Genomic DNA, 230,686 nt, shown 5'->3' with positions numbered 1-230,686 from the left:
CGCAGCGCGGCGGCGAGTTCGGCGGCGAAGTGCTGCAGGCGGCGCTCCTTGAGGGAGAGCCACCGCTCGTGCGCCTCGGCCGCGCTCTCCCGGGCCCCGGTCAGGGCGGTTTCGGCGGCGGCGGTCTCCTCGGTGAGGTCCGCGCGCCGCCGGGCGGCGTCCAGGCGGGCGCGGGCCGGGGCGAGTTGGGCCGCGAGATGTTCGGCGCGGGTCAGCGCCTGCTGGCACTCCTCGACCCGGGCGCGCAGTGTCTCCCGGCGTTCGGGCCAGTCCGCGAGCCACTCCCCCGCCTCGTCCAGGGACTCGGCGTCCGCCTGCTCCTGCTGGTCGATCTCCCGCCGCTCGCGGCCGAGTTCGGCCTTGCGGTGCTCCGCGCGGCGGGCCGAGTCCAGGGCGCCCAGCTCTTCGGCCGTGGTGCGCGCGGCCGCGCCGAGGGCGCTCGCCCCCGCCTCGGCGTACCGCGCGGGCAGGGCCGCCCGGGCGCGCCGCTCGGCCTCGGTGGCGGCCCGGTGTTCGGCCTCGGTGCTCTCCCGCAGGGCGAGGACGGGGGCGACGCGCTCGGCCTTGCGCGCACGGGCCATGCGCTCCTCGGCCGCGCGGTGCTCCCCGGCTCGCGCGGCGAGCCGCTCGGCCGCCGCGCGCGCGGTGGCGGCGCGCTCCTGTGCCCGGGCCAGTTCGCGGGTGCGGTCCAGGCGCTCCTGGGTCTCGGCGCGGGCGGTCTCGGCGGTGCCGCGGGCGGTGCGGGCCACGGTCAGCCGCTCGCGGGCGGCGCAGCGGGCGAGCGCGGCCCAGGTGAGGACGGCGGCGGCGAGGCCCGGCTCGCCCGGCGCGAGGTCCGGCAGCGGGGTCTCGGCGGCCGGGCCCGCGGCCTGCTGCATCCGGTGCGCCTCGGCGAGGAGTTCGGTGTCGCCCTCGCGGACCGCCGCCTCGGCCTCCCGGCGGCGCTCGGCGAGCCACTGCTCGACGGCGGCGAAGCGGCCGGTGTCGAAGAGGCGGCCGAGGAGCTTGCCCCGGGCCTCGGCGTCGGCGCGCAGGAACCGTGCGAAGTCGCCCTGCGGCAGGAGCACGACCTGGCAGAACTGCTCGCGGCTCATGCCGAGCAGCTGGCCGATCTCCTCGCCGATCTCCTGGTGGGAGCGGCTGAGCGCCTTCCACTCGGTGCCGTCGAACTCCCTGAGCCCGGTGGCCGCCTTCTCGACGGTGGTGCCGCTGCCCTTCTTCTTCGGCCGCTCCCAGGGCGGCTGCCGGGTGACCTCCAGACGGCGTCCGGCGACGGTGAACTCCAGGCAGACCGCGGTCCGCTGCTTCCCGTCCGCGTGGTCGCTGCGCAGCGAGAAGCCCTGGCCGTTCTGCCGTGCGCCGGGCACCGCCCCGTAGAGCGCGTAGCAGACGGCGTCCAGGACCGAGGTCTTGCCCGCGCCGGTGGGGCCGTGCAGCAGGAAGAGTCCGGCCGCGGAGAGCTCCTCGAAGTCGATGTCCTGGGCGGCGCCGAAGGGCCCGAAGGCCGTGAGCCGCAGCCGGTGCAGCCTCACCGGACCACCTCCCGGGCGGCGTCGGCGGCGCGCACCTCGTCGATCGCCTGCCGCAGCACCACCGCCTCCGCCTCGTCGGCGGCGCTGCCGCGCACATGGGCGACGAAGTCCTCGGCGATCTGCTGGTCGCTGCGGTCGCGCAGCCTTCGGGCGTACGAGATCTCCGGTGCGCCCTCGGTGCGTTCGGGGGCGAAGACCAGGGTCAGGGTGTGCGGGAAGCGCGCGAGGAGGCGGGCCATCGGCTCGGCGGGGCGCGCGGCGTCGGTCAGGGTCGCCTCGATCCAGTGGTCCTCGTGCCCGGTGAGCGCGGGGTCGGCGAGGAGTTCCTCCAGGGTGCCGCTGATCCTGGCGAGCGGGCGGGGCACGGGGGTGTCCAGCTGCTCGGCGGTCACCGCGCCGTCCGCGCCGAGGTCGACCAGCCACATGCCCTTGCGGTGCCGGGCCTCGGAGAAGGAGTAGGCGAGCGGGGAGCCGGAGTAGCGCACCCGCTCGCCGAGGACCTGGCTGCCGTGCAGATGCCCGAGGGCCACGTAGTCCACGCCGTCGAAGACCGCGGCGGGGACGGAGGCGACGCCGCCCACGGTGATGTCGCGCTCGCTCTCGCTGGCCTGCCCGCCGGTGACGAAGGCGTGCGCGAGGACGACCGAGCGGGTGCCCGGCGGGCGCCCGGCGAGGTCCGCGCGGACCCGGTCCATGGCCGTGCCGAGGACCGCCTCGTGGCTGGTGGCACCGGCGCCGAACGCGGCCTTCACCAGGGCCGGTTCCAGATAGGGCAGTCCGTAGAAGGCGACCTCGCCGTGCGCGTCGGAGAGGACCACGGGCACCTCGCAGGAGGCGGGGTCGGTGCGCAGGTGGATGCCCGCGCGGCCGATGAGTCCGGCGGCGACGCCGAGGCGGCGGGCCGAGTCGTGGTTGCCGGAGATCATCAGGGTGGGCACGTCCAGCGCGGCGAGCCGGTGCAGGGCCTGGTCGAACAACTCCACGGCGGCCAGCGGCGGGACCGCCCGGTCGTAGACATCGCCCGCCACCAGGACGGCGTCCACCTCCTGCGCGCGGACCACCTCGACCAGGTGGTCGATGAACTCCTCCTGGGCGCCGAGCATGTTCACGCGGTGGAACGACCGGCCCAGGTGCCAGTCCGACGTGTGCAGCAACCTCATGGGCCCCGAGACTAACGGCCGGGTCCGACAACGCGGTCCCGGCTCAGGCCGCGGCCGGGCCCGGGGCCGCCGCCTCGCGCCCGGAGTCCCTGCGGTAGGCGAACCAGGGCAGGAAGAACTGGGTGACCGGGCCGACCAGGAGGGCGTACGCGACCGTGCCCACGCCCACGCTCCCGCCGAGGGTCCAGCCGATGGCGAGCACGGTCAGCTCGATCAGGGTGCGCACCAGCCCGATGGAGCGCTTGGTCACCGCGGACATGCCGGTCATCAGCCCGTCCCGGGGCCCCGGGCCGAAGCGCGCGCCGACGTAGACCGCGATGGACAGGCCGTTGAGCACGACGCACCCGAGGAGCAGCCCGACCCGCTCGACGGCTCCGAGGTCGGCGGGGATGAGCCAGAGCCCCAGGTCCGAGGAGGAGCCGACGACCAGGATGTTGGCGAAGGTCCCCAGCGTGGGCTTCTGCTTGAGCGGGATCCAGAGCAGGAGCACGAGCACGCCGAGGAGCGCGCTGATCATGCCGAAGCTCAGCGGGGTGTGCCGCTCCAGCCCCTCGTAGAGCACGCTCCAGGGGTTCACCCCCAGCGAGGAGCGCACCATGGCCGAGAGGCTGAACCCGTAGAGGGCGAGCCCGAGGAGGAGTTGGGGGAAGCGGCGCAAGGGGCGCTCCCCGAGCGGGACATAGGTCAGGGGCGGCAGCGGCGAGCGCCCGCGCGTGGCCCGGCGCCCGCCGCCCGCCCCCTGGGGGCGGCGGAGTGTGCGTCTGCTGCGGTCGGTGATCTCCTGCTCCACTCCGGTCGCCCTCCGGCGTCTGCTCGTCCGCGTAGTCGCGGTCAGGATTCCAGGTCACGCAGAGCGTGCCTGATCCGCCGGCCGGCCTCGGTCAGCAGCGCGCCGGTACGGCCGCAGTTGATCCGGACGTAGTGGCGCAGGTACTCCTCCTCTCCGAAGTGGTCGCCGCAGATCGTGGCGACCCTCGCCTCGGAGAGCAGGAAGGCGTCGGCGGTCTCGTGGCCGCGCTTGCGGTAGGCCTCCTCGTAGGCCGAGAAGTCGACGAAGAGGAAGTAGCCGCCCTGCGGGACCTCGACCGCCAACTCGGGGACGGCACGCAGCTGTTCGAGCATGGCCTCCAGATTGCCGCGCGCGGCCCTCGCCCGGTCGGTCGCCACCTCGTCCATCTCCGGCTGGAGCGCGAGGTGCGTCGCGACCTGGCCGTAGGTGGAGGCGAACGAGGTGAGGTTGACCTGGGCGCGTGCGCAGGCGTCCACGATGTCGGCGGGGCCGCAGAGGTAGCCGATCCGGTCGCCGTGCATGCCGTAGGTCTTGCCCGGTCCGGTGACGGCCACCGTCCACGGCCGCATGGAGCAGCTGCCGCCTTCCGCGCGCGGGACGTCGAGGGCGGCGAAGGTCGTGGCCCGCTCTCCCAGGATGTGCGCCTCGTACGGGGAGTCGAACAGGACGTGGACCGGGCTCTCGTCCCGGGCCTCGCGCCGCAGGTTGTGCTCGGCGAGGACCGCGGCCAGCGCGGTGAGTTCCGCGGTCGAGTAGACCTTGCCGGTCGGGTTGATGCAGTCGCCGAGCAGGACGAGCTTGGTCTGCTCGGAGAGCGCCGCCCGCAGGGCCGGCGCGGTGAGGCCGTCCCGCGCCGTCACCGGCACAGTTCTCGCGACGGCCTCGTGCAGCCGCACCATGTCGGAGTAGTGGGGCCAGTTGGGCACCGGGAGGACCACTTCGTCGCCCGGATCGAGGAGCGCGTGAAAGGCCGCGGATATCGAGCCTTTCACACCGCCCGGGGTGACCAGGATTTCCGTGGCCGGGTCGTAGGTGATTTTGTGGAGGCGCTCGACCCGCGCCGATACGGATTCCCGCAGGAATGCGAATCCCCGGATCGGCGCGAATGCGTGGATCGTGTCGGGTTGCGTTCTGATGAACTCGATCACCCCGCGGTCGATACGCGGATCGGCGGGCAGATCAAGGGCACCGATACTGAGATCGATGACCTGTTCCTCCTCGGCGAGTCCGCGGTTGAGCGCCGCGAGTCTCGCGGCGGTGCCGTGGGTGGCCGATTCCGGAATACTCAGGACGGCATCGGAGATACCGCGGTTCTTTCGCACGTCGACCGGATTCACCTCGCCTCTCGATTCACCCCTCGGAGAAATCAACTCGCGGCCACGGCCTTGTACATGGCGTTCCACATGTCGAGTTGGATGTTCAGGGTCTCCCTCGCGCCGTAGGCGACCTCCGCGACGTCCGCCTCGGTACGGCAGTTGTTCACCACGCACCGCTTCGCGTCGGCGGCGTGCCGCTCCTCGACGCCCTCGTCGCCGACGTGGACGTCGAAGTAGATCTGGACGCGCTTCACGAACTCGTCCTCGCCGAGGCCCTTGCGGCTGGCGCGGAAGGCGGCGCGGCAGATCTGGAGCATGGGGTCCGCGTGCGACTCCAGGGCCGTCGCCACTCCCAGCATCCGGTGGTAGTTGCCGCTCAGGAGCTCCAGGGTGCGCTCGCGGTAGGCCACCGTCTCGGGGATGACCAGCTCGCTGTCGCGCGCCTCGCGTACCAGCAGCGGCGGCAGGCCGAACTCGACGCGGCCGTGCAGGTTGTGGGCGTTCTCCATCAGGATCTCGTGGCTGTGCTCGGCCACGCCGTCCCCGGTCTCCTCGTTGAGGATGTGGGAGAACAGCACCAGGGTGTCGCGGTCGTCGTGGGCTGCCGCCTGGGCGCACACATGGGCGATCCCCTTGACCGTGCCCTCGGTCCGGTGGAAGAAGTTGGCGCGGTGCACGTCGAAGGTCCGGTCGGTCCACGGCGTGTTCTCCAGGAACGCGAAGTAGTCGTTCCCGTAGACGCGGTGCTGCTCCAGTTCCTCCAGAAGAGCGGTGACCTGATCCTGTATCGCGGTTTCACCGAGTTCCGTCATCTCGCGGCTGCTCCCTGTGCGCGCAGGTTTCTGGATCGCGGCCCCGCAGGGTTCTTCCGCGATCCACTGGATGAATTCCCCCACCGGATCTCTCGCCCAGCCGGTTTCTCCTCCGCTGCCGCGCGTCCTCGCGGCGATGGCGACGTCCTTTCGCCTCGCGAAGGATTACCGGGTTGCCCGGTAAATGCGCCCCTCCGATAATTTCGCGGGGCACCCAAACCGACTGCAGAGCACTGTGGCATAGCGGGAGTTGACCGAGCCAGGTCACTCTCGGCCAGATACGCCGCGGCAATCACGGAGAAATCAGGCCGGAAATCCCTCGCACCGGAAACGGGCCGTACGGGCGCCTTCCGCCCTGCGTACGCCGGTGGGACCGGCCCCCGGCGCCGCGTCCGGACCGCAGCGGTCACGGCCGCCCCGCGCGCCGCTCCGGCCACGGCGGGACGGGCACGCCCGCTGCCGCCCTGACTCAAAGCAAGCGCTCTCTCGCGCCTCCCGTGTGCGGTCGGCGCCCGGTGCGCTCAACCCCCGGAGCGCTCAGTCCCCGTACGCCTCGCCGCCGAGTTCGAGCGCGGCGGTGCCCGCGGTGGCGTCGGCCAGCCAGGCGCGGAAGGCGTCCACCTCGGCGTCCGGCAGGCCGATCTCCAGGGCCACCGACTCGGCGTAGCGCACCTCGCGCACCTGGCGTCCGGTGGCCCGCAGTTCGTTCTCCAGCTTGCCCGCGCGCTGGTGGTCCACGGTGACGGTGGCGATCCGGAACCGGCGCCGGGTGCGGGTGCCGAGCGCGTCGATCGCCTCGCCGACCGCGCCGCCGTAGGCGCGGATCAGCCCGCCCGCGCCGAGTTTGACGCCGCCGTAGTAGCGGGTGACGACGGCGACCACGTACCGCAGGTCCCGGCGCAGCAGCATCTGGAGCATGGGCACCCCGGCGGTGCCGCCCGGTTCGCCGTCGTCGCCCGCCTTCTGGACCGAGGCGTCGGCGCCGATCACGTACGCGAAGCAGTGGTGACTGGCGTCCGGGTGCCGGGCCCGGATCCCGGCGACGAAGTCCTGGGCCTCCCGCTCGGTCGCCGCGGGCGCGAGGGCGCACAGGAAGCGCGAGCGGTTGACCTCGGTCTCGTGCACTCCGGCCGCGGCCACGGTGCGGTACTCGTCCGGCATCCGGCCAGGGTATGCGGCCGGGCGGCGGCTGCGGCGTGCGGGCCGGGCGGCGGGAATCCCGGGGCCCGCCCGGAGGTTGTGCCCACGAAGGGCGGCGGGGCCGCACCGGGCAGCGAAGGACGGGAGAGCGCGCATGTACGGCGACAAGGAGACGGTCCGCCGGATCCTGGACGAGACCGGGGACACCTGGGCCGTGGTGGGCCTGTCCGCCAACACCGAGCGCGCCGCCTACGGGGTGGCCCGCGTCCTGCAGCGCTACGGGAAGCGGATCGTGCCGGTGCACCCCGAGGCGGAGACGGTGCACGGCGAGCGGGGCTACGCCTCCCTCGCCGAGGTGCCCTTCCCGGTCGATGTCGTCGATGTCTTCGTCAACAGCGCGCTCGCCGGTGCGGTGGCCGACGAGGCGGTGGCCGCCGGGGCACGGGCGGTCTGGTTCCAGCTGGGCGTGGTGGACGAGGAGGCGTACGCGCGCACCACGGCCGCGGGCCTGGACATGGTGATGGACCGCTGCCCGGCCATCGAGATCGGCGCCGCGGGCTGACCGGCCCGCCACGCCCCTGGACCCGCCGGTCCGCTCAACCCGCGGGCGGCACCGAGACGGTGAGGGTCATCTCCATGGGTTCCTCGCCCTCGTTGCGGTAGCCGTGCGGCACCCCCGACTCGAAGCTGGCCGAGGCGCCCGCCGGGACCTGGTGCCGGGCGCCGTCCACGAGGAGGGTGAGCACCCCGGAGCGTACGTGCAGCATCTCGACGGTGCCGCGGGGGTGCGGGTCGGACTCGCTGCCCTCGCCGGGCATCAGGCGCCAGGACCAGAGTTCGAGCGGGCCGCGCTTCTCGGTGCCGACGAGCAGCACCGCCTGGCTGCCCGCCTCGGTCGTCCACATCCGCACCGCCTGCTCCTCGGGCACCACCCGCACCTGCGGGCCCTGCTCGTAGTCGAGGAGCGTGGTGATGCTGATGCCGAGGGCGTCGGCGAGCTTCACGGTGGTGCCCACGCTCGGATTGGTGCGGGCCTGCTCGATCTGGATGATCATGCCGCGGCTGACCCCGGACCGCGCGGCGAGCGCGTCGAGGGTGTAGCCGCGCTCTGTGCGCCAGCGCTTGAGGTTGCGGGCCAGGGACTGGGTGAGCTGGTCGAGGTCCGACACGTACCGTCCAATATTCTGGATGACGCAGTTCAGTTTGTTGAACTACGATGTGGTGCACCCGAAGGTCCACCACACTGTACGGCGAGGTCCCCATGACAGCACTCCTGGCCCTGGCGACGAGCGCCCTGTGGGGCTTCGCCGACTTCGGCGGCGGGCTGCTCACCCGGCGGATACCCGCCCTCACCGTGGTCGTGGTCTCCCAGACCCTGGCCGTGGTGGTCCTCGGCGCCCTGGTGCTCGCCACCGGCGGCCCGCGGGAGGTGGACGGCGCCCTCTGGTACGCGGTCGCCGCGGGTGTGGTCGGCCCGGTCGCCATGCTGGCCTTCTACCGGGCGCTCGCCCTCGGGCCGATGGGCGTGGTCTCCCCGCTGGGCTCGGTGGGGGTGGCCGTCCCGGTCGGCATCGGGCTGCTCCTCGGCGAACGCCCCGGGCTGCTCCAGTGCGCGGGCATCGGGGTCGCGGTGGCGGGCGTACTGCTCGCCGGGGGGCCGCAGTTGCGGGGTGCCCCGGTACAGCGCCAGGCCATCGGGCTGACGCTGCTCGCCGCCGTCGGCTTCGGCGCGGTGATGGCCCTGATCGCCGAGGCCTCCAGCACGCTCACCGGGCTCTTCCTCGCCCTCTTCGTGCAGCGGGTCACCAATGTGGCCACCGGCGGCGCGGCCCTGTGGCTCACCGTGCGGCGCGGCGCACCGGCCCTGCCCGAGGACGGCGGCTGGACCGCGGTCCGGGGCTCGCTCGGTGCGCTGGCCTTCGTCGGCCTCGCCGATGTCGCCGCCAACGGCACCTACGCGCTGGCCGCCCAGCGCGGCCCCGTCACCGTGGCAGCCGTCCTCGCCTCGCTCTACCCGGTGGTCACCGCGCTCGCCGCCCGCGGCATCCTCGGCGAACGCCTGAAGTGGGTCCAGACCGCGGGCGCCGGACTCGCCCTGCTCGGCACGGTCCTCCTCGCCACCGGCTGACCCGGCCCGCGGGCGAGCACCGGCGAGCACCCGGGAAGTCCCGGGCAGTCCCGGACAGTCCCGGGAAGCCTCAACTCCCTGGAGAATCCGGCTCTTCGCAGGAGCCTGCGCGCCTCGGCGCCCGGCTCCCAAGACCCCAGCCCCGGCCACGCCCCCGGCCCCGAAGGGCTCAGCTCTCCGAGGGCAGGTCCCCGGCGCCCGGTCCGCCCAGCCCCTGCGGCAGGGACTCCAGGTCGAGCAGCTGCTCCGGGGTCACGTCCTCCAGGGCCCGCAGCTGCTCGGGGGTCACGCCCTCCGGGATGGGCACCGGCGGCGGCGTACGCAGCGGCGGCTGCCAGCCCGACTCCGGGTCCCAGCGGCGCACGACCCGGGCCGGGGCCCCGGCGACCACCGAGTACGCGGGCACCTCGCCGCGCACCACGGCACCGGCGGCCACCACCACATTGCGCCCGAGCCGCACCCCCGGCAGGATCACCGCTCCCGTCCCGATCCAGCAGCCGGGACCGATCTCCACCGGGTCCATCCGCGGCCACTGCTTGCCGATGGGCTCGTGCGGATCGTCGTACGAGTGGTTGGTGGAGGTCACGTACACATAGGGGCCGAAGTAGCAGTCCGCGCCGATGGTGACGGAGGTGTCGGCGATGAGATGGCTGCCGCGGCCGAGGACGACGCCGTTGCCGATCCGCAGGATGGGCTCGGGGCCGAGATCCAGATCGGGCATCATCCCGGCGGTCAGCGTGACCTGCTCGCCGATGATGCAGTGGTCGCCGAGGTGGATCCACGGCTCGCCGAAGACCGTGCCGAGCGGGAAGGCCAGCCGGGTGCCGGTACCGATGGCGCCGAACCGCAGCCGCCCCGGGTGCTCCGCGGTCACCGCACCGGTCCGCCGGACCCAGTCCCAGACCGCGTGCACGGCACGCTGACCGAGGTCGCGCCGCCGGGCGGCCAGGGACGAGAACACGTTCTTGCTCTTCGGCACGGGCCCACCGTACTCACGCACCCCGGACCCCCACCTTCCGGCACCCTGTGATCTTCACCCCAACCGCTCCCGCCGGGGGCGGCCCTCGCTACGGTTCGGTGACCGCCGTCCGGCGGTTCCGGCACGAGGAGGCGGCAGTGGAGCACACGGCGTTGATCGCGGCGATCGGGGGCAAGGAACCGCGGGTGCACGAGACGGCGTTCACCGCGGCCACCTCGGTGGTGCTCGGCGAGGTGACCCTGCACGCGGGCGCGAGCGCCTGGTACCACGCGGTGCTGCGCGGCGACGGCGGCCCCATCGAGATCGGCGAGGGCAGCAACATCCAGGACAACTGCACCGTGCACGCCGACCCCGGCTTCCCGGTGCGCGTCGGCGCGGGCGTCACGGTCGGCCACAACGCCGTCCTGCACGGCTGCACCATCGGCGACGACTGCCTCGTCGGCATGGGCGCCACGGTGCTCAACGGGGCGGTGATCGGCGCCGGTTCACTCGTCGCCGCCCAGGCTCTGGTGCCGCAGGGCATGGAGGTCCCGCCGGGCTCGCTGGTGGCGGGGGTGCCCGCGAAGGTACGGCGCTCCCTCACCGCGGAGGAACTCGAACTCGTCAAGGCGAACGGCGCCGTGTACGTGGACCTCGCGAAGGAGCACCCGGAGAGCTTCGGGGAGGGCTGAGGCGGCGGGAGACCGGCGAGGGGGCTGACGGCCTGGGCGGCGAGCCTCAAACAGGCGGCCCCGGCGGGGGCGCGGTCCGCTCAGCGGGCCCGCGCCGAGGGATCCGTACCGTCGGCGTCAGTCGGTGGCCGCGACCGCGGTGCTCTCCGCGGTCCCGGCGGCCCCGGCCGCGGCCGGACTCCCCGCGGCCTCGGCCTCCGCCTCGGCCACCATCTTCGCGGTACGCCGCTTCACCACCAGGAACGAGACCAGGCCGATGACGACGGCCAGTACGAGCCCGAGATAGGAGAACCGCTTCAGCCAGGACTCGGCGACCACGCCCACGTAGTAGATGACGGCCGTGGTGCCGCCCGCCCAGACGATGCCGCCGAGGACATTGGCGACGAAGAACTTCCAGTACGGCATGCGCAGCACCCCGGCGAGCGGCCCGGCGAAGATCCGCAGCAGCGCCACGAACCTGCCGAAGAAGACCGCCCACATCCCCCATCGCTGGAAGGACCGCTCGGCGGCGCCGACATGGCCCTCGCTGAAGTGTTTCGGGAACTTGCGGCCCAGCCAGGCGAGCAGCGGGCGACCGCCCTTGCGGCCGATGGCGTACCCGATGGAGTCGCCGATCACGGCCCCCGCCGTGGCGCAGACGCCCACCAGGACCGGGTTGACCCCGCCGTGCTGCGAGGACAGCAGCGCCGCCGAGACGAGGACGATCTCGCCCGGCAGCGGGATGCCGAGGCTCTCCAGACCGATGACCGCGGCCACCAGGGCGTAGACCGCCACCGCGGGAATGCTGTCGAGCCACTCCTGGACGTGCACGTCCGGTCCCTTCCCTCGATCCGCTCGCCTCGGCCGCCGGCTCACCCCGAGGGGCCGGACACCCGGCGAAGCCTACCGGTTCACCGGGGTCCGGCCGGGGCGCGGGCAAGGAGGAGAGAAGAGGAGGGAAAGGGAGGGAGAAGGGAAGGGGACCCGCCGGGAGCACGCCCGGCGGCCGGGGCCGCGGCCGTCCGTCAGCCGTTGGGCCGCAGGGTCCAGACGACGGTCATCTCACCGGTGACGGCGCCGTCCTCGCGCGCGATCGCGATGCTCACCGGGAACTCGGGCCGCCCGCCCGCGTCGAGTTCGGCGATCACCTCGGAGGCGGGCCGCCCCAGCGTCGCGGTGGCGGTGACCCGGCCCCGCGCCAGCTTCTTGTACGCGATGTCCGCCCGAACGGCCAGCGGCACGGCCCGGGTGAGCTGCTCCCCGAAGGCGGTGAGCACGATCGCCCCGCTCGCGGACTCGGCCAGCGTGAACATCGCCCCGGCGTGCGGCCCGGCCACATGGTTGTGGAAGTCCGGCTGGTCGGGCAGCGCGAGCACCGCCTTGTCCGCCGTGGTCTCGATGAACTCCAGGTTCAGCGTCCGCACCATCGGCACCGTGGCGGCCAGCAGCTCGCCGATCGACATCTCTCCATCGCTCATGGACGCGAGGTTACCCACGAGTAAGGCGACTTGGCCAGGAGGGATTCTGCTGGGTGAGACAGAACACGGTCGGTGGCGGCCCGAGGTGGGCGAACCGAAGACCCGGCCCGAGCGACGACGGCATACGGCCAGGAATCACCCCGCGGCGGGGGTCACAACTCATGAGCGTGTACGCCGGGTTCAGGACAGACCCGGCAGCTTGCGACGAGAGGCCCGACTCGTGCCTTTTGGCCGGGCTCCCGGTACAGCCTTGACAAGGGCCGGTGACCAAATCGTGTCCCCGGCGCCACTAAGGTACGGCTCATGTGGCCAGGACAGCAGCCGCCCGGGGGCGAGCAGAACCCGCAGGACCAGAACCCGTACCAGCAGCCGGGTTACCAGCAGCCGAATCCCTATCAGCAGCCGGGATATCAGCAGGGGAACCAGTACCAGCAGCCGGGGCAGCAGCCCGGGCAGCCGGGTGGCTGGAGTGCGCCCACCGTACCGATGGGCTCCCCGCCTCCGCCGCCGAACGGCGGGAACGGCAAGCAGACGAAGATTGTCGCGATCGTGGCGGCCGCCGCCGTGGTCGTCACGGCCGGTGTCACCGGTTTCCTGGTCCTCGGCGGCGACAAGGACGACGAGGCCAAGGACGACAAGGGCAAGGACAAGCCCAGCGTCTCGGCCTCGGCCAAGCCCAGCGAGGAGCCCGACTCCACGCCGACCGGCGGCGGGGACAACCCGCGCGGCGGGGGCAACGACCTCAAGCCGACCGTTGCGGGTTGGCAGGTCGTGGTCAACCCGAAGTGGGGCACCGCCTTCGACGTCCCGCCGGACTGGGAGCTGCAGAGCCCGGACACCCTGATCGGCTTCGAGGACGACAAGAGCACCACCGGCAAGCCGCTGATCACCATGTCGGCCCCCGCCTACTACAAGTCCAAGTGGTGCGAGTCCGACGAGGACAAGGACGGCACCAAGGACACCACGGCGCTCGGCGCGGTGGGCACCAAGGGCGCCGACGGTGCCAAGGACGAGAACGAGACCGCGGTCAACCAGGTCCCGTGGTGGGTCTTCGGCGGGTACACGCAGCCCGACAAGAAGAGCATCAAGTTCGACAAGAAGGCGAAGTCCTACACCACCAAGTCGGGCATCAAGGGCAAGCTCGCCCGTGCCGAGTCGACGAACACCCCGCAGAAGGGCAAGTGCGCCAGTGACGGCAAGGCGCTGACCTTCGGCTTCAAGAACTCCAAGGGCAACTTCGTGGCCTGGAACCTCTACGGGGCCAAGGGCGTCAAGGACGAGATCCCCGAGGAGACCATCATGAAGATCCTCAGCACCGTCCGGCTGCACGGCAACCCGACGGGCTGATCCGGGGCGGCAGTTCCGGCCACCGGTCCCCGTGACCCCGCACGGCCGGGGGCGGACCACCTCACCACGAGGGGTCCGCCCCCGGCCGTCGCGTTTCCGGGCCCGGGCCGAACTCCCGCGTAGGGAAGGGGAGTTCGGCGCCCAGGACCCCGTACCGCCGCTGCGAGGCCGGGGACGTACGCGGATCTCCGGGCCCTCGGCGGGTCCGCGGGAAATCGTTTGCCGGGGGCCTCGTCCACCGGGGACAGTGCCTCCCGTGAGCCGATCCCACCCCCGCTTCTCGCCTCCCCACTGGGCGGGCCGCAACTACACGCTGCTGACCGCCGCGACCGTCATCACCAACCTCGGCAGCCACGGCGCCCTCATCGCCGCCGCCTTCGCGGTGATCGAGGCCGGGGGCGACAGCGGGGACGTCGGGCTGGTGGCCGCGGCGCGGACCCTGCCCCTCGTCCTCTTCCTGCTGATCGGCGGCGCGGTCGCGGACCGGCTGCCCCGGCACCGGGTGATGGTCGCGGCCAACGCCCTCAACTGCCTCTCCCAGGCGGCCTTCGCGGTCCTGGTGCTCGGCGGGGAGCCGGTGCTCTGGCAGATGATGGCGCTCACCGCACTCGGCGGCACCGGGCAGGCCTTCTTCAACCCGGCCTCCGAGGGCATGCTGATGTCCTCGGTCTCCCGCGAGCAGGCCGGACGCGCCTTCGCCTTCTACCGGATGGCGATGCACGGTGCCGGGATCGGTGGTGCCGCGCTCGGCGGAGCGCTCGTCGCCGCCCTCGGCCCCGGCTGGGTACTGGCCGTGGACGCCGCCGCCTTCGCGCTCGCGGGCGCCCTGCGTGCCTTCCTGGACGTCAGCCACATCCCGCGCCGCCCGCCCGGCGGCGGCATGCTGCGCGATCTGCTCGACGGCTGGCGGGAGTTCACCGGGCGCAGCTGGCTGTGGAGCATCGTCGCGCAGTTCTCCGTGGTGGTCGCCGTGATCGGCGCCGCGGAGGCGGTGTACGGGCCGATGGTGGCGCGGGACGAACTCGGCGGCGCCGGTCCCTGGGGCCTGGTCCTCGGCGCCTTCGGTGCCGGAACCGTCGCCGGCGCCTTCCTGATGATGCGCTGGAAACCGCGCCGGCTGCTGCTCGCGGGCACCCTGTGCGTCTTCCCGCTCGCCCTGCCCTCGGCGGCGCTGGCCGTGCCGCTGCCGATACCGGGCCTCGCCTCGGTGATGTTCGCGAGCGGGGTCGCCATCGAGGTCTTCGGCGTCGCCTGGATCACCGCGCTGCACCAGGAGATCCCGGAGGAGAAGTTCTCCCGGGTCTCGGCCTACGACTGGTTCGGCTCCATCGCCATGGTGCCGCTGGCCACCGCCCTCGCGGGCCCCGTGGAGGGCGCCGTCGGGCGGAGCACCGCCCTGTGGGCCTGCGCCGCCCTGGTCGTCCTGGTCACCGCGGCCGTGCTCTTCGTCCCCGAGGTACGCACGCTCACCCGGGGCTCCACCACGGAGGCGGCAGGGGGCGCGGGGGCCGCAGCGGTCATCGAAGCCGCGAAGGCCGCCGAAGCCGCGACGCCCACCGGGCCCGTGAAGACCGCCGAGCCCCCGAAGGCCGCCGAAGCCACTCCCCCCGCCCCCGCCCCGGCGACCGCTCCGACGTCCGCTCCGGCGAAGGCCCCCGCCCTGGCCGCCAACTCCCTGGAGGACGTACCGGATCCGGGCCCGGCCGCCGGGACCTCGTAGCAGGCACCCCGAAGCAGGCACCCCGAAGCAGGCACCTCGTAGCAGGCACCCCGTAGCAGGCCCCTCGCAGTCCGGGCCTGGAGGCAGTACGGGCCTGGAGGCGGTACGGGCCCTGAGGCGGTACGGGCCCGGGAGCTCCTTCGTAGTCCGGGCCGCATCGCGCGGGACCCGGGCGACGGACGCTCAGCCGCCCACCCGGAACGCCCCCGAGGGCGGCGCGGGTGAAGGCACCGCCGTCTCGTCCTCGACCGGGGCCGCGTCCCCCGTGAAGCGGCGCAGTGCCGCCCCGTCCTCGACCCGGGCGGCGAAGGGGTCGGCGGCGGCGCGGCGGCTGAGCGCGGCCACGTCGATCTCCTGGTGCGAGGCCACCAGGACGGCGTTGCCGAACCGGCGCCCGCGCAGCAGCGAGGGCTCGGCGACGAGCGCGAGATGGGCGAAGACCGCGCCGAAGGTGGCGAGTTGGGAGCGCAGAAAGGCAAAGGGCGTGCCGTCGGCGAGGTTGGCCGCGTACTGCCCACCCGGCCGCAGCACCCGCGCCGCCTGACGGGCGTACGGCAGCGTGGTGAGGTGCGCGGGGATGTGCGAGCCGCCGAAGACGTCCGCGAGCACCAGGTCGGCGCTCTCCCCGGGGGCGGCCTCCAGGAAGGCCCGGGCGTCGGCGGTGTGCAGCTCGGCCGTCATCCCCTCCGACAGCGGCAGATGCTCGGCGACCAGTTCGAGCAGGGCGCGGTCGGCCTCGACCACCTGCTGCCGGGAGCCGGGGCGGGTCGCCTCGACATAGCGCGGCAGGGTCAGCGCGCCGCCGCCCAGGTGCAGCACGTCCAGCGGCCGCCCGGGCTCCGCGGCGGTGTCGATGACATGCCCGAGCCGCCGGGCGTACTCGAACTCCAGGTGCTCGGGCGCGTCCAGGTCCACATACGACTGGGGCGAACCGTCGAGGGTGAGCAGCCAGGCGCGCGGCCGGTCGACATCGGGCATCAGTTTGGCGGTGCCGAAGTCCACGGCTCGGGTCACGGGTACCGGCTCTTCCACGACTCCATTGTGCCGCCACCGCGCGCCGCGGGCAGAGCGGGCAGGTCACGGCCGCTTTCCGGGGCGCGGGGGCGGCCTTCCGCACGGGCGGCCGTGACGCCGGTGGGACCTCGCCTTCGGCGATCAGTCACCTACGTCGGCTAGTCTCCCCGGATGCCTCCGACCGCAGCAGCACGCACCGAGGTCCTCGCCCCGGCTCCGCCCCGGGGCCTCGCCGCGCGACTCGGCAGAGGGCTGCTCTCGCCCTGGTCCCGGCTGACGCTGCTGCTCGTGCTGCTCGCGGGGATGGGCGCGAGCGTGCTGCTCCTGGAACCGCAGCGGCTGCTCTCCGACGGCTGGCCGAAGCAGCTCGGCGGGGCGGCGGCACTGCTCGTCTTCGTGGCGGCCTACGGACTCTGCTGCGTGGCCTTCGTGCCGCGGCCGCTGATGAGCCTGGCGGCGGGCGCGCTCTTCGGCTCGACGCTCGGCCTGGTGGCCGCGGTCGGCGGTTCGGTGCTCGGCGCGGCCCTCTCCTTCGGGCTCGGCCGGATGCTCGGGCAGGACGCGCTGCGCCCGCTGCTGCGGGGCAGACTGCTGACGGCGGTGGACGGGCAGTTCAGCAGGCACGGCTTCCGGACGCTGCTCGCCACCCGGCTCTTCCCCGGCGTCCCCTTCCTCGCGGCCAACTACTGCGCCGCGGTGTCCCGTACCCGCTGGCTGCCCTTCCTGCTCGCCACCGGGCTCGGGATCATCCCCAACACCGGGGCCTATGTCGTGGCGGGGGCGCGGGCCTCCACGCCGACCTCGCCGGTGTTCCTCTTCGCGATGGGCTTCATCGCCGTGACGGGCCTCGCCGGGGGCGCGGTGGCCTGGTGGAAGCGGGAGAAGTTCCGGGGGCGTTGAGCGTCCTCGGCCCAACCGCCGTACCCGGCAAGGCTTCTGGCCCCGCCTCAGGCGGGTCGCCGCGGCCTCGGGGCCCCTGCGGCGCCCGGGCCCTGTGACGGGCGCGGCGACCAGGGGCGCTACGCTGCACCGCAGCACCTGATCCCCCGGCGGCACCGTCACCGCCCCGCCCACCGGAGCGTCACGAAGAGCCGAGTCCCTCACGCCCGCCGCCCGCGGGCGAGATGCCGCACCCTTCCACCGCCCCTGGCCCTCGCGAACGGTCAGCGCCCGACCCAGTTGGACCCCTCACCCCATGTCTTGGTTCGAATCCTTCATCCTCGGGCTCGTCCAGGGACTGACCGAGTTCCTGCCGATCTCCTCCAGTGCGCATCTGCGCCTGACGGCCGCCTTCGCGGGCTGGCACGACCCGGGGGCGGCGTTCACCGCGATCACCCAGATCGGCACCGAGGCGGCGGTGCTCATCTACTTCCGCAAGGACATCGCCCGGATCATCTCGGCCTGGTCCCGCTCCCTGGTGAACAAGGAGATGCGCCGCGACCACGACGCCCAGATGGGCTGGCTGGTGATCGTCGGCTCGCTGCCGATCGGGATCCTCGGCGTGACCTTCAAGGACCAGATCGAGGGCCCCTTCCGCGATCTGCGGCTGATCGCCACCACCCTGATCGTGATGGGCATCGTGCTCGGCATCGCCGACCGCCTCGCGGCCCGCGACGAGACCGGCGGCAGGCACCGCGCCGCGCGGGCCCGCAAGTCGCTGGAGCAGCTGAACGTCCGCGACGGCCTCATCTTCGGCATCTGCCAGGCGATGGCCCTGGTCCCCGGCGTCTCCCGCTCCGGCGCCACCATCAGCGGCGGACTCCTGATGGGCTACCGCCGCGAGGCCGCCGCCCGCTACTCCTTCCTGCTCGCCATCCCCGCGGTACTCGCCTCCGGCGCCTTCGAGCTGAAGGACGCGGGCGAGGGGCATGTCTCCTGGGGCCCGACCATCTTCGCGACACTGATCGCCTTCGTGGTGGGATATGCCGTCATCGCCTGGTTCATGAAGTTCATCACCACCAAGAGCTTCATGCCCTTCGTCTACTACCGGATCCTGCTGGGCATCGTGCTGATCGTGCTGGTCCTCAGCGGCGCCCTGTCCCCGCACGCCGGGGAGTCGGTCGGCTAGAGCAGGGCCGGACCGCCCCCTAACCCGCCTGCCCCGTACGCCGAGCGGTGCGCCCGCTTCCGTCCTACTTTGAGCCGGTAAGCGAACCACCCTAGACGTGAGGAGTCGCCGTGAGCGACAACGCCATGGACAAGCTCAAGGGCAAGGCCAAGGAGATGAAGGGCAAGGCCACCGGCAACGACCGGGAGGCCGCCGAGGGCCGGACGGACCAGGCCAAGGGCAAGACCAAGGACGAGATGGGCAAGATGCAGGACCGCGCGAAGGGCATGCGCGACTCCATGGACGACAACTGACGGTCCGTCCCCCACGGAGCCCCCGCCCCGGCGGGGGCTCCGTCGTACCCCGGCACCCGCACGCCGCTCAAACCACGGGCACCCGGAGTGAGGCCAAGGTCACACAGCTGGACACTTCCCGGTCAGGACGTCCAATTTGCCTGGTCAGGGCGGTTGCCCCGACTACGTGTGGCGATCAGCACCTGACGCTGCGGAGCGCTCGGCGCAGTCGAGGCCCTAAACTCGACGGCATGCCCCCAACCGATGAGTCCCACGATTCCGCGCGTTCTGCTGCCGATGTGAACGAGCAGATCCGCAGCCTCTGGCTGCGCGCGGGCGGCCGACTCTCGAACGAGCAGCGCAAGGAGTACGAACTGCTCGTCACCGAGTGGGCGGTCGCGATGCGCGAGGAGCGCGAGGAGATCGTCAAGGCCGCCTGAGGCCCGTCTCCCCGGATCCCGCCGCCGTCGCGGTCCCGCCGCACCGAGTCCGGCACCCGTACCGCACCCGTTTTCCCCGGCCCGCACGTCCCCACCGATCCGCATTCCGCGGTACGGCGCGGGGAGGTGCGGGCCTTCGCGTGCCAGGGGTCCGTGCGCCCGTGCTTCCGTCCGCCCCCGCACGGCCCTTGGTTCCTCGCCCCGCATGGCCAAGACTGAGGCGATGACGCAGCGTGGAGAACTCGCCGCAGTGGTCGACCGGCTCGCCGTCGACGCCCTGGTCACCGAGTACGCCGTGACCGTGGACGACTCCGACTGGGCCGGGTATCCACAGCTGTTCACCCCGGACGGCCGGGCCGACCACAGCGCGGTGGGCGGCATCGCCGCGGACGCGACCCGGACGGCCGAGTGGCTGGCGGACGATCTGCGGCGCCACCCGGTGCGGCAGCTCCTGCTCGTCAACCGGCGCCTGCGTTTCACGCGGTGGGAGCAGGACCTCGGCGATACCGCCCAGGTCCAGGCCGACTACCTCAGCTCACTGCGCCCGGCCCCGCCGGACGGCGCCGCTTCCGCCCCCGGTCTCGACTCGGGCGGGCGCTACGAGTTCGCGCTGCTGCGCACCGAGGACGGCTGGCGCTTCCGCGGCCTCCTCGTCCAGGAGAAGTGGCGGAAGTCCGGCTGACCTCCGACCGCCGGGCCGGGGTTGGTCTTCTGCCGCCGGTGACCAGAAGCACCCGCCGGGTCTGTGCATGATCGGCCCGAACCCGCAGACTGGAGGCAGGCACCGGCGAGGGCGAGTCAGGGAGGCGCGGTATGGACCTGCTCGATCCGCCGTCCGCTCCCCGCCCCGGCAAGGACCGCCCGCTGCGCACCCGCCTCGCGCCCGGCCGCCGCGATCTTGCCGCCGTCCTCGCGGGTGCGCTGCCCGCGCTCGCCTTCCCGGCGCCCGCGCTGTGGTGGCTCGCGCCCTTCGTCCTGGTGCCCTGGCTGCTGCTGCTCCGCTCGGCGCCCTCGCCGCGCGGGGCGATGCGGGAGGGCTGGCTCGGCGGGCTCGGCTTCATGCTCGCGGTGCACCACTGGCTGCTGCCGAGCCTGCATGTGTTCACCTTCGTCCTCGCCGCGCTGCTCGGTCTGCTCTGGGCGCCCTGGGGCAGGCTCGTGCACCGGCTGCTCGGCGGCGCGGGCCTCCCGCTCCGGCCCTGGGCGGCCCTCGGGCTCCTGCCCTGCGGCTGGCTGCTGATCGAACTCGTACGGTCCTGGGAGGGGCTCGGCGGTCCCTGGGGACTGCTCGGATCCAGCCAGTGGCAGGTGGCGCCGGCGCTCCGGCTCGCCTCCCTCGGCGGTGTCTGGCTCCTCAGCCTGCTCCTGGTCGCCGTGAACACGGCACTGGCCCTGCTCGTCCTGGCACCGGCCCACCGCCGCGCCGCGCTCTGCGCCCTGCTCGCGGTCGCCACCCTGACCGGCACGGCCTGGCTGCTCGCCCCGCGTCCCGAGGAGTCCGGGCGCACCCGGGTGGCCCTCGTCCAGCCCGGGGTGGTCGGCAAGGACGCCACCGGGTACGCCCGTCTGGACCGGGAGGTGCAGCTCACCCGGCAGCTCGCGGGGCGGGGCGTCGACCTGGTCGTCTGGGGCGAGAGCAGCGTCGGCTTCGACCTGCGGGACCAGCCCCGCCTGACCGAGCGCATCACGCGGCTCTCCCGGGAGGTCGGCGCGGACATCCTGGTCAATGTCGACGCCCGGCGCGGCGGAGCGCGGGCCACCGGCGGCATCTACAAGAGCGCCGTGCTCATCGGGCCGGACGGACCGACCGGCGACCGCTACGACAAGATGCGGCTGGTCCCCTTCGGCGAGTACGTGCCCGCCCGGTCGCTGCTCGGCTGGGCCACCTCGGTCGGCCGGGCGGCAGGCGAGGACCGGCACCGGGGCACCGGCCAGGAGATCATGCGGCCCGCCGGGGCGCCGCGCCTCGGCACCGTGATCTGCTTCGAGTCGGCCTTCCCGGACATGAGCCGCCAACTCACGGCGGACGGCGCGCAGTTGCTCCTCGCGCAGTCCTCCACCTCCTCCTTCCAGGACAGCTGGGCACCCCGGCAGCACGCCTCGCTCGCCGCGCTGCGGGCGGCGGAGACCGGGCGGCCGATGGTGCACGCCACCCTCACCGGGGTCTCGGCGGTCTACGGCCCCGACGGCACCCGCATCGGCCGGACCCTCGGCACCTCCGCGTCCACCGCCGAGGTCTACGAGATCCCGCTCGCCGGGGGCACCACCCCCTACGTCCGCTTCGGCGACTGGCCGGTCCACGCGGCGGTCACCGCGCTCGCCCTCTACGCGCTCGCCGGCGGGGTGCGGGTGCTCAGGAGCGGGACTCCACCTCGCGTACGAGCCGCTCGCACAGCTCGTGCGTGGCCAGCGCGTCCCGGGCGCTGAGCACCTCGCCCCGGCGCACCGCGTCCAGGAAGGCGAGGACGGCCTGTTCGACGCCGCGCTGGCGGGCCACCGGCACCCAGTCGCCGCGCCGCCGCTCGGAGGGCTGGCCCTTGTGGTCGATCACCTCGGCGAGATTGCGCACCACCCGCTTGGTGTCCTGGCCGGAGACCTCCAGGACCTCCTCCGCGGAACCGCTCATCCGGTTCATCACCCCGAGCGCGGTGAAGCCCTCCCCGGCCAGTTGCAGGACGAGATGGTGCACGAGCCCGTCGACCACCCGGGCCCGTACGTCCACCGTGTCCGCCGGGCCCGGCAGCAGGAAGCGCAGGGTGTCGGCGACATGGATGAAGTCGTCCAGGATCATGGTGCGCGGGCGCTCGGGCAGCCCGAGGCGGTTCTTCTGCAGCAGGATCAGCTCGCGCGGGTGCTCGGCGCACTGGGCGTAGCTGGGCGCGTAGCGGCGATTGAAGCCGACGGCCAGCGAGAGGCCCCGGGCTTCGGCGAGGTCCACGAGCCGGGCGCTGTCGGCCAGTTCGTAGGCGAGGGGCTTGTCCACGTACGTCGGTACGCCCGCCTCCAGGAGCGCGGAGACCAGGGCCGGGTGCGCCCCGGTCGCCGCGTGCACGAAGGCGGCGTCGAGCCCCGCGGCGAGCAGGGAGTCCAAGCCGGTGTGGCGGCGCTCCGGCGGGATGTGGTGCGCCTCGGCGGTGCGGCGCAGGTTCTCCGGGGAGCGGGTGTGCAGGTGCAGTTCGACGTCCGGCTGGGTGGTGAGCACCGGAAGGTAGGCCTTGCGGGCGATGTCGCCGAGACCGATGCAGCCGACCTTCACGGGTACTCCTTCGTTCGCGGGCGGGGCCGAGGCAGCTGAAGCATACGGCCGAAGGGCTGCGGGGCCCCGGCCGAGCCGGACCGCCAGGACCGCCCGGGCGGCGGAGGCCCCGCCGCGCCCACCGCACCCCGGCACCGCGCGGTCCCGATCCCCCCGCGCCTCACCTGTGCGTCACCCGTGCGGGGCAACCTGCCCGCCGGGAGTATCCGAACCCCCGGTGATCACGACAGAGTGCTGCGGTGCACAGGATTTCCACCACCGCTCTGCTCGTCGCCGCGTTCCTCCCGGCCGCGGCCGGATGTGTGACCGTGGGCCCGCCCTCACCGGGGCGGGCCGTCTCCCCGAGCCCGGATCCGGCGGGGCCGCACGGCAGCGCCCGGCCCGCGGAGATCCTCGAGGCGCCCGCGCGCGAGGCGCTCGAATACATCGGCCCGCGCCCCACGTCCCCGGCCCCCACCGCGCCGGACCGGAGCGTGGCACCGGCCGCGCCGTCCGCCTCCGCCGCACCGCCGGGCGCCACCGGGGTCCCGGCCGCTCCCGCTCCGGCCCGGCCGCGCTCCCCCGGGCCGGCGCTGCCCACCAGCGAGCGGCAGCTGTGCGCGCTCTCGGACCGCTGGGATGTGCTGCCGCCGGACAGCAGGGCCGCCCGTATCTGCAAGGAGCGGTACGGGAGTTGAGGCGGAGGGCGGGAGGCGGGCGGCGGTGCGGGGCCGTCCGGCGGTGCGAAAGCCGGGGCCCCTCGCGGTTCAGGGTTCCCGGCGCGGTGGGCCGAGCGGGCCCCGGTGGTCCTCGGCCGCCGACTCCTCCAGGCCTGCCTCCAGCCGGTCGACGGCCGCTCGGATGCCGTTTCCGTAGCCGTCCTCGGGGAGGGCGCCGAGGGCTCCGCGCGCCCTCTTGAGGTGGCTCCGGGCGGCGGCGAAATGGCGGAGGCCCACGTAGTCGGCGGCCAGGTTGAGGTGCAGGGAGGGGTAGAGGGCGCGTACCGCGAGCCGTCCGTCGTGGGCGGCGAGGCGGCTCTCGGTCAGTTCCTCGGCGGCGGAGAGCGCGCGCAGGTCCCAGGCGAGCTCCTCCACCGGGTCGTCCTGGGCGTCGGCCATGAAGTGGGCCAGGGTGCAGCGGTGCAGCGGGTCGCCGCCGTCGCCGATCTCGCCCCAGAGCGCGCCGAAGCGGTGCCGGGCCTCCTCGCGGTCCCCGGCGTGGTGCAGCATGATGACCTGCCCGATCCGGGTCATCACGGCGTCCTCCGACGCCTCCTGGCCTCGCTCCGCCACCGCGACCTCCGTACTCGTACGCGGAGCGGCGCCCCGGCCGCCCGCCCCCTGAAACTAACCGCCGCCCGGCGGGATGCGCCTCAGGCACGGGCGGGGGCGGGCGGGGCGCTGGGCCAGGCCGGTGACGCACCGGCCCGGCCCCGGGGCGGGCTCAGCCGAGGTCGGGGATGCGCCAGTCGATCGGGGTGTGCCCCTGCGCGGCCACCGCCTCGTCGATCTGGGTGAAGGGCCGGGAGCCGAAGAACTTCCGCGCCGAGAGCGGTGAGGGGTGGGCGCCCTTCACCACGGCATGGCGCTCCTGGTCGATCAGCGGGAGCTTCTTCTGCGCGTAGTTCCCCCAGAGCACGAAGACCGCCGGGTCGGGGCGGTCCGCCACGGCGCGGATCACCGCGTCGGTGAACTTCTCCCAGCCCTTGCCCTTGTGCGAGTTGGCCTCCCCCTCGCGGACGGTCAGCACCGCGTTGAGCAGCAGCACGCCCTGCCGGGCCCAGGGCATCAGATAGCCGTTGTCGGGCACCGGGTGGCCCAGCTCGGACTCCAGCTCCTTGTAGATGTTGCGCAGCGAGGGCGGCGTACGCACCCCGGGGCGCACCGAGAAGCAGAGCCCGTGGCCCTGGCCCGGGCCGTGGTAGGGATCCTGGCCGAGGACGAGGACCTTCACCTGCTCGTACGGGGTGGCCTCCAGGGCGGCGAAGACCTCCTCGCGCGGCGGGTAGACGGGGCCCGCGGCCCGTTCCTTCTCGACGAATTCGAGGAGTTCCTCGAAGTAGGGCTGGTGGAGCTCCTCGCCGAGGACGCCGCGCCAGGATGCGGGCAGCACGGAGGTGTCGGTCATTCAACTTCCTTCACAGGACGGCCTGGTGGGGCCGAGTCAGGTGCGGTCACTTCCCACCGCAGAACCTACTCGCCCCCACTGACAGCGACCGCCACCGCTGCCGCCGGACCCCGTCCTACCAGCTGGTCTTGCGGTGCAGTTCCCACATCATCATGATCGTCGAGGGGTCGAGCGCGCGCTCCCCGCCCGCGATCTCCTCGCTGGCGGCCACGTACTGCTTGCCCTGCCACAGCGGGAGCAGCCGCACATCGTCCAGCATGATCTGCTGCGCCTGCTGGAACTGCTCGACCACGGCGCCGCGGTCGCTCTCCCGGCGGGACTCCGGCAGCAGCTTGTCGATGATCTCGGGGGACTTGTACTGCGGGCCGAGCAGGTTCTGCTCGCCGACGAACGGGGCGATGAAGTTGTCCGGGTCGGGGAAGTCCGGGAACCAGCCGCGGCCGAAGACCGGGTACTCGCCCTTGCGGTAGGCGGCCTCGTAGTCCTTCCAGGGGCGGCCCTTGACGGTCACGTCGAACAGGCCGGTCCGGTTGAGCTGCTTCTTGATCTCCTCGAACTCCGGGCCGGTCGCCGATCCGTAGCGGTCGGTGGTGTACCAGAGGGTCAGCTTCACCGGCTCGTCGATGCCCGCGTCGGTGAGGATCTTCTCGGCCTTCTCCGCGCTGGGGTTGCCGTACTGGTCGAAGAAGCCCGTGGTGTGGCCGGCGAGGCCGCGCGGCACCATGGAGTACAGCGGCTCCACGGTGTCCTTGTAGATCTTGTGGGCGAGGGCGCCGCGGTCGAGGATCTGGGCGATCGCCTTGCGCACGGCCGGCTTGCCCGCCCAGCGGTCCTTGGGGTTGAAGACCAGGTAGCTGATCTCGGTCCCGGAGCCCTCGACGAGCTGGACGCCCTCCTTGTTCTTGTTGCCCTGCAGGGCAAGGGTGTCGTCGGCGCCCAGTCCCCGGTAGGTCACATCGATCTGCTTCTTCTTCAGCGCGCCCACCATGGCGGCCGAATCCTGGAAGTAGCGAATCGTCACTGCGTTGTTCTTGCGGTCGGCGAAGCCCTTGTACGAGTCGTTCCTCGCCAGCTCCGCCTTGGTGTTCTCCTCGTAGGACTCGAGCGTGTACGGGCCGGAGCCGGTGACCGCGCCGTCGTCGCGGACCTCGTCCTCGGGGTACTCCTCGGGGTCGACGATCGACATCGCGGGGGTGGCGAGGACGAAGGGGAAGGTGGCGTCCGACTTCTTCAGGTGGAAGACGACCTGGCGATCGCCCTTGGTCTCGACCCGGTCGAGGCTGCCGAGGAGACCGGTCGGACCGCCGTCCACGCCGATCTTGCGGATCCGGTCGATGGAGTACTTGACCGCCTTGGCGTCCAGCGTGTCACCGTCGGAGAACTTGAGGCCCTCGCGCAGCTCGCAGGTGTACTCCTTGTTGGAGAAGTCGGTGAACTTGCACTTCTCCGCGGCGTCCGGCTCGGGGGACGAGGCGCCGGAGGGGTAGCTCAGCAGGGTCTGGTAGATGTTGCGGAAGAGTTCCCAGGAGCCGTCCCAGGAGGCGGCGGGGTCGAGCGTGCTGGGGGCACTGGTGGTGCCCACGACGACCCGCTTCTCGCCGTCGTCGTCGCCGGAAGAGAGAACCCCGCACCCGGCCAGCACGGTAAGGGACGCGACGGCGGCTATGGGCCGCAGGTGGATCCGGTTGAACACGCGCTCGCTCCTCGATAGGCCACGCCGTACGGGTTGGCAGACCATATCGCAGTGCCCCGCCGAGTGAACTGGCCACTGCGGCGGGGCACTTGAAGATCCCTTACGTGGCATTGGGGAGCTTTGCGAAGGCTGGCCGATTTCTTATCCGACGCCCGCATTGAGGAAGATGCCGCCATCGACCACGAGTGTCTGCCCGGTGACCCACCCGGCGGACTCCGAGGTGAGGAAGGCGGCGGCCCCGCCGATGTCCTCGGGCACCCCGAGGCGGCCCAGCGGGTACGCCGCGGCCGCCTCCTCCTCGCGGCCCTCGTAGAGCGCCTCGGCGAACTTGGTCTTCACCACCGCCGGGGCGATGGCGTTGACCCGTACCTTCGGCGCGAACTCGTGGGCGAGCTGCTGGGTCAGGTTGATCATCGCGGCCTTGCTCATGCCGTAGGCGCCGATGAAGGGCGAGGCGGAGACGCCGGCCACCGAGGCGATGTTCACGATCGCGCCGCCGTTCTCCTGCTGCCAGGCGCGCCAGGTGTGCTGGGCGAAGCCGAGCGCGGAGAGCACGTTGGTCTCGTAGACCTTGCGGGCCACCGCGAGGTCCAGCTCCGCCATGGGGCCGAACACCGGGTTGGTGCCCGCGTTGTTGACCAGGTGGTCGACGCGGCCGAAGGCCTCGACGGTCCGGGCCACGGCCGCGGCCTGGTGCTCCGGGTCGTGGGCCTTGCCCGCGACGCCGATGACCCGGTCGGAGCCGAGCCGTTCGACGGCCTCCTTGAGGGCGTCCTCGTTCCTGCCGGTGATGCAGACCCGGTCGCCGCGAGCGACGAGCGCCTCGGCGATGCCGTAGCCGATACCGCGGCTCGCCCCCGTGACGAGGGTGGCCCTTCCGCTGTCCTGCACTGTCACTGCCGTGCCCTTCCGATCAGTTGAGCGGGCCGCCGGCCACGTACAGCGTCTGGCCGGAGACGAATCCGGCGGCGTCCCCGGTGAAGAAGGCGACGGCGTTGGCGATGTCCTCGGGCGTGCCGACGCGCTGTACGGGGATCTGGGTGGCCGCGGCGGCCTTGAAGTCCTCGAAGCCCATGCCGACGCGGTCGGCGGTGGCCTTGGTCATCTCGGTGGCGATGAAGCCGGGGGCGACCGAGTTGGCGGTGACGCCGAACTTCCCCAGCTCCTTGGCCAGCGTCTTGGTGAAGCCCTGCATACCGGCCTTGGCGGCGGAGTAGTTGACCTGGCCGCGGTTGCCCAGCGCGGAGGAGCTGGACAGGTTGACGATCCGGCCGAACTTGGCGTCGACCATGTGCTTCTGGACCGCGCGCGACATCAGGAAGGCGCCGCGCAGGTGGACGTTCATGACGGTGTCCCAGTCCGAGACGCTCATCTTGAACAGCAGGTTGTCGCGGAGCACACCGGCGTTGTTCACCAGGATGGTCGGGGCGCCCAGCTCCTCGGCGATCCGCGCGACGGCGGCCTCCACCTGCGTCTCGTCGGAGACGTCGCAGCCCACGGCGAGGGCCGTGCCGCCCGCGACGGTGATCTTCTCGACGGTGTCCTTGCAGGCGGCCTCGTCGAGGTCGATGACGGCGACGGCGCGCCCCTCGGCGGCCAGGCGTACGGCGGTCTCGGCGCCGATGCCGCGGGCCGCGCCCGTGACGACGGCTACGCGCTGCTCGGTGGTGGACATAGTGTTCTCCTCGCCCTCGGAAGCCGGTTGATGCGGCTCGTGCGGCCGACCCCTGGGTGAGCGACCGCTTAGTACCTCACGGGTCGTGACGCTAGAAGCCACGGCACCCGGTGTCAACGGCAACCGCCCCGCTGTGATCGATTACCCGACAGGAAGTACCGCAAGTACCGGCTCACCGGACCGTACGTACCGGCTCACCGGACCAGCAGCGCGAGCAGCCGGTCGGCCTCGGCGGCTGGGTCGCTGGTCAGGCCGGTGTGCACCGGGCCGGGCTGGACGACCGTGGAGCGCGGCGCGACCAGCCAGCGAAAGCGGCGCCCCGCCTCGTCGCGCGCGGCCTGCCCGGCCTCCTCGCCGCCCCGGCAGACCCCCTCGACGGCATGGAGTGCCGCCCGGATCCCCGGGACATCGGCCTCGGGGTCGAGCGCGCGCAGCCGGTCGGCGTCGAGATGCGTACGGGCCCCGACGAAGGAGGCGCCCCGGCAGTAGACCAGGACGCCCGCGTTGATCTGCTCCCCGCGCTCGATCCGCGGCACCACGCGCAGCAGGGCGTACTCGAAGACGTGCAGGGGGGCCGAGGCGGTCATCGGGCGGCGCCCTTCCCCGCGGCGGGGCGGGGCGCGGGCGCGGTGCCGGGGTCCCGCGGGCCGCCGGTGTCCGGCCGGTCCGGCGGGGTGATCCAGCCGAAGGGCCCGGTGGCGGCGGCCGGTTCGGGCAGCACGAGGTGCCGGTGGACCTGGGCGGCGCGCGGCAGCAGGACGGCGGCGTAGGCCGCGCGCACCTCCTCGGGCCCGGCGAAGCCCTCCTCGCCTTCGAGCCAGGCGTCGGGGACCTCGGCGGTGACCTCGGCCAGGAGTTCGGGGGTGATCCGCGGGGCCAGCTCGGCGGCGGCCCGCTCCACCTCGGGGGCGCAGCTCGCGAGGGCGTGCTCCGAGGCGTCGTAGGGGCGCTCGGCGGCGCGGGCGGCGCCGGGCCAGTGGTGGTGCCAGATCATCGTGGCGCCGTGGTCGATCAGCCACAGCTCGCCGTGCCAGACAAGGAGGTTGGGGTTGCGCCAGGAGCGGTCGACATTGCCGGTGAGGGCGTCGAACCAGAGCACCCGGCCCGCCTCGACGGGGTCCACCCGGTAGGCGAGCGGGTCGAAGCCGAGGGCGCCGGGCAGGAAGCGCATGCCGAGGTTGGCGCCGCCGCTGGACTTGAGGAGTTCCTGCACCTGCTCGTCGGGCTCGCCGAGGCCGAGCACCGGGTCCAGCTCCATCCGGACCAGCTCCGGCACCCGCAGCCCGAGCCGCCGGGCGAGCCCCCCGCAGATCACCTCGGCCACCAGCGTCTTGCGGCCCTGCCCGGCCCCGCGGAACTTCATGACGTACGGGGTGAGGTCGTCGCCCTCGACGAGCCCGGGCAGTGAGCCGCCCTCGCGCAGCGGTGCCGCATAGCGGGCCGCCCTGACTTCGGTGAGCATGGGACCAGGCTACTGCCGGTGACGACCGCCTCCGCTCCCCCGCCCGGAGCACCCGCGCGTGCCCGCCGGGCACTTCGGGCGTTGAACGGCCGGTCGTGCCGACGCGTACGACAGGTCGGAGCCCGGTTCCGGGCCAGCCCGTACGGAAGGACACCACCATGTCGCGCTCGCAGGAATCCGCTTCCGCCCTCACCCGGCGTACCGCCATCGCCGCCGCGGGCACCGCGGGGCTCTCCGCCGCCCTTGCCGCCTGCGGGGGTTCGGGGGACTCCGGGCCGTCCGGGGACTCGCCGTCCGGCGGCGGCAGCGCGGGCGCCGCGCTGGGCAAGGCCTCGGAGATCCCGGTGGGCGGGGGCAAGATCTTCGGGGACGAGCAGGTGGTCGTGACCCAGCCGGAGAAGGGGCAGTTCAAGGCCTTCTCCAGCATCTGCACCCACCGGCAGTGCCAGGTGGCCTCGGTCGGGGACGGGACCATCAACTGCAACTGCCACGGCAGCCGGTTCTCCATCGAGGACGGCAGTGTGCAGGCGCCGCCGGCCACCCGGCCGCTGCCCGAGAAGAAGATCGAGGTCACCGGCGGGCAGGTGAAGCTCGTCTGAGAGCGCGAGGGCCGAGCCCGCGCCGCCCGCCTCAGTGCGAGACGTGGTCGGCGGCGCGGCGCAGGGCCTCCACGGCGGCGCGGATCGAGGGGCGCCGGTCGGCGTCCGCCCGCCAGACCGCGTAGACGTGCCGGAAGACGCCGTCCCGGACCGGCACCGCGCGGACCCCCGCGGGCATCGGCTCGCGGCCGAGGCGCGGGGCGACGCAGACGCCGAGCCCGGCGGCCACGTAGGCGAGCTGGGTCTGGTGCTCCTCCGCGCGGTGCGCGATGCAGGGTTCGATGCCCTGGGCGCGCAGGGTGAAGAGCAGCCACTCGTGGCAGAAGGCGCCCTCCGGCCAGGTGATCCACTCGTCCCCGGTGAACTCGGCCAGCTCCGCGGAACCGCGGTCCGCCAGCGGGTGGTCGACCGGCAGGGCCACATCGATCGGGTCGTCGAGGAGGGCGGCCTTGACCAGTCCGTCCGGCAGCCCGAGCGGCTTGTTGTACCAGTCGAGGACGACGGCGAGATCGAGGTCGCCGCGGACCACCCCGGCGACCGCGCGCTCCGGCTCCCACTCCACGGTGCGCACCCGCAGCCCGGGGTGGCGGGCGCGCAGCTCGGCGACGGTGGCGGGCAGCAGTCCCCGCGCGCCGGTGGGGAAGGCGCCCATCCGCAGTTCGCCGACGGCCTGGCCGCGGTGCGCCTCCAGGTCGGACTGGGCCAGCTGCACCTGGGAGAGGATGCGCCCGGCGTGCTCGGCGAGGAGCTGCCCGGCGTCGGTGAGGCGCACGCCCCGGCCGTACTTGGCGAGGAGCTGCTGCCCGACCTCGCGTTCGAGCTTGGCCATCTGCTGGGAGACCGCGGAGGTCGTCACGTGCAGTCCCTCGGCGGCGCCGCTGACCGAGCCGTGCCGGGCGAGGGCGTCGAGGGTGCGCAGCCGCTCCAGGTTCAACATATAAGCGATGCTAAGCCATAGCTCGCATGGAATCTCGCTTGTCCTTATCAGTGCCTGGTCGCAGGCTTGCTGCCATGACGCGTACGACGGCCACCCCGCCACCCGCCACCGGTTCGGCGGCGCCCCTCTCCCGCACCTCCGCCGAGACCGATTCCGCTCCCCCGGCGCCCCGCCGCCTGTTCGACTGGCGGCTGCGGTTCGCGCTGCTCTCCCTGATCTGGGGCTTCAGCTTCCTGCTGATCAAGGTGGGCACCCATGGCTTCGCACCGCTCCAAGTCACCCTGGGGCGGCTGGTGTTCGGCACCGCGGTGCTCGCGGTGGCCCTGGTGGTGCGCGGCGAGCGGCTGCCGCGCGACCCCCGGCTGTGGGGGCATCTCGCGGTGGCGGCCTTCCTCCTGAACGCCCTGCCGTTCTCGCTCTTCGCCTTCGCGGAGCTGACCATCCCCTCCACGCTCGCGGGGATCTGCAACGCCACCTCCCCGCTGTGGGGCATGGCCCTGTCGGTGGTCGCCCTCTCCGAGGACCGGCCCACCCGCCGCCGGGTCGCCGGTCTCGGCATCGGCTTCCTCGGGGTGCTGACCGTGCTCGGCGCCTGGCAGGGCTTCAGCGGGCTCGACCCGGCGGGCACCGCGATGGCCCTGCTCGGCTCGCTCAGCTACCCGGTGGGCTGGATCTACCTGCGCCGCACGGTCGCGGGCGGCGGCCACTCCCCGATCGCCCTGGTGGGCGGCCAGCTCTTCCTCGGCGCCCTCCAACTCGCCGTGGTGACACCGCTGTTCACCTCGCTGCCGGGCCGGATCGAGGTGCTGCCGCTGCTCGCCGTGCTGGCCCTCGGCGCCCTCGGCACGGGTCTCGCGGTGCTGCTCCAGTACGGCCTGGTCACCGAGGTCGGGCCGACCACCGCGCAGATGGTCACGTACTTCATCCCGGTGATCGCGACCGCGGCCGGGGTCGGGCTCCTCGGGGAGCCGCTGTCCTGGAACACCCCGGTGGGCGCGCTGATCGTGCTCGCGGGCGCGTTCCTGACCCAGTCCAGGCCGCGGCGGCGCTGAGCGGCTTCCCCACGGGGGTGTGCGGGGAGCCGGGGGCGGGCCCCCGGCTCCCCGCACCGGTCTGCCGCGACCGGTCTCTACACCGGAGTGACGTACGCCCCCGCGATGCCGCCGTCGACCAGGAAGTCGGTGGCGTTGACGAAGGAGGCGTCGTCGCTGGCGAGGAAGGCGACCGCGGCGGCGATCTCCTCGGCCTCGGCGAAGCGTCCGGCCGGGATGTGCACCAGGCGGCGGGCGGCGCGCTCGGGGTCCTTCGCGAACAGCTCCTGGAGCAGCGGGGTGTTCACCGGGCCCGGGCAGAGCGCGTTGACGCGGATGCCCTCGCGGGCGAACTGCACGCCGAGTTCGCGCGACATCGCGAGCACCCCGCCCTTGGAGGCGGTGTAGGAGATCTGCGAGGTCGCCGCGCCCATCACCGCCACGAAGGAGGCGGTGTTGATGATCGAGCCCTTGCCCTGGCGCCGCATATAGGGGAGGGCCGCCTTGCAGCACAGGTACACGGAGGTGAGGTTGACCTCCTGCACCCGCTTCCAGGCCTCCAGTCCCGTGGTGAGGATGGAGTCGTCGTCCGGGGGCGAGATGCCCGCGTTGTTGAAGGCGATGTCGACGCTGCCGTACGCGTCGAAGGCGGCCTTGTAGAGGGCCTCCACCTCCTCGGCGTCGGTGACGTCGACCCGGACGAAGAGCCCGCCGACCTCCTCGGCGGCGGCCTTGCCCGCCGTCTCGTCGATGTCGGCGCAGACGACGCGGGCGCCCTCGGCGGCGAACCGCCGCGCGGTGGCGAGGCCGATGCCGCTGCCGGCACCGGTGACGACCGCGGTACGGCCGATGAGGCGGCGGCTCACCGAGGTCTCGGTGGCAGGGGTGTCGGTCATGGTGGTTCAGGCCTCCGTGCTGAGGAAGACGTTCTTGGTCTCGGTGAATGCGGTCAGGGCGTCGGGGCCCAGCTCCCGGCCGAGGCCGGACTGCTTGTAGCCCCCGAAGGGCGTCCAGTAGCGGACGCTGGAGTGCGAGTTGACGGAGAGGTTCCCGGCGTCGACCCGGCCCGCGACCCGCAGCGCGCGGCCCACGTCCCGGGTCCACACCGAGCCCGCGAGGCCGTACTCGGTGGCGTTGGCGAGCCGGATCGCGTCCTGCTCGTCCTCGAAGGGGATCAGGACGGCCACCGGCCCGAAGACCTCCTCGACCGCGGCGGGCGCCTCGGCGTCGAGCCCGGTGAGCAGCGTCGGCGGGAACCAGAATCCGGGTCCCTCGGGGGCGGTGCCGCGGATGCCGGGCAGTTCGTCCGGTACGTAGGAGCGCACCCGCTCCAGCTGGGCCCGGGAGATCAGCGGGCCCATCTCGGTCTTCTCGTCCGCGGGGTCGCCGACGACGATCTCCCGCAGGGCGGGGGCGAGGAGTTCGAGGAAGCGGTCGTGGACCTCGCGCTGCACCAGGATGCGGCTGCGGGCGCAGCAGTCCTGTCCGGCGTTGTCCAGGAAGGACATCGGGGCGGCGGCGGCCGCGGCCTCCAGATCGGCGTCGGCGAAGACGATATTGGGGCTCTTGCCGCCCAGTTCGAGCGTCACCCGCTTCACCCGGTCCGCGCATCGGGCCATGATCTGCTTGCCGACCCGGGTGGAGCCGGTGAAGACGATCTTCGCCACGCCGGGGTGCTCGACCAGGGCGTTCCCGGTGATGTCCCCGGCGCCCGGCAGCACCTGGAAGAGCCCTTCGGGCAGTCCCGCCTCCAAGGCGAGTTCGGCCAGCCGCAGCGCGGTGAGCGGGGTGGTCTCGGCCGGTTTGAGGAGGACGGCGTTGCCCGCGGCGAGGGCGGGGGCGGTGCCCCAGGCGGCGATCGGCATCGGGAAGTTCCACGGGGCGATCACGCCGACCACGCCGAGGGGTTCGAGAATGGTGAGGTCGAGGCCGCCGGGCACCGGGATCTGGCGGCCGTTGAGCCGCTCCACTCCCCCGGCGCTGAAGTCGAGGAGGTCGCGGACGTTCCCGGCCTCCCAGCGGGCGTTGCCCAGGGTGTGGCCCGCCTGGCGGACCTCGATCAGGGCCAGCTCCTCCTGGTGCTCGCCGACCGCGTCGGCGAAGCGGCGCAGCAGCCGGGCCCGGTCGGCGGGCGCCGCGGCGGCCCACCGGCGCTGGGCGGCGGCGGCCCGCCGGACGGCGGCGTCGACCTCGGCGACCCCGGCGGCCGGGACCGTCGCGATGATCTCCTCGGTGGCCGGGTTCAGTACGTGGTGCTCTTGCGACACGCGGGTCCTCACAGTCGTTCGAAGGAGCGGCGCAGCTCCCAGTCGGTCACCGCGGCGTCGAAGGCCTCCAGCTCGACCCGCGCCATGTTGCTGTAGTGGGCGACCACCTCGTCCCCGAAGGCCTCCTTGGCGAGCGCGCTGTTCTCCCACAGCTCGGCCGCCTCGCGCAGGGTGGTCGGTACGTGCGCGTAGTCGGCCGTGTAGGCGTTGCCCGCGCAGGCCTCGGGGAGCTCCAGCTCGTGCTCGACGCCGTGGAGGCCGGCGGCGACCATGCCCGCGACGGCGAGGTAGGGGTTGACGTCGCCGCCGGGCACCCGGTTCTCGAAGCGGGTGCCGGGCCCGTGCCCGACGACCCGCAGCGCACAGGTGCGGTTGTCGTTGCCCCAGGCGACCGCGGTCGGGGCGAAGGAGCCGGGCTGGAAGCGCTTGTAGGAGTTGATGTTCGGGGCGTAGAGCAGGGAGAAGTCGCGCAGGGCGGCGAGCTGTCCGGCCAGGAAGTGCCGCATCAGCGGGGACATCGGCTCCGGACCCTCGCCCGCCATCGCGTTGCGGCCCTCGGCGTCCTGGAGCGAGAGGTGGATGTGGCAGGAGTTGCCCTCGCGCTCGTCGAACTTCGCCATGAAGGTCAGCGAGACGCCTTCCTGGGCGGCGATCTCCTTGGCGCCGGTCTTGTACACGGCGTGCTGGTCGCAGGTGGTCAGGGCCTCGTCGTAGCGGAAGACGATCTCGTGCTGGCCCGGATTGCACTCGCCCTTCGCGGACTCCACGGTGAGACCGGCCGCCGCCATCTGGTTGCGGATGCGGCGCAGCAGCGGTTCGATGCGTCCGGTGCCGAGCACGGAGTAGTCGATGTTGTACTGGTTGGCCGGGGTCAGGCCGCGGTAGCCCGCGTCCCAGGCCTGCTCGTAGGTGTCCTTGAAGACGATGAACTCCAGCTCGGTGCCCACATGCGCGCTGAGGCCGAGGGCGGCGAGCCGGTCCAGCTGGCGGCGGAGGATCTGCCGGGGGGCGGCGACCACCGGGCCGCCGTCGTTCCAGGCGAGGTCGGCCACGAGCAGGGCGGTGCCCTCGTTCCAGGGGACCTTGCGCAGGGTGGCCAGGTCGGGGTGCATGGCGAAGTCGCCGTAGCCCCGCTCCCAGGAGGACATGGCGTAGCCCTCGACGGTGTTCATCTCGGTGTCGACGGCGAGCAGGTAGTTGCACCCCTCGGTGCCGTGCTCCAGTACGTCGTCGAGGAAGAACTGGGCGGCGAACCGCTTGCCCTGGAGCCGCCCCTGCATATCGGGGAAGGCCAGGACGACGGTGTCGATCTCGCCGCCGGCGACGAGGGCGCGCAGTGCCTCGACGCTCAGCGGGGGTTTACGGTCTGCCACGGGAAAGCTCCTCCTTCGGCCTGCCGGAAGCCATAAGGTATTGCCGAAGACCATTGCTTGGGAAGGGGAAACCGCAAGGTGACGAAGAAGAGCGGATCCGCCGACCCGTTCGCCGCGCCCTCCGGCGGCCCGGGCGACCCTCTCGCGCCGGTCCTGCGCCCGGTGCGGGCGGGCAGCGGCTTCGAGGAGGCACTGGAGCAGATCCTCCAGGTCATACGTCTCGGCCTGGTGCCCGGCGGCGCGCGCCTGCCCGCGGAACGCGAACTGGCCGAGCGGATGGGCATCAGCCGGGTCACCCTGCGCGAGGTGCTGAAGGTGCTCCAGGAGCAGGGCCTGGTCGAGGGCCGCCGCGGCCGGTACGGCGGCACCTTCGTGCTCCAGCGCGAGCGCACCCCGGGAGAGGAGGAGCTGCGGCGCAGGACCGCCGAGGTCGACGTCGAGGACCTGCTGCGCTTCCGCGAGGTCCTGGAGTCCGGGGCGGCCGGGCTCTGCGCCGCCCACGGGCTGACCGAGGAGGGTGCCGCGCGGCTGCGCTCGGCGCTGCGGTCCACCGGGGACGCCCCGTTGGAGGAGTACCGCCGCCAGGACACGCTCTTCCACCTGACGCTGGCCGAACTCGCCGGCTCGCCCTCGCTGACCGCCCAGTACGCCGCCGTCCGCGCCCGGGTCAACGACCTGCTCGACTGCATCCCGCTGCTTGTACGCAACCTGGAGCACTCCCAGCACCAGCACACGGTGCTCGTCGAGGCGGTGCTCGACCAGGACGCGGACGCCGCCCGCGAGGTGATGCGCGAGCACTGCGCGGGCACCGCCGCCCTGCTGCGCGGCTTCCTGACCTGAGCGGACGGCCCCGGCCGCCGGGCGGAACACCGCCGGTTTACCCGAAAGTTACGCAGAGGCCTTGCGTTCTCCGGGCGTCGCCGCAAAGGTATGGATCCATTCCATTGGGCACTACGCAGGAGCTCTGCTGCCATGAAGCTGGAAGACACCTCCGGGCCACGGACCTCACCAGGGGACGCCGCGACGGACGACTACCTCGGGCGGCGGACCCTGCGGCGCGGCAGCGCGGGCTGGCTCCTGCTGACCGGACTCGGCGTGGCCTACGTCGTCTCGGGCGACTTCTCCGGCTGGAACATCGGCCTGGCCAAGGGCGGCTTCGGCGGCCTCGCCATCGCCACCCTGCTGATGGGCATCATGTACGCGGCGCTGGTCTTCTCCCTCGCCGAGCTCTCCGCGATCCTGCCCACGGCGGGCGGCGGCTACGGATTCGCCCGCCGGGCGCTCGGCACCTGGGGCGGCTTCCTCACCGGGACCGCGATCCTGATCGAGTACATCCTCGCCCCCGCGGCCATCTCCATCTTCATCGGCGACTACGTCGAATCGCTGAACCTCTTCGGGCTGACCTCGGGCTGGCCGGTCTATCTGGCCTGCTTCGCGATCTTCATCGGGATCCACCTGTGGGGCGTCGGCGAGGCGCTCCGCTTCAGCCTGGTGGTCACCGCCATCGCGGTCTCGGCCCTGCTGATCTTCGCGGTCGGCGCCTTCACCGAGTTCGACGCGGGCGGCCTCGACGACATCCCGGCCGGGGGCGACTTCGGCGCGAGCTCCTGGCTGCCGTTCGGCCTGATGGGCATCTGGGCGGCCTTCCCCTTCGGCATGTGGTTCTTCCTGGGCGTCGAAGGGGTGCCGCTCGCCGCCGAGGAGGCGAAGGACCCGGTGCGCTCGATGCCGCGCGCGCTCTCCCTCGCCATGCTCATCCTGGCCGGACTCGCCGTACTGACCTTCTTCGCCGCCACCGGCGCCCACGGCTCGGACGCCATCAAGGACGCGGGCAACCCGCTGGTCGTCGCCCTCCAGGGGGACGGCGAGGCCACCGCGCTGAGCCGGTTCGTCAACTACGCGGGCCTCGCCGGGCTCGTCGCCTCCTTCTTCTCCCTCATCTACGCGGGCTCCCGCCAGCTCTTCGCCCTCTCCCGGGCCGGCTACCTGCCCCGGTTCCTCTCCCTGACCAGCCGCCGCAAGTCCCCCTACCTCGGCCTGCTCATCCCCGGCGCGATCGGCTTCGCGCTCGCCGCGGGCACCGGCAACGGCGCCCGGATGCTGAACATCGCGGTCTTCGGCGCGACCATCTCGTACGCCCTGATGGCCCTCTCCCACCTGGTGCTGCGGATCCGCGAGCCCGAGCTGCCGCGGCCCTACCGCACGCCCGGCGGGAAGCTGACCTCCACGCTCGCCTTCCTGCTCGCGCTGTCCGCCCTGCTCGCGACCTTCCTGGTGGACAAGGAGGCGGCCTTCATGGCGCTCGGGGTCTACGCGATCGCGCTCGCCTACTTCGCCTTCTACAGTCGGCGGCATCTGGTGGCGAGCGCCCCCGAGGAGGAGTTCGCCGCCCTGGCGGCGGCCGAGGCCGAGCTGGAACGCGACTGAGGACGCGGGGTGCCGCTCCGGCCCGTCCCCGGGCCGGAGCGGCACCGCGCCGTCCGCGACCACCGAGGTGAAGGAGAGAACGCGCCGTGCCCAAGCCGCTGATCGGCCTGACGACCTATCTGGACCCGGCCGCCTGGGGGGTGTGGCAGCTGCCCGCCGCCCTGCTGCCGGAGGGCTATCCGCGGCTGGTCCAGGCGGCGGGCGGCCTCGCCGCGCTGCTCCCGCCGGACGATCCCGCGCTCGCCGCCGAGGCGGTCGCCCGGCTCGACGGCCTGGTCGTCGCGGGCGGCGCGGACGTCGACCCCCGCCGCTACGGCGCAGAGCCGGGCCCGCGCACCGGACCGCCCGCCCCGCTGCGCGACGCCTGGGAACTCGCCCTGATCGACGCGGCCCTGGCCGCCGGTACCCCGCTGCTCGGGATCTGCCGGGGCATGCAGCTGCTGAACGTCGCCCGCGGCGGCACCCTGGTGCAGCACCTGGACGGGCACACCGGCGGCCCGGGCGTCTTCGCCGAGCACAGCGTGAAGCCGGTCCCGGGCACCCGGTACGCGCAGCTCGTCCCGGAGCAGACCGAGGTGCCGACCTACCACCACCAGGCGGTGGACCGCCTCGGCACCGGACTGCTCGCCTCGGCCCACGCCGAGGACGGCACCGTCGAGGCCCTTGAGCTGCCCGGCAGTTGGGCGCTCGGCGTGCAGTGGCACCCGGAGATGGGCGAGGACACCCGGGTGATGGCGGGGCTGGTCGCGGCGGCGTCGGCGACAGCGGGCTGAGCGCGGCGCCGCGCTCACCGCCGGGCGCGGCTCCGGGCACGCCTCCCGGCTCCCGGCTCCGGCTCCGGCTCCGGCTCCGGCTCCGGCTCCGGCTCCGGCTCCGGCTCCGGCTCCGGCTCGGCAACTTCCGTGTTCGGCCCGGCCGTTCCGCGGCCCGGCGGCGTCCCGGCTTCGGCTCCGGCCCGCTGGCTTTCCGAGCGTGACCCGGACTCGGCGCGCTCCCGGCCCGCCCCTCCCCCGCACCGGCTCACACGTACCGGCGCCCCGGGACCGGACCGAGCACCGCCGCCACCGCCCCGGCAAGGGGCTGCGCCTCCGCGGCGGTGAGTTCCGCGGTGGTGATCCGGATGCCGGGTCCGCTGCCGAGGCGGTAGCGGGCGCCGGGGGCCACCGCCCAGCCCGCGTGCAGCAGATGGGCGACGACGGCGGTCTCGTCCGGCACCGGCAGCCAGACGTTCAGCCCGCTCACCCCGTGGCCGGTGATCCCGCGGGCGGCCAGCGCGTCGAGGAGTGCGCCCCGGCGCTCGCCGTAGGCCCGTGCGACCCGGTCCAGGTCCGGCGCCCCCTCCGCCCAGAGCCGGGCGACCGCGCCCTGCAGCAGCCTGCTCACCCAGCCCGGGCCGAGCCGCTGCCTGCCGCGGACCCGGTCCATGGTCAGCTCGTCGCCGGTGAGCACGGCGAGGCGCAGGTCGGGGCCGTAGGCCTTGGCCGTGGAGCGGACCAGGGCCCAGTGCCGGGTGGCGCCGGCCAGCGGATGCAGCGGCAGCCCCGCGATGCCGTGCCCGTGGTCGTCCTCCACGAGCAGGACGGAGGGGTGGGCGCCGAGCAGTTCCCGCAGTTCGGCCGCGCGCCGGGCGGTGATCGCGGCGCCGGTCGGATTCTGCGCGCGGTCGGTCACCAGGACCGCCCGGACGCCCGCGCGCAGGGCCCGGTCCACCGCCTCGGGCAGCGGGCCCTCGTCGTCGAGCGCGACCGGTACGGCACGCAGCCCGAGCGCGGGCACGAGATCGAGCAGGCTCTCCCAGCCGGGGTCCTCGACGGCGACCGCGTCCCCCGGCCGCAGATGCGCCTGGAGCACCCGCTCGATCGCGTCGAGCGCGCCCGAGGTGACCGCCACGGGCGCCTCGGGCACCCCCGCCTCGGCGAACAACTCCGCTGCCCTGCGGGCCAGTTCGGGATCGACCGCCTCCTCGCCGTAGAGCACCGGGCGGGCGTCCGCGGCCCGGGCGGCGCTCGCGAAGGCCCCGGCGAGCGAGGGCAGCAGGGCGGGGTCGGGATTGCCGAGCGAGAGGTCCCGTACCCCGGCGGGCACCTCGACCCGCAGGTTCTCGCGCGGGGTGCTCGCCGGTTTGGACCGCACCCGGGTGCCGCGCCGCCCGGCCGTCTCCACCACCCCGCGCTCCCGCAGGCCCCGGTAGGCGGCGGCGACGGTGTTCGGGTTCACCCCGAGCCGGGTCGCCAACTCCCTGATCGGCGGCAGGACTTCACCGGGCCGCAGCGCACCGCGGCCCACCGCCTCCTCGATGCTGCGGGAAATCCCCTGGGCTCCGTCACCATGGATCGGATACTCTCCTAGCACAAAGAACACTATGTACTAGTGCAATGTCGAGCGCAAGACCGTACCAGCGCCCCCGAGGAGTCCCCCATGCCGGAGAGCCCCGCCTACGCCCCGACCGCGCGCACGATCCCCACCCGCGCCCGCGAACGCGCCTCCTACGACCGGGAGTCGGTGCACGCCGCGCTCGACGGGGCCTTCCTCTGCCACCTCGGGTTCCTCCGCGACGGCGCGCCCGTCGTCCTGCCCACCCTCTTCGCCCGGGTCGGCGAGCGGCTCTACCTCCACGGCTCCACCGGCTCGCGCCCGCTGCGCACCGCGCACGGCGAACCGGAGGGCATCGAGGTCTGCCTGACCGTGACCCATGTCGACGGCCTGGTCCTCGCCCGCTCCGCCTTCCACCACTCGATCAACTACCGCTCGGTGATGGTGCACGGCCGGGCCGTGGCGGTCCTGGACGAGGAGGAGCGCCGCCTCGCCCTGAACGCCCTCGTCGACCAGGTGGTCCCCGGCCGCAGCGCCGACTCCCGCCCCGCGAACGCCAAGGAACTGGCCGCCACCGCGGTCCTCGCCCTCGACCTCGCCGAGGTCTCGCTCAAGAGCCGCACCGGCGACCCCGGCGACGACCCCGAGGACCTGTCCCTGCCGCACTGGAGCGGCGTCCTCCCGGTGCGCACCGCCTACGGGGAACCGGTGCCCGCCGCCGACCTCGCGGAGACGACCGCGGTGCCGGACTACCTGGAACGGATGGCCGGCTGAGCGGAGGGTCGGCCGAGCGGCGCTCCCGCCCGGTGGGCGCCGGGCGGGAGTACGCGCCGTGCGAGCCGGGCGGGGGGGGACGTACCCCTGCGAACCAGGCGGGGTACGTACCGTACGCATCGCGACGGAGCACGTCCGGCTGCTGCTGAGTACGTCCGGCTGCTCAGGAAGGGCCGTCTGCCGGGCCCCAACCGCCGCCCGGCACGGGCGAGTCGGCGTCCCGGCTCTCGGCCGCCGCGAGACCGGCGACCGCGGCGAGCAGCACCACCGTCCCCGCGAGCGTCGCCCAGGAGAGCTGCTCACCGAGCAGGGTCACCGCGAGCACGGCCGCGCTGACCGGTTCGAGCAGCATGATCACGGAGACCGTGGCCGAACGGATCACCGCGGCCCCCGCGAAGTAGAGGGCGTAGGCGAGGGCGGTGGGCACCGCCGCCACGTAGACCAGCAGGGCGAGGACGTAGCCGGGCCGGGCGGTGTGCGCCGTCAGGCCCTCCAGCAGGGCGAAGGGCAGCACGGCGAGCGCGGCGAAGGCGAAGGTCCACAGCGTCGCCGCCGGATCGGCCCCGCCGTCGCGGCCCCACCAGCGCGTCAGCAGGGTCATCACCGCGTACCCGGCGGCGGAGAGCACCGCGAGGGCGACCCCCGCCGGGCGCACGGTGCCGCCGCCGTCGCCGAGCACCAGGACCGCGAGCCCGGCGAGCGCCCCGGCGACCGCGGTGCCGCCCGCCCGGCCGAGGCGTTCCCCGAGCACCCGGCGGGCGCCGAGGGCGATGAGCACGGGCCCGGCGCCGAGGGTGACCACGGTGCCCACCGCGAGGCCGGTGGACTCCACCGCGGCGAAGTAGGCGGTCTGGAAGAGGGCGAGCGCGGCGCCCGTGGCGGCGCCGCGCAGCAGCCGGGTGCGCCGCGGCAGTACCGGCCGGGCCCGCCGGGGCGTCAGCGCGCGGACGGCGAGGAGCAGCAGGAGGCCGCCCGCGCAGCGCCAGAAGGAGAGGGCGAGCGGGCCGAGGTCACCGGCCGCGAACAGCAGGCTCGCGGCCGCGCCCGCGGTCCCCCAGGCGGTTCCGGCGACGATCAGATAGAGCAGGCCGCGCCCGACGGGCAGGCCGGTGAGAGCAGTGGTGGTCACGCGTGTTCTCCGCACTTCGCAGAAGCTCTGAAGCGGGACCTGTCCTCAGGTCCCCGGGACGACTTCTGCGGGCAGCACAGACGGGCCCGGCCACGGGGGTCTTCCGTGCGGATCAGTCCGGCTCAGGGAGCGAGGTGCGAGACCTGGCCCCCGCGAGCCCAGCATGATCGAGACGAGAAGCCCCTGGGTCGGGCGGTACGTCAGGGCCCGCCTCAGCGGGCCGGAGGCGGCAGAACGAGCGCGCGTGCGTGCATGAGCCGGATTCTACGACCCGGGTACGACAGCGCTGCCGCAGGGTTCCGTCCCGGCACCCGGCTCCGCGGCACGCGGCAGCGGGGCGCCCGGCGCTGCGGCACCGGGCGCTCCGGCATCGGCGGCGGACGCTTCCGTACCCGCCGACTCCTCGTCCCCGGCGCCCGCTTCCCCGGACCGGGCGCGCGGTTCCCCGGCACCCGGCTCCTCGGGCAGAGCACCGGGCAGCGAGCCGAGCACAGGTTCCGGGGAGGCCTTGGCCGGGGCGGCGGACTGGGCGATGAAGGCTCCGGCCAGCACCACCATCCCGCCGAGCACCTGCGGTGCGGACAGCCGCTCGCCGAGCAGGACCCAGGCGAGCACCGTGGCGATCACCGCCTCCAGGCAGGCGACCACCCCCGCCACCTGCGGGGACAGCCGCCGTACCGAGAGCACCCCGGTGACATAGGCGGCCACGGTCGCCACCAGGACGATCCAGGCGAGCAGCACACCCGCGGGCACCCCGCTGCCGTCCATCTCCGCCTGCCGGGCGAGCACCGCGAACTCCATCTCCCAGGGCCGGGCGATCACCGTGAGGACGAGGGTGCCGACGAGCAGTCCGTAGGCGATGACGCCGAGCGGGTCCGGGGCCTCGGTGCCGTCGTCCGCGGCGCCCTGATCCGAGAGGACGAAGTACCCGACCTGGCAGCAGGCCGCGCCGAGGGCGAGCAGCAGCCCGAAGGCGTCGAAGCCGAGCCCCGACCACACCTCCACCACGCAGGCGAGGCCGCCGACCGCGAGCACCACGCCCACCGCCGCGGCCCGGGTCACCGGCCTGCGCTGCACGAACCGCACCCAGCCGAGGACCAGCGCGGGCGCCAGGTACTCGACGAGCAGCGCCACCCCGACCGGGATACGGGACAGCGCGGCGAAGTAGCAGGCCTGGACCCCGGCGACGGCGAGCAGGCCGAACCCGGCGAGCAGCACCGGCCGCCTTCGCACCAGGGCGCGGTGCCGCCAGGCGAGCGGCAGCATGACCAGGGCGGCGCCCGCCACCCGCAGCCACACCACGTGCAGCGGGTCCAGACCCGCCTCGATCAGCGGCTTGGCCGCGACCCCGGAGCCGCCGAAGGCGCAGGCCGAGACGAGGGCGAGGGCGAGACCCCGGCCGCGGGCGCCGGTCGTCTCGGGTTTTGTCGTGTGCACCGCCACATGATGACAGGACTCGTCATGAGCGTCACGACCCAGACTCCTGACGTTTTGGGCCCTGCGCGGCCCCGGGCGGTACGTCAGCCGGTCGGCGCCGCCAAGTCCCCGCGCGGCGGCCTCAGTTGCCCACTTCCTCGCCCCGGGCGCTGCCCGCGCGTACCGCCTCGATCCGGGCCCGGAGTTCGGCGGCGCGGAAGGCGGAGCGCCGCAGCACCTCGACGGCCCGGCAGTCGGGGTCCGCCACGAGGGAGGCGAGCAGATCGAGCCCGTCGGCGGCCGGGGCGCCCCGGCCCACCGCGCGTACCGCCGCCGCCTCCAGCGCACGCGCCGCCGCGGCGGAGAACCCCGAGCCCCCGGCCACCGGCGGCGTGCCAGTGCTCTCGGCCGCGCCCTGCCACCGCAGTCCGTAGCCGATGCTGCGCTGCACCAGATAGCCGAGCAGCTTGACCACCCGGGCGCCGCCGAAGACGGCGCGCACCTCGGGGTCGGATTCGAGCAGGGAGTGCAGCAGATGTGCCGTGTCCGTCTCCCGGTCGCGGTCCCGTGCCGCCCTCCGGCGCGCACCGGTGAGCGCCGCCGTCAGCTCCACGGTGAGCGGGGCACCAGGCCAGGCGGCTCGCGGACTGCCGTCCGGGGTCTCATGCGGTATGCGGGATTGCACGTTTCCCACCTCATCAGCCGGTGCGGGCCGAATCGTCGGCTGCGGGAAGCATTTCCGCCTCCCGCCCTGGTTGGCCTTCCCTGCGCCGCTCCTCCTCCTTGGGGATGAGATCCCAGGACATCTCCCCCTACACGCGCCGAGCCCCCTTGCCACCCCGGTCCGGCCGGGGTGCAGGGGGCCTGCCGGTCAGCTGTCCTCGGCGAGGATCAGATACAGCTTCTTCCGCGCCTCGTTGAGCACGCCGACCGCCTTGTCGCGCTGCTCCTTGCTGCCGGTCTTCCAGACCTGGCCGAAGGCCTCCATGAGGCCGAAGCCCGCCTGGCGGATCTCGTTGACGGTCTCCCAGTCGACGCCGCGGCCGGCCTCCTCCCAGGGCGCCTCGGGTCCCTCCGCGGCGGCGGTGGCACCCTCCTCCGTCAGCGCGAAGAGCTTCTTGCCGCCCTCCGACTCGCTGCGGATCAGGCCCTCGTCCTCCAGGAGTTGCAGCGTCGGATAGACCGAGCCGGGGCTCGGCTTCCACGCGCCGCCACTGCGCTCGGCGATCTCCTGGATCATCTCGTAGCCGTGCATCGGCCGGTCGCCGAGCAGGGCCAGGATCGAGGCCCGTACATCACCGCGGCGCGCCCGGCCCCGGGGACCGCCCCGGCCGCCGCCGCGCCCGCCCCAGGGCCCGGGCCCGCCGAACCCCGGCCCGAAGGGGCCGAAGGCGGCACGCCTGCTCTCGAATCCCTCACTGCCCGGGTGCCCGGGTCCGCAGTGCTCTCTTCCGTGTCCGTGTCCGTGGGAACGCATCTCGCTCACCCACCCTTTCCTTCTTCTTCGTTCTTCGCTTCGGAAATCGGTCGCGTATCGCTCGCGATGCCTCAACGATATATCGGAGACTGTCGTACGGCAAGGCGCTTGCCCCCTCGGGCCGGATCGACGACGGCGCACCCTGCCCGATCGCCCCCGGAGTTCCCTGCTCACAGCCCCGAAGGCGACGCTGGTAGAACGCCGGAATGACGTACCGGTTCACCGCCCGCGCCACCGCCACCGAGAGCGCTCCCGACGGCCGCTTCACCCAGGCCGCTCTCGCCGAAGGAGAGGACGGAAGCGGCTTCCTCCTGGTGTTCCTGGCGGGAGCAGAGGAGCCCGACGACCAGGAGGCGGCCCTGGGGATGGACACGTACTGCCTGGTCACGGCGGGAGGAGGGACGGCCTACGGCTGTGTGCGCGAGGCCGTGCTGACGGGCGCCGTCCTCCGCGTCGCACTGGACCCCGAGGCGCTGGAAGACCTGCGCGCGGACGACAGCAGGATCGAGGCCGTCGTCGAGGCCGTGATCGAAGCACCGGCCGACGACCTCGCCCGGTTCCGGGAGGCGCTCGCCCGGGTGCTCTCCTACGGACGGGCGGACGCCCGGCCCCGACGCCTCGCCGTCTGAGCGGATCACCCGCCGGGGGCCCGGTTCGTCGAGCGCCCCGCCCGCGCGCAGCCAGTCGGCCGACAGCCCGCCCCCACCAGCCCCCGAAGACCAGGCCACCGACCCCCGATTGGCCTTGGCCGCCCTCCGGCCCGCGGCCTAGCGTCGTGCGTATGCGGATTCGTATCGTGGACGCCTTCACCGACCGCCCCTTCGCCGGGAATCCGGCCGGGGTCGTCCTGCTCGACGCCTTCCCGGCGGACGACTGGATGCAGCGGGTGGCCGCCGAGGTCAACCTCTCCGAGACCGCCTTCGCCCACCCGGGCGGGGGCGAGGAGGCCGACTGGCGGCTGCGCTGGTTCACCCCCGCCGCCGAGGTGGACATGTGCGGGCACGCCACGCTCGCCACCGCCCACATCCTGTTCGGTACCGGCGCCGCCACCGGCATCCTGCGCTTCGCCACCCGCAGCGGCGTGCTCTCCGCCACCGCCCGGCCGGACGGCTCCTACGCGATGGACTTCCCGGCGGCCCCGCTCACCGAGGTGCCCGCGCCCGAGGGGCTGGCCGAGGCGCTGGGCGCGGCGCCCCGCTCCGTGTACGACACCGGCCCGCAGGTGGGCGACCTGCTCGTCGAACTCGCCGACGAGGCCGCGGTGCACGCGCTGCGGCCCGACCACCGGGCGCTCGCCGCGCACTCGGAACGCGGGGTCATCGCCACCGCCCGGGCCGCCTCCCCGGAGTGCGGCTACGACTTCGTCTCGCGCTGCTTCTTCCCCCGCGTCGGCATCGACGAGGACCCCGTCACCGGCAGCGCGCACACCGCCCTCGCGCCCTTCTGGGCCCCGCGCCTCGGCAGCGACCGGCTCACCGGGCTCCAGGCCTCACCGCGCTCGGGACTGGTGGCGACCGAACTGAGCGGTGGGCGCGTGCGGTTGACGGGCCATGCGGTCACCGTCGTCGACGGGGAACTGCTCGCCTGAGCCCGGCCGCGGTGTGCTGCCCGCCGGGGCCGGGCTCCGGCGGCCCGCCTCAGGCGGTCGGCAACCAGTCCACCCGGCCGGCGAGCAGTCCGTATCCCACGAAGGCGCCGATGTCGAGCAGCGCGTGCGCGACGACCAGCGGGCCGACGCGTCCCCAGCGCCGGTACAGGAGCACGAAGACCGCGCCCATCACCATGTTGCCGAGGAAGCCGCCGATGCCCTGGTAGAGGTGGTACGAGCCGCGCAGCACCGAACTCGCGGCCAGCGCGGCGGCGGGCGACCAGCCCAACTGCTGGAGCCTGCGCAGCAGATAGCCGACCACGATGACCTCTTCGAGCACCGAGTTCTGCACGGCGGACAGGATGAGCACCGGGTACTTCCACCACACGTCCGGCAGGTCCTCCGGCACCACGGTGAGGTTGAAACCGAGCCCGCGCGCGGCGAGGTAGAAGGCGATGCCGGTGCTGCCGATCACCGCGGCGACGGCGGCTCCGCGGGCGAGATCGGGCCAGGGCCTGGTGCGGTCGAAGCCGATGCTCCGCAGCGAGCCGCCCTCGCGCAGCAGCAGGTGCGCGACGAGCGCGACGGGCACCAGAGCGGTGGCGATTCCGAAGAGCTGCCAGGCGAGGTCCAGCCACGGACGGCCCGGCGCGGCCGAGGCGTTGAGGGTGGCCGCCTGGTCCTTGAGACCGCCCGGCTTGGTCAGCGAGCCCACAAAGCTGACCAGCGCAGACACGCCGCTCGCACCGAGTGACAGACCGAGCACGAGCAGTGTTTCGTCCCGCAGGACTCTTCGTGACCGCCCGTCAAAAGGGATATTTTCGGCCACGGGACCCGCCTGCGACTGCACTCCTGCCTCCAGTTGAGTAATCCGCCCTCATTCCCCGGACCGATCCCGCTACTCTCGCGAACAGACTTGCGAAGATCGCGTACGACAGGTCGAGGAAAACCGCCGTCCCGGCGCCCCTGTCCCCCTGTCGGCGCTACGCGACTGAGAGTTTGGCCAGGAGAGCGAAGGCAACGCCATGGGACGTCACAACCTGCCCGAAGAGTACGGGCCGGAAGCAACACAGCCACATCCGGGCGTTCGGCGCCGCGCCGTGGCGATCGCCACGGTTCTGGTGCTCACGGTGACCGCCGGCGGCGCGGTCGCCTACTCCGGGGGCTGGCTGTCCGGGAGTTCGTGCGAGGACGACGCCGTCGGGCTGAGCGTCGCGGCCTCGCCCGACATGGCCCCCGCCCTGCAGGCCGCCGCGGACTACTCGCGCGAGAACGAGATCACCTCCGACGGCCGGTGCATGGACATCAAGGTGGTCTCCCAGGACTCCTTCAAGACCGCCGGGCTGCTGCGCACCGGGAAGAACACCGGCTTCGACGTCTGGGTGCCCGACTCCCAGATGTGGGTGCAGGGCACTTCGGACTCCGGTGCCGCCTCGCCGCTGACCACCGCGGGCAACGTCGCCTCGACCCCGCTGGCGGTGGCCGCGGTGCCCTCCGCCGCCGACAAGCTCGGCTGGCCCCAGAAGACGTACTCCTGGGACGAGTTGGCGGAAGTCGCGATCAAGGGCGACAAGGCGCATGTCGGCACGGCCAACCCCTCGCTCAGCGCGACCGGGCTGCTGGCCCTCACCGAGCTGGGCGCCGCGCCGGACGGCGGGGACGGCCGCAGCCGCGGGGTGGAGGTGGCCGGGGCGATCCAGAAGCACATCGCCGAGGGCGACACCACGGCCGCCGACTCGCTGGCACGGGACGGGCAGGGCAAGGGGAACGACGCGCTCGTCCTCTCCGAGCAGGCCTCCTTCACCCACAACACCAAGTCCAAGGGCACCGGCGGCGATCTGAGCCTCTTCTACCCCAAGGACGGCTCGCCGCAGCTCGACTACCCGTACACGCTCATCGACGAATCCGAGATGACCACCGACGAGTCGCGCGCCGCCCTGCGCTTCATGACGCTCCTCGGCGAGCAGGAGGGCAAGCGGATCCTGCACGAGCACGGCTTCCGCACCAACGCCGACGAGCCCTCCGCCGAGCTGGTGACGGCGGCGGGCGGCCGCTCCCCGCAGCCCTACGACGACAGCGACGGCGAGCAGCCGAGCCCCGGGGAGATCCAGGAGTCGCTGGGCATCTGGACCATCACGGCGCAGAGCGCCCGCCTGACCACCGTGATCGACGCCTCCTCCTCGATGGCCGACATGGTCCCGGAGCTGGGCGGCTCCCGGATGTCGCTGATGAAGAACTCCCTGCGCGAAGGCCTGAAGACCTTCAGCGAGGGCGAGGACGAGATCGGCCTGTGGGACTTCGCCTCCGACCTGGACGGCGACCGCGACTACCGCAAGATCGTCGACACCAAGCGCATCACCAAGTCGCATGTCGAGGACCTGGAGAAGGGCTACGAGCAACTCGCCCCGGAGAGCACCGACGAGACCGGCCTGTACGACACCGTGCTCGCCGCCTACAAGGACGCCACCTCCTCCTATGTCGACGGCAAGTTCAACACGGTCATCGTGGTCACCGACGGGGGCAACGACACCGGCGACCTCTCCCGCTCCGCGCTGCTGCGCAGGCTGGCGGTCCTGGCGAAGCCCGGCAAGCCGGTGCCCGTCATCATGCTGACCATCGGCCCGGACGCGGACAAGGACGACGCGGCGCAGATAGCCGAGGCCACCCACGGCTCCAGCCACGAGGTCGAGGACCCCTCGAAGATCAACTCGGTCATCCTCAAGGCGATCATGGAAGCGGGCATCAAGGCCCAGCAGTGAGGCCCCTGCCTCGCCGATGACCGCCTCGCCTCACCGATGACCCTCCGCGGGCGCCCGGGATCCCGGGCGCCCGCGCTGTGCGCTCACCACCCGCCGCCGCGCGGGCGCCGCTTCGGCTCCGGGGCGGCACGGATCAATTCCCGGGCAGCGCCGTCAACTCCGCGGTACGGATCAACTCCCGGGCAACACCGTCAACTCCGCGGTACGGGTCAACTCCCGGGCAGCATCGGGTCGACTCCGCAGCACGGAACGGCTCCCGGCAGCCCGGTCAGCTCCGGGGCAGTACGGGCGCCGGCACCTCCACCGGCCAGGTGTGCACGGGCTCGCCGAGCCGCATCAGCTCCGCGTACCGGCGCGTCATGGCGGCCAGCGCGGCGGGCCGGTCGAGTCCGCTCTCGCGCGCCCGGTGGTAGGTGGCGGCCTGCCAGGAGGCGCCGTTGACCCGGCGCCGGCAGCGCTCCTCGATGATGCCGAGGTAGAGGTCGCGGTCGGCGGGTTCGACACCCCAGGCGTCGAGCCCGGCCGAGGCCAGCGGCAGCAGCTCCTCCTCGATCAGCCGCACGGCCGGGATCCGGACCGTGCCGCCGTGCCGCCCCCGGCGCGGCCAGTCGAACTCCGCCTCGACGCCGAACCGGCACGCTGCCTCGAAGTTGGCCGCCGCGGCCTCGAAGGGCAGCCGCGACCACAGGTGCCGCGCGTCCTCGGCGAGCGCCCTGATGGCGCCGTAGTAGAAGGCGGTGTTCGCGACCACGTCCGCCACTGTGGGGCCCGCAGGCAGCACCCGGTTCTCCACCCTGAGGTGGGCCCGCCCGTCGGCGACGTCGTAGACCGGGCGGTTCCAGCGGTACACGGTGCCGTTGTGCAGCACGAGTTCGCCGAGCCTCGGCGTCCCGCCCGACTCCAGGACGGACCGCGGATCCTCCTCGTCGCAGATCGGCAGCAGCGGCGGGAAGTAGCGCACATTCTCCTCGAAGAGGTCGTACGCGGAGTCGATCCAGCGCTCGCCGAACCAGGTCCGGGGCCGCACTCCCTGGGTCCGCAGCTCCTCCGGCCGGGTGTCGGTGGACTGCTGGAACAGCGGCGGCCGGGACTCCCGCCACAGCTCGCGGCCGAAGAGGAAGGGCGAGTTGGCCCCGATGGCGATCTGGGCCGCCGCCAGGGCCTGGGCGGAGTTCCAGACCTCGGGGAAGCGCTCCGGGGTGACCTGGAGGTGCAACTGCACGGAGGTGCAGGCGGCTTCGGGGGCGATCGAGGAGGAGGTGCAGCTGAGGCTCTCCACCCCGTCGATTTCCAGTTGGAAATCCTCACCGCGAGCCGCGACGATCTGATCGTTGAGGAGTGTGTAGCGGTCCACGTCGGAGAGATTCGCGGAGACGAGATCGTCCTGGGAGAGGGTCGGGAGAATTCCGATCATCACGACCTCGGAGTCGACTTCGCCCGCTTTCCGGTCGGCATACGCGAGCGAGGTACGCAACTCCTCGGCCAGCCTGTCGAGTACCCGGCCCGCCATCCGGTGCGGCGCGATGTTCACTTCGAGATTGAACATTGCGAGCTCGGTCTGGAAATCCTTGCTCGCGATACGTTCCAGGACTTGGGCATTGCGCATACGGGGCATCCCGTCCGCCCCCACGAGATTCAGCTCGATCTCCAGACCCATCATGTTCCTGGGCCTGTCGAAGCTCTCCCCGGCCAGCATCCGCTCCAGCACCACCAGGCACTCCCGCAGCTTCCTGCGGTACTCGCGCCGGTCGTCAAGACCCTGCACCTCCGCCTCGACCTTCTCGCCCATCGAAGCTTCCCTCCTCGATCGGGCAGCCCAAAGATCCCGGCCGCGGTGTCAGGGATGATGATGCCCGGTAAGGTGATCGACAAGCCCCGCCGCAGCTGATCGGGGCGCTATGGTGACCGAGAGCACATTCCCCGGGCATACGACCCCGACACATTTCCGTGGCCGCTGTGAACACGGAACGTGAAAGGCTGGGTCGATATCCAGCCGTCCCGCACCGGCGAAGAAGACCGGTCCACCTCGGCTCCTGGTCCTGAATAACCGGTCATTCCAGGTCGACACCGGCTGAATACGGCCTTGCACGTATTCACGGGGGCGGCTAGTGGAAACGCGGCCCCGAGGAGGCTCGTATAAACTTCGCGAACGAGGCGAGGAGTTGGTGCCCCGCGGATCACGCGAGCCCTCCCGCCTCCGGCCCCGAGAGCTGACAGCGCCGTCCGCCCTGCCTCAGTTTCCCTGTGCCTTCCGACCGAGAGGCGACCCACCATGGCCCTGCACGTGCCCCCTGCCCCGGCGCCCGCCCTGCGCAGTGTCCTGACCGCGCTGGGTTCGCCCACCGCGATCCACGAGGCGCACACACCCGCGCTGAAGTCCGCCCAGGGCCCGCTCGCACCCGAACTCCCGCTGCCCCTGCACGTGCTCGACCGGGTGGCCCAGGGCGAGGAGCTGCCCTCCCGGCTCGCGGGCTGGCGCTTCCTCATCAGATCCGGGGAGCGGATGGTCGCCGCCGCGGACACCCGCCTGACACCCGACGGCTGGGCCTTCTCGCACTTCTTCGAGGGCCCGTACGTCACCTCCACGGAGCAGGCCCTGCGGCAGGCGGACGCCCAGGCGGCACCCCACCAGGTACGCCTGCTCTCGGTACCCGAGCTGTACATGCTCACCCTGTGGCTGCACGGCGACTGCGCCGCCGACCCCGCCGAGGGCACCCCGGCCCCCTCCGACCTGCTCATCCCGCTCGCCCCTGCGCCCCCGGGCATCGCCGCCGGCCGCCCGTACCAGGTCGCCGACCTGCTGCCGGTGCTCACCCTGCGACTGGGCCACGCCCCGCTGCTGCGCACCACCGCCTGACCCGGGCACGCCCGCGCATGGCCCGAAGTGACCAGGGCGAACCCCCCGAAGGGACGGTCCTGTTGGGCGCAACCGCCCACCTGGGTGATGCGTCACCAACCTGTGACGGGTGCTGGTGGGAAATACCTGCGGATCCGCGCTCGCGGGGCAACACTGGGACTGACCTACACACATCACGGGGGGCGGCATGAGCACGGAATCGAGCCGCAGGACAGACACCACGACGCACCGAGAGATCCCAGCCATGTGCCAGCACCAGCCAGCTTGCCCGTCCGCAGACTCCGCCGACCGGGAGGCCGCGCTGCCGGTGGCCCACCACCCCGAACAGGGCTGGAGTCTGCTGTGCAACGGCGTGCTGCTGTTCGAGGACACCGGTGAGCTGCTGCCCGACGGCAAGGTCATCGCCCCGCACCGCCCGCTCGCGGCGGGCCGGGTGGTCACCGCCGCCTGAAGCGGCCCGGACACCACGGCACAGAAGGCCTCGGGCCGGACCGGAGCGAATCCGGTTCGGCCCGAGGCCGTTGCCTGTGCGTCACCGCCCCCGGGGGCTCAGTCCTCGTAGGCGTCCAGCGGCGGGCAGGAGCAGACCAGGTTGCGGTCGCCGTAGGCCTGGTCGACGCGGCGGACCGGCGGCCAGTACTTGTCCGAGGCGCTGACCCCGGTCGGGAAGAGCGCCTCCTCGCGGCTGTAGGCGTGCTCCCAGTCGCCCGCGAGGGCGCTCGCCGTGTGCGGGGCGTTGCGCAGCGGGTTGTCGTCGGCGGGCCAGGCGCCGGAGCCGACCTTCTCGATCTCGGCCCGGATCGCGATCATGGTCTCGCAGAAGCGGTCCAGCTCGGCGAGGTCCTCGCTCTCGGTGGGCTCGATCATCAGGGTGCCCGCGACCGGGAAGGACATGGTCGGCGCGTGGAAGCCGTAGTCGATGAGCCGCTTGGCGACGTCGTCCACGGAGACCCCGGTGGCCTTGGTGAGCGGGCGCAGATCGATGATGCACTCGTGCGCGACCAGTCCGCCGGGGCCGGTGTAGAGCACCGGGAAGTGCGGTTCGAGCCGCTTGGCGATGTAGTTGGCGCTCAGCACGGCGACCTGGGTGGCGCGCTTGAGCCCCTCTCCGCCCATGAGGCGGACGTACGCCCAGGAGATCGGCAGGATGCCCGCCGAGCCCCAGGGGGCGGCGGAGATCGGGCCGACACCGGTCTGCGGTCCGGCCGCGGGCTGCAGCGGGTGGTTCGGCAGGTACGGGGCGAGGTGCGTGCGGACGCCGACCGGGCCGACGCCGGGGCCGCCGCCGCCGTGCGGGATGCAGAAGGTCTTGTGCAGGTTGAGGTGCGAGACGTCGCCGCCGAAGTGGCCGGGCTTGGCGAGGCCGACGAGCGCGTTGAGGTTCGCGCCGTCCACGTAGACCTGGCCGCCCGCCTCGTGCACGGCCCCGCAGATGTCGGCGACGTGCTCCTCGAAGACGCCGTGCGTCGAGGGGTAGGTGATCATCAGCACCGAGAGCTGCTCGCGGTACTGCTCGATCTTGGCCCGCAGGTCCTCGACGTCGATCTCACCGTCCCCGGAGGTCTTCACGACGACGACCTTCATGCCCGCCATCACGGCGCTGGCGGCGTTGGTGCCGTGCGCGGAGGAGGGGATCAGGCAGACCGTGCGCTGCTCGTCGCCGTTGGCCCGGTGGTAGGCGCGCACCGCGAGGAGTCCGGCCAGCTCGCCCTGGGAGCCGGCGTTCGGCTGGAGGGAGACCTTGTCGTAGCCGGTGACCTCGGCGAGGCGCTCCTCCAGCTCCCGGATGAGGGTCAGATAGCCCTCGGCCTGGTCGGCGGGGGCGAAGGGGTGCAGCGCGCCGAACTCGGGCCAGGTGACCGGCTCCATCTCGGTGGTCGCGTTCAGCTTCATGGTGCAGGAGCCGAGCGGGATCATGCCGCGGTCCAGCGCGTAGTCGCGGTCGGCGAGCCTGCGCAGGTAGCGCAGCATCGCGGTCTCCGAGCGGTGCTCGTGGAAGACCGGGTGGCTCAGGTAGTCGTCGGTGCGCAGCAGCCCCTCGGGCAGGGTGTCGGCCGCCTCGGCGTCCAGCGCCTCGATGTCGCCCTCGACCCCGAAGGCCTTCCATACGGCGGCGAGTTGGGCCCGGTTGGTGGTCTCGTCGCAGGCCAGCGAGACGCGGTCGCCGTCGACGAGGTGGAGGTTGATCCCGCCGCGGCGGGCGGCCTCGGCCACGGCCGCGGCCCGGCCCGGGACCCGCACGGTCAGGGTGTCGAAGTAGGCGGCGTGCTCCAGCTCCAGGCCGCCCGCGCTGAGGCCCGCGGCGAGCACGGTGGCGTAGCGGTGGGTGCGGGCGGCGATCGTCCGCAGCCCCTCGGGGCCGTGGTAGACCGCGTACATCCCGGCCATCACGGCGAGCAGCACCTGCGCCGTACAGATGTTGCTGGTGGCCTTCTCGCGGCGGATGTGCTGCTCGCGGGTCTGCAGGGCGAGCCGGTAGGCCTTGTTGCCGTCGGCGTCCACGGAGACGCCGACCAGGCGGCCCGGCAGGCTGCGGGCGAACTTCTCGCGGACGGCCAGGTAACCGGCGTGCGGGCCGCCGAAGCCCATCGGGACGCCGAAGCGCTGGGTGGTGCCCACCGCGATGTCGGCGCCCAGCTCGCCGGGCGACTTGAGCAGCGTCAGGGCGAGCAGATCGGCGCAGACGGTGACGACGGCGCCGGCCTCCTGCGCCTCGGCGACGACGGCCTGGATGTCGCGCACCGCGCCGGAGGCGCCCGGGTACTGCAGCAGCACACCGCTGATCCCGCGCGCGGCGATCTCGGCCGGGATGCCCTCGGACAGGTCGGTGACGATCACCTCGACGCCGGTCGGCTCGGCGCGGGTCTGCAGCACCGCGACGGTCTGCGGGAGCACATCGGCGTCGACCAGGTAGACGCCGTTCTTGACCTTGCCGACGCGCCGGGACAGCGCCATGGCCTCGGCGGCGGCGGTGCCCTCGTCGAGCAGCGAGGCCCCGGAGGTGGGCAGGCCCGTCAGGTCGGCGACCATGGTCTGGAAGTTCAGCAGGGCCTCCAGTCGACCCTGGGAGATCTCCGGCTGGTACGGGGTGTAGGCCGTGTACCAGGCGGGGTTCTCCATGACGTTGCGCAGCACGACCGGCGGGGTGAAGGTGCCGTAGTAGCCGAGGCCGATCATGGAACCGAGGACCTGGTTGCGGTCGGCGAGGGCGCGCAGCTCGGCGATCACCTCGGGCTCGGTGCGCGCGCCCGGCAGCGCGAGGGCCTCGGCGCTCTTGATCACGTCGGGTACCGCGGCGGCCGTCAGCTCGTCGAGGGAGCCGTATCCGACCTGGGCGAGCATTTTGGCGCGGGCCTCGGCGTCGGGGCCGATGTGGCGCTGCGCGAAGGGCGTGCCCTGTTCGAGCTGGGAGAGCGGAATACGGGTCATCTCGGAGGCCTCCTGGTCGTGTGCGACCTTCGGGGGCACCACGGCGGTGGCGCCCGATCGGCCTCCCCCTCTGTCATCGACCTGAGAGCTTCACCGGTCCGCCCGAGGACGCCCCGGCTTTCACCGTCGGTGAGCGCGGAGACCCTCGCCTCCGCCCTGCTTTCCAGAGTGACCTCGTCCGTGCGGTACGGGTGCCTGAGAGATTCCGGGGAGGATTTGCTCCTTCGGCGCCCCCGCTCCTGCCTTGGGGGCTCTCCCGCGCGGGGTCGACAGCCATCTGCCAGCCTACCAGCGCCCCTCCCGGGGGCCTCGCTCAAGTGGCCGTATTCACCATTGTGCTCTTTCGTGGTGTCGACGGACGAATGCGCCCAGTTGTTGCGATCAGTTGGAGGGGCACGTGCAGACCGACATCGACCCGCGCAACCTCATAGGCCGCAAGGCCTTCGACCGCACCGGAGCCAAGATCGGGACCGTCGACGAGGTCTACCTCGACGACGCCACCGGCGAACCGGAGTGGGCCGCCATACGCACCGGCCTCTTCAGCCACGACGCCTTCGTCCCGCTGGAGCCCGGCGAACTGGTCGAGGGGGCGCTGCACCTCCCCTTCGACCGTGCACTCGTCAAGGACGCCCCCGACTTCGGCGTCGGCAAGCACCTCTCCCCCGAGCAGGAACTCCAGCTCTACCAGCACTACGGGCTCGACACGGCGCCTGGCGGACCGCCGCCCCCGGACCGGGACTTCGGGCGCCTCGCCGGTTCCGAGGAGGCCTGAGCCGCCTTCCCGGCTCCTCAGCCGCCCTCCTGGCCCACCTCCGCCTCCCGCTCCCCGGCGGTCCCCCGTTCCTCGGCCGTCTCCCGCTCCCCGGCCGCCTCCGCCGAGGACTCCCCCGGCCCGGTGTCCGCCGCGGGCACCGGCACCAGGGGCAGCGGCTCGGCGCGCTCCAGGTCCGGGTCGTCGGTACGGAAGGTGTGCACCCGGCCCGGCCCGGAGTACGGCGTCTCGAAGCGCACGGTCACCCGGCCGATCCCGCTCCCCTGCACCCAGCCGTGGCCGAAGGCGGCGTGGCGCACATCGTGCCCCGCGGGCCAGGAGCGCTCCGCCGGGGCGGGCTCCACCGCCGGGGCCGCGGGCCGGGGCTGCTCCGCCTCCGGTTCCGGCTCCGGCCGCTCGCTCGCGGCCTGCGCGAACAGGTCCTCCTGGGTGTAGTCCGCGAGCCCGGTGACCCCGACGCCGAGCAGCCGCACGCCGCCCGTGGTGTCCACCGACTCCAGCAGCCGCGCCGCGGACTCGCGCACCACCGCGGGGTCGTCGGTGGGCCCCCGCAGCGTCTCCGAGCGGGTGAGGGTGGAGAAGTCGTAGCGGCGGACCTTCAGCACCACCGTGCGCCCGGACCGCCCGGCCGCCCGCAGCCGCTGCACGCACCGCCCGGCCAGCCGGTGCACCTCCCCGCGCACCCGCACCCGGTCGTGGATGTCGATGTCGTACGTGTCCTCCACCGAGACCGACTTCGCGTCCCGCTCGGCCACCACCGGGCGCTCGTCATGGGCCAGCGCCATCGCGTACAGCCCCTCGCCGTGCGCCTTGCCGAGGAGCCGCACCAGCTCCTCCATCCCGGCCTCGGCGATCTCCCCGACCGTGGTGATCCCGGCCCGACGCAGATGATCACCGGTCGCGGGGCCGACGCCGGGCAGGGTGCGCACCGGCATCGGGGCGAGGAGTTCGCGCTCGGTGCCCGGTTCTATGAGCACCAGGCCGTCGGGCTTGGCCTCCTCCGAGGCGATCTTGGCGAGCATCTTGGAGGCGGCCAGGCCCACCGAACCGGTCAGCCCCGTGGTCGCCCGGATGTCGGCCCGCAGCCCCCGGCCCACCGCGCGCGCCGAGTCCGCGTCCCAGGCGGCACCCTCGGCCTCCAGGTCCACGAAGGCCTCGTCCAGGCTCAGCGGCTCCACCAGCGGCGAGAGCGCCCGCAGCAGCGCCATGACCTGCTCGCTGACGGCGCGGTAGAGCCCGAAGCGCGGCACCAGATAGGCGGCGTGCGGGGCGAGCCGCCGCGCCTGGCCCATCGGCATCGCCGAGTGCACCCCGAAGACCCGGGCCTCGTAGGAGGCCGTCGCCACCACCCCGCGGGGACCGAGACCGCCGACCACCACGGCCTTTCCGCGCAGGCTCGGCTTGGCGGCCTGCTCCGCCGAGGCGTAGAAGGCGTCCATGTCGAGATGCAGGATGGTGGGCGAGGTCCTCACGTCACCGATGCTCCCGCACACCACTGACAACGGGGGCCGGGAAACCGGTAATGGCGTCCGCGAAGGACTCGCGCGGTGCCGGAGAGCTCATCCGGCGGGCGGTCTCAGACGGCCTTGTTGCGGCGCCGGGCCAGCTCGTCGGCGGGGTGGTGCGGCACCAGCGTCTCCCCGGTGTCGACGCGCTCCCCGTGCAACTGCGACAGCGCGCTCTCCACGTCCCGCCACACCACGCCCACGGCGATGCCGAAGATCCCCTGGCCGCCCTGGAGCAGATCGTGGACCTCGTCGGGCGAGGTGCACTCGTAGACGGTGGCGCCGTCGCTCATCAGCGTCATGCGCTCCAGGTCGCGGAAGCCGCGCTCGCGCAGGTGCTGGATGGTGCTGCGGATGTTCTGCAGGGACACCCCGGTGTCGAGCAGCCGCTTGACGATCTTCAGGACGACCACGTCGCGGAAGCTGTAGAGCCGCTGGGTGCCCGAGCCGTAGGCGGGCCTGACCGTCGGTTCGACGAGCGCCGTACGCGCCCAGTAGTCGAGCTGCCGGTAGGTGATGCCCGCCGCCGCGCAGGCCGTGGGGCCGCGGTAGCCGATCTCCTCCGCGCCCGGTCCGCTCCCCGCCGAGGCGGGTGCGGGCAGCTTGGGAGCACGTTCGGTCCTGTTGCCCTGAAGCTGATACGGACCGCGGTCCCCGAGGCTGCGCCCGGGAACTCCCCCAGTCGTACCGTCGCCGCTCATGCTCACGCCGACCTCCGCGTCCTTGACCTGCCTCCACGACCGTAGGCAGTCACCATGGGTGCGTCAACGATCGCCGCGCTCGCCACGCCGGGTGATTATCACCCTGAGAGTGGTTTCCCGTGCCCCGCGACGGGGAAAGTCTGGCCGAATGCGCTCGGGCACCCGGCGCATACCGCCCCTCACTGGCTGTTGGTGCCGAAGTCCTCGGGCGAGATCTGGTCCAGGAACTCCCGGAACTTCTCGACCTCGTCCTCCTGCTCGTCCGGGATGGCGATCCCGGCGTCGTCGAGGACCCCGTCGCTGCCGAAGATGGGCGTACCGGTCCGCAGCGCGAGCGCTATGGCGTCGGAGGGGCGGGCGCTGACCTCGACGCCGCTGGCGAAGACCAGCTCCGCGTAGAAGACACCCTCTCTCAGGTCGGTGATGCGCACCTCGCTGAGCTCCTGGCCCACGGCTTCGAGCACGTCCTTGAACAGGTCGTGCGTGAGTGGTCGCGGAGGAGCCATGCCCTGCTGCGCGAAGGCGATGGCGGTGGCCTCCCCCGGTCCGATCCAGATGGGGAGGTAGCGATCGCCTCCCACTTCGCGCAGGAGCACGATCGGCTGGTTGGAGGGCATTTCGACCCGGACACCTACGACGTCGAGCTCGTTCACACAGCAACCCTAGGCCGTGCCCGGCACCTTTGGGTAGTCGGACCGGCCGGGAACCCCGGCCGCGCACCCCCTTATCAGGGCAAACGCACCCCGAGAGCCGACTGCAGGAGCACCGAGTGGAGCCTCGCGGTCAGCCCGGCCAGCTCTTTCGTACGAGCCTGGGCGTGGGCCCGCGTCTGCGGGTTGCGGTGCAGCCGCAGCGGCGCCACGACCTGGTCGACCAGGCCCGCCTCACGCTCCGCGGAGGCCTTGAGGACCCGCAGGTGCCGCGGCTCGATCCCGAACCGCCCCAGCTCCCGTACGAGCGTGGCGACCGTCAGCGCCTCGGCCTCGTACCCCCCGCCGGGCAGCGCGCTGAGCAGCCCGTAGGACTCCCATTCCGCCAGGGTGTCCTCGTCGACCTGGGCCGCGGCAAGCAGCTCCGCACGCCCGACCCGGACGGCAGGCCGCTCGCCGTCGCCGGGCGCCTCGGGCTCGGCCTCCTCCGCCCCCTCCCGCGCGGCGGCGGGCGCCTCCCCCGCGGGCCCGGCGTCCAGCTGCTCGCGGATGACCTTCAGGGGGAGGTACTGGTCCCGCTGCATCCGCAGGACCCGGGCGAGGCGCTCCACGTCACCCGGGGTGAACTTGCGGTAGCCGGAGGGCGTGCGCTGCGGCTCGACCAGGCCCTCGGCCTCCAGGAAGCGGATCTTGGAGAGGGTGACTTCGGGGAATTCCTCGCGCAGGACGTTCAGCACGCTGCCGATGCTCAGCAGCCTGCCGTCCGCCGCGGCGGCGCCGTCGCCGGCACCGCCGCCCGGAGTTCGAAGCATGGGCCTTCCCTGGGATTCCCCCGGACCGGGTCGGGGGGCGGTCAGATGCCCCGCTGGCTCGCGTAGAAGACCAGCCGGTACTTGCCGATCTGCACCTCGTCGCCGTTGGTCAGCGCCACCGCGTCGATCCGCTCGCGGTTGACGTAGGTGCCGTTGAGGCTGCCGACGTCGGCGACGTGGAAGGAGCCGTCGGGCTGGCGGCGGAACTCCACATGGCGCCGGGAGACGGTCACGTCGTCGAGGAAGATGTCGCTCTGCGGGTGGCGCCCCGCGGTGGTGAGGTCCCCGTCGAGCAGGAAGCGGCTGCCGGAGTTGGGGCCGCGGCGCACGATCAGCAGCGCCGAACCGCCGGGCAGCGCGTCGACCGCGGCCTGCGCCTCGGGCGAGAGCATCGGGGTGGGCGTCTGGCCGGTGGCCTCCGCCTCGTAGGCCTCGATGCCCGAGATGGAGATCGTCGAGGTGGTCTCCGAGGGGCGCTCACCGGCGCCCCCGGCACGCAGCGGCGCGCCGCAGTTGGAGCAGAAACGGCTCGATTCCGCGTTGCGGTTCCCGCACCTCGTACACACCAAGGCCGACATGGACGGATCCTCCCGCCGCGGTTGCCCCGCGGCTGCCTGCGACGCATACGGGCCCGAGGCGTTGGCTCCACCCGCACCCGGCGTTGACGGATCCCTGAAACCTATGGCGCCGGAACCGGCAGGGTCAACAGAAGACGCGCCCTGACCACCCGAAATGTCTCCGCGCGGAGCAGCGACCTCGTCCCGGAACAGCGGACGGTCGTCCCCCTGCGCCTCCGGATCGCCGGACCGCTGTGCACGGTGGCGCGCGGTCGCGGCGCCACCCCCGTCACGCGCACTCTTGCCGAACAGCTTGCCAAACAACTTCACGGGCGATTCCCCTTGACCGAAACAGACCCGCCCGTGGGGCAGGACGAACCCTGACTGCTCACTGCTGCCGACCCGGACACTCTCTCAACGTCCTTGTCCGCCCAACAGTTTCCCTCACGCGCGGCTTTCGTGATGTGCCGACCCCTCGCAAGCTCATGCCCCCGTCGGGCAGCCGCCATACACCGTTTCTTCACCGGGACGACGACCGAGCGTAGTCAGGCTCTTCGGCCGGTCGCAAGGCGTCCACGACGACCTTCTCCTCGTCCTGCACACTCACCACCGCCTGCTCCTTCTCCAGCGTCTGCACGACTCCCCCTGGGATGTTCAGCGCCGGTGCGAGGTCCTCCGGTTTGCCGATGACCCGAAAACGATACGGCGCCTTGATCTTGTTCCCATCCACGCTCACTCCACCCCCGGAAGCGTCGGACAGATACGTATTGGCCACCACACGCACCCCGTTGACCTGAATCGCCTCCGCCCCCGCGGCACGCAGCTCCTGGACGGCGTCGAGCAGCATGTCCGCCTCCACCGTCCCCTTCCCGTCCTCGACGGTCACCGTGATGCCCGGCCCCTCGGCCGCCACCGTCCCCGCGAGGACGCCGAGTTGGCGCTCCTTCTCCAGGGTCTGCTTGCGGGCCTCCTCCGCCTGGTTGGAGCTGCTCTCCAGACCGGTCCGCTGCTCCTCCAGACGCTGCTTCTCATCTTCCAGACGCTGCGTACGGTCGTCGAGTTCATCCAGGATCCGTACGAGATCCTCCTGGCGCGCGCCCCGCAGCGCGCTGTTGTCGTTGGTCGACGCCACCTGGATGGCCAGCCCGAAGCCGAGCCCGGCGAGCAGCACGGCCACGATGAGCTGGGCCCTGCTGACCCGCGGCGGCCACAGACTGCTCAGCAGCCGCCGCCGTCCGCTCTCGTCGGGGGCGTGCGGCGCCGGGGCGGCAGCGGGCTCCGGCGCGGCGGGCTCCGCGGCAGTGGCGCCCCGATCGGCGCCCGTCTGCTCGGCGGGCACCTCGGCGGGAAGCTCCCTGCGGAAGTGCGGCTCGGGGCGCTCGCCCCTGTCCATGGGGTTCTCGGGGTCCCTGGGGTCCTTGGGGTCCATGCGCCTCACGCCCGGAAGACGTGACGGCGGATGGCGGCCGCGTTGGAGAAGATGCGGATCCCGAGGACGACGACCACACCGGTGGACAGCTGCGCGCCGACCCCGAGCTTGTCGCCCAGGAAGACGATGAGCGCGGCGACCACCACATTGGACAGGAAGGACACCACGAAGACCTTGTCGTCGAAGATGCCGTCGAGCATCGCCCGCAGGCCTCCGAAGACCGCGTCCAGTGCCGCGACCACGGCGATCGGTAGGTAGGGCTCGACCACCGCGGGCACCTCGGGCCGGACCAGCAGTCCGACCACGACTCCCACGATGAGGCCCAGTACGGCGATCACGATGTGCCCTTCCCCGAGTTCTGCTGTTCTTGCTGCTTCTGCTGTTCTTGCTGCTTCTGCGTTGTCGGCCGTGCGGTTCTGACGATCACGCTGGGCGCCGCGGGCAGCTTCAGCTCGTTGTGCACGGAGATGGCCGTACGGATGCCGAAGTTCTTCTGCAGCGCGTCCAGGTACTGCCCGTCGGCACTGTCCTGGAAGGTGCGGCTGAGCCGGTCCTTGTCACCGATGGCGAGCACCGTGTACGGCGGCACCAGCGGCCGGTTGTCGACCAGTATGGCGTCCCCGGCGGCGCGGATCGCGGACAGGGCGGTCAGCCGCTGCCCGTTTATCGAGATGGCCTCGGCGCCGGATTCCCACAGGCCGTTGACCACCCGCTGCATGTCCCGGTCGCGGACCCGGCCGGTGTCGGAGAAGTCCGCGCTCTCCCGGGGGCCGCCGCCCTCGGACTGGGCCGATTTGGCGTCGTCCACGACGAGTTCGACCCCGGGGCCCTCCACGGCGATCGCCCCGGAGAGCAGGCCCATCAGCTCGCCCTTGTCGCCGCCGTGCTTCTTCAGCGCCTCCTGCTGGCGGTCGCTCACCTCGTTGCGCAGCGAGTCGACCCGGGACTCCAGCCGGTCGGCGGTCTCCGTCTCCTGATCGATGCGGTCGATCAGTTCCTCGCGCTCCTTGGCCACCACCGGAGCGGCCACCCGCGCCTGCGCGGCGCCCACCGTGACCACGGCGGCCGCGAGCACCAGACCGGCGGCGAGGCCCAGCTTCGCCCGCAGCCGGCCCGGCAGCGCCGACTGGCCGCGGGCCCTCTTGCGCTCGGCCGCCTCCGCGTACCCCTCGTCGAGGCCGTGCTCCATCACATTGGTCAGCAGCGACATGGAGGCGTCCGGGCGCGGGCGGCGCTGCGGGGTACTCCGTTCGGGCGGCTGCTGCGGCATGCCGCACATCGTCGCACGTCGGGGCCCTCAGCTCCGAATGGCCCCACCGAACTCGCCCGGAGAGCACGGAAATCCCGCGCTCTCCGGTACGAATGCCCGGATCAGCGCCCGGCGCTGTCCACGACCGCCGACCACTCGTCGAGCAGGGCCTGCGCGGAGGCGTCGTCCGGCCCCTCCGCCCAGAGGTGGGTGACGGCCTCCGCGGGGTCGGGCAGCACCATCACCCAGCGCCCGTCCGCCTCGACCACCCGCACCCCGTCCGTGGTGTCCACGGAGCGGTCTCCGGCGGCCTCCACGACGGTGCGCATCACCAGGCCCTTGACCGCCCAGGGAGTGGCGAGATCGCGGCGCAGCACATGCGCCCGCGGGATGCGCGCATCGATCTGGCTGAGCGTCAACTGGGTACGCGCGACCAGCCCGATGAGCCGTACGAAGGCCGCCGTCCCGTCGAAGACGCTGCTGAACTCGGGCACGATGAAGCCGCCGCGCCCGTCTCCGCCGAAGATGGTCTGATCCTCGCGGCCGACCCGCGTGAGGTCGTCGGGCGAGGTGGTCGTCCACTCCACCTGGGTGCCGTGGTACGCGGCCACCTGCTCGGCGACCCGGGTCGTCGTCACCGGCAGCGCCACCCGCCCGCTGCGGCGCTCGGCGGCCACCAGGTCGAGGAGCACGAGCAGCGCCCGGTCGTCCTCGATGATCCGCCCCTTCTCGTCCACCAGGGACAGGCGCTCGCCCACCGGGTCGAAGCGCACCCCGAAGTCGGCGCGGGCCGAGGCCACGATCTCGCCGAGGCGCAGCAGCCCCGCCCTGCGGGTGTCGGCCGTCTCGGTCGGACGGGACTCGTCCAGGCCGGGGTTGATGGTCAGCGCGTCCACCCCGAGCTTTCCGAGCAGGCTCGGCAGGACGAGGCCCGCGCTGCCGTTGGAGGCGTCCACGACGATCTTCAGCCCGGACTCGGCGACCCCGGAGGTGTCCACGTCCCGCAGCAGCGAGCCGGTGTACGAGTCGAAGACGCTGGCGGGGAAGCGCAGGTCCCCGATCTCCCCGGGGAAGGCCCTGCGGTACTCCTGCCGCGAGAACACCCGGTCGAGCTTGCGCTGGCTGGCCTGGGAGAGGTCGGCCCCGTCGCCGTCGAAGAACATGATGTCCACGGAGTCGGGCACGCCCTGGCTCGTACGGATCATGATCCCGCCGGCGCTGCCCCGCGCGGTCTGCTGCCGGGCCACGGGCAGCGGGACGTTCTCCAGGTCCCGTACGTCGATGGCGCTGGCCTGGAGCGCCGAGATGACGGCGCGCTTGAGCGCGCGGGCGCCTCGCGAGTGGTCACGGGCCGTCGTGACGGTGGAGCCCTTCTTCAGGGTGGTCGCGTACGCCCCCGCCAGCCTCACCACCAGCTCCGGGGTGATCTCGACGTTGAGGATCCCGGAGACACCGCGGGCGCCGAAGAGCTGGGCCTGGCCGCGGGACTCCCAGATCACCGACTGGTTGACGAAGGCGCCCGCCTCGATGGTCTTGAACGGGTAGACCCGCACGTTGCCCTGGATGATCGACTCCTCGCCGATCAGGCACTCGTCGCCGATGACGGCGCCGTCCTCGATCCGCGCGGCCCGCATGATGTCGGTGTTCTTGCCGACCACGCAGCCGCGGAGGTTGCTCTGCTGGCCCACGTAGACGTTGTCGTGCACGACCGCCTTGTGCAGGAAGGCGCCCGTCTTGACGACCACGTTGGAGCCGACGACGGTGTGCTCCCGGATCTCGACGCCGGCCTCGACCTTGGCGTAGTCACCGATGTAGAGCGGGCCCCGCAGCACCGCCTCCGGACTGACCTCGGCGCCCTCGGCCACCCAGACGCCCGGCGAGATCTCGAAGCCGTCGAGCTCGACGTCGACCTTGCCCTCGAGGATGTCGGCCTGCGCCTTCACATAGCTCTCGTGGGTGCCGACGTCCTCCCAGTACCCCTCGGCGATGAAGCCGTAGATCGGCTTGCCCTCCTTCATGAGCTGAGGGAAGACATCGCCCGACCAGTCGACGGAGGTGTCGGCCTCGACGTAGTCGAAGACCTCCGGCTCCATGACGTAGATACCGGTGTTCACCGTGTCCGAGAAGACCTGGCCCCAGGTCGGCTTCTCCAGGAAACGCTCGACCTTGCCGTTCTCGTCGACAATGGTGATTCCGAATTCCAGGGGATTCGGTACGCGCGTCAGACAGACGGTGACGAGCGCGCCCTTCTCCTTGTGGAAATTGATCAGCTCGGTCAGATCGAAGTCCGTCAGTGCGTCGCCCGAGATGACAAGGAAGGCGTCGTCCTTGAGGGCCTCTTCGGCGTTCTTGACGCTTCCCGCGGTGCCGAGCGGCTTCTCCTCGTTGGCGTAGCTCAGCTCCATGCCGAGTTCGTCGCCGTCCCCGAAATAGTTCTTGACCAGGGAGGCCAGGAACTGCACTGTGACCACGGTCTCATTGAGCCCATGTCGTTTGAGCAGCCGCAGCACGTGCTCCATGATCGGCCGATTGGCCACCGGAAGGAGCGGCTTGGGCATACTTGCGGTCATGGGACGAAGGCGTGTGCCCTCGCCTCCGGCCATAACGACGGCCTTCATGTCGGAAGCGTCCTCCTCTAAGAGACGACGGTTCAGCCGACTTCATCATCCGCCGCCATTGTCCCGTACATATCGATGCCGGGCCAGAGGGGTGGGGGCTGCCGCACTGCAGCCTCAATCGGCCATGCTGTCCGCCTTGACGAGACGGCGGACCTGAACCATGTAGAGGATCCCTGCCCACCAGTAGAGAGTTGTACCCCATCCCGCGAAAGCCCAGCCGAAAACCGCGGCCAACGAGGCGATCCAGCCGCTCGCATCGCTGAGGAGAAGTAGCGGGAAGGCGTACATCAGGTTGAAGGTCGCGGCCTTCCCGAGGAAGTTCACCTGCGGCGGCGGATATCCATGGCGCCGCAGGATCCCCACCATCACAAGGAGGACCAGCTCCCGCGCGAGCAGAACGCAGGTGAGCCAGAGCGGAAGAATCTCCCGCCAGGTCAGCCCGACCAGGGTGGAGAGGATGTAGAGCCGGTCCGCGGCCGGATCCAGCAGGCGGCCCAGGCTGCTGATCTGGTTCCAGCGCCGGGCCAGCTTGCCGTCCAGATAGTCGCTGACCCCGCTGAACATCAGCACCAGGAGGGCCCAGAAGTCACTCTTGGGGCCGCCGAACTCGGGACGCAGGATCAGCCACAGGAACAGCGGCACGCCCAGCAGGCGAGCCATGCTGAGGATGTTGGGGATGGTGAGCACCCGGTCGGTCTGGACACGGGTCTCCTGGACCTCCACCCGGGGGCCTCCTGGTTTACGAGCCGACGATGCCTGATGACTTTACCCTCAGCCGGCCTCGGCCCCGGCAGAGGGGTGGCGGCCGGGCCCGGCACATAAAGAAACCCCGGTTTCTGATCCGAAGACCAGAAACCGGGGTTTCTTCATCACGTTTAGTTCGGCGGCGTCCTACTCTCCCACAGGGTCCCCCCTGCAGTACCATCGGCGCTGTAAGGCTTAGCTTCCGGGTTCGGAATGTAACCGGGCGTTTCCCTCACGCTATGACCACCGAAACACTATGAAACACACAACCGAAGCCACACCACACCCACCTGGATGCGGGGCAGCGGTTGTTCGTGGTTTCAGAACAAACACAGTGGACGCGAGCAACTGAGGACAAGCCCTCGGCCTATTAGTACCGGTCAACTCCACCCCTCACAGGGCTTCCATATCCGGCCTATCAACCCAGTCGTCTACTGGGAGCCTTACCCTCTCAAAGGAGGTGGGAACACTCATCTCGAAGCAGGCTTCCCGCTTAGATGCTTTCAGCGGTTATCCCTCCCGAACGTAGCCAACCAGCCATGCCCTTGGCAGAACAACTGGCACACCAGAGGTTCGTCCGTCCCGGTCCTCTCGTACTAGGGACAGCCCTTCTCAATATTCCTACGCGCACAGCGGATAGGGACCGAACTGTCTCACGACGTTCTAAACCCAGCTCGCGTACCGCTTTAATGGGCGAACAGCCCAACCCTTGGGACCGACTCCAGCCCCAGGATGCGACGAGCCGACATCGAGGTGCCAAACCATCCCGTCGATATGGACTCTTGGGGAAGATCAGCCTGTTATCCCCGGGGTACCTTTTATCCGTTGAGCGACGGCGCTTCCACAAGCCACCGCCGGATCACTAGTCCCGACTTTCGTCCCTGCTCGACCCGTCGGTCTCACAGTCAAGCTCCCTTGTGCACTTACACTCAACACCTGATTACCAACCAGGCTGAGGGAACCTTTGGGCGCCTCCGTTACCCTTTAGGAGGCAACCGCCCCAGTTAAACTACCCATCAGACACTGTCCCTGATCCGGATCACGGACCCAGGTTAGACATCCAGCACGACCAGAGTGGTATTTCAACAACGACTCCCCCGCCACTGGCGTGACAAGTTCACAGTCTCCCACCTATCCTACACAAGCCGAACCGAACACCAATATCAAACTGTAGTAAAGGTCCCGGGGTCTTTCCGTCCTGCTGCGCGAAACGAGCATCTTTACTCGTAGTGCAATTTCACCGGGCCTATGGTTGAGACAGTCGAGAAGTCGTTACGCCATTCGTGCAGGTCGGAACTTACCCGACAAGGAATTTCGCTACCTTAGGATGGTTATAGTTACCACCGCCGTTTACTGGCGCTTAAGTTCTCAGCCTCGCCCACCCGAAAGTGAGCTAACCGGTCCCCTTAACGTTCCAGCACCGGGCAGGCGTCAGTCCGTATACATCGCCTTACGGCTTCGCACGGACCTGTGTTTTTAGTAAACAGTCGCTTCTCGCTGGTCTCTGCGGCCACCCCCAGCTCACCCAGCACGTGGGATCACCAGAAATGGCCCCCCTTCTCCCGAAGTTACGGGGGCATTTTGCCGAGTTCCTTAACCATAGTTCACCCGAACGCCTCGGTATTCTCTACCAGACCACCTGAGTCGGTTTAGGGTACGGGCCGCCATAAAACTCGCTAGAGGCTTTTCTCGACAGCATAGGATCATCCACTTCACCACAATCGGCTCGGCATCAGGTCTCACCCCTATGTACGACGGATTTACCTATCGCACGGGCTACACCCTTACCCCGGGACAACCACCGCCCGGGATGGACTACCTTCCTGCGTCACCCCATCACTCACCTACTAACCGCTTGGACCGGCGGCTCCACCACTCCCCTCAACTCCGAAGAGATCAGGGCGGCTTCACGGCCTTAGCATCACGATGCTCGATGTTTGACGCTCTACAGCGGGTACCGGAATATCAACCGGTTATCCATCGACTACGCCTGTCGGCCTCGCCTTAGGTCCCGACTTACCCTGGGCAGATCAGCTTGACCCAGGAACCCTTAGTCAATCGGCGCACACGTTTCTCACGTGTGTATCGCTACTCATGCCTGCATTCTCACTCGTGAACCATCCACCACTGCCTTCCGGCGCGGCTTCACCCGGCACACGACGCTCCCCTACCCAACCCAACACCCGTTAGGGCTATCTGCTGGATTGACACGACTTCGGCGGTACGCTTGAGCCCCGCTACATTGTCGGCGCGGAATCACTTGACCAGTGAGCTATTACGCACTCTTTCAAGGATGGCTGCTTCTAAGCCAACCTCCTGGTTGTCTCTGCGACTCCACATCCTTTCCCACTTAGCGTACGCTTAGGGGCCTTAGTCGATGCTCTGGGCTGTTTCCCTCTCGACCATGGAGCTTATCCCCCACAGTCTCACTGCCGCGCTCTCACTTACCGGCATTCGGAGTTTGGCTAAGGTCAGTAACCCGGTAGGGCCCATCGCCTATCCAGTGCTCTACCTCCGGCAAGAAACACACGACGCTGCACCTAAATGCATTTCGGGGAGAACCAGCTATCACGGAGTTTGATTGGCCTTTCACCCCTAACCACAGGTCATCCCCCAGGTTTTCAACCCTGGTGGGTTCGGTCCTCCACGAAGTCTTACCTCCGCTTCAACCTGCCCATGGCTAGATCACTCCGCTTCGGGTCTTGAGCGCGCTACTATACCGCCCTATTCGGACTCGCTTTCGCTACGGCTTCCCCACACGGGTTAACCTCGCAACACACCGCAAACTCGCAGGCTCATTCTTCAAAAGGCACGCAGTCACGAGACAAGCACAAGTGCTTGCCCGACGCTCCCACGGCTTGTAGGCACACGGTTTCAGGTACTATTTCACTCCCCTCCCGGGGTACTTTTCACCATTCCCTCACGGTACTATCCGCTATCGGTCACCAGGGAATATTTAGGCTTAGCGGGTGGTCCCGCCAGATTCACACGGGATTTCTCGGGCCCCGTGCTACTTGGGTGTTCTCCAAACGAGCCGTTGATGTTTCAGCTACGGGGGTCTTACCCTCTACGCCGGACCTTTCGCATGTCCTTCGCCTACACCAACGGTTTCTGACTCGTCGACCAACCGGCAGATTGATCAAGAAGAATCCCACAACCCCACATGCGCAACCCCTGCCGGGTCTCACACACACATGGTTTAGCCTCATCCAGTTTCGCTCGCCACTACTCCCGGAATCACGGTTGTTTTCTCTTCCTGCGGGTACTGAGATGTTTCACTTCCCCGCGTTCCCTCCACATGCCCTATGTGTTCAGGCATGGGTGACAGCCCATGACGACTGCCGGGTTTCCCCATTCGGACACCCCCGGATCACAGCTCGGTTGACAGCTCCCCGGGGCCTATCGCGGCCTCCCACGTCCTTCATCGGTTCCTGGTACCAAGGCATCCACCGTGCGCCCTTAAAAACTTGGCCACAGATGCTCGCGTCCACTGTGCAGTTCTCAAACAACGACCAACCACCCATCACCCCGCCACACAAGGCGAGTTCACTGGGGCCGGCACCGAAGACACCAGACTCACGTCCGTGCCCTCAGACACCCAACAGCGTGCCCGACACCCCCCACCACTTCTCTCCCGTTCCACGCCGAAGCAGTACTAGGAAAACAAGCCGATGAAAAATGCCGAGTAGTCAACGTTCCACCCATGAGCAACCAGCATCAGACATTCGCCGATGTACTGGCCTCTGACCCGGACAAGTCCGAGTGAGAAGTGCTCCTTAGAAAGGAGGTGATCCAGCCGCACCTTCCGGTACGGCTACCTTGTTACGACTTCGTCCCAATCGCCAGTCCCACCTTCGACAGCTCCCTCCCCACAAGGGGGTTGGGCCACCGGCTTCGGGTGTTACCGACTTTCGTGACGTGACGGGCGGTGTGTACAAGGCCCGGGAACGTATTCACCGCAGCAATGCTGATCTGCGATTACTAGCGACTCCGACTTCATGGGGTCGAGTTGCAGACCCCAATCCGAACTGAGACCGGCTTTTTGAGATTCGCTCCACCTTGCGGTATCGCAGCTCATTGTACCGGCCATTGTAGCACGTGTGCAGCCCAAGACATAAGGGGCATGATGACTTGACGTCGTCCCCACCTTCCTCCGAGTTGACCCCGGCGGTCTCCCGTGAGTCCCCAGCACCACAAGGGCCTGCTGGCAACACGGGACAAGGGTTGCGCTCGTTGCGGGACTTAACCCAACATCTCACGACACGAGCTGACGACAGCCATGCACCACCTGTACACCGACCACAAGGGGGACCCTGTCTCCAGAGTTTTCCGGTGTATGTCAAGCCTTGGTAAGGTTCTTCGCGTTGCGTCGAATTAAGCCACATGCTCCGCCGCTTGTGCGGGCCCCCGTCAATTCCTTTGAGTTTTAGCCTTGCGGCCGTACTCCCCAGGCGGGGCACTTAATGCGTTAGCTGCGGCACGGACAACGTGGAATGTTGCCCACACCTAGTGCCCACCGTTTACGGCGTGGACTACCAGGGTATCTAATCCTGTTCGCTCCCCACGCTTTCGCTCCTCAGCGTCAGTATCGGCCCAGAGATCCGCCTTCGCCACCGGTGTTCCTCCTGATATCTGCGCATTTCACCGCTACACCAGGAATTCCGATCTCCCCTACCGAACTCTAGCCTGCCCGTATCGACTGCAGACCCGGGGTTAAGCCCCGGGCTTTCACAACCGACGCGACAAGCCGCCTACGAGCTCTTTACGCCCAATAATTCCGGACAACGCTTGCGCCCTACGTATTACCGCGGCTGCTGGCACGTAGTTAGCCGGCGCTTCTTCTGCAGGTACCGTCACTCACGCTTCTTCCCTGCTGAAAGAGGTTTACAACCCGAAGGCCGTCATCCCTCACGCGGCGTCGCTGCATCAGGCTTCCGCCCATTGTGCAATATTCCCCACTGCTGCCTCCCGTAGGAGTCTGGGCCGTGTCTCAGTCCCAGTGTGGCCGGTCGCCCTCTCAGGCCGGCTACCCGTCGTCGCCTTGGTGAGCCACTACCTCACCAACAAGCTGATAGGCCGCGGGCTCATCCTGCACCGCCGGAGCTTTCCACCCACTTGGATGCCCAAGCAGGTCAATATCCGGTATTAGACCCCGTTTCCAGGGCTTGTCCCAGAGTGCAGGGCAGATTGCCCACGTGTTACTCACCCGTTCGCCACTAATCCCCCACCGAAGCGGGTTCATCGTTCGACTTGCATGTGTTAAGCACGCCGCCAGCGTTCGTCCTGAGCCAGGATCAAACTCTCCGTGAATGTGTACCGGTAATCCGGTCACACACACGAGAGCGGAACCAGGAAGAGGAATAATCCCCCCGGTCCACAGCATCCTCGCTGTGTGTTTCTTCAAAGGAACCCAAACCCAAAACAGTCACAAAGGACTGCCGAGAGTCAGGGGTATCAACATATCTGGCGTTGACTTTTGGCACGCTGTTGAGTTCTCAAGGAACGGACACTTCCTTCGTACTCACCCCGACCATTCAGCCGAGGCTTTCCTCCGGGCGTTTCCCTTCGGTGTTTCCGACTCTATCAGTGTTTTTTCTGCTCTCTGACCAGAGGTTCTGCAGGCATGCAGATGCTCAAGTCGGAGACGAAGTCTGACGAGTTGGGACTGCCGAGAAGTGGTGGAGATCGACTTGATTGCCGCTCTGTTCCGCTCTCAGGCAGGAGTAAGACTCTACAGGCCTGCGTTCAGGGCGTGCAAATCGCCGGCCTGATGCGGGCGGACGACCGGCGGGTAAGTATGGGTCCAAACCGTCTGCTTCCGGGAGGCTCTGTCCCATGACCGACGTGACATCACCGGTGGCCGGGAAGGCGATCGGGCTGGCCGCGGTGCCGGATCCTGTGTTCTCCGGGTCCATGGTCGGCCCGGGCACGGCGATCGATCCCGGCCGGGGCGCGACCGAGGCGGTGTCCCCGGTCGAGGGCATCGTCGTCTCGCTGCATCCGCACGCCTTTGTCGTGGTGGACGAGGGCGGCCACGGGGTTCTGACGCATCTGGGCATCGACACGGTCCAGTTGAAGGGGCAGGGTTTCGAGCTGCTGGTCTCCAAGGGGGACACGGTGCGGCGGGGGCAGCCCCTGGTCCGCTGGGATCCGGCGGCGGTGGAGGCCGGTGGCAAGTCGCCGATCTGCCCCGTCGTGGCCCTGGACGCGATGCCCGAGGCGCTCTCGGATCTGGTGGAGTCCGGCGACGTACGTGTGGGTGACAGTCTTTTCGGCTGGGTCTGAGAGATTGCGACAGCAGCCCAGGTGCCCGGGCAGGGGTCGCCGCGTGCACAGTGCGGGGCCTCGGCCCGGGCCGGCAGACAACCGGGACAGGTGAGATGGAAACAACGCTGCAGGGAGTCGGGGTCAGTCACGGAGTCGCGATCGGCGAGATCCGGCACATGGGCACCGCCGTGCTCGAACCCCCTGCCAGACAGATCCGTCCCGAGGACGCCGGGCGCGAGCAGGGCCGGGCGCGCAAGGCGGTGCAGGCGGTGTCGGCGGATCTGCTCGCGCGGGGCAATCTGGCGGGCGGCGAGGCGCAGGCCGTCCTGGAGGCCCAGGCGCTGATGGCCGACGACCCGGAGCTGAAGGCCGATGTGGAGCGGCGCATCGCGGTCGGCAGCACGGCCGAGCGTGCCGTGTACGACGCCTTCGCCTCGTATCGCGCGCTGCTCGCCGGGGCCGGTGAGTACCTGGCCGGGCGGGTGGCCGACCTCGACGATGTGCGCAACCGCATCGTGGCCCGGCTGCTCGGGGTCCCCATGCCGGGGGTGCCGGACAGCGACCAGCCCTATGTCCTGATCGCCCGGGACCTCGCCCCGGCCGACACCGCGCTCCTCGACCCGGCGCTCGTGCTCGGTTTCGTGACCGAGGAGGGCGGGCCCACCAGCCACAGCGCGATCCTCGCCCGCTCGCTGGGCGTGCCCGCGGTGGTGGCGCTGCCCGGAGCGGTGGAGCTGGCCGAGGGGACGGTGATCGCGGTGGACGGCAGTACGGGTGAGGTGTTCGTCGAGCCGACCGGGGAGGAGCGGGCGGAGATGCGGCGGGCCGCCGCCGAGCGCCGTGCCGCGCTCGCCGCCTCGACCGGTCCCGGTGCCACCTCGGACGGGCACAAGGTGCCGCTGCTCGCCAATATCGGCGGCCCCGGAGAGGTGGCCGCGGCGCTGGAGGCGGGGGCCGAGGGCGTCGGGCTGTTCCGTACGGAGTTCCTCTTCCTGGAGGAGGGGAGCAGGGCGCCCTCCGAGGAGCGGCAGTTCGCGGTGTACCGGGAGGTTCTGGAGGCCTTTCCCGAGGGGCGGGTGGTGGTGCGGGTACTGGACGCGGGCGCCGACAAGCCGCTTGCGTTCCTCTCCCCCGCCGACGAGCCGAACCCGGCGCTCGGGGTGCGCGGGCTGCGGGCGCTCCTCGACCACCCGGAGGTGCTGCGGACGCAGTTGGGCGCGCTGGCCCGGGCCGCGGAGGGGCTGCCGGTGTATCTGGAGGTGATGGCGCCCATGGTGGCGGACCGGCGGGACGCGCGGGACTTCGCCGCGGCCTGCCGGGAGGCGGGGCTGCACGCCAAGTTCGGGGCGATGGTGGAGATTCCGGCCGCCGCGGTGCGGGCACGGTCGATCCTCCAGGAAGTCGAGTTCCTCTCCCTGGGCACCAACGACCTCGCGCAGTACACCTTCGCCGCGGACCGGCAGCTGGGTGCGGTCTCCCGGCTGCAGGATCCCTGGGGCCCCGCGCTGCTCGACCTGGTCGCGATGGCCGCCGAGGCGGCCCGGGCCGAGGGCAAGAGCTGCGGTGTCTGCGGGGAGGCGGCGGCGGATCCGCTGCTCGCCTGTGTGCTGACCGGTCTGGGTGTCACCTCCTTGTCGATGGCGCCGTCCGCGCTGCCCTTCGTGCGGACGGCGCTGGCCAGGTTCACGCTGGCGCAGTGCGAGCGCGCGGCCTCCGCGGCCCGGGCCGCCGACAGCGCCGAGGAGGCGCGGCAGGCGGCGCGCGGGGTTCTTTCCGGGGAGTAGCGGTCTCCCTTCTGGGGATCCGGGGAGCAGCGGGCTCCCTTCCGGGGAGAAGTCGCCTGTGTTTTAAGGGAGTTGGCGGCCGGGAGTGCGAGGCGGCCCCGGTGTCGGTGTCCGGGGCCGCCCGCCGGACTCAGTGCAGATGGCCGCCCGGCGGTCGCTGGGGGCCGAGGTCCGGGGGTGTGCCGTACTCGACGCCGGATTCCGGGGCGATGAGTTCGCCGGTCTCGGCGTCGGTGCAGTAGGCGTCGAAGACCTCCGCGGCGGTGAGCGGCCGGAGCTGCTCCTCGCGCAGCCGCCAGCCGTGCACGCGGTCCGGTGCGCCGTCCTCGGTGGTGCGGACGACGAGGCCGCCGGGGCAGGCGTGGGCGAGGGCGGCGGCGAGGACCGTGGTGAACTCCAGGGCCTCGCCGGGGTCGACGGCGCGGGGCCCGCCCGGTGGCGCCGCGGCGTGCAGGGGCGCCGTGAGGCTGCCGTGCGGGGTCAGGGCGCTGCACACCAGGTGGTGGCTGCCCGGCCCCAGGGCGTCGAGCACCTGGCCGAGCAGGGCGTGGGCGCGGTCGAAGGCGCTCCGCCCGATGTCCTCGCCGCAGGCGGCGCAGTCCCCGGCGGTGGTGAGCAGGGCCGCCGCGTACTCCCAGGTGGCCTGGCGCAGGGCCTCGTCGAGGAGGTCCTCGGCGATCTCGCGCAGCGGCTGGCCCTCGTACCGCACGGCGGGGGCGCTGGTGGCGAGTTCGGCGGTGAAGCGGGCGCGGCTGCCCGGGGTGTCGGGTTCCAGGCCCGCGGTGGCGCAGAACTCGGCGTACTCGCCGGGGTCGAAGAGGGCGAGGGTGGTCTGGCGGCCCCGTGCCCTGCGGTCGGTGAGCAGGGTTTCGAGGTGCTTCAGATAGCGCTCGTGGTCGTCGAAGGCGAAGCTGCGGTAGCGGCGCATGGCGGCGAAGTCCTGCGCGTCGGTGAGCAGTCCGACGGTGCCGGCGATCTCGCGGCGCAGGACGTGGTGCGTCCCGCTGGTGGCGCTGGTCATGTGTCCCCCTGTGTGCACGGTTGATCGGTACTCACTCACCGTAGGCAGGGGCACTGACAGCGGATCCGGACACCGGTCCCGCGCCGCGGTCGCCGGTCAGCCCTGGGCGCGCTCGCGGGCCAGGTCCTCGTAGAAGGCGAGGAGTGCGACGTTGTCCACCGAGCCGGGGTTGACCGCCTTGGTGAGCGGGGTGCCCTGGAGGAGGCGCTTGACCGGGACTTCGAGGCGCTTGCCGGTCAGGGTGTGCGGGACGGCGGCGACCTCGATGACCTCGTCGGGGACGTGCCGCGGGGAGAGCTGTTCGCGGATGACCTGCTTGATGCGGCCGAGCAGGGCCTCGTCGAGCCGGGCGCCGGGGGCGAGGTGGACGAAGAGCGGCATCCAGTAGCCGCCGTCGGGCTGTTCGATGCCGAGGACGAGGGATTCGCGGATCTCGGGGAGGCGTTCGACGGCCTCGTAGATGTCGGCGGACCCCATCCGTACGCCCTGGCGGTTGAGGGTGGAGTCGGAGCGGCCGTGGATGACGACGGAGCCGCGGGAGGTGACGGTGATCCAGTCGCCGTGGCGCCAGACGCCGGGGTAGGTGTCGAAGTAGCTGTCGTGGTAGCGGCTGCCGTCCGGGTCGTTCCAGAAGTGCAGCGGCATGGAGGGCATCGGGTTGGTGACCACGAGTTCGCCGACCTCGTCGGTGAGCGGCTTGCCCTCGGGGTCCCAGGACTGGAGGTCGGTGCCGAGGCCGGGGGCCTGGAGTTCGCCGATGTGCACGGGCAGGGTGGGTACCCCGCCCGCGAAGCAGGAGCAGACGTCGGTGCCGCCGCTGACCGAGGCGATCCACAGGTCCTCGCGGACCTCCTCGTGCAGCCAGCGGAAGCCGTCGGGCGGCAGCGGGGAGCCGGTGGTGGCGACGCAGCGGACCCGGGAGAGGTCGAAGTCGCGGCCGGGGTGGACCTCGGCCTTGCGGCAGGCCATCACATAGGCGGCGGAGGTGCCGAAGAGGGTGGCCTCGGTGCGCTCGGCGATGCGCCACTGGGCGCCGGTGTCGGGGTAGCCGGGGCTGCCGTCGTACAGCACGAGGGTGGTGCCCGCGAGGAGGCCGGAGACGAGGAAGTTCCACATCATCCAGCCGGTGGAGGTGTACCAGAAGAAGCGGTCGCCGGGGCCGAGGTCGCAGTGCAGGCCGAGCTGCTTGAGGTGCTCGATCAGGATGCCGCCCTGGGACTGCACGATGGCCTTGGGCAGGCCGGTGGTGCCGGAGGAGTACAGCACCCACAGCGGGTGGTCGAAGGGCACCGGCTCGAAGGCGGGTTCGGTGTCGGCGGCGGTGAGTCGGGCCCAGTCGAGGGTGCCCTCGGGGGCCTCGGTGCCGAGCAGCGGGATGTGCACCACGGCGCGCAGGGTGGGGAGTTCGGCGCGCAGTTCGGCGACGGTCTCGCGGCGGTCGTGCTCCTTGCCGCCGTAGCGGTAGCCGTCGACGGCGAACAGGACCACGGGCTCGACCTGCTGGAAGCGGTCGAGGACGCTGCGGGCGCCGAAGTCGGGGGCGCAGGAGGTCCACACCGCGCCGACGGCGGCGGTGGCGAGGAAGGCGATTACGGCCTGCGGGATGTTCGGGAGGTAGCCGCTGACCCGGTCCCCGGGGCGGACGCCGAGGGCGCGGAGCTCGGCGCTGAGCGAGCCGACCTGGCGGCGCAGCTCGGACCAGCTGACGGGCACCGGCTGCTGCGACTCGTCCACCGCGAGCAGGGCGGGCTCCTCGCCGCGCGAGTCGGCAGCGCGCAGGGCGTGTTCGGCGTAGTTCAGGCGGCCGCCGGTGAACCACTGGGCGCCGGGCATCGCGCGCTCGCCGAGGACCTGGGTGTACGGGGTGGTGAACCGGACGTCGAACCACTCGACGACCGCTCCCCAGAAGGTGTCCAGGTGCTCGACGGACCAGCGGTGCAGGGCCGGGTAGCCGCCGTCGGCGGGCGCGCCGTGGTGCTCGGCGGCCCAGGCCTGGAACCGGGTGATCTGGGCGCTGTCGATGAATTCCTGGCTCGGGTTCCAGAGCGGCGCGGGCTGCGCTGCGGACATGGTGCGGCTCCCGTTGTCTACGCGTCGTGGGCGTCCGCGCGCACGGGCGTGGTGTGCGCGCGAGGCGGCGGCGGGCCGCTTCCCGGGATCCGGCCGGGGGGTGCGCCGGGCACGCCGGACGCGGCACCCGGCCCGATCCGCGGGGAGAGGCCCACGTGGACGATGCCATGTGAGCGGGCCGGGCACCAGAGCAGCTCGCGGGCGGCTGCCGGGCTCCGGCGGCAGCGGGTGGCGGTACGCACGGTGAACGGCGATTGAACAGCTCACACCCGGGGCCGTGTCGATGGCAGGGTGATCGCCATGAACGGTCGCGACCTGGTGCGTTCGGCGAAGGCGGTGGGTGCCCTGGGGGCTGCCCAGGGGATGCGTGCCGTGCGTGCCGCATGGCGCAACCGGCGGGCGGACGCGGCCGCGCTGCCCTCCCGCGCGGGTGAGCGGGCCAGGGTGCCGGGACTGCTCACCGGTGCCGAGCCGGGGCCCGGCGGGGGTGTGCTGCGCTTCGAGCGGGCCGAGCTGCGGATCACGGTGACCACCGGCGGCGCCGTCTTCTGGGGCTGGGACGGCGCGGGCCCCGAGCCCTCGTACGCGCTGGCCGGTGCGCCGCCCCCGCCGGATCCGCGGGCCCGCCTGGAGCCGGACAAGGAGGGCGGCTGGCGGGTGGTCTCGGAGCGGGCCACGGTCGCGGTCTCGCGGCACGGGGCCGTGCAGGTGCGGACGCCCGGCGGGGTGGTGCTGCGGCACGATCTGCCGCCGCGCTGGTGGGAGGTGGCGCCCGGCGAGCCCGCCCGGTGGGTGCAGCGCTCCGAACTGCCCGCGGACGCGCGGTTCTTCGGGCTGGGCGGGCGGTCCTCGGGGCCCCGGCTGCGGGCCGGTGCGTACCGGCTGTGGAACACCGATCCCGGGGGCTCCTTCGGCCCCGGCGACGATCCGCTCTCGCTGACCGTGCCGGTGCTGATGGTGGTGGCGGACGCCGGTACCCACCTGGTCTTCCACGACTCCTCCTGGGACGGCTCGGTGAGCCTCAGGGAGGGCGAGGAGGGGGCGGGTTCGGGCCACGACAGGGCGGCGGGCAGCGAGCTGCGGATGGACGGCGGTCCGCTGCGCTGCTGGGTCCTGGTCGGGGCACCGGCGCGGATCCTCGGCACCTGGACCGCGCTGACCGGCAAGCCCGCCGTGCCGCCGTCCTGGGCGCTCGGCCACCACCACGCGCGCTGGGGCTTCGGCAGCGAGGAGGAGGTGCGGCGGGTGGCCGAGGGGTACCGGGAGCACGGTCTCGCCCTCGACGCGCTGCATCTGGACATCGACCACCTCGACGCCCACCGGGTGTTCACGGTGGACACCGAGCGCTTCCCCAAGCTGCCCCAGCTCGCCGCCGAACTGCTCGGCGAGGGGGTGCGCCTGGTCTCGATCGTCGATCCCGGGGTGCGGGCGGATCCGGCCGAGGAGGTCTACGCGAGCGGCTCGGCGGCCGGGTTCTTCGTCCGCGACGCCGGGGGCCGGGAGGTGCGCGGAGTCGTCTGGCCGGGCGAGACGCGGTACCCGGACTTCACCGACCCGCGGGTGCGCGACTGGTGGGGCGCGCTCTACGAGGAGCGCCTCGGCCAGGGCTTCGCCGGTTTCTGGCACGACATGAACGAGCCGGTCTCCTTCGCCGCCTTCGGCGAGGCGACGCTGCCGCGTTCGGCCCGGCACGCGCTCGACGGCCGGGGCGGGGACCACCGCGAGGCCCACAACCTCTACGCGCTGTGCATGGCCCGCGCCGCCTACGAGGGCCTTCGCGCCCTGCGCCCCGGGGAGCGGCCCTTCCTCTTCTCCCGCTCCGGCTGGGCGGGCCTGCAGCGCTACGGGGGCACCTGGTCCGGCGATGTGGCCACCGGCTGGGAGGGGCTGCGGGCCTCGCTCTCGCTGGTCCTCGGGCTCGGGCTGTGCGGGGTGCCGTACTCCGGTCCCGATGTGGGCGGCTTCGACGGGCACCCTTCGCCCGAGCTGTATCTGCGGTGGTTCCAGCTCGGGGCGTACCTGCCGCTGTTCCGCACCCACGCGGCGCTGACGGCGGGGCGCCGGGAGCCCTGGGAGTTCGGCCCGGAGGTGCTCGGGCACGCGCGCGAGCTGCTGGCCGAACGGCGCAGGCTGCGGCCGTACTTCATGACCCTGGCCCATCTCGCCCACCGGGCCGGGGCGCCCTATGTGCGTCCGCTGTGGTGGTCCGCCCCCGAGGACCGGGCGCTGCGCGACTGCGAGGACGCCTTCCTGCTCGGCGACGCCCTGGTGGTCGCGCCGGTGCTCCAGGAGGGGGCCCGGCGGCTGCGGGTGCGGCTGCCGCGCGGGCGCTGGTACGACACGGCCACCGGTCGCTGCCACCGGGGCCCCGGAGGGATCGAGGTCGAGGCGCCGCTGTCGCGGATCCCGGTGTTCGCGCGGGCCGGGGCGGTGATACCCGTGCTCGGCCCCGACGGCGGGACGGCGCTGGAGGTCTGGGCGCCGGGCGAGGGGCGTTCGGGCAGCGGCCTGCTCGTGCCGGACACCGGGGACGGCTGGGCGGAGCCGCCGGTGGAGCGCTTCACCTCGCGGCAGCGGGACGGGCGGGTGACGGTGACCCGGGACAGCGGCGAGGAGCCCGGGTATCCGGTGCTGGTACGGGGGCTCTGAGGCCCGGCGCCCCGGCCCGTCCGAAGTGGGCGGCGGGCTCAGCCGTAGCGGCCCTCGAACCAGGCGCGGGCGGCCAGCGTGTGCAGTGGGAAGCCGAGTTCCTGCGGGCGCCGCAGCAGTCCGCGGCCCTCGGTCTCCTCGGTGGCGTCGAAGTGGGTGAGCGCTCCGGCGGGCCGCGGCGGGAGGAGGCCGAAGAGGAGCAGGTGCCCGTCGGCCGCGCTCATCACGTCGGCGAGGCGCACATCGCGGGCCGCGGCGTCGATGCCCGTCTCCTCGCGCAGTTCGCGCACCACGGCGAGCCGCCAGTCCTCGCGGTGGTCGACATAGCCGCCGGGCAGCGCGCTGGTGCCGCGGGCGGGCGCGATGGCGCGGGTGATGACGACCAGTCCGGTGCCCCGGGTGTCGTAGGCGGGCTGAAGGGCCACGGCCACGGGCAGCGGATTGCCGTAGACGGTGGTGCGGCAGGCGGTGCAGGTGCGGGGCCAGCCGGATGTCCCGTGCGGGTAGGGCGTCCCGCAGCCGGAGCAGTGCGAGTACGGCACGGGGGTGATGGTTCGGTCCTCGGATACGGGCACGCGCGGACTGTATCCGATCACCCGTCGGGCGTCTTCCGCCGAGGTCCGCGGCGGGTGGAGGCTGGGGCCATGACCTCAACTTCCGCTGCCGACCGCCCTGTTCGGCGTCCCGGCGCAGCCGCCCCGCAGCGGCTGCTCATCCTGCTCGCGGCCCTGCTCCTGCTCCTCGGGCTGGGGGTCCCGGCGGCCACCGCGCGCCCCGGCCCTTCCGCTCCGCGCGGCTTCGTGGAGCTGTCCGCGGTCGACCCGACGATCCGTCAGGAGATCCGCTATCCGAGCCGGCACAACTTCCTCGGGGTGCCCGTGGACGGCTACCGCAGGCCGGTGTGCCTGCTCACCCGGCCCGCCGCCCTGGCGCTGCACCGGGCCCAGCGCAGCCTGCTGCGGCACGGCTACTCGCTCAAGGTCTACGACTGCTACCGGCCGCAGCGCGCCGTCGACCACTTCGTGCGCTGGGCGAAGGATCTGGCGGACGAGCGGATGAAGGCCGAGTTCTATCCGCGGGTGGACAAGTCCCGCCTGTTCGCGGACGGTTACATCGCGGAGAAGTCCGGGCACAGCCGGGGCTCCACCCTGGACGTGACCCTGGTGCGGCTGCCCGCGCCGCCGACCCGCCCCTATGTGCCGGGCGAGCCGCTGACCCCCTGCTACGGGCCGAAGGAGCAGCGGTTCCCGGACAACTCCGTCGACATGGGCACCGGCTTCGACTGCTTCGACACCCTCGCGCACACCGACGACCCGCGCGTCACGGGCCGGCAGCGGACGAACCGGGACCTGCTGCGCGGCGCGCTGGAGGCGCAGGGCTTCACCAACCTCCCCGAGGAGTGGTGGCACTTCACGCTCGCCGGGGAGCCCTTCCCCGACACCTACTTCGACTTCCCGGTGGACCGCCTCTGAGGGGCGGGCTCAGGTCGAGGCGGGCACCCGCCCGGCGGCGGCCACCGCCATGGCGTGCTCCACCACGTCGATGAGGACGTGCTTGACGGTCTCGCGCTCCCGGGCGTCGCAGAGCACCACCGGGACCGAGGCGTCCAGGTCGAGGGCCTGGCGCACGGTCTCGGCGGGGTAGCGGTCGGCGCCGTCGAAGCAGTTGACGCCGACGACGAAGGGGATCGCGCGCCGCTCGAAGTAGTCGACGGCGGCGAAGCAGTCCTCCAGGCGGCGGGTGTCGGCGAGGACCACCGCGCCGAGGGCGCCGGTGGCCAGCTCGTCCCAGAGGAACCAGAAGCGGTCCTGGCCGGGCGTGCCGAAGAGGTAGAGGACCAGGTCCTCGCGGAGCGTGATGCGGCCGAAGTCCATCGCCACGGTGGTGGTGTTCTTGGTCTCGACCCCGCGGGTGTCGTCCACCGGCCGCCCGGCCTCGCTGAGCAGTTCCTCGGTCCGCAGCGGCTTTATCTCGCTCACCGCTCCGACCAGGGTCGTCTTGCCCACGCCGAAGCCGCCCGCGACCAGGATCTTGAGCGTGACGGGCTCAACCGGGGTCGTGCCTCGCTCAGGGCGCCCGAAGATCATCGGTTTTCTTCTCCTGATTCGGTTGATTCGGTGTCGTCTGATTCGGTGTCGTCCGGCGGCGGGCCGTATCCGCCGCCGCCGGGGGTCTCGATGACGAGGACGTCGCCGGGGCGGACGTCCGCGCTGTCGCTGCCCGCGAGGGCGAGGACGCTCCCGTCCGCGCGCTCGATCCGGTTGGAGCCAAGCGCGCCCGGACGGCCGCCCGCCATCCCGTACGGGGGCACCCGCCGGTGCTGGGACAGGGTGGAGACGGTCATCTCCTCCTCGAAGCGCAGCCGCCGGACGGTGCCGTCGCCGCCGCGCCAGCGGCCCGCTCCCCCGCTGCCGGTCCGCACCGCGAACTCCTCCAGGGTCACGGGCAGCCGCCACTCCAGGATCTCCGGGTCGGTGAGCCGGGAGTTGGTCATATGGGTCTGCACGGCGGGTGCGCCGTCGAAGCCCTCGCCCGCGCCGGAGCCGGAGGCCAGGGTCTCGTAGTACTGGTACCGGGCGTTGCCGAAGGTGACGTTGTTCATCGTCCCCGAGCCCTCGGCCTGCACCCCGAGGGCGGCGTAGAGCGCGCCGGTGACCGACTGCGAGGTCTCGACGTTCCCGGCGACCACGGCCGCCGGATGCTCCGGGGAGAGCATCGAGGCGGGCGGTACGACGAGGGTCAGCGGGCGCAGGCAGCCGTCGTTGAGCGGGATGTCGTCGTCGACCAGGGTGCGGAAGACGTAGAGGACGGCGGCGTTGACCACTGCGTACGGGGCGTTGAAGTTGCTGTCGAGCTGGGCGGTGGTGCCGGTGAAGTCGAGAGTGGCGGTGCGGGCGGCGCGGTCGGTCGTGACGCGGACCCGGATGACGGCGCCGGAGTCGGTCTCGTAGGCGCAGGAGCCGTCGCTCAGGGTGTCGACGACCCGGCGCACCGCCTCCTCCGCGTTGTCCTGAACGTGCCGCATATAGGCCTGCACCACGTCGAGTCCGAAGGTCTCGATCATGCGGGCGACCTCGTCGGCGCCCTTCTGGTTGGCGGCGATCTGGGCGCGCAGGTCGGCGATGTTGGTGTCCGGGTTGCGCGAGGGGTGGCGGGCCGAGGTGAGCAGCTCCCGGGTCTCCCGCTCGCGGAAGCGGCCCGCCTCGACGAGCAGCCAGTTGTCGAAGAGGACGCCCTCCTCCTCGATGGTGCGGCTGTCCGCGGGCATCGAGCCCGGGGCGATGCCGCCGATCTCGGCGTGGTGCCCGCGGGAGGCGACATGGAAGAGGATCTTTTCGCCCGCGGCGTCGAAGACCGGGGAGACCACGGTGACATCGGGCAGGTGGGTGCCGCCGTGGAAGGGGTCGTTGACGGCGTAGGCGTCGCCCTTGCGCATCCTCGTGCCGCGGCGGCGGATGCACTCGGTGACGCTGGTGCCCATGGAGCCGAGGTGGACGGGGATGTGCGGGGCGTTGGCGACGAGGTTGCCCTCGGGGTCGAAGAGGGCGCAGGAGAAGTCGAGGCGTTCCTTGATGTTGACGGACTGCGCGGTGGACTCCAGGCGGGCGCCCATCTGCTCGGCGATCGACATGAAGAGGTTGTTGAAGACCTCCAGGAGCACCGGGTCGGCCGCGGCGGAGGCCCCGGGCGGGGCGGCCTCGCCCTCGCGTTCCATGAGCAGGCGCCCCTCCGCGCCGAGCACCGCCCGCCAGCCCTCGTCGACCACGGTGGTCGAGCCGCTCTCGGCGAGCAGCGCGGGCCCCGCGACCGGCTCCCCCTCGGCCAGCGCCTCCCGGCGGTACAGCGGCACCCGGCGCCACCGGCCACCGGTGTACATCCGTACCTCGCCGGTGTGCGCGGGGCCCTCGGCGGGCTCGGTGAGGCGGCCGAGGTCGGGGGGTTCGCTGAGCCCGGTGGCCTCCGCGGACAGTGCCTCGACCACCAGCGGACGGTCCAGGGTGAAGGAGTAGGTGGCGCGGTGCCGGTCGGCGAAGTCCCGTGCCATCGCGGCCGGTTCGCCGAGCGGGACGCCGAGGGCGGTGTCGGTGCCGTCGTAGCGCAGATGGGCGGTGCACTCGGTGCGGATGCGGTCCTCGGGGACCTGTTCGGCGAGGAGTTCGGCGCGGGCGGCCTCGGTGAGTTCGCGGGCGGTGGCGCGTACCGCCGCCATGCCCTCCGCGTCGAGGGCCGCCTCCACCGAGCGCTCGCGCATCGCGGTGGTGTCGGCGAGGCCGATGCCGAGGGCGGAGAGCACCCCGGCCATCGGCGGGACGAGGACGGTGCGGATGCCGAGCGCGTCGGCGACCTTGCAGGCGTGCTGGCCGCCCGCCCCGCCGAAGGTGGTGAGGGCGTAGCGGGTGACGTCGTGGCCCTTCTGCACCGAGATCCGCTTGACGGCGCCCGCGATATTGGCGACCGCGATCCGCAGGAAGCCCTCGGCGACCTCCTCGGGGCCGCGGTCGTCGCCGGTCCGCTCCCGGATCTCGGCGGAAAGCGCCGCGAACCGCTCGCGTACCCGCTCCTCGTCCAGCGGCAGGTCGCCTTCGGGGCCGAAGACGGCCGGGAAGTGCGCGGCCTGGATGCGGCCGAGCAGCAGGTTGGCGTCGGTGACGGTGAGCGGTCCGCCGTTGCGGTACGAGGCGGGGCCCGGGTCGGCGCCCGCGGAGCCGGGGCCCACCCGGTAGCGGCTGCCGTCGAAGTGCAGGACGGAGCCGCCGCCCGCGGCCACCGTGTGGATGTCCAGCATCGGGGCGCGCAGCCGGACCCCGGCGATCCGGGTGGTGAACACCCGCTCGTAGGCGCCCGCGAAGTGCGAGACATCGGTGGAGGTGCCGCCCATGTCGAAGCCGATGACCTTGTCGAAGCCCGCGCGCTGGGACATCCGGGCCATGCCGACGATGCCGCCCGCGGGCCCGGAGAGGATGGCGTCCTTGCCGCGGAACTGCCCCGCCTCGGTCAGCCCGCCGTTGGACTGCATGAACATCAGCCGTACGCCCGGGAGTTCGGCGGCGACCTGGTCCACGTAGCGGCGCAGCACCGGGGAGAGGTAGGCGTCGACCACCGCGGTGTCGCCGCGCGGGACCAGTTTCATCAGCGGGCTGACCTCGCTGGAGAGCGAGATCTGCGGGAAGCCGATACGGGCGGCCAGCTCGCCCACGGCCTGTTCGTGCGCGGGGTGCTGGTGGCTGTGCAGGCAGACCACGGCGAGGGCGCGGATGCCGTCCGCGTAGGCCTGGCGGAGCGGGCCTTCGAGGGCGTCGAGGTCGGGGGGCCTGAGCACGGTGCCGTCGGCGGCGAGGCGTTCGTCGACCTCGACGACCCGGGAGTGCAGCAGTTCGGGCAGGACGATCTCGCGGGCGAAGATGCGGGGGCGGTTCTGGTAGGCGATGCGCAGGGCGTCGCGGAAGCCCCGGGTGACGACCAGGAGGGTGGGGGCGCCGGCGCGTTCCAGGAGCGCGTTGGTGGCGACCGTGGTGCCCATCCGCACGGCGTCGATCCGGGCCCCGGCGATGCTCTTCTCGCCTGCCCGGCGCAGGAGGGCGCCGATGCCCTCGACGGCCGCGTCGGCGTAGCGCGAGGGGTTGTCGGAGAGGAGCTTGTGGGTCAGCAGCGCGCCGTCGGGGCGGCGCGCCACGATGTCCGTGAAGGTGCCTCCCCGGTCAACCCAGAACTGCCAGCCCGCCACGTCGTACTCCCGCTTCCACGCTGCTCACAGCGCCCTCAGGCCGTCGATCACGTCGCGCAGAATACTCTCGTCGGGCAGCTCGGCCGGGGGCACCGGGCGCGTCACATGGACCAGTTCCGCGGTCACCAGATCGCCGATGAGTACGCGGACGACGCCGATCGGCAGATCCAGCTCGGCGGCGAGTTCGGCGACCGACTGCGGCGTGTCGCGGCACAGCGCCACGATGTCGACGTGCTCCGGCGACAGCGTCTGATCGGCCCCCGGGTCATGGGCGCGGGACTCCGCGACCACCACGGCGATCAGATCCAGGCGGTGCTGGGCCGGACTGGTGGTCCGGCCCCGCGTCATGGCGTAGGGACGCACCACCGGTCCGGCGTCGGCGTCGAAGAAGTGGGCACTTTCCTGACCGTCAGCGCTCATGCCGTTCCGCTTACCCGCCCGAGCGGGGCGCGGTACCCAGGTGTACGCCCACTCTCTTGACCAGGAGGGTCATCTCGTAGGCCACCTGGCCGACATCGGAGCTCGCGTCGGAGAGCACGGCGAGGCAGCTGCCGTCGCCCGCCGCCGTCACGAAGAGGAAGGCGTCGTCGAGTTCGACCACGGTCTGGCGGACGCTGCCCGCCTCGAAGTGGCGGCCGACGCCCTTGGCGAGGCTGTGGAAGCCGGAGGCGACGGCGGCGAGGTGCTCGCTGTCCTCCCGGGTCAGGTCCTGGGAGACGCCGGTGGGCAGGCCGTCACCGGACAGCACGAGCGCCTTGCGGATGCTGGCCACCCGCTGCACCAGGTCGTCGAGCAGCCAGTTCAGCTCCCCGGAGCCTCCTGGTGCCGGCAGGTGCCCGGCGGCGTTCGGTGTGGTCATCGACCGTCCCCCTCAGGTGTCGTTCGCGGTCCAGTGTCCTCGGTGGCGCCCTGGTCGGCGGTGTTCTCGTCGCGGCCGCGCTGCCAGCCCCGCTGCAGGGAGGCCATCCGGCTGCGTACTTCGTCGGCGTCCCGGTCGGTGCCGTCCTGCTGCGGCGCGGGCGGCGCGCCCTGCCGGTCGGTGCGGCGGGCGGGGCCGTCCTTCAGCTGCGGCGCCAGATTGGCCTGGCGCACCCGCTTCGGCAGTCCGCCGGGCCCGGCCAGGGGCGCGGCGGGCGGTACGGGGCCCTCGGCCGCGGGCGGTCCGGAGCGGTAGGCCTCGCCGGCCTGCCGGATGCTGCTCTCCCGCGGTGCCGCCGGGGGCTGGGGTGCGCCGCCACCCGATGCTGCGGGTCCGCGCTGCTCCGGGGCCCTGCCGCGGGCGGGCGGCTGTTCGCCCGGGGGCTCCTCGACGGGGCGGCCGTGCGAGCTGACCAGCTTGGGCGCGGTGCGCTTGGGCAGCGGGCGCAGTGCCTCGGGCTGCTCCTGGCCGGTCGGCCGGGTCTCCTCGCCGCGGGCGTCGCGGGCCTGCTGGTGCTGCTCGGGCGGCAGCGGGGCGACCGGGCGCCGGGGGCGGAAGAGCCCGCCGCGCTCGCTGTCCTCGTCGAGGAGCGCGCCCGGGAACTCGGCGATGTCGTCGGTGCCCACGGGCGCCTCCAACTCGGTCGGCCCGTCCAGGACGATGGGCCTGCCACCGCCGGTGCCGCCGGGGAACGTGAGTGCGTTGTCGCGTGCGGACTGCCCGGCGGACTGCGCGGGGACGCGTACGCCGCCGGTGTCCTCCTCGCGGCCCTCGGGGTCCTGGGCCTCGGTGAGCAGGGCGTCCGGGATGAAGACGACCGCGGTGGTGCCGCCGTACGGCGAGGGCTGCAGGGAGACGCGGACGTTCTGGCGCTGGGCGAGGCGGCTGACCACGAACAGGCCGAGCCGGTCGGTGTCGGACAGCTCGAACTCGGGGGTCTCCGCCAGCCGCAGGTTGGCGTCCAGCAGGGCGTCGGCGGCCATGCCGAGTCCCCGGTCGTGGATCTCCAGGGTGAAGCCGTTGGCCACCCGGTCGCCGTGCACCTGCACCGTGGTGTGCGGGGGCGAGAACACCGTGGCGTTCTCCAGGAGTTCGGCGATGAGGTGGGTGATGTCGGCGACGGCCGGGCCGGTGACGGCCATCCGGGGCAGCCGCCGGACCTCGATGCGCTCGTAGTCCTCGACCTCGGCGACCGCGGCGCGGACCACGTCCATCAGCCGCACCGGCTTGCGCCACTGCCGGGAGGGCGCCGCGCCGGAGAGGATGACCAGGCCCTCCGCGTGCCGGCGCATGCGGGTGGTGAGGTGGTCGAGGCGGAAGAGGTCGGCGAGTTCGTCGGTGTCCTCGGTCCTGCGCTCCATGGTGTCGAGCAGGGTGAGCTGCCGGTGCAGCAGGACCTGGCTGCGGCGGGCGAGGTTGACGAAGACCTCGGAGACGCCCTGGCGCAGCTCGGCCTGCTTGACCGCGGCCTCCACGGCCGCCCGCTGCAGGGAGTTGAGCGCCTGGCCGACCTGCCCGATCTCGTCCTTCGGGTAGTCGAGCTGCGGCGCCTCGGTCTCCACGTCCACGCGTTCACCGGCGGCGAGTCGGCGCATCACGGCGGGCAGCCGGACACCCGAGGACTCGTGCGCGTCCTGCCGCAGCCGGCGCAGGTCGCGGACCAGGGCGCGGCCGATGCGTACCGACATGAAGAGCGAGAAGACGACCGCGAGCAGTCCGAGCACACCGGCGATCACCGCCTGGGTGATGACCCGGGAGGTGGCCGGGCCCAGGCTGTCGTCGAAGTGGTAGTAGGTCCTGATGCCCTCTTCGAGCATCCGGTCCAGGGCCTTGTCGGCGGTGGCGTCCCAGCGGTCGCTGGTGATCGCGCGCGGGGTGCCGGGCGAGGAGTCGCTGACCGCCTGCTCCGCGCTGCGCAGCGCGGAGGTCTCGCCGCCGCGCCAGAACTGCTCGTACGGGGCGGCCTGGTCGTCGGGCAGCAGCGGGAGGTTGACCTGGTAGAGGAGTTCGCGCTGCGCGACCAGGTCGGAGACCTTGCGGATCTCCTGGCGGTCCAGGTGGCGGGCGACGAGCGCCGAGCCGAGCAGGGCGTCCTCCTGGGCGAAGAGCTCGCGGGCCACCGAGACGCCGACCAGGGCGCGCCCCTTCTTGTCCACCTCGGCGTTGTCGAGGTGGGCGAGGCTGTCGAGCAGTTCGTGGCAGGAGGTGATCAGTTCGCTGTACTGGTCGAGCACGGTGGAGCGGGTGGCGGAGCCGTCGGCGACGGTGGCGCGCAGCGAGGGGATCTCCTGGAAGGAGTCCAGGACCTCGTCGAGGCTGCGGCGGGACTCGGTGCTGATGTCGTCGCGGACGTCGGAGCCGTCCACGGCGCGCTGCAGGGCGTCGATGGTCCGGTCGGTGGCGGCGCGGGTGGCCTTGAGCTTCTTCTGGGCGCCGGAGGCTCGCGGGTCGGCCAGGTAGACCATGGTCTGGCGGCGCTCCTGCTGGAGCACGACGACGTTGTTCTGGACCGGGAGGCCCACCTTGTTCAGGACGTCGTTGATACCGACGAGCTGCCGGGCCTCCTGCCAGGTGATGACGGTGGCGAAGGCCCAGATCGCGGTGAGGAAGAGCAGGGGCACAAGCAGCAACGCCACGATCTTCCGGCGGATCGACTTCCCGCGAAAGCCCATGGCCTCCCCTTGAAAGGCGCCCGCCGCGGTGGGGGCGCTTTGTGGTCAACGCGTGTGGTCAGGAAACGGCGCGAGCCTACTACTGACGGGGGAACATCTCGAAGGGATGTCCGGAGGCCTTCACTCCGCCTGCACGCCACCTCGTCCGCAGTTGTCCGCTCATTGGGGGAGATCACCTACCGCACCATGGCGGATCAACTCCCAAACCATCCGGCCGGGCGCAACGGTGAATTGACCTGAATCTTGCGCTCGGTGGGAATCTTCTGCGCGTCTGGATCGTCCTTGGTTACGGCGACACGGTGCGAAAATGACTCACTTGGGCAGAGTGGTGGACGTCCGGCTTGAGACAGCGCGAACCGGGCAGCCACGTGGTAACCGGAATGACAGCATCCGGAACGGCCGGTGGGGAGTGACGGGTTGATGAGCACAGCAGAGCGGCACCGGGAAGCGGCCTCACCGGCGGCCTTCGACGGGCGGTACGCACGGGCCGGGGAGTACACGGGGGACGCGGAAGCGGGCCGCCCGCTGTGGGCCGACGACCCGGTGGGGCGCCGCCGGATGCCCGACGCGGTCCGCAACGCCGCGGTGCGGGCGGTGCTGATCGTGGCCCTGACCCTGGTCCAGGCCGTGATCGCCTTCTTCTGCACCCTCGCCGGATCCTGGCTCGCCTTCCCGATGGTGCTCAGCAGCGTCGGCAGTACGGTCGTCGCCACCTGGGGCGTCCTGGACGTCTGGGTCACCCGGCAGGTGTGGAACCAGCGCAACGGCGTGGTCTCCGCCCCGAACAGCACGGCCCGCCAGCGGCGCCGGGAGCGCCGCAGAGCGCGCCGGGAGGCACGGGCGGCCGAGCGCTCGGCGGGCGGCTCACCACGGCGCGGCGGTACCGGGCAGCTCTCGCACCCCTGAGCGGCGGGTCCGCGCCCCCGCCGTCGGGATCCGGACGAATGACGGCGACCGGCCCCGGCACGCCTCCCGGCGCACTTCGGCCATCACCGGACGCGCCGGAGCCGCCGTCCCCCTTCGCACCGCGGGCGCGACTGCCCGTGGGGGCGCTTGACCGCGGGCCAACCGTCCGCGCGTCAACTGCCCGTGCGTGAACCGCTCCTGGGTGGCCCCGGCGTCAACCGCCCGCGGGGCGCGCGTCCGTGCGTCCGTGCGACGACCGCCCGTACGTCGACTGCCCATGGGCCGACCGCCCGTACGTCGACGGTCTCGGCCACCCGCAGGTCAACCGCCCGCGGGCCGCCGGTACATCCGCGTCGCGGTGATCTCCCCGTGCACGGTCTCCCCCGCCGACTGCTGCGGCAGCCCGGGCCGCAGATGCTCCTCGACCCGGATGTACTTCAGCCCCGCGCGCAGGTCCGCGTCGTTGCGCAGCCGGATCACCAGCGGGAACTCGGCCAGCGCCGTGGTGTCGAACAGGCCCGTGGTGTACAGCAGTTGCACCCCGAGCGCGTCCGCGACCGCCCGCTGCAACTCCAGGAGGTACGTGGCGTTGGCCCGCCCGATCGGGTTGTCCAGGAAGAGGGTGCCCGCGTGCCGGTGCCGGTCGCGGCCCCGGTCGTTGGAGCGCAGCGCGGCCATCGTGCAGTAGAGGGCGATGGCGGCGGTGAGCAGCTGGCCGCCGGAGAAGACATCGCCCATCTGCCCGACCGGTACGCGTTCGGCGCGCAGCACGGCGTCCGGCTTGAGGATCTCGACGGAGACCCCCCGCGGTTCCAGCGCGGCGCGCACCCCGCGCAGCAGCAGCGACATCCCGTCCCGGCGCAGATCGGAGTTCTTGCGCACGGCGGCCCTGGTCGCCTCGTCGATGACCTCGCCGAGGCGTTCGGTCAGGGTGGCCTGGTCGGGCTCCTCGAAGCGGATGCGCAGGAACTCCTGGCCGGACCACTCGCCGAGGCCCTCGGGCAGCCGGGAAAGCCGCTGCGCCGAGCGGAGCGTGGCGAGCGCCGACTCCACCAGCCCGCGCAGCCGGTCCACGATGCTGTCCCGGTTGCGCTCCAGCTGCTCCAGTTCGTCGGTGAGCACCCGCAGCCGGGGTGCGAAGGCCTCGGCCCACTTCGCGGCGTGCTCCGGCAGCGCGGCGGCGGGCAGTTCGCGGATCTGCTGCCGGGCCGGGGTGCGCACCTGCTCGTAGCGGGTGGAGTTGGCGTGCCGGACCAGGATGTCGGAGGCCTCGCGGACGGCGGACTCGGCGGCGGAGAGGTCGGTGGCGCAGCCGCGCAGCGAACGGCGGGCCTCGGCCGCGGCGCGCCGGGCCTCCTCCAGGGTGCCGCCGAAGGCCTCGGGCGCGCTCTCGCCCTCGGCCTCCTGGCCCTCCCCCGGGTCCCGCAGCAGGTCGCGCAGGAGGGCCCCGGTCTCCTCGAAGCCGCCGACCGCCTCCTGGGCGCCGCGGTGCTCGTGGAGCAGGGCGGTGTGCGCCTCGCGGGCCAGCTCCAATGCCTCGGTGTCCGCGGCGAGTTCGGCGGTCGCGGCCCGCAGCAGGGACTGCGCCTGCTCGGTGTCGGCGGGGACCCGGTCCTCGGGGAGTTCGGTGTGCGCGCCCCCGGCCTCGGGGGCCTGCCGCTCGGCCTCGCCGCGCAGCCTGCCGAGTTGCTCGCTCGCGGCGGAGGCCCGGGTCTCCAGGAGCTGGACGTGTTCCTCGGCGCGGGCGGCGGCCGCCTGCCGGGACGGCCCGTCGGCGCCGTCGGGCGACTGGAGCAACTGCCCGGCCCGGGTACGGACCTTGTTGCTGAGGCGTTCCAGCTCCGCGAGGGCGGCGCTGTCGTCGCTCTCGGCGCGGGCCTGCTCGGCGCGCAGATCGGCGCCGACGCCGACCTTCTCGTAGAGCTGGGAGGCGGCGCGGTGGGCCTCGCGCAGCGCGGGCAGGGCGACGGCCGGGCGGTCGGGGTCCGGGGCGGCGGGCTCGGGCAGGTCGTCGGGGACACCGGCGATCTCGGCGCGCTCGGCACGCAGGGTGCGGGCGGTGCGGCGGGAGTCGTCGGCGGCCCGCTGGGCGGCGCGGCGGTCCTCGTCGGCGGCCCTGGCCCGTTCCAGGAGGCGCCGGGCCCGCTCCTCCGACTCGGCGGCCTCGTCGGCGAGTTCGCGCAGCCGCACCTGCCAGCCGGCGCGCTCCCGGAGCCGGAAGGCGAGCCCGGCCAGCGCGTCGGCGGCGCGGCGGGCGCGCTGGGCCGCCTCCTGGCGCACCTCGCGCTCGCGGGCGGCCTCGGCCGCGGCTTCCTCGGCCTCGGCGCGCACCGGCCGGGTCTCGTCCAGGGCGCTCTGGCTCTCCTCGGCGAACTCCCGGGCGCCCTCGGCCGCTTCGGCGAGTTCGGCGAGCCGGCCCTCGGGGCAGCCCGCGCGCCAGGAGGCGAGGCGGGCGGCGAGGTCGCGGTCGAGGGCGAGGCGTCCGGCCAGCGCCCGGATCTCCTCGTCGCGGCGGGTGGCGCGCCCGCGCAGGGCCTGCCGTTCCTCGTCGGCGGCGCTCTCGTCGTGCATCGCCGGGTTCGGCGCGACGAGGAACACCTCCGGCGACTCCCCGGGCCGGGCGGGGGCGAGCAGCGCGGCGGCGGTGCCGACCGCCACCGTGGAGCGGGGCAGCAGGGCCGCCTCGGCGAGCGCCTCGCGGGCCCGGGCGTGGGTGGCCGGGTCGGTGATGACGACGCCGTCGACGAGTTCGGGCCGGGCGGCGAGCACCCGCCCGTGGTCGGCGGGGTCGACGGACTGGGCGAGGTAGCGCCAGCCGGGCAGCGCCGGGATGCCGTGCTCGCCGAGGAACTCGACGGTGGCGAGGACGTCCGGCCCCGGCGGCAGCAGCCCGCCGTCGCCGAGCGCGGCGAGGATACGGGCGTCGTCGGCCGCGGCGGTGCGCAGGTCGAAGAGCTGGCGTTCGGCCGCGGCGATCCCGGAGGCGAAGAGGGTGCGCAGCTCCTCGGCGCAGCGGTCCAGGGCCTCGGCGTCGAGCGGCTGCGGGACGGGACCCTGCGCGGGCTCCCCGGCGTCGCCCCCGGTGCGCGGTCCGGGCACGGCGGCGCGGGCGGGCGCCCCCGGCAGCCCGAGGAGTTCGGCGAGCCGCTCCTCGCCCGCGAGGGACTCGGCGGTACGCAGCTGGGTCTCGTACGCGGCCCGGGCGGCGCGGTCGGCGTCGGCGGCGCGGGCGGCGGTCAGCTCGGCGCGGCTCTCCTCGGCGGCGGCCTCCTTGGCGCGCTCCGCGGACTGCCGGGCGGCCTCGCGTGCGGTGTCCCAGGCGGCGACGGCGTCCTTCTCGGCGTCGCTGGCGGCGAGCGCGGCGCGCGCCGGGTCGGCGTCCGGGGCGAGCCCGTCCAGCCACCCGGCCCGTACCGCCTCGGCGGTCTCCTGCTCGACCTCGTCCAGGCGCTGGCGCAGATGCCCGGACTCGCTGCGGGCGCGCTGGGCCTCGGTGGCGGCGGCGGTCGCCTCCCGGTGGGCGCTCTCCCCCTCGGCTTGGAGCGCGGCCGAGCGCTCCTCGCCCTCGGCGGCGAGCTGTTCGGCCTCCTCGGCGGCGGCGTGCAGGGCGCGTACCAGCTCGGCGGCGGCCGAGGCGCGGGCGGCGAGGGCGGGTGCCGCGTCGCGTTCGGCCTCCTGGATCGCGGCGGCGACCCGGGCGGAGCGGTCCGCGGCGGCGCGGTGCCGGAGCACGACCTCGGCGGCCTGCCAGGCGGCGTGCAGGGTACGGGCCTCGGCCAGCTCCCGCTTCTGGGCGGCGGCCTTCTTCTCGGCACCGGCGAGGGCCAGGCTGGCGTGCCGGTAGGCGAGTTCGGCGGCGATCAGCGAGCTGCGGCCGCGGGCCCGCTCGGCCTCGGTGACCTGCTGGGCGGCGTCGGTGACCTGCCCGGCCAGAGCGGCGGTACGGGCGCGTTCCCGGGCGGCGCGGGCGCCGAGGCGCCGGGCGAGCTGGCGGGTGCGGCGCTCGGCGCCCGCGTGGATCTCGCGGGTACGGGCCCGGGTCCCGGCGGCCTCGACGATCCGGCCGAGGAGTTCCACCGAGCCCGCGGTGAAGTCGCGTTCGGCGATCAGCTCGGCGCGGCGGCCGAGCTTGTGCGCGAAGCCGCCGACCAGGTCGGCGAGTCCGTCGGTGTCCCGGGTGTCGGTGACCGCGCGCAGCAGCAGGTCGGTGAAGTCGGAGTCCTTCTTCACCGCGAAGAGCCCGGCGGCCTCGCCCTCGTCGGCGTTCATCTCGCGCTGGTAGCGGAAGAGTTCGGGGTCGAGCCCGAGGTCGGAGAGGTGTTCGGTCCAGCGCTCGTGGATCTCCTCCCAGTGGATCTCCAGATGCGGGTAGGCCTTGCCCGCCTCGGTGAGCGCGTCCCGGAAGCCCTTCATGGTGCGCCGCCTGCCGCGCGCCCCGGAGGCGCCCTCGGCCGGGGCGGGCACGGTGGTGGCCTCGGCGACCGGCAGGCTGTCCAGGCTGAGCCCGGGTCCGGGCCGGAAGGAGTACCAGGCCTCGGCGAATTTGCGGGGGTCGCCGGAGACCTGGCGGCCGCGCCACTCGCTGGTCTTGCCGACCACCACGCACTCGCCGGTCAGGGTGTGCTGCCACTCCAGGGCGACATGCCCGCAGTCCTCGGCGAGCAGGAATTTGCGCAGCACCCCGGAGCTGGCGCCGCCGAGGGTGTTGCGGTGGCCCGGCAGCATCACCGAGAAGATCAGCTTGAGCAGGACGGACTTGCCGCCGCCGTTCTCCAGGAAGAGCACCCCGGCGGGGGCGGGCCTGCGCGGCGGCCCGGTCGGCTCCTCCTCGAAGAACTCGGCCTGGGTGGGCGCGGGTTCGGGGACCGGCTCGCCGACCGAGCGCAGGTCGAGCACGGTGTCGGCGTAGCGGGCGCCTGCCGGTCCGATCGAGTAGAGGCGGATCCGGGACAGCTCGTACATGGCAGCGGACTCTCGTGGTGAAGGGGCCGGGCCGGTCCGGGGTGGCCGGGGCCTGGCTGGTCGGAGGGGCAGGAGGGTGGCGGGTCAGGGGGCGGAGCGGTGGGGCGGACGGTCAGGAGTGGAAGGGCAGTCCGGCGTCGGCGGCCAGTTCCTGGTCCTCCTCCGCCGCGGGCAGCAGGCTGGCGGTGCCGTCGGTGACGGGCACCACGCCGAGTTCGAGGAGTTCGGCCATGGCCGCGCCGCCCGCCATGTCCCGGACCTGGAGCTGGTAGCGCGCCGTGGTGCGGAAGGTGCCGCCCGCCTCGTCCCCGGTGCGCTGGAGGAACCCGGACTCGGTGAGGAAGGCGACCGCCTTGGCGATGATGCCGGTGGTCGAACCGGCCGGCCGCCGCGCGTCCTTGGTGGCCCCGGTGGCGCTGCGCCGCGACCAGACCCGCCAGGCGGCCTCGAGGCCGGGGGCGTCGGAGGCGGGGTCGGTGTTCTCGCCCTGCTCCTCGGCGCGTTCCTGGAGGCGCAGGCAGGCCTGGCGTACGAAGGCGTCCACGCCGTTGACGCTGACCCGGCCGATGTAGCCGTCGTCGGCGAGGTCCTCGGGCCGCGGGAAGGACATCGCGGCGACCGCGAGATGGGCGAGTCCGTGCAGGAAGCGGTCGGTGGAGTCGGCGGCGGTGCGCCGGGAGTAGTCGCCCATGCGGACCGCGAAGACGGAGTCCTCGGCGGCGGCCACGGCCATTCCGGCGCGCGGGGAGACCTCCAGGACCACCAGGCCGAGGCCGGTGGCGACCGCGTCGGCGAGGCGGGCGAAGGGCGGGTCCTCGCGGTAGCGCCGGAGCAGGTCGGTGTACTCCCGCTCGCGGGCGGGCTGGAGCCGCGGCTGGAGACCGAAGGAGACGAGCCGGGCCGCGTCGGCGGCGTCGGCGGGGGTGAGCGCCGCCGGGGTCCCCGGCGGCGCCGCGCTCTCGCTCCACGCGGGCTGCTCTGCGTGGTCGCTCACCACTGCTTCTCCTTGCTGCGGCGGACCGCGGTGATACGGGGGCCGGGGGCACGGCCGGTGGTACGGGGGCCGAGGACGGGCCCGGTGGCGGGGTGCGGGCGCCCGCCCGGGCCGGGCCGGGCGGGCGTACGTCCCGAAGTGCGGTGCGGCGGGCGGGTGTTCACGCGGCCTCCGTGCGGTCGGCGGCCATCCCGGCGGCGTCCAGGAGCGCGGTGCCGACGATCAGGTCCGCGCCGCCGAACTCCTCGTCCTCCAGCGGGGTCCCGTCGTCCACGGCGAAGAGCAGCTTCTGCTCGCCCTGCCGGTAGGCGGTGCCGACGGCGGGGCTGGCGGCGTGCACCGCGAGCAGGGCGACCAGATAGGGCAGTTCGGTGTCGCCGCCGGAGCGGCGCCGCGCCTCGGCGAGCAGTCCGCTCAGCCGCCGCGGGGCGTCGGCGGGCAGGTCGAGCAGCTCGGCGGCCTCGGCGAGCTGCTCCTCGCTGAAGCGGCTGTCGTCCGGGGTGGCGATCAGATCGGGCTCGGGCATCTCGGCGCCGAGGTGCTCGCGCTCCTGGGGCGGGGTGAGCAGGGTCTCGACGAGGTCGCCGATCCGTACGCTGTGCGGGCTGCGCAGTCCGGTGCCGCGGGCGAAGAAGACATCGCTCACCCGGCTCGCCCGCTCCACCGGCAGCGGGAGCAGCGGGGCGAGCAGCTGCCCGTACAGATCGAGCCCGGAGCGGGCGGCGGGGGCCGCGAAGGCCTGCCGGTCCTGCTCGGCGCGGAAGAGCGGTCCGGCCTCCAGGAGCCGGGACTGGAGCTGGGTGTGGCGGCGGATGCAGTCCTTGACGATGTCGACCAGCTCGGCGGCGCGGCGCTTCTGGTCGGGTTCCTCGGACTCGTCGCGGGCCTTGCGGATGTTGGTGAGGATCGCGTTCTCGTGGCGGTACCGGTCGGCGACATGGTCGAGGGCCTCGGCGATCATGTCGGGCACGGTGGTGAGCCAGTCGACCGCGCGGACGTTGCGCCGGGTGGCCTCCAGGGCGCGGCGCAGGGTCTCCGCGTACTGCACGGTGCGGTACCGGGCCTGCTCGGCGGCGAGTTGGGCGTCCGCGAGCCTGCCCCGGCTGATCAGCACCTCCAGCTTGACCTCGGCGGCGATCTGGGCGCTGGTGACGTCCGTGTCCAGGGCGCCGACCAGGACGTTGACCGCCTCGTCGGTGGTGCGCAGGTAGACGCTGCCGCCGGTGCCGGGGACCTCCTCGACGAGTTTGAAGTCGTAGTCGCGGCGGACGTAGGAGCCGTCGGGGGCGAAGGTGCCGTAGACGGCTCGGAAGCCGCGGTCCACGCTGCCGACGTTGATCAGGTTCTCCAGGACCCACTGGGCCACCCGCTGGTGCTCGGCGGCGGGGCGGCCCGGGGCCTGGGCGGCGACCCGGGGCAGCAGTCTGGCCACTATCTGGTCGTGGTCGGCGCCGGTGTCGAAGTCCATGTTGAGGGTGACCAGGTCGATGGCGGCGAGCGCCACCTCGGCCATCGCGTACCCCGAGTACTCCCCGGCGAGGTTCGCCTTGCGGGCGTCCAGGTCGTGCAGCGGGGCGGTGCAGGCGAGCGCGCGCAGCCGCCGGGCGAGCCCCTCGTCGGCGGCGGGGCCGGGGGCGGGCCGTGCGGCGGCGGAGTCCGTGCGGGCGGGCGAAGTCACGGTGGACAGCGTAGGTCCTCGGTCCGACAACAGCCGAAACGACGCAGCTGGGAGGGGGCGCGGGGCGGTCGGCGCAGGGGTGCGGGTCTGCTCTTCGCGTACGGGTGCGGAGGAGCCGTCGCGTACGTGCGCGGGCCCGGGCTCCGCGGGGTTCAGGCCCCGCCCGGCTCCGTGGCCGCCACCCGCTGCCCGTAGACGTCGAGCAGTTCGCGCAGCGAGTCGTCGAGGTAGGCGACGAGCAGTTCCTCGGCCTGCCGGATCTCCCCGGCCTCGAGGACCTTGAGGAGGTGGGCGTTGCGGGCGAGGTAGGGCTCGTGCAGGCGCCGGGGGTCGGCCACCACATGGAAGGCCAGGCGCAGTTCGGCCAGGACGCCGCGCATCAGTTCGTCGGTGCGCTCGCTGCCCGCGAGGGCGACGAGTTCGCGGTGGAAGTGGATGTTCGCGGTGGAGACCGCGCTCCAGCGGCCGGCGTGCGCGGCCCGCCGCCCCTCGAGGACGGTCTCTGCCACCGTGTGCAGCGGGCGGGGGCGCTCGCCGAGGGAGCGGACGACCGCGCACTCGACCAACTGCCGGGTGCGGTAGATGTCCTGGACGTCGGCGGTGCTGAGCATCCGGACGAACACCCCGCGGTTCAGCCGGTGTTCGAGCAGCCGCTCGTGGGTGAGCAGCCGGAAGGCCTCGCGCAGGGTGTTGCGGGAGACGCCGAGGGCGCCGCCGATGCTGTCCTCGGAGAGCCGGGTGCCGGGCGTGAAGTATCCCTCGCTGATACGGGACTTGAGGATGTCGGCGACCCGCTCCGCGGTGCTGGTGCGGCCGAGCAGGGCGCGGTCGCCCGCCAGTTCCGGCAGACCGGCCGGGCCGTCCGTCGCCCTCACGGTTCCTCGCTCTCCGGTGGCCGCCCCGCGTCCGCTCGCCCTCGTACGGCGGCCGCTCGCCACGCATCGGAATTCTGCACCGGGACGAGAGAACAAGACAACAGGGGTATTGAGGGATCGTTCAACGATCCTCTAGCTTGTCGGCGGGGGAACGGAGCAACCGGCACGGGGCAGCGGGCCTCCCGCCCGCGAGTCCGGCTGCTCGCACCACACCCGTCCGAGACCACGAGGTGCCCATGAGCACAACCCCGCCACCCGGCCCGACGACCACGAAGAACGCCTCACGGCAGCAGACCCCCGCGGAAGAGGGCGGCGCCCTCGGCTGGTTCCGCGACCTCGGACCGCGCGGGCAGCGCGCCTTCGGGGGCGCTTTCGGCGGCTATGCCCTGGATTCCTACGACTACTTCACGCTGCCGCTGAGCATGGTCGCGCTCTCCGCCTACTTCAGCCTGGACAGCGGGCAGACCGGGCTGTTCACCACGGTCACCCTGGTCGTCTCCGCGGTGGGCGGCGCCGTCGCGGGCGTCCTGGCCGACCGCATCGGCCGGGTGCGGGCCCTGCTGCTCACCGTCATCACCTACGCCGTCTTCACGGTGGCCTGCGGTTTCGCCCCCAACTACGAGACCCTCCTGGTCTTCCGCGCGCTCCAGGGGCTCGGCTTCGGCGGCGAGTGGGCGGTGGGCGCCATCCTGGTCGCCGAGTACTCCTCGCCCCGGCACCGGGGCCGCGCGCTCGGCGCCGTGCAGAGCGCCTGGGCGGTCGGCTGGGCGCTGGCCGCGCTCGTCTACACCCTGGTCTTCGCCTTCCTCGACGGCGATCTGGCCTGGCGGGTGATGTTCTGGACCGGGGCCCTGCCCGCGCTGCTCGTCCTGTGGGTGCGGCGCAGCGTGCACGACGCCCCCGAGGCGGAGGCCCGGCGCAAGGAGAACGTCCGCCCCGGCTCCTTCCTGGCGATCTTCCGCCCCGGTGCGGCGGGGCGGCCGGGGCTGCTGCGCACCACCCTCTTCGCGGTGCTCCTGTCGACCGGTGTGCAGGGCGGCTACTACACCCTGGCCACCTGGCTGCCGACCTACCTCAAGAACGAGCGGGAGCTGTCGGTGGTCGGCACCGGCGGCTATCTGACCTTCCTCATCTCCGGCGCCTTCCTCGGCTATCTCACCGGCGGCTACCTCACCGACGTCCTCGGCCGCAAACGCAATATCGCCCTCTTCGCCTTCCTCTCCGCGGTCAGCGTGCTGGCGTACACCAACGTCCCCGAGGGCGCCAACACCCTGCTCCTGATCCTCGGATTCCCGCTCGGCTTCTGCATGTCGGCCATCTTCAGCGGCTTCGGCTCCTTCCTCAGCGAGCTGTACCCGACCGAGGTACGGGGCGCGGGCCAGGGCTTCACCTACAACTCGGGCCGGGCGGTGGGCGCCGTCTTCCCGACCCTGGTCGGCTTCCTCGCCGACAGCTGGGGCGTGGGCGGCGCGCTCGTCTTCGGCGCGGTGGGCTACGGACTCGCCGCCCTCGCCCTGCTCGGACTGCCCGAGACCCGCGGAAGGGAACTCCTGTGAGCCGCCCGCGCGTTCACCCCACCGGGCCGCCGGCCGCGCTCGGTCCCGCCGAGGCGCGGCTGCGCTTCCGCTCCGGCCTCGCCGGACCGACCGCGGGCTGGGCCCCGGGCCACACCCAGGCCAATCTGATCGCGGTGCCCGCCGACTGGGCCTACGAGATGCTGCTGTTCTGCCAGCGCAACCCGGGCCCCTGCCCGCTGCTCGACGTCACCGACCCGGGTTCCTGGACCACCGTGCTCGCGCCGGACGCCGATCTGCGGACCGACCTGCCCGGCTACCGGGTCTGGGAGCACGGCGAACTCGTCGGCGAGCCGGACCAGGTGCGCGACCTGTGGCGCGCGGACCTGGTCGCCTTCCTCATCGGCTGCAGCTTCACCTTCGAGTCCGCGCTGAGCGCCGCCGGGGTGCCGATGCGCCACGTCGAACAGGGCCGCAACGTACCGATGTACGTGACCGACCGCCCCTGCCGCCCGGCGGGCAGGCTGCACGGGCCGATGGTGGTCTCGATGCGGCCGATCCCGCCGCGGCACCTGCCGGCGGCGATCCGCGAGACGGCCGTGATGCCCGCGGTGCACGGTGCCCCGGTGCACTGCGGCGACCCGTCCGTCCTCGGCATCGACGACCTCGGGGCCCCGGACTTCGGGGAGGCGGTGGACCCGCACCCCGGCGACATCCCCGTCTTCTGGGCCTGCGGCGTCACCCCGCAGGCCGTACTGACCGCCTCCCGGCCGCCGTTCGCGCTCACCCACGCGCCGGGGCAGATGTTCCTCACCGACGCCCGCGACGAGCAGTACCGCGTCGCCTGAGAAGGAGGCCGCCTCCATGCCCCTGACCGCCATCGACCTCAACGCCGACCTCGGCGAGGGCTTCGGCCGCTGGCACCTGACCGAGGACGAGGCGCTGCTCACCGTGGTGACCAGCGCCAACATCGCCTGCGGCTTCCACGCGGGCGACGCCGCCACCATGCGGCGGGTCTGCGCGCTCGCCGCCGAGCGGGGCGTACGCATCGGCGCCCAGGTCTCCTACCGCGACCTGGCGGGCTTCGGGCGCCGCGCCATGGACGTGCCCGGGCCCGAGCTGACCGCCGAAGTCGCCTACCAGATAGGCGCCTTGGAGGTCTTCGCCCGGGCCGCGGGCAGCCGGGTCGCCTATGTGAAGCCACACGGCGCGCTCTACAACCGGGTGGTGCGCGACGAGGAGCAGGCGGCCGCGGTGGTCGACGGGATCCTCCTGGCGGGCGGCGCGCTGCCGGTCCTCGGGCTGCCCGGCTCACGGCTCCTGGAGTACGCGGCGAAGGCGGGCCTGCGCGCGGTGCCGGAGGCCTTCGCCGACCGGGCGTACACCGAGGAGGGCACCCTCGTCCCGCGCGGCATCGAGGGCGCCGTGGTCACCGCCGCCGAGGAGGTGCTCGCCCGCTCCGTCGGTCTCGCGCGGGACGGCCGGGTCACCGCGCTCGGGGGCCGTGAAGTGACGGTGGCGGCGCGGTCCCTGTGCCTGCACGGGGACACCGAGGGCGCCGTGGAGCTGGCCCGGCGGGTGCGGCGGGGCCTGGAGTCGGCGGGCCTGCGGGTGGAGGCCTTCGTATGAGATGCCTCCCGGCCGGTGCGCACGCCCTCCTGGTCGAGCTGGACGACGGGGAGCAGGCGGCCGCCCTGCACGCCGAACTCCTGCGCCGCCGCACCGCGGGCGAGCTGCGCGCCACCGAGATCGTGCCCGCCGCCCGCACCGTCCTGCTCGACGGCCTCGACGACCCGGCCGCGCTCGCCGCCCGGCTGCCCGAATGGCGACTGCCCCCGGTGGCGGCCGTGGACGGCGCGCTCACCGAGATCCCGGTGCGCTACGACGGACCCGACCTGGCCGAGGTCGCCGCGCACTGGGGCCTCACCCCGCGGGCCGCGGCACTGCTGCACGCGGAGACCGTCTTCCGCGTCGCCTTCTGCGGCTTCGCCCCCGGCTTCGGCTATCTCACCGGCCTGCCCGAGCGGTACGCGGTGCCGCGCCGCCCCGATCCGCGCACCGCCGTCCCGGCCGGGGCGGTGGGCCTCGCGGGCCCGTACACCGGCGTCTACCCGCGCTCCTCCCCCGGCGGCTGGCAGTTGATCGGTACGGCGGAGTGCGTGCTGTGGGACGCGCAGCGCTCCCCGGCCGCGCTGCTCGCCCCGGGCATGCGGGTCCGCTTCGTCCCCCGGTACCTGCCGCCCGGGGAGGAGCGATGAGCGACCGCGCGCTCTCGGTGGTCCGGGCGGGCGCGCTCACCACCGTGCAGGACCGGGGCCGCGCCGGGCACGCCCACCTCGGGGTGCCGCGCTCCGGCGCCCTGGACGCCCCGGCCGCCGCGCTGGCCAACCGGCTGGTCGGCAACCCGGCCGGGGCCGCCGTCCTGGAGACCACCCTCGACGGCTGCGCGCTCCGGCCGCGCGGGACGGTGCTCGCCGCGGTCACCGGCGCGCCCTGCCCGGTACGGGTGGACGGCAGGCCGGTGGCCTGGGGCGCCCCGGTGCGGGTGCCCGCGGGCGCGGTGCTCGAACTCGGCCGGGTGACTGCGGGGGTGCGCAGCTATGTCGCCTTCGCGGGCGGCGTCGCGGTGGATCCGGTGCTGGGCAGCCGCTCGACCGATCTGCTCTCCGGTCTCGGCCCGGCGCCGCTGACCGAGGGCGCCGTACTGCCCCTCGGCCCGGCCGGGACCGCGCCCCCGCCGAGCGGATACGCGGCACAGCCCGCGCCGCCCGCCGAACTCCTCCTGCGGGCGAGGCCGGGACCGCGCGCCGACTGGTTCACCCCGGCCGCGCTCGCCCTCCTCGGACGCGCCCGCTACCGGGTCTCGGCGGCGAGCAACCGCATCGGCCTGCGCACCGAGGGCCCCCCGCTCCAGCGGGCCCTGACCGGCGAACTCCCCAGCGAGGGGCTGGTCCTGGGCGCGGTGCAGGTGCCACCGGACGGCAGACCCGTGGTCTTCCTGGCCGACCACCCCACCACCGGCGGCTACCCGGTGGCCGCCGTCGTCGCCCCCGCGGACCTGGCCGCGGCGGCCCAGGCGGTGCCGGGGACTCCGGTGCGCTTCCTGCTGGCGGAGGGTGCGTGAACTCCCGCTGTCCACTGGGGAGTTCGCGTGGTTCGGGTGGGGCCGGGGGCTCGCTCGCCCATGGAGCGGGCGGGTCCTCGGGGCCCCGTCACTCATGAAACCTGGCGGTTCCCCGGGTCCCGGTCGCCCACGAACCGGCCGAGCCTCGCGGCCCGGTGGGCCGTCCACCTGCGGGTCCGGCGGCCCGCTCGCCCGAGGACCTGGCGGGTCCGGGGCCCGCTCACCGATGAACCGGGCGGCCCTGTCACACTTTCGCGCCGCGATCCGTCAGTGCAGTGCAGGACCGCGGTTCCGCCGCCCAATCCCCCGGGGCGGCGGGACCGCATCTGTGCGTCCCGGGCGCCACCGGGGTACGCACGGCCGGGCGAGGCGGGCGACGGAGAAGGCCCTCCTCGCTCCGCGCCGCTCCCCTTCCACCCGGGCTGCCCGGACCACCCGTCCCGGACGTCGCCGCCCGCCGCCCTGACAGTTGCCGCACTGGATCCTGAACTGCCCTATCCGGCAGCGGAGTCGGGCACGGGCAGAGCCGAGTCGGCCGCAGGCAGCACGGCGTCCGGCACCGGCACCGGCACCGGCACCGGCAGGGCGGAGTCGGACGCGGATCGGGCGGAGGCAATCGCAGGCAGGGCGGCGTCCAGCACCGGCAGTGCCGAGTCGGCCGCAGACACAGCGGATTCCGGCACCGGCGGAGCCGAATCGGTCGCAGGCCGAGGGGAGTCGGCCGCCCCCGCGGTGGACACCGCCCCCACCCGGACCGCCCCCGCGGTGGACACCGTCCCCACCCGGACCGCCGCCTCGTGGGCGCGCAGGAAGCCCTCGACCGCCGCCGGCCAGCCGAAGCAGGCGGCACGGGCCCGCGCCGCCTGTCTGCGCGCGGGCTCCGGGCGGCGGAGGAGTTCCCGTACCGCCGCGGCGAAGGCCTCGCCGTGGTCGGCGGCGGTGGTGCCCGCCGGGCCGAGGACCTCGCCGAGCGCGGAGGAGGCGCTGGCCACCACCGGGGTGCCGCAGGCCAGCGCCTCCAGGGCGGCGAGGCCGAAGGTCTCGGCGGGCCCGGGCGCCAGGCAGAGGTCCGCGGTGGCCTGGAGGGCGCCGAGCCGGGCGCGGTCCTCGACGTGCCCGAGGAAGGTGACCGGCAGCCGCTGCTCGGCCGCGCGCTGGGCCAGCCGCCCGCGCAGCGGACCGTCCCCGGCGACCACCAGGACCACCCGCTCCCCGCGGGCCCGCAGACCGGCCACGGTCTCCAGGGCGGTCCAGGGCCGCTTCTCCACCGAGAGGCGCGCGCACATGGCGAGCAGGAGCTCCCCGTCCGGGGCGAGGCGGGCGCGCAGGGCGGGGTCCGCGAGACCGGGGTGCCGGTCGGCGAGGTCGACCCCGAGCGGCGCCCGTACGACATTGCGCGCGCCGATCCGCAGGAACTCCCGCTCGGCCCACTCGGTCGTACACACCACCCGCGAATAGGCCCTGGCGGTACGGAGGTTGAGGAAGTCCGCGGTACGGCGGGCGCCCTCCTCGCCGAGGCCCCAGGTGCGCAGCACGCCGTGCGCGGTCTCGTGGGAGACCATCAGGGCCGGGACCCGGGCGCGGCGGGCCCACTCGCCGGTCCAGCGCAGGGTGGTGCGGTCGGAGACCTCCAGGCGGTCGGGGGCCAGCTCGGCGAGCAGCCGCCGCAGCCGGGACCGGTCGAGCAGGACCCGGTAGCCGCCGGTGCCCGGGAGCACCGGTCCCGGCAGGGTGATCACGCGGCCCTGGCCGGTGTGCCGGTCCGAGGCGCGCTCGCCGGGCACGATCAGGACCGGTTCGTGGCCCGCGGCGAGGTAGCCCGCGCCGAGTGCGCGCAGTGCGGTGCGCAGTCCGCCGGAGGCGGGGGCGACGAAGTTCGCGATCCTGACAATGCGCAGGGGGCCGCCGCTCATGCCGCCACCGCCGTGCGCTCGCGCAGGACCTCGCCGTAGTGGCCGAGGAGTTCGTCGCCGACGGCGGCCCAGGTGCGCCCCTCGACGGCGGCCCGGCCCGCGGCGCCCTGCCGGGCCCGCAGCGCCGGGTCGGCGGCGAGCAGGGCCACCGCCTCCTTGAGCGCCCCGGGATCCCTGGGCGGGACGAGGAAGCCGGTGCGGCCGTGGTCGACCAGGTCGAGCGGGCCGCCCGCGGCGGGGGCCACCACCGGGAGGCCGCTGGCCATCGCCTCCTGCACGGTCTGGCAGAAGGTCTCGAAGGGGCCGGTGTGCGCGAAGACGTCCAGGGAGGCGAAGATCCGGGCCAGTTCGGTGCCGGTGCGGCGGCCGAGGAAGAGCGCGCCCGGCAGCGCGGACCGAAGCCCCGGCCCGCTCGGCCCGTCGCCGACCACGACGACCTTCACCCCGGGCAGCGCGCAGACCCCGCCGAGGAGTTCGACGTGCTTCTCGGCGGCCAGGCGGCCCACGTACCCGACGAGGAGTTCGCCGCCCGGGGCGAGCGTCCGGCGCAGGGACTCCTCGCGACGCCCGGGGGTGAAGCGCTCGGTGTCCACCCCGCGGGCCCAGAGGCGGACCCGGGGGACGCCGTGCGCCTCCAGGTCGCGCAGCGAGACCGTGGAGGGGGCCAGGGTGCGGTCGGCGGCGGCGTGGACATTGCGGATCCGCCGCCAGGCGGCGGCCTCCCCGGTGCTGAGGTAGGTACGGGCGTAGCCCGCGAGGTCGGTCTGGTAGACGGCGACGGCGGGGATCCGCAGCCGCCGGGCGGCGGCCATCCCGCGCACCCCGAGGACGAAGGGGCTGGCGAGGTGGACCAGGTCGGCGCGGTGCGCGGTCAGGGTCGCGGCGAGGCGGCGGCTGGGGAGCGCCACCCGGACCTGCGGATAGCCGGGCAGCGGCAGGGAGGGGACGCGGACGACGGGGCAGGGGGCGTCCGCGTCGGCTCCCGCACCGGCGGCGGTGGCCGGGGCGAGGACGAGGGGGTCATGACCGCGCGCGAGGAGGTGCCGGGCGGTCTGCAGGGCGCAGTGGGCAACGCCGTTCACATCGGGGGGAAAGGATTCGGTCACGATGACGACACGCATACCGGTGTTGTCCTCGTACCGGACGTGGCCCCGACGACGCGGGCCTTTCGCCCCGGAGAACGTCCCGTGAGCGTTCGGCCTCGCGGCAGCCGCGCGGGGCGTCCGGTGGGGGGTCGCGGCGGGCGGGGCCCGGTGCCGGGGGCCGGTGCCGGGGGCCGGGGGCCGCCGGTCGGCGGTCGGCGGTCGGCGGTCGGCGGTCGGGGCCGAAGTCCCTCGGCGGGGCCGTCGTCCGGTGGCGTGGCGAAGTCCCCTGGCGGGGTGAACTCCCGTGGCAGGGGCGGGAGTTCTGCGTCCGCCGCCGGGCCCGTCCCCCGTGGCCGGTCAGCCCGTCGCCACGTCCGGCCCGATGCGGCTGCGTACCGCCGTCTGCACCTCGGCCTCTTCCGCGGGATCGGCCGCGAGGCGCCGGAGCTGGTCGACGACGCGGGCGTCCGCGGTCTCCGCGTGCCGGGCCGCGACCTCGCGGGTGGACTCCTCGCAGTCCCACAGGCACTCCACCGCGAAGGAGGCGGGGAAGCCCGGGTCGGTCACCGCGAGCGCGCGGGCCGCGCCGCCGCGCAGATGGGAGGAGGCCGTCTCCCGGTAGATGTGCCGCAGTACGGGGGCGGCGCAGGCGATGCCGAGCCGTCCCACCCCGTCGACCAGCGGCCACAGCGCGGGGGCGTCGGGCCCCTCGGCGCGGACGGCCTCCCGCAGGGCGCCGAGGACGAGGGGTCCGTCGGCGGCCGTGCCGCGGCAGGCGAGCAACCGGCCCGCGGCGGCGCCGAGTTCGTCGGTGCGCGGGGCCCAGCGCCTGGCCTGGGCGAGGGCGGCCGGGTTGCGCATGCGTTCGAAGGCGTCGACGGCGGCCTCGGTGACGGAGTGCGGGCCGGTCGCCGCGGCGGCCTCGACCAGGGCGAAGACCTGCGGGTCCTGGCTGTCGGCGAGATAGCGCAGGGCGGCGCAGCGGGCGCCCTCCTCGCCCTCGCGGGCGGCGGCGACGATCTGCGGCCGGTCCTCGGCGGCGGCGACGGCGGCCAGGCAGCGCGCGGCCGGCACCTGCCGGGCGGCGCCGAGGGCCACACCCTCCTGGGCCCAGTCCAGTACGGCCTGGACGCTCCAGTCGGGGCGCGGGCCCGCGGGCCGCAGCTGGCGTTGCCAGCGGTCGAAGGAGCCCTGCTCCTGGGCCGCGCGCACCCGGGCGCCCACCTCGGGGCGCGGATCCTCGGCCCACAGCCGCCACGGCCGGGGTTCGAAGGACTCGCGTACGGCGGTGGCGAGTGCGCGCTCTCCCTCGGCCGAGGCCGGGAACCTGGCGAGGATGCGGGGGGCGAGGGCGGCGAGCGCCGCGTCGTCGTCGCGCAGGGCGAGTTCGTCGAGGGCCCAGGCCCAGTTGCTGCCGTGGGCGGCGTACCGGCGCAGCAGCAGCAGCGCGTCCCGCCGCTCGTAGGAGGCGAGATGGCCGAGCACGGAGAGTGCGAGGCCGGTGCGGCTGTCCTCGGTGTCGAGGGTGTCCTCGACGTCGAAGAGGTGCCGCTCGATCTGGTCGAGTCCGCCGTTCAGGTCGAGGTAGAGCCGCGCGTAGTACAGCGAGCGGTTCTCCAGCTGCCAGTCGTGGCGGGGGTCGCGCAGCACACACTGGTCGAGCGCCGCGAGAGCTTCGGGGCGGGGGGCGGTGAGCGCGTGCAGCGTGCCGTCGCCGCGGCCCCGCTGGAGCAGGCCGAGCAGCGTGCCGCTGGGCGCTATGACCGTTTCGAACATGGGAACAGCCTCACATCGAGAGTCGACGCAACCGGGGACCGTGCACTACCTGGCTGCGTGACAACACGTCGGGGTGCCCGTCGTCTCGTGCTTGCTGAAGACCATGTTCCTCTGCCTCTCGTCGATGGCCCGCGGGGGGCCGCTCACGGGCCGCGCGGTGCGGGACCACCTGCCCCGCTGTCACGTCCGTGAATCACGACGTCATGATGGCCCAGGGCTTCTCGCCACCGCGACCAGATTTCCCACGCCTTGGCGACATCTCCTCGCCATCGGCCGTTTCCCCAGGTCAGGGCGGGTGCCTCAAGCGGCGCCGAAAAGTGTGAGCAGCTCCTGCTTGCCGAACATCCGGGCCGTGTCGACCGCGGACGGAATCCCGGACTCCGGATTCGCCCCGCCTTCGAGGAGGGCTTCGATCACCTCGTACTCGCCCTTGAACACGGCCCCGGCGAGCGGGGTCTGCCCCCGGTCGTTGGCGCGGTCCGCGTCGGCGCCGCGCTGGAGCAGGGCGCGCACCGCGGGGGCGTGGCCGTGGTAGGCGGCGAGCATCAGGAGGGAGTCGCCGCGGTCGTTGGTGAGGTCCACCGGAACCCCTGCGTCCACATAGGCGCCGAGGCCCTCCGCGTCACCGCCGCGCGCCATGTCGAAGACCCGCCCGGCCAGCTCCACCACCTCCGGATCGGGACCCGCGGCGGCCTCGGCAGCCTCGGGACCGGACGCTCCGGACCCCGGAATCTCAGGACCCGGGACCTCGGGATCGGGCGCTTGACCCATGGGGACACTCCGCCTCTCTGCCGCCCTGGACGGCTCTCGCACTTCGGACCGGACGCGCCGCAGCGGCCGTGATCCGGCCCCGTACGGGTGAATCGCCAGCGTACTGCGCGCGAGCCCCGCACCCCGGCGATCCGCGGGTCCGCACACCGTCCGCACGCGCGAATCCGCCCGTGACGCCCGGCCCGCCGGGCGGATGCCGGACGACCAGCGACCTTCGCCGGATTTCCACCCATTTGCAGCTTTAATCATATAGGCACATTCTGTGACCCTAGAAGCACTCATAGTGACCGTCCCCGCCAACCAGGAGAACTCTCATGATTCTGTCCATTTCGGGTGTGGTGCTCCTCGGAGTCATCGTCTTCGTCCTCTTCCGCAAGGACGGGCTCAAGGCCTCGCACGCCGTGGTCTGCGCGCTCTTCGGCTTCTACATCGCCGGTACCGCCCTCGCCCCCAGCATCGAGGCGGGCGGCGCGAGCCTCGCCAACATCCTCGGCGGGATCAAGTTCTGACCCTCCCGCACCCGTCCGGCTCCTTCCGCTCCTTCCGCTCCTTCCTCGGACCTTTCAGGAGACAGCCGTGGCCCGGCGCCCCCTCCCCCGCATCCTCAGCAACCCCCGCGCACAGGTGGCCCGCAGCCGGGAGCTGGCGCGGACGGCCGCCGACGGTGCCACCGATGTCCTCCACCCGCTCCTGACGATCAGCCGCGGACTGCGCCGACTCGCCGCGGCGGCTCGTACGAAATGGGCCGAGACCCCCAAGGACCGGCGCGGACCGCTGCTCTTCTTCGTCGCCGCCCTCGTCCTGACCGTCGCCCTCGTGCCGTACGGCCCGCTGCTCGCCCTCATCACCCTGATGGCCGCAGCGGGCTGGGCGGGCCGCGCACCGGGGGCCGCCGCCGAGCCCGAGGTCCCGCAGGAGGACCGCACCGAGCGGCTGCAGTCCCTCTACGACGCGCTCGTCCCGCACTTCTCGGTCCCCGAGGACCCGGATCCGCTCTACGCGCACGGCGGCGAGTGGTCGCGGGCCCTCGGCGACCACGACTTCGACGAGAACGGCCGGGTCAGCAGCCTGACCCTGCGCTACCCCGCCTACTTCCCGGACGGCGACCCGGAGGCGCGCGCCCGTATCGAGCAGCTCCTGCACGCCAAGGCGGGCCGGGGCCGCGAGTACCACTTCGACTGGGCGCAGGAGGCCAACATCCTCACGCTCACGGTGCTCGCGCCGCTGCCCACCGACATCGCCGCGCAGCGCTTCGTCACCGCGGCGGAGGAAGTGGTCCTCGGCTTCACCGACCCCGGCGCCGTCCGGCGCACCCTGCCGGTCAGCCGGGGCCGCGGCACCGAGGACCTCCCGCCGGTGGTCTGGCGCACCGGCGCCCGCTCCACCGAGCCGCATCTGCTCGCCGTGGGCCAGCCGGGCAGCGGCACCACGACCCTGCTGCGCTCGCTCGCCCTCCAGGCGCTCGAACACGGCGAGGTCCTGGTGATCGAGGGCAGCGGCAGCGGGGAGTACGCCTGCCTGAACGGGCGGCCGGGCGTCCTCGCCGTGGAGTGCGGGCTCACCGGTGCGCTCGCCGGGCTGGAATGGGCCGCCCGCGAGACCGAGCGCCGGCTGCTCGCCGCCAACCGCGCGCGCCAGGCGGGCCAGGCACCGCCGCCCGACTGCACCCGCCCGCTGTGGATCCTGCTCGACCGGCCCAGCGTGCTCGGGCACGTGGCCGCCGCGGACGGCAGGGGCGATCCCCAGTCGCTGCTCCAGGTCCCGCTGCGGCACGGCAGGGCGGCCCAGGTGACCGTGGTGGTCGCCGAGCAGTTCGACGGATTCGACGTGCTCGGCGAACCGGTGCTCCAGCACACCAGGGCCCGCGTCGTCCTCGGCCGCACCAACGAGGCCCAGACGCAACTGGTCCTCGGCCTCCCGCCGCACACCACCCCCACCGAGGAGATGCCCCCGGGCCGCGGCTACGCCCGCCTCGGCACCGGCCCGGTGCACCGCCTCCAGGTCCCGGTCACCCCCGACCCGTACGACGAGGCCACCAGCGAGACCCACCGGGCGGCGGTACGCGCCCTGCTGCCGGAGGCCGTTCCCGAGGCCGAGGCCGCCGCCGTTCCCAAGGCCCCCGCCGACACCGAAGCCGCCGAGGCCGAAGCCGCGGAACCACTGCCGGAGGCTCCACCCGGCGGCACGGCCACAGCGGAACCGGCACAGCCAGAGGAGACGGCACAGACGGCACGGACAGAGGAGACGGCGCAGACGGCGGACCGAGCAGGAGCAGCAGTACGGGACAAGGCTCCGGTCTCCCAGGCCTCCCGCGCACCCGTGCCCGTACTCGACGGCCCGGGGTCCTGAAGCCTCTACTCGGCCTCGCCGGGCGGCAGTTGACCTCCCTCGGCCCCCGCAGCGCACCCGGCCCGGATCCCCGCCGCCGGGTCCGCGCCCCTCAGGCCACGAAGGTCCGCGGCGACTCGCCGCCGGGCGCCGCGCCGCTCGCCACCAGGCGGGCCGCCGCCGCGAGCCGGGCCGCGGCCTCGTCGGCGACCGCGCCGCCGACCGTGAACGGCAGCCGTACGAAGCCCTCGAAGGCGCCGTCCACCCCGAAGCGCGGCCCGGAGGGCACCCGCACCCCGACCCGGTCCCCCACCTCGGCGATCCGGGAGCCGGACAGTCCTCCGGTGCGGACCCAGAGGGTGAGGCCGCCCGCGGGCACCGCGTAGTCCCAGTCGGGGAGTTCGCGGCGCAGGGCGGCGACCAGGGTGTCCCGGTTCTCCCTGGCCTGGGCCCGGCGCAGGTCGACGGCGGACTCCCAACCCCCGGTGCTGAGGAGCCAGTTGACGGCGAGCTGTTCGAGGACCGGGGTGCCGAGGTCGGCGTAGGCGCGGGCCGAGACCAGGCTGCGGATGACGTCCGGGGCGGCCCGCACCCAGCCGATGCGCATCCCGGCCCAGAAGGCCTTGCTGGCCGAGCCGACCGTGATCACCGTCGAACCCGCGGGGTCGAAGCCGCAGACCGGCCGGGGCATCGGCACGTCCTCGTCGAGGTTCAGCTCGATCATGGTCTCGTCCACCACGAGCACGGTGCCCGCCGAGCGGGCGGCCTCCACCAGTCCGCGCCGCTGGTCCTCGTCGGCGAGGGCGCCGGTCGGATTGTGGAAGTCGGCGACGACATAGGCGAGTCGGGGCGCGGCATCGCGCAGCACCTGCCGCCAGCGGTCCAGGTCCCAGCCGCCGAGCCCCTCGGCCATGGCGACCGGGACGAGGCGGGCGCCCGCCTCGCGCATCAGCTGGAGGATGTTGGCGTAGCTGGGCGATTCGACGGCGATGCGCTCGCCGCGTCCGGCGAAGAGGTGGCAGAGCGCGTCGGTGGCGCCCATGGCCCCGGTGGTGACCATGATCTGCTCGGGCATGGTCGGGATGCCGCGGGCCGTGTACCGCTCGGCGAGCATGGCCCGCAGGGCGGGCAGTCCGGCGGGGTAGTCGCCGTGGGTGTGCGCGTAGGGCGGCAGCTCCTCCAGGGCGCCCCGCACCGCGCGGGTGAGCCAGGGCTCGGGGGCGGGCAGCGCGGCGGTGCCGAGGTCGATCACCGAGCCGAGCGCCTCCGGCGGCAGCGGTTCGAGTCCGCGGGCGGGGAGCGGATTGCCCGCCGGTACCGCGGTCCAACTCCCCGCGCCCCGGCGGGACTCCAGGAAGCCCTCGGTGCGCAGCGCCTCGTAGGCGGCGGCGACGGTGGTACGGCTGACGCTGAGCGCGAGGGCGAGTTCGCGCTCCGCGGGCAGGCGGGCGGCGACCGGCACCCGGCCCTCCAGGACGAGCAGGCGGATCCCGTCGGCCAGCGAGCGGTAGGCCGGGGGGCGGCGCGAGCCCGGGCCCGCGGGCCGGCTCTGCTGGGAGGTGAGCAGCCGGGCGAGCTGGGTCGAGCCGACCGCCGAGGTCCACTGCGCCATGGAAATCAGTCCACCTTCCCCGGATTGGCCATGGATGGCCCTGGAATCACCGCCACAGAGTGTCACGGGTCAGGCCACTTCCACCACCGCAGCCGTCACCCTGGGGGTCCCTCTTGTCCGCCGTACCCGGTCCTCGCGCCGCCGCCGACTCCCCGGCCGCCGCCGCGGCGTCTGTCCCGGAACCCTTCCCTGAGGCCGCGCGCACCCCGGGCCCCGGCCGGCCCGGAGCCCGGCTGCCGCGCCGCCTCGTCCAGCTCTACGCGGGCCTCGCGCTCTACGGGGCCAGCTCCGCCCTCCTGGTGGCCGCGGGACTGGGCCTGGAGCCCTGGGGGGTACTGCACCAGGGGCTGGCCGAGCGGAGCGGTCTGTCGATCGGGGTGGTCTCGATCCTCGTCGGGGCGGTGGTGCTGCTGCTCTGGGTCCCGCTCCGGCAGCGGCCCGGACTCGGCACCGTCTCCAATGTGTTCGTGGTCGGCCTCGCCATGGACGGCACCCTCGCGCTGCTCCCCGCGCCGGACGCGCTCGCCGTACGGATCCCGCTGCTCCTCCTCGGCATCGCCCTCAACGGACTGGCCACCGGCCTCTACATCGCCGCCGCCTTCGGGCCCGGCCCCCGCGACGGCCTGATGACCGGGCTGCACCGGCGCACCGGGCTCTCGATCCGCCTGGCGCGCACCGGGGTCGAGGTCGCGGTGGTCGCCACCGGGTTCGTCCTCGGCGGCACGGTCGGCGCCGGGACGGTGGCCTACGCCCTGGCCATCGGCCCGCTCGCCCAGTTCTTCCTGCGCCGTCTCGCCGCCCCCGGGTCCCCGGGGGTCAGCGCGGTCGTCGCCGGGCGGACACCCCGCCGGTCCATACTGCGGCGGTGACCACCGAGCCCCGCCACCCCTACCTGGACCACCCCGGGCCGATCCCCTTCGCCCACCGCGGCGGTACGGCCGAGGGGCTGGAGAACACGGCCGCCGCCTTCCGCCGCGCGCGGGCGCAGGGCTACCGCTATCTGGAGACGGACGTCCACCTCACCCGGGACGGCGAGCTGGTCGCCTTCCACGACGCCGCCCTGGACCGGCTCACCGACGCCTCGGGCCGGATCGCCGAACTGCCCTGGACCGAGGTGCGGCAGGCCAGGGTGGCGGGCCGGGAGCCGATCCCGCTCTTCGAGGATCTGGTGGCGGAGTTCCCCGAGGCCCGCTGGAACGTGGACGTGAAGGCGGAGGCCGCCCTCGCCCCCTTCCTCGACCTGGTCCGCGCGGCCGGGCTCTGGGACCGGGTCTGCCTCGGCTCCTTCTCCGAGAGCCGCGTCGCCCGGGCCCAGCGGCTCTGCGGTCCCCGCCTTGCGACCTCGTACGGCACCGCGGGCGTCCTCGGGCTGCGGGCGCGCTCGCTCGGCCTGCCCTGGCCGGTGCGGGAGACGGCGGTCTGCGCGCAGGTGCCCGCGTCGCAGTACGGCGTCCCGGTGGTGGACCGGCGCTTCGTGCGCCGCGCCCACGCCCGGGGACTGCAGGTCCACGTCTGGACGGTCAACGAGGCGGAGCGCATGCACCGGCTGCTGGATCTCGGGGTGGACGCCGTGATGACCGACCGGCTCGACGTGCTCAGGGCGGTCTTCGAGGAGCGCGGGATCTGGGTCTGAACCCCCGGTCCGGCCGAGGCCCGAGGAGTTTCACCAAGACTCCACGGAGGCCTTCCGTACGCCCGCCGAGCGGCGATTTCGCCTCACCGGCACCACGACGCGCGGCCGGGACCCGGCGAAGGATTTAGCGTCCGGCGCCAAAGGCCGGTAGTGTACGCCCTTGGCCTGCAAGCCGTACCGTTACTGCGTGTCAAAGACGAAGAAGCGCTGGGTGACATCTCCCGCTAGATGTGACAAACCGGGCGGCTGTGGGTAAAACAAGGGGCGGCTACGACGGCGACACATGACCCTGACGGGAATCTTTACCGCCGACCGGACGTTGACCGGATGACGACGACAGCGACACCTGTCCTGTGGGCGACAAGCCCGGGAGGCACGATTCATGAGTGAGCGAGCTCTTCGCGGCACGCGCCTCGTGGTGACCAGCTACGAGACCGACCGCGGTATCGACCTGGCCCCGCGCCAGGCCGTGGAGTACGCCTGCGAGAAGGGGCACCGTTTCGAGATGCCCTTCTCGGTGGAGGCGGAAATCCCGCCGGAGTGGGAGTGCAAGGTCTGTGGGGCCCAGGCACTCCTCGTCGACGGCGACGGTCCGGAGGAGAAGAAGGCGAAGCCCGCGCGTACACACTGGGACATGCTGATGGAACGGCGTACCCGTGAGGAGCTGGAAGAGGTGCTCGCCGAGCGTCTCGCGGTTCTGCGCTCCGGTGCGATGAACATCGCCGTACACCCGCGGGACAGCCGCAAGTCCGCCTGATCCTCGGCGGATCACCGGCGGGACACGACAGTCCCCGGAGATCGACAAGCGCACGACGAACAAGAGCACGACGAGAGAGCCGCGGGCCGCGCACACACCGTGTGACGCAGCCCGCGGCTCTCTCGTGTGCGCAAGCGTGCGCGCGCGTCCGCCTTCCTTCGGGTACGCGTACGCGCGCCTCCCGGCCACCCGCGCGGCCTCAAGGGGCGGGCCGCGGTTCAGGGGGCGAGCGGCGGCCGCGGGTCCTGATCGGGGCCGGTGGGCTCCTCGTCCCTGATGACCTCGCCCTGGACGACCTTGCCGTCCGGCCGGTACATCCGGGCCCGGCGGAGCGGGTCCCCGAGACCGCCCGCGGCGGCCCGGTCCACGCGCCGCTCCATGGCCTTCTCGGCGGTCCGGCCGAGCGAGGTGCGCACCGGCGGCAGGAGCAGCAGCAGACCGGCGAGGTCGGAGAGGAAGCCGGGCAGGATGAGCAGCAGCCCGGCGAGCATCGCGAAGGCGTTGCCCTCGCTGCGCCCGGCGACGGCCGGAGCGGCACCGGACTGCTGCTGCTGCACGATCTCGGAGAGCCTGCTCATGGCCCTGCGCCCGGCGCGCTTGACGACCATGGCGCCGAGGACGGCACCGGCGAGCAGCAGCAGGAACACGGTGACCCCGCCCGCGGCCTCCGCGACCAGGGTCAGCAGCCAGATCTCCAGGACCAGCCAGGCGGCGATGCCCAGCGGGACGAATCTGCGCGCGCGGGAGCGCCGCGGGCGCGGGGCGGAGGAAGCCGAGGTGCCTGTGGTCATGGTTCCAGTGTGCCTGGCTCCCGCTCAGTGCGGGATAAGGAGCAGTCGGCCCCGACGCGGGTGGTCGCTCGCGTGACGTGGGTGGCCGGTCGCGTGACGCGGGCGGCCGCGCGCGGCGTGGCGGTCAGCCCTTGGCCGCCGTGCCGCCGCCGTCCGCCGTGCCCTCGCCGCGGCCCGCGATCCGGCCGAGGCGCCCCTGCACGCCCCAGACGGTGACCCGCCACAGCGCCTCGACGACGATGTCGCGGCTCATCTTGGAGTCGCCGTGCACCCGCTCGACGAAGGTGATCGGCACCTCCACCACGTGGTAGCCCGCCTTGACCGCGCGCCGGGCCAGGTCGACCTGGAAGCAGTACCCCTGGGAGGCCACCTCGGCGAGCCCGAGGCCCTCCAGGGTCTCCCGGCGGAAAGCCCGGAACCCGCCGGTGACATCGCGGATCGGCACGTCCAGCATCAGCCGGGAGTAGGTGCTGCCGCCGCGGGAGATGAACTCGCGGTACTTCGGCCAGTTCACCGCGCGGCCGCCCGGCACCCAGCGCGAGCCGAGCACGAGGTCCGCGCCGCCGAGCGCGGTCAGCAGCCGGGGCAGTTCCTCGGGCTGGTGGGAGCCGTCGGCGTCCATCTCGATCAGTACGCCGTAGTCGCGCTCCAGGCCCCAGCGGAAGCCCGCGAGATAGGCGGCGCCGAGCCCTTCCTTGCCCTTGCGGTGCAGTACGTGGACCTGCGCGTCGGAGGCGGCGAACTCGTCGGCGAGCTTGCCGGTGCCGTCGGGGCTGTTGTCGTCCGCGACCAGGACGTGCGCCTCGGGGACGGCCTCCCGTACCCGGCCGAGGATCGCGAGGATGTTCTCGGCCTCGTTGTAGGTCGGGATGATCACCAGGGCGGTGCCCAGCGGGCCGAACCTCTTGTCCCGGTCCTGTGCCGCCAAGGACTCGTCGCCGTCGCTCACTGCTGCCCCTTCGTCTCCGTACGCGGGGACCTACCTTAGTCGTCCCCGGTGGGGGCGCCGCGACGGCAGGTGCGGGGGCGGGGGCCCGCGGGGCGGCGGGCAGCGGATCGGGGCCCGGCGCTCTTCGGGCCGACCTGGGACCCGCTGGCTGCGGATCGACCGAAAGCCGTTGTCTACTGAGCGGCCGGGCCCCACCCGGGTCACACCCTCCCCCAAGCTCTCCGCGAGCTGGGAGGGACTCCCAGCCGGCCGGAACGCTCCCTCGCGGCGCAGCGGCGACGGCTGGGCCTGGCTCCCAGTGCTGGTGGGCCGGTGCGGCACACCACACTCAATGATCCAGCGGCGCGCGAAGGCCGCGGGGGATGTTCTCCGGTCGGATGTCCTGTGGTGGACCTGGCCGAAACTACCCGTTCACCAAGCCTTCCTGTCAACAGCCGTGCAGCCTGCGGCGTTTCGCGATCAGAGCTGGTCAGCCCCGAGAAGGCGCTGATATCAAGAGCTGCGGCGCACAGGGGCGTTGCCCGTCCGGCCGGGCCGGATCACTCGTCCGGCCCTACGAAGACGGTGCGCCCGCCGACCACCGTCCGCAGGGCTTCGGGCAGCCGCGTGCCCGGGGTCAGATCGGGCAGCCCGGGGGTCCCGGAGCGCGGGTCGGTGGACCAGCGCGCCACCCGGTCGTCGGGCGCCTGCACCACCAGTTCGCCGGTGCGCCACAGGACGTAGTCGGCGGGGGCGCCCGGCACCAGAACTCCCGCCTCGTCGTGTCCTCTTGCCCGCCAGCCGCCCCGGGTGTGGGCGGCGAAGGCGGCGCGTACCGAGATGCGGTGCTCGGGGGTGCGGTGGAACGCGGCGGCGCGCACCGCGGCCCAGGGGCCGAGCGGGGTCACCGGCGAGTCGGAGCCGAGGGCGAGCGGGACGCCCGCGCGCAGCAGGGCGGCGAACGGGTTGAGCGCGCGGGCGCGTTCGGCACCGAGGCGCTCCGCGTACATGCCGTCCGCCCCGCCCCACAGGGCGTCGAAGACGGGCTGCACCGAGGCGGTCAGGCCGAGTTCGGCGAAGGCGGCGACGGACTCGGGGCCGAGCAGTTCGGCGTGCTCGACGCGGTGCCGGGCGGCCCGGATCCGGTCGTGTCCGAGCTTCTCGGCGGCGGCGCGCACCCCTTCGGTGACGGCGCCGACCGCGGCGTCGCCGATGGCGTGGAAGCCGGCCTGCAGTCCCGCCTCGGTGCAGGCGAGGACATGTGCCGCGATCCGGTCGGCGGGGAGGTAGGCGGCGCCGGTGTGCCCGGCGTCCGCGTAGGGCTCGTGCAGGCAGGCGGTGTGCGAGCCGAAGGCGCCGTCCACGAAGAGGTCGCCCGCCGCCCCGGCCGCGCCGAGCGCGCGCACCCGGTCGGCGCCCTCCGCCGAGTCGACGAGTTCGCCCCAGTAGCCGGTGACCCGGGGGCCCGGCTCCGCGCGGGCGAGCGCGAGGAGCCCGGTGAAGTCCTCCTCGCCGGAGGTCACCGGCCCCCCGCACTCGTGCACCGAGCCGATCCCCAGCGAGGCCGCGCGGCGCAGGGCGGCCCGCTGCGCCTCGGTGCGCTGGGCGGCGGTGAGGGCGGCGAGGGCGGCGGTGCGCACCGCGTGGTGGGCGTCCTGGGTGAGGGGGGCGCCGGGGGTGTAGCCGGTGCGTGCGGTCACCCCGGGGACCAGGTCGAGCAGGGCGGTGGTGACCACCGCGGAGTGCACGTCGATACGGGAGAGGTAGAGCGGGCGGGAGCCGGTGGCCTCGTCCAGCTCCTCGCGGCTCGGCGGGCGGCCGTCGGGCCAGCGGGCGGCGTCCCAGCCGTGGCCGAGGAGCACGGCGTCCGCGGGCCGCGCCGCGGCGTGCGCGCGGACCAGGGCGAGGGCCTCGGCGCGGGAGGCGGCCCCGGTGAGGTCGAGGCCGGTCAGGGCGAGCCCGGTGGCCGTGGTGTGCACATGGGCGTCGGTGAACGCCGGGGTGACCAGGGCCCCTTGGAGGTCGACCACCTCGTCGGCGCCGTCCAGGAGGGCGTCCGCGGCGCCCTCGGAGCCGACCCAGGCGATCCGGTCGCCGCGGACCGCCATGGCGGTGGCGAAGGGGTCGGCGGGGCTGTGGACCTCGCCGCCGCGCAGCAGCACGGTGCGCGGCTCGGTTTCGGGGGTGGTGCGCTCGCTCATGGCACCAGTCTCCCGCCTCGCGCGGGCGCCGCGGTCCGCCGAGGAGCCGAGGCCTGGCGCGGGGCCTCAGACGCGGGGCGGGCGCGCCTCGTAGGGGGTGGAGAGGACGACCGTCGTACGGGTGGAGACCCCGGCGAGCGAGCGCAGTCGGGCCAGCAGGTTCTCCAGGTCGTGCGGGGTGGCGACCCGGACCTTGAGGATGTAGTTCTCGTCCCCGGCGACGCTGTGGCAGGCCTCGATCTCCGGTACTCCGGCGAGGCGTTCGGCGATGTCGTCGGGGGCGCTCGGATCGAAGGGCTTCACGGAGATGAACGCGGTCATCGGCAGGCCCACCGCCTCCGGGTCGACCACGGCCGCGTACCCGCGGATCACTCCGCGCTGTTCGAGCCTGCGCACCCGCTGGTGCACGGCCGAGGTGGACAGGCCCGTGGCCTTGCCCAAATCCGTGTAGCTCATCCGCCCGTCCTCGACGAGCAGCTGCACGATCCGTCGATCCAGCTCCTCCATGCCGGAGAACCTACAGGTCCGCTGGTCCGAGGAGGTAGCCACACGTCGGGAGGTCCCAGAGTGCGGGCAGCGGGCGGGCCCGCCGCGGGGCGGTGCGGCGTCCGGTGGGCGTGAAAGGGGCGCACCGAGGGGCGAGTTGTGCACGTCAGGGCGTATACGCCGGAGTGCGCGCCCCGAACGTACGCCCTGCGTGTGACGAACACCACAAGCCGCCGACCCCCTACAGAGGATTGGCACGGTTATCACGCGAAGGTCACGGGAAAAGCTTGCTGTGGCCGAGGCCGCAGTGCCCGGCCGGCCCATCCCGAGGGGGAGAATCCCATGCAGACTGTGAAGCGCCCCGGCCGCCAGGCCCGTACCAAGCAGGCGGTCGTCGAGCCCGAGCCGGAGGGTGTCGAACCCGGCGACCACCCGGGCAGCGAGGAGGGTTTCGAGATCGTCCGGCTCGCCTGCCCCGACTGCGCGCAGCCCATCGCCGTCCTCGCCGAGGAGGACGTCCTCCCGGAGCACGCCCTGTGCCCCACCCCCTGGAACCCCTTCGGCCTCCAGGTCTGCCCCGGCACCGGACTGCCGGTCGCCTCGGCCCGTCCGGCCGGTGACCCGTTCGCGGTCCGGGAGCCCGACACCGCCGTCCTCCTGACGCTGCCTCAGGGGCTCGACTGGCGGACGCAGCCCTTCTCGCACGCCGGTGGACCCGGCTCCCGGCCGGTGCGCACCCTCGCGCACTTCCCGAGCGCCGCGGCCTGACCCTCCGCTCTCCCCCGCGGCGCCGAAGGCGGCGGCGCGGGTGGACCCCGTCCGGCACGGACACCCGAGGCCGAGCACCCGCAGGACCCACGCGCCCTGCGGGCCGCCGCCGGAGTCGACTGCCGCACGTCCCGACTGCTGTACGTCCCGGGTGCCGTACGTACCGGGCGTGATCGCCTCGCGGTCGCCGCGGCCCCCGTCTCCGTTCCCGGCGGTCACGGCGCGAACCGATGCGCGAATCGGGGCGGCGGTGACCTCCGGGCCGCCGGGCGCGTTGGCCCGGCATGACCACCTCGTACTCGGCGACGGGCCGCCGTCGGCGCATCCAGGTGCCCACGTCGGCAGAATCGGTTCCGCAACCCGTGCCCGGGGATCCCCCCATCTACCGCGCGCTGCTCAGCCAGTGGGCCGACCGCGGCCGTACCCTGCCGGGGCGTCACGACCCGGAGTGGACCCGGCTCGCGGCGTCCCCGGCGGGTGCCGCCCGGCTCAGCGCTCCTCGGGGCCCACGAGGTGGCGGCCGATGACCATGCGCTGGATCTGATTGGTGCCCTCGACGATCTGCAGCACCTTGGCCTCGCGCATCAGGCGCTCCACGGGGAAGTCGGCGGTGTAGCCGTAGCCGCCGAGGACCTGGACCGCGTCCACGGTGACCTTCATCGCGGTGTCGGTGCACATCAGCTTCGCCATCGCGGCCTGCTTGGCGAAGGGTCTGCCCGCGTCGCGCAGCCGGGCCGCCGCCAGGTACAGCGCGCGGCCCGCCTCGATCTGGGTGGCCATGTCGGCGAGCAGGAAGCGCAGCCCCTGGAAGTCGGCGATCCGGCGGGAGAACTGGCGCCGCTCCCCCGCGTAGGAGACCGCCGCGTCCAGGGCGGCCTGGGCGACACCGATCGCGCAGGCCGCGATGCCGAGCCGACCGGCGTCGAGGGCGGCGAGGGCGATCGCGAAGCCCTGGCCCTCCTCCCCGATACGGCGGTCGTCGGCCACCCGCACCCCGTCGAAGTGCAGCTGGGCGGTGGGCGAGCCCTTCATGCCCATCTTCTTCTCCGGCGGCGCCGCGCTCAGACCCGCGGCGTCACCGGGCACCAGATAGGCGCTGATGCCGCGCGCGCCCTCGCCGCCGGAGCGGGCGAGCACGGTGAGGAAGTCGGCGACGCCGCCGTGCGTGATCCACGCCTTGGTGCCGGTCAGGACCCAGTCCTCGCCCTCGCGGACCGCCTTGGTGCGCAGGGCGGCGGCGTCCGATCCGGAGGTGGGTTCGGACAGGCAGTAGGCGCCGAGCAGTCCGCCGCCGAGCATCGCGGGCAGATGGGCCGCCTTCTGCTCCTTGGTGCCGAAGTTCGCGAGCGCGTGGGAGGCGAGGGAGTGGACGCTGACACCGAGCCCGACGGTGAGCCGGGCCGCGGCCAGCTCCTCCAGGACCTGGAGGTACACCTCGTAGGGCTGGTCGCCGCCGCCGAATTCGGAGCTGTAGGGAAGGCCCAGCAGACCCGCCTCGGAGAGCAGCCGGAAGACCTCGCGCGGGAAGCGTCCGGCCTCCTCTTCCTCGGCCGTGTGCGGCGCGATCTCCCGCTGGGCGATGTCTCGTACGAGCGAGATCAGATCCCTCGCCTCGTCCGTGGGCAGTTGACGCTCCACCGGCTGCGGCGCGCGGTCCGACATGACGACGCTCTCCTCCCTGTTGGGCTCGGCGGCGAGCACGGCAGGGGTAGGGCCGCGCCGCCGGAAACTCCCCAGTCGATGGTGCCGTTCCGGATCACGAATACGGCCGTGACCAGCGACTGTGGCGCGTTGAGTATGCCCGATCGGCCGCGGACGGCACAGGGTGGATGGCCTGTTGTGGCCGGGTCGATACCCGGCGCCGCGCGGGACGGTGAAGACGCTCCCTAGGTGCCGGAGGCGGGCGAGGAGTGCGGCCTGCCCTGGCTGGGGAGCAGATCAAGCCGCGCCGGAGCCGGGCAGGACGGCTCGAATTCGGCGATGGTGCGCAGGGCGTCCCCGAGCGCGCGCACCAGGACGTCGCGGACCGTGGCCCGGCTGAGCCGCTGGTGGCCGATCCAGTCCAGCGCCATGCCCTCCACGCTGCACAGCCAGCCGTACAGAGTGATCCGGGCCAGTTCGGGGATGTCGGTGCGGCCGTAGGCGCCCTGGGCGATGGTGGTGATGATCGCGTGGTGCACGCCGTCACGCAGCGCCTGCACCTCGCTGTCGAAGCCGATGCCGCCGCGGGTGATGGTGCGGAAGGCCGCCTGGTGCAGCTCGGCGTAGCGCAGATAGCCCTCGATGGTGCGGGAGACCCGTTCCGCGTTGGGGAGTTGGGGGTCCATCGCGGCGCTGGTCACCAGGTCGGCGAAGGTGTCCTCGATGATGGCGAGGTAGTAGCCGCGCTTTGACTTGAAGTAGTAGTAGATCAGGCCCTTGGCGACGCCCGCCTGCTGGGCGATGTCGTCCATCGACAGCACGTCGTAGGCGGTGTCGGCGAACAACTTCCGCCCGACCGCGATGAGTTCCGCCCTGCGGGCGAGAGAGCGCTCGGTGCCGCGCGCTTCCCTGCGTTCGGTCTCGCGCTGTGAACTCTTCTGCAATGCCTGGCCCTGGTCTCCGGCTCCCGGTGAACCACCGCAGTATGGCAGACCTGTTGCCCCCGGCCTACGGGCTGACCACCGGGTTCCGGCCGGTACGGCGGGCCGCCCGGCTCACCGCGGGACGGCCCGGCGGCTCAGAGCAGCCCGGCCTGGGTGACGAGCATCGCGAGGACGACCACCAGGGTCCAGCCGAGCACGTGCTCCAGGACCTTCGGCCCCTCGTCCTTCGGCCCGCCGGTACGGGCACGGACGCGGGCGGCAGCGGCGGAGGTCGAGGTCATGGCATCTCGCAGACGTCGTCGTGGTCGTGGCCCCCCTGGCCTCTCCAGATTGCCATCCCCGCGACCGGATGCGGGCGAGAGCTTGACCACATGCCCCGCCGCCCGGGCGGCGGGCCCCGGTTCAGCCGCGTACCGGCCGGACCCCGCCCCGTCCCGCCCGCCCGGCGCCCGAAGCCAGGTCGGCGAGGAAGCCCTCCAGGGCGAAGGCGGCGGCGCCCATGCTCACCGGATTGTGCGGGAGCCGGCACAGCTGCATGCTCACCGCGTTGAAGGGCTGGGCGAGCGCATAGCGGGCCGCCGCGGCGCGGGTGGCCTCCAGGAGCGGTTCGCCGAGGCGCTCCGCGGTCCAGTCGCCGAGCACGAGCACCCGCGGATTGAGCGTGTTGATCAGGGTCGAGAGGGCGGCCCCCAGGTGGTCACCGGTCTCCTCCAGGGTCCGTACGGCGGCGGGCTCCCCCCGGCGTACGGCCTCGGCGAGCCCCTCGATCGCGGCCCGCTGGTCCTCCAGGGCGGGCAGCGGGCTGTGCGGGTCGGCCTCGCGCAGCGTCTGCAGGATCCCCGGCGCGCTGACATAGGCCTCCACGCAGCCGAGACGCCCGCAGCGGCAGCCGCGCCCCTTGCGCACCAGGCTGGTGTGGCCCCACTCGCCCGCGCAGTTGGTCACCCCCCGGTAGAGGGCGCCGTCGAGGGCCATCCCCACGCCGACCCCGGTCCGCAGGGTGACCACCACCAGGTTGTCCACGCCGCGGCCCGCGCCGAACCACAGCTCGGCCACCGTGCTCGCCTTCAGCGGGTTGTCCAGGTAGAGCGGGAAGCCGAGGCGTTCGGCGAGCAGCGCCTTGAGCGGGACGTTCTCCCAGTGCCCGTAGACGGAGAGCAGGGAGACGCCGTGCTCCTTCTCCACCAGGCCGGGCACGCTCACGCCGATCCCGAGCACCCGCTCCCGGTCGGCGCCGGAGTCGCGCAGCACCTCGTCCACGCCGAGGGCGACCAGGTCCACGACGTCCAGGGGGCTGCTGCCGCCCGGGTCGAGGGGGCGCTCGAAGGTGCCCCGCACCTGCATGGCGAGGTCGAAGAGCGCGGTGTGGACGAAGTCCTCGGAGACGTCGGTGCCGATCAGCAGTCCGCGGGCGCCGTTCACCGAGAGCCGGGCGCGGGGGCGGCCGCCCCGGGAGTCCTCCTGGCCGACCTCGTGCAGCACCCCGGCCGCGAGCAGTTCCCCGGTGAGGGTGGCGACGGTGGCCGTGGACAGCCCGGTCGCGGCGGCGATCTGCTGCCGGTTCACCGGGCGGCCCGCGGCGTACGTGCACTGCAGTACGTCGGATCGGTTGCGTCTGCGGATGTCCCGCACGGTTCGCCGGATCATGGGGCCGTCTCCTCGGCTGCTCGCCGTCGGCCCATTCTAGACCTCAGAAAAAGGGAGAATCCGGCATTTACACCTGTTATCTCGGCCCTTAGTCTGAGGGGGAGAAAAACCGTCGGACGTCGCGCAGGGCCCCCGGGCGCCCCTCGACTCCACGGGCCCGGCACCGTCGCCGGACACCCGCCCCGACCCCCCGCAGCCCGGTCAGGAGACCCACCGCCATGGGCCGACACCGCTCCGCTTCGCCCGCGCCCCGCGGGTGCGCCCTGGTCGAGCTGCCCGCCGGCCGCGACCGGGTCCGCGAGGCCCGCCGGTTCACCGCCGCCGTGCTGACCCGCTGGCGGCTGCCCGAGGAGACCCGGGAGTGCGCCGTCCTGGCGGTCGGCGAGCTGACCGCGAACGCGGCGCAGTACGGCCGCAGCGAGATGACCGTGCTGCTCAGCCTCGGCACCGGTGAGCTGCGGCTCGTGGTCGCCGACCACGGCGACCTGAGGGTGCCGCGTCAGCCCCGCGCCTGCGGGCCGGAGGAGCGCGGCCGCGGGCTGGGCATCGTCGACTGCCTCGCCACCCGCGTCGAGATCACCGACACCGGCGCGGGCCGCACCGTACGGGCCAGCCTTCCGGCCGCGCCCGCCCCGGCCGACACCGCCGCGGCTGCCGCTCCCGCTGCCGCGCAGCCCGCCGAGCACGTCCTGACCGGCGACCCCGCTCCGACCGCCGATCCCGCGCAGCTCGCCCAAGCCGCCCTGGCGCCGGGCGACCCGACGGTGGCGGCCTGAGCGAACGAGCTCTCCGGACGCGGGGCGCTCCGAACGAGGGGTGCCGACGAACGAGGGGCGCTACGAGCAGCGGACGCGCCGTATCCCGCGGGCGCACCCCGGCCGAACCCCCGCGGCCGGAGCCCCGCTCCCGCAGGACCCGGCCGCCGCAGGGAGCCTCAGCGCACCCCGACCGCCTCCAGCGCGGCCTGCTGGGCCGCGGTGACCTTGGCCGGGAAGTACAGGTAGCACACCCCGCCCGTGCCAGAGACGACCTTGCCCTCGGCGTTGTAGCGCTTGGTGCGGAGCCAGATGTTCTCCCACTCGCGGCGCTTGTAGACGTGGCGGACGGCCGCGTTGTCCTTCGAGGCCGGGTCGTTGGCGATCACATCGCCCTCGGCGGTGAAGCCGACGACGGTCATGAGGTGCCCCGAGGTGCCGTACCCCGCGCCGGTCAGCTCCTTCTCCAGGAAGGACTGGGAGGTGATGACCGGGATCCCGGCGGAGACCAGCCGCTCCAGGTCGCCCAGCGAGCCGAGCCGGGTGACCAGGCCCTGCATGTCCTTGTAGGTGGCGGCGTAGGCGGCGTTGAACGGCCAGTTCCCGCAGCCGTCGTACTGGTAGTCGAAGGTGTACCGGGCCGCGTGGCAGACCTGCGGGTCGGCGTAGTCCGGGTTGACCCAGGCCAGGTCCTCGGCGCTCGGCTTGCGGCCCCAGGACTCGATGATCATCTGCGAGGAGGTGGGGCTGCACCAGGCCTCGCCGCCGTTGTCGTACTCGGGGTACTGGCCCACGTGGACGTTCTGCGAGTAGGCCGGGACCTTCAGCTCCTTGGCCAGGCCCGGCTCGGAGGCGGGCACCTCGAAGCGGTCCGGGATGTCGGAGCCCATCGCGCCGGCCCGCCAGACCGTCGGCGTCAGCGTGCTGCCGGGCTTGCGGTAGAGCGTCAGCCGCAGCCGGTACGAGACCAGGCGCAGGCCCGAGGCGGGGTCGTCCAGGGAGAAGGTGTCGGTCCAGATGCTGCTCTTGCCGTCGCTCTGGTCGTCGACCGAGGTGCGCCGGATGTCCCCGTCGCCCGACGCCCAGCGGCCCATGACGTACCAGGGCGTGCCCTTGCCGTCGGAGTAGGTGCCCTGGAGTTCGATCTGGAGCCAGGTGCCCGCGGGGGTCGCCGCGTTCCAGGAGGCGATGGCCTCGGTGGCGGGCACCTTCAGCCGGTGCACCGGCGAGGTCCACACCGCGTACTCCCAGCTGGCGGTCTTCTGGGTGTGCGGGTCCTTGTACTCGACGGTCCCGGCCGGGCGGGCGAGGGCGAGGCCGGGCCGGGCGCCGCCGACCGCGCGGGTGCCCTGGTGGCTGCCGGTGCGCCAGTCGGCGGCGGTGGTCCAGGCGCGGTAGTCGACTCCGGCCGGGGCGCGGTGGCGGCCCGCGGCGGCGGCGGGCAGGGCGGTGCCGGCGGTCGCCGCGAGGACGGCGGCGCCGGCGGCGGCCAGCATGGTCCTGCGTGAGGGGTGTTCTGCTCGGGTCATGGACTCACGTACCCCGTTTCGGTTCCGGTGGGCGGCAGCGGGCGGTTGGGGAAACTATGGCCGTCGGCGCCGCCTTCTGCCAGCGCTTCCGGGCCGGTGGACGCCACCAATATTGGCCTCGACCTCTGACATCGCGGCGGCGGTCGCGCGGGCGGAGGCCGCGGGCGGGGTCCTTCGCCCGGATCGGCCCCTGCCCACGAGGGCGGCCCGATCCCGCCGGAGGACCCTAGGCTGAACGCGATGACCTCCACCGATCCCCTCACCCGGCTGGCCGGGGAACTGCCGCTGCTCGCGCCCTCCTGCGGACCGGTGAGGCTGGTCGCCGTGGACGGGCACGCGGGCTCGGGCAAGTCCACCTTCGCCGAGCGCCTGGCCGGGGCCTGCGGCGGTGCGCCGGTGCTGCACCTGGACGATCTCGCCAGCCATACGGCGCTCTTCGGGTGGACGGACCGGCTGCGCGAGGAGGTGCTCGGCCCGCTGGGGCGCGGGGAGAGCGCCTGGTACCGCCCCTACGACTGGGAGGCACGGCGCATGGCACCGGCGCGTGAACTCCCGCCCGCGCCGGTGGTGTTGGTGGAGGGAGTCGGCGCGGGGCGCCGGGCCGTGCGCCCCTTCCTCGCCCGGCTGCTGTGGATGGACCTCGCGCGCGAGGAGTCCTGGCGCCGGGGCAGGCTGCGGGACGGCCCCGGGCAGGCCGCGTTCTGGCGCGGCTGGACGGCCGCCGAGCGGCGCCACTTCGCGGAGGACCCGAGCCGTCCCCACGCGGACACCCTGGTCCGGCAGCGCACCCAGGGGGGCGCGGGAGGGTACGCGCTCGCGCCCGGACCCGGAAGACCGCACCGAGGGCCTGAAGATGACACAGCGTGACGTGCACGCGGCGGTGCGCTGCGCGGCCTTCCGGCTTGCGCAGCCAGTCGCCAACTGCGCTTGACCCCGGAGCCATACAGGTCTTACGTTCTGAATGTGCGCTCTTTTCGGGCGCCGAGAAGACGCGAAGCCCCCGGTTGTTCCCCCGTGATCGGGGGCTTCGTTCTGCCCTGGGAAAGGGCAAATCGGGCGCACCGCGCGCCGATTCACTCACCGAGGGTCACCGCCGCGGATGCGCCCCCTCGTGCTTCCAGCCCCCGATCCACGCCTGCCGCGCCCTACGGCCGACCGCTGCACCGCAGGTACGATGATTATCGGTGCGACCCACGGACGGCTGCTCAGCGCACCGAGTCAACTCCCGTCCACAGCACAGCGGTTCGACGCAGGAAGCCGACGGGTAGTCATCCGGCGGCACGCCACGGGGGAACGGTTTGTGGGGGACGTGATGGACAGCGGGAGGAAGAACCCGCCCGGGCCGGCGGACCTCGCCTGGCTCCGAGGTGTCGACGCCTACACGATGGGGGCGTACACGCAGGCCGAGGAGGAGTTCCGGGCCGCGGTGCGGATCGACCCCGCGATGGCCGACGGCTGGCTCGGCCTGCACGCCCTGCGCGTCGACACCACCACCGCCCTGCTGCGGATGTTCCGCCACCGCGAGCGCTTCGGCGAACAGCGCGCCCGGCACGGCCGCGCCCTCAACTCCTGGTACTGGCTGGGCTGGTGGGTGCAGCCCGTCCTGGAGTCCTCCCGCGATCTGCTGCTGGCGCACGCCTCGCACTGGCTGGACGGGCGGCACGTCCCCGAGCTGGACCGGGCGCTCGCCGGGCTGCCGCCGGTGGACGCCGACCGCCAGGTCCGCTTCCTGCACGCCTGCCGCGCCTATCTGGTCAAGGACTGGGAGCAGCTCGTACGGCACACCGACCCGCTGCTCGACGATCCGCTGCTCGGCATCGAGGCGGGGCTGTTCGGCGGCATGGCCCGGGTCCGCCTGGAGATGTACGGGCAGTCCGAGCCGCTGCTCGCCGCCGCCCTGATGCGCTGCCGCAGCGAGCAGCCCCAGCGCAAGGAGCTGCGCTACTGGCTGGCCCGCGCCCACGAGGGCACCGGCCGCAGCGCCGCCGCCCTGCCGCTGTACCGCGCGGTGCACCGGGTGGACCCCGCCTTCATGGACACCTCGGCGCGGCTCGCCGCGATAGCGGAGGGCGACGGCTACGACGAGGCGGCGGACTTCGCGGCCGTCACGCTGCCCGGGGCCGGTCAGGACGTCCTGGACGGCCAGGACTCCCTGGACCCTCTCTTCCCCATCGAGGGGCGCGATCTGCGCTCGGCGGGCGAGTCCGGCGGGTCTTCGCCGACCGCCTCGCGCGCGGGCGCGGACCCGGTGCGCGAGAAGGCGGTGTTCCCGGTGCAGCCCGCCGTGCCGCGTCCGGCCGAGGGCCCGGCCGATCCGGCGCTGCTCGCCCGCACCCTCGCCGAGCTGGAGCGGATGGTCGGCCTGGAGCCGGTCAAGCGCCAAGTACGGGCCCTGTCCGCCCAGTTGAACATGGCGCGGCTGCGGTCCGTACAGGGTCTTCCGGTCCAGCCGCCGAAGCGGCACTTCGTCTTCTCCGGGCCCTCGGGCACCGGCAAGACCACGGTGGCCCGCATCCTCGGCCGGGTCTTCCACGCGCTCGGGTTGCTCGGCGGCGACCACCTGGTGGAGGCCCAGCGCTCCGACCTGGTCGGCGAGTACCTGGGCCAGACCGCGGTCAAGGCCAATGAGCTGATCGACTCGGCCCTCGGCGGGGTGCTCTTCGTCGACGAGGCCTATTCGCTCTCCAACGCCGGGTACGGCAAGGGCGACGCCTACGGCGACGAGGCCCTCCAGGTGCTCCTCAAGCGCGCCGAGGACAACCGCGACCACCTGGTGGTGATCCTCGCCGGGTACCCCGAGGGCATGGACCGGCTGCTCGCCGCCAACCCGGGCCTGTCCTCCCGCTTCACCAGCCGGGTCGACTTCCCCTCGTACCGGCCGCTGGAGCTGACCGCGATCGGCAAGGTGCTGGCGGCCGAGAACGGCGATGTCTGGGACGAGGAGGCGGCCGACGAGCTGCGCTCGATCAGCGGGCACGTGGTCGACCAGGGCTGGATCGACGAGCTGGGCAACGGCCGCTTCCTGCGCACCCTCTACGAGAAGAGCTGCGCCTACCGCGATCTGCGGCTCTCCGGCTACACCGCGCCGCCCACCCGCGACGACCTCGCCACCCTGCGGCTGCCCGATCTGATGCAGGCCTACGGCGAGGTGCTCTCCGGGCGCGGACCCCAGGACCCGTCCTCGCGCTGACGGGTCCCGGGTCCCGGCTCAGCCCGCGAGGGCCGAGCGGGCGCCGCCGGAGCGCGGGCCGCCGACCTTGGGTGCCGGTTCGGCGTCGCGGTGGGCGGGGTCGTGGACCTCGCCGACGAGGAGTTCCAGTACGTCCTCCAGGGCGACCAGGCCGAGCACCCGGCCCGCGGCGTCCGCGACCTGCGCGAGGTGGGTCGCGGCGCGGCGCATCACGGTCAGCGCGTCGTCCAGCGGGAGTTCGGCGCGCAGGGTGGTCATCGGCCGCCAGACCTGCTGGGGCACCGCCCGCTCGCTCTCCTCCAGGTCGAGGACGTCCTTCACATGCAGATAGCCCATGAAGGCGCCGCCCTCGGCGCAGACCGGGAACCGGGAGTACCCGGTGGCCGCGGTCAGCGCGACGACCTGGCCGGGGGTGACCGAGGGCTCCACGGTGACCAGTTCGGCGCGCGGCAGCAGGACCTCGGTCACCGGACGGGAGCCGAGCTCCAGGGCGTCCCCGAGGCGTTCCTGCGCCTCGGGTTCGAGGAGCCCGGCCTCGCCCGCGTCGGCGACCAGGCGGTTGAGCTGCTCGCTGGTGAAGACCGCCTCCACCTCGTCCTTGGGCTCGACCCCGAAGAGCCGCAGCACCACCCGGGCGCAGGCGCCGAGCGCGGCGGTGACCGGGCGGCAGAGCCGGGCGAAGGCGACCAGGCCCGGGCTCAGCCAGAGCACCGTCTTCTCGGGGGCCGCCATCGCCAGGTTCTTCGGCACCATCTCGCCGATCACCAGGTGCAGGAAGACGACCACGGCGAGGGCGAGGACGTAGCCGAGCGGGTGGATCATGCCGTGCGGCAGGTGGGCGGCCTCGAAGACCGGCTCCAGGAGGTGGGCCACCGTCGGCTCGGCGACCGCGCCGAGGGTCAGCGAGCACACCGTGATGCCGAACTGCGCGGCGGCCATCATCTGCGGCAGGTGTTCGAGTCCGTAGAGCACCTGCCGGGCCCGGGTGGAGCGCAGCGGCTCGATCTGGCTGCGGCGCACCGAGACGAGCGCGAACTCGGCGCCGACGAAGAAGCCGTTGGCGAGCACCAGGAGTATCGCGAACAGGAGCTGGAGCAGGCTCATCGCGCCGCCTCCGTGGCCTTCGCGGTCTGCACGAAGCGGACCCGCTCGGCCCGGTAGTGGCCGACCTGGCGCACCACGAGCCGCCAGCCGGGCAGTTCGGCCCGGTCGCCGGGGGCGGGGATGCGCCCGAGCAGATCGGCGACCAGCCCGGCGACGGTCTCGTACGGGCCCTCGGGCACGTCGAGGCCTATGCGCTGGAGCACGTCGACCCGGCAGCTGCCGTCCGCGTCCCAGGCGGCCCTGCCGTCCTCCTGCGGGACGGTGGCGAGCTGCGGCACGTCGTGGTCGTCGTGCTCGTCGCGGACCTCGCCGACGAGTTCCTCCACGATGTCCTCCAGGGTGACCACCCCGGCGGTGCCGCCGTACTCGTCGACGACGACCGCCATCGGCTGCGCGCTGCGCAGCTGGGCGAGGAGCGGCGCCACCGGCAGCGTCTCCGGGACGAGGAGCGGGGGCTGCGCGATCCGCACCACGAGGGTGCGCAGCCGCTCCGGGGCCGGGACCGCGAGGGCGTCCTTGAGGTGGACCATGCCGACGATCTCGTCGATGCGCTCCCGGTAGACCGGGAAGCGGGAGAGCCCGGTGGCCCGGGTCAGGTTGACCACGTCCTCGGCGGTCGCGGTGGACTGCAGGGCGCTGACCTTCACCCGCGGCGTCATCACGTGCTGCGCGGTCAGCTCGCCGAGCGAGAGGGTGCGGACGAAGAGGTCCGCGGTGTCCTGCTCCAGGGTGCCGGCCTGCGCGGAGTGCCGGGCCAGCGAGACGAGTTCGCCGGGGGTGCGGACCGAGGCCAGCTCGTCCGCGGGTTCCACGCCGAAGAGCCGTACCAGGCGGTTGGCCACCGCGTTGAGACCGGCGATCACCGGGCGCAGCAGCCGGGAGAAGAGGTACTGCGGACCGGCCACGAAGCGGGCCACCTGCATGGGGTGGGAGACCGCCCAGTTCTTGGGCACGAGTTCGCCGATGACCATCTGCACCGCGGAGGCGAGCAGCATGCCCACCACCACGGCCAGGGTGGAGACCGCGCCCTCGGGCAGCCCGGTGGCCTCGAGCGGCCCGCCGAGCAGTGCGGCGAGGGCGGGCTCGGCGAGCATGCCGACCACCAGGGAGGTGATGGTGATGCCGAGTTGGGTGCCGGAGAGCTGGAAGGAGAGTTCCTTCAGCGCGGCCACCACGGTGCCGGCGCGCTTGTCACCGGCCGCGGCCGCCTCCTCGGCGTCCGGGCGGTCCACGGTGACCAGGCCGAACTCGGCCGCCACGAAGAAGCCGTTGGCCAGGATCAGCAGGAATGCGGCTCCGAGGAGCAGCAGGGGGATGATCATGCCGCCGCCTCCACACGGGCGCGGACACGGTCCGCTCGGTGTCGGGAGAGGGCGGCGCAGGTACTACAGGACGATCCGTCCATCGCCGGAGGGAGTCACTCCTCGTTCAGCAGGAGCCCCTGGGCCCGACTCTGGCGTGGGCGGCAGGGGCGGGGCGCGGTGCGCGCCACCGTCCACCAGATTAATCAAGAGGTGCCGGGCGGCGGGAGTGCGTCCGGGCGGTCCGCTACGGGTTGTTCGTCACCTCTGGCCCTGTGGTGCCCGGGGTTCACTGCCGCCCCGGGACTCGGCGAGGGCGCGCAGGGCCTGCGCGTCGCGGACGGCGTGCTGCCGGGCGAGGCCGGGCTGGATGCCGAGCACGGGCAGGCTGCTGCCGTCGCTGAGGTCGAGGAAGACCCAGGGGTCGCCGGAGCGCAGGTTCACCCTGACGATCTCCGCCCAGTCGAGCCTGCGGCTGCTGGCGATGTTGACGACCGTGACCCCGGACTCCTCGGCGTGCACCCGCGGCCGGCTCAGCAGGGCGAGGGCGCCCCAGAAGAGCGCCGCGGTGAACACGAAGCTGGTCCGCTCGGCCGGACCGAGTCCCGGCAGCAGCAGCGCGATCACCGTGAGGACGAGGAAGAGGGCGCAGCCGCCGCCGAGCAGGATCGCCCGGGTCCGGCCGGGCCGGAAGGTACGCGGCAGCGAGGGCGGCTCGGCGGCGGGCTCGCCGTTCACGGCGCTCACAGGCGGCAGGCGTGGATGGCGGTGGTGAGGATGGCCCGGGCGCCGAGGGCGTAGAGGCCGTCCATGATGCGCTGCGCGTCCTTGGCGGGGACCATCGCGCGGACGGCGACCCAGCCCTCGTTGTGCAGCGGGGAGATGGTCGGCGACTCCAGGCCGGGGGTGAGGGCCACCGCCCGCTCCAGGTGCTCGGCGCGGCAGTCGTAGTCCATCATCACGTACGTACGGGCGACCAGGACGCCCTGGAGGCGGCGCAGGAACTGCTGCACCTTGGGGGTCTCGGTGTCCTCGCCGGTGCGGCGGATCACCACCGCCTCCGAGGTCATGATGGGCTCGCCGACGACTTCGAGGCCCGCGTTGCGCAGCGAGGTGCCGGTCTCCACGACGTCGGCGATGACCTGGGCGACGCCGAGTTCGATCGCGGTCTCCACGGCGCCGTCGAGGTGGACGACGGTGGCGTCGATGCCCTTCTCCGCGAGGTGCTTGTCGACGATGCCCTCGTAGGAGGTGGCGACCGTCATGCCGCCGAAGTCCTCGACGCCGCGGGCGGTGCCGGGCCGGGTGGCGAAGCGGAAGGTGGAGCGGGCGAAGCCGAGCGGCAGGATCTCCTCGGCGCCGGCCCCGGAGTCGACGAGCAGGTCGCGTCCGGTGATGCCGATGTCGAGGCGGCCGGAGGAGACGTAGATGGCGATGTCGCGCGGGCGCAGGTAGAAGAACTCGACCTCGTTGTCCGGGTCGACGATCACCAGCTCTTTGGACTCCCGCCGCTGCTGGTAGCCGGCCTCATGGAGCATCGCCGACGCGGGGCCTGAGAGGGAACCCTTGTTGGGGACGGCGATGCGCAGCATGCGGGCGGCTTCCTTTGCGGTAGGTGAGCGGAGGCTTCGGGTACGGGGCGCGTCCGCCGGGAGGAGCGGGCGGCGGCTCAGAGGTGGGCGTAGACGTCGTCGAGGGAGATGCCGCGGGCGACCATCATCACCTGTACGTGGTACAGGAGTTGGGAGATCTCCTCGGCGGCGGCCTCCTTGCCCTCGTGCTCGGCCGCCATCCAGACCTCGGCGGCTTCCTCGACGACTTTCTTGCCGATGGCATGGACGCCCTTGCCGACCAGTTCCGCGGTGCGGGAGGTGGCGGGATCGCCGTGGGCTGCCTTGTGCTGGAGCTCCGTGAAAAGCTCCTCGAACGTCTTCTTGGACATGGTGCGGCCTACTTTACGCGGAGCTGCGGGGCCGATGTGCGGCGCCTCCCTCGCGGGCGGCGCCGCACCGGACCAGGGATCAGTGCCAGGGCTCGGCGAGGCTGCGCAGGGTGACCGCGGTGGCGACGGCGGCGGTGACCGCCTCGTGGCCCTTGTCCTCGCGGGAGCCCTCGATGCCCGCCCTGTCCAGGGCCTGCTGCTCGTCGTCGCAGGTGAGCACCCCGAAGCCGATCGGCACCCCGGTGTCCACGGAGACCTGGGTGAGCCCCTGGGTGACGCCCTGGCAGACGTACTCGAAGTGCGGGGTGCCGCCGCGGATGACCACGCCGAGGGCGATCACCGCGTCGTAGCCGCGGCCCGCGAGCGCCTTGGCGGCGACCGGCAGCTCGAAGCTGCCGGGGACGCGCAGCACGGTGGGCTCGCTGATGCCCAGCTCGCCGAGGGCGCGCAGGGCGCCGTCCACCAGGCCGTCCATGACCTTCTCGTGCCACTGCGCCGCGATCACCGCGACCCGCAGGTCGCCGCAGTTCTTCACGCTCAGTTCGGGTGCGCCTTTGCCGCTCACGCGCTTCTCCTCGTACGTACGGGGTGGGGGTTGCTGCTGCCGGGCGCCGCGGCCCGGGGGATCTCGGGGGTCACTGGTTGCCGCAGCCGGCGGCCGGGGCCGTCTCCAGCCAGGGCAGGTCGTGGCCCATGCGGTCCCGCTTGGTGCGCAGGTAGCGCAGATTGTGCTCGCCGACCGGGCCCGGCATCGGCTCCCGGCCGGTGACCTCCAGGCCGCCGCGGACCAGGGCCGCGCTCTTCTCCGGGTTGTTGGTCATCAGGCGCAGGCTGCGCACCCCGAGGTCGGTGAGGATGCGGGCGCCCGCGGCGTAGTCCCGGGCGTCGGCGGGCAGGCCGAGTTCGAGGTTGGCGTCGAGGGTGTCGTGGCCGCGCTCCTGGAGCTCGTAGGCGCGCAGCTTGGACAGCAGGCCGATGCCGCGCCCCTCGTGGCCGCGGAGGTAGACCACCGCTCCCCTGCCCTCGGCGGCGATGCGCTCCATGGAGGCCTGCAGCTGGGGGCCGCAGTCGCAGCGCTGGGACTGGAAGATGTCGCCGGTCAGGCACTCGGAGTGGACGCGTACGAGGAGGTCCTCGCCGTCGCCGATCTCGCCGTGGACCAGGGCGACGTGCTCCACCCCGTCGACCGTGGAGCGGTAGCCGTAGGCGGTGAACTCGCCGAAGGCGGTGGGGAGTTTGACCTCGGCCTCGCGGCGGACGGCGGGCTCGCTGCCGCGCCGGTAGGCGATCAGGTCCTCGATGGAGATGATCGTCAGGCCGTGCTTGCGGGCGAAGGGCACCAGTTCGGGCAGCCGGAGCATGGTGCCGTCCTCGCCCGCGATCTCCACGATCGCCCCGGCGGGCCGCAGTCCGGCGAGCCGGGCCAGGTCGACCGCGGCCTCGGTGTGGCCGTTGCGCACCAGGACGCCGCCGGGCCTGGCGCGCAGCGGGAAGATGTGGCCGGGGCGCACGAAGTCCGCGGGCTCCGAGCCGCCCTCGGCGAGCAGCCGCAGGGTGGTGGAGCGGTCGGCGGCGGAGATGCCGGTGGTCACGCCGTGGGCGCGGGAGGCGTCCACGGAGACCGTGAAGGCGGTGCTCATCGACTCGGTGTTGTGCTCGACCATCTGCGGCAGGCGCAGCCGGTCCAGCTCCTCGCCCTCCATCGGCGCGCAGATCAGTCCGCGGCACTCGCTCATCATGAAGGCGACGATCTCGGGGGTGGCCTTCTCGGCGGCGACGACGAGGTCGCCCTCGTTCTCGCGGTCCTCGTCGTCGACGACGACGACCGGGCGCCCGGCGGCGATGTCGGCGATCGCCTGCTCCACCGGGTCCAGGCCGAGGTCGTCGGCCCCGGCGGACAGCCAGGCGGCCAGCTCGGGAGCACCGGCGGGCGCCTCGGGCGCCGCGGTCACGGGTGACGGGTGGGTGGTCATGCCGGTGCTCCTTCCATGAGGGGCTGGGCGTCCCTGCGGGAGCGCAGCCACCAGTCGCGCAGGCCCCACAGGACCAGGGCGCCGTAGACGAGGTAGATGAATCCGGAGAAGGCGAGGCCGCTGGAGAAGTTGAGCGGGACCCCGACGCAGTCCACGAGGAGCCAGGCGAGCCAGAACTCGACGAGCCCGCGGCCCTGGGCCACCATCGCGACCAGGGTGCCCACGAACACGTAGGCGTCCGGCCAGGGGTTCCAGCTGAGCGAGGGGTACGCGGTGAAGAGGCCGCCGACCGCGAGGGTGCCGACGGCCGCGCCGCCGAGCAGGAGCAGCCGCTCGCGCCAACTGGCGAAGCGCACGGCGACGCTGCCGTCCTGCGCCTGCTGCCTGCCCCTGCTCCACTGCCGCCAGCCCCAGACGGCGGTCACGATGATGACGAGCTGCTTGCCGACGCTGCCGGACTGGTGGACCGAGACATTGGCGGCGACCAGGACCGCGGCGGACAGGAGCTGGGCGGGCCAGGTCCAGATCGAGCGGCGCCAGCCGAGGGCGAGGCCGAGCAGCCCGACGGTGTTGCCGATCAGGTCGGAGTAGATGATGTGCTGCCCGAAGGCCGTGAAGGCCTCGGAGTTGAGCCAGTCGAGGGCGCTCACCGGGCCGCCTCCCCGCCGTGCGCGAGCAGCCGCTCGACGTACTTCGCGATCACGTCGACCTCCAGGTTGACCGGCTCGCCGGGCTGCTTGGTGCCGAGGGTGGTCAGCGCGAGGGTGGTCGGGATCAGGCTGATGGTGAACCAGTCGGGCCCCGCCTCGACCACGGTGAGGCTGACCCCGTCCACGGTGATGGAGCCCTTCTCCACCACGTAGCGGCCGAGCCCGTCCGGGAACGAGACCTTGACGATCTCCCAGTGCTCGGAGGGGGTACGGGCGAGGATCGCGCCGGTGCCGTCCACGTGCCCCTGCACGATGTGGCCGCCGAGCCGGCCGCCGACCGCGGTGGGGCGCTCCAGGTTGACCCGGGAGCCGGTGGCGAGCGCGCCGAGGCTGGAGCGCTTGAGGGTCTCGGCCATCACATCGGCGGTGAACTCCTCGCCCTCGTGCTCGACCACGGTCAGACAGACCCCGTTGACGGCGATCGAGTCGCCGTGCTGCGCGCCCGCGGTGACCTTGGGGCCCCGCAGCCGGAAGCGGGAGGCGTCGCCGAGTTCCTCGACGGCGGTGACCTCACCCAGCTCTTCGACGATTCCGGTGAACACTCAATGCTCCTTCGGGGAGAGGTTCGCGGTGATGCGCAGGTCGTTTCCGAGGCGCACGGTCTCGGTGGTCCGAAGCCGGAACGCCTCGCCGAGGGTGGTGATTCCGGCGTCGGCGAGGGCGGTGGGCCCGGCGCCGAGCAGGACGGGGGCGAGGTAGCCGACGACGCGGTCGACGGCGCCCGCCGCGAGGAAGGCGGCGGCGAGGGTGGGCCCGCCTTCGAGGAGGACGGCGCGGACCTCGCGCGCGTACAGGGCCGCCAGCAGCGCGGTCAGGTCCAGGCCGCCGCCCGCGCGGGGCAGCCGCAGCGGCTCGGGCAGGTGGGCGGCGGCCGGGGCGTCCTCGGCGACGGCGACCAGGGTGGGCGCCGCCCCGTCGAGGACGCGGGCGCCCGGCCGCACCGCGCGCGCCTCGGTGTCCACCACGACGCGCAGCGGCTGTACGGCGCCCTCGATGCCGCGCACCGCGAGGTGCGGGTCGTCGGTGCGGGCGGTGCCGGAGCCGACCAGGACGGCGTCGGACTCGGCGCGCAGCCGGTGCACGTCCGCGCGGGACTCGGCGGAGGTGATCCAGCGGCTGGTGCCGTCGGCGGCGGCACTGCGGCCGTCGAGGGTGGCGGCGTACTTCCAGGTGACATGGGGGCGGCCGAGCCGGACCGCGGTGAGCCAGGCGGCGTTGGTCTCGGCGGCCTCGTCGGCGAGCAGCCCCTCGGCGACCTCGACCCCGGCCTCGCGCAGCCGCCGGGCGCCGCCGGAGGCGCCCGGGGTGGGGTCGGCGACCGCGTAGACGACCCGGGCGACGCCCGCGTCGAGGAGTGCCCGGGCGCAGGGGCCGGTGCGGCCGGTGTGGTTGCAGGGTTCGAGGGTGACCAGGGCGGTGCCGCCGCGGGCGCGCTCTCCGGCGGCGCGCAGGGCGTGCACCTCGGCGTGCGGTCCGCCCGCGCGCTGGTGGAAGCCCTCCCCCGCGACCTCGCCCTGGGCGTCGAGCACGACGCAGCCGACGACGGGGTTGGGGCTGGTGGCGCCGAGTCCGCGCGCGGCGAGGGCCAGGGCGCGCCGCATGGCGGCCTGTTCGGTCGCGGGCGCTGGGACGGCCACCGGCTCTCCTGCCTCTCGGGCACGGACTCCGGGGCCTGTCGGTGACGACAGAATTCGACGAGCGGCACCGGGAGTCGTCGCCGAGAGCCAGGGGGCGCCTTACGGAGAAGGCGGACCCGAAACCTACGGCGGCGTGCACGAATGCCCGCCCGCCGCGCACTGCCTCCCATCCGGACTTTCACCGTCGGTCCAGGAATTTCACCTGGTCAACCGGCCACTGGATGCGGCCGGGTCGCGGACTGTAACCGCCGGTTCGGAATTGCACCGACCCCGGAGTGCGCTGCTTCTGGTACGCACTCAGTCTGCCATCCCCAGGGCGGGCCGTACGAGTGAACAGCTGTGCGGTGGCTCACAACCGACCCCGGCACCGGTCACCGTATCCTTACCCGCAGTGACAATCGCGTGGCCGCAGGCTTGCGCGCAGGCGAAGGGACGGACGAGGGATGAGCACGATTCTGGTCACCGGCGGGACCGGGACACTCGGGAGTCTGGTCGCCGAGAAGCTCGGCGCCCGCGGCCACGAGGTCCGGGTCCTGAGCAGGCACGCCGAGCCGTACGCGGTCGATCTGCGGGACGGCCGCGGTCTCGACGCGGCGGTCGAGGGCGCCGAGGCGATCGTGCACTGCGCGAGCACCCCGCGCGGCGGTGACGAGCGGGCCGCCGGGCACCTGATCGCGGCGGCCCGCAGGCACCGGGTGCCGCATCTGGCGTACATCTCGATCGTGGGGGTCGACCGGGTGCCGCTGCCGTACTACCGGGCCAAACTCGCCGTGGAGAAGCAGCTGGAGGAGTCGGGGCTCGGCTGGAGCGTGCTGCGGACGACGCAGTTCCACGAGCTGGTCCTGATGATCCTGGAGGGCAGCGCGCGGCTGCCGGTGATGCTGCTGCCGAAGGAGGTCAGCGACCAGCCCATCGAGGTGGGCGAGGTGGCCGAGCGCCTCGCCCGCCTCGCGGAGGGCGAACCGGCGGGCCGGGTCGCGGACATGGGCGGCCCGGAGGTCCTGAGCTTCACGGAACTGGCCGAGGCCTACCTGCGCGCCTCCGGCCGCCGCCGTCGTACGGTGTCCGTGCCACTGGTCGGCAGGACGTACGCGGCGCTGCGCGAGGGCGGTCATCTGACGCCCGAACACGCCGTGGGCAAGGGCACGTTCGGGGAATTCCTCGGGACGCGGTTCGCGCGCGCCGCATGAACCGGGGGCCCCGGCGGGCAGAAGCTCCCGGGTGATTCCTTGCGGAGGGGGACGGCGGATGTCCGGGGCCGAGCGGATACGGCGCGCGCGGTGGGCGGTCGCCGCCGTCTTCTGTGTGCACGGCGCGGTCGCCGGGTCCTTCGCGACCCGGGTGCCGTGGATCCAGGACCACACCTCGGCCAGTGCCGCGCAGCTCGGCCTCGCCCTCGCCTTCCCCGCGCTCGGCGCCTCGGTGGCGATGCCGATGGCGGGCCGGGTCAGCCACCGCTTCGGCAGCCGCACGGCCCTGCGGCTGCTGCTCTCGCTGTGGACCCTCGCCCTGGTGCTGCCCTCGCTCGCGCCCGACCTGGTGCTGCTCTGCCTGGCCCTCGCGGTCTACGGGGCGACCTCGGGCATGGCGGACGTGGTGATGAACGCCCTCGGGGTGGAGACCGAGAACCGGCTCGGCCGCTCGATCATGTCCTCGCTGCACGGCTGGTGGAGCGCCGGCGCCCTGATCGGCTCGGCGGCGGGCACCCTCGCCGCCCACCTCGGCTCGGACGCCCGGCTGCACCACGTGCTCGCCGCGCTCACGCTCACCGCGCTCGGCCTGACCGTCTGCGGCGGGGTGCTCGACGTACGGGCCGAGGAGGACGAGTCGCCGCCGCCGCGGTTCGCGCTGCCGCCCGCCGCGGCGCTGCTGATCGGCGCGGTCGGCTTCTGCGCGGTCTTCGCGGAGGGGGCGAGCCTCGACTGGTCGGCGGTCTATCTGCGCGAGCAGCTGGGCTCGTCGGCGGGGGTGGCGGCGGCCTCCACCACCGGGTTCGCCCTGACCATGGCGCTGGCCCGGTTCGCGGGCGACCGGGTGGTGGACCGGCTCGGACCGGTGCGCACGGTGCGCGGCGGCGGGGTGCTCGCCACCGCGGGCGGACTCCTCGTGGTGCTCGCCGGGCACCCGGCGGTGGCGATGGCCGGGTTCGCGCTGATGGGGCTCGGGATCGCGGTGGTGGTCCCGCTCGCCTTCGCCGCGGCGGGCCGCAGCGGTCCCAACCCCTCGCAGGCGATCGCGGGCGTGGCCACGGTGACGTACACCTCGGGCCTGATCGCCCCCTCGGTGATCGGCGGCCTCGCCGATCTGACCAGCCTGGTGACCTCCTTCGCCCTGGTGAGCGCGCTCGCCTTCGGCCTGGTGCTGTGCGCGGGTGCGCTGCGCGGCGGACCGGCCCGGATCGGCGCGGACCGCGGCGGGGCTAAGGCTTCACCAGCTCCTGAGCGGCGGACCTGAGGCGCTCGCTCCAGGGCTCGGGGCGCAGTGTGTCCGGGTGCAGGCGGACCAGGACGCGGGTGCCCCGGGCGTAGGTCAGCGCGCCGTCGGCGGAGCAGAAGCGGAAGCCGTAGGTGAGGCCGGTGCGGCCGAGGCGCTCGATCCACAGGTGGACGGCGTAGTCGCCGGTGCGGTTGACCGGTGCCTGGTAGCTGATGTGCAGCTCCTTGACGGCGTTGCACATGTCCCCGGCCGCGTGCCAGTCGCCCTCGAAGACGAAGCCGCGCTCGTTCCAGAAGGCGGTCCAGGCGCGCTCGACCATCAGCGGGTAGCGGGCGTTGTGCAGCAGGCCGAGGGCGTCGAGGTCGTCGAAGTGCACCTCCACCGGGACCAGGCTTCCGTACCGGAGGACGGAGGGGGCTTCGGTGGTCACGGGTGGCTCCTGGGTCGCGCGGCGGGTTCCCCCTCATCCTAAGCGGCTGCTCAGCAGGGATGCGGGGGCCGGGGCTGCGCCGCATCTCACATCCGCGGCCCGCGCCGCGGCGCCCTCGCTCGCCGCGGGAGCGGTCCTGGGCGACGATGGCTGGGCGGGGTGTCCGCCGCCGTGCGCGGGCGCCCGAGGACCTCACCGAGGAGTGCGGTGCGCGAGGGCAAGGGCGAACGGCGGGTGGATCCGGCCGGGGCCGCACAGGGCCCGCGGACCCTCGCCGACACCATGCTCCGGCTGCTGCGGAGCCCGGACCCCGGCTCCCTGCTCGCGGCGGCGATGGACGGCTGCCTGGCCCGCACCGGTGCCCGCGCCGGCACCGTGTACCTGCTCCAGGACGACGGCTGGCTGCGGCTGGCCAAGGGGCTCGGCCTGTCCGAGGCCCTGCTCGCCACGGTCCGGCTGATCCCGCCCGAGGCGGACCTGCCGCTGGTCGAGGCCATCCGCACCCGGCGCCCGGTGCACGTCCGCGCCGAGGAGTACCGCAGCCGCTACCCGCGCGCCCACCTGCCGCCGGAGCCGACCGCCTTCAGCTGCCTGCCGCTGCTGGTGGACGGGCGCTGCCTGGGCACCCTGACCGTGCAGCTCTCCGGGACCGAACCGCTCCCCCGCTCCGGGCAGCGCGAGCTCGAACTGATCGCGGCCACCTGCGCGCACCGCCTGGACCATCTGCTCGCCCAGGGCGCCGGATCCGAGGACGCCCGGCTCGACCAGGCGCTGCGGCTGCTCCAGGGGCGTTCGCGGGCGGCCCGGCTCGAACTGGCCATGGCCAACGCGGAGATCGGCTCCTTCGACTGGGACTTCGCCTCCGGCCGCGTCATCGGGGACGAGCGGCTCTGCCGGATCTTCGGCCTCGGCCCGCACCACTTCGACGAGGGCGCCGAGACCTTCTTCCGCGCCATCCACCCCGACGACCGGGTACGGGTCAACCGGCTCGTCCGCGAGAGCGTGGACACCGGCGTCTACCGGGCCCAGTACCGGATCGCCCGGCCGGACGGGGCCGAGCGCTGGATCGACGCCAGCGGCAAGGTGGTCCCCGACTCCCACGGCCGCCCCACGGGCATGCTCGGGGTGGTCCAGGACCGTACCGAGCAGCATGCCCGGGAGGAGGGCAGCGCCGCCCGGCAGCAGTTCGTCCTCGACCTCTCGCGGGCGCTCAGCGAGGTCCTGTCCGTCCAGGCCATGGTCGAGAAGGTCTTCGACATCGTCCTGCCGGGCCTCGGCGGCCTCGCCACCGCCCTGTACCTGCGCGAGGAACGGGGCCTGCGCCTCGCGGGCTCCCGCGGCCCGGGCTGGCGGGAGTCCCGGCGGCCCGACTGGCTCGCCCGCCCCGACCACGCGCTGCCGCGGGACCCGCACGGCGAGCACCCGCTCTTCCTCGGCAGCCGGGCCGAGCTCTCCCGCCGCCTGCCGCACCACGGCCCGCGGCCCCCGGAGGGCGTCCACGCCGCGGCGCTGCTGCCGCTGACCGTCGAGGGGGAGCCGGTCGGCCTCTGGATGATCTGCTACGCCGAGCCGCGGGAGTTCACCGCCGATGTGCAGGTGGCGCACACCGCGGCCGCCGGGCTCCTCGCCCAGTCCCTGGCCCGCGCCCGGCAGTTCGAGTCCCGCAGGCGCCAGTTGAACGAGCTCCAGCACCTGATGCTGCCGCGGCGCGTGCCCGGGGTCCCCGGGATCGAGACCGTGGTGCGCTATGTGCCCGCCGCCGAGGGCCTGTACGTCGGCGGCGACTGGTACGACGTCCTGCCGATGCCGGACGGCCGGGTGGTCCTCGCGATCGGCGACGTCCAGGGCCACAGCGCCGAAGCCGCCGCCGTCATGGGCCAGTTGCGCACCGCGATGCGGGCGCAGGCCAATCCGGGCCCGCCGGTGGGCGAGCTGCTGGCGCTCGGCAACCGCACCCTGTGCGAGCTGGACACCGAGCTGCTCGCCACCTGCTGCCTGGTCGAACTCGACCCGTCCCGGGGCACGTTGACCGCGGTACGGGCCGGGCATCCCCCGCCGCTGCTGCTGCGCCCCGACGGGCGGGTACGGGAACTCGCGGTGCCCGCGGGGCTGCCGCTGGGCGCCTTCGCCGACACCGGCTACCCGGCCCTGACCGGCGCCCTCGCCCCGGGCGAACTGCTGCTGCTCTTCACCGACGGCATGCGGGATCCGCCCGGCGGCGGCCCCGAGGAGACCTTCGCCGAACTGCGGACGGCCCTCGTCCGCTGGGCGCACGGGGACGTCCCGCTCGGCACCCTCGCGGACCGGGCGGTGGCCTCCGCCCTGTCGCACGACACCCACGACGACCTCGCCGTGCTCCTGGTCCACCGCACCGGGTGAACTCCGCGCGGACGGACGGCTTTCCCTCGTACGGAGGAAGCCCGTGCCGCGTTCGCGGTGCCCGGCGCCCGCTGCTGCCACGCTGCCTGCATGGCGCAGCTGGAAGAGTCCACGGCCTCCGCGCGGCGGGTCGACGCGGTGGCGGCACGGCTGCGCGCCCTCGGCGCCGGCTGGCACGCGGCGGACGGGGTCGGGGTCTTCAACCGGGTCTATCTGACGGTCACCGAGGAGGTGGGCCGCCGCCTGGCCCGGGGTGCCTTCCGCGATCCCCGGGCCGCCGCCCTGCTCGACGTCCGCTTCGCCGAGCGGTACCTCGCCGCGGTCGAGGGCGCCGACCGGGGCGGCCATGTCCCGGCCTGCTGGCGGCCGTTGTTCCAGTACCGGCGGCATCCCGGGGTGCACCCGCTGCAGTTCGCGCTGTGCGGGATCAACGCGCACATCGGGCACGACCTCGCGCACGCGCTGCTCGACGCCTGCCACGGCCTCGGCTGCGATCCGCTGGAGCTGGAGGACGAGTTCGAGCAGGTCGGCGAATTGCTCCTGGCCCTGGAGGAGCGGATCCGGGAGGACCTGATGCCGGGGCCCGATCTGCTCCAGGTCGCCGATCCGCTCACCCATCTGCTCGGCTCCTGGAGCCTGGAGCGCGCCCGGGACGGCGCCTGGTCCGCCGCCCGGGCCCTGTGGGCGCTGCGTGAATTCCCGGGCCTGGCCGACGAGTTCGGGCAGCGGCTGGACGCGGCGGTGGGCCTGGTCGGCCGGATGCTCCTCACGCCGCTGCCGGACTGAGCCGCCGCCCCGGGAGCGGCGCGGCTCAGTCCTCCGGCAGCTCCACCGGCGCGATCTCCTCGTAGCGGTCGCCGGGTCCCGGGTTGGTGGGATCGGTGGCGCCGCCGAACTGGTGCATGACGCCCCAGACGGCGTTCAGGGCGGTCTGCACGGCGCCCTCGGCCCAGCCCGCGGTCCACGAGACGTCGTCGCCCGCGAGGAAGATGCCGCGCTTGTCCGCGGGCAGCCGGTCCTGCATGAAGTGGGTGAACAGGCGCCGCTGGTAGCGGTAGTGGCCGGGCAGATTGGCCTTGAAGGCGCCCATGAAGTACGGCTCGTTCTCCCAGGAGACGGTCACCGGGTTGCCGATGATGTGCTTCTTGATGTCCACCCCCGGGTAGATCTCGCCGAGCGACTTCAGCATGACCTCCATCCGCTCCCCGGCGGAGAGCGGCAGCCATTTGAGGCTGTCGTCGCACCAGGTGTAGGAGAGGCAGATCACCGCGGGGCGGTCGGGCCCGTCGTCCAGGAGGTAGGTGCCGCGGGTCATCCGGTCGGTGAGCGTCATCGACATCGTGTCCCGGCCGGTCGGGCGGCCCTGCGCGTCCACCGCCCCGTCGAGCCAGAACGGCCGGTCCACCGGCACGAACAGCTTCGAGGACTCCATGTAGTGGGTGCGCTCCATCGCCGTCCAGTGGTGGATGGGGAAGAGCGCGTCGTCGCAGTCGATCTTCGAGAGCAGCAGCCAGGACTGCGCGGTGAAGACCGCGGCGCGGTAGGTGCGGATGTCCCCGGCCGCGTCCGTGACGGTGATCCGGTTGCCCGCGGTGCGGCGCAGCCGGGTCACCGCGGGGCGCGGGTCGCCGCCGTGCAGCGAGGAGAGCGAGGTGCCCGGCGCCCAGTGCACGATCTTGCCCGGCTCGCGCGCCCAGAGCCGCAGCGGCAGTTGCTGGCTGCCGCCGACGATGCCCCGGTGGTGGTCGTCGGCCTCGGTGTAGACGACGCGCAGGATCTCCAGGATCGAGTTGGGGAAGTCGGTGTCCCAGCCGCCGGTGCCGAAGCCGACCTGGCCGAAGATCTCCCGGTGCCGGAAGGAGCGGAAGGCCTCGGAGGCGCAGAGGAAGCCGTAGAAGGTCTGGTCGTCGAGCTTCTCCACCAGGCGGGCCCAGATCTCCCGGATGCGCGGGACGTCCCGCTCACGCAGGGCCCGGTTCATCTCGGAGAACGCGGCGCCCTCCTCCAGGCAGGCCGCCCAGGCCTCGGCCACCTGCCGGTAGACCTCGGGGAGGTCGTCGAGGGTGCGGGCGTAGTGGCTCTCCCCCTTGAGGTCGACCACGGTGGAGGGGGTGGACTCGGCCAGCGGGTTGGGGAAGGGCCGGGTGTCGAGGCCGACGAGGTCGATGTAGTGCTGGAGCGCGGTGGAGGACGGCGGGAAGCGCATGGCGCCCATCTCCGCGGTCAGCTCCGGGTCGCAGCCCTCGAAGCCGACGGTGCGCAGCCGCCCGCCGATCCGGTCGGCCTCGTAGACGACCGGCTTGAGGCCCATCTTCATCAGCTCGTACGCCGTGATGATCCCGGAGAGGCCGCCGCCGATCACCGCGACCTCGCTGCCGTGCTCGGTGGCGGGGATCTGGCCGAGCCCGGCCGGGTGGGCGAGGAAGTCGTCGTAGGCGTAGGGGAAGTCCGGACCGAACATGGTGATCGGCGGCTGCCGGCCGTCGCCGTGCGGGAGGGCGGTGGGCACCGTGGACGTCATGGGGTACGGGCTCCTTGCGCGGGTGGGTGCTGAGGGTGGAGGCGTGCGGTACGAGGGGTGGAGACGCGGGGGTGCCGGGGGTGAAGACCGGGGGTGCGGTCGCCGGGGCGCGGTGGGGTCAGTGGCCGGGGCCGTACAGCTCCGGGCGGCGGTCGGCCAGATAGGGGTTCGCCGCGCGGGAGGCGGTGAGCAGGGCCGGGTCCACGTCGGCGAGCAGCAGTTCCTCGCCGGGGCCCGCGCCGGTGCTCGCGGCGGGCGAGGGTCCGGACAGCGAGGAGTACCCGGTGAAGGTGAACTCCCCTTCCGTGCCGGTGCGGTTCACATAGGCCAGGTAGAGCTGGTTCTCGAAGGCGCGGACCGGCACCACGGAGCGGGCCACGAAGCGGTAGGGCTCCATCAGCGCGGTCGGCACGAGCAGCAGGTCGGTGCCGGCGAGGGCGTGGGCGCGGACGTTCTCCGGGAACTCCACGTCGTAGCAGACCAGCAGGCCGAGCCGCAGCCCGCCGAACTCGGCCTGGACGACGAGCTGTTCACCCGGGGTGAACCAGCGCTGCTCGTACTCCCCGTAGAGGTGCGTCTTGCGGTAGTTGGCCAGGCGCTCGCCCGTGGGGCCGATCAGCTGGGCGGAGTTGTACAGGCGCGTCCCCGCGCGCTCCGGGTAGCCGTAGGCGACGGCGAGCCCGTGCCGGACGGCGATCTCCGCGATCCCCCGGGCGCCGGGGCCGTCGGCGGGTTCCGCCAGGCGGGCCACCTCCTCGCCGATGGCGTAGCCGGTGAGGTACAGCTCCGGTGCGGCGAGCAGCGCGGCCCCCTGCGCGGCGGCGCGGGCGGCGGCCTCGTCGAGGAGCTTGAGATTGTCGGCGGGGAACCCGGGCCGTCCGGAGCTCTGCAGCAGAGCGGCGCGCAGCGCGGGCATGCGGAAACCTCGTGGTGCGGTGGGTGCGGGGAACGTCTCGACGGTACGGGCGGGAGCCGCCGTCGAACAAGGCGCGAGCGTTGCTCATCGCCGGGCCATTCATTGCGCGGCCACCGCGCTGAGCAGCGATTTGTTGCGCGGGCGCGCGGAGGCGGGACCGGACACCCGGCGCCTGTGGCCGCCGTCACGCCGCGGCCCGGGAGAGCGCCGGTGTCCACCCGCGGCGAGGGCTCCGTCTCCACCCACCGGGGGACGCCGCCTCCCCCGTGCCGGAGTCCCTGTCCCTCGCGGTACGCCTCCGCTTCCACCCACGGGTGGAGGGCGCAGGTGGAGGGCACGGCGGGAGAGCACGGGGGACGGCTGGGGGGAGAAGTCCTCAGCCCGGGGAGCCGGAGGAGAAGCGGCGCAGCAGCGGGGAGAGGACGAGCACCGATTTGGTGCGCTCGACGAAGGGCTCGCCCGCGATGCGTTCGAGGACCCGCTCGAAGTGCCTCATGTCGGAGGCGAAGACCTGGACGAGGGCGTCGGCCTCCCCGGTCACGGTGGAGGCGGAGGCGATCTCGGGGTAGCGGGCGAGGCCGCGCTCGATGGCCTCGGGCGAGGTGTTGCTGCGGCAGTACAGCTCGATGAAGCCCTCGGTCTGCCGCCCGAGCGCCGCCGGGTCCACCCGTACGGTGAAGCCGGTGATCGCCCCGGTGGCCCGGAGCCGGTCCACCCGCCGTTTCACCGCGGGCGCGGAGAGGCCGACGAGCTGGCCGATGTCGGCGAAGGAACGCCGGGCATCCTCGGCGAGGGCGTGCACGATGCGTTCGTCGAGTTCGTTCAGTGGCACCAGGGGTCGTTCATCTCTGTGCGGGGCGCCGGCGGTGCGGAAGGCGTCCAGGGTGGCGCCGCGTCCCTGGTCGCAGGGGCAGTAGAACACGCGCGCCCGGCCGGGAGGTTCCGGCCGGGCGGCTCACGCCCCGGCGGCCGCGCGCGGGCTGCGGGGCCGGGGCCCTCGGGTCCGGCCCCGGCGCCGGAGTCCTCGGGTCCCGCCCCCGTCGGCGCCCTCAGGTCCAGCTGGCGTGCAGCGGCTTGCCCTCGGCGTATCCGGCGGCGCTCTGGATGCCGACGATGGCCTTCTCGGCGAACTCGGCGAGCGAGTCGGCGCCCGCGTAGGTGCAGGAGGAGCGCACCCCGGCCACGATCGAGTCGATCAGGTCCTCCACGCCGGGCCGCTCCGGGTCGAGGAACATCCGGGAGGTGGAGATGCCCTCCTCGAAGAGCGCCTTGCGGGCGCGGTCGTACGCGGACTCCTCCGAGGTGCGGTTGCGCACCGCGCGGGCCGAGGCCATGCCGAAGGACTCCTTGTACAGGCGTCCGTCGGGGGCCTGCTGGAGGTCGCCGGGCGACTCGTAGGTGCCCGCGAACCAGGAGCCGATCATCACATTGGAGGCTCCGGCGGCCAGCGCCATGGCGACATCGCGCGGGTGCCGCACCCCGCCGTCGGCCCAGACGTGCTTGCCGTGCTTCCTCGCCTCGGCCGCGCACTCCAGGACCGCGGAGAACTGCGGGCGGCCCACCCCGGTCATCATCCGGGTGGTGCACATGGCGCCGGGTCCGACGCCCACCTTGACGATGTCGGCGCCCGCCTCGATCAGATCGCGTACCCCGTCGGCGGCGACGATATTGCCCGCGACGACCGGCACCCGCGGGTCGAGGGCGCGCACCGCGCGGACCGCGGCGAGCATCGACTCCTGGTGCCCGTGCGCGGTGTCCACGACGAGGGTGTCCACCCCGGCCGCGAGCAACTGCCCGGCCTTGCCCGCCACATCGCCGTTGATCCCGACCGCGGCGGCGATGCGCAGCCGTCCCTCGGCGTCGGTGGCGGGCGTGTACAGGGTGGCCCGCAGGGCGCCGCGGCGGGTGAGGATGCCGGCGAGCCGGCCCTCGGCGTCCACGGCGGGGGCGTAGCGGCGGTTGGCGCCGTCCAGGCGGTGGAAGGCCTCGCGCGGGTCGATCCCGGCGTCCAGGAGCAGCAGGTCCTTGGACATCACCTCGGACAGCTGGGTGAAGCGGTCCACGCCGGTGAGGTCGGCGTCGGTGACCACGCCGAGCGGGCGGTGCTTCTCGTCGACCACCACCCCGGCGTTGTGGGCCCGCTTGGGCAGCAGCGCCAGCGCGTCGGCGACAGTCTGGGTGGGGGCGAGCACGATCGGGGTGTCCAGGACGAGGGGGCGGCCCTTGACCCAGGAGACCACCTCGGCGACGACCTCGATCGGGATGTCCTGCGGGAGCACGGTCAGTCCGCCGCGGCGTGCGACCGTCTCGGCCATCCGGCGCCCGGCGATCGCGGTCATGTTCGCCACCACGAGCGGGATGGTGGTGCCGGAGCCGTCCGGCGAGCTGAGGTCGACGCCCTGCCGGGAGCCGACGGCGGAGCGGCTGGGCACCATGAAGACGTCGTCGTACGTCAGGTCGTACGGGGGACGGATGTCGTTGAGGAAACGCACGTGCTGCACATCCCGGTGGATCAGAGGTGGCCCCCGGACAGGACAGCCAGGGGGAAGAGCACGTACCTCATTCTCCCACGCCGGGCCCGGGACCTGGCGTCCCGGAGAATCCTCCAGGGCCGGGCCGGGACGGCTGGTGCGATCAGCCGAGGGCCGGCCCGGCACCCCGCGTCCTCACCCGGCGGCGGATACGCGGCGTCGTGCGGCGGACGCGCGGCGTCAGGCGGGCCCCAGGGCGAGGGCCACGGTCAGGGCGGCGTCCTGCCGCGCGGCCTCGCCGAAGATCTCCTGCGCGGTGTGCCACTCCCCCGGGGCCGCCCGGGCGAAGTCCCCCCAGCCGGTGACGAGCAGCAGCCGCCCGCCCGCGCCGCCGGTGAGGGCGGGGCTGTCGGTGAGGCTGTCGGCGAGCGCGTCCCAGTTCCGCCCGAACCAGTCGGGCAGCGCGAGGGCGCTCGCGCAGCGGTCCATGAAAGCGGACTTGCCGCGCACCCCCGCCAGGTCGAGCCGGACCGCGCTCCAGCCCGCCTCGGCCGCCGCGGCCGTCAGGGACTGCTCGGTCATCTCGGCACCGCCTCTCAGAACACTTTGTGCGCCTCGGTCTCGTACGGGCCGTGCCCCGAAGTCACCGGGCCGCGGCTCCCCCGCCCCGGTTCAGTCGCCGTCCGGGTCGGTCCTGGCGAGCGCGGACCGCGGCGCGGAGCCCGCGCCGAGCAGGAAGTCGGCCGCGGCGGTGTCCGTGACCAGGCTGGTGACCAGGCCGGAGCGCAGCACCGCGTCGATGGCGCCGGCCTTGCGCTGGCCGCCCGCGATCGCCACCACCTCGGGGATGCGGCGCAGCCGGTCGGCCTCCACGGTGATGCACCGCTCCCCCAGGTCGCGCCCGACCCGGCGGCCCTGGGCGTCGAAGAGGTGCGCGGACATCTCGGCGGCGACGCCGAGCGAGGCGTAGTGGGCCCGCTCCTCGTCGGTGAGCATGTCGTGGACGGTGGAGATGCCGGGCTCCCAGGAGCCGATCGAGACGCAGGCCACGGTGACCTTGTCGAAGTACTCGAAGGCCCGGGCGATGCCGGTCTGGTTGCGCAGCGCCGCCGCGGTCGCGCTGTCCGGGAGCAGCATCGGGGCGTAGATCGGGTGCGCCTCGCCGCCGGAGACCTGGGCCGCGCGGCGGACCGCCTCGACGGAGCCGCGCTCGGCGGTGCCCGCGTCGTAGACCCCGGTCAACTGCACGACGGTGCACGGCGGCAGGCGGTCCAGGGCCGCCGCCATGTGGATCGTGGAGCGGCCCCAGGCGAGGCCGAGCACATCGCCCTCGGTGACGAGTTCGCCGAGGAGTTCGGCCGCGACCTCGCCGAGGTTCTCCGGGTCGGGCGACTCCTCGGCCTCGGCCGGCGACTCGACGACGACGGCGTGCCGCAGCCCGTAGCGGGAGCGCAGGGCGTCGGAGCGCTCGGCGTCGAGTTCGGCGGGCACCCGGATCTCGATCCGGACGAGGTCGCGTTCGAGCGCGGTCTCCAGGACGCGGGCGACCTTGAAGCGGCTGACCCCGAACTCCTCCGCGATCTGGATCTTGGACTTGCCCTCCAGGTAGAACCGACGGGCCATCGCTGCTGCCTGTACCAGCTCAGCAGGCCCCATCCGCATGGCTGAACGCCCCCCTGACGTGCCAGACACGGCGGTCTCCTCACTGCTTGTCACACTGCGGGTTCGCGGTTCATCCTCGCAGATCCCGCGGGGTCGATCAGCCGCGGCGAAGGGCGTTCACATTCCCGTGGCCCGGCCGTGACTCAGTGGCCGTGGGCCCAACTCGCCGCGGCGGTCGCCTTCTCGGCCTGCTCGCGCAGCGCCCGTACCGCCACCGCGGGGTCCTCGGCGCCGTAGACCGCGGACCCGGCGACGAAGACATCGGCCCCCGCCTCGGCGCACCGCTCGATGGTGGCCGCCGAGACGCCGCCGTCCACCTGGAGCCAGAGTTCCAGGCCGTGCTTGCCGATCAGCTCCCGGGTGCGGCGGATCTTGGGCAGCATGATGTCGAGGAAGGCCTGGCCGCCGAAGCCGGGCTCGACCGTCATGATCAGCAGCATGTCCAGCTCGGGCAGCAGATCCTCGTACGGCTCGATCGGCGTCGCGGGCTTGAGCGCCATGGACGCCCGCGCGTTCTTGGCCCGGATCTCGCGCGCGAGGCGCACCGGGGCGGCGGCGGCCTCCACATGGAAGGTGACCGAGTCCGCGCCGGCCTCCACGTACTGCGGGGCCCAGCGGTCGGGGTCCTCGATCATCAGATGCAGGTCCAGCGGCGTCGAGGTGGCCCGGCTGAGCGACTCGACCACCGGCACGCCGAGGGTGAGGTTGGGGACGAAGTGGTTGTCCATCACGTCGACGTGCAGCCAGTCCGCGCCTGCCGCGGCTGAGGCCTCCTCCGCCAGGCGCGAGAAGTCGGCGGAGAGGATACTGGGGCTGATCTGAACGGCCATGGTGCCAAGACTGCCACGGCCGTGGGCCGCGGGTGTGGGCGGTGCCCCGCTCACCGCGCCGGGCGGCCGCCGCAGGACGCACTCGGGGTCCACTGCGGGAGCGGAACCCTCGTCCGCCACCCGCCCGGCCGAAGGACGTACATGGCCCACGCACCGGAGCAGCAGGTCCCGGCGGCCAGGAGCCGCTGGGCACGGCTGGTGTGCGGCAGGCGCACCAAGTGGCTGACGGTCCTGCTGTGGCTGGTCGTCATCGTGGCCCTGGCCCCGCTGGCGCAGAAGCTCACCGACGCGCAGGACAACGACTCCCAGTCCTGGCTGCCCGGCAGCGCGGAGTCCACCAAGGTGCTCGACGCCTCCAAGGACTTCCGCGCCGAGAACATCCCGGCGGTGGTGATCTACGCCCGCGAGGGCGGTCTCACCGCCGCGGACCGGGAGCGGATCACCGAGGCCGCGGCCGAGGTGAAGCCGCTGCGGGACCACGGCATCCGGGGCTGGGAGTCCCGGGGCCCGGTGTACGACAGGCCGCGCGACCCGCAGGCCGCCCAGCTCTACATCCCGATCACGATGAACGAGGAGAGCTGGGAGCGGATCTCGCCCGCCGTGGACTCGATCCGGGACGTGACCGGCCGCAGCGGCGACGGCCTCTCGGTGCACATCACCGGTCCGGGCGGCACCTCCGCGGACTTCTCCAAGGCCTTCGCGGGCATCGACTCGACCCTGCTGCTGGCCGCGCTCGGCGTGGTGATCGTCGCCCTGCTCATCACCTACCGCAGTCCGACCCTGATCCTGGTCCCGGTGATCTCGGTGCTCGGCGCGCTGCTGACCGCGCAGGCGATCATCTATCTGCTCGCCGAGCACGCGGGGCTGACGGTCAACGGCCAGAGCGCGGGCATCCTCACCGTGCTCGTCTTCGGCGCCGGTACGGACTACGCCCTGCTCCTGGTCGCCCGCTACCGGGAGGAGCTGCGCCGCCACCACGACCGCCACGAGGCGATGGCCCTGGCCCTGCACCGGGCCGGACCCGCCGTCCTGGCCAGCGGCTCCACCGTCGTCATCAGCATGCTGGTGCTGCTCTTCGCGGAGATGAACTCGACCAGCGGGCTCGGCCCGGTCTGCGCGATCGGTGTCGCGGTGGCCCTGCTCGCGCTGCTCACCCTCTTCCCGGCGCTCCTCGTCATCTTCGGCCGGTGGATCTTCTGGCCGGTGATCCCGCACGAGGGCTCCGCGGAGCCCACCGAGCGGGGCCTGTGGGCGCGGATCGGGCAGCGCATCGACCGCAGGCCGCGCACGGTCTGGGTGGTGACGGCCCTGGTCCTCGCCGCGCTCTCCTTCGGCATCATGCAGCTGCGCGCCGCGGGCCTGTCCAACGAGGACGCCTTCACCGAGACCCAGGACTCCACCACCGGCCAGAAGATCTCGGCGCGCTACTTCCCGGCGGGCAGCGGCGATCCCCTGGTCGTCCTCGCCGACGCCGACCGGTCCGCCGAGGTCAGGCGCGCGGTGGCCCGCACCGAGGGCGTCGACCCGGCCTCCCTCGGGACCCCGCCGGGCACCGCGCGGGTCGAGGACGGGCGGGTCCTGTTCGAGGCGACGATGACCGACCCCTCGGACAGCGCCGCCGCGAAGCAGACCGTGGAACGGGTCCGCGACGCCGCCCACGCGGTACCCGGCGCCCAGGCCCAGGTGGGCGGCGGCACCGCCGCGCTGCTCGACGCCGACAAGGCATCCACCCGGGACAACAAGGTGGTGATCCCGCTCGTCCTGGTGGTGGTGATGCTGGTCCTGACGGTCCTGCTGCGCGCGCTGGTGGCGCCACTGGTCCTGATCGCGACCGTGGTGCTCTCCTACGCGGCGGCGCTCGGCATCAGCGCGCTCGCCTTCCGGCACCTCTTCGACTACGCGGGCGAGGACACCTCGTACCCCCTCTTCGTCTTCGTCTTCCTGGTCGCCCTCGGCATCGACTACAACATCTTCCTGGCCACCCGGATCCGCGAGGAGACCCGGAGACGGGGCACCCGCCCGGGCACCCTGACCGCCCTCGCGGCGACCGGCGCGGTGATCACCTCCGCGGGCCTGGTGCTCGCCGGCACCTTCGCGGCGCTCGGCACGCTGCCGGTCACCGGCTTCGCCGAGATCGGCTTCGCGGTCGCGGTCGGCGTGCTCCTCGACACCTTCGTGGTCCGGTCCGTCCTGGTGACCTCGCTCTTCCTCGACCTCGGCTCCCGGGTCTGGTGGCCCCACCGCCTCTCCCGCGCCCACCCGGAGGAACGCCCGCAGCAGGGCGCGCTGGACTGAGGCGGCCTGGGCTGAGACGGACTGGCCCGAGCCGCCCCGGACCGAGACGGACTGGTCCGGGGCGCCCCGGACCGAGACGCCCTGCCGACCTCCGGGTACGCGTCGTACGTACGGCCGCGGTGTCCGCGGTGGTGTCCGGCGGCGCGGTGCCGGGGCCCCGCTCAGTGCGGGACCGGCACCACCGCGACCGGGCAGTCGGCGTGGTGCAGGGCGACATGGCTGGTGCGCCCGAGCTGGAGGCCGTGCGCCGACTCGCCGCGGGGGACGGCGAGGACGAGCAGGGCGGCCTCGGCGGCGGCCTCCACGAGGACCAGCGGCGGCGGGCCCTGGACGGTCTGCGCGCTGACCCGGACCTCCGGATGCTCCCCGCCCGCCTCGGCGAGGGCCATGCCGAGGCGCCGCTCGGCCCACTGCCGCTCCGCGGGCCCGGCCGCCCGCGCGCTCCCGGCCGGGGCCCGCCAGGCACGTACCGCGACCAGTTCGCCGCCACGGCGGGCCGCCTCCCCGAAGGCGAACCGCAGCGCGGCCACGGCGCCGGGCCCCTCGCCGACGCCCACCACCACCGGCCGGTCGGTCGCCTCCCGGTTGCGTGCGGTGCCGCGGGCCACCACCACCGGGCAGAGCGCGCGGGCGGCCACCGAGAGCCCGACCGAGCCCAGCATCATGCCGACGATGCCGCCGTCCCCGCGGGGCCCGACCACCAGCTGCGCGGCCCCGCGCGCCTCCCGCAGCAGCACCTCGACCGGCTCACCGGCCTCGGTGACGGCACTGAGCGGGACCTGCAGCTGCCGGGTGCGGGCCCGGGCCAGGGCGGTGCCGAGCAGCTGGTCCGCGTAGGCGTGCTCGTCGGGGCGGCGCCGCCCGGCGGCGGGCAGACGGCGCGCGTAGTGCTGCCACAGGGAGGCGTAGACGATCCGCAGCGGCAGCCCGGTACGGGCCGCCTGGTCCACCGCCCAGTCGACGGCCTGCCACCCACCCGCCGAACCGTCCACCCCGACCACCAGCTGCCGCACCCCCGGCCGGTACGGATCCGCGGGGCGGCCCGCGAAGGCCGAACGGGCGGGCGGCTGCTGCCCGTTGGGGGTACGGGGCGGGGGCGCGGGGGCGTTGCCCGTACGGGGTTGGGGCTCACGGCCGTTGCCCGTACGGGGAGGAGGCTCGCGACCGCCGCTCGCCCGGGGAGGACGGCCCTGACCGCTGCCCGTGTCACCGTCGCGCGTACGGGCAGCGGAGTCCGGCCCGTCGCCGGGGCGGGGCGGGACTGCTGCTGCGGCCGTGCTTGCGGTGATGCGGATCAGCTCCCGATCGTCAGCACCTGGTCCGCCGCCGGACGGTCCGTGGGCGGGGCGCCGCGGCGGAACGCGGTGATTTCACCGTGCCTCACCCGGGGCGGTCGGCGCCATAGCCAGGACCGATCAGGGTTTTCGCCCGGCTTGTGCATCCGGCTCGCGCGCGGACCATCCTGGAGTGGGGGCCCCGGGCCGTACGGCCGGGAGGACCGGCGCGGGAGCCGGGGCAGGAAGCACGCCGCGGGCTCCCGGGGGGAGAGAGCGAGGCATGGCCATGAACGCGGACATCACCGTAGGTCTGGACGGGACCCCGGAGTCCCTGGCCGCGGCGGACTGGGCGGCCCGGGAGGCGCGGGCGCGCGGTGCGGGCCTGCGGCTGCTGCACGCCTGGGTGCTCCTGGAGCCCGAGGGCGCACCCGGCGACTCCCGGACCGGCGTCGCGGAGGAGGACCGCAACCACTGGGCGAAGAAGACCGTCACCGACGCGGAGCACCTGCTGGAGGAGGCGTACCCGGGGCTCCCGCTCAGCACCGAACTGGTCGCCGCCGACCCGGAGTCCGCGCTGCTCGACGCCGCCCGGGAGTGCGCGCTCCTGGTTCTCGGCTCCCAGGGCCTCGGCCGGACCGCCAGCTATCTGCTCGGCGCCGTCGCCCTGCGGGTGGTCGCACGCTCCGCCGCCCCGGCCGTCCTGGTCCGCGCGGAGCCCGCCGAGGGATCCGCGCCCGTACCGCACGCCGGTCCCGCCGACACCTCCACGCCGTCGACCGGGCCAGGGGCGGGCGGCCTCTCCGCACGGCCCGACGACCTCAGCGGCCTCGGCGATCCGGACGAGCCCGGCGGGAGGGATCCGGCCGGCCGGACCACCCCGGCCGTACTCGTCGGCGTCTCCCCGTACGAACCGGCCGCCGCCGAAGTGCTCGACTTCGCCTTCGCAATGGCGGACCGGCACTCGGCACCGGTGCACGCCGTGCACGTGCGGCAACTGCCCGTACCGATCTACGCGCAGGGTGATCCGGCCCTCGCGCCCGCCCTGGTCGAGAAGGCCGTGAACGGTTCGCGGGAGCAACTCCGGGCGGCCCTCGCGCCCTGGCGCGACCGGTACCCGCGGGTGCCGGTGCGCGAGACGGTCCGGCCCGGTTCGGCCGCCCGGATCCTGGTCGGCGAGAGCGCCGGGGCCCGGCTGCTCGTGGTCGGCCGCAGGCGCCACCCGGCCCGGCTGCGCCCGCGGCTCGGGCATGTGGTGCAGGCCGTCGCCCACCACGCGCCCTGCCCGCTCGCGGTCGTCCCGCATGACTGAGGACGGGGAGTGAGGGGCCTCGGAGGTAGCAGGGTTTCCGGGGCGGGCGCGGGTCCCGGCCCTCACCCGCCCCGGACGGGGGTCCCGGGCCCTCGGCTCATCAGGGCGCCCGGTCCCGCTCATGGCTCGCCGCACCACCGCCCGCTGCCTGCTACCTGCTACCCGGTCCGGGCCGCGTACCGGCGTACGACCCCCTCCAGGTAGTTCACCTGCGTCCCGCCGAGACCGGGCAACTCGGCGGGGGAACGGACGAAGGCGATCCGGTCCAGTTCCGGGTCGCGGCCCCGCGCCCGCTCCGAGGCGACCAGGGCCGCGAAGCGCTCACACAGCAGTCGGGCCGGGCGGACGGGGGCGCGGAACAGGAGCCCGAGGGCACGGCCCGGGGCATGGGTGAGCAGCCACAGCGACAGCTCCTCGGGCGGGGTCAGGAGGCCGGTCTCCTCGGCCAGTTCGCGGGCCGCGTGCCGCCGCAGGGTGTCGAGGTCCAGGGGCTCGGTTCCGGCCGGTGGTTCGGCTCCCCCGCCCGGCAGTTGCCAGCGGCCGGGGGCGGCCGTCGAGGAGGACATCCGCCCCACCACCAGGCTCCCGTCCTCGGCGGGCTGCACCACGCCGACGAAGAGCGAGGGCAGCACGGTGGCGCCGCCCACCCGGCGCAGGGCGTGGATCCGGTACGTCGCCCTGGTCCAGGTGACGACCAGGCGGCCCGGCCCCTCCCAGTCGAGCCCCGCCGCCCCGCAGACCGGCCCGTCGAAGAACCCGGGGTTGGCGCGGACCGCCTCCTCCCAGGCGCGGTCCATGGCCTGCCGCTCCCCGGGCGGCAACCGGAGCGGGGGCCCTTCGACGAAGCGGATCCCCCGCACCTCCAGAAGATCCACCGGGCCGGAGGGCGGCGGCAGTTGCTCGCTCATGGGGGCATGCTTCCACGCGCCGCACGGCAGTCGGCGCCTCTCGCCTCTCGACGCCTGACGCCACTTGGCGCCGCACGCCTCTCGGCACTTCACGGCACTCGGCGTTCTCGGCCACCCGGCGCTCTCGGCCACCCGGCGCTCTCGGCCACCCGGCGAGGCGTCCGGACCCCGGCTCAGGACGACGGCCGGTCCCCGCTCAGGCCGTCCTCCGCAGCAGGGCCAGATACATCGCGTCGGTCCCGTGCAGATGCGGCCACAGCTGTACGTCCGGGCCCTCGCCGAGGGAGGGGACCGAGGGGAACAGGGGCCGTGCGTCGAGGAGTTCGGTGGTGCCGTCCTTGTGCACGTCGTCCACCACGGCGCGGGTCTCGGCCAGGTGCGGTGAGCAGGTGGCGTAGCCGACGACGCCCCCGATCCGTACCGAGGCGAGCGCGCTGCGCAGCAGGGCACGCTGGAGGGGCGCGAAGCCCTCCAGGTCCTCCGGCCGGCGCCGCCAGCGCGCCTCCGGGCGCCTGCGCAGCGCCCCGAGGCCGGTGCACGGCACGTCCATCAGCACCCGGTCGAAGCTGCCGGGCGCCCAGGGCGGGCGGGTGCCGTCGGCCGTGACGACCTGGTACGGGCCGGGGTTGCCGGCCAGGGCCTTGGCGACGAGCCCCGCCCGGTGCGGCTGCTTCTCGGCGGCGAGCAGGCTCGCGCCGCGCTGGGCGGCGAGCCCCGCCAGCATGGCCGCCTTGCCGCCGGGTCCCGCGCAGCCGTCGAGCCAGCGGGTGTCGCGGCCTTCGAGCGGGGCGGCGGCCAGGGCCAGCGCCACCAGCTGGCTGCCCTCGTCCTGCACGCCCGCCCGGCCCTCGCGGACCATGTCGAGGGCGCCGGGCTCACCGCCCTCGCTGAGCCGCACGGCATAGGGCGACCAGCGCCCGGGCAGCCCCTGCTCCTCCCCCAGCGAGTCCAGGACCTCCTCGGCCGTGACCCGTCCGGGCCGGGCGGCGAGGGTGACCTCGGGGCGGTCGTTGTCCGCCTCCAGAAGGTCCTCGATCCCGGCGCGGCCGCCGCCGAGCGAGTCCCACAGCGCGGAGACGATCCAGCGCGGATGGGAGTGCACCACGGCGAGATGGTCCTCGGGGTCGTCCTCGTACGGCGGCGCCACCCGCTCCAGCCAGCCGTCCAGGTCGTACCGGGCGATCTTGCGCAGCACGGCGTTGACGAACTTCGCCCTGCCGTCGCCGAGCACCACCCGCGCCAGCTCCACGCTCGCCGAGACCGCGGCGTGCGAGGGGATGCGGGTGCCGAGCAACTGGTGCGCGCCGAGCGTGAGGACGTCCAGGACCGGCGGGTCGACCTCCCGCAGCGGCCGGTCGACGCAGTCCGCGATCACGGCGTCGTAGGTCCCCTGGCGCCGCAGCGAACCGTAGACCAGCTCGGTGGCGAGGGCGGCGTCCCGCGCGTCGAAGTCGCCCTTGGCGCGGGCGGCGCGCAGCAGCGGGGGCAGCACGAGGTTGGCGTAGGCGTCGCGTTCGTCGACGGCGCGCAGGGCCTCGAAGGCGAGGATCCGCACCGGGTCCTTCTGGGGACGCCGATACGGCTTGGCGGACTTGCCGGGGCTGCTGGACTTGCCGGGCTTGCCGCTCTTACGGGGACGCCGGTCGGGCTGGTCGTTCAAAGGTGCTCCGCTGCAGGATGGCCGCCCGGGAGCCTGTCTCCCGGACGCGGGCCCGCCGGGGTGGCGGGCGGATTCGTCAGACGCTCCAGCCTAGGGCCTGCCGGACACCGCGCGCCCGCCGTACGACGCCGTGCACGCGCCCCCGCCGCACCGGGCGCCGCGCGGCCGCCCCCCGGGCGAGGACGCGCGGTGGACGAAGGCCCTTGGACGCGCGGTGTCCGAGGGCCCTAGCGGAGCGCGTCCGGCGCGCCCACCCGCTCGTCCGCCGCGATGCGCACCCCGCGGGCCCAGTCCGGCGCGCGCATCGGCTTCTTGCCCTGCGGCTGGACCCACAGCAGCTCGACGGCGTACGAGCCGGTGCCCACGTACACGTTGTTCTTGCCTGCGGACAGCTCGCCCGGTGCCAGGTCGGTGTGGGCGGGGGCGGGGATCGCCTGGATGAGTTTGAGGCGCTCGCCGCGGAAGACGGTCCAGGAACCGGGGGCGGGGGTGCAGCCGCGGACCAGCCGGTCGACGCGGAGCGCGGGGGCCCGCCAGTCGATCTCGGCGTCCTCCACGGTGATCTTCGGGGCCAGGCTGATCCCGTCGGGGGGCTGCGGCACGGCCTTCAGGCTGCCGTCCGCGATGCCGTCCATGGTCGCCGCGAGCAGTCCCGAACCGGCGAAGGCGAGCCGGGTCAGCAGGTCGCCGCTGGTGTCGGTGGGCCGGATCCGCTCGGTGACGGTGCCGTAGACCGGGCCGGAGTCGAGGCCCTCCTCGATCAGGAAGGTGGAGGCCCCGGTGATCTCGTCGCCCGCCATCAGCGCGTGCTGCACCGGGGCGGCGCCGCGCCAGGCGGGCAGCAGGGAGAAGTGGAGGTTGACCCAGCCGTGCGCCGGGATGTCGAGGGCGACGCGCGGCAGCAGGGCCCCGTAGGCGACGACCGGGCAACAGTCGGGGGCGATCTCCCGCAGCCGCGCGAGGAAGTCCTCGTCCTTGGGCCGCCCCGGCTTGAGCACCTCGATCCCGGCTTCCTCGGCGCGCTGGGCGACCGGGCTCGCGACCAGCCGCCGCCCGCGGCCCGCGGGGGCGTCGGGCCGGGTCACGACCGCGGCCACCTCGTGGCGGTCGGAGGCGAGCAGGGCGTCCAGTGCGGGTACGGCGACCTCGGGGGTCCCGGCGAAGACGAGCTTCATGGGTGGAGTGCGGCCTCTCGGGCGGAGCGTGACGGGCAACTCCCCAGTCTATGGGCCGGATGGACCGCCCGCCGCGGGGGCGTGCGTCCCGCCGCGCGCCATCCGCATATGCCCACGCGCCCCCTGGGCGTGACCATGGCGGGGGTGGCGCGTTGGTCAAGGAAGAGTTGACCAAGGGGTGCCTACGCGTACGCATCCCATCCGCTTCAACGCCGGTTCGAGAGGCTTGTTCATGGCCGACCACGCAACGCACGACGCCCAGGCACGGGCCAGCCTGCATCTGTTGGTGCGGGACATCGAGCGGGTCCGCCGGCAGGTGGACGCACTGCGCACCCTCACCGCCCAGTTGGGCAACGTCTACCGCCCGCGCCGCTCCGGGCCCTCCACGGGCTTCGTCGTCTACGGGCGGGCCCCGGCGCCCACCGTCCGCCTCGCCCAGGAACTCCGGGACAGCGTCGAGACCCTGGTCACCGCCGCCGTCGACTTCGACCGCTCGCTCGGCTTCTCCTGGGACGCGGTAGGCTCCGCGCTCGGCGTCACCAAGCAGGCCGTGCACCGGCGTTACGGTTCCCGGCGCGCCGCCACCACCCAGCCCGTCCCCGTCGACTCCGAGCACCCCGCGGAGACCCCCGCACCGGTCACCGTCGCCCAGCCGCTGCCCACGGTCCCGGCCGCCCGCACCATGCCGCCCCAGCCCTCGGCGGGCCCCCTGCGCGAGGAGCCCCGCCGCCCGCTCCGCGAGGACCAGCAGCCCCGCCCCGGCGCCTTCCCCGGCCCCCGCGGCGGCTGAACCAACCGTCCACGGCACCTGGTTGAACCATCCACGGCTGAACCATCCACGCACCGGACCCGGCTGCGTCAACCACCCACAGGACCACGGCAGTTGCGCCCCTCACGGGCATGCGGTGAGGGGCGCCGTTGTGTCGGGGCGGGGTCTGCCCCCTCAACTTCAGAAAGGTGTGGGCCGCTCGGCATCGGATGCGTGGCGAACAGCCGGAGAGTCAGTGCGTGGCGTACGGCCGGAGAGCCGATGGACGACTGCCGCACGACCAGAGCCGGGGGACGGACGGCTGAAGACCGCCCGGCAGCCTGCCCGAGATGTTGTCCGGCGATCGTCGACGGCCCACCGGGTAGCCGTACGCCAATCATCGGCCCCCGGTGGGAGTTTCCTCCCTCCTCACCCGATGTCCGGCGGATCCACCCGGATCCGTACCGGCTCCGCCCCGCTCCCGCCTGACCGCGCCAGGCGTCCCGCCTGCGCCGTCTTCAGTGCCGCGGCGAGGGCGGCGCCGCTGCCCGGCGGTACCCGGATCAGGGCCCGCTCCCACTGCTCCCCCGGCGGCGGGGCCCCGGTCCTGCGGGGCCGCGCGGGATCGGTGACCGGCAGCGGGACCGGCCCCAACAGCTCGGCGTCGGCGGGGAGTTCGGCCTCGCGCAGGAAGGAGGCCACCGCCTGCGGGGCGCCGGAGACCGCGGCCATCCGGGAAACCGGGGGGAAGCCCAGCTCGGCCCGCTCGCCGAGTTCGCGCACCGCGTGCCCCACCGGATCCCAGCGCACCAGCGCCTGTACGGGACGCAGCCCCGGCTCGGCGACCACCACCACGGTGCCGCCCGCCTCCTGGCCCCGTACCAGCGCCGCCGCGCCGATCCACCGCCGCAGTGCCTCCTCCCCCGCCCGCAGATCGGGCCGCCCGAGCAGCGCCCAGCCGTCGAGCAGCAGCGCGGCGGCGTAGCCCCCCTCGGCCACCGGCTCGGCCCCCGGCGTGCTGACCACCAGCGCGGGCGAGTCGGGGACCGTGTCCAGTACGTGCTCCCGCCCCGAGGTCCGCACCGGCACCGCGGGAAAGGCGCGGCCCAGCTCCTCGGCGGTCCGCCGGGCCCCGACGATCTGGGCCCGCAGCCGGAAGGCCCCGCACTCCTGGCAGTGCCAGCGCGGCTCCGGCCTTCCGCACCAGGCGCAGTGCAGGGCGCCGTCCTCGCGGGCCTGGAGCGCGCCCGCGCAGTGCCGGCAGCGGGCGGGCGTACGGCAGCGTTCGCAGGCGAGCTTGGGTACGTAGCCGCGCCGGGGCACCTGCACGAGCACGGGCCCGTGCCGGAGCCCTTCCCGCGCCGCCTGCCAGGCGAGACTCGGCAGCCGCGCGGCGCGGGCCGCCTCGTCCCGGGCCAGCTCGGCGTCGCCGACCGTGCGGATGAGGGGAGCGGCGCGGCGCACCTCGGCCCGCTCGGCCGTCAGGGGCTGCGCCCAGCCGGTGGAGACGAGCTGGGCCGCCTCCACCGTGCAGCTCCAACTTCCCAGCAGGAAACCGCATTTGGCGTGGGCGGCGCGCAGCAGCAGCACCTCGCGGGCGTGCGGCTGGGGGGCGTGCTGCTCGCTGTGGCTGCCGTCGCCGTCCTCCCAGAGGGCGACCAGACCGAGGTCGCGGACCGGGGCGAACATCGCGGCCCGGGTGCCGATCACCGCCCGCACCGAGCCCCGGTGGACGGCGAGCCACTCCCGGTAGCGCTTGGCGGGCCCGGCGTCCGCGGTGAGGACCGAGTGCCGCCCCTCGCCGAGCACGGCCCGCAGGGCGGCGTCCAGCCGTGCCACCGCGCGGCCGTCGGGCAGGACCACCAGCGCCCCGCGCCCGGAGGCGAGCGCGGCGGTCACCGCGAGCGCCAGCTCGGCCGCCCACTCGGGACCCGGCAGCGCGGTCCACACCGCACGCGGCGACTCACCGGCACCGAGCGCCGCCACGAAGCCCGGCCCGCGCGGATACCGCTCCCAGCTCCCGGCCCCGGGGACCCCGGGCGGCGGCAGCGGCTCGGGGGAGGCCTTCTTCTCCGCCTGTGCGTTGCGCGGCGGAACGGCGAGCTGGAGCACATCCGCGACGCTGCCCGCGTATCGGTCGGCGACCGCGCGGGCGAGGCCGAGCAGCTCGGGGCTGAGGACCCGCTCCGGCGACACCACCTGGGCGAGCGCGGCCAGCGGCCCCTGGTAGTCGGACTCGGCCCGCCGCTCGACCAGGAAGCCGCCGACCAGCCCGCCCCCCTCGCGGCGCCCCTTGTGCACCTGCCCCTTGCCGGCCCCGAACCGGACGCGCACCCGCACCCCCGGCTGGGCCTCGGCGTCCAGCTCCTCCGGGATCGCGTAGTCGAAGTACCGGTCCAGGTGCAGCGCCCCCCGGTCCACGAGCACCCGGCCGACCGGCAGCTCCGGCGCCAGCGCCGCCCCCCGCCAGGTACGCGGTTTCGCCCGCGGCTTCTTCGCCTCCCGCACACTCTCCCGAATCAGCGCAAGCTGCTCCGGCGGCGCCCCCTTCCCGCCCCGCTCCTCCTGCTCGTCCCCGCTGCTCACACAGGAATTCCTACCAGACGGAACGGACAGCACCGGAGTTGTCCACAGGCCAGCGACGAGGACGGGAGGCCGTTGTCCACAGACCTGGCGCCCGCTCCGTACGACCTGGCTGAATGTGCACCCTCGACATCGCGAACGCTCTGGGGTTCGCTTCCGACCCGGATGAAGTGGAAACAGGAAACTCCACCGATCTCCTTGCACCTGCTATCACCACCCGACGACTCTTGCTTGGCCGCCGGGTTCTCCGCGGAGCCGGCGACCCAGAACCATGAGGGGGTAGGAGTGCTGGACAGACCGCCCGTCTTCGGGGCCGAACTACGCCGCTTACGGCTGGCAGCGGGCATGACCATCGAACAGCTGGCACGGTCCGTTCACTACAGCAAGGCACAGATCAGCAAGGTCGAGACGGGTCGCAAACAGCCGACCACCGGCCTGGCCCGGCTCTGCGACGCGGCCCTCGGTGCGGACGGCGAACTGCACGGTCTCCTCGACGACGACGCCCCTCCACCGGCCGAGGCAGAGCGACGCGGCCGCAGGGATGCCCCCAGCAGGCGCCAGTTGGTCGCCGTGGGAGCCGCCTCCGTACTCGGGGTACCGGGCCTCGCCCGCCCCACCTCCGGTCGGCCCTCCTCCGCCGGGCACGCGGACGACGGGAGCCTGGCCAGTGCCTCGCGTGCGCTCTTCGACCAGTACCGGCAGCTCGGGCAAGTCGCTCCGGCGCAGGCGGTCCTGCCCGGCCTGAGCGCACAGACCACCGCGCTGAGCGAGCTGGCCCACGCGAGCGCCTCCACCACCGCACGCGACCTTTACGCGCTCTCTTCCCGGTTCGCCGAGTTCACCGGCTGGATGGCGCAGGAGGCGGGAGACATACCCTCCGCCCTGCGCTGGACCGATACGGCCGTCCAGCTCGCCCAGGCTGCGGGAGAGCCGGACCTCCGCCACTACGCGCAGGTCCGGCGCGGACTGGTCGCCTACTACGCGGGGCGGGCGGCGGACACCATCGGTCTCGCGCGGTCGGCCGAGTCCGGCGCGCTCTCTCTTCGCGTCAAGGGTCTGGCCGCCCAGCGGGAGGCGCAGGGGCACGCACTCGCCGGAGATCACACCGCCTGTTTCCGGGCACTTGAACGAGCCGGACGCCATCTCGCGGCGGATGCGGGCACTGCCGGGGAACCGGTGATCGGCACGACCAATCTGCCCGATCCGGCGGCCATGGTCACTGCCTGGTGCCTCCTGGACCTCGGCCGCCCCGGTGAGTCCGCCCGGATCTTCGACCGGGAGTGCGCCAGGATCCCGCCGCACGCCACGCGCACCCAGGCACGCTATGGCACCCGTCGCGCCCTGGCCCATGCGCAGGCAGGCGAGATCGACCTCGTCTGTTCTCTCCTGCCGTCCCTGCTCGGCCCCCTGGCGTCCGCCACGTCCGCGACGGTGCTCCTCGACGCCCGCAGGCTGAACCGGACCCTCGCGCGCTACCGCAGCAACCCCGCGGTGCGCGAACTGCTGCCGGAACTGGCCGCGTCTCTGCACGGCCTCCCGGGCTGAGCGCTCCTGCTCCTCCCCTCCCGTCCGCCGTACGAGCCCTCTCCGTCCTCCGCCGCTCCGTCATCCACTCCGTCCGAAGGGTCTCCTCGCCATGCCTCCTGTCTTCGTCAATTACCGCACCGGTGACGGCGAACACCTCGCCACCGTGCTCTTCCAATCCCTGAATGAACGATTCGGCGAGGGAACCGTCTTCCGTGCCAGCGACTCGATCAGAGCCAGTCAGACCTACGAGCAGGAACTGCTGCGAGGAGTACGGCGCGCCTCGGTCCTCCTCGTCGTGGTAGGCCCGACCTGGGCGAGCGCGCCCCAGCTCCACGACGAGACCGACTGGGTCCGCAGAGAGATCCTGGAAGCCTTCGCCTGCGGGATACCGGTCATCCCGGTACTGGCGAGCATCCGCGTCAAAAGGCTACGGAGCGATGAACTACCTGCACCGCTCAAGCAATTGGCGGGGCTCCAGTCCGTCCGCTACGACACCAACAGTCGCGATGCCAGCCTCTCGCACCTCCTGGACGAGCTCCTCTACGTCGTCCCCGAACTGAATGAGACACAGAAAGACGACTCACGGAGCGGGACGGAGCGGGGAAGCACGTCCAACACCGTGAGCGGAGGGCATCAGGGCTTCGTCATCCAGGGCGGCGGCGAGGTGTCCGGTGACATCCAACAGAACACCTTCGGCAACGTCCAGGGACCCGTGCACACCGGCAAGGGCGATCAGAGCATCCACCATCATCTGCCCGGCACGCACGTCTCCCACGGCAAAGGGGCCACCCACTTCTCCGGCGACAACAACGGCTGGATCCAGCCGAACACGGACGGTGGGCAGCCCGCAGAGGGCGAGGAGCAGTGAGCGATTCGCTCCGGACGGACATCGGGCAATCAGGGCCAACCCACACCGGCCCCGGAACACAGAACGTCTTCTACGGTGCCCGGTCCACCACCTGGGATCCCAGGCCACTGGCAACGGACCACCTTGAACGGCTCGCCGAGCGCTTCGTCGAACCGGCGGCGTACCGCGAGGCCCTCAAAGTCTTCCGAGAACGTGGCACCGTCCTACTCAGGGGGAATGCGGGCAGCGGCAGGACCGCCACCGCGCGCATGCTCTTACACGACAATCGACGGCTTTTCACCACGCTGCGCGAAGTCCTGCCGGAGACCGAAGACGGCAAACCCGGACTCGGCTCGTACATGCTCGGCGAACGCGAGGGACTGCTCCTCGACCTGTCGGAGCTGGGGCCCACGCTGTGGGAGAGCGTGGAGAAGGACCTGCCTGCTTTCCACCAGTCGGTACGAGAACGGCGCTCGCGCCTCGTGGTGGTGTTGCCGTCCAGCGAGGGTCAACGGACCGCGGACCCCTTCCTGGAGGAGCATGCAGTCGATCTCCTGCGTGCCGAACCCCTTGACGTACTGAACCGGTCACTGGGGCTGGTCGACGATCCCTCGCTGCCGCTTGATCCCCCACCGGAGGAAATTCTCGGATTCCTCAAAGGAGTCGAGCGGCTGAACGACGTCGCCTACCTCTCGGTACTGATCAGCCAGTACCGGGACCGCGATCCGGCGAACGCGGCCGTCGAGTGGTGCCGTTCAGCGGTAAAGGTATTGACGCAACCGCCGCGGGTACCCAGCAAGATGGAATTTGCCACGGCACGGCAGAAGGCGCTGCTGTTGTCCACGGCGGTCCTCGACGCGGCTCGGCCGAAGTCCGTGCACATCGTGTGCGAGAAACTGCTGGACAAGACCTCACACCAGGAGATCTCCGTACCGCTTCTGGACCGCACCGACCTCTCCACTCAGCTCGACGAGATAGGGGCAGTGCACGATGCAGACGGTCGAGTCCGGTTTAAAGAACCGGATTTCGCCCAGGCTGTCCGCAATCACTTCTGGGACTACACGCCCTGGCTGCGGAACGAACTGAAGGACTGGATCACAGAGTCCGTGGCCGAGCCTGTCCTCGACGCCCAGGAGCGATCAGCACTCGTGGCGTCCATGGCGGAAGAACTGGCACGCTCGCAAGAGCCTCACACCACGCTGTGGCAGTTCTCCCTTCAGCTGGCAGAGAGTTCGCTGCCGGAGGCGCGGCAGGCAGCGGTGGAGGCGATGGGATGGGGCCTCGCACACCCCTCGTGGGCCAGGGGGTTCAGCCGTCACCTGTACGACTACGCAAAGACAGCCTCCCTGTCCGAGCCCCTTCGCGGGGTGCTCATCGAGGCATGCCTCGGGCCCCTCGCCGAGCGCTTCCCGGATCAGGCACTGGTCCGACTACATCATCTCGCCCGCCGACTGGACAGCGCGGGAGCGGCCACGCAGGCTCTGCGCTCCCTGACCGCGGGCAATCCCCGGCTGTGCGGCTTCGCACTGGAGCGTCTCGCCCGAGGTATGAAACGGAACCAAGCGGAGCGGGACACCCAGCTCCTAATGGAACTGTCCACCCCAGGTGATCTGTTGAGCCCTCCTGGGAACGCTCAGCCCCTGCTGCTGTCTCGCGTGGTACGCCAGTGCCTCTCCCGATGCTGGCGCGTCCTCCTGACATGCAGGCCCCCCGCGGACTGGACCCCGGCTCTTCGTGACTGGTTCACCACCATCCACCAGTCACCCACCGGCCACGCGCCCCTCTTCCTGGATCTCCTCATGGCCGCCTGCCACGGGCACCCGGACGCGTACGGGCTGCTGTACCGAGCGGCACGCCACCACCCGATCCGCCCTCTGCTGCGTACTCGCCTCAACGACGCACGCGCCTTGTCCTTCTGATCGCCGGCCTCCGACGTGTCTTCCCGGGAGTTTGCTATGAGTTCCGGTCATTCCACGATGACTGGCTTTGTGGCCACCATCCTCGCCCTGCTGCTCGTGATCGCCGGCCTGGTGACCGAGTGGCCGTACTGGGTCTGGCCCCTCGCCATGGCCGTCCTGGTCCTCGGGACACTGGCCCTGCTGCGCTCCCAGCGGCGGCGGGCGCCGTTCATCCCGGCCGAGTACACCCGGGAGCCGGAGAGCCCGCTGCCCCAGGTGGAGCGCTGGGAGTGCGTGGTCGAGGGGATTCCCCTGCCCACCAGGGCCGACGACTACGACTGCCTCTTCAGCGCGGTCATCCGCTGGCGCCCGGAGGACGTACTGCCCGGGGCACCACCGGTGAACCACGAGGGTCTCGCGGTGAGTGCCGTACTGGAACGGGCCCGCCGCATCACCACGAATGCCGAGCCGGAGCGCTTGTCCCTGACGGAGCACGTCCTCGCCGGGGAACTCGCGGTGATGCAGGCGGACAGCAGCGGTCGGCTGCTCGCGATGGCGGCCGATGTCCGTCTGAGACTGACCGAGGTGGACCGGCAGCGCCTGGAGAAGCTCGCGACCGTACGCAAAGACGAGGCGGTCTGGGAGCACGAGCGCAAGTGGGAGATGAGCAAGCGCAGTTACCTCAAGGAGGACGTGCTCAAGACCACCGGGTCCGCGGTCGTCTGGTGGCTCGCGAAGCATGAGGAGCAGATCGACAAGACGGTCGACGACATCGGCCTGCTCACCGAACTCGCCTCCGCCGCCAATGACGAGGTGGTGCCGGAGCTGTTCCACCGTTTCGTGCCGGAACTCCGCGAGCACATGGCGGCCGGGGCCGAGCAGCCCCAGACCTCCCCCTCGCCCGCCCCCTGGCCGGGATCGGAGCCGATCTGGGAGGAGCCCGCGTACGAGGAACCGGAGGAGCCCGCGTACCCCGCGTACGGAGAGCCCGAGGAACCGCAGGAGCCCCTCGCCCCCGGTGTGGTGGAGCTGATCCAGCAGGCGATGGACCTGTCGGGCGTCCCCGCCGACCACGTGAACCGCGACCTCTTCCTCGCCAATGTGGCCGAGGCCGCCCGCGCCGCCTCCTTCGGGGACCTCGCCGCCCATCTCGATGAGGCCGACGAAGCAGACGGAACCGAAGAAGCCGATGAAGCCGGCGAGCCCCAGGCACCCGACTCCGAGAACTCCGGCCCCGCCTCCGACGGAGAACCTGGGCACCTGGGACGTAGGCGGTACGAGCCGTGGGATGCGGCGGCCCCGCCCGCCTCCTGGCAGGACGGATCCCGGACTGGGCACGCGAACGGCAGTGCGCCTCGCCCGGACGACCGGCCGACCGGGCGCGAGGATCCTGCCGACCAGCAGCCCGAGGAGGAACCGCCCGTGGACACCGGCCGCTGAAACGCCTGCCCCGGCTCAGAGCACGCAGCAGGGCCCGGCCCCTCCCGAAGAGGTGCCGGGCCCTGCCTCGTCCACGCGGAGCCGCTCAGAGCCCCGCGGCGGCCTTCAGGGCCGGTACGCGGTCCGTCCTCTCCCAGGTGAAGTCCGGGAGTTCGCGGCCGAAGTGGCCGTAGGCCGCGGTCTGGGCGTAGATCGGGCGGAGGAGGTCGAGGTCGCGGATGATCGCGGCGGGGCGGAGGTCGAAGACCTCGGAGACCGCGGACTCGATCTTCTCCGGGGCGATCTTGTGGGTGCCGAAGGTCTCGATGAACAGACCCACCGGCTCCGCCTTGCCGATGGCGTAGGCGACCTGGACCTCGCAGCGCGAGGCGAGGCCCGCGGCGACGACGTTCTTGGCGACCCAGCGCATCGCGTACGCGGCGGAGCGGTCCACCTTGGACGGGTCCTTGCCGGAGAAGGCGCCGCCGCCGTGGCGGGCCATGCCGCCGTAGGTGTCGATGATGATCTTGCGTCCGGTCAGGCCCGCGTCACCCATCGGGCCGCCGATCTCGAAGCGGCCGGTCGGGTTGACCAGGAGGCGGTAGCCCTCGGTCTCCAGCTTGATGCCGTCGTCCAGGAGCGCCTTCAGCTCGGGCTCGACGACGAACTCGCGGATGTCGGGGGCGAGCAGCGAGTCCAGGTCGATGTCCGAGGCGTGCTGCGAGGAGACGACCACGGTGTCGAGGCGGACCGCCTTGTCGCCGTCGTACTCGATGGTGACCTGCGTCTTGCCGTCCGGGCGCAGGTAGGGGATGGTGCCGTTCTTGCGCACCTCGGAGAGCCGCCGGGAGAGGCGGTGGGCCAGGCTGATCGGGAGCGGCATCAGCTCGGCGGTCTCGTCGCAGGCGTAGCCGAACATCAGGCCCTGGTCGCCGGCGCCCTGCCGGTCGAGCTCGTCCTCATCCCCCTCGACCCGGTTCTCGTAGGCCGTGTCCACGCCCTGCGCGATGTCGGGCGACTGCGCGCCGATCGACACCGAGACACCGCAGGAGGCGCCGTCGAAGCCCTTCTTCGAGGAGTCGTAGCCGATCTCCAGGATCTTGTCCCGGACGAGCTGGGCGATCGGGGCGTACGCCTTGGTGGTGACCTCTCCGGCCACGTGCACCAGGCCGGTGGTGATCAGCGTCTCGACGGCGACGCGGGAGGTGGGGTCCTCCCGCAGCAGCGCGTCGAGGATGGTGTCGCTGATCTGGTCAGCGATCTTGTCGGGGTGGCCCTCGGTGACGGACTCCGAGGTGAACAGACGGCGGGACACATCGCTCCCTGGGGTTGCAGCGGCTGCTGGCTGAGCATTGACGGACCCGGCCGGGAGCTGCGCCCGGCGTGGTGGTCCGCGACCAGTTTATCGGTCGGTACGCGCCGCCGGACCAGGTGTCTCCCTAGTTGAGAGCCCTGTGACCTGCGGCACGGGCATTCTGCGTCAGAGACGCCCGGGATAGCCAGGGCCACGCCGCGCGATTCGGGCCCGTTCACAAGCCCGCCATATACCGGGTGACCGGCCACGGAACACCTGATTACCGGCCACGCGGCGGCCAGGTCCGGCCATGCCCCGGAGGGCTTCCCGCGGACTCCGCGGTTCCGGAGTCAAGGGGCCAGACGGGCGGCGACCAGGTCCCAGACGGTGTCGGCGAGGGCTTCCTTGGGACCGTTCGGTACGGGGGTCTCGCTGCCGTCCGCGCCGAGGACCACGGCCTCGTTCTCCTCGGCGCCGAAGGTCTTGCGTTCGCCGACCTCGTTGACCACCAGCAGGTCGCAGCCCTTGCGGGCCAGCTTGGCGCGCCCGTTGACCAGGACGTCGTCGGTCTCGGCGGCGAAGCCCACCACGAGCTGGCCCGGGCGGGGCCGCGCGGCCGCGATCTCGGCGAGGATGTCCGGGTTGCGGACCAGCGCCACGGGCTCCGGCTCCTGGCCGTCCTTCTTCTTGATCTTCCCGGTGGCGTACGAGGCGGGGCGGAAGTCCGCCACGGCGGCGGCCATCACCACGGCGTCGGCGTCCGTGGCCGCCTTCACCACGGCCTCCCGCAGCTCCTTGGCGGTGCCCACGGGGACGACGTCCACCCCGGCCGGGTCGGGCAGCTGCGGATTGGCGGAGACCAGGGTGACCCGGGCTCCGCGCGCGGCGGCGGTACGGGCGAGGGCGTACCCCTGCTTCCCGGAGGAGCGGTTGCCGAGGAAGCGCACCGGGTCCAGGGGCTCGCGGGTGCCGCCCGCGCTGATCACCACATGGCGCCCCGCGAGGTCGGGCTCGCGGATGCCGCGGGCCAGCACCCGGCGGGCCAGGGCGAAGATCTCGGCCGGGTCGGGGAAGCGGCCCTTGCCGGTGTCGGCCCCGGTGAGGCGGCCGACGGCGGGCTCGACGACCAGGGCGCCGCGGCGGCGCAGGGTGGCGACGTTCTCCTGGGTGGCGGGGTGCTCCCACATCTCGGTGTGCATGGCCGGGGCGAAGAGCACCGGACAGCGGGCGGTGAGCAGGGTGTTGGTGAGCAGGTCGTCGGCGAGGCCGTGGGCCGCCTTGGCCAGGATGTCGGCGGTGGCGGGGGCGACGACGACCAGGTCGGCCCGCTGGCCGATGCGCACGTGCGGCACCTCGTGGACGTCGGACCAGACCTCGGTGGCCACCGGGTTCCCGGACAGGGCCGCCCAGGTCGCCGAGCCGACGAAGTGCAGGGCCGCCTCGGTGGGCACGACGCGGACGTCGTGGCCGGATTCCGTGAGCCGCCGCAGCAGCTCGCACGCCTTGTACGCGGCGACTCCGCCGCTGACCCCGAGAACCACCTTGGGCTTGTCCACCGTCTACCTCTCCCTGCTCGCCACCGTTGCCTGCCCGCTCAGGACAGCGCACGGCCGTGTACACGCCACGGCCGGGTCCTGACACACCACAGGCCCGGCGGACACTCTTCCAGCTCTCGCTGGGAGGTGACCGCCGGGCCTGTCGTGAAGTTCACGATCTGGCGCCCGCGGGCGTCCCGATCCTGCTCGTCGGCTGCTTACTGCGCCGGGCCCTCGATGGCCTCGGAGGTGAGCAGACCGGCGTTGATCTCGCGCAGGGCGATCGAGAGCGGCTTCTCGTGGACGTGGGTGTCCACGAGCGGACCGACGTACTCAAGGAGGCCCTCACCGAGCTGCGAGTAGTACGCGTTGATCTGGCGGGCACGCTTGGCCGCGTAGATCACCAGGCTGTACTTCGAGTCGGTGGCCTCGAGGAGCTCGTCGATCGGCGGGTTGATGATGCCCTCGGGCGTGGTGATGGAAGAGGACACGCTCTACCTTCCGAACGATGAGACAGAATGAGACGGAACAGTGGTGTGGCAGTGGATGGTTCTCGGAGGCCGGGCCCCCGCGGTCACACCACGTCCATCAAGGCTAGCAGCTCGCGGGCCACGTCCTCGACGGCGGTGTTGACCAGGGTGGTGTCGAACTCCGACTCCGCGGCGAGTTCGATCTTCGCGGCGTCGAGCCGGCGCTCGATGACCTCCGGCGCCTCGGTGCCCCGGCCGGTGAGCCGGCGCACCAGTTCCTCCCAGGAGGGCGGGGCGAGGAAGACCAGGCGGGCGTCCGGCATCGACTCGCGGACCAGCCGGGCGCCCTGGAGGTCGATCTCCAGGAGCACCGGCTCCCCCGCGCCGAGCCGGTCGAGGACAGCGCCGCGCGGGGTGCCGTACCGGTTGCCCGCGAACTCGGCCCATTCGAGGAGTTCGCCGTTGGCGACGAGCTTGTCGAACTCCTCGTCGGTGACGAAGAAGTACTGCACGCCGTGCTTCTCGCCGGGGCGCGGCCTGCGGGTCGTCGCCGACACCGAGAGCCAGACCTCGGGGTGTTCCTTGCGCATATGGGCGACGACCGTGCTCTTGCCGACCCCGGAGGGGCCGGAGAGCACGGTCAGCCGCGGACGAGCGTCCGGGGGTACGGGGGTCGTCCCCCGGGATGTTGCAGCCATGGAGCGATTATCCAGGTTCCCGGCGGTGCCCGGAAACGTCAGGCCGCGCCACCGCCGAACTCGCGCTCCAGGGAAGCGATCTGGTTGGAACCGAGACCCCGCACACGACGGCTCTCGGAGATGCCGAGCCGTTCCATGATCTGCTTGGCGCGGACCTTGCCGACGCCGGGCAGCGACTCAAGGAGGGCGGAGACCTTCATCTTGCCGATGACGTCGTTCTCCTGACCCTGCTTGATGACCTCGTGGAGCGAGGCGCCGGAGTGCTTGAGTCGATTCTTCACCTCGGCCCGCTCCCGGCGAGCCGCGGCGGCCTTTTCGAGCGCGGCTGCGCGCTGTTCAGGGGTAAGGGGCGGAAGAGCCACGCCTACGTCACCTCGGATGTCGAACTGTCGGATACGGACCGGTGAGGAACCTAGCGGCACCCCACCTGGTGAGCAACGTGCAACGCGCTTGCCCGTTCACTCTCGACGGAGACTAGCGGCCATGGCCGCTCCAGTCAGCGAGAACAGACGAAAAGTCCTGGTCAGCCTCGACTGAGCCCGACATTAGCGGCATAACACCCGAGAATTTTGAGTTCCTGCCACCGCCGGGGGCGCCGAGCGGTGTCGAGCGGGCTCCGCCGGAGCGGTTCCGGGGCGCGCCCGGCGTCCCCGAGCGCGCCGGAGCACGCCCCGACCGGCCCGGCCGCGGCGGCTGCCGCCACGGCCGGGGCCGCCGGTTCAGGCCGGGCCGAGGGCCGCCCGGATCTCGTCCGCGTACCGGTCGGCGGCGGCGCGCAGCCCCGCCGGGTCCGGGCCCGCGCCGAGCACCGCGCGGCTGACGGCGGGCAGCACCCGGTCCGCCGCGCCCGCGAAGAGCCGGGGCAGGTCCGCCGGGGTCGCGCCCTGGGCGCCGATGCCGGGGGCGAGGAGGGGGCCGTTGACCGCGAGGTCCTCTCCCGCTTCGGCGAGGGTGGCGCCGATGACCGCGCCGACCGAGCCGAGCGGCCGGGCGCCCGCGTTCTCGGCGGCGATCTGCCGCAGCATCAGCGCGGCCACACTGCCGCCGTCCGCGGCGCGGGCCCGCTGCACCTCGGCGCCCTCCGGATTGGAGGTGAGGCCGAGGACGAAGACGCCGGTGCCGTGCGCGGCGGCCAGGTCCAGGGCGGGCCGCAGCGAGCCGAAGCCCAGGTACGGGGAGAGGGTCACCGCGTCCGAGAAGAGCGGGGCGCCGGGGCGCAGATAGGTCTCGGCGTAGGCGGTCATGGTGGAGCCGATGTCGCCGCGCTTGGCGTCCATCAGGACCAGGGCGCCTGCCTCCCGGGAGCGGGCCACCGCCGTCTCCAGGACCGCGATGCCGCGCGAGCCGAAGCGCTCGAAGAAGGCCGACTGCGGCTTGAACACGGCCACCCGGTCGGCGAGGGCCTCGACGACGGTGTACGTGAAGCGCTCAAGCCCTGCGATGTCGTCGCCGAGGCCCCAGTCCGTGAGGAGCGAGGCGTGCGGGTCGATGCCGACGCAGAGCGGGCCGCGGGTGTCCATGGCCGCCCGGAGCCGGGTGCCGAAGGGTGCGAGCGGGCTCATGTACGGGCCTTCCGGGTGTCGGCACCGACGGCGTCGGCGAGGGTGGCGTGGCCGCTGGCGCGCAGCCGGGCGGCGAGTTGCTTGTGCAGGGCGCGGGACCAGAAGGGGCCCTGGTAGACGAAGGCGCTGTAGCCCTGGACCAGGCTGGCCCCGGCGAGGATGCGCTGCCAGGCGTCCTCGCCGGTCTCGATGCCGCCGACCCCGATCAGGGTGAGGCGCCCGCCGGTCCGGGTGTACAGGCGGCGCAGGACCTCCAGGGAGCGCTCCTTGAGAGGGGCGCCGGACAGTCCGCCGGTCTCGGCGGTCAGCTCCTCGGGCGAGCTGAGGCCCGCGCGGCCGATGGTGGTGTTGGTGGCGATGATGCCGTCCAGACCGAGTTCGAGGGCGAGGTCGGCCACCGCGTCGATGTCCTCGTCCGCGAGGTCGGGCGCGATCTTGACGAGCAGCGGTACCCGGCGGTGCCCGACCGCCCGGTCCGCCGCCCCGCGCACCGCGGTCAGCAGCGGCCTGAGGTGCTCCACGGCCTGGAGGTCGCGCAGGCCCGGGGTGTTCGGGGAGCTGACGTTGACCACCAGGTAGTCGGCGTGCGGGGCGAGCCGCTCGGCGGACTTCACGTAGTCGGCGGCGGCCTCCGCCTCGGGGACCGCCTTGGTCTTGCCGATGTTGACGCCGACGACGGCCCGGAAGGCGGGCCTGCGGGCGGCGAGGCGGGCGGCGACCGCGGCGGAGCCCTCGTTGTTGAAGCCCATCCGGTTGATCAGCGCGCGGTCGGCGGTCAGCCGGAAGAGGCGCTGCCGCGGGTTGCCGGGCTGCGGCTCGCCGGTGACGGTGCCGATCTCGATGTGGTCGAAGCCGAGCATGGCCATGCCGTCGACGGCGACCGCGTTCTTGTCGAAGCCGGCGGCGAGCCCGAAGGGGCCGTGCATGCGCAGGCCGAGGGCCTCGGTGCGCAGTTCCTCGAAGCGGGGGGCGAGGAGGGCGGCGAGGAAGGTGCGCAGGACGGGGACGCGGGCCGCGCGGCGGATCCAGCCGAAGGCCAGGTGGTGGGCGGCCTCGGGGTCCATCCGCCGGAAGACGAGCCGGAAGAAGAGTGCGTACATGGTGGTGGTGTCCTCATGAAGAGGGGGACACCGGTTCGGTGTCCCCCTCTCTCGGGTGCTAGTCGCGGGTCGCGGTCAGGTGCTCCGCGTGTTCCTGGAGGGAGCGCACTCCGACGTCGCCCTGGTTGAGCGCGTCGATGCCCTGGACGGTGGCCGCGAGCGCCTGGACCGTGGTCAGGCAGGGCACCGAGCGGGCGACCGCGGCGGTACGGATGTCGTAGCCGTCGAGGCGGCCGCCGGTTCCGTAGGGGGTGTTGACGATGAGGTCGACCTCGCCGTCGTGGATGAGCTGGACGATGGTCTTCTCGCCGTTGGGGCCCTCGCCCTCGGAGTGCTTGCGCACCACCTTGGCGTGGATGCCGTTGCGCTTGAGGACCTCGGCGGTGCCGGAGGTGGCGCAGAGCTCGAAGCCGTGGGCGACCAGCTCCCGCGCGGGGAAGATCATCGAGCGCTTGTCCCGGTTGGCGACCGAGATGAAGGCGCGGCCCTTGGTGGGCAGCGGACCGTAGGCGGCGGCCTGCGACTTGGCGTAGGCGGTGCCGAAGACGGAGTCGATGCCCATGACCTCGCCGGTGGAGCGCATCTCCGGGCCGAGCACGGTGTCCACACCGCGGCCGCGGACGTCGCGGAAGCGCGACCAGGGCATCACGGCCTCCTTCACCGAGATCGGCGCGTCGAGCGGCAGGGTGCCGCCGTCGCCGCTCCTCGGGAGCAGGCCCTCGGCGCGCAGTTCGGCGATGGTGGCGCCGAGCGAGATCCGGGCGGCGGCCTTGGCCAGCGGCACCGCGGTGGCCTTCGAGGTGAAGGGGACGGTGCGCGAGGCGCGCGGGTTGGCCTCCAGGACGTAGAGGATGTCCCCGGCCATGGCGAACTGGATGTTGATCAGTCCGCGCACCCCGACGCCCTTGGCGATGGCCTCGGTGGAGGCGCGCAGCCGCTTCACGTCGAAGCCGCCGAGGGTGATCGGGGGCAGCGCGCAGGCCGAGTCGCCGGAGTGGATCCCGGCCTCCTCGATGTGCTCCATGACGCCGCCGAGGTAGAGCTCGGTGCCGTCGTAGAGGGCGTCCACGTCGATCTCGATGGCGTCGTCGAGGAAGCGGTCGACCAGGACCGGGCGGCTCGGGCTGATCTCGGTGGACTCGGCGATGTACGCGGAGAGCCGGGCCTCCTCGTAGACGATCTCCATGCCGCGCCCGCCGAGGACGTAGGAGGGGCGCACCAGGACCGGGTAGCCGATCTCGTCGGCGATGGCCTTGGCCTCGGCGAAGGTGGTGGCGGTGCCGTGCTTGGGCGCGGGCAGTCCGGCCTCGGCGAGGACCTGGCCGAAGGCGCCGCGGTCCTCGGCGGCGTGGATGGCCTCCGGCGGGGTGCCGACGACCGGGACGCCGTTGTCCTTGAGCGCCTGGGACAGGCCGAGCGGGGTCTGCCCGCCGAGCTGGACGACGACCCCGGCGAGCGGTCCGGCCAGCGACTCGGCGTGCACGATCTCCAGTACGTCCTCCAGGGTGAGCGGCTCGAAGTAGAGCCGGTCGGAGGTGTCGTAGTCGGTGGAGACGGTCTCCGGGTTGCAGTTGACCATGACGGTCTCGTAGCCCGCCTCGCTCAGCGCGAAGGAGGCGTGCACACAGGAGTAGTCGAACTCGATTCCCTGGCCGATGCGGTTGGGGCCCGAGCCGAGGATGATCACCGCGGGCCGCTCGCGCGGGGCGACCTCGCTCTCCTCGTCGTAGGAGGAGTAGAAGTACGGGGTCTTCGCGGCGAACTCGGCGGCGCAGGTGTCCACGGTCTTGTAGACCGGGCGGATGCCGAGGACGTGCCGGACCTCGCGGACGACGTCCTCGCGCAGCCCGCGGATGCCGGCGATCTGCGCGTCGGAGAAGCCGTGCCGCTTGGCCTCGGCGAGGAGTTCGGGGCCGAGCTCGTCCGCGGCGGCCAGCTCGTCGGCGATCTCCTTGAGGAGGAAGAGCTGGTCGACGAACCAGGGGTCGATCTTGGTGGCCTCGAAGACCTCCTCGGGGGTGGCGCCCGCCCGGATGGCCTGCATGACGGCGTTGATCCGGCCGTCGGTGGGGCGCACCGCCTCGCGCAGGAGGTCCGCCTTCTCGCCGGGGTCGCCGGTGAAGGCGAACTGCGAGCCCGCCTTCTCCAGGGAGCGCAGCGCCTTCTGCAGGGCCTCGGTGAAGTTCCGGCCGATCGCCATGGCCTCGCCCACCGACTTCATGGTGGTGGTGAGGGTGGAGTCGGCCTGCGGGAACTTCTCGAAGGCGAAGCGGGGGGCCTTGACGACCACGTAGTCGAGGGTCGGCTCGAAGGAGGCCGGGGTCTGCTCGGTGATGTCGTTGGGGATCTCGTCGAGGGTGTAGCCGACGGCGAGCTTGGCGGCGATCTTCGCGATCGGGAAGCCGGTCGCCTTGGAGGCGAGCGCGGAGGAGCGGGAGACCCGGGGGTTCATCTCGATGACGATGACCCGGCCGTCCTCCGGGTTGACCGCGAACTGGATGTTGCAGCCGCCGGTGTCGACGCCGACCTCGCGGATCACCGCGATGCCGATGTCGCGCAGGATCTGGTACTCGCGGTCGGTCAGCGTCATCGAGGGGGCGACGGTGATCGAGTCGCCGGTGTGCACGCCCATCGGGTCGAAGTTCTCGATGGAGCAGACGACCACGACGTTGTCGTGCTTGTCGCGCATCAGCTCCAGCTCGTACTCCTTCCAGCCGAGGATGGACTCCTCCAGGAGCACCTCGGTGGTCGGCGAGAGGGTCAGGCCCTGGCCGGCGATGCGGCGCAGCTCCTCCTCGTCGTGCGCGAAGCCGGAGCCGGCGCCGCCCATGGTGAAGGAGGGGCGGACGACCACGGGGTAGCCGCCGAGGTGGTCGACGCCCGCGAGGACCTCGTCCATGGAGTGGCAGATCACCGAGCGGGCGGACTCGCCGTGCCCGATCTTGCCGCGGACGGCCTCGACGACCTCCTTGAACAGGTCGCGGTCCTCGCCCTTGTTGATCGCCTCGACATTGGCGCCGATCAGCTCGACGCCGTACTTGTCGAGGGTGCCGTTGCCGTGCAGGGAGATCGCGGTGTTCAGCGCGGTCTGGCCGCCGAGGGTGGGCAGCAGGGCGTCCGGGCGCTCCTTGGCGATGATCTTCTCGACGAACTCCGGGGTGATCGGCTCGACGTAGGTGGCGTCCGCGATCTCCGGGTCGGTCATGATCGTCGCCGGGTTGGAGTTGACCAGGACGACCCGCAGGCCCTCGGACTTCAGGACGCGGCAGGCCTGGGTGCCGGAGTAGTCGAACTCGGCCGCCTGGCCGATCACGATCGGGCCGGAGCCGATCACCAGGACGGACTGGATATCGGTGCGCTTAGGCACGCGAGGCCTCCATCAGGGAAACGAAGCGGTCGAACAGGTACGCGGCGTCGTGCGGACCCGCTGCCGCCTCGGGGTGGTACTGGACGCTGAAGGCCGGCCGGTCGAGGAGCCGGAGCCCCTCCACCACCTCGTCGTTGAGGCAGACGTGCGAGACCTCTGCGCGGCCGAAGGGGGTGTCGAAGGGACCGTCGAGGGGGGCGTCGACGGCGAATCCGTGGTTGTGCGCGGTGACCTCGACCTTGCCGGTGGTGCGGTCCTGGACGGGCTGGTTGATGCCCCGGTGGCCGTACTTGAGCTTGAAGGTGCCGAGCCCGAGGGCGCGGCCGAGGATCTGGTTGCCGAAGCAGATGCCGAACAGCGGGGTGCCGCGCTCCAGGACGCCGCGCATCAGGGCGACCGGGTGCTCGGCGGTGGCGGGGTCGCCGGGGCCGTTGGAGAAGAAGACCCCGTCGGGCCCGGCGGCGTACAGCTCCTCCAGGCTCGCGGTGGCGGGCAGCACGCGCACCTCTATGCCGCGCTCGGCCATCCGGTACGGGGTCATGCCCTTGATGCCGAGGTCGACGGCGGCGACGGTGAACCTGCGGGTGCCGTGCGCCGGGACCGTGTAGGCCTCCGCGGTGGCGACCTCGGCGGCGAGGTCGGCGCCCGTCATCTCGGGTGCCTGGCGGACCTCGGCCAGCATGGTGCCCTCGTCGGGCAGCGCGTTGCCGGAGAAGATGCCGACCCGCATGGCGCCGCGCTCGCGCAGGTGGCGGGTGAGGGCGCGGGTGTCCACGCCGCTGATGCCGACGACGCCCTGCGCGGCCAGCTCCTCGTCGAGTGTGCGCCGGGAGCGCCAGTTGGAGGGCTTGCGGGCGGGGTCGCGGACGACATAGCCGGAGACCCAGATCCGCCCGGACTCCGGGTCCTCGTCGTTGACGCCGGTGTTGCCGACGTGCGGGGCGGTCATCACCACGATCTGGCGGTGGTACGAGGGGTCGGTGAGGGTCTCCTGGTAGCCGGTCATGCCGGTGGAGAAGACCGCTTCGCCGAAGGTCTCCCCCACGGCCCCGTAGGCGCGGCCACGGAAGGTGCGGCCGTCCTCCAGGACGAGGACTGCGGGGACCTTCGCGGTCTCCCTGGCGGGGGTGCTCATGGTGTGGCGCCTTCCGTGAGGTACGGGGTGGTGTCGGTGGTGGCCAGGGTGGTGACGGCGGTGACCCAGTCGGCCTGGGCGGCGGAGCGGTCGAGCCGGAAGCCGGAGTCGATCTCCCGCTCGCCGTGCCGCCAGGTGACGATCAGCAGGCCGCCCTCGGTGAGGACCTTGCCCGCGATGCCCTTGTCGAGCCGGGCCCCGCGCAGCCGCCCGCGCGGTACGAAGAAGTCGGCGGCGCCCGGTCGGCGCACGTGCAGCCCCTCGGCGGTGAGGGTCAGCTCCGCCCGGCTCCGGGTGCCCAGGCCGTGCGCGACGATGCGGTCCAGCCAGAGCCCGGCGGTGGTCGAGCCGTGGTAGCGGCCGCTCGCGGTGAGCAGCGCCTCGCCGGGCTCCTCGGGGGCGGCCGGCAGCGGGGGCAGGTCGCTCTGCAGGGTGCCGCGCCACTTCCAGCCCTGGCGCATCAGCCAGTAGAGGAAGGCGACGAACACCGCGAGGCCCACGAGCCAGCCGATCCGTGGGGCCCAGTCGGTGACCTCCGCCGACTTCTGCTCGGCGGCGAGGGAGTAGAGCTGATGGATCACACGAGTTTCCCGTCTGCGACTGTGGCCCGGCCCCGCAGCCAGGTGTGCGTGACGCGACCCGGCAGCTCACGGCCCTCGTAGGGGGTGTTGCGGCTGCGGGAGGCGAAGCCCGCGGGGTCCACCGCTCCACGGTAAGCCGGATCGACCAGCGTGAGGTTGGCTGGCTCGCCGGGTGAGACGGGGCGTCCCTGGCCGGTCAGGCGGCCGATGGCGGCGGGGCGGAAGGACATCCGCTCGGCGAGCTGGGCCCAGTCGAGCAGCCCGGTGTCGACCATCGTGTGCTGGACCACGGAGAGCGCGGTCTCCAGGCCGACCATGCCCATGGCGGCGGCGGCCCACTCGCAGTCCTTGTCCTCGTGCGGGTGCGGGGCGTGATCGGTGGCCACGCAGTCGATGGTGCCGTCGGCGAGGGCCTCGCGCAGGGCGCGCACGTCCCGCTCGGTGCGCAGCGGCGGGTTGACCTTGTAGACGGGGTCGTAGCTGCGGACCAGTTCGTCGGTGAGCAGCAGGTGGTGCGGGGTGACCTCGGCGGTGACGTTCCAGCCCTTGGACTTGGCCCAGCGCACGATCTCCACCGAGCCCGCGGTGGACAGATGGCATATGTGCACCCGGGAGCCGACGTGCGCGGCGAGCAGTACGTCGCGGGCGATGATCGACTCCTCGGCGACCGCGGGCCAGCCGCCGAGCCCGAGTTCGGCCGAGACGACGCCCTCGTTCATCTGGGCGCCCTCGGTGAGCCGGGGCTCCTGGGCGTGCTGGGCGACGACGCCGTCGAAGGCCTTCACGTACTCCAGGGCGCGCCGCATGATGACCGCGTCGTCCACGCACTTGCCGTCGTCGGAGAAGACGACCACCCCGGCCGCCGAGTCGTGCATGGCGCCCAGCTCGGCGAGCTGCCTGCCCTCCAGGCCGACGGTGACGGCGCCGACGGGCTGCACATCGCAGTAGCCGGACTCCTTGCCGAGCCGCCAGACCTGCTCGACGACGCCCGCGGTGTCGGCGACCGGGAAGGTGTTGGCCATGGCGTGCACCGCGGTGAAGCCGCCGGCGGCCGCGGCCTTGGTGCCGGTGAGCACGGTCTCGGAGTCCTCGCGGCCGGGCTCGCGCAGGTGGGTGTGGAGGTCGACGAGCCCGGGCAGCAGCACCCGGCCCGCGGCGTCGACCACCTCGGCGCCCTCGGCGCTCAGCCCCTCGCCGACGGCCTCGATCCTCTCGCCGTCGATCAGTACGTCCTGCGGGGCGCCGCCGAGCACCTTCGCACCTCGGATCAGGGTCTTGCTCATGTCGGTCACTTCTCCTCGGTGGCGGGGGCGGGGGCGGTCTGCTGGGCGGTCTGGTCCTGGCCGCCGAGCAGCAGGTAGAGGACGGCCATCCGGATGGAGACCCCGTTGGCGACCTGCTCGACGACCGTGCAGCGCTCGGAGTCGGCGACCTCGGCGGTGATCTCCATGCCGCGGACCATGGGCCCGGGGTGCATCACGATGGCGTGCCCGGGCATCCGCGCCATGCGCTCGCCGTCGAGCCCGTACCGCCGCGAGTACTCGCGCTCGGTGGGGAAGAAGGCGGCGTTCATGCGCTCGCGCTGGACGCGCAGCATCATCACGGCGTCGGACGCGGGCAGCACCCGGTCGAGGTCGTAGGAGACCGCGCAGGGCCAGCTGCCGACGCCGACCGGCAGCAGGGTCGGCGGGGCGACGAGGGTGACCTCGGCGCCGAGGGTGTGCAGCAGGTCGACGTTGGAGCGGGCGACCCGGCTGTGCAGGATGTCGCCGACCAGGGTGACCCGCTTGCCCGCGAGGTCCTGGCCGAGCCCGGTGTCCCGGCCGACCAGGCGGCGCCGCATGGTGAAGGCGTCGAGCAGGGCCTGGGTGGGGTGCTGGTGGGTGCCGTCGCCCGCGTTGACCACGGCGGCGTCGATCCAGCCGGAGGTCGCGAGCCGGAAGGGCGCCCCGGAGGCGCCGTGCCGGATGACGACCGCGTCCACGCCCATCGCCTCCAGGGTCTGCGCGGTGTCCTTCAGGGACTCGCCCTTGGAGACCGAGGAGCCCTTGGCGCTGAAGTTGATGACATCCGCGGAGAGCCGCTTCTCGGCGGCCTCGAAGGAGATCCGGGTGCGGGTCGAGTCCTCGAAGAAGAGGTTGACGACGGTACGGCCGCGCAGGGTGGGCAGCTTCTTGATCGGCCGGTCGGCGACCCGGGCCATCTCCTCGGCGGTGTCGAGGATCCGGACGGCGTCGTCCTTGGTGAGGTCGGCGGCCGAGATGAGGTGACGCATCATCGGGAGGGCTCCGTAAGAACGTTCAGGATTTTTCCGGCATGCCCCGCGCAGGGGTGCGCGGCGCGGACCGGTCGGAGTCGGTACGTCGCAGGGAGGGGCGCGTCAGCGCTCGCCGGTCTCTTCCGCGGCGGTCGCGCCGAGCAGGACCGTGTCGCGGCCGTCCTCCTCGGCGAGCTGCACCTTGACCGTCTCGCGCAGCGAGGTGGGCAGGTTCTTGCCCACGTAGTCGGCGCGGATGGGCAGTTCGCGGTGGCCCCGGTCGACGAGGACGGCGAGCTGCACGGCGCGGGGGCGGCCGATGTCGTTCAGGGCGTCGAGGGCGGCCCGGATGGTGCGGCCGGAGAAGAGGACGTCGTCGACGAGGACGACCAGGCGGCCGTCGATGCCCTCGGCGGGGATGTCGGTGCGGGCCAGCGCGCGCGGCGGGCGCATCCGCAGGTCGTCGCGGTACATGGTGATGTCCAGCGAACCGACCGGGATCTGCCCGCCGGTGATCTCCTGGAGCTTGGCGCCGAGCCGCTGGGCGAGGAAGACGCCGCGGGTCGGGATGCCGAGGAGCACCACGTCGTCGGCGCCCTTGGCGCGTTCGACGATCTCGTGGGCGATGCGGGTGAGGACCCGCGCGATGTCCGGGCCCTCCAGTACGGGGCGGGCGGAATCGGGGGCGGAAGCGCGCTGCGCACCGCGCGGTGAACTGCTCTGCGAACTGCTCTGGGCGTCCATACGAAACGGACCTCCTTCTCCGTCTCACAGGACGGTGTTAAAGGACGTCGAAATTGCGCCAGCCATCCTACCAGCAGCGATCGGCTCTCTCCTCACCGGCCGTCCACCCCGGCACACTCTTCCCTCGGAAGGGGCGCTCGGACTCCGTTCGGCTTGACGCATCCAAGTAACGCTGCGTAACCTCACAGTGAGTTACCAGCCGCGCGGCGGAGCCGCACGTCGTTACTGCGTCCGGGGAGCCTTATGTCAAGCGAATACGCCAAACAGCTCGGGGCCAAGCTCCGCGCCATCCGTACCCAGCAAGGACTTTCCCTCCATGGTGTCGAGGAGAAGTCCCAGGGGCGCTGGAAGGCGGTCGTGGTCGGCTCCTACGAGCGCGGCGACCGCGCGGTCACCGTGCAGCGCCTTGCCGAGCTGGCGGACTTCTACGGGGTCCCGGTGCAGGAGCTGCTGCCCGGCGGCACTCCCGGGGGCGCGGCCGAGCCGCCGCCGAAGCTGGTCCTCGACCTGGAGCGCCTCGCGCACGTACCGCCGGAGAAGGCGGGCCCGCTCCAGCGTTATGCGGCGACCATCCAGTCCCAGCGGGGCGACTACAACGGCAAGGTCCTCTCGATCCGCCAGGACGATCTGCGCACCCTCGCGGTGATCTACGACCAGTCCCCCTCGGTGCTGACCGAGCAGCTCATCAGCTGGGGCGTGCTCGACGCGGACGCGCGCCGCGCGGTCGCCACCCACGACGAAAGCTGACCTTTCGGAAGAAACGTCACATCGAAGGGCGGGCCCGGAATTCCGGGCCCGCCCTTCGTCTGTGGTGCTCCCCCGGGCAGACCCGCGGGAGCACCGGAAACGGCTGGGGGGCTTCACCGTCCTGTGTGGTGTCCGCGGTGTCCGGTGCGTGCTCTCGGTGCGGCGAGCGTGCGTGCCGGGCGCCGTGGGCGCCGTGCGGGACGGTGAAGACGCCCCCTAGTGCGCCTCGTCCCGGCGCAGGCTGGGCTTGAGCTCCTTCAGCCGGCCGAGGAGTCCGTTGACGAAGGACGGCGAGTCGTCCGTCGAGAACTCCTTGGCGAGCTGCACGGCCTCGTCCAGCACCACGGCGTCCGGGGTCTCGTCGACCCAGAGCAGCTCGTACGCCCCGATCCGCAGGATGTTGCGGTCGACGACGGGCATCCGGTCCAGCGTCCAGCCGACCGCGTACTGCGCGATCAGCTCGTCGATGCGGGCGGCGCGCTCGGCGTAGCCCGCGACCAGCTCCCTGGTGTACTCGCTGACCGGCGGCTGCCGGGTGTCGGAGCGCGCGTGCCGGATCCAGTCGGCGAGCACCGTCAGGACGTCGGTGTCGCGCTGATCGGACTCGAAGAGGATCTGGAAGGCGCGCTTGCGGGCCGTATTGCGGGCAGCCACGGTTAGCTGTTCACCCGGCCGAGGTAGTCGCTCGAACGGGTGTCGACCTTGATCTTCTCGCCGGTGGTGATGAAGAGCGGCACCTGGATCTGGTGGCCGGTCTCCAGGGTGGCGGGCTTGGTGCCACCGGTGGAGCGGTCGCCCTGGACGCCCGGCTCGGTCTCCTGGATGACGAGCTCGACGGCGGCGGGCAGCTCGACGAAGAGCACCTCGCCCTCGTGCTGCGCGACGGTGGCGGTGAAGCCCTCGATCAGGAAGTTGGCGGCGTCGCCGACGGACTTGCGGTCGACGTGCAGCTGGTCGTAGGTCTCCATGTCCATGAAGACGAAGTAGTCGCCGTCCATGTAGGAGAACTGCATGTCGCGCTTGTCGACAGTGGCCGTCTCGACCTTGACGCCGGCGTTGAAGGTCTTGTCGACGACCTTGCCGGAGAGCACGTTCTTGAGCTTGGTGCGCACGAAGGCCGGGCCCTTGCCGGGCTTGACGTGCTGGAACTCGACGACGGACCAGAGCTGGCCTCCGTCGAGCTTGAGCACCATGCCGTTCTTGAGGTCGTTCGTGGAAGCCACGGTTGCGGAATCTCCTGGACTGACGCGATGGACGACAAAGGCCCCGCCTCAGAGCGCGAGCAATTCCTTTGTCGTGATGGTGAGTAGCTCGGGTCCGCCGTCCGCCTCGGGGCGCACGACGAGCGTGTCATCGATCCGGACCCCGCCCCGGCCCGGGAGGTGGACCCCCGGTTCGACGGTGACCGGCACACAAGCGTCCAGTTTACCCATGGCCGCGGGGCCGAGCCGCGGGTCCTCGTCGATTTCGAGTCCGACCCCGTGTCCGGTGCGCGGCGCGAGGCCCTCGGCATACCCGGCGGAGTCGAGCACCCCGCGGGTCACCCGGTCCACATCGCGGCAGGCCGCGCCCGGGGCGAGGGTCTCCCGGCCGGCCCGCTGGGCGGCGAAGACCACCTCGTACAGCTCGATCTGCCAGTCCGCGGGCGAGGTCCCGATGACGAAGGTGCGGCCGACCTCGCAGCGGTAGCCGCGGTAGGAGGCGCCGAGGCAGACGGAGAGGAAGTCGCCCTCCTCGACCCGGCGGTCGGTGGGCCGGTGCGCGAGCATGCCCGAGTGCGGGCCGGTGCCCACCGAGGTCGGGAAGGCCGCGCCCTCGGCGCCGTGGTCGACCAGGCGGCGTTCCAGTTCGAGGGCGAGGTGCCGCTCGGTGCGGCCGACGAGGATCGACTCCAGGAGTTCGCTCAGCGCCTGGTCGGCGATCTCGGCGGCGATGCGCAGACAGGAGATCTCCTCCTCGTCCTTGACCAGGCGCAGCCGCTCGACGGCGCCGCCGAGGTCGGCGAGGCCGAGCCGGGGCGCGATCTGGGAGAGCGCGCGGTGCCGGGCGACCGTCAGATGGTCCTCCTCGACGGCGAGCGACCTGGCACCGTCCGCCCCTTCACTGACCAGGAGTTCGGCCGCCGCGACCGCAGAGTCCGCGCCGGGCGCCGCGAGCACGTGCAGCCGCAGGCTCTCGTCGGGCCGCCCCGTCTCGCCCTGGGCGCCCAGGGCCTCGGGGCACAGCAGCACGTCCTCCTTGCCGCCGAGCAGGACCGCGGCGCCGCTCGGGGCCACCCCCGCGAGATAGCGGACGTTGGCGGGGCGCGAGACCAGGGCGGCTCCGCTGCCCGTCGCCGTGCAGTGATCCCTCAGCCGCTCGCGGCGGGCGGCGTACACCTCTGACATGAACCGAGCGTACGAGCGGGGCGCCCGCCCGGCTTTCCGGGCGCGTCCGACCGGACGAAGCCGGGAGCGCCCCGGTGGCCCGCTACTCCCCCGGGCCGCGGCTCACCACTGGGGCGGGCTGGTGAGGGCGCGGGCGAGGACCTCGTCGAGGGCCTGCGCGGTGGCGGGGACGTCCAGCTGGGAGTTGTCGATGATCGGCAGCCCGGAGCCGTACCAGCCCGCCATCCGGCCGTGGATGCCCGCGACCTCCTCGTCCGAGAGCCGGCGGTTGCCGCTGCGCTGGGCGTTGCGCTCCAGGACGATCTCCAGGCCCGGCAGCAGGACCACCGGCAGCAGCCCCGGGCCCACGTGCCGCTTCCATCCGCCGAGGCCGATCACCGGGCGGTCCGGGAAGACGGCGTCGTCGAGGATGCAGGAGATGCCGTTGGCGAGGAAGTTGCGGGCGGCGAATCCGCAGGTGCGGCGCGCGAGCCGGTACTGCGCCTCGGAGTTGTCGTTCCACCCGGTCTGCGGGTCGGCGAAGCCCGAGCGTACCCACTCGCGTACGTCGTCCAGGCTGATGTGCGCGGTGGGCACCCGGCGCCGGTCCGCCCAGAACTTCGCCACGCTGGTCTTGCCGGCACCGGCCGGGCCGATGAGCAGCACGGCGAGGGTGACGTCGGCGGCTCCGGAGGCGTCGACCGCGGGCGGCGGGGTGGGCATGGCCACCGGGGCGCCGGGCGGCAGCTGGATGTGCCCGGTGGTCTCCGGCGGCGGCTGGCTGCCGTGCGGCTGCGCGGGCGCGGGGTGCGCGGCGGCGGGCGGGAGGGAGCGGCGCGGGTGCTGGAGGCGGGGGCGGCGCGGGTGCCGGGGGCGGTGCGGGTTCGGCCGCCGCGGGGCGCGGGGGCTCCGGCGCGGGGGCGCCCGGCACGGGCGGCACGGGGCCGGGCGCGGGGGGCGGCACGGCTCCGGGTGCCGGAGGCGGTACGGGCCCGGGTGCGCGGGGCGGCACCGGGGCGGGCGGGGGCGCGGATCCCGGGAGCGGGGGGTCCCGGCTGGGGGGCGCGCCGGGGACGGGGCCGCCGCGTACGGCGCGCATGCCGAGGGGGACCGTGGGCGGCTCGTTGGCCGCGTGGTGCGCGCCCCCGCGGTGGCCGGCCCGGGCGGTCGGCCCCGGCGCTCCCGGCGGCGGCAGCGGTGATCCACCTGCGTGCTGCATCCCGTGCCACTCCGTCTCGTACAGGCAACTGGCTTGGGGTGTACGGGTGTTGAGCAGCCCGCTTTCCCGCGGTGCGGCGCGGGAACCCCGACGAACGGTACCTTCCCCGCCCGGCGAAGAGTGAACGGCCCCGGGGCGCGCAAAGTGCCCGGCTTCCGCGCCGGGGCGCACTCCGGCCTGTGGAAAAGGCCACGTCCGGGGAGCGGAACCGAGGCGGCCGTCTCCCCGTCCGCGCGGCATGGCGGTGCCCCGGCGTCCACCGACGCCGGGGCACCGTCGAAGGCTCGGCAGGGCGGGGCTACTCGGCCACCTCGCCGTAGGCCGCGAGGAGCACGGACGGGTCGGGGCCTTCGAGGACCGCGGGCTTGGCGAGGCCGTCCAGGACGATGAAGCGCAGCAGGTCGCCGCGGGACTTCTTGTCGACCTTCATGGTCTCCAGGAGCCGCGGCCACTGGTCGCCGCGGTAGTGCAGCGGCAGGCCCACGGACTCCAGGACGGCGCGGTGCCGGTCGGCGGTGGCGTCGTCGAGGCGGCCGGCGAGCCTGCCCAGCTCCGCCGCGAAGTGCATGCCGACCGAGACCGCGGCGCCGTGCCGCCACCGGTAGCGCTCGTTCTTCTCGATGGCGTGCGCCAGGGTGTGCCCGTAGTTGAGGATCTCCCGCAGCCCGGACTCCTTGAGGTCGCCGGAGACCACCTCGGCCTTGACCCGGATCGAGCGCTCGATCAGCTCGGCGGTGTGCGGACCGGCCGGGCTCCGCGCCGCCTCGGGGTCGGACTCGATCAGCTCCAGGATCACCGGGTCCGCGATGAACCCGGCCTTGATGATCTCGGCGAGCCCGGAGACGTAGTCGTCGACCGGCAGCGAGTCCAGGGCGGCCAGATCGCACAGGACCCCGGCCGGGGGGTGGAAGGAGCCGACGAGGTTCTTGCCCTCGGCGGTGTTGATGCCGGTCTTGCCGCCGACCGCGGCGTCGACCATGCCGAGCACGGTGGTCGGTACGGCGACCCAGCGCACCCCGCGCAGCCAGGTCGCGGCGACGAATCCGGCCAGGTCGGTGGTGGCGCCGCCGCCGACGCCGACGATGACATCGCTGCGGGTGAAGCCGGACCGGCCGAGCGCCTTCCAGCAGTAGGCGGCGACCTCGGCGGTCTTCGCCTCCTCGGCGTTCGGCACCTGGATGGCGATCGCCTCGTAGCCCTGCTCGGCGAGATCGGCGCGGATGCCCTCCCCGGTCCCGGCGAGGGCCTCGGGGTGGATGACCGCGAGGCGCTTGACGCCGTCCCCGATCAACGAGGGGAGTTCGCCGAGGAGTCGGCGGCCGATGACCACCTCGTAGGCCTCGGTGCCCGCGGAGGCGCCGACCTCGATGCGGAGCGGGGGCTGGTTGCTCATGGCGTCTCCTGCCGGGGTTCCTGGGGCGGGGGCCCGGGCTGGGCGGCGGCCAGGTCCAGGGCGTCGAGGACGGCCTGGGCGACCTCCTCGGGGGTGCGGCCGCCGGTGGTGATCTCGGCGGTGGCGACCTCGGTGTAGAGGGGGCGGCGCTCCTCCATCAGCTCCCGCCACTGCTTGCGCGGGTTGACGGCGAGCAGCGGGCGGGCGACGCCGAGGCCGGTGCGCCGCACGGCCTCCTCGACGTCCATCGAGAGGTAGACGACGGGGCGTTCGGCGAGGAGTTCCCTGGTCGAGGCGTCGAGGATGGCGCCGCCGCCGAGGGCGAGGACCCCGGTGTGCTCGGAGACCGCGTTGCGTACCGCCTCGCGCTCCACGGCCCGGAAGTAGGGCTCGCCGGAGTCCACGAAGATGTCCGCGATGGGCCGCTTCTCCTCGGCGACGATGTCCGCGTCGGTGTCCCGGTAGCCGGTGCCGAGCCGCTCGGCGAGCAGCTCGCCCACGGTCGACTTGCCGACCCCCATCGGCCCGACGAGGACGAGCACGGGTCCGGTCACGGCGTTTCCGGTCACGGCGTTCACCGGATCCGCAGGTTGTCGAGGTAGGAGCGGACGTTGCGCCGGGTCTCGCCGACGCTGTCGCCCCCGAACTTCTCCGCCACGGCGTCGGCGAGCACCAGGGCCACCATCGCCTCGGCGACGATCCCGGCCGCGGGCACCGCGCAGACGTCGGAGCGCTGGTGGTGCGCGCTGGTGGCCTCGCCGGTCTTCACGTCGACGGTGGCGAGCGCGCGCGGCACGGTCGCGATCGGCTTCATCGCGGCGCGCACCCGCAGCAGTTCACCGGTGGTGAGCCCGCCCTCGGTGCCGCCGGAGCGGCCGGAGGAGCGGCGGATGCCGTCGGCGGTGCGGACGATCTCGTCGTGCGCCTGGGAGCCGGGGACCCGGGCGAGGTCGAAGCCGTCGCCGACCTCGACGCCCTTGATCGCCTGGATGCCCATCAGCGCGGCGGCGAGCCGGGCGTCCAGGCGCCGGTCCCAGTGGACGTGCGAGCCGAGCCCGACCGGCACCTCGTAGGCGAGGACCTCGACGACGCCGCCGAGGGTGTCGCCGTCCTTGTGGGCCTGGTCGATCTCGGCCACCATCGCCTTGCTCGCGTCGGCGTCCAGGCAGCGCACCGGGTCGGCGTCCAGCTTCTCCACATCGGCCGGGACCGGGAGCACTCCGTACGGGGCCTTGGCGCTCGCCAGCTCGACCACGTGCGAGACGATCTCGATGCCCGCCGTCTCCTTCAGGTACGAGCGGGCCACCGCGCCGAGCGCCACCCGGGCCGCGGTCTCCCGGGCCGAGGCGCGCTCCAGGACCGGGCGGGCCTCCTCGAAGTCGTACTTCTGCATGCCGGCGAGGTCGGCGTGGCCGGGCCGGGGCCGGGTGAGGGGCTCGTTGCGGGCGAGGGAGGCCAGTTCGTCCGGGTCGACCGGGTCGGCGGCCATCACCTTCTCCCACTTGGGCCACTCGGTGTTGCCGACCATGACGGCGACCGGTGAGCCGAGGGTGAGCCCGTGGCGTACGCCGCCGAGGAAGGTCACCTCGTCGCGCTCGAACTTCATCCGGGCACCGCGGCCGTAGCCGAGCCGCCGCCGGGCGAGGTGGTCGGCCACCATGTCCGTGGTGATCGGCACGCCGGCGGGAAGTCCCTCCAGCGTCGCGACCAGTGCGGGGCCGTGCGACTCCCCCGCGGTCAGCCAGCGCAACCTGCTCAACGGTGCTCCTCATGCTCGCGACTGGAACTGCGGCAGGGCCCTGCTCGGTGCGCGGCCCGGGCCCGCCGCCTCGATCCTCCCACGTCCCGGGGGTGGATCAGGCCGCCGGTCCACCTGGCGGACCGGGCACCGCCCCGGGGTGCGGCGGCCTCGCGGCGGCCTTCCCGGGCGCGGGCTCAGCGCGCCGCGAGGGCCGCCTCGCCCGCCGCGCGCATGGCCGCGAGCGGTGCCTCCGCACAGCCGGTCATCTGCTCGACCTGGAGCACCGCCTGGTGCACGAGCAGGTCGAGGCCGCCGACCACGGCGCCGCCGCCCGTCGACCAGCGGGCGGCCAGGGTGGTCGGCCAGGGCTCGTAGAGCACGTCGAAGAGGGTGCCCGGCGCGGCGGGCACGGCCGCCGCGAGTGCGTCGGTGGCCCCGGCCGGGGTGGTGGCGATCACCAGCGGCGCGCCGAGCGCCCGCTCGGCGTCGGCCCAGTCGGCGGTGCGGACCGCGACGCCGAGGCGGCGGCCCCACTCGCGCATCTCGGCCGCCCGCTCCTCGCTGCGGACGTACGCCACCACCTCGCCCGCGCAGACCTGGGCGAGCGCGGCGAGGGCCGAGGAGGCGGTGGCGCCCGCGCCGAGCACCGCGGCGCTGTCCACCTTCTCGACGCCGCGTTCCCGCAGCGCGGCGACCATGCCGGGGATGTCGGTGTTGTCGCCGCGGCGCCTGCCGTCCGCGCCGAAGACCACCGTGTTGACCGCCTCGACCGAGGCCGCGGTCGCGCTGACCTCGTCCAGCAGCGGGATGACGGCACGCTTGAGCGGCATGGTGAGCGAGAGCCCCGCCCACTCCGCGGTGCGCCCGGCCAGGAACTCCGCGAGCCCGGCCTCGTCCACCTCGAAGCGCTCGTACGTCCAGCCGTCGAGGCCGAGTTCGGCGTAGGCGGCGCGGTGCAGGACCGGCGAGAGGGAGTGGGCGATCGGGGAGCCGAGCACCGCGGCCCGCCGGTGGGTCATTCGCACTTGCCTTCCTTGCGGGCCTTGTTGAATTCCGCCACGTACTTCTCGTGCTCCTTGAGCGTCTTCGAGAAGGTGGTGGTCTTGCAGTCGATGGAGATGAAGAACATCCAGCCCCCGGAATCCGGCCCGATCGCCGCCTTCAGCGCGTCCTCCCCGGGATTGCCGATCGGCCCCGGTGTGAGTCCCCGGTAGAAGTACGTGTTGTACGGATCGTCGTAGGACCGGATCTCGCTGGTCGGGATGTCGATATTGCTCTTGTTCTTCAGGTAGTTGTACGTGGAGTCGAATTCGAGCTTCTGGTTGGTGACCGTGTTGCTCGGCTTCAGGCGGTTGTAGACGACGGCGGCCATCCGGCGGAAGTCCTCGTGGGTGATGCCCTCGGCCTGGACCAGGCTGGCGACGGTGACCAGCTGCAAGGGGTCCTTGAGGTCCAGTTCCTCCGCCTTGCCCGCCAGGTCGTACTTCGCGTATTCGCTGTCGGCCCGCTTGACCATGCGCTCCAGGACGTCGGCGGGCTTCATGCTCTTGTCCACCGGATAGCTGGCCGGATAGAGGAAGCCTTCGAGTGGGTCCTTCCGCTTGCTGCCGTTCTCCGCCCATTTCGGCAGTCCGAGCGAGCGCCATTCCTTCTTGGCGACCTTCTGCGTGGTGCCGCTCGCTATGCCGAGCCGTTTGTCGATCTCCGCGTAGATCTGCGTATTGCGGCGGCCCTCGCCGATGATCAGCGCATTGCGGCTCTTCGGGTCCAGCATGAGCGTGACGGCGCTCTTGCCCGACATCTGCTCGCGCAGGGTGTAGAAACCGTGCTGGATGCGCTGGCCGTCCGGATTGTCGCCCTGGGCGTCGACGAAGGCCTGGACGCTCTTGACGATGCCCTTCTTCTTCAGGGCCTGCCCGATGTCGTAGCCGCTGGCGCCCGCCGGGATCTCCACGGAGACGGTGCCGCTGCCTTCGCCCGAGTAGTCCGGGGCCGGGCCGAAGCGGTCCTGGTAGAACTGGTAGCCGAAATAACCACCGCCGCCGATCACCCCGGCGAGCAGCACGGTGGCCACCATGCAGGACAGGCCGCTGCGGCTCTTCTTGCCGCCGCCCCCGCCACCGCCCCGCCGGGCGGATCGGCCGCGCCGCCCCGCCCGCCCCTCGTCGAAGTCGTCGTCGTCCTGGTCACCGCCCGCGAAGAAGGCGTGCTCGCCCTGGTCGGGACCGGGGTCCCAGCCGGAGCCCGGATCGTCCGCCCCGGCGCGGGCGGCGGCCTCCGGCTGCGGGGGCCTGCGGCGGCCCTGCCCGGGGTGCGGCTCCTGGGGGGCGGCCCCCTGCGGGCGGGCCTGCTGCCCCTGCCCCGCGGGATCGCCGTAGTGGTCACCGGGGGCCCCGCCGTGCGGGTGGCCGCCCTGACCGCCGTAGGGGTCCTGCCCGCCGCGCGGATCGCGACCGCCGTACGGGTCCTGACCGCCGTACGGATCCACCGGCACACCGGAGCCGTAACCGCCCTGGCCGCCCTGCGCCTGCGCGCCGCCGTCCCAGCCGGACTCGTACTGCCCGGTGCCGTAGGACTGCTGGCCCCCGTAGGACGGGTCGCCTCCGCCGTAGGACTGCTGACCGGTGTCGTAGTGCCCGGAGCCATAGGGCTGCTGCGGGTGCTGACCGGTGTCGTACGACTGCTGCGGGCCCGTGTCGTACGACTGCTGCGGGTGGCCCGTGTCGTAGGGCTGCTGCCCGGTGCCGTACTGCTGCTGCCCGTAGCCCTCGTGGGTGCCGTGGGTGCCCGTGTCGTAGGGCTGCTGGTACTGGCCGGTCCCGTACGGGTCGCCGGAGGCGTAGGGGTCCTGGCCGTAGGCGGGGTCGGGGGCGCCGTGCTGCCAGCTCTCGTACTGCTGCGGGGACTGGTCGCCGTAGGCGGGGCCCTGGCCCTCGGCCTGCTGGCCGCGGTATCCGTCCCCGTAGAGCGGGTCGTCCGGATGCCACGGATCGGGGCCCGGGCCCCGGCCATACTCAGTCATCGATCCCCTAGAGCCGCGAGGCGCGCCACGTGGGACACGACAGCGAAGCCGCCTCGGTTGCCTGCGGCCGGTTGTTCGAACACCGGCACATCGCGCGGAACGTTACCGTATCGCGATCAGACAACCACTTCGACGGGTTCCCCGGGCGGAGCACCGGTGGTGCGCTCCGATTCCAGGGCGTTCTGGAGGATCACCACCGCGGCGGCCTGGTCGATCACGGACCGGCCCTTCCTGGACTTCACGCCGGAGGCGCGCAGCCCCTGGCTCGCCGTCACCGTGGTCATCCGCTCGTCGACCAGGCGTACCGGCACCGGAGTGATCCCCCGGGCCAGCTCCTGGGTGAAGAGGCGGATCTTGGCGGCGGCGGGGCCCTCGCGTCCGTTCAGGGAACGCGGGAGCCCGACCACCACCTCGATCGGCTCGTACTCCTCGACCAGGGCGCGGAGCCGCCGGTGGGCGGCCGGGACATCGCGTCCCGGCACGGTCTCCACCGGCGTCGCGAGGATCCCGTCGGGGTCGCAGGAGGCGACCCCGATCCGGGCGTCCCCGACGTCGATCGCGAGCCTGCGGCCCCGGCGCATCGCCGTGCTCACACCGTCTCGGCGACGAGGCGCTCGACGGTGGCGAGGGCCTCCCCGACGGCCGCCGGGTTCTGGCCGCCGCCCTGGGCGACGTCCGGCTTGCCGCCGCCACCGCCGCCGAGGGTCTTGGCCGCGGCGCGGACCAGGTCGCCGGCCTTGAGGCCCCGCTCGCGGGCGGCCTCGTTGGTGGCGATCACGGTCAGCGGGCGGCCGTTCGCCGTGGTGAACAGGGCGACCACGGCCGGGCGGTCGCCCGGGATGCGGCCGCGGACGTCGAGGACCAGCCTGCGCAGGTCGTCGGCGCCGGTGCCGTCCGGCACCTGGCCGGTGACCAGGGCGACGCCCTTGATGTCGGCGGCGCCCCGGGCGAGACCGGCGGCGGCCTGGAGCACCTTCTCCGCGCGGAACTTCTCGATCTCCTTCTCGGCGTCCTTGAGCTTCGCCAGCATCCCGGAGATCTTCTCGGGCAGTTCCTCGGGGCGCCCCTTGACCAGCTCCTGGAGCTGGGCGACCACGGTGTGCTCCCGGGCCAGGAAGTTGTACGCGTCCACGCCGACCAGGGCCTCGATGCGCCGGACCCCGGAGCCGATCGAGGACTCGCCGAGCAGCTTCACCAGGCCGAGCTGGGCGGTGTTGTGCACATGCGTGCCGCCGCACAGCTCCTTGGAGAAGTCGCCGATGGTGACGACCCGGACCTGCTCGCCGTACTTCTCGCCGAACTCGGCGATGGCGCCCTGCTTCTTGGCCTCGTCGATGCCCATCACCTCGGCCTGGACGTCGAGTTCGCGGGCGAGGACCTCGTTGATCCGCTGCTCGACATCGGTCATCACGGCCGTGGGCACGGCCGCGGGGGAGCCGAAGTCGAAGCGGAAGCGGCCGGGCTGGTTCTCCGAACCGGCCTGGGCGGCCGTCGGGCCGAGGGCGTCCCGCAGCGCCTGGTGGGTGAGGTGGGTGGCCGAGTGGGCGCGGGCGATGGCCTTGCGGCGGCGCACGTCGATGGTGGCCTGGGCGGCGGCGCCGACGGTCACCTCGCCGACCTGGACCACGCCCTTGTGCACGTACACACCCGGCACCGGCTTCTGGCAGTCGCGGATCTCGATCACGGCGCCGCTGTCCAGCCGGATCCGGCCGGTGTCGCCGATCTGGCCGCCGCCCTCGGCGTAGAAGGGGGTGCGGTCCAGGACGACCTCGACCTCGTCGCCCTCGGAGGCGGCGGGCGAGGAGACCCCGTCGACGAGCAGGCCGACGATGCGGGACTCGCCCTGCTCGAAGGCGTAGCCGATGAAGTCGGTGGCCCCGGCGGCGTCGGCGATCTCGCGGTAGGCGTGCAGGTCGGCGTGGCCGGTCTTCTTGGCGCGGGCGTCGGCCTTGGCGCGCTCCCGCTGCTCCTTCATCAGGCGCCGGAAGCCGTCCTCGTCCACGGACAGGCCCTGTTCGGCGGCCATCTCCAGGGTGAGGTCGATCGGGAAGCCCCAGGTGTCGTGGAGCAGGAAGGCCTTGTCGCCGGGCAGGACGGTGCCGCCCGCCGACTTGGTCTCGGTGACGGCGGTGTCGAGGATGTTGGTGCCGCCCTTGAGGGCCTTCAGGAAGGCGGCCTCCTCGGCGAGCGCGGTGCCCTCGACGCGCTTGCGGTCGGTCAGCAGCTCCGGGTACTGCTGGCCCATGGTGGTGATCACCACGTCGAGGAGCTGCTCGACGACCGGCCCGGTGGCGCCGAGGATGCGCATATTGCGGATGGCCCGGCGCATGATGCGGCGCAGGACGTAGCCGCGGCCCTCGTTGCCGGGGGTGACGCCGTCGCCGATGAGCATGGCGGAGGTGCGCATGTGGTCGGCGATGACGCGCAGCGAGACATCGGAGCCGGGGGCCGCGCCGTAGGCGACGCCGGTCAGCTCGGTGGCCTTGTCGATGACCACGCGCAGGGTGTCGGTCTCGTACATGTTCTGCACGCCCTGCAGGATCATCGCGAGGCGTTCCAGGCCGAGGCCGGTGTCGATGTTCTTGCTCGGCAGGTCACCGAGGATCTCGAAGTCCTCCTTGCCGGTGCCCTCGCCGCGCTCGTACTGCATGAAGACCAGGTTCCAGATCTCCACGTACCGCTCGTCGTTGACGGCCGGGCCGCCCTCGGGGCCGAACTCGGGGCCGCGGTCGTAGTTGATCTCGGAACAAGGGCCGCAGGGTCCGGGGACGCCCATGGACCAGAAGTTCTCCGACTTGCCCAGGCGCTGGATGCGCTCCTTGGGGACGCCGACGACCTCGTGCCAGATCCGCTCGGCCTCGTCGTCGTCGAGGTAGACGGTGATCCAGAGCTTCTCCGGGTCGAGGCCGTAACCGCCCTTGTCCTGCGGGCTGGTGAGCAGCTCCCAGGCCAGCTCGCAGGCGCCTTCCTTGAAGTAGTCGCCGAAGGAGAAGTTCCCGCACATCTGGAAGAAGGTGCCGTGCCGGGTGGTCTTGCCGACCTCTTCGATGTCCGGGGTGCGCACGCACTTCTGCACGCTGGTCACGCGCGGGGCGGGCGGCTTGACCTGCCCGAGGAAGTACGGCTTGAAGGGGACCATGCCCGCGGGCACGAGGAGCAGCGTCGGGTCGTCCGCGATCAGCGACGCCGAGGGCACGACCTTGTGCCCGCGCTCTTCGAAGAAGCGCAACCAGCGGCGGCGGATTTCAGCCGACTCCATCAGTGGTCCTCATTCCGGTTGTACGAGTACGGGGTGTACCCGAAGGTCGGGTTCTTGCTGTGCTTGACGTGGTCGAGGGCGATCACCCGCTGCGCGGCGGGCAGTTGCCCCGGCGCGGCCTCGCCGATGCCCAGGGCCTCGCCGAGCTCCGACTCGCGCTGGGCCATGTTGTGCCGGACGTCGAGGGCGAAGTCCTTGAGCCGGTGGCCCGCCTCGACCGCCTTGTTGGCGGCCTGCGCGGCGAGGCTCTCCGGAGTGAGCTGCTGGATCTTGCGGTTGACCTTGGTGGTGGCCCACACGCCGGCTGCTGCGCCCGCGGTGAACCAGAACGTACGGCGGAACATCGCTGGGTCAGTCCTTCTTCCGGTTGGCCCGTGCCTCGCGGCGGGCGCGGCGCGAGGCGGGCACGGTGCGGCCGACGATCACCGAGGCGGCGGGGGCGGGCGGTTCGGCGCCGGGGCCCTTGCGGCCGAGGGCGCGGCGCACTCCGTAGCCGAAGGCGGCCACCTTGACCAGCGGGCCGCCGAAGGTGGAGGCCACCGTGGTCGACAGCGCGTTGGCGTTGGAGGTGACCTCCTGGACATCGGAGGCGATGGCGTCGACACGGTCGATCTGGGTCTGGGCCGAGCGGACCGCCGTCGAGGCGTCCGCGAGGAGCGGCACCGCCTGTTCCGTCACCTCTGTCACGAGTCTGGTCGTCGCCTTCAGCGTCTGGGCCAGCCTCACCAGGGCCACGGCGAGGAAGGAGACCAGAATCGCCCAGAAGACGGCCACCAGGATCCCGGCCACCTCACCACCGGACACTGTTGCACCCCTGCCTGAGACATCGCGTGTGTGCCGCGGGGCCGCACGTGCCCCGCACCCCGATCGCGCCGAACACTCGCTGCGATCGGGAGAATCGAGAAAAACGTCCTCCGAGCCTATCGCGCCCCGGCCCGGGCCCCGTAACGCGTTTCGGCGCGCACCGGGGGCGGTCAGGGGCCCCAACGCGAGCCCGCCGCCCCTTCGGCGCGTGAGCGGCGAAGGGGCGGCGGGACGGAGCGCGGAAGGCGCGGTGCTACGACCGGGTCAGCGGGCGTAGTACTCGACGACGAGCTGCTCGTCGCAGATCACCGGGATCTCCTTGCGGTTCGGGTCGCGGTCCAGGCGGAAGGCCAGGGCCTTCAGGTTGACCTGGAGGTAGCGCGGGGTCTCACCCTCGGGGGCGAAGCCGCCCTCACGGGAAACCTGGAACAGCGGCTTCTCGCGGGAGCGCTCGCGCACCATCACGACGTCGTCCGGGCGGACACGGAAGGAGGGCTTGTCGACCTTCTTGCCGTTGACCTCGATGTGACCGTGCACGACCATCTGGCGGGCCTGGTAGATGGTGCGCGCGATGCCGGAACGCAGAACCAGGGCGTCGAGGCGACGCTCCAGCTCGATGATCAGGGCCTCGCCGGTCTTGCCCTGGACCTTGCTGGCACGGTCGTAGGCGCGGACGAGCTGGCGCTCGGAAACGTCGTACTGCGCGCGCAGACGCTGCTTCTCGAGCAGACGGACCTTGTAGTCCGAGTTCTGCTTGCGGCCACGGCCGTGCTCACCCGGCGGGTAGGGGCGGGCCTCGAAGTACTTGACAGCCTTCGGGGTCAGCGCGATACCGAGCGCACGCGACTTCTTGACCTTGGGACGGGACTGGTTCGGCACGAACCAACCTCTTTCTCTTGAATCGGCTCACCAGGGTTAGGGGAGGTCGCATCCGCAGACCGGGAATCCCGCCGTCTTCCGCCGCGAGGCGGAGGGCGGGCAGCCGCTCCCAGTTCTGGGCACATACGTGCAGCACGCGAGTGGCCCACCGCTTCTTGCCCCGGGGGGCGGAGGTGGTGGGCTGCCCGCGACACCTTCGACGGTGCGCGACGCTCCTGGAGATCCCGGCCGGGGCCGGGCTCCGGCTGCCTGTCCCGTTCTGGTGGTGCCGACCGGGGCCGGACACGGGACGCAGCGCTGGGGGAAGTCTACCGGCTCCCGGCAGGTGCCCCGAACCGGTCCCCCTGCTCCCGCCGGGGTCAGTCCTCCTGGCCCTTGCCGCCCTTGCCCGGGCGCTCCTCCCGGTTCCTGCCGGGGCGGTCCTCCCCCGCCCGGGGCGCCGGGCGGCCCTCGGCGAGGCGCTCGCGCACCCGCTCGACGACGTCCGCGTACCGGGCCTCGGCGCCGTACCGGGTGGGCCGGTAGTACTCCTTGCCCGCGAGGGCGTCCGGGGCGTACTGCTGCGGGGCGATGCCGCCGGGGACGTCGTGCGGGTAGAGGTAGCCCTGGGCGTGGCCGAGCTTGGCGGCGCCCTTGTAGTGGCCGTCGCGCAGATGGGCGGGGACCGGTCCGGCCAGGCCCCGGCGGACGTCCTCCAGGGCGGAGCCGATGGCGAGGGTGGCCGCGTTGGACTTGGGGGCGAGCGCGAGGGCGATGGTGGTGTGGCTGAGGGTGAGCGCCGCCTCCGGGAAGCCGATCATCGCCACGGCCTGGGCGGCGGCCACCGCGAGCGGCAGGGCGTGCGGGTCGGCGAGGCCGATGTCCTCGCTGGCGGAGATCATCAGCCGACGGGCGATGAACCGGGGGTCCTCGCCCGCCTCCACCATGCGGGCCAGATAGTGCAGGGCGGCGTCCACATCGGAGCCGCGGATGGACTTGATGAGGGCGCTGGCCACGTCGTAGTGCTGGTCGCCGTCCCGGTCGTACTTCACCGCCGCGCGGTCGACGGACTCCTCCAGGGTGGTCAGGCTCATCTCCTCCTCTCCCTTGGCCAGCGCGGACCCGGCCCCGGCCTCCAGGGCGGTGAGCGCGCGCCGGGCGTCGCCGCCCGCGATGCGGAGCAGGTGCTCCTCGGCGTCCTCGGGGAGGGCGACCGCGCCGCCGAGCCCGCGCTCGTCGGCGACGGCCCGGCGCAGCAGGCCGCGCAGGTCCTCCGAGGTGAGCGGTTCCAGGGTGAGCAGGAGCGAGCGGGAGAGCAGCGGGGAGATCACCGAGAAGTACGGGTTCTCGGTGGTGGCGGCGATGAGGGTCACCCAGCGGTTCTCGACGGCGGGCAGCAGGGAGTCCTGCTGGGCCTTGCTGAAGCGGTGGATCTCGTCGAGGAAGAGGACGGTCTCCTTGCCGAAACCGCCGGTGGCGCGGCGGGCCCCGTCGATGACCGCGCGGACCTCCTTGACGCCCGCGGTGATCGCGGAGAGCTCCACGAAGCGCTTGTTGGTCGCCTTGGAGACGACATGGGCCAGGGTGGTCTTGCCGGTGCCGGGCGGCCCCCACAGCAGGACCGAGGAGGGGCCCGCCGGTCCCCCGCCGCCCTCGCCGACCAGGCGCCGCAGGGGCGAGCCCGGCTTCAGCAGGTGCTGCTGGCCGACCACCTCGTCCAGGGTGCGCGGACGCATCCGTACGGCGAGAGGACTGCTGCTCGGGTCCTTCTCCTGGCGCTCTTCGGCGGCGGCGGTGAACAGATCGGGTTCCACGTACGAAACCCTAGGCCACCCCACTGACAGCGCGGTCCCGGACGGTGGCGCCGGGCGCCTTCGCTGACCGGTTCGGCCGGGACCGGTTCAGCTGGTCCAGAAGTCCCACCAGCGGGTCAGGACGAGCATGCCGATGATGCCGAGGTGCAGCACCGGCAGGACCCAGGTGAACTCCCCGAAGAAGCCGCGCAGCCAGTGCGGCGCGGGCAGCAGGCCGCTGCGGATGTTGGCGGAGGTGACGTACCAGAACATCAGGATGGTGGCGGCCCAGGCGAGGCAGCACCACAGGCACAGGGCGTTGATCCGGTACAGGGACTGGAACTGCAGCCAGGTGCAGAAGCCGACGCCGAAGAGGGTGCCCGCGTTGAGGGTGAGCCAGTACCAGCGGGGGAAGCGGGCGCGGGCGAGCAGGCTCATGCCCACGCAGACGACTGTCGCGTAGGTGACCAGGCCCAGAAGGGGGTTGGGGAAGCCGAAGGCCTCTGCCTGGTCGCTCTTCATGATGCTGCCGCAGGAGACGACCGGGTTGATGCTGCACCCGGGGGTGAAGTCCGGGTCCTCCAGGAGCTTGAACTTGTCGAGCGTGATCACCCAGGAGGCGAGCACCCCGGCCGCACCGGTGAGCACCAGGAGCAGGGCGAGCGCGGTGCTGCCGCCCACCCGCCGCCCGGTGTCCGCGGCCGGGCGCGAGGAACCGGAGGAGGCGCCTTCGGTGGCTGTCTTCGTCTCGCTCATCACGCCGATCCGTCACTGTGGGGGTGGGCTCAGGGCAGAGACATTGTGCCGTACGGGACCCGATCGGCGCCGTTCGCTGTGGATAAGCGGAGCCTGTGGAAAACACGGTCCCGCGCGCCGGGAGGCGGCTGCCGAGAGGCGCGACCGCGCACACGCGCGAGGGCGGCCTCGCGCCTGACTCGGACCGGGCTGCCCCCCCAGGCAGGGGCGCGCCCTCAGAGCGAGCGGGTCTCAGCTCAGCCGGACCTCAGGCCGAGCTGCCCTCAGACCGGGCGGCCCTCAGGCCAGCCGGGCCAGCAGCTCATCGGTCAGCGCGTCCAGCGGGACCGCGCTCTGCTCGCCGGACTCCAGGTCCTTGAGCTGGACGAGGTTCTCCGCGAGGTCCCGCTCCCCCGCGATGACCGCGAACCGGGCGCCGCTGCGGTTGGCGTTCTTCATGGCGCCCTTGAGCCCGCGCCCGCCGAAGGCGAAGTCGGCGGCGACGCCCTGCTTGCGCAGCCCGGTGACCACGCCGAACAGCACCCGCCGCGCCTCCTCGCCGAGCGGCACCGCGAACACGCTGGTGGCGGGCGGCAGTTCGAGGCTGACGCCCTCGGCCTGGAGGGCGAGCACCGTGCGGTCCACGCCGAGCGCCCAGCCCACCGAGGGCAGCGAGGGGCCGCCGATCATCTCGGAGAGGCCGTCGTAGCGCCCGCCGCCGCCGACCGCGGACTGCGAGCCGAGGCCGTCGTGCACGAACTCGAAGGTGGTGCGGGTGTAGTAGTCGAGGCCGCGGACCAGCTTGGGGTCGTCCTCGTAGGCCACCCCCGCGGCGGTGAGCAGCTCGCGCACCTGCTCGTGGTAGGCCTTGCAGGCGTCGCAGAGGTAGTCGCGCAGCAGCGGCGCCCCGGTCAGCTGCTTCTGGACGGACTCGCGCTTGTCGTCGAGGACCCGCAGCGGGTTGATCTCGATCCGGCGCCGGGTGTCCTCGTCGAGGTCGAGACCGCGCAGGAACCCCTGGAGCGCGGTCCGGTAGACCGGCCGGCACTCCTTGTCGCCCAGCGAGTTGAGCAGGATGCGGAAGGTGCGCAGCCCCAGCGAGCGGTAGGCCTGGTCCGCGAGGACGATCAGTTCCGCGTCGAGGAAGGGGTCCTCGGTGCCGATGGCCTCGGCCCCGACCTGGGAGAAGTGGCGGTAACGCCCCTTCTGCGGGCGCTCGTAGCGGTAGTACGAGCCCGAGTACCAGAGCTTGACGGGGAGCTTGCCCTCGTTGTGCAGATTGGCCTGGAGCGCGGCCCGCAGCACGGAGGCGGTGCCCTCGGGGCGCAGCGCGAGCCGGTCGCCGCCCTTGGTCTCGAAGGCGTACATCTCCTTGCTGACGATGTCGGTGGACTCGCCGACGCCGCGCGCGAAGAGCTCGACGTTCTCGAAGCCGGGGGTCTCGACGTACCCGTAGCCGGAGTTCTTCAGCGGCGCCGCGATGGCCTCGCGCACGGCGAGGTAGGTCGCGGAGTCCGGGGGGATGAGGTCGTAGGTGCCCTTGGGGGCCTGGAAGGTGTTCACGGGAGCTTTCTCGTCACATTCCTCGTCGCGGGGCCGTGGAGGGATCAGGCCCCAGGCCGGCGGCCACCTGCCGCAGATACGGGTTGGTGGCGCGCTCCTGGCCGATGGTCGTCTGGGGACCGTGCCCGGACAGCACCACGGTCGAGTCGTCGAGCGGCAGGCACACCCGGCCCAGCGACTCGAGGATCTCCGGGTGGCTGCCACCGGGGAGGTCGGTGCGGCCGATGGAGCCGGCGAACAGCAGGTCGCCCGAGAAGAGGACCGGAGGGATCTCCGGGCTCTCGGGCATCCGGAAGGTCACCGACCCCTTGGTATGCCCGGGCGCGTGCGCCACACCGAACTCCATTCCGGCGAGCCGCAGCAGGGCACCGTCGGTCAGCTCCTGTACGTCGTCCGGTTCGCCCACGGTCAGCTCGCCCATCAGCGGCATCCCGATGGAGCGGCCGAGCGCCTTCTCCGGATCGCTCATCATGTAGCGGTCCTCGGGGTGGATCCAGGCGGGCACGTCGTGCGCGCCGCAGACCGGGACGACGGAGGCCACATGGTCGATGTGGCCGTGGGTGAGGACGACCGCGACGGGCTTGAGCCGATGCTTCCTCAGCGCTTCCTCGACGCCCTCGGCGGCCTGGTGGCCCGGGTCGATGATCACGCACTCCTCGCCTGCGGCGGGGGCGACCAGATAGCAGTTGGTCCCCCAGGCCCCGGCGGGGAACCCGGCAATGAGCACGATCGTCCTTCGTTCGTCGGCGACGGTTCGGCCGGGCCCGCGGCGGCGGGGAACGCGGCTGCTCAGAGCCTACCGGCGGAGCCGATCCCACAGCCAACCCGTATACGGTACGGGCACCCTCGCGCCGGAGTCGGTACGGCGCGGGCCCGCAGCCGTCACGTACACACGCACGAGGAGACGACCCGTGGTCAGCCAGGAACAGCGGCGCAAGCAGCTCGCCAGAGAGAAGCGGATACGGCAGCAGCAGCGCCGTGCGGCGGCGCAGCGCAGGGCGCGGCAGCGCACCATCCTGATCGGCGCGGCCCTGGGGCTGCTCCTCGTGGTCGCGGGCGGGCTCTGGGTGGGCGGCGTCTTCGACGGCGACTCCGGCGGCAGCAGCGCCGAGGACCCCTGCGGCAAGCCCGCGGCGGGCAAGGTGAAGCCGCTCTCGTTCACGAAGGAGCCGGCCCTCACGATCGACAAGTCGGCTGACTACACGATGGAGTTGGACACCACCTGCGGCAGCATCGGCATCGCCCTGGAGGCGAAGGCCGCCCCGCACACGGTGAACTCCTTCCGCTTCCTCGCGGGCAAGGGCTACTTCGACCACACCCGGTGCCACCGGCTGACCACCGGCACCGTCAACGTCCTGCAGTGCGGCGACCCGCGGGGCGACGGCGAGGGCGACCCCGGCTACACGCTCGACGACGAGAACCTCAAGGACAAGCGGCTGCGGGGCGGTGTCTACCCGGCGGGCACGGTGGCGATGGCCAACAAGTACAACGCCCAGACCGGCAAGGGCCGCGACTCGGGCGGCAGCCAGTTCTTCCTGGTCTACCGGGACACCCAACTGCCGCCGGACTACACGCCGTTCGGCACCGTCTCGAAGAGCGGTATGAAGGTGCTCAAGAAGATCGCGGACGCGGGCGAGGACTCGGGCGGCGGCGACGGGGCGCCGAACGCCACGGTGGTCATCGACAAGGCCACCGTGCGCACCTCCTGACCGGGGTCGGGGCGAGCGGGGCGCGGACACTGTTCGCACCGGGGGGCGCACGCGGCGTCATCAAGCGCTGCCGGGGGCTCCCGCCTCGCAAGTTCGGTCGCGCGGGATGCGGACAGCCGCCCCGCCGGTCGCCTATGTTTGCGGTGACGAAACTGTGGACGATGCCCGGGGGCGGCAGTACCCGAGGGGCATCATGTGGAGGAGGCGCTGTGAGCAGCGACCCGTGGGGCCGCGTCGACGAGACGGGCACCGTGTACGTGCGTACGGCCGACGGCGAGAAGGTCGTCGGTTCCTGGCAGGCCGGATCCCCGGACGAGGCCCTGGCCTACTTCGAGCGCAAGTACGAGGGCCTGGTTGTGGAGATCGGCCTCCTCGAACGCCGGGTGAAGACCACCGACCTGTCGGCCAAGGACGCCCAGACCGCCATCGACCACCTGCGCGAGCAGGTGGACGCCCACCATGCGGTCGGCGATCTCCAGGCCCTGCGCGACCGTCTCGACAAGCTCGTCGAGACGGTCGAGGCGCGGCGTGAGGAGCGCAAGGTCCAGAAGGCCAAGCAGTCCGACGAGGCGCGGCAGGCCAAGGAGAATCTGGTCGCCGAGGCGGAGGAGCTGGCGCAGAGCGAGCAGTGGCGCTCGGCGGGCGAGCGGCTGCGGGCCCTGGTGGACACCTGGAAGGGGCTGCCGCGTCTGGACCGCAAGTCCGACGACGAGCTCTGGCACCGCTTCTCGCACGCCCGCTCGGCCTTCTCCAAGCGGCGCAAGGCGCACTTCGCCTCGCTGGACGCGCAGCGCGAGGAGGCCCGCAAGACCAAGGAGCGGCTGGTCTCGGAGGCCGAGTCGCTCTCCGGCTCGACCGACTGGGGCGGCACCGCGGCGCGCTACCGCGAGCTGATGGGCGAGTGGAAGGCGGCGGGCCGCGCCCAGCGCGAGCACGAGGACGATCTGTGGAACCGCTTCCGCGGCGCCCAGGACGTCTTCTTCGCCGCCCGCGGCGCGGTCTTCGCGGAGCGGGACGCGGAGCAGTCGGAGAACCTCAAGCTGAAGGAGGAGCTGGCCGCCGAGGCCGAGCGGCTGCTGCCGGTGACCGACCTCAAGTCGGCCCGGGCGGCCTTCCGTTCGCTCAACGAGCGCTGGGAGGCCATCGGCCACGTACCGCGTGACGCCCGCCCGAAGGTGGAGGGCCGGATGCACGCGGTGGAGCGTGCGCTGCAGGACTCCGAGGAGGCCGAGTGGCGCCGCACCAACCCGGAGGCGCGGGCCCGCGCGGAGGGCCTGACCGGTCAGCTGCAGGCCGCCGTCGACAAGCTCGGCAAGCAGATCGAGACCGCCCGTGCCGCGGGCAACAACGCCAAGGCCGACAAGCTCCAGAAGGAGCTGGACGGCCGCCGGGCGCTGCTCGACCAGGCGCTGAAGGGCCTCCAGGAGTTCGGCGGCTGAGGCTGCCGCCCTCCGCAGGAGCAGGGCCCGGTCCGCGCGTCGGCGCGGACCGGGCCTTCGCGTGTGCGCGCTGTCCTAGGCCGTTTCCGGAAAGTCCCGCCGTTCGCCCGAAGGGCGGGCCAGGCGGCGTCTGGTGCGTGCTCTCGGCGCGGCGGGCGAAGGTCCTCGTACCGGATGTACTCGGGCTTTCGCCCGGTGCGGCGAGAGCGAGAGTGCGGGCCAGGCGTCGCGTGGCAGGCGGGACTTTCCGGACACGGCCTAAGCCGGGCCGCCCACGCTCCCGTACTCCGCGATGTCGAGGGCGTGCTTGAGGACCTCGCAGGCCTGGATGTGGTTGCCGGACTCCTGGAGCAGGTCGGCGAGCCTGCGGCAGACCAGGACGGCCTCGGGTCCGTACACCTTGTGCACGTGCTGGAAGGCCAGTTCGAGGACCTCGATGGCCTCGCGGAGCTGGCCCGTCTCGGCGAGCAGCTCCGACAACTCCAGCTGTACGGCGAGCAGTTCGCCGCGCCCCTGGCTGACCTGCTCCTGGAGGGCGAGGCGCAGGACGGGCAGCGCGTCCCGGGTGTTGCCCTCGGCCCGCAGCAGCCGTGCCAGGGTGAGGCCGGTGGCGACCAGGGCGGCGCGTACGTCGCTGGCGAGGACGGGGCCCGCGGGGGCGCTCGCCGAGGCGCGGGCCTTGTTGCGGGCGAAGGGCAGCCGCCCGACCCCGTTCTCCTGGGAACGCTGCGGCAGCGGCCGGTTCTTGGCCCGCAGCCGCTCCTCCAGTACGCGGTAGAGCGTGTCGAGGTCGATGAGTTCGGGCCCCTCGGGGACCCCGGCCCGCAGGACGCTCAGCAGCTCCCCGGTGAAGGCGGTGTAGCGCTCCCCGTCCGGGGCGAGCGCGAGCCGGTCGCGGGGCGAGGCCGTGAGGACGTACGCGCCGTCCACGGCGGCCTGCGCCGCGAGCACCTCCTCGCCGGCCAGGGTGCGCGCGGCCCGGCCGCTGAAGCAGCAGTCGAGGACGACGATCTTGCGCCGGGCGCGGGAGGACCGCAGGGCGGAGCGCAGATGCTGGTAGGCCACGGCGGTGTAGCCCATGGCCTCGCGGGAGTCGACGAGGGAGAGGTAGAGGTCCGCGGACTCGGTGTCCCGCATGCCGTGCCCCGCGTAGTAGACGAGCAGGGTGTCGGTGGCCTCCTCGGCCGCCTCGTGCACCGGGTCGAGCATCGCGGGGGCGCTGACCGGATCGGCGACCACGGTGCAGTGCTGGACGGGCAGGCCCCAGACCGTCGCGTCGCACAGCTCGCCCGCGAGGTCCACCACATTGGCCTCCACCGCCGGGAGTTGGGGCAGATGGCGGTAGGAGGCGGTGCCGAGGAGCACGGCGCGGGAGCGGGCCGGGTCAGGAAGCGCCGTCATCGGCCGTGTCCTCCCCGTCCGGTCCGGGCCCGCCCGGTTCGAGGACCGCGAGCACGCGCCGCAGCGTCTCCTCGTCGCGCGCCGCCTCCCCGCTGATCTCCACGCGCAGCTCGCCCCGGCTCAGGACGAGGTGCGGGGCCCGGCGGCGGGAGAGCTGCCACTGGAGCACCGAGACCGCGAGGGCGGCGGTGGACAGCGCGCTGCCGAGGACCAGTTGGAGCACGTCGAAGCCGGTGCCCATGGCGCCGTCGGGGGCGGGCCCGGCGGCCGCGAACTCCGTGCGGAGCCCGCCGTCCAGGGTCTCGTCCTCACGTAACCAGCGTGCCAGGGACCGCAGTTCGTCCTCGGTGTCGGCCGCCACCGCCGAGACGGACACCCGCGCGCCGGTCACGACCGGTCCCCCATTCGCCGGTCGGCGTGCCGGTTCACCCGGGCGAGCAGGTCCACGGCCCGGTCGCCCGCGCCCAGCCGCGCCAGGCAGACCGCGTGCCAGTACTGGCTGAGGAGGGTGGTCGGATGGGCCGGGCCGAGCGAGGAGAGGCAGACCGGCACCACGACCGAGAGCACCTGCGCGGCCTCCTGGAGTTCGCCGCGCAGCACGAGGTTGACCGCCTCGCGCTGGCGGGAGCGGGCGCCGCCCGACTCCGCGGTCCCGTCCTTCATCCGCTCCCCCGCCCCGGCCGGCTGCCCGCTCAGGGCCTCCGCGCCGATGTCACCCGGTAGACGTCGTACACGCCCTCGACTCCGCGGACCGCCTTCAGGACGTGGCCCAGGTGCTTGGGGTCGCCCATCTCGAAGGTGAAGCGGGAGGTGGCCACCCGGTCCCGTGAGGTCTGCACGGCCGCGGAGAGGATGTTGACGTGCTGGTCGGACAGGACGCGGGTGACGTCCGAGAGCAGCCGGGAGCGGTCCAGGGCCTCCACCTGGATGGCGACCAGGAAGACCGAGGACTGGGTGGGCGCCCACTCGACGTCGAGCATCCGCTCCGGCTCCCGGGCCAGCGAGTCGACGTTCACGCAGTCCGCGCGGTGCACCGAGACGCCGCTGCCGCGGGTGACGAAGCCGATGATGGGGTCGCCCGGCACCGGCGTACAACATCGGGCGAGCTTGACCCAGACGTCCTCGACACCCTTGACGACCACACCCGGGTCCGCGCTGGAGCGGCGGCTGCGGCTGCGCCCGGAGCGGACCGGCGGGGCGCTCTCGGCGATGTCCTCGTTGGCGGCCTCCTCGCCGCCGAGGGCCTGCACCAGCTTCTGCACGACGTTCTGCGCGGCGACATGGCCCTCGCCGATCGCCGCGTACAGCGAGGAGATGTCGGGGTAGCGCATCTCGTGGGCGAGGGTGACCAGGGAGTCGCCGGTGAGGATGCGCTGGATCGGCAGGTTCTGCTTGCGCATCGCGCGGGCGATGGCGTCCTTGCCCTGCTCGATCGCCTCGTCGCGCCGCTCCTTGGAGAACCAGCCGCGGATCTTGTTCCGCGCCCGTGGCGACTTGACGAAGCCGAGCCAGTCCCGGGAGGGTCCCGCGCCGGCCGCCTTGGAGGTGAAGACCTCGACGAGGTCGCCGTTGTCCAGGGTGGATTCGAGCGGTACGAGGCGTCCGTTGACGCGTGCGCCTATGGTGCGGTGGCCGACCTCGGTGTGCACGGCGTAGGCGAAGTCGACCGGGGTGGCGCCCGCGGGCAGCGCTATCACATCGCCCTTGGGCGTGAAGACGAAGACCTCGTTGCGGGAGAGGTCGAAGCGCAGCGACTCCAGGAACTCCGAGGGGTCCTCGGTCTCCTTCTGCCAGTCGAGCAGCTGCCGCAGCCAGGCCATGTCGTTGACGGCGTCGGCGTCCTTGCCGGACTTGCCCGCCGCCCGGGTCGTGTCGCTGCGCACCTTGGAGGTGCCCGCCACGGCCTCCTGCTTGTACTTCCAGTGCGCGGCGATGCCGTACTCGGCGCGGCGGTGCATGTCGAAGGTGCGGATCTGGAGCTCCACGGGCTTGCCCGAGGGGCCGATCACCGTGGTGTGCAGCGACTGGTACATGTTGAACTTCGGCATCGCGATGTAGTCCTTGAACCGGCCGGGGACCGGATTCCATCGCGCGTGCACCGTGCCGAGCGCCGCGTAGCAGTCGCGGACCGTGTCGACGAGGACGCGGATGCCCACCAGGTCGTAGATCTCCGCGAAGTCCCGGCCGCGGACGATCATCTTCTGGTAGACGCTGTAGTAGTGCTTCGGGCGGCCGGTGACGGTGGCCTTGATGCGGGCGGCCCGCAGGTCGGCCTGGACCTCGTCGGTCACTATGGCCAGGTATTCGTCCCGCTTGGGCGCCCGCTCGGCGACCAGCCGCACGATCTCGTCGTACATCTTGGGGTAGAGGATCGCGAAGGCGAGGTCCTCCAGCTCCCATTTGATGGTGTTCATGCCCAGGCGGTGGGCGAGCGGGGCGTAGATCTCCAGGGTCTCGCGGGCCTTCTTCTCCTGCTTCTCCCGCTTGAGGTAGCGCATGGTGCGCATGTTGTGCAGGCGGTCGGCGAGCTTGATCACCAGGACCCGCGGGTCCTTGGCCATGGCGACGACCATCTTGCGGACGGTCTCGGCCTGCGCGGCCTCGCCGAACTTGACCTTGTCCAGCTTGGTGACGCCGTCCACGAGCAGCGCGACCTGGTCGCCGAAGTCGCGGCGCAGGGTGTCGAGGCCGTACTCGGTGTCCTCGACGGTGTCGTGCAGCAGGCCCGCCATCAGGGTCGCCGGGTCCATGCCCAGCTCGGCGAGGATGGTGGTGACCGCGAGCGGATGCGTGATGTACGGGTCGCCGCTCTTGCGCTTCTGCCCCCGGTGCCAGCGCTCGGCGACCTGGTAGGCCCGCTCGATCTGGCGCAGCGTACCGGTCTCGATCTTGGGATCGTTGCCGCGCACTATCCGCAGCAGCGGTTCGAGGACCGGGTTGTACGGGTTGGAGCGCTGCACGCCGAGGCGCGCGAGCCGGGCCCGGACGCGGTTGGACGAGGCATTGCGCGAGGTGGCGCCGGAGGCGGGCCGCACCGCGGGGGCCGGACGCTCCGCGGACGGCTTCGGGCGCGAGGGGGCAGCCGTCTCGCCCGCTGCGGGCTCGGGTGCGGGAGCCTCACCGGCACGGGGGGCGGCGGAGGCCGCGGGCCGTCCGGACTCTGCGTCGGACTTCGCGGCGATGGGCTGGGCCTCGTCTGGCAAAGGGCGCTCCTCGGTGCGCGAGCCGGGTCCCCGATCAGGTCCCGGACAACCATGGTAGCGATCGCCCCGGTACGTCTCGCCCCGAGCCCTGCGCGGGGGCCTGCGGCCGGCTTCGCGAGGGGCCCGTGGACCGCCTCGGCGAAGGGCCCGTGGGCGGTCTCCGCGGACGGGCCCGTCGACCCGGTCCGCGAACTCCGCGAACGGGGCAGGCACCGGTGGTCGGCCGGTGCCTGCCCGCCGGGTCAGGGCTGTCCGGGAGCGGTTCGCCCCGGCAGCTCAATGTCCCTCGGTGCCGCTCAGCGCCACTTGAAGAGGGCGGCGCCCTTGACCTTCATTTCCTTGTGCGCGGCGACATTGCCCCAGGGCACATTCTTGATGGCCCCGGTCTTTCCGCAGCCCGCGTTGTACCACTTGGCCTTGCCCTTCGAGAAACCCTTCACCTTGACGCAGACGCTGCCGCGCTCGGCGGCCCACTGGTAGGCGGCCTTGTACTTCGGGTTGCCGAAGATGGAACAGGTGCTGTCCTTCACCTTGCTCCACTTTCCGGGAAGGCTTCCGGCGTTCTTCCAGGAATTCGAGCACGTGACGCCCACCGAGGCGGGCGCCTCCTGCGCCTTGGCCGGTGCGGCTCCGGCCGGTGCCGCGGCGACGGTCAGCGCCGCGGCCGAGACGAGCGTCACCATTCCCGCGGAAACCCTGTGCGAGAGAGTCACTTTTCCCCTCCGTTTTTCTTGCTGTGCTTTTGTTGCCGTGCTTTCTTGCTCCGTCGGCCGCTTTCGCGACAGCGGCCGACGTGGTCAAGATCGATCCTGACATCAAGATCAGATGAACTCCAGTTATTTGAGCAGAACTTGAGACATCCGGGCCGGCGAGTGGAGAGAGGCGTACGGAGAAGCGCGGAAGAGCGGTGCCGGAATTCCCGCGTACTTCCGGCGGCGTACCGCGCGAATACGCCGAGGCGGATCTGTACGGGGCGGGCCGCGCATGCGGAAGGCGGCCGTTCCCGGAAAGGAAATCCAGGAACGGCCGCCTTCTCGCCTGATGGGTGCGGGCCGCGGGTCAGACCGTGAGCAAAGCCTCCAGCGGGGCCTCGCCGAGCGCCTTCTCCAGCCGTCCGCGACCGCCGAGGACGCTCAGCTCCATCATGACCACGGCACCGGCGACCTGGGCACCCGCGCTGCGCACGAGCCGTACCGCGGCCTCGGCGGTGCCTCCGGTGGCCAGGACGTCGTCGATGATCAGTACACGGTCACCGGAGGACAGGTCCTCGGCGTGCACCTCGATCTCCGCGGAGCCGTACTCCAGGTCGTAGGACTGGCTGAGGGTGGCTCCGGGGAGCTTGCCCGCCTTGCGGACCGGGATGAAGCCGACCCGGGCCCGGACCGCGGCCGGGGCGCCCAGGATGAAGCCCCGGGCCTCCAGTCCGACGATCTTGGTGGCGCCGCTGCGGGCCACCGCCTCTGCCAGGGCCCCGGTGAGCGCCTCGAAGGCCTCCGGGTCCGCGAGCAGCGGGGTGATGTCCTTGAACATCACCCCAGGCTGCGGATAGTCGGGGACGTCCCGGATGCGGCTGAGCAGCAGCTCCTTCAGCGCGGCCGTCTCGGTCATCGGCGCTTCCCCGAGGGGCGGCCCCGCCCGCGGCTGCGGGCGACGGGCTGGTTGCGCGGGCCGACGACCGCGGGCGAGGCGTCCTCGGAGTCGTCCGCGGTCGCCCCGGTGTCCTCGTCCTGCTCCACGGTGGCCCCGCCGGAGTCGCCCTTGGCCGCCGCTGCCGCGCGCTTGCCGAGCACCCGCTTGCGCAGCGCCTTCATCTTCGGCTCGCGCTCCTTGAGGTCGGCGACCAGCGGGGTGGCGATGAAGATCGAGGAGTACGCACCGGCCGCGAGGCCGACGAACAGCGAGAGCGAGATGTCGTTGAGCATGCCCGCGCCGAGCACGCCGCCACCGATGAAGAGCAGTCCGGCGACCGGGAGCAGCGCGACCACCGTGGTGTTGACCGACCGCACCAGGGTGCCGTTGATCGAACGGTTGGCGACATCGCTGTAGGTGAGCTGGTTCTGCTTGGTGATGTCCTTCGAGCTCTCCTTCAGGGAGTCGAAGACCACGACGGTGTCGTAGAGCGAGTAACCGAGGATCGTCAGCAGACCGATCACGGTGCCCGGGGTGACCTCGAAGCCGACCAGGGCGTAGATGCCCACCGTGATCGTGATGTCGTGGATCAGCGCGATCAGCGCCGCGACCGCCATGCGCCACTCGAAGGCGATCGCCAGATAGATCACCACGAGGATCATGAAGACGATCAGGCCCGTCCAGGCCTTCTGGGCGATCTGCTCACCCCAGCTGGGGCCGACCAGTTCCGCGTTGATGCGGTCCGGGTCGATCTTCAGCTCTTCGGCGAGCGCGTCCTTGATCGGGGTCGCCTCGGCGGTGTCGATGCTGCTGATCTGGATCCGCAGACCGCCCTGGCCGAGCTCCTGGACGATCGCGTCGTGCGAGGAGGCCTTCTCCGCGGCCTCCTCCGCCTGGGAGACGGAGACATCCGTCTTCGGGGTGTTGAAGACGGCACCGCCCTTGAACTCGATGCCCATGTTGAGTCCCTGGACGGCGAGACCCACGATGGCGGTGATGGTGATCAGGACCGAGAGGCCGTACCAGATCATCCGCTTGCCGATGAAGTCGTAGCTGACCTCACCGCGGTGGAGCCTGGCCCCGAGATCGCCGAGCTTCGACACCTCAGGCCTCCTTCGTGTCGGAAGAGTGGGTGCGGCGGGTGCGGCGCAGCGGCGGCTTGGCGCCCAGCCGCTTCGGGTCGAGTCCCGACCACGGATGACCGTTGGCGAAAAACTTCTTCCGCGCGAGGATCGTCATCAGCGGCTTGGTGAAGAGGAAGACGACCACGACGTCGAGCAGGGTCGTCAGCCCTAGGGTGAAGGCGAAGCCCTGGACCTTGCCGACGGTGACGATGAACAGCACCGCGGCGGCCAGGAAGGACACGAAGTCCGAGACCAGGATGGTGCGCCGGGCCCGGGGCCAGCCGCGCTCGACGGCGGGCCGCAGGGAGCGGCCCTCGCGGATCTCGTCCCTTATGCGTTCGAAGAAGACGATGAAGGAGTCGGCGGTGATACCGATCGCGACGATCGCTCCGCAGACGGCCGGGAGGTTCAGCGCGAAGCCGATCGTCGGGCCGAGCAGCGCCATGATCGTGTAGGTCAGGGCGGCCGACACGAGCAGCGAGGCGATGGCGATGAGCGACAGGCCCCGGTAGTAGGCCACCAGGTAGATGACGACCAGCGCGAGGCCGATCGCACCGGCGATGAGGCCCGCGCGCAGCTGCTCCCCGCCGAGCGCCGCGGTCACCGTGGTGACGGTGTCCTCCCGGAAGGAGAGCGGCAGGGCGCCGTAGGAGAGGATGTTGGCCAGGTCCTTGGCGGACTGCTGGTCGAAGCTGCCGGAGATCTCGGCGGTGCCCTGGGTCAGGGCCCGGCTGACGTAGGGGTCGGAGACGACCTCGCCGTCCAGGACGATCGCGAACTGGTTCTGCGGGGACTGCTTCTTCGCCAGCTCGCCCGTGATGTCGCCGAAGGCCTTGGCACCCTTGCCGTTGAAGTCCATGGTGACCTTCCACCCGGCACCACTGGTGGTGTCGAGCACGGCCTTGGCGTCGTCCACGTCCCGGCCCTGGACGCCGACCGGACCGAGGATGTACTTCTGCCACTGCTTCTGGTTGTTCTGGCCGCAGCCGAGGACGACGTCCTTGCCCTTCGCCGCGGCGGACTGCTCGGCGGTCTTGGCGCGGGTGGCCCTCTTGGTGCAGTCCAGCGCCATGAAGCGCTTCTGCAGGTCGGCGGCCTTCGCCTCCTCGCCGCTCGGCTTCGGCGGCGTGGACTCCTTGTCGGAGGGCTTGCCCGAGGGGCTCGCGGTGGGGGTCGGGTCGTCGGCCGTCAGGCCCTCGCTGAGCGGGCGGCCCTGCGTGGTGGCCGTGGGGCTGGGGCTCGCCTTGTCCCCGGCGCCCCCGGTGGCCTTGTCGTCCGGCTCGGCGGCGTCCTTGTCCTCGCCCTGGCCCTTGTCCTTGTCGCCGCCCTTGTCGGGGCTCTTGGACGGGTCGGCCGGGGGCTGCTCCTTCTGCGGTGCGCCCGGGGCGAGGGTCAGCACGGGACGGAAGAAGAGCTGGGCGGTCGTACCGACCTGCTCACGCGCCTGCTTCTCGTTGCTGCCCTTGGGGATGTTGACGACGATATTGTCGTTGCCCTGGGTCTGCACCTCGGCCTCGGAGACACCGAGGCCGTTGACACGGCGCTCGATGATGTCGACGGCCGTGTTCATATTGGTCTTGTTGACCGCGTTCTTCTCGCCCGGCTGACTCTTCGCCTGCAGCGTGATGCTCGTGCCCCCGGCGAGGTCGATACCCAGGCGCGGCTTGGTGTGCCCGGAAGCGAACATCCCCCCGGTGAGCGCCACCAAGGCGATCAGGATGAAAGCCAGCGTACGGCCAGGGCGGCCCTGGCTGCTGGGCCTCCGGCCCTTCTTCGGTGCTGCCACCTTCTCGTACTCCCTCTCGGGCCGACCGCCCCCGGATCCGGAGGCGGAGGGCCATGGCCTGGTGTCGGGACTCCGCGCGGCGCGCGCAGGGGCCGCGGGCGCGCCTCAGGGCGCGCCGCGGTCCCGGGCGCGACTACTTCGCGTCGGACTCGCCGTCGGTCTTCTTCGGCGAGGCGTCCTCGGTGCCGGCCTCGGCGGGCTCGTCGTCCTTGGCGAGGTCGATACGGCCGTCGTCCTCGGAGTCCGCGGTCTTCTCCGACGCGGTCTCGTCGGCGTCGGTGAGGGAGGAGGCGTCGTCCGGCACCTCGGTGCCGGTGCCGTGCACGATGCGGTTGTACTCCTCGTCGTCGAGGACGGCGCCCACGGAGTTCTTCGCGTACACGGCGTGCACGCCGGGGGCGACCTCGAGGAGGAGGGTGTCCTCGTTGACCTCCTTGACGGTGGCGTACATGCCGCCGATCGTGCGGATGCCGGTACCCGGTTGCACCTGCTCCCGCATCTGCACGGCCTGCTGCTGCTTCTTCTTGGCAGACCGGGTCATCAAGAACATGGCCCCGATAAGCACGACGAACGGGAGGAGGGTCAGAGGACTCACGGGTGGGTACTTCCTTCATGCGACCGCGCTGGGGAGCGGGGCCTGGTCGACGGGGGTGGTCGCACCGCCACAAGGGCGGCATCGGCGGAGTCTAAAGGAGTCCGCACGCATGGAACAACGCCCGGCATGGCACCGGGGTTCCTGGCCACCTGAGCCTTTGCGCCGTCAGCCCCTGAACAGGTCCTGCTGGGCCCCGCCGCCCGCGGCCGCCGGAGGCGGGGTGAGACCGAGGTGCGCCCATGCCGCGGGGGTGGCGACGCGGCCGCGCGGGGTGCGGGCGAGCAGCCCCTCGCGTACGAGGAAGGGCTCGGCGACCTCCTCGACCGTCTCCCGCTCCTCGCCCACCGCGACGGCGAGGGTGGACAGGCCGACCGGGCCGCCGCCGAAGAGTTTGAGCAGGGCGCCGAGCACCGCCCGGTCGAGCCGGTCGAGGCCGCGCTCGTCGACCTCGTAGACGGCGAGGGCCGCCGCGGCGATCTCCTGGGTGATCGCCCCGTCCGCCTTGACCTGCGCGTAGTCCCGGACCCTGCGCAGCAGCCGGTTGGCGATCCGGGGGGTGCCGCGGGAGCGTCCGGCGATCTCCGCGGCGCCCGCGCCGTCGACCTGCACGTCGAGCAGGCCGGCCGAGCGGTGGACGACCCGGTGCAGCTCGGCGGGCTCGTAGAACTCCATGTGCGCGGTGAAGCCGAAGCGGTCGCGCAGCGGCGGGGGCAGCAGTCCGGCCCGGGTGGTGGCGCCGACCAGGGTGAAGGGCGGCAGTTCGAGGGGGATGGCGGTGGCGCCCGGGCCCTTGCCGACGATCACGTCGACGCGGAAGTCCTCCATGGCCATGTAGAGCATCTCCTCGGCCGGGCGGGACATCCGGTGGATCTCGTCGAGGAAGAGGACCTCGCCCTCCTGGAGGGAGGAGAGGATCGCGGCGAGGTCGCCCGCGTGCTGGATGGCGGGGCCGCTGGTGATGCGGATCGGGGCGCCCATCTCGGCGGCGATGATCATGGAGAGGGTGGTCTTGCCGAGCCCGGGGGCGCCGGAGAGCAGGACGTGGTCGGCGGTGGCGCCGCGCTGCCGGGCGGCCCGCAGGACGAGGTCGAGCTGCTCGCGCACCCGCTCCTGGCCGACGAACTCGCCGAGGGACTTGGGGCGCAGCGCCGCCTCGACGGCCTGGTCCTCGCCGTCGGCGTCGGCGCCGACGAGCCGGCCCTCGGCGCTGTCCTCGGGGGCGTCAGAGGTGTCGTCCCAGTTCACGGGTGGTGGCCTCGCGGGGTCGGGGCGGTCGGGGCCGCCGGTGTGCGTCGGGGTGCGGGGGTCTGCGGGAGGGGTGCCCCTGGGGCGCGGGGCGTCAACCGCGCCCCGGGAATTTCCCCACTTCGGGGGAGCGCGGCGCCCGCCGCCCGCTCATCGGGTCCGGTTCAGGGTCTGCAGGGCCGCCTTGAGCAGCGGGCCGATCTGCGGTGCGGCGCCGCCGCTCTCGGCCTGCGGGGCGACCGCGGCCACCGCCTCGTCGGCCTCACGGGTGGCGTATCCGAGGCCGATCAGGGCGGCGTGCAGCTGGTCCTGCCAGCCCGCGGTGACCGGGGCGCCCACCGCGGGGCCGGTGCCGAGCGGGGCGCCGAGCCGGTCCTTCAGCTCCAGGAGCAGCTTCTGCGCCCCCTTCTTGCCGATGCCGGGGACCGCGGTCAGCGCCTTCTCGTCGGCGGTGGCGACCGCGCGGCGCAGGGCGTCGGGGGTGTGCACGGCGAGCATGGCCTGGGCGAGCCGGGGCCCGACCCCGCTCGCGGTCTGGAGCAGTTCGAAGGTGGACCGCTCGTCGTCGTCGGCGAAGCCGTAGAGGGTGAGCGAGTCCTCGCGGACGACGAGGGAGGTGGCGAGCCTGGCCTGCTGGCCGAGGCGGAGCGCGGACAGGGTGCCGGGGGTGCACTGCACCGCCATGCCGATGCCGCCGACCTCGACCACGGCGCTGTCGGGGGCGAGCGCGGCCACCGGGCCGCTGACGAAGGCGATCATCGCCTGACCTTTCGTACGGACGCGGGGGCGGGCGCGCGGCGGGCGGCGGCCTGGGCCTCGGCGAGCCGGTTCTGCGCGGGCGCGCGCCAGATGTGGCAGATGGCGAGGGCGAGGGCGTCGGCGGCGTCCGCGGGCGTCGGCGGGGCGGCGAGGCGAAGGAGCCGGGTGACCATGGCGCCGACCTGGGCCTTGTCGGCGCGGCCGTTCCCGGTGACGGCGGCCTTCACCTCGCTCGGGGTGTGCAGGGCCACCGGCAGTCCGCGGCGGGCCGCGCAGAGCATGGCGACCGCGCTGGCCTGGGCGGTGCCCATCACGGTGCGGACGTTGTGCTGGCTGAACACCCGCTCCACGGCGACGAGTTCGGGCCGGTGCTCGTCCAGCCACTCCTCGATGCCGCGCTCGATCGCGACCAGCCGCAGCGGGGTGTCCGCCTCGGCGGGGGTGCGCACCACGCCGACGCCGAGCATGGTCAGGGGCCGGCCCGCGGCGCCCTCCACGACGCCGACGCCGCACCGGGTGAGCCCCGGGTCCACGCCGAGTACCCGCATGCCGCCCCCTTCCCTCGCTCAACTGTTTGTGCAGGCTATCGGCTTGGTCCGACAACGGCCGCGCCGACGCCCCAGGCGGGCGCCCGAGTGGTGACGGTCCCCGGGCCCCGGCACGCGCGAACGGGCCGCCGGGGTGTTCCCCGCCGGCCCGTTCCGCTGCGCCGAGTTGAGCCGCCGTCAGGCGTCGACCTTGGCCATGACCTCGTCGGAGACGTCGAAGTTGGCGAAGACGTTCTGCACGTCGTCGCTGTCCTCCAGGGCGTCGATCAGCTTGAAGATCTTGCGCGCGCCCTCCTCCTCCAGCTCGACCTGCATGGTCGGGACGAAGTTGGCGTCGGCGGAGTCGTAGTCGATCCCGGCCTCCTGGAGCGCGGTGCGGACCGCGACCAGGTCGGTGGCCTCGCTGATCACCTCGAAGGACTCGCCGAGGTCGTTGACCTCCTCGGCCCCCGCGTCCAGGACGGCGCCGAGCACATCGTCCTCGCCGAGCTCGCCCTTGGGGACGATCACGACGCCCTTGCGGTGGAAGAGGTACGCGACGGAGCCGGGGTCGGCCATGCTGCCGCCGTTGCGGGTCATGGCGACGCGGACGTCGGAGGCGGCGCGGTTGCGGTTGTCGGTCAGGCACTCGATGAGCACCGCGACACCGTTGGGGCCGTAACCCTCGTACATGATCGTCTCGTAGTCGGCGCCGCCCGCTTCGAGGCCGGCGCCGCGCTTGACCGCGGAGTCGATGTTCTTGTTGGGGACCGACTGCTTCTTGGCCTTCTGGATGGCGTCGAAGAGGGTCGGGTTGCCGTCGATATCGGCGCCGCCGGTGCGCGCGGCGACCTCGATGTTCTTGATCAGCTTCGCGAAGAGCTTGCCGCGCTTGGCGTCGATCACGGCCTTCTTGTGCTTCGTCGTGGCCCATTTAGAGTGGCCGGACATCTGCCTGTCTCCTTCGCGTAACCCATCTCCGTACGAACTCCCCCGGAACTGCGGGAGTCCGGAGGGTACCGCCAAAGATCCTACAAGGATCCGGGGCGGCCCCGCCCCGCGCGGGTGCGGGCGGGGCAAGGCCGCCGTTCAGCCCGCCGCGCGCACCAGGTCCGCGAAGAGCCCGTGCAGGCGGTGGTCGCCGGTCAGCTCCGGGTGGAAGGAGGTGGCCAGCGCGTTGCCCTGGCGTACGGCGACGATGTGGCCGCCGTGTTCGGCGAGCACCTCGGCGCTCGCGCCCACCGACTCCACCCAGGGGGCGCGGATGAAGACGCCGTGCACCGGGTCGGCCAGGCCCTTGACCTCGACCGCCGCCTCGAAGGACTCGTTCTGCCTGCCGAAGGCGTTGCGGCGGACGATCATGTCGATGCCGCCGAGGGTCTCCTGGCCGGACCTCGGGTCGAGGATCTTGTCGGCGAGCAGGATCATCCCGGCGCAGGTGCCGTAGACGGGCAGCCCGGAGCGGATCCGCTCGCGCAGCGGGTCGAGCAGGCCGAAGAGCACGGCCAGCTTGGAGATGGTGGTGGACTCGCCGCCGGGCAGGACGAGTCCGTCCACCGCGGCGAGTTCCTCGGGGCGCCGCACCGGCCTCGCCACCGCGCCCGCGGCGGCGAGGGCCGTGCAGTGCTCCCGTACGTCGCCCTGGAGTGCCAGGACGCCGATGACGGGTGTGCTGCTCATCGGGGGTGCCTCACCAGCCGCGGTTGGCGTAGCGCTCGGCCTCGGGGAGGGTGTCGCAGTTGATGCCGACCATGGCCTCGCCGAGGTCGCGGGAGGCGTCCGCGATGATCTTCGGGTCGTCGTAGAAGGTGGTGGCCTTCACGATGGCCGCGGCGCGCTTGGCCGGGTCGCCCGACTTGAAGATGCCGGAGCCGACGAAGACGCCCTCGGCGCCGAGCTGGCGCATCAGCGCGGCGTCCGCCGGGGTGGCCACGCCGCCCGCGGAGAAGAGGACGACGGGCAGCTTGCCCAGCTCGGCGACCTCCTTGACCAGCTCGTAGGGGGCGCGCAGCTCCTTGGCGGCGGCGAAGAGCTCGTTGTTGTCGAGGGCGCGCAGGCGGCCGATCTCGTTCTTGATCTGGCGCAGGTGGCGGACCGCCTCGACGACGTTGCCGGTGCCGGCCTCGCCCTTGGAGCGGATCATCGCGGCGCCCTCGGCGATCCGGCGCAGGGCCTCGCCCAGGTTGGTGGCACCGCAGACGAAGGGGGTGGTGAAGGCCCACTTGTCGGAGTGGTTGACCTCGTCGGCCGGGGTGAGCACCTCGGACTCGTCGATGTAGTCGACCCCGAGGGACTGCAGGACCTGCGCCTCGACGAAGTGGCCGATCCGGGACTTGGCCATCACCGGGATGGAGACGGCGCCGATGATGCCCTCGATCATGTCCGGGTCGGACATCCGGGCCACTCCCCCGTCCTTGCGGATGTCGGCGGGCACCCGCTCCAGGGCCATGACGGCGACGGCACCCGCGTCCTCGGCGATCTTCGCCTGCTCCGGGGTGACGACGTCCATGATCACGCCGCCCTTCAGCTGCTCGGCCATGCCTCGCTTGACGCGGGCGGTGCCGGTCTGCGGCGTCTCGGCGGTGGTGTGCGGGAGCGTGCTGGACACAGGGGACCTCACTGGGGGAAGGAAGGCTGTTGCAGGCTTGAGGAAACCCCGGTGAAGCAGGCCACAGCAAGGGCCAATGAACAGCCGGTGGATCGTTTTGGCCCCTCGCGTGAAGACGCCCGCGTACGTGCAGGGGTGGACGCGTGCACTCGTACGAGGGGTTTGCGGACTCCTGCGGGTGACCGCGCGGACCTGGGCTGACGGCGGCCGGGGGGCCGCTCGGCCGCGGGGGGCCGCTCGGCCGGGGCCGGTCCGGTCAGCCGGTGGCCCGGTCGGCGAGGGCCTCCGGCGGCTCGTCGTCCATCTCGAAGGCGAGCGGGAAGGGGGCGTGCCCCGCGAGGCGGAACCAGCGGACCTTGCGGTGCCGGCGCAGCGCCCGGGCCGCGCGGACCGCGTCGTTGTGGAAGCGGCGGGCCATCGGCACCCGGCGGACCGCCTGCGCCAGTTCCTCCGCAGCCGCCACCCCGCCCGGCGCCTCGCGGACCGCCTCCACCTGAGGCGCGTCGCCGAAGACCGCCCGCAGCGCCTGGCTCAGCTCGCTCTCGGCGACCTCGCGGTGCTCCTCCTCGGCCTGCCGGGCGGCGTGCGCGGCCTCGTAGAGCACGATCGACGCGGCCGGGTCGAGCACCCCGGAGGTGGCGAGCTCCTGGGCGACCGAGGCGCGGCGCAGGAGCTGGGCGTCGAGGGCGGCGCGGGTGGCGTCGATACGGGCGTGCAGCCGGTCGAGGCGGCCCGCGGTCCAGCTCAGGTAGAGGCCGATCGCGAACAGGGCGACCGCGATCCAGATCAGGGTGGGTGTCACGGGCGAAGGCTACCGGGCGGCGGCCGGCCGCCGCCGCACCCGAGCGCGCACGGGCAGCGGCCGGACTCGACTCCCGGCGCGCGCAAGCGAGTTGGCCACCGACGACGGGCCGCAGCAGGTCCAGGTGACGGCTCCCCCGCGCGCGCAGGCGAGTCGGGGCGTAGAGGACCAGGGTGACCGCCTTGAACAGCGACTCCCCGCGCGCGCAGGCGAGTCGGTCCGCGGCGCCCGGTGAGCGACGGCCGGGCCCTCGGCTCCCCGCGCCCGCGGGCGCGTCCGCGAGGCTTCCTCAGCTGCGCGCCAGTCCGAAGCGCTGGCGCAGGCCCGGGCGGTCGTCGGTGGCGACCGAGGCGGCGCCGTCGGTCACGGTCTCGTAGACGGCGAGGATGTCCGCGCCCACCGTCGACCAGTCGAAGCGGCGCACATGGGCGCTGCCGCGCTCGCGCAGCTCCGCCCGGCGGGCCGGGTCGCCGAGCAGCCGTACCGCGGCCCCGGCCAGCGCCTCGGCGTCCTCGTTCGCGAAGATCTCGCCCGCGGCGCCCCGGTCGAGCACCTGGACGAAGGCGTCGAGGTCGCTGCCGAGCACCGGCGCCCCGGCCGACATCGCCTCGACGAGGATGATCCCGAAGCTCTCGCCGCCGGTGTTGGGCGCCACGTACAGATCGACGCTGCGCAGCAGCCGGGCCTTGTCCTCGTCGCTGACCATGCCGAGGAACTCCACCCGCTCCCGCATCCCGGCGGGCAGCGCGGCGACCGCCTCCTCCTCGTCGCCGCGGCCCGCCACCAGCAGCCGGGCGTCGGGGCGCTCGCGCAGGATCGAGGGCAGCGCCCGCATCAGGACCGGCAGTCCCTTGCGGGGCTCGTCGATGCGGCCGATGAAGCCGATGGTGCCGCCGGTGTCCCGCTCGGCGGCCGGGGTCCCCCACTCGGGGCGCGGCTCGGCTCCGGCGAAGAAGTCGACGTCCACGCCGTTGGGGATGACCACGGCGTCCCCGCCGAGGTGCTCCACCAGGGTGCGCCGGGCGTACTCGCTCACCGCGATCCGGGCGCTGATCTTCTCCAGAGCCGCCTGCAGGATCGGGTACGCCGCGATCATGGCGCGCGAGCGCGGGTTGGAGGTGTGGAAGGTGGCCACGATCGGGCCCTGCGCCGCCCAGCAGGTCAGCAGGCCGAGCGAGGGCGAGGCGGGCTCGTGGATGTGGATGACGTCGAAGGTGCCGTCGTGCAGCCAGCGGCGCACCCGGGCCGCGGACAGGAAGCCGAAGTTGAGCCGGGCCACCGAGCCGTTGTAGGGCACCGGAACGGCGCGGCCCGCGGAGACCACGTAGCGCGGCAGCGGTGTCTCGTCGTCGGCGGGGGCGAGCACGGAGACCTCGTGGCCGAGGGCGATGAGGTGCTCGGCGAGGTCGCGGATGTGGAACTGGACGCCGCCCGGCACGTCCCAGGAGTACGGGCAGACGATCCCGATCCTCACGGGCTCTCCCGGCGGGGTTCGAGGTCGGCGAGCCAGAGCCGCTGGAGCATGTGCCAGTCCTCGGGGTGGTCGGCGATGCCCGCGGCGAAGACGTCCGCGAGCGCCTGGGTCATCTCGGCGGTCTTCTCGGCGCGGCTGCCGGCGGCGGGCACCTCGACCGCCGGGTGCACCCGGCCCCGCATCACGGGTGAGTCGTCGTACCAGAGGGTGACCGGCAGCAGCAGCGCCCCGGTCTGCTGGGCGAGGGCCGCGGGCCCGGCGGGCATCCGCGCGGTCTCGCCGAAGAAGTCGACGTCCACCCCGGAGGCCGAGAGGTCGCGGTCGGCGACCAGGCAGACCAGGCCGCCCGCGCGCAGCCGCCGGGCGAGGGTGCCGAAGGCGGCGCCGCCGGTGTGCGGAAGGACCTCCATGCCGAGGCTCTCCCGGTAGGCGACGAAGCGGTCGTAGAGCGTCTCGGGGCGCAGCCGCTCGGCGACGGTGGCGAAGGGCACCCCGAGCGCGGTGGTGACCCAGGCGCCCGCGAGGTCCCAGTTGGCCAGGTGCGGCAGGGCGAGGATGACGCCCCTGCCCGCGGCGAGGCCGTCGGTGAGGTGGTGCACGTCCTTCGGGTCGAAGCCGGTGCGCCGGCGCTCCTCGCTCCAGGCGGGCAGCCGGAAGGACTCCATCCAGTAGCGCAGATACGAGCGCATCCCGGCCCGGGAGAGCGCGGCCAGCTGCTCGGGCCCCGCGTCCGGCACCACCCGGGCGAGGTTGGCCTCCAGGCGCAGGATGCTCTTGCCGCGCCGCTTCCACGCGGTGTCCGCGATGGTCTGCCCGAGGCGGACCGCGAGGGGTTCGGGGAGCTGCTTCACGGCGCCCCAGCCGAGCCCGTAGAGGCTGTCGGTGAGCCGCTCCTGCGCGGTGCTCACGACCTGGCCTCGCTCTCCTCGGCGGCAGCGGCGGCATCGGCCTCGGCGGCTTCCCTGCGGACGGTGACCACCCGCTGGACGAGGGTGACCAGGCTGCCCAGGGCCACGATCCACAGCGCGATCGGCAGCAGCCACTGGATGCCGGGCACCCCGAACTTGTGCAGCCCCGCGAATCCGGCGGCCACCAGCGAGATCACCAGCCGCTCGGCGCGCTCCACCAGGCCGTTGACCGCGACCGGCAGCCCGATCGCCTCGCCGCGCGCCTTGGTGTACGAGACCACCTGGCCGCTCGCCAGGCAGAAGATGCTCACCGCGCAGAGCACGATGTCGTCGCCCCCGGCCGCGTACCAGAGCGCCAGGCCGCCGAAGATCGCGCCGTCCGCGACCCGGTCGAGCGTGGAGTCGAGGAAGGCGCCCCAGCGGCTGGAGCGGCCGAGCTGGCGGGCCATGTTGCCGTCGACGAGGTCCGAGAAGACGAACAGCGTGATGACGACGGTGCCCCAGAAGAACTCGCCCATCGGGTAGAAGACCAGCGCGCCCGCCATCACCCCGGCCGTGCCGAGCAGGGTCACCGTGTCGGGGCTGACCCCGCGGCGGATGAGGAACGAGGCGAACGGCGTGAGGACACGCGTGAAGAATGCACGCGCGTACTTGTTCAGCATGGCCTTCCCGGGGGTTCGATGCGCCGCCGGCCCCTGCTGGCCACCGGCGCGCCCATCGTAGTCATGTCAAGGGGGGTGCCGCGGACGGGCCGGGGCGGCCCCCGCCGCCGTGCGTATGGACGCGGGGCGGCGGCGGTGCAAAGCTCGAAGGACCGCGGGCGTCGCCGGAGCCGCTCCCGCACCGGTCCGCGCGCCGACGTCCCCCGCGACCTCACCGCGCACGGAAACCGGGAGGCACGCCATGGGCGCCAGCTCGCACACCCCCTCCGGAGCCGCCGGCAGAGCACCGTCGGCCGGTCCGCCCTCGTCCCTGCGGAACGTCGTGCTGGTCGGCCACAGCGGAGCCGGGAAGACCACCCTCGTGGAGGCCCTGGCGCTGAGCACCGGGGCGGTCAACCGGGCGGGACGGGTCGAGGACGGCACCTGCGTCTCCGACCACGACGAGATCGAGCACCGCCAGCACCGCTCCGTACAGCTCTCGCTGGTGCCGCTCGGCTGGGACGGACTGAAGATCAATCTCCTGGACACCCCCGGATACGCCGATTTCGTGGGCGAGTTGAGGGCCGGTCTGCGGGCGGCGGACGCGGCCCTCTTCGTCGTCTCGGCGGCGGAGGGCGCGGAGGGCGTCGCCGGGGCGACCCGGCTGGTCTGGGAGGAGTGCGCGGCCGTCGGGATGCCGCGCGCCATCGTCCTCACCCACCTGGAGAGCGCCCGGGCCGGCTTCGAGGAGATGACCCGGATCTGCGCCGAGGTCCTCGGCGGCGAGGACCCCGACGCCGTCCTCCCGCTCTACCTGCCGCGGTACGGCACCGAGGCTCCGGACGGCCACGCGCCCGTCACCGGCCTCATCGGGCTGCTCTCGGGGCGCCTCTTCGACTACTCCTCCGGCGAGCGGGTGGAGTCCGAGCCGGAGCCCGGGCAGCTGCCGCTGATCGAGACGGCCCGCAACCGCCTGATCGAGGGGATCATCGCCGAGAGCGAGGACGAGACCCTCATGGACCGCTATCTCGCGGGCGAGCCCATCGACGCCGAGACCCTGGTCCAGGACCTGGAGCGGGCCGTCGCCCGGGGCACCTTCCACCCGGTGCTCGCCGCCGCCCCCGCGGCTCCCGGCGCCCGCCAGGGCCTCGGCACCGTCGAACTCCTGGAACTGGTCTCCGGCGGCTTCCCCACCCCGCCGGAGCGCACCGTGCCCCCCGTCACCACGATCTCCGGCAGCCCGCGCGAGGAGCTGCGCTGCGACCCCGGGGGCCCGCTGGTCGCCGAGGTGGTGCGCACCGCCTCGGACCCGTACGTCGGCCGGATGTCCCTGGTCCGCGTCTTCTCCGGCACCCTGCGCCCCGACGAGACGGTGCATGTCTGCGGCCACGGCCTCGCCGACCGCGGGCACGAGGACCACGACGTGGACGAGCGGGTCGGCGCGCTCTCGGTGCCCTTCGGCAAGCAGCAGCGGGTGGTGTCCGAGTGCGGCGCCGGGGATTTGGCCTGCGTCGCCCGCCTCAGCCGGGCGGAGACCGGGGACACCCTCTCGGACCGGGCGGACCCGCTGCTGATGGCGCCCTGGCGGATGCCCGACCCGATGCTGCCGGTCGCGGTCGAGGCGCACAGCAAGTCGGACGAGGACAAGCTCTCCCAGGGGCTGGCCCGGCTCGTCGCCGAGGACCCGACGATGCGGCTCGAACACAATCCGGACACCCGCCAGGTGGTCCTGTGGTGCCTGGGCGAGGCGCACGCGGGAGTCGCCCTGGAACGCCTGCGCAGCCGCTACGGGGTGCAGGTCGACGTGGTCGGGCACCGGGTCGCGCTGCGCGAGACCTTCGCCGGGCGGTCCGCGGGCCGGGGCCGCCATGTGAAGCAGTCCGGCGGGCACGGGCAGTACGCGATCTGCGAGATCGAGGTGGAGCCGCTGCCCGGCGGCACCGGCGTCGAGTTCGTGGACCGGGTGGTGGGCGGGGCGGTGCCCCGGCAGTTCATCCCCTCGGTGGAGAAGGGCGTCCGCGCCCAGGCCGAGCGCGGCTTCGGCGGCGGGCACCCGCTGGTGGACGTACGGGTGACCCTGGTCGACGGCAAGGCGCACTCGGTGGACTCCTCCGACGCCGCCTTCCAGACCGCGGGCGCCCTCGCGCTGCGCGAGGCGGCCCAGGAGACCCGGCGGCACCTCCTGGAGCCGGTGGCCGAGGTGGCGGTGCGGGTGGCCGACGAGTTCGTGGGCACCGTGCTCAGCGACCTCTCCTCCCGCCGCGGCCGGGTCCTCGGCACCGAACAGGCCCCGGGCGCCCGCACACTGGTCCGCGCCGAGGTGCCCGAGCTGGAGATCGAGCGGTACGCGGTGGACCTGCGCTCGCTCACCCACGGCACCGCCCGCTTCTCGCGGGCCTATGTCCGGCACGAGCCGATGCCGGAACAGGTGGCGGCCCGGCTGCGGGAGGAGCAGCGGGAACCGGCGTAGTCCGCGCCCGGCCCGCTCCCGACCGGGGCGGGCCGCGGCCGCTCCCCAACTCCCTTCGCGGGCACGGCACTTCACCGCGGCGAAAACCGGTGCCCGGCCTTCCGCTGCCACCTGACGAATCGCGACGGGCCCGATACGCTGAGCACCTGATCAAGACCGTGACCTGAGCAACAGGTGTGCCGGGCAGCGAAGTCGGGAAAATGCCGCAGCAGCGAATGCGGTGGCGATGGGGGCGGGCAGTGTCGGACGGATTCGATTTCTCGCCGGGAGCGCAGGTCCCGCTCTCCGGTGCGGCCGGACAGACCGCGGCGACCCAGGCCCTGGCCTCGGCCGCGTACCGCGACCGGCCGGTGGAGGAGATCCTCAAAGCGGACAACGAATGGCATCAGTCCACCGTGTCCGCGGGCCGGCTGTCGCTGCTCAAGCCGAACCTCGGGGAGGCCTTCGCGCGGGCCGTGCAGGACCGCATGCTCGGCGGGGCCAGGAAGCCGCTCATCCAGTCCTTCGGGATAGACCCGCAGGCCGTGGTCGAGCACTGCCTCGCCGCCATCCGCATCCGCAAGGAGCGCGACACCTGGCTGACCGCGGTGATGGCCCTGTGCGGGCTGATCTTCCTGCCCGGACTCGTGTTCTGGCTGCTCGTCTTCCAGATCCGCCGCATGGTGGACCGCACCGACAACAAGCGCGCCTCCGGCCTCGCCACCACCGTCCTCGTGGTCGGCGGCATCCTGGCCGTGCTCTTCGTGGTCAAGACGCCCTTCGGCGGCTTCTGGGCCTGGTACACCCGGGCCGCCGTGATCGCCCCCGTACTCGGCTGGTTCTGGGCCAAGCGGATCTGCGAGCGCACCGCCCAGGACCTCTTCACCCGCTGGGAGAGCCTGCTCTCCGGCGGCGGCCTCGGCGCCAAGATCCCGGAGGCGGTGCCCACCGACCCCAACGAGACCGCCGCCGAGCGCCTGCGCCAGGGCCTCGCCCGGCTCACCGCCGAGCAGCACTCCAACTCCGTCTTCTACGCGGGCCCCAAGGGCATCCTCGGCATGGGCACCCGCTGGGGCAGCTGGCACCTCGCCGAGGACCTGGTGCCCAAGGACCCCGACAAGGAGATCCACCCCTTCCGCAGCTGGGACGTGATCCGCGCCATCCACGACCAGCTGCGGATGCTGGAGCGCGGGCCGCTGCACACCGGCGGCTTCCCCAAGCCCTCCATCCGGCACTGGATCGTCACCCCGGTCGGGGAGAACGCCAAGGCGGTGGCCCGGCCCACCGGCACCGACGTCGACGCCTTCCAGATCAAGCAGCACGAGATCCAGCGGATCTGCAACGAGCAGCAGTTCGGCAGCGGCGACCGGCACTACCTGGGCGTGCAGTTCACCCTCTGGGACGGCCAGTTGGTGATCACCATGCTGATCACCGTCACCGTGCTGCACGAGACCCTGCGCATCGAGGTCACCGGTCACGCCCTCGGCCCGGTGAACTCCCTGTTCACCACCAAGCCCTCGCCGAAGACCAAGCAGGTCTCCAAGGCCGTCCGCTTCTGGGAGACCACCACCAAGAAGCTGCCGCTCATCGAGACCGACGAGGTGGTGCGCCTCGCCGCCCGCGCCCCCTTCACCTGGTACCCCCCGCTGCTGGACTACCTCGGCGGCAAGCTGACGCTGCCCGAGCCCTTCGGCCTGCGGCACGCCTGGGCCGACCAGCCCTGGCGGCACCGCTTCATGGCCGACGACGCCCTGCGCGCGGCCACCCCCGTCCTGCGGGTGGTCCACGCGGCGGCGATCAAGGTCCTGGACGAGAACGGC

199 protein-coding genes, 3 rRNA genes, 2 pseudogenes and 2 riboswitches (2 of these 206 running past the window's edge) are annotated in these 230,686 nt (G+C 72.9%); of the genes and pseudogenes, 60 read left to right on the top strand and 144 right to left on the bottom strand.

Annotation, left to right across the window (positions count from 1 at the left end):
• The 6 genes from MID12_RS29945 to MID12_RS29920 form a co-directional block, all read right to left on the bottom strand.
• Positions 1-1,532, bottom strand: partial view of an AAA family ATPase gene (locus MID12_RS29945; protein WP_263172151.1) — the 5' portion only. The gene continues 1,462 nt to the left of window position 1, outside the view; 1,532 of the gene's 2,994 nt are visible here — the first part of the coding sequence; it begins with the start codon at positions 1,530-1,532; its stop codon lies beyond the left edge, outside the window.
• Positions 1,529-2,692 (bottom strand): exonuclease SbcCD subunit D, encoded by a 1,164-nt coding sequence (locus MID12_RS29940; protein ID WP_040255223.1) that lies wholly within the window; start codon positions 2,690-2,692, stop codon positions 1,529-1,531. Before MID12_RS29940 ends, MID12_RS29945 begins: the two co-directional genes overlap by 4 nt.
• A gap of 43 nt (positions 2,693-2,735) precedes the next feature.
• Positions 2,736-3,389 (bottom strand): membrane protein, encoded by a 654-nt coding sequence (locus MID12_RS29935; RefSeq protein WP_040258504.1) that lies wholly within the window; start codon positions 3,387-3,389, stop codon positions 2,736-2,738.
• A gap of 134 nt (positions 3,390-3,523) precedes the next feature.
• Positions 3,524-4,804 (bottom strand): pyridoxal phosphate-dependent aminotransferase, encoded by a 1,281-nt coding sequence (locus MID12_RS29930; RefSeq protein ID WP_263172148.1) that lies wholly within the window; start codon positions 4,802-4,804, stop codon positions 3,524-3,526.
• 44 nt (positions 4,805-4,848) lie between these two features.
• Positions 4,849-5,610 (bottom strand): iron-containing redox enzyme family protein, encoded by a 762-nt coding sequence (locus MID12_RS29925; RefSeq protein WP_040255221.1) that lies wholly within the window; start codon positions 5,608-5,610, stop codon positions 4,849-4,851.
• A 537-nt stretch (positions 5,611-6,147) separates the two neighbouring features.
• Positions 6,148-6,771 carry a YigZ family protein gene (locus MID12_RS29920; protein ID WP_263172146.1) on the bottom strand — a complete coding sequence of 208 codons (624 nt, stop codon included), beginning with the start codon at positions 6,769-6,771 and terminating at the stop codon, positions 6,148-6,150.
• Positions 6,772-6,904: 133 nt separating this feature from the next.
• On the opposite strand from MID12_RS29920, the gene MID12_RS29915 reads away from it, so the two are divergent.
• Positions 6,905-7,312, top strand: a complete 408-nt coding sequence (locus MID12_RS29915; RefSeq protein WP_040255218.1) for a CoA-binding protein — start codon at positions 6,905-6,907, stop codon at positions 7,310-7,312.
• A 34-nt stretch (positions 7,313-7,346) separates the two neighbouring features.
• Here MID12_RS29915 and MID12_RS29910 read toward each other — a convergent pair whose 3' ends face one another.
• On the bottom strand, positions 7,347-7,919 hold the full coding sequence (locus tag MID12_RS29910; RefSeq protein WP_040255217.1) for a helix-turn-helix domain-containing protein: 573 nt from the start codon (positions 7,917-7,919) through the stop codon (positions 7,347-7,349).
• A gap of 92 nt (positions 7,920-8,011) precedes the next feature.
• Here MID12_RS29910 and MID12_RS29905 point away from each other — a divergent pair, with 92 nt between their 5' ends.
• Entirely contained in the window at positions 8,012-8,878 is an 867-nt protein-coding gene (locus MID12_RS29905; protein ID WP_263172142.1) for a DMT family transporter, read from the top strand.
• A 169-nt stretch (positions 8,879-9,047) separates the two neighbouring features.
• Here the strand turns inward: MID12_RS29905 and MID12_RS29900 are convergent, their stop codons facing one another.
• Positions 9,048-9,857: an acyltransferase gene (locus MID12_RS29900; RefSeq protein ID WP_263172140.1), complete on the bottom strand. Its 810-nt coding sequence runs from the start codon at positions 9,855-9,857 to the stop codon at positions 9,048-9,050.
• 137 nt (positions 9,858-9,994) lie between these two features.
• Between MID12_RS29900 and MID12_RS29895 the strand changes: the two genes are divergently transcribed.
• Positions 9,995-10,528, top strand: a complete 534-nt coding sequence (locus tag MID12_RS29895) for a gamma carbonic anhydrase family protein (RefSeq protein ID WP_263172138.1) — start codon at positions 9,995-9,997, stop codon at positions 10,526-10,528.
• A gap of 117 nt (positions 10,529-10,645) precedes the next feature.
• Here the strand turns inward: MID12_RS29895 and MID12_RS29890 are convergent, their stop codons facing one another.
• Together MID12_RS29890 and MID12_RS29885 are read right to left on the bottom strand one after the other, a co-directional pair.
• A complete protein-coding gene (locus MID12_RS29890) occupies positions 10,646-11,338 on the bottom strand; it encodes a DedA family protein (protein ID WP_052482703.1) in 693 nt (230 codons plus the stop codon).
• A gap of 194 nt (positions 11,339-11,532) precedes the next feature.
• Positions 11,533-11,970, bottom strand: a complete 438-nt coding sequence (locus tag MID12_RS29885) for a DUF4442 domain-containing protein (protein ID WP_040255214.1) — start codon at positions 11,968-11,970, stop codon at positions 11,533-11,535.
• Positions 11,971-12,288: 318 nt separating this feature from the next.
• On the opposite strand from MID12_RS29885, the gene MID12_RS29880 reads away from it, so the two are divergent.
• Positions 12,289-13,332, top strand: coding sequence for a hypothetical protein (locus MID12_RS29880; RefSeq protein WP_263172136.1), 1,044 nt, complete (start codon positions 12,289-12,291; stop codon positions 13,330-13,332).
• Positions 13,333-13,579: 247 nt separating this feature from the next.
• Complete coding sequence (locus MID12_RS29875; protein WP_411577021.1) at positions 13,580-15,052, top strand: MFS transporter; 1,473 nt, start codon at positions 13,580-13,582, stop codon at positions 15,050-15,052.
• A 183-nt stretch (positions 15,053-15,235) separates the two neighbouring features.
• Here MID12_RS29875 and MID12_RS29870 read toward each other — a convergent pair whose 3' ends face one another.
• Entirely contained in the window at positions 15,236-16,084 is an 849-nt protein-coding gene (locus MID12_RS29870; protein ID WP_040255211.1) for a spermidine synthase, read from the bottom strand.
• A 153-nt stretch (positions 16,085-16,237) separates the two neighbouring features.
• Here MID12_RS29870 and MID12_RS29865 point away from each other — a divergent pair, with 153 nt between their 5' ends.
• The 6 genes from MID12_RS29865 to lnt all read left to right on the top strand — a co-directional run bounded on the left by MID12_RS29865 (position 16,238) and on the right by lnt (position 21,273).
• Positions 16,238-16,966 (top strand): TVP38/TMEM64 family protein, encoded by a 729-nt coding sequence (locus tag MID12_RS29865; RefSeq protein WP_263172131.1) that lies wholly within the window; start codon positions 16,238-16,240, stop codon positions 16,964-16,966.
• Between the two features lie 295 nt (positions 16,967-17,261).
• On the top strand, positions 17,262-18,134 hold the full coding sequence (locus MID12_RS29860; RefSeq protein WP_040255209.1) for an undecaprenyl-diphosphate phosphatase: 873 nt from the start codon (positions 17,262-17,264) through the stop codon (positions 18,132-18,134).
• A 110-nt stretch (positions 18,135-18,244) separates the two neighbouring features.
• Positions 18,245-18,427 (top strand): CsbD family protein, encoded by a 183-nt coding sequence (locus MID12_RS29855; RefSeq protein WP_040255208.1) that lies wholly within the window; start codon positions 18,245-18,247, stop codon positions 18,425-18,427.
• A 230-nt stretch (positions 18,428-18,657) separates the two neighbouring features.
• Complete coding sequence (locus tag MID12_RS29850; protein WP_040255207.1) at positions 18,658-18,846, top strand: hypothetical protein; 189 nt, start codon at positions 18,658-18,660, stop codon at positions 18,844-18,846.
• A gap of 223 nt (positions 18,847-19,069) precedes the next feature.
• The gene (locus MID12_RS29845; protein ID WP_263172127.1) at positions 19,070-19,528 is read left to right on the top strand and encodes a nuclear transport factor 2 family protein; all 459 of its coding nucleotides are present in this window, start codon (positions 19,070-19,072) and stop codon (positions 19,526-19,528) included.
• Positions 19,529-19,659: 131 nt separating this feature from the next.
• On the top strand, positions 19,660-21,273 hold the full coding sequence (lnt, locus tag MID12_RS29840) for an apolipoprotein N-acyltransferase (RefSeq protein ID WP_078845299.1): 1,614 nt from the start codon (positions 19,660-19,662) through the stop codon (positions 21,271-21,273).
• Here lnt and MID12_RS29835 read toward each other — a convergent pair.
• Positions 21,200-22,102, bottom strand: coding sequence for a Gfo/Idh/MocA family protein (locus MID12_RS29835; RefSeq protein WP_263172124.1), 903 nt, complete (start codon positions 22,100-22,102; stop codon positions 21,200-21,202). The two genes, lnt and MID12_RS29835, sit on opposite strands and share 74 nt — an antisense overlap.
• A 239-nt stretch (positions 22,103-22,341) precedes the next feature.
• On the opposite strand from MID12_RS29835, the gene MID12_RS29830 reads away from it, so the two are divergent.
• On the top strand, positions 22,342-22,779 hold the full coding sequence (locus tag MID12_RS29830; RefSeq protein WP_263172122.1) for a hypothetical protein: 438 nt from the start codon (positions 22,342-22,344) through the stop codon (positions 22,777-22,779).
• A 69-nt stretch (positions 22,780-22,848) separates the two neighbouring features.
• On the opposite strand, the gene MID12_RS29825 is transcribed toward MID12_RS29830, so the two are convergent.
• From MID12_RS29825 to MID12_RS29795, 7 genes are all read right to left on the bottom strand, one after another.
• Positions 22,849-23,373, bottom strand: a complete 525-nt coding sequence (locus tag MID12_RS29825; RefSeq protein WP_263172121.1) for a hypothetical protein — start codon at positions 23,371-23,373, stop codon at positions 22,849-22,851.
• A 151-nt stretch (positions 23,374-23,524) separates the two neighbouring features.
• Positions 23,525-24,208, bottom strand: a complete 684-nt coding sequence (gene ung / locus MID12_RS29820; RefSeq protein ID WP_040255202.1) for a uracil-DNA glycosylase — start codon at positions 24,206-24,208, stop codon at positions 23,525-23,527.
• Between the two features lie 115 nt (positions 24,209-24,323).
• Positions 24,324-25,946, bottom strand: a complete 1,623-nt coding sequence (locus tag MID12_RS29815) for an ABC transporter substrate-binding protein (RefSeq protein ID WP_078845298.1) — start codon at positions 25,944-25,946, stop codon at positions 24,324-24,326.
• 96 nt (positions 25,947-26,042) lie between these two features.
• Positions 26,043-26,798 carry an SDR family oxidoreductase gene (locus MID12_RS29810; protein WP_263172120.1) on the bottom strand — a complete coding sequence of 252 codons (756 nt, stop codon included), beginning with the start codon at positions 26,796-26,798 and terminating at the stop codon, positions 26,043-26,045.
• A gap of 16 nt (positions 26,799-26,814) precedes the next feature.
• Complete coding sequence (gene fabG / locus MID12_RS29805) at positions 26,815-27,576, bottom strand: 3-oxoacyl-ACP reductase FabG (RefSeq protein WP_263172119.1); 762 nt, start codon at positions 27,574-27,576, stop codon at positions 26,815-26,817.
• Positions 27,577-27,770: 194 nt separating this feature from the next.
• Positions 27,771-28,163 (bottom strand): DUF3037 domain-containing protein, encoded by a 393-nt coding sequence (locus MID12_RS29800; protein WP_040255198.1) that lies wholly within the window; start codon positions 28,161-28,163, stop codon positions 27,771-27,773.
• Positions 28,160-29,038 (bottom strand): HipA family kinase, encoded by an 879-nt coding sequence (locus MID12_RS29795; protein ID WP_078845297.1) that lies wholly within the window; start codon positions 29,036-29,038, stop codon positions 28,160-28,162. Before MID12_RS29795 ends, MID12_RS29800 begins: the two co-directional genes overlap by 4 nt.
• A 158-nt stretch (positions 29,039-29,196) precedes the next feature.
• On the opposite strand from MID12_RS29795, the gene MID12_RS29790 reads away from it, so the two are divergent.
• On the top strand, positions 29,197-29,637 hold the full coding sequence (locus MID12_RS29790) for a Rieske (2Fe-2S) protein (protein WP_263172117.1): 441 nt from the start codon (positions 29,197-29,199) through the stop codon (positions 29,635-29,637).
• Positions 29,638-29,668: 31 nt separating this feature from the next.
• On the opposite strand, the gene MID12_RS29785 is transcribed toward MID12_RS29790, so the two are convergent.
• On the bottom strand, positions 29,669-30,574 hold the full coding sequence (locus MID12_RS29785) for a LysR family transcriptional regulator (protein WP_040255196.1): 906 nt from the start codon (positions 30,572-30,574) through the stop codon (positions 29,669-29,671).
• 74 nt (positions 30,575-30,648) lie between these two features.
• Between MID12_RS29785 and MID12_RS29780 the strand changes: the two genes are divergently transcribed.
• The gene (locus tag MID12_RS29780; protein WP_052482700.1) at positions 30,649-31,626 is read left to right on the top strand and encodes a DMT family transporter; all 978 of its coding nucleotides are present in this window, start codon (positions 30,649-30,651) and stop codon (positions 31,624-31,626) included.
• A 77-nt stretch (positions 31,627-31,703) separates the two neighbouring features.
• Here the strand turns inward: MID12_RS29780 and MID12_RS29775 are convergent, their stop codons facing one another.
• Genes MID12_RS29775 through MID12_RS29765 form a run of 3 tightly spaced genes read right to left on the bottom strand, consistent with a single transcriptional unit; the run spans position 31,704 to position 35,245 of the window.
• Complete coding sequence (locus MID12_RS29775) at positions 31,704-32,501, bottom strand: 3-oxoacyl-ACP reductase (protein WP_040255194.1); 798 nt, start codon at positions 32,499-32,501, stop codon at positions 31,704-31,706.
• Between the two features lie 6 nt (positions 32,502-32,507).
• Positions 32,508-33,914 (bottom strand): aldehyde dehydrogenase family protein, encoded by a 1,407-nt coding sequence (locus MID12_RS29770; RefSeq protein ID WP_411577083.1) that lies wholly within the window; start codon positions 33,912-33,914, stop codon positions 32,508-32,510.
• Positions 33,881-35,245, bottom strand: coding sequence for a glutamine synthetase family protein (locus MID12_RS29765; protein ID WP_263172112.1), 1,365 nt, complete (start codon positions 35,243-35,245; stop codon positions 33,881-33,883). The genes MID12_RS29770 and MID12_RS29765 overlap by 34 nt, the downstream gene beginning before the upstream one ends.
• A gap of 78 nt (positions 35,246-35,323) precedes the next feature.
• On the opposite strand from MID12_RS29765, the gene MID12_RS29760 reads away from it, so the two are divergent.
• The 3 genes from MID12_RS29760 (at position 35,324) to MID12_RS29750 (ending at position 38,445) form a co-directional block, all read left to right on the top strand.
• Positions 35,324-36,085 carry a FadR/GntR family transcriptional regulator gene (locus MID12_RS29760; RefSeq protein WP_411577020.1) on the top strand — a complete coding sequence of 254 codons (762 nt, stop codon included), beginning with the start codon at positions 35,324-35,326 and terminating at the stop codon, positions 36,083-36,085.
• A 132-nt stretch (positions 36,086-36,217) separates the two neighbouring features.
• Positions 36,218-37,672: an ethanolamine permease gene (eat, locus tag MID12_RS29755; RefSeq protein ID WP_040255190.1), complete on the top strand. Its 1,455-nt coding sequence runs from the start codon at positions 36,218-36,220 to the stop codon at positions 37,670-37,672.
• 86 nt (positions 37,673-37,758) lie between these two features.
• Complete coding sequence (locus MID12_RS29750; RefSeq protein WP_263172110.1) at positions 37,759-38,445, top strand: gamma-glutamyl-gamma-aminobutyrate hydrolase family protein; 687 nt, start codon at positions 37,759-37,761, stop codon at positions 38,443-38,445.
• 247 nt (positions 38,446-38,692) lie between these two features.
• On the opposite strand, the gene MID12_RS29745 is transcribed toward MID12_RS29750, so the two are convergent.
• The gene (locus MID12_RS29745; RefSeq protein WP_263172107.1) at positions 38,693-40,024 is read right to left on the bottom strand and encodes an aminotransferase class I/II-fold pyridoxal phosphate-dependent enzyme; all 1,332 of its coding nucleotides are present in this window, start codon (positions 40,022-40,024) and stop codon (positions 38,693-38,695) included.
• 66 nt (positions 40,025-40,090) lie between these two features.
• Here MID12_RS29745 and MID12_RS29740 point away from each other — a divergent pair, with 66 nt between their 5' ends.
• Positions 40,091-40,759 carry a pyridoxamine 5'-phosphate oxidase family protein gene (locus tag MID12_RS29740; RefSeq protein WP_263172106.1) on the top strand — a complete coding sequence of 223 codons (669 nt, stop codon included), beginning with the start codon at positions 40,091-40,093 and terminating at the stop codon, positions 40,757-40,759.
• 163 nt (positions 40,760-40,922) lie between these two features.
• On the opposite strand, the gene MID12_RS29735 is transcribed toward MID12_RS29740, so the two are convergent.
• From MID12_RS29735 to MID12_RS29720, 4 genes are all read right to left on the bottom strand, one after another.
• Positions 40,923-41,888 (bottom strand): DMT family transporter, encoded by a 966-nt coding sequence (locus MID12_RS29735; protein ID WP_263172104.1) that lies wholly within the window; start codon positions 41,886-41,888, stop codon positions 40,923-40,925.
• 264 nt (positions 41,889-42,152) lie between these two features.
• A complete protein-coding gene (locus tag MID12_RS29730; RefSeq protein WP_411577019.1) occupies positions 42,153-43,325 on the bottom strand; it encodes an EamA family transporter in 1,173 nt (390 codons plus the stop codon).
• Between the two features lie 121 nt (positions 43,326-43,446).
• Positions 43,447-43,989 carry a peptidase gene (locus MID12_RS29725; protein ID WP_411577018.1) on the bottom strand — a complete coding sequence of 181 codons (543 nt, stop codon included), beginning with the start codon at positions 43,987-43,989 and terminating at the stop codon, positions 43,447-43,449.
• Positions 43,990-44,175: 186 nt separating this feature from the next.
• On the bottom strand, positions 44,176-44,781 hold the full coding sequence (locus tag MID12_RS29720) for a PadR family transcriptional regulator (protein WP_263173539.1): 606 nt from the start codon (positions 44,779-44,781) through the stop codon (positions 44,176-44,178).
• A 206-nt stretch (positions 44,782-44,987) separates the two neighbouring features.
• Here MID12_RS29720 and MID12_RS29715 point away from each other — a divergent pair, with 206 nt between their 5' ends.
• Both MID12_RS29715 and MID12_RS29710 read left to right on the top strand, forming a co-directional pair.
• On the top strand, positions 44,988-45,410 hold the full coding sequence (locus tag MID12_RS29715) for an Imm10 family immunity protein (protein ID WP_263172100.1): 423 nt from the start codon (positions 44,988-44,990) through the stop codon (positions 45,408-45,410).
• Between the two features lie 152 nt (positions 45,411-45,562).
• Positions 45,563-46,369: a PhzF family phenazine biosynthesis protein gene (locus MID12_RS29710; RefSeq protein ID WP_263172098.1), complete on the top strand. Its 807-nt coding sequence runs from the start codon at positions 45,563-45,565 to the stop codon at positions 46,367-46,369.
• A 49-nt stretch (positions 46,370-46,418) separates the two neighbouring features.
• Here the strand turns inward: MID12_RS29710 and MID12_RS29705 are convergent, their stop codons facing one another.
• Positions 46,419-47,219 (bottom strand): CPBP family intramembrane glutamic endopeptidase, encoded by an 801-nt coding sequence (locus MID12_RS29705; protein ID WP_263172095.1) that lies wholly within the window; start codon positions 47,217-47,219, stop codon positions 46,419-46,421.
• Between the two features lie 250 nt (positions 47,220-47,469).
• Here MID12_RS29705 and MID12_RS29700 point away from each other — a divergent pair, with 250 nt between their 5' ends.
• Positions 47,470-49,128 (top strand): substrate-binding and VWA domain-containing protein, encoded by a 1,659-nt coding sequence (locus MID12_RS29700; protein WP_317633413.1) that lies wholly within the window; start codon positions 47,470-47,472, stop codon positions 49,126-49,128.
• 268 nt (positions 49,129-49,396) lie between these two features.
• On the opposite strand, the gene MID12_RS29695 is transcribed toward MID12_RS29700, so the two are convergent.
• The gene (locus tag MID12_RS29695) at positions 49,397-50,917 is read right to left on the bottom strand and encodes a glutamate-cysteine ligase family protein (protein ID WP_040255177.1); all 1,521 of its coding nucleotides are present in this window, start codon (positions 50,915-50,917) and stop codon (positions 49,397-49,399) included.
• Between the two features lie 483 nt (positions 50,918-51,400).
• On the opposite strand from MID12_RS29695, the gene MID12_RS29690 reads away from it, so the two are divergent.
• Both MID12_RS29690 and MID12_RS29685 read left to right on the top strand, forming a co-directional pair.
• Positions 51,401-51,985, top strand: coding sequence for a hypothetical protein (locus MID12_RS29690; protein ID WP_263172092.1), 585 nt, complete (start codon positions 51,401-51,403; stop codon positions 51,983-51,985).
• 244 nt (positions 51,986-52,229) lie between these two features.
• Complete coding sequence (locus tag MID12_RS29685) at positions 52,230-52,436, top strand: DUF5999 family protein (protein WP_040255175.1); 207 nt, start codon at positions 52,230-52,232, stop codon at positions 52,434-52,436.
• Positions 52,437-52,534: 98 nt separating this feature from the next.
• On the opposite strand, the gene gcvP is transcribed toward MID12_RS29685, so the two are convergent.
• Entirely contained in the window at positions 52,535-55,414 is a 2,880-nt protein-coding gene (gene gcvP / locus MID12_RS29680) for an aminomethyl-transferring glycine dehydrogenase (RefSeq protein ID WP_263172087.1), read from the bottom strand.
• Between the two features lie 173 nt (positions 55,415-55,587).
• A riboswitch (glycine riboswitch) is annotated at positions 55,588-55,683 on the bottom strand.
• Positions 55,684-55,811: 128 nt separating this feature from the next.
• Between gcvP and MID12_RS29675 the strand changes: the two genes are divergently transcribed.
• Positions 55,812-56,186: a PRC-barrel domain-containing protein gene (locus MID12_RS29675; protein ID WP_040255174.1), complete on the top strand. Its 375-nt coding sequence runs from the start codon at positions 55,812-55,814 to the stop codon at positions 56,184-56,186.
• Positions 56,187-56,203: 17 nt separating this feature from the next.
• Here MID12_RS29675 and MID12_RS29670 read toward each other — a convergent pair whose 3' ends face one another.
• From MID12_RS29670 to MID12_RS29610, 13 genes are all read right to left on the bottom strand, one after another.
• Positions 56,204-57,658, bottom strand: a complete 1,455-nt coding sequence (locus MID12_RS29670) for a DNA polymerase IV (RefSeq protein WP_263172085.1) — start codon at positions 57,656-57,658, stop codon at positions 56,204-56,206.
• A gap of 104 nt (positions 57,659-57,762) precedes the next feature.
• A complete protein-coding gene (locus MID12_RS29665; protein ID WP_317633412.1) occupies positions 57,763-58,398 on the bottom strand; it encodes a MerR family transcriptional regulator in 636 nt (211 codons plus the stop codon).
• Positions 58,399-58,571: 173 nt separating this feature from the next.
• Entirely contained in the window at positions 58,572-59,045 is a 474-nt protein-coding gene (locus MID12_RS29660) for a bifunctional nuclease family protein (RefSeq protein ID WP_040255172.1), read from the bottom strand.
• Between the two features lie 74 nt (positions 59,046-59,119).
• On the bottom strand, positions 59,120-59,854 hold the full coding sequence (locus MID12_RS29655; protein WP_263172081.1) for a MerR family transcriptional regulator: 735 nt from the start codon (positions 59,852-59,854) through the stop codon (positions 59,120-59,122).
• 41 nt (positions 59,855-59,895) lie between these two features.
• On the bottom strand, positions 59,896-60,783 hold the full coding sequence (locus tag MID12_RS29650; protein WP_210430881.1) for an FHA domain-containing protein: 888 nt from the start codon (positions 60,781-60,783) through the stop codon (positions 59,896-59,898).
• A gap of 148 nt (positions 60,784-60,931) precedes the next feature.
• Positions 60,932-61,804, bottom strand: coding sequence for a DUF881 domain-containing protein (locus MID12_RS29645; protein WP_263173531.1), 873 nt, complete (start codon positions 61,802-61,804; stop codon positions 60,932-60,934).
• Positions 61,805-61,845: 41 nt separating this feature from the next.
• On the bottom strand, positions 61,846-62,178 hold the full coding sequence (locus MID12_RS29640; protein WP_040255169.1) for a small basic family protein: 333 nt from the start codon (positions 62,176-62,178) through the stop codon (positions 61,846-61,848).
• Positions 62,175-63,119 (bottom strand): DUF881 domain-containing protein, encoded by a 945-nt coding sequence (locus MID12_RS29635; RefSeq protein ID WP_263172079.1) that lies wholly within the window; start codon positions 63,117-63,119, stop codon positions 62,175-62,177. Before MID12_RS29635 ends, MID12_RS29640 begins: the two co-directional genes overlap by 4 nt.
• A gap of 92 nt (positions 63,120-63,211) precedes the next feature.
• A complete protein-coding gene (locus MID12_RS29630; protein ID WP_040255168.1) occupies positions 63,212-65,707 on the bottom strand; it encodes a mannose-1-phosphate guanyltransferase in 2,496 nt (831 codons plus the stop codon).
• A gap of 114 nt (positions 65,708-65,821) precedes the next feature.
• Entirely contained in the window at positions 65,822-66,430 is a 609-nt protein-coding gene (gene pgsA / locus MID12_RS29625) for a CDP-diacylglycerol--glycerol-3-phosphate 3-phosphatidyltransferase (protein WP_040255167.1), read from the bottom strand.
• 155 nt (positions 66,431-66,585) lie between these two features.
• Positions 66,586-66,702, bottom strand: a 5S ribosomal RNA gene (gene rrf, locus MID12_RS29620).
• 99 nt (positions 66,703-66,801) lie between these two features.
• Positions 66,802-69,924: ribosomal RNA gene (locus tag MID12_RS29615) — 23S ribosomal RNA — on the bottom strand.
• Between the two features lie 307 nt (positions 69,925-70,231).
• Positions 70,232-71,761, bottom strand: a 16S ribosomal RNA gene (locus MID12_RS29610).
• Together the 16S, 23S and 5S rRNA genes form the textbook arrangement of a ribosomal RNA operon.
• 525 nt (positions 71,762-72,286) lie before the next feature.
• Here MID12_RS29610 and MID12_RS29605 point away from each other — a divergent pair.
• Positions 72,287-72,736, top strand: coding sequence for a PTS glucose transporter subunit IIA (locus tag MID12_RS29605; protein WP_040255166.1), 450 nt, complete (start codon positions 72,287-72,289; stop codon positions 72,734-72,736).
• Between the two features lie 95 nt (positions 72,737-72,831).
• A complete protein-coding gene (gene ptsP / locus MID12_RS29600) occupies positions 72,832-74,502 on the top strand; it encodes a phosphoenolpyruvate--protein phosphotransferase (RefSeq protein ID WP_263172074.1) in 1,671 nt (556 codons plus the stop codon).
• Positions 74,503-74,632: 130 nt separating this feature from the next.
• On the opposite strand, the gene MID12_RS29595 is transcribed toward ptsP, so the two are convergent.
• Positions 74,633-75,523: a hypothetical protein gene (locus MID12_RS29595; RefSeq protein WP_263172072.1), complete on the bottom strand. Its 891-nt coding sequence runs from the start codon at positions 75,521-75,523 to the stop codon at positions 74,633-74,635.
• A 96-nt stretch (positions 75,524-75,619) separates the two neighbouring features.
• Positions 75,620-77,593 (bottom strand): acetoacetate--CoA ligase, encoded by a 1,974-nt coding sequence (locus MID12_RS29590; protein ID WP_263172070.1) that lies wholly within the window; start codon positions 77,591-77,593, stop codon positions 75,620-75,622.
• 300 nt (positions 77,594-77,893) lie between these two features.
• On the opposite strand from MID12_RS29590, the gene MID12_RS29585 reads away from it, so the two are divergent.
• Positions 77,894-80,242, top strand: a complete 2,349-nt coding sequence (locus tag MID12_RS29585; RefSeq protein WP_263172068.1) for a glycoside hydrolase family 31 protein — start codon at positions 77,894-77,896, stop codon at positions 80,240-80,242.
• Positions 80,243-80,280: 38 nt separating this feature from the next.
• On the opposite strand, the gene MID12_RS29580 is transcribed toward MID12_RS29585, so the two are convergent.
• Entirely contained in the window at positions 80,281-80,817 is a 537-nt protein-coding gene (locus MID12_RS29580) for an NUDIX domain-containing protein (protein WP_052483267.1), read from the bottom strand.
• 69 nt (positions 80,818-80,886) lie between these two features.
• Here MID12_RS29580 and MID12_RS29575 point away from each other — a divergent pair, with 69 nt between their 5' ends.
• Positions 80,887-81,714, top strand: coding sequence for a M15 family metallopeptidase (locus MID12_RS29575; RefSeq protein WP_263172065.1), 828 nt, complete (start codon positions 80,887-80,889; stop codon positions 81,712-81,714).
• 9 nt (positions 81,715-81,723) lie between these two features.
• Here the strand turns inward: MID12_RS29575 and MID12_RS29570 are convergent, their stop codons facing one another.
• From MID12_RS29570 to MID12_RS29550, 5 genes are read right to left on the bottom strand one after another with little or no spacing between them, the layout of a single operon-like run.
• Positions 81,724-82,329, bottom strand: a complete 606-nt coding sequence (locus MID12_RS29570) for a GTP-binding protein (protein WP_040255162.1) — start codon at positions 82,327-82,329, stop codon at positions 81,724-81,726.
• Positions 82,326-85,967 carry a hydantoinase B/oxoprolinase family protein gene (locus MID12_RS29565; protein WP_263172063.1) on the bottom strand — a complete coding sequence of 1,214 codons (3,642 nt, stop codon included), beginning with the start codon at positions 85,965-85,967 and terminating at the stop codon, positions 82,326-82,328. The genes MID12_RS29570 and MID12_RS29565 overlap by 4 nt, the downstream gene beginning before the upstream one ends.
• A gap of 24 nt (positions 85,968-85,991) precedes the next feature.
• The gene (locus tag MID12_RS29560) at positions 85,992-86,387 is read right to left on the bottom strand and encodes a DUF742 domain-containing protein (RefSeq protein WP_040255161.1); all 396 of its coding nucleotides are present in this window, start codon (positions 86,385-86,387) and stop codon (positions 85,992-85,994) included.
• Between the two features lie 10 nt (positions 86,388-86,397).
• Positions 86,398-86,826, bottom strand: a complete 429-nt coding sequence (locus MID12_RS29555) for a roadblock/LC7 domain-containing protein (protein WP_040255159.1) — start codon at positions 86,824-86,826, stop codon at positions 86,398-86,400.
• Positions 86,823-89,558, bottom strand: a complete 2,736-nt coding sequence (locus MID12_RS29550) for a nitrate- and nitrite sensing domain-containing protein (RefSeq protein ID WP_263172061.1) — start codon at positions 89,556-89,558, stop codon at positions 86,823-86,825. The genes MID12_RS29555 and MID12_RS29550 overlap by 4 nt, the downstream gene beginning before the upstream one ends.
• 420 nt (positions 89,559-89,978) lie before the next feature.
• Between MID12_RS29550 and MID12_RS29545 the strand changes: the two genes are divergently transcribed.
• On the top strand, positions 89,979-90,464 hold the full coding sequence (locus MID12_RS29545; RefSeq protein ID WP_263172059.1) for a hypothetical protein: 486 nt from the start codon (positions 89,979-89,981) through the stop codon (positions 90,462-90,464).
• Positions 90,465-90,785: 321 nt separating this feature from the next.
• Here MID12_RS29545 and MID12_RS29540 read toward each other — a convergent pair whose 3' ends face one another.
• From MID12_RS29540 to MID12_RS29520, 5 genes are all read right to left on the bottom strand, one after another.
• Positions 90,786-95,426, bottom strand: a complete 4,641-nt coding sequence (locus tag MID12_RS29540) for a hypothetical protein (protein ID WP_263172057.1) — start codon at positions 95,424-95,426, stop codon at positions 90,786-90,788.
• A 112-nt stretch (positions 95,427-95,538) separates the two neighbouring features.
• Positions 95,539-96,420 (bottom strand): hypothetical protein, encoded by an 882-nt coding sequence (locus MID12_RS29535; protein ID WP_263172055.1) that lies wholly within the window; start codon positions 96,418-96,420, stop codon positions 95,539-95,541.
• The gene (locus tag MID12_RS29530; RefSeq protein ID WP_263172053.1) at positions 96,417-96,584 is read right to left on the bottom strand and encodes a hypothetical protein; all 168 of its coding nucleotides are present in this window, start codon (positions 96,582-96,584) and stop codon (positions 96,417-96,419) included. Before MID12_RS29530 ends, MID12_RS29535 begins: the two co-directional genes overlap by 4 nt.
• Positions 96,581-98,098, bottom strand: coding sequence for a hypothetical protein (locus MID12_RS29525; RefSeq protein WP_040255152.1), 1,518 nt, complete (start codon positions 98,096-98,098; stop codon positions 96,581-96,583). The genes MID12_RS29530 and MID12_RS29525 overlap by 4 nt, the downstream gene beginning before the upstream one ends.
• A 152-nt stretch (positions 98,099-98,250) precedes the next feature.
• Positions 98,251-98,973: a GntR family transcriptional regulator gene (locus MID12_RS29520; RefSeq protein WP_263172051.1), complete on the bottom strand. Its 723-nt coding sequence runs from the start codon at positions 98,971-98,973 to the stop codon at positions 98,251-98,253.
• Between the two features lie 236 nt (positions 98,974-99,209).
• Between MID12_RS29520 and MID12_RS29515 the strand changes: the two genes are divergently transcribed.
• From MID12_RS29515 to MID12_RS29495, 5 genes are read left to right on the top strand one after another with little or no spacing between them, the layout of a single operon-like run.
• Entirely contained in the window at positions 99,210-100,529 is a 1,320-nt protein-coding gene (locus MID12_RS29515; protein ID WP_040255151.1) for an MFS transporter, read from the top strand.
• Complete coding sequence (locus tag MID12_RS29510) at positions 100,526-101,335, top strand: putative hydro-lyase (protein WP_263172049.1); 810 nt, start codon at positions 100,526-100,528, stop codon at positions 101,333-101,335. The genes MID12_RS29515 and MID12_RS29510 overlap by 4 nt, the downstream gene beginning before the upstream one ends.
• Positions 101,336-101,357: 22 nt before the next feature.
• Positions 101,358-102,116 (top strand): LamB/YcsF family protein, encoded by a 759-nt coding sequence (locus tag MID12_RS29505; protein WP_263173529.1) that lies wholly within the window; start codon positions 101,358-101,360, stop codon positions 102,114-102,116.
• A complete protein-coding gene (locus tag MID12_RS29500) occupies positions 102,113-102,745 on the top strand; it encodes a 5-oxoprolinase subunit B family protein (protein ID WP_040255150.1) in 633 nt (210 codons plus the stop codon). Before MID12_RS29505 ends, MID12_RS29500 begins: the two co-directional genes overlap by 4 nt.
• Entirely contained in the window at positions 102,742-103,611 is an 870-nt protein-coding gene (locus tag MID12_RS29495) for a biotin-dependent carboxyltransferase family protein (RefSeq protein WP_040255149.1), read from the top strand. The genes MID12_RS29500 and MID12_RS29495 overlap by 4 nt, the downstream gene beginning before the upstream one ends.
• A gap of 785 nt (positions 103,612-104,396) precedes the next feature.
• Here the strand turns inward: MID12_RS29495 and MID12_RS29490 are convergent.
• The 4 genes and pseudogenes from MID12_RS29490 to MID12_RS29475 all read right to left on the bottom strand — a co-directional run.
• Positions 104,397-105,524: pseudogene (locus MID12_RS29490) on the bottom strand (glycosyltransferase); the annotation flags it as partial.
• Positions 105,521-106,645 carry a glycosyltransferase family 4 protein gene (locus tag MID12_RS29485; protein ID WP_263172048.1) on the bottom strand — a complete coding sequence of 375 codons (1,125 nt, stop codon included), beginning with the start codon at positions 106,643-106,645 and terminating at the stop codon, positions 105,521-105,523. The pseudogene MID12_RS29490 and the gene MID12_RS29485, both read right to left, overlap by 4 nt.
• 321 nt (positions 106,646-106,966) lie before the next feature.
• Complete coding sequence (locus tag MID12_RS29480; RefSeq protein WP_040255147.1) at positions 106,967-108,385, bottom strand: hypothetical protein; 1,419 nt, start codon at positions 108,383-108,385, stop codon at positions 106,967-106,969.
• A 300-nt stretch (positions 108,386-108,685) separates the two neighbouring features.
• Complete coding sequence (locus MID12_RS29475) at positions 108,686-109,024, bottom strand: ankyrin repeat domain-containing protein (protein ID WP_263173526.1); 339 nt, start codon at positions 109,022-109,024, stop codon at positions 108,686-108,688.
• A 446-nt stretch (positions 109,025-109,470) separates the two neighbouring features.
• On the opposite strand from MID12_RS29475, the gene MID12_RS29470 reads away from it, so the two are divergent.
• Positions 109,471-109,665, top strand: a complete 195-nt coding sequence (locus MID12_RS29470; RefSeq protein WP_263172045.1) for a hypothetical protein — start codon at positions 109,471-109,473, stop codon at positions 109,663-109,665.
• A gap of 67 nt (positions 109,666-109,732) precedes the next feature.
• Positions 109,733-111,505: a hypothetical protein gene (locus tag MID12_RS29465; RefSeq protein ID WP_263172043.1), complete on the top strand. Its 1,773-nt coding sequence runs from the start codon at positions 109,733-109,735 to the stop codon at positions 111,503-111,505.
• 91 nt (positions 111,506-111,596) lie between these two features.
• Here MID12_RS29465 and MID12_RS29460 read toward each other — a convergent pair whose 3' ends face one another.
• On the bottom strand, positions 111,597-113,096 hold the full coding sequence (locus tag MID12_RS29460; protein ID WP_263172042.1) for a PLP-dependent aminotransferase family protein: 1,500 nt from the start codon (positions 113,094-113,096) through the stop codon (positions 111,597-111,599).
• A 233-nt stretch (positions 113,097-113,329) separates the two neighbouring features.
• Between MID12_RS29460 and MID12_RS29455 the strand changes: the two genes are divergently transcribed.
• The 3 genes from MID12_RS29455 to MID12_RS29445 all read left to right on the top strand — a co-directional run bounded on the left by MID12_RS29455 (position 113,330) and on the right by MID12_RS29445 (position 115,486).
• Complete coding sequence (locus MID12_RS29455) at positions 113,330-113,965, top strand: YczE/YyaS/YitT family protein (protein ID WP_263173525.1); 636 nt, start codon at positions 113,330-113,332, stop codon at positions 113,963-113,965.
• Positions 113,962-114,729, top strand: coding sequence for a glycerophosphodiester phosphodiesterase (locus tag MID12_RS29450; RefSeq protein ID WP_263172038.1), 768 nt, complete (start codon positions 113,962-113,964; stop codon positions 114,727-114,729). The genes MID12_RS29455 and MID12_RS29450 overlap by 4 nt, the downstream gene beginning before the upstream one ends.
• A 382-nt stretch (positions 114,730-115,111) precedes the next feature.
• Entirely contained in the window at positions 115,112-115,486 is a 375-nt protein-coding gene (locus tag MID12_RS29445; protein ID WP_030677841.1) for an RNA polymerase-binding protein RbpA, read from the top strand.
• 218 nt (positions 115,487-115,704) lie between these two features.
• Here the strand turns inward: MID12_RS29445 and fxsA are convergent, their stop codons facing one another.
• The 4 genes from fxsA to MID12_RS29425 all read right to left on the bottom strand — a co-directional run bounded on the left by fxsA (position 115,705) and on the right by MID12_RS29425 (position 119,913).
• Entirely contained in the window at positions 115,705-116,277 is a 573-nt protein-coding gene (gene fxsA, locus MID12_RS29440; protein WP_040255142.1) for an FxsA family membrane protein, read from the bottom strand.
• A 124-nt stretch (positions 116,278-116,401) separates the two neighbouring features.
• Entirely contained in the window at positions 116,402-117,226 is an 825-nt protein-coding gene (locus MID12_RS29435) for a polyprenol monophosphomannose synthase (protein ID WP_040255141.1), read from the bottom strand.
• A 539-nt stretch (positions 117,227-117,765) separates the two neighbouring features.
• Positions 117,766-119,406: an amidohydrolase gene (locus MID12_RS29430; RefSeq protein WP_263172035.1), complete on the bottom strand. Its 1,641-nt coding sequence runs from the start codon at positions 119,404-119,406 to the stop codon at positions 117,766-117,768.
• A gap of 66 nt (positions 119,407-119,472) precedes the next feature.
• Positions 119,473-119,913, bottom strand: coding sequence for an Lrp/AsnC family transcriptional regulator (locus MID12_RS29425; protein WP_040255139.1), 441 nt, complete (start codon positions 119,911-119,913; stop codon positions 119,473-119,475).
• 321 nt (positions 119,914-120,234) lie between these two features.
• Here MID12_RS29425 and MID12_RS29420 point away from each other — a divergent pair, with 321 nt between their 5' ends.
• Both MID12_RS29420 and MID12_RS29415 read left to right on the top strand, forming a co-directional pair.
• Positions 120,235-120,660, top strand: coding sequence for a hypothetical protein (locus tag MID12_RS29420; RefSeq protein ID WP_263172032.1), 426 nt, complete (start codon positions 120,235-120,237; stop codon positions 120,658-120,660).
• Between the two features lie 284 nt (positions 120,661-120,944).
• Positions 120,945-121,187 (top strand): hypothetical protein, encoded by a 243-nt coding sequence (locus MID12_RS29415; protein ID WP_078845288.1) that lies wholly within the window; start codon positions 120,945-120,947, stop codon positions 121,185-121,187.
• Here the strand turns inward: MID12_RS29415 and MID12_RS29410 are convergent.
• From MID12_RS29410 to MID12_RS29395, 4 genes are all read right to left on the bottom strand, one after another.
• Entirely contained in the window at positions 121,150-122,322 is a 1,173-nt protein-coding gene (locus MID12_RS29410) for an acyl-CoA dehydrogenase family protein (RefSeq protein ID WP_040258478.1), read from the bottom strand. The two genes, MID12_RS29415 and MID12_RS29410, sit on opposite strands and share 38 nt — an antisense overlap.
• Before the next feature lie 224 nt (positions 122,323-122,546).
• Positions 122,547-123,245 (bottom strand): TetR/AcrR family transcriptional regulator, encoded by a 699-nt coding sequence (locus tag MID12_RS29405; RefSeq protein WP_263172028.1) that lies wholly within the window; start codon positions 123,243-123,245, stop codon positions 122,547-122,549.
• A gap of 134 nt (positions 123,246-123,379) precedes the next feature.
• A complete protein-coding gene (locus MID12_RS29400; protein ID WP_107071411.1) occupies positions 123,380-123,526 on the bottom strand; it encodes an SCO1431 family membrane protein in 147 nt (48 codons plus the stop codon).
• Between the two features lie 121 nt (positions 123,527-123,647).
• Positions 123,648-124,892 (bottom strand): ROK family protein, encoded by a 1,245-nt coding sequence (locus tag MID12_RS29395; protein WP_263172025.1) that lies wholly within the window; start codon positions 124,890-124,892, stop codon positions 123,648-123,650.
• Positions 124,893-125,110: 218 nt separating this feature from the next.
• Here MID12_RS29395 and MID12_RS29390 point away from each other — a divergent pair, with 218 nt between their 5' ends.
• Positions 125,111-125,668, top strand: a complete 558-nt coding sequence (locus MID12_RS29390) for an ATP-binding protein (RefSeq protein WP_263172024.1) — start codon at positions 125,111-125,113, stop codon at positions 125,666-125,668.
• Positions 125,669-125,826: 158 nt separating this feature from the next.
• Here MID12_RS29390 and MID12_RS29385 read toward each other — a convergent pair whose 3' ends face one another.
• Positions 125,827-127,176 (bottom strand): peptidase C39 family protein, encoded by a 1,350-nt coding sequence (locus tag MID12_RS29385; protein ID WP_040255137.1) that lies wholly within the window; start codon positions 127,174-127,176, stop codon positions 125,827-125,829.
• A 240-nt stretch (positions 127,177-127,416) separates the two neighbouring features.
• Between MID12_RS29385 and MID12_RS29380 the strand changes: the two genes are divergently transcribed.
• On the top strand, positions 127,417-128,043 hold the full coding sequence (locus MID12_RS29380; protein ID WP_263172022.1) for a uridine kinase: 627 nt from the start codon (positions 127,417-127,419) through the stop codon (positions 128,041-128,043).
• Between the two features lie 445 nt (positions 128,044-128,488).
• Positions 128,489-130,366 carry an AAA family ATPase gene (locus MID12_RS29375; RefSeq protein ID WP_040258474.1) on the top strand — a complete coding sequence of 626 codons (1,878 nt, stop codon included), beginning with the start codon at positions 128,489-128,491 and terminating at the stop codon, positions 130,364-130,366.
• 18 nt (positions 130,367-130,384) lie between these two features.
• On the opposite strand, the gene MID12_RS29370 is transcribed toward MID12_RS29375, so the two are convergent.
• From MID12_RS29370 to ribD, 10 genes are all read right to left on the bottom strand, one after another.
• Positions 130,385-131,470, bottom strand: a complete 1,086-nt coding sequence (locus tag MID12_RS29370) for a hemolysin family protein (RefSeq protein WP_040255135.1) — start codon at positions 131,468-131,470, stop codon at positions 130,385-130,387.
• Complete coding sequence (locus MID12_RS29365; RefSeq protein WP_040255134.1) at positions 131,467-132,792, bottom strand: hemolysin family protein; 1,326 nt, start codon at positions 132,790-132,792, stop codon at positions 131,467-131,469. Before MID12_RS29365 ends, MID12_RS29370 begins: the two co-directional genes overlap by 4 nt.
• Positions 132,793-133,032: 240 nt before the next feature.
• Entirely contained in the window at positions 133,033-133,509 is a 477-nt protein-coding gene (locus MID12_RS29360) for a PH domain-containing protein (RefSeq protein ID WP_040255133.1), read from the bottom strand.
• A gap of 5 nt (positions 133,510-133,514) precedes the next feature.
• On the bottom strand, positions 133,515-134,363 hold the full coding sequence (hisG, locus tag MID12_RS29355; RefSeq protein WP_040255132.1) for an ATP phosphoribosyltransferase: 849 nt from the start codon (positions 134,361-134,363) through the stop codon (positions 133,515-133,517).
• 77 nt (positions 134,364-134,440) lie between these two features.
• Complete coding sequence (locus tag MID12_RS29350; RefSeq protein WP_016434182.1) at positions 134,441-134,713, bottom strand: phosphoribosyl-ATP diphosphatase; 273 nt, start codon at positions 134,711-134,713, stop codon at positions 134,441-134,443.
• A 79-nt stretch (positions 134,714-134,792) separates the two neighbouring features.
• The gene (gene ribH, locus MID12_RS29345; protein WP_040255131.1) at positions 134,793-135,278 is read right to left on the bottom strand and encodes a 6,7-dimethyl-8-ribityllumazine synthase; all 486 of its coding nucleotides are present in this window, start codon (positions 135,276-135,278) and stop codon (positions 134,793-134,795) included.
• A 70-nt stretch (positions 135,279-135,348) separates the two neighbouring features.
• On the bottom strand, positions 135,349-136,686 hold the full coding sequence (locus tag MID12_RS29340) for a bifunctional 3,4-dihydroxy-2-butanone-4-phosphate synthase/GTP cyclohydrolase II (protein WP_263172014.1): 1,338 nt from the start codon (positions 136,684-136,686) through the stop codon (positions 135,349-135,351).
• Positions 136,683-137,336: a nicotinamide riboside transporter PnuC gene (locus MID12_RS29335; RefSeq protein ID WP_040255130.1), complete on the bottom strand. Its 654-nt coding sequence runs from the start codon at positions 137,334-137,336 to the stop codon at positions 136,683-136,685. The genes MID12_RS29340 and MID12_RS29335 overlap by 4 nt, the downstream gene beginning before the upstream one ends.
• The gene (locus tag MID12_RS29330) at positions 137,333-137,938 is read right to left on the bottom strand and encodes a riboflavin synthase (RefSeq protein WP_263172012.1); all 606 of its coding nucleotides are present in this window, start codon (positions 137,936-137,938) and stop codon (positions 137,333-137,335) included. Before MID12_RS29330 ends, MID12_RS29335 begins: the two co-directional genes overlap by 4 nt.
• Positions 137,939-138,997 carry a bifunctional diaminohydroxyphosphoribosylaminopyrimidine deaminase/5-amino-6-(5-phosphoribosylamino)uracil reductase RibD gene (ribD, locus tag MID12_RS29325; protein WP_040258472.1) on the bottom strand — a complete coding sequence of 353 codons (1,059 nt, stop codon included), beginning with the start codon at positions 138,995-138,997 and terminating at the stop codon, positions 137,939-137,941. It abuts the gene before it with no gap.
• Between the two features lie 188 nt (positions 138,998-139,185).
• A riboswitch (FMN riboswitch) is annotated at positions 139,186-139,316 on the bottom strand.
• A 160-nt stretch (positions 139,317-139,476) separates the two neighbouring features.
• On the opposite strand from ribD, the gene MID12_RS29320 reads away from it, so the two are divergent.
• Positions 139,477-140,223, top strand: a complete 747-nt coding sequence (locus MID12_RS29320; protein WP_040255128.1) for an SDR family oxidoreductase — start codon at positions 139,477-139,479, stop codon at positions 140,221-140,223.
• A 58-nt stretch (positions 140,224-140,281) separates the two neighbouring features.
• Entirely contained in the window at positions 140,282-141,487 is a 1,206-nt protein-coding gene (locus MID12_RS29315) for an MFS transporter (protein WP_263172010.1), read from the top strand.
• Here MID12_RS29315 and MID12_RS29310 read toward each other — a convergent pair.
• A complete protein-coding gene (locus tag MID12_RS29310; protein ID WP_040255126.1) occupies positions 141,453-141,899 on the bottom strand; it encodes an acyl-CoA thioesterase in 447 nt (148 codons plus the stop codon). The two genes, MID12_RS29315 and MID12_RS29310, sit on opposite strands and share 35 nt — an antisense overlap.
• Positions 141,900-142,106: 207 nt before the next feature.
• Between MID12_RS29310 and MID12_RS29305 the strand changes: the two genes are divergently transcribed.
• Positions 142,107-144,278, top strand: coding sequence for a SpoIIE family protein phosphatase (locus tag MID12_RS29305; RefSeq protein ID WP_263172006.1), 2,172 nt, complete (start codon positions 142,107-142,109; stop codon positions 144,276-144,278).
• A 90-nt stretch (positions 144,279-144,368) separates the two neighbouring features.
• On the top strand, positions 144,369-145,064 hold the full coding sequence (locus MID12_RS29300; RefSeq protein WP_040255124.1) for a DUF5995 family protein: 696 nt from the start codon (positions 144,369-144,371) through the stop codon (positions 145,062-145,064).
• A 25-nt stretch (positions 145,065-145,089) separates the two neighbouring features.
• Here MID12_RS29300 and MID12_RS29295 read toward each other — a convergent pair whose 3' ends face one another.
• The 7 genes from MID12_RS29295 to rpe all read right to left on the bottom strand — a co-directional run bounded on the left by MID12_RS29295 (position 145,090) and on the right by rpe (position 152,678).
• Complete coding sequence (locus MID12_RS29295) at positions 145,090-146,799, bottom strand: flavin monoamine oxidase family protein (RefSeq protein WP_263172004.1); 1,710 nt, start codon at positions 146,797-146,799, stop codon at positions 145,090-145,092.
• Positions 146,800-146,917: 118 nt separating this feature from the next.
• On the bottom strand, positions 146,918-147,715 hold the full coding sequence (locus MID12_RS29290; protein WP_040255122.1) for a carbon-nitrogen hydrolase family protein: 798 nt from the start codon (positions 147,713-147,715) through the stop codon (positions 146,918-146,920).
• Positions 147,716-148,091: 376 nt separating this feature from the next.
• Complete coding sequence (locus MID12_RS29285) at positions 148,092-148,547, bottom strand: Lrp/AsnC family transcriptional regulator (RefSeq protein WP_168541794.1); 456 nt, start codon at positions 148,545-148,547, stop codon at positions 148,092-148,094.
• A 217-nt stretch (positions 148,548-148,764) separates the two neighbouring features.
• Entirely contained in the window at positions 148,765-150,216 is a 1,452-nt protein-coding gene (locus MID12_RS29280) for a GuaB1 family IMP dehydrogenase-related protein (RefSeq protein ID WP_040255121.1), read from the bottom strand.
• 210 nt (positions 150,217-150,426) lie between these two features.
• On the bottom strand, positions 150,427-150,768 hold the full coding sequence (locus MID12_RS29275) for a barstar family protein (protein WP_052482689.1): 342 nt from the start codon (positions 150,766-150,768) through the stop codon (positions 150,427-150,429).
• A gap of 90 nt (positions 150,769-150,858) precedes the next feature.
• On the bottom strand, positions 150,859-151,902 hold the full coding sequence (locus MID12_RS29270; protein WP_040255120.1) for a sugar-binding transcriptional regulator: 1,044 nt from the start codon (positions 151,900-151,902) through the stop codon (positions 150,859-150,861).
• 89 nt (positions 151,903-151,991) lie between these two features.
• Positions 151,992-152,678 (bottom strand): ribulose-phosphate 3-epimerase, encoded by a 687-nt coding sequence (gene rpe, locus MID12_RS29265; protein ID WP_040255119.1) that lies wholly within the window; start codon positions 152,676-152,678, stop codon positions 151,992-151,994.
• Between the two features lie 141 nt (positions 152,679-152,819).
• Between rpe and MID12_RS29260 the strand changes: the two genes are divergently transcribed.
• Positions 152,820-154,973 (top strand): MMPL family transporter, encoded by a 2,154-nt coding sequence (locus MID12_RS29260; RefSeq protein ID WP_263171997.1) that lies wholly within the window; start codon positions 152,820-152,822, stop codon positions 154,971-154,973.
• A gap of 161 nt (positions 154,974-155,134) precedes the next feature.
• On the opposite strand, the gene MID12_RS29255 is transcribed toward MID12_RS29260, so the two are convergent.
• On the bottom strand, positions 155,135-155,986 hold the full coding sequence (locus MID12_RS29255) for a universal stress protein (RefSeq protein ID WP_263171995.1): 852 nt from the start codon (positions 155,984-155,986) through the stop codon (positions 155,135-155,137).
• Between the two features lie 544 nt (positions 155,987-156,530).
• On the opposite strand from MID12_RS29255, the gene MID12_RS29250 reads away from it, so the two are divergent.
• Positions 156,531-157,559, top strand: coding sequence for a universal stress protein (locus MID12_RS29250; RefSeq protein WP_263171993.1), 1,029 nt, complete (start codon positions 156,531-156,533; stop codon positions 157,557-157,559).
• Between the two features lie 158 nt (positions 157,560-157,717).
• On the opposite strand, the gene MID12_RS29245 is transcribed toward MID12_RS29250, so the two are convergent.
• The 3 genes from MID12_RS29245 to fmt all read right to left on the bottom strand — a co-directional run bounded on the left by MID12_RS29245 (position 157,718) and on the right by fmt (position 161,302).
• Positions 157,718-158,467, bottom strand: a complete 750-nt coding sequence (locus tag MID12_RS29245) for an NUDIX hydrolase (protein WP_263171991.1) — start codon at positions 158,465-158,467, stop codon at positions 157,718-157,720.
• 196 nt (positions 158,468-158,663) lie between these two features.
• Positions 158,664-160,127, bottom strand: a complete 1,464-nt coding sequence (locus MID12_RS29240) for an RsmB/NOP family class I SAM-dependent RNA methyltransferase (RefSeq protein WP_040255116.1) — start codon at positions 160,125-160,127, stop codon at positions 158,664-158,666.
• 227 nt (positions 160,128-160,354) lie between these two features.
• Positions 160,355-161,302, bottom strand: coding sequence for a methionyl-tRNA formyltransferase (gene fmt, locus MID12_RS29235; RefSeq protein ID WP_040255115.1), 948 nt, complete (start codon positions 161,300-161,302; stop codon positions 160,355-160,357).
• A 232-nt stretch (positions 161,303-161,534) separates the two neighbouring features.
• Here fmt and MID12_RS29230 point away from each other — a divergent pair, with 232 nt between their 5' ends.
• Positions 161,535-162,092 (top strand): hypothetical protein, encoded by a 558-nt coding sequence (locus MID12_RS29230; RefSeq protein ID WP_040255114.1) that lies wholly within the window; start codon positions 161,535-161,537, stop codon positions 162,090-162,092.
• Between the two features lie 387 nt (positions 162,093-162,479).
• On the opposite strand, the gene MID12_RS29225 is transcribed toward MID12_RS29230, so the two are convergent.
• Complete coding sequence (locus tag MID12_RS29225) at positions 162,480-164,636, bottom strand: primosomal protein N' (RefSeq protein WP_263171987.1); 2,157 nt, start codon at positions 164,634-164,636, stop codon at positions 162,480-162,482.
• Between the two features lie 162 nt (positions 164,637-164,798).
• Here MID12_RS29225 and MID12_RS29220 point away from each other — a divergent pair, with 162 nt between their 5' ends.
• The 4 genes from MID12_RS29220 to MID12_RS29205 all read left to right on the top strand — a co-directional run bounded on the left by MID12_RS29220 (position 164,799) and on the right by MID12_RS29205 (position 170,345).
• Complete coding sequence (locus tag MID12_RS29220; protein WP_411577017.1) at positions 164,799-166,178, top strand: helix-turn-helix domain-containing protein; 1,380 nt, start codon at positions 164,799-164,801, stop codon at positions 166,176-166,178.
• A 91-nt stretch (positions 166,179-166,269) separates the two neighbouring features.
• Positions 166,270-167,028: a toll/interleukin-1 receptor domain-containing protein gene (locus MID12_RS29215; protein ID WP_263171983.1), complete on the top strand. Its 759-nt coding sequence runs from the start codon at positions 166,270-166,272 to the stop codon at positions 167,026-167,028.
• Positions 167,025-168,926, top strand: a complete 1,902-nt coding sequence (locus tag MID12_RS29210) for a hypothetical protein (protein WP_263171981.1) — start codon at positions 167,025-167,027, stop codon at positions 168,924-168,926. Before MID12_RS29215 ends, MID12_RS29210 begins: the two co-directional genes overlap by 4 nt.
• 57 nt (positions 168,927-168,983) lie before the next feature.
• Positions 168,984-170,345: a phage holin family protein gene (locus tag MID12_RS29205; RefSeq protein ID WP_263171980.1), complete on the top strand. Its 1,362-nt coding sequence runs from the start codon at positions 168,984-168,986 to the stop codon at positions 170,343-170,345.
• Positions 170,346-170,430: 85 nt separating this feature from the next.
• Here MID12_RS29205 and metK read toward each other — a convergent pair whose 3' ends face one another.
• The 13 genes from metK to pyrR form a co-directional block, all read right to left on the bottom strand.
• Entirely contained in the window at positions 170,431-171,639 is a 1,209-nt protein-coding gene (gene metK, locus MID12_RS29200; RefSeq protein WP_040255112.1) for a methionine adenosyltransferase, read from the bottom strand.
• 329 nt (positions 171,640-171,968) lie between these two features.
• Positions 171,969-173,174, bottom strand: coding sequence for a bifunctional phosphopantothenoylcysteine decarboxylase/phosphopantothenate--cysteine ligase CoaBC (coaBC, locus tag MID12_RS29195; protein WP_263171977.1), 1,206 nt, complete (start codon positions 173,172-173,174; stop codon positions 171,969-171,971).
• A gap of 197 nt (positions 173,175-173,371) precedes the next feature.
• Positions 173,372-173,644: a DNA-directed RNA polymerase subunit omega gene (rpoZ, locus tag MID12_RS29190; RefSeq protein ID WP_003970369.1), complete on the bottom strand. Its 273-nt coding sequence runs from the start codon at positions 173,642-173,644 to the stop codon at positions 173,372-173,374.
• An 83-nt stretch (positions 173,645-173,727) separates the two neighbouring features.
• A complete protein-coding gene (gene gmk / locus MID12_RS29185; protein WP_052482686.1) occupies positions 173,728-174,321 on the bottom strand; it encodes a guanylate kinase in 594 nt (197 codons plus the stop codon).
• 38 nt (positions 174,322-174,359) lie between these two features.
• Positions 174,360-174,683, bottom strand: coding sequence for an integration host factor (locus tag MID12_RS29180; protein ID WP_005319887.1), 324 nt, complete (start codon positions 174,681-174,683; stop codon positions 174,360-174,362).
• 357 nt (positions 174,684-175,040) lie between these two features.
• Positions 175,041-175,883 (bottom strand): orotidine-5'-phosphate decarboxylase, encoded by an 843-nt coding sequence (pyrF, locus tag MID12_RS29175; protein WP_040255109.1) that lies wholly within the window; start codon positions 175,881-175,883, stop codon positions 175,041-175,043.
• A complete protein-coding gene (locus tag MID12_RS29170) occupies positions 175,880-176,983 on the bottom strand; it encodes a quinone-dependent dihydroorotate dehydrogenase (RefSeq protein ID WP_040255108.1) in 1,104 nt (367 codons plus the stop codon). Before MID12_RS29170 ends, pyrF begins: the two co-directional genes overlap by 4 nt.
• Before the next feature lie 58 nt (positions 176,984-177,041).
• Positions 177,042-180,350, bottom strand: a complete 3,309-nt coding sequence (gene carB, locus MID12_RS29165; protein WP_263171956.1) for a carbamoyl-phosphate synthase large subunit — start codon at positions 180,348-180,350, stop codon at positions 177,042-177,044.
• Complete coding sequence (gene carA / locus MID12_RS29160; RefSeq protein WP_040255104.1) at positions 180,343-181,485, bottom strand: glutamine-hydrolyzing carbamoyl-phosphate synthase small subunit; 1,143 nt, start codon at positions 181,483-181,485, stop codon at positions 180,343-180,345. The genes carB and carA overlap by 8 nt, the downstream gene beginning before the upstream one ends.
• Positions 181,482-182,066 (bottom strand): hypothetical protein, encoded by a 585-nt coding sequence (locus MID12_RS29155; RefSeq protein WP_263171953.1) that lies wholly within the window; start codon positions 182,064-182,066, stop codon positions 181,482-181,484. The genes carA and MID12_RS29155 overlap by 4 nt, the downstream gene beginning before the upstream one ends.
• The gene (locus tag MID12_RS29150) at positions 182,063-183,349 is read right to left on the bottom strand and encodes a dihydroorotase (RefSeq protein ID WP_263171951.1); all 1,287 of its coding nucleotides are present in this window, start codon (positions 183,347-183,349) and stop codon (positions 182,063-182,065) included. Before MID12_RS29150 ends, MID12_RS29155 begins: the two co-directional genes overlap by 4 nt.
• Positions 183,350-183,354: 5 nt before the next feature.
• Positions 183,355-184,344 (bottom strand): aspartate carbamoyltransferase catalytic subunit, encoded by a 990-nt coding sequence (locus MID12_RS29145; RefSeq protein WP_263171949.1) that lies wholly within the window; start codon positions 184,342-184,344, stop codon positions 183,355-183,357.
• A gap of 102 nt (positions 184,345-184,446) precedes the next feature.
• Positions 184,447-185,067: a bifunctional pyr operon transcriptional regulator/uracil phosphoribosyltransferase PyrR gene (gene pyrR / locus MID12_RS29140; protein WP_040255101.1), complete on the bottom strand. Its 621-nt coding sequence runs from the start codon at positions 185,065-185,067 to the stop codon at positions 184,447-184,449.
• 243 nt (positions 185,068-185,310) lie between these two features.
• On the opposite strand from pyrR, the gene bldD reads away from it, so the two are divergent.
• Complete coding sequence (gene bldD / locus MID12_RS29135; protein ID WP_040255100.1) at positions 185,311-185,814, top strand: transcriptional regulator BldD; 504 nt, start codon at positions 185,311-185,313, stop codon at positions 185,812-185,814.
• A 216-nt stretch (positions 185,815-186,030) separates the two neighbouring features.
• Here bldD and nusB read toward each other — a convergent pair whose 3' ends face one another.
• The 18 genes and pseudogenes from nusB to MID12_RS29045 all read right to left on the bottom strand — a co-directional run bounded on the left by nusB (position 186,031) and on the right by MID12_RS29045 (position 205,294).
• Complete coding sequence (gene nusB, locus MID12_RS29130; protein ID WP_040255099.1) at positions 186,031-186,468, bottom strand: transcription antitermination factor NusB; 438 nt, start codon at positions 186,466-186,468, stop codon at positions 186,031-186,033.
• A gap of 2 nt (positions 186,469-186,470) precedes the next feature.
• Positions 186,471-187,037: an elongation factor P gene (gene efp, locus MID12_RS29125; RefSeq protein WP_040255098.1), complete on the bottom strand. Its 567-nt coding sequence runs from the start codon at positions 187,035-187,037 to the stop codon at positions 186,471-186,473.
• A 48-nt stretch (positions 187,038-187,085) separates the two neighbouring features.
• Positions 187,086-188,201: an aminopeptidase P family protein gene (locus tag MID12_RS29120; protein WP_263171944.1), complete on the bottom strand. Its 1,116-nt coding sequence runs from the start codon at positions 188,199-188,201 to the stop codon at positions 187,086-187,088.
• A 102-nt stretch (positions 188,202-188,303) separates the two neighbouring features.
• Positions 188,304-188,903, bottom strand: coding sequence for an AAA family ATPase (locus MID12_RS32520; protein WP_411577082.1), 600 nt, complete (start codon positions 188,901-188,903; stop codon positions 188,304-188,306).
• A 794-nt stretch (positions 188,904-189,697) separates the two neighbouring features.
• On the bottom strand, positions 189,698-190,792 hold the full coding sequence (aroB, locus tag MID12_RS29110) for a 3-dehydroquinate synthase (RefSeq protein ID WP_263171942.1): 1,095 nt from the start codon (positions 190,790-190,792) through the stop codon (positions 189,698-189,700).
• A complete protein-coding gene (locus tag MID12_RS29105; protein WP_411577081.1) occupies positions 190,789-191,346 on the bottom strand; it encodes a shikimate kinase in 558 nt (185 codons plus the stop codon). The genes aroB and MID12_RS29105 overlap by 4 nt, the downstream gene beginning before the upstream one ends.
• A 20-nt stretch (positions 191,347-191,366) precedes the next feature.
• Positions 191,367-192,551, bottom strand: coding sequence for a chorismate synthase (aroC, locus tag MID12_RS29100; RefSeq protein ID WP_040255095.1), 1,185 nt, complete (start codon positions 192,549-192,551; stop codon positions 191,367-191,369).
• Positions 192,552-192,727: 176 nt separating this feature from the next.
• Positions 192,728-193,552, bottom strand: coding sequence for a shikimate dehydrogenase (locus MID12_RS29095; RefSeq protein WP_263171941.1), 825 nt, complete (start codon positions 193,550-193,552; stop codon positions 192,728-192,730).
• Positions 193,549-195,555, bottom strand: coding sequence for an endolytic transglycosylase MltG (gene mltG / locus MID12_RS29090; protein WP_263171940.1), 2,007 nt, complete (start codon positions 195,553-195,555; stop codon positions 193,549-193,551). Before mltG ends, MID12_RS29095 begins: the two co-directional genes overlap by 4 nt.
• A gap of 116 nt (positions 195,556-195,671) precedes the next feature.
• On the bottom strand, positions 195,672-196,136 hold the full coding sequence (gene ruvX / locus MID12_RS29085; RefSeq protein WP_263173518.1) for a Holliday junction resolvase RuvX: 465 nt from the start codon (positions 196,134-196,136) through the stop codon (positions 195,672-195,674).
• An 8-nt stretch (positions 196,137-196,144) separates the two neighbouring features.
• On the bottom strand, positions 196,145-198,814 hold the full coding sequence (gene alaS, locus MID12_RS29080; protein ID WP_040255091.1) for an alanine--tRNA ligase: 2,670 nt from the start codon (positions 198,812-198,814) through the stop codon (positions 196,145-196,147).
• Complete coding sequence (locus MID12_RS29075) at positions 198,814-199,158, bottom strand: DUF6167 family protein (RefSeq protein WP_040255089.1); 345 nt, start codon at positions 199,156-199,158, stop codon at positions 198,814-198,816. The genes alaS and MID12_RS29075 overlap by 1 nt, the downstream gene beginning before the upstream one ends.
• Before the next feature lie 7 nt (positions 199,159-199,165).
• Positions 199,166-199,618, bottom strand: coding sequence for a DUF948 domain-containing protein (locus tag MID12_RS29070; RefSeq protein WP_040255088.1), 453 nt, complete (start codon positions 199,616-199,618; stop codon positions 199,166-199,168).
• A 264-nt stretch (positions 199,619-199,882) separates the two neighbouring features.
• A complete protein-coding gene (gene rpsD, locus MID12_RS29065; protein ID WP_040255087.1) occupies positions 199,883-200,497 on the bottom strand; it encodes a 30S ribosomal protein S4 in 615 nt (204 codons plus the stop codon).
• Positions 200,498-200,943: 446 nt separating this feature from the next.
• Positions 200,944-202,290: pseudogene (locus tag MID12_RS29060) on the bottom strand (replication-associated recombination protein A); the annotation flags it as partial.
• 87 nt (positions 202,291-202,377) lie between these two features.
• On the bottom strand, positions 202,378-203,025 hold the full coding sequence (locus tag MID12_RS29055; protein ID WP_263171936.1) for a vitamin K epoxide reductase family protein: 648 nt from the start codon (positions 203,023-203,025) through the stop codon (positions 202,378-202,380).
• Positions 203,026-203,304: 279 nt separating this feature from the next.
• Complete coding sequence (hisS, locus tag MID12_RS29050) at positions 203,305-204,567, bottom strand: histidine--tRNA ligase (protein WP_263171934.1); 1,263 nt, start codon at positions 204,565-204,567, stop codon at positions 203,305-203,307.
• 13 nt (positions 204,568-204,580) lie between these two features.
• Entirely contained in the window at positions 204,581-205,294 is a 714-nt protein-coding gene (locus MID12_RS29045; protein WP_040255084.1) for an MBL fold metallo-hydrolase, read from the bottom strand.
• A gap of 184 nt (positions 205,295-205,478) precedes the next feature.
• Between MID12_RS29045 and MID12_RS29040 the strand changes: the two genes are divergently transcribed.
• On the top strand, positions 205,479-206,276 hold the full coding sequence (locus MID12_RS29040) for a peptidylprolyl isomerase (protein WP_263171932.1): 798 nt from the start codon (positions 205,479-205,481) through the stop codon (positions 206,274-206,276).
• A gap of 209 nt (positions 206,277-206,485) precedes the next feature.
• Positions 206,486-207,715 carry a DUF349 domain-containing protein gene (locus tag MID12_RS29035; RefSeq protein WP_040255082.1) on the top strand — a complete coding sequence of 410 codons (1,230 nt, stop codon included), beginning with the start codon at positions 206,486-206,488 and terminating at the stop codon, positions 207,713-207,715.
• Positions 207,716-207,973: 258 nt separating this feature from the next.
• Here MID12_RS29035 and MID12_RS29030 read toward each other — a convergent pair whose 3' ends face one another.
• The 19 genes from MID12_RS29030 to pgsA (MID12_RS28940) form a co-directional block, all read right to left on the bottom strand.
• Positions 207,974-209,116: a caspase, EACC1-associated type gene (locus MID12_RS29030; RefSeq protein ID WP_052482685.1), complete on the bottom strand. Its 1,143-nt coding sequence runs from the start codon at positions 209,114-209,116 to the stop codon at positions 207,974-207,976.
• On the bottom strand, positions 209,100-209,507 hold the full coding sequence (locus MID12_RS29025; protein WP_263171929.1) for an effector-associated constant component EACC1: 408 nt from the start codon (positions 209,505-209,507) through the stop codon (positions 209,100-209,102). The genes MID12_RS29030 and MID12_RS29025 overlap by 17 nt, the downstream gene beginning before the upstream one ends.
• Positions 209,504-209,779 (bottom strand): hypothetical protein, encoded by a 276-nt coding sequence (locus tag MID12_RS29020; RefSeq protein ID WP_263171926.1) that lies wholly within the window; start codon positions 209,777-209,779, stop codon positions 209,504-209,506. The genes MID12_RS29025 and MID12_RS29020 overlap by 4 nt, the downstream gene beginning before the upstream one ends.
• 29 nt (positions 209,780-209,808) lie before the next feature.
• Entirely contained in the window at positions 209,809-212,298 is a 2,490-nt protein-coding gene (locus tag MID12_RS29015; RefSeq protein ID WP_411577080.1) for a RelA/SpoT family protein, read from the bottom strand.
• Positions 212,299-212,615: 317 nt separating this feature from the next.
• Positions 212,616-213,002, bottom strand: coding sequence for a hypothetical protein (locus MID12_RS29010; protein WP_040255080.1), 387 nt, complete (start codon positions 213,000-213,002; stop codon positions 212,616-212,618).
• Between the two features lie 376 nt (positions 213,003-213,378).
• Entirely contained in the window at positions 213,379-213,927 is a 549-nt protein-coding gene (locus tag MID12_RS29005) for an adenine phosphoribosyltransferase (RefSeq protein ID WP_040255079.1), read from the bottom strand.
• Complete coding sequence (gene secF, locus MID12_RS29000; protein ID WP_040255078.1) at positions 213,924-215,051, bottom strand: protein translocase subunit SecF; 1,128 nt, start codon at positions 215,049-215,051, stop codon at positions 213,924-213,926. The genes MID12_RS29005 and secF overlap by 4 nt, the downstream gene beginning before the upstream one ends.
• A 1-nt stretch (position 215,052) precedes the next feature.
• The gene (secD, locus tag MID12_RS28995) at positions 215,053-216,858 is read right to left on the bottom strand and encodes a protein translocase subunit SecD (protein ID WP_040255077.1); all 1,806 of its coding nucleotides are present in this window, start codon (positions 216,856-216,858) and stop codon (positions 215,053-215,055) included.
• 133 nt (positions 216,859-216,991) lie between these two features.
• Positions 216,992-217,453 (bottom strand): preprotein translocase subunit YajC, encoded by a 462-nt coding sequence (gene yajC, locus MID12_RS28990; RefSeq protein WP_040255076.1) that lies wholly within the window; start codon positions 217,451-217,453, stop codon positions 216,992-216,994.
• Positions 217,454-217,618: 165 nt separating this feature from the next.
• Positions 217,619-218,698, bottom strand: a complete 1,080-nt coding sequence (gene ruvB, locus MID12_RS28985; protein WP_040255075.1) for a Holliday junction branch migration DNA helicase RuvB — start codon at positions 218,696-218,698, stop codon at positions 217,619-217,621.
• Between the two features lie 150 nt (positions 218,699-218,848).
• On the bottom strand, positions 218,849-219,457 hold the full coding sequence (ruvA, locus tag MID12_RS28980; RefSeq protein WP_263171918.1) for a Holliday junction branch migration protein RuvA: 609 nt from the start codon (positions 219,455-219,457) through the stop codon (positions 218,849-218,851).
• Positions 219,454-220,005 carry a crossover junction endodeoxyribonuclease RuvC gene (gene ruvC, locus MID12_RS28975; protein ID WP_263171916.1) on the bottom strand — a complete coding sequence of 184 codons (552 nt, stop codon included), beginning with the start codon at positions 220,003-220,005 and terminating at the stop codon, positions 219,454-219,456. Before ruvC ends, ruvA begins: the two co-directional genes overlap by 4 nt.
• 177 nt (positions 220,006-220,182) lie before the next feature.
• Positions 220,183-220,935 carry a YebC/PmpR family DNA-binding transcriptional regulator gene (locus tag MID12_RS28970; RefSeq protein ID WP_040255072.1) on the bottom strand — a complete coding sequence of 251 codons (753 nt, stop codon included), beginning with the start codon at positions 220,933-220,935 and terminating at the stop codon, positions 220,183-220,185.
• 138 nt (positions 220,936-221,073) lie between these two features.
• Positions 221,074-221,664 carry a pyridoxal 5'-phosphate synthase glutaminase subunit PdxT gene (gene pdxT / locus MID12_RS28965; protein ID WP_040255071.1) on the bottom strand — a complete coding sequence of 197 codons (591 nt, stop codon included), beginning with the start codon at positions 221,662-221,664 and terminating at the stop codon, positions 221,074-221,076.
• 10 nt (positions 221,665-221,674) lie between these two features.
• Positions 221,675-222,592 carry a pyridoxal 5'-phosphate synthase lyase subunit PdxS gene (gene pdxS / locus MID12_RS28960; RefSeq protein WP_263171914.1) on the bottom strand — a complete coding sequence of 306 codons (918 nt, stop codon included), beginning with the start codon at positions 222,590-222,592 and terminating at the stop codon, positions 221,675-221,677.
• A 256-nt stretch (positions 222,593-222,848) separates the two neighbouring features.
• Positions 222,849-223,394 (bottom strand): hypothetical protein, encoded by a 546-nt coding sequence (locus MID12_RS28955; RefSeq protein WP_040255069.1) that lies wholly within the window; start codon positions 223,392-223,394, stop codon positions 222,849-222,851.
• 289 nt (positions 223,395-223,683) lie between these two features.
• Positions 223,684-224,868, bottom strand: coding sequence for a glycosyltransferase family 4 protein (locus MID12_RS28950; RefSeq protein WP_040255068.1), 1,185 nt, complete (start codon positions 224,866-224,868; stop codon positions 223,684-223,686).
• Positions 224,865-225,776: a phosphatidylinositol mannoside acyltransferase gene (locus MID12_RS28945; RefSeq protein ID WP_040255067.1), complete on the bottom strand. Its 912-nt coding sequence runs from the start codon at positions 225,774-225,776 to the stop codon at positions 224,865-224,867. Before MID12_RS28945 ends, MID12_RS28950 begins: the two co-directional genes overlap by 4 nt.
• Complete coding sequence (gene pgsA / locus MID12_RS28940; RefSeq protein ID WP_040255066.1) at positions 225,773-226,438, bottom strand: phosphatidylinositol phosphate synthase; 666 nt, start codon at positions 226,436-226,438, stop codon at positions 225,773-225,775. Before pgsA (MID12_RS28940) ends, MID12_RS28945 begins: the two co-directional genes overlap by 4 nt.
• A gap of 241 nt (positions 226,439-226,679) precedes the next feature.
• Between pgsA (MID12_RS28940) and MID12_RS28935 the strand changes: the two genes are divergently transcribed.
• The gene (locus MID12_RS28935; protein WP_263171909.1) at positions 226,680-228,887 is read left to right on the top strand and encodes an elongation factor G-like protein EF-G2; all 2,208 of its coding nucleotides are present in this window, start codon (positions 226,680-226,682) and stop codon (positions 228,885-228,887) included.
• A gap of 215 nt (positions 228,888-229,102) precedes the next feature.
• Positions 229,103-230,686, top strand: the 5' portion of a protein-coding gene (locus tag MID12_RS28930; RefSeq protein WP_052482682.1) for a hypothetical protein. It continues 93 nt past the right edge of the window; 1,584 of the gene's 1,677 nt are visible here — the first part of the coding sequence; the start codon lies at positions 229,103-229,105; the stop codon falls past the right edge of the window.

It is taken from the genome of Streptomyces sp. SCSIO ZS0520 (genome assembly GCF_025643355.1).
Lineage (GTDB): Bacteria > Actinomycetota > Actinomycetes > Streptomycetales > Streptomycetaceae > Streptomyces > Streptomyces physcomitrii.
The sequence above is the reverse complement of the archived record's forward strand: the minus strand, read 5'-3'. Positions and strand labels throughout refer to the sequence as shown.

Coding starts and splice junctions, on each gene's coding strand:
- MID12_RS29010 (WP_040255080.1), bottom strand. CDS start 213,002: ATGGTGACGCTCGTCTCGGCCGCGGCGCTGACCGTCGCCGCGGCACCG.
- MID12_RS29475 (WP_263173526.1), bottom strand. CDS start 109,024: ATGGCGCGCGGCGGTGACGCGGAGGGCCTCGGCGCCTATGTGGACGCA.
- fmt (WP_040255115.1), bottom strand. CDS start 161,302: ATGAAGCTCGTCTTCGCCGGGACCCCCGAGGTCGCCGTACCCGCACTG.
- MID12_RS29500 (WP_040255150.1), top strand. CDS start 102,113: ATGAGATGCCTCCCGGCCGGTGCGCACGCCCTCCTGGTCGAGCTGGAC.
- MID12_RS29920 (WP_263172146.1), bottom strand. CDS start 6,771: ATGCCGGACGAGTACCGCACCGTGGCCGCGGCCGGAGTGCACGAGACC.
- MID12_RS29340 (WP_263172014.1), bottom strand. CDS start 136,686: ATGACCACCCACCCGTCACCCGTGACCGCGGCGCCCGAGGCGCCCGCC.
- ptsP (WP_263172074.1), top strand. CDS start 72,832: ATGGAAACAACGCTGCAGGGAGTCGGGGTCAGTCACGGAGTCGCGATC.
- gmk (WP_052482686.1), bottom strand. CDS start 174,321: ATGGCTGCAACATCCCGGGGGACGACCCCCGTACCCCCGGACGCTCGT.
- MID12_RS29120 (WP_263171944.1), bottom strand. CDS start 188,201: ATGTCAGAGGTGTACGCCGCCCGCCGCGAGCGGCTGAGGGATCACTGC.
- MID12_RS29375 (WP_040258474.1), top strand. CDS start 128,489: ATGGACAGCGGGAGGAAGAACCCGCCCGGGCCGGCGGACCTCGCCTGG.
- MID12_RS29075 (WP_040255089.1), bottom strand. CDS start 199,158: ATGTTCCGCCGTACGTTCTGGTTCACCGCGGGCGCAGCAGCCGGCGTG.
- MID12_RS29560 (WP_040255161.1), bottom strand. CDS start 86,387: ATGAGCGCTGACGGTCAGGAAAGTGCCCACTTCTTCGACGCCGACGCC.
- MID12_RS29800 (WP_040255198.1), bottom strand. CDS start 28,163: ATGACCGCCTCGGCCCCCCTGCACGTCTTCGAGTACGCCCTGCTGCGC.
- MID12_RS29775 (WP_040255194.1), bottom strand. CDS start 32,501: ATGACCGACACCCCTGCCACCGAGACCTCGGTGAGCCGCCGCCTCATC.
- bldD (WP_040255100.1), top strand. CDS start 185,311: ATGTCAAGCGAATACGCCAAACAGCTCGGGGCCAAGCTCCGCGCCATC.
- MID12_RS29850 (WP_040255207.1), top strand. CDS start 18,658: ATGCCCCCAACCGATGAGTCCCACGATTCCGCGCGTTCTGCTGCCGAT.
- MID12_RS29495 (WP_040255149.1), top strand. CDS start 102,742: ATGAGCGACCGCGCGCTCTCGGTGGTCCGGGCGGGCGCGCTCACCACC.
- MID12_RS29860 (WP_040255209.1), top strand. CDS start 17,262: ATGTCTTGGTTCGAATCCTTCATCCTCGGGCTCGTCCAGGGACTGACC.
- MID12_RS29470 (WP_263172045.1), top strand. CDS start 109,471: ATGATTCTGTCCATTTCGGGTGTGGTGCTCCTCGGAGTCATCGTCTTC.
- MID12_RS29710 (WP_263172098.1), top strand. CDS start 45,563: ATGCGGATTCGTATCGTGGACGCCTTCACCGACCGCCCCTTCGCCGGG.
- MID12_RS32520 (WP_411577082.1), bottom strand. CDS start 188,903: ATGCCCACCCCGCCGCCCGCGGTCGACGCCTCCGGAGCCGCCGACGTC.
- MID12_RS28970 (WP_040255072.1), bottom strand. CDS start 220,935: ATGTCCGGCCACTCTAAATGGGCCACGACGAAGCACAAGAAGGCCGTG.
- MID12_RS29605 (WP_040255166.1), top strand. CDS start 72,287: ATGACCGACGTGACATCACCGGTGGCCGGGAAGGCGATCGGGCTGGCC.
- MID12_RS29295 (WP_263172004.1), bottom strand. CDS start 146,799: ATGACGTCCACGGTGCCCACCGCCCTCCCGCACGGCGACGGCCGGCAG.
- MID12_RS29415 (WP_078845288.1), top strand. CDS start 120,945: ATGACCACCTCGTACTCGGCGACGGGCCGCCGTCGGCGCATCCAGGTG.
- MID12_RS29095 (WP_263171941.1), bottom strand. CDS start 193,552: ATGACCCACCGGCGGGCCGCGGTGCTCGGCTCCCCGATCGCCCACTCC.
- MID12_RS29515 (WP_040255151.1), top strand. CDS start 99,210: ATGAGCACAACCCCGCCACCCGGCCCGACGACCACGAAGAACGCCTCA.
- MID12_RS29655 (WP_263172081.1), bottom strand. CDS start 59,854: ATGCTTCGAACTCCGGGCGGCGGTGCCGGCGACGGCGCCGCCGCGGCG.
- MID12_RS29635 (WP_263172079.1), bottom strand. CDS start 63,119: ATGTGCGGCATGCCGCAGCAGCCGCCCGAACGGAGTACCCCGCAGCGC.
- MID12_RS29540 (WP_263172057.1), bottom strand. CDS start 95,426: ATGTACGAGCTGTCCCGGATCCGCCTCTACTCGATCGGACCGGCAGGC.
- MID12_RS29795 (WP_078845297.1), bottom strand. CDS start 29,038: ATGCTCACCGAAGTCAGGGCGGCCCGCTATGCGGCACCGCTGCGCGAG.
- MID12_RS29395 (WP_263172025.1), bottom strand. CDS start 124,892: ATGATCCGGCGAACCGTGCGGGACATCCGCAGACGCAACCGATCCGAC.
- ruvX (WP_263173518.1), bottom strand. CDS start 196,136: ATGCGCCGGGGCCGCAGGCTCGCGATCGACGTCGGGGACGCCCGGATC.
- MID12_RS29585 (WP_263172068.1), top strand. CDS start 77,894: ATGAACGGTCGCGACCTGGTGCGTTCGGCGAAGGCGGTGGGTGCCCTG.
- MID12_RS29145 (WP_263171949.1), bottom strand. CDS start 184,344: ATGATGCGTCACCTCATCTCGGCCGCCGACCTCACCAAGGACGACGCC.
- MID12_RS29590 (WP_263172070.1), bottom strand. CDS start 77,593: ATGTCCGCAGCGCAGCCCGCGCCGCTCTGGAACCCGAGCCAGGAATTC.
- MID12_RS29555 (WP_040255159.1), bottom strand. CDS start 86,826: ATGACCACACCGAACGCCGCCGGGCACCTGCCGGCACCAGGAGGCTCC.
- MID12_RS29845 (WP_263172127.1), top strand. CDS start 19,070: ATGACGCAGCGTGGAGAACTCGCCGCAGTGGTCGACCGGCTCGCCGTC.
- fabG (WP_263172119.1), bottom strand. CDS start 27,576: ATGTCCACCACCGAGCAGCGCGTAGCCGTCGTCACGGGCGCGGCCCGC.
- MID12_RS29275 (WP_052482689.1), bottom strand. CDS start 150,768: ATGACCGAGCAGTCCCTGACGGCCGCGGCGGCCGAGGCGGGCTGGAGC.
- MID12_RS29245 (WP_263171991.1), bottom strand. CDS start 158,467: ATGAGCGAGCAACTGCCGCCGCCCTCCGGCCCGGTGGATCTTCTGGAG.
- hisG (WP_040255132.1), bottom strand. CDS start 134,363: ATGCTGCGCATCGCCGTCCCCAACAAGGGTTCCCTCTCAGGCCCCGCG.
- MID12_RS29260 (WP_263171997.1), top strand. CDS start 152,820: ATGGCCCACGCACCGGAGCAGCAGGTCCCGGCGGCCAGGAGCCGCTGG.
- MID12_RS29815 (WP_078845298.1), bottom strand. CDS start 25,946: ATGGTCTGCCAACCCGTACGGCGTGGCCTATCGAGGAGCGAGCGCGTG.
- MID12_RS29365 (WP_040255134.1), bottom strand. CDS start 132,792: ATGATCATCCCCCTGCTGCTCCTCGGAGCCGCATTCCTGCTGATCCTG.
- MID12_RS29410 (WP_040258478.1), bottom strand. CDS start 122,322: ATGTCGGACCGCGCGCCGCAGCCGGTGGAGCGTCAACTGCCCACGGAC.
- MID12_RS29315 (WP_263172010.1), top strand. CDS start 140,282: ATGTCCGGGGCCGAGCGGATACGGCGCGCGCGGTGGGCGGTCGCCGCC.
- MID12_RS29290 (WP_040255122.1), bottom strand. CDS start 147,715: ATGCCCGCGCTGCGCGCCGCTCTGCTGCAGAGCTCCGGACGGCCCGGG.
- fxsA (WP_040255142.1), bottom strand. CDS start 116,277: ATGACCACAGGCACCTCGGCTTCCTCCGCCCCGCGCCCGCGGCGCTCC.
- MID12_RS29630 (WP_040255168.1), bottom strand. CDS start 65,707: ATGAAGGCCGTCGTTATGGCCGGAGGCGAGGGCACACGCCTTCGTCCC.
- ruvC (WP_263171916.1), bottom strand. CDS start 220,005: ATGCGGGTACTCGGCGTGGACCCGGGGCTCACCCGGTGCGGCGTCGGC.
- MID12_RS29320 (WP_040255128.1), top strand. CDS start 139,477: ATGAGCACGATTCTGGTCACCGGCGGGACCGGGACACTCGGGAGTCTG.
- MID12_RS29570 (WP_040255162.1), bottom strand. CDS start 82,329: ATGATCTTCGGGCGCCCTGAGCGAGGCACGACCCCGGTTGAGCCCGTC.
- MID12_RS29030 (WP_052482685.1), bottom strand. CDS start 209,116: ATGACGGCGCTTCCTGACCCGGCCCGCTCCCGCGCCGTGCTCCTCGGC.
- MID12_RS29575 (WP_263172065.1), top strand. CDS start 80,887: ATGACCTCAACTTCCGCTGCCGACCGCCCTGTTCGGCGTCCCGGCGCA.
- MID12_RS29390 (WP_263172024.1), top strand. CDS start 125,111: ATGGGCCGACACCGCTCCGCTTCGCCCGCGCCCCGCGGGTGCGCCCTG.
- MID12_RS29880 (WP_263172136.1), top strand. CDS start 12,289: ATGTGGCCAGGACAGCAGCCGCCCGGGGGCGAGCAGAACCCGCAGGAC.
- MID12_RS29005 (WP_040255079.1), bottom strand. CDS start 213,927: ATGACCGAGACGGCCGCGCTGAAGGAGCTGCTGCTCAGCCGCATCCGG.
- MID12_RS29915 (WP_040255218.1), top strand. CDS start 6,905: ATGTACGGCGACAAGGAGACGGTCCGCCGGATCCTGGACGAGACCGGG.
- MID12_RS29445 (WP_030677841.1), top strand. CDS start 115,112: ATGAGTGAGCGAGCTCTTCGCGGCACGCGCCTCGTGGTGACCAGCTAC.
- MID12_RS29645 (WP_263173531.1), bottom strand. CDS start 61,804: ATGGACAGGGGCGAGCGCCCCGAGCCGCACTTCCGCAGGGAGCTTCCC.
- MID12_RS29430 (WP_263172035.1), bottom strand. CDS start 119,406: ATGAGCGAGCGCACCACCCCCGAAACCGAGCCGCGCACCGTGCTGCTG.
- MID12_RS29220 (WP_411577017.1), top strand. CDS start 164,799: ATGAAGTGGAAACAGGAAACTCCACCGATCTCCTTGCACCTGCTATCA.
- MID12_RS29780 (WP_052482700.1), top strand. CDS start 30,649: ATGACGCGTACGACGGCCACCCCGCCACCCGCCACCGGTTCGGCGGCG.
- pgsA (WP_040255066.1), bottom strand. CDS start 226,438: ATGCTGAACAAGTACGCGCGTGCATTCTTCACGCGTGTCCTCACGCCG.
- ribD (WP_040258472.1), bottom strand. CDS start 138,997: ATGCGGCGCGCCCTGGCCCTCGCCGCGCGCGGACTCGGCGCCACCAGC.
- MID12_RS29230 (WP_040255114.1), top strand. CDS start 161,535: ATGGCCGACCACGCAACGCACGACGCCCAGGCACGGGCCAGCCTGCAT.
- pyrR (WP_040255101.1), bottom strand. CDS start 185,067: ATGGACGCCCAGAGCAGTTCGCAGAGCAGTTCACCGCGCGGTGCGCAG.
- MID12_RS29695 (WP_040255177.1), bottom strand. CDS start 50,917: ATGGGCGAGAAGGTCGAGGCGGAGGTGCAGGGTCTTGACGACCGGCGC.
- MID12_RS29425 (WP_040255139.1), bottom strand. CDS start 119,913: ATGGAGGAGCTGGATCGACGGATCGTGCAGCTGCTCGTCGAGGACGGG.
- MID12_RS29740 (WP_263172106.1), top strand. CDS start 40,091: ATGCCGGAGAGCCCCGCCTACGCCCCGACCGCGCGCACGATCCCCACC.
- MID12_RS29885 (WP_040255214.1), bottom strand. CDS start 11,970: ATGTCGATCGGCGAGCTGCTGGCCGCCACGGTGCCGATGGTGCGGACG.
- MID12_RS29215 (WP_263171983.1), top strand. CDS start 166,270: ATGCCTCCTGTCTTCGTCAATTACCGCACCGGTGACGGCGAACACCTC.
- aroB (WP_263171942.1), bottom strand. CDS start 190,792: ATGAGCAACCAGCCCCCGCTCCGCATCGAGGTCGGCGCCTCCGCGGGC.
- MID12_RS29250 (WP_263171993.1), top strand. CDS start 156,531: ATGGCCATGAACGCGGACATCACCGTAGGTCTGGACGGGACCCCGGAG.
- carA (WP_040255104.1), bottom strand. CDS start 181,485: ATGAGCACCCCCGCCAGGGAGACCGCGAAGGTCCCCGCAGTCCTCGTC.
- MID12_RS29790 (WP_263172117.1), top strand. CDS start 29,197: ATGTCGCGCTCGCAGGAATCCGCTTCCGCCCTCACCCGGCGTACCGCC.
- MID12_RS29715 (WP_263172100.1), top strand. CDS start 44,988: ATGACGTACCGGTTCACCGCCCGCGCCACCGCCACCGAGAGCGCTCCC.
- ung (WP_040255202.1), bottom strand. CDS start 24,208: ATGACCGACACCTCCGTGCTGCCCGCATCCTGGCGCGGCGTCCTCGGC.
- MID12_RS29300 (WP_040255124.1), top strand. CDS start 144,369: ATGGCGCAGCTGGAAGAGTCCACGGCCTCCGCGCGGCGGGTCGACGCG.
- MID12_RS29545 (WP_263172059.1), top strand. CDS start 89,979: ATGAGCACAGCAGAGCGGCACCGGGAAGCGGCCTCACCGGCGGCCTTC.
- MID12_RS29400 (WP_107071411.1), bottom strand. CDS start 123,526: ATGACCTCGACCTCCGCCGCTGCCGCCCGCGTCCGTGCCCGTACCGGC.
- MID12_RS29385 (WP_040255137.1), bottom strand. CDS start 127,176: ATGACCCGAGCAGAACACCCCTCACGCAGGACCATGCTGGCCGCCGCC.
- MID12_RS28935 (WP_263171909.1), top strand. CDS start 226,680: ATGGGCGCCAGCTCGCACACCCCCTCCGGAGCCGCCGGCAGAGCACCG.
- MID12_RS29350 (WP_016434182.1), bottom strand. CDS start 134,713: ATGTCCAAGAAGACGTTCGAGGAGCTTTTCACGGAGCTCCAGCACAAG.
- rpe (WP_040255119.1), bottom strand. CDS start 152,678: ATGGCCGTTCAGATCAGCCCCAGTATCCTCTCCGCCGACTTCTCGCGC.
- MID12_RS29550 (WP_263172061.1), bottom strand. CDS start 89,558: ATGGGCTTTCGCGGGAAGTCGATCCGCCGGAAGATCGTGGCGTTGCTG.
- MID12_RS29925 (WP_040255221.1), bottom strand. CDS start 5,610: ATGACGGAACTCGGTGAAACCGCGATACAGGATCAGGTCACCGCTCTT.
- MID12_RS29020 (WP_263171926.1), bottom strand. CDS start 209,779: ATGAAGGACGGGACCGCGGAGTCGGGCGGCGCCCGCTCCCGCCAGCGC.
- alaS (WP_040255091.1), bottom strand. CDS start 198,814: ATGGAGTCGGCTGAAATCCGCCGCCGCTGGTTGCGCTTCTTCGAAGAG.
- lnt (WP_078845299.1), top strand. CDS start 19,660: ATGGACCTGCTCGATCCGCCGTCCGCTCCCCGCCCCGGCAAGGACCGC.
- MID12_RS29460 (WP_263172042.1), bottom strand. CDS start 113,096: ATGGCGCAGTGGACCTCGGCGGTCGGCTCGACCCAGCTCGCCCGGCTG.
- ruvA (WP_263171918.1), bottom strand. CDS start 219,457: ATGATCGCCTTCGTCAGCGGCCCGGTGGCCGCGCTCGCCCCCGACAGC.
- MID12_RS29905 (WP_263172142.1), top strand. CDS start 8,012: ATGACAGCACTCCTGGCCCTGGCGACGAGCGCCCTGTGGGGCTTCGCC.
- eat (WP_040255190.1), top strand. CDS start 36,218: ATGAAGCTGGAAGACACCTCCGGGCCACGGACCTCACCAGGGGACGCC.
- MID12_RS29380 (WP_263172022.1), top strand. CDS start 127,417: ATGACCTCCACCGATCCCCTCACCCGGCTGGCCGGGGAACTGCCGCTG.
- gcvP (WP_263172087.1), bottom strand. CDS start 55,414: ATGACCCGTATTCCGCTCTCCCAGCTCGAACAGGGCACGCCCTTCGCG.
- pyrF (WP_040255109.1), bottom strand. CDS start 175,883: ATGAGCCCGCTCGCACCCTTCGGCACCCGGCTCCGGGCGGCCATGGAC.
- MID12_RS29480 (WP_040255147.1), bottom strand. CDS start 108,385: ATGTTCGAAACGGTCATAGCGCCCAGCGGCACGCTGCTCGGCCTGCTC.
- MID12_RS29785 (WP_040255196.1), bottom strand. CDS start 30,574: ATGTTGAACCTGGAGCGGCTGCGCACCCTCGACGCCCTCGCCCGGCAC.
- MID12_RS29720 (WP_263173539.1), bottom strand. CDS start 44,781: ATGCGTTCCCACGGACACGGACACGGAAGAGAGCACTGCGGACCCGGG.
- pdxT (WP_040255071.1), bottom strand. CDS start 221,664: ATGAGCAGCACACCCGTCATCGGCGTCCTGGCACTCCAGGGCGACGTA.
- MID12_RS29170 (WP_040255108.1), bottom strand. CDS start 176,983: ATGTACGCACTCTTCTTCCGGCTCGTCTTCCGGCGGATGGACCCCGAG.
- MID12_RS29150 (WP_263171951.1), bottom strand. CDS start 183,349: ATGAGCAAGACCCTGATCCGAGGTGCGAAGGTGCTCGGCGGCGCCCCG.
- MID12_RS29055 (WP_263171936.1), bottom strand. CDS start 203,025: ATGAGCGAGACGAAGACAGCCACCGAAGGCGCCTCCTCCGGTTCCTCG.
- MID12_RS29940 (WP_040255223.1), bottom strand. CDS start 2,692: ATGAGGTTGCTGCACACGTCGGACTGGCACCTGGGCCGGTCGTTCCAC.
- MID12_RS29685 (WP_040255175.1), top strand. CDS start 52,230: ATGTGCCAGCACCAGCCAGCTTGCCCGTCCGCAGACTCCGCCGACCGG.
- MID12_RS29420 (WP_263172032.1), top strand. CDS start 120,235: ATGCAGACTGTGAAGCGCCCCGGCCGCCAGGCCCGTACCAAGCAGGCG.
- MID12_RS29370 (WP_040255135.1), bottom strand. CDS start 131,470: ATGAGCCTGCTCCAGCTCCTGTTCGCGATACTCCTGGTGCTCGCCAAC.
- MID12_RS29205 (WP_263171980.1), top strand. CDS start 168,984: ATGACTGGCTTTGTGGCCACCATCCTCGCCCTGCTGCTCGTGATCGCC.
- MID12_RS29690 (WP_263172092.1), top strand. CDS start 51,401: ATGGCCCTGCACGTGCCCCCTGCCCCGGCGCCCGCCCTGCGCAGTGTC.
- MID12_RS29485 (WP_263172048.1), bottom strand. CDS start 106,645: ATGCGTGTCGTCATCGTGACCGAATCCTTTCCCCCCGATGTGAACGGC.
- mltG (WP_263171940.1), bottom strand. CDS start 195,555: ATGACTGAGTATGGCCGGGGCCCGGGCCCCGATCCGTGGCATCCGGAC.
- MID12_RS29865 (WP_263172131.1), top strand. CDS start 16,238: ATGCCTCCGACCGCAGCAGCACGCACCGAGGTCCTCGCCCCGGCTCCG.
- MID12_RS29595 (WP_263172072.1), bottom strand. CDS start 75,523: ATGACCAGCGCCACCAGCGGGACGCACCACGTCCTGCGCCGCGAGATC.